199 protein-coding genes, 1 pseudogene and 2 riboswitches (2 of these 202 only partly in view) are annotated in these 230,686 nt (G+C 60.7%); of the genes and pseudogenes, 99 read left to right on the top strand and 101 right to left on the bottom strand.

Translation table 11 applies throughout. From position 1 onward, the window contains the following. Both EXW71_RS22060 and EXW71_RS22055 read right to left on the bottom strand, forming a co-directional pair. On the bottom strand, nt 1-1,099 hold the 5' portion of the coding sequence (locus EXW71_RS22060) for a HAMP domain-containing sensor histidine kinase (RefSeq protein ID WP_123718122.1). It extends 293 nt beyond the left edge of the window; only the first 1,099 of its 1,392 coding nucleotides appear in the window; the start codon lies at nt 1,097-1,099; the stop codon falls past the left edge of the window. Then, the gene (locus tag EXW71_RS22055; RefSeq protein WP_060757182.1) at nt 1,077-1,760 is read right to left on the bottom strand and encodes a response regulator transcription factor; all 684 of its coding nucleotides are present in this window, start codon (nt 1,758-1,760) and stop codon (nt 1,077-1,079) included. Before EXW71_RS22055 ends, EXW71_RS22060 begins: the two co-directional genes overlap by 23 nt. Nucleotides 1,761-2,049: 289 nt before the next feature. On the opposite strand from EXW71_RS22055, the gene EXW71_RS22050 reads away from it, so the two are divergent. Beyond that, nucleotides 2,050-2,955 carry a hypothetical protein gene (locus EXW71_RS22050; RefSeq protein WP_123718123.1) on the top strand — a complete coding sequence of 302 codons (906 nt, stop codon included), beginning with the start codon at nt 2,050-2,052 and terminating at the stop codon, nt 2,953-2,955. Nucleotides 2,956-3,439: 484 nt separating this feature from the next. Here EXW71_RS22050 and EXW71_RS22045 read toward each other — a convergent pair whose 3' ends face one another. Then, complete coding sequence (locus EXW71_RS22045; protein ID WP_134660882.1) at nt 3,440-4,615, bottom strand: multidrug effflux MFS transporter; 1,176 nt, start codon at nt 4,613-4,615, stop codon at nt 3,440-3,442. A gap of 94 nt (nt 4,616-4,709) precedes the next feature. On the opposite strand from EXW71_RS22045, the gene EXW71_RS22040 reads away from it, so the two are divergent. After that, complete coding sequence (locus EXW71_RS22040) at nt 4,710-6,131, top strand: PLP-dependent aminotransferase family protein (RefSeq protein WP_134660881.1); 1,422 nt, start codon at nt 4,710-4,712, stop codon at nt 6,129-6,131. Nucleotides 6,132-6,146: 15 nt separating this feature from the next. Here the strand turns inward: EXW71_RS22040 and EXW71_RS22035 are convergent, their stop codons facing one another. Further along, on the bottom strand, nt 6,147-7,055 hold the full coding sequence (locus tag EXW71_RS22035) for a MurR/RpiR family transcriptional regulator (RefSeq protein ID WP_123718127.1): 909 nt from the start codon (nt 7,053-7,055) through the stop codon (nt 6,147-6,149). Nucleotides 7,056-7,337: 282 nt separating this feature from the next. Here EXW71_RS22035 and iolC point away from each other — a divergent pair, with 282 nt between their 5' ends. From iolC to EXW71_RS21990, 9 genes are all read left to right on the top strand, one after another. Next, nucleotides 7,338-9,275 carry a 5-dehydro-2-deoxygluconokinase gene (gene iolC, locus EXW71_RS22030; RefSeq protein ID WP_134660880.1) on the top strand — a complete coding sequence of 646 codons (1,938 nt, stop codon included), beginning with the start codon at nt 7,338-7,340 and terminating at the stop codon, nt 9,273-9,275. Nucleotides 9,276-9,378: 103 nt separating this feature from the next. Then, nucleotides 9,379-10,266: a myo-inosose-2 dehydratase gene (gene iolE / locus EXW71_RS22025; RefSeq protein ID WP_134660879.1), complete on the top strand. Its 888-nt coding sequence runs from the start codon at nt 9,379-9,381 to the stop codon at nt 10,264-10,266. Between the two features lie 3 nt (nt 10,267-10,269). Then, entirely contained in the window at nt 10,270-11,058 is a 789-nt protein-coding gene (gene iolB, locus EXW71_RS22020; protein WP_123718130.1) for a 5-deoxy-glucuronate isomerase, read from the top strand. 10 nt (nt 11,059-11,068) lie between these two features. Continuing rightward, nucleotides 11,069-13,000 (top strand): 3D-(3,5/4)-trihydroxycyclohexane-1,2-dione acylhydrolase (decyclizing), encoded by a 1,932-nt coding sequence (gene iolD, locus EXW71_RS22015; protein ID WP_134660878.1) that lies wholly within the window; start codon nt 11,069-11,071, stop codon nt 12,998-13,000. A gap of 20 nt (nt 13,001-13,020) precedes the next feature. Then, nucleotides 13,021-14,031 (top strand): Gfo/Idh/MocA family protein, encoded by a 1,011-nt coding sequence (locus tag EXW71_RS22010; RefSeq protein ID WP_134660877.1) that lies wholly within the window; start codon nt 13,021-13,023, stop codon nt 14,029-14,031. 91 nt (nt 14,032-14,122) lie between these two features. Continuing rightward, a complete protein-coding gene (locus EXW71_RS22005; protein ID WP_134660876.1) occupies nt 14,123-15,151 on the top strand; it encodes a Gfo/Idh/MocA family oxidoreductase in 1,029 nt (342 codons plus the stop codon). Nucleotides 15,152-15,503: 352 nt separating this feature from the next. Then, entirely contained in the window at nt 15,504-16,439 is a 936-nt protein-coding gene (locus EXW71_RS22000; protein WP_134660875.1) for a sugar ABC transporter substrate-binding protein, read from the top strand. Nucleotides 16,440-16,504: 65 nt separating this feature from the next. Continuing rightward, complete coding sequence (locus EXW71_RS21995; RefSeq protein ID WP_134660874.1) at nt 16,505-18,058, top strand: sugar ABC transporter ATP-binding protein; 1,554 nt, start codon at nt 16,505-16,507, stop codon at nt 18,056-18,058. A gap of 26 nt (nt 18,059-18,084) precedes the next feature. Next, nucleotides 18,085-19,107, top strand: coding sequence for an ABC transporter permease (locus EXW71_RS21990; protein WP_123718136.1), 1,023 nt, complete (start codon nt 18,085-18,087; stop codon nt 19,105-19,107). Nucleotides 19,108-19,377: 270 nt separating this feature from the next. Here the strand turns inward: EXW71_RS21990 and EXW71_RS21985 are convergent, their stop codons facing one another. Then, entirely contained in the window at nt 19,378-24,123 is a 4,746-nt protein-coding gene (locus tag EXW71_RS21985; RefSeq protein ID WP_134660873.1) for a dermonecrotic toxin domain-containing protein, read from the bottom strand. A gap of 373 nt (nt 24,124-24,496) precedes the next feature. Here EXW71_RS21985 and EXW71_RS21980 point away from each other — a divergent pair, with 373 nt between their 5' ends. From EXW71_RS21980 to EXW71_RS21970, 3 genes are all read left to right on the top strand, one after another. Then, complete coding sequence (locus EXW71_RS21980) at nt 24,497-24,901, top strand: TraR/DksA C4-type zinc finger protein (protein ID WP_003191666.1); 405 nt, start codon at nt 24,497-24,499, stop codon at nt 24,899-24,901. A 94-nt stretch (nt 24,902-24,995) separates the two neighbouring features. Further along, a complete protein-coding gene (locus EXW71_RS21975; protein WP_372241341.1) occupies nt 24,996-26,681 on the top strand; it encodes a methyl-accepting chemotaxis protein in 1,686 nt (561 codons plus the stop codon). Nucleotides 26,682-26,793: 112 nt separating this feature from the next. Then, nucleotides 26,794-26,997 (top strand): hypothetical protein, encoded by a 204-nt coding sequence (locus EXW71_RS21970; RefSeq protein WP_123718139.1) that lies wholly within the window; start codon nt 26,794-26,796, stop codon nt 26,995-26,997. An 8-nt stretch (nt 26,998-27,005) separates the two neighbouring features. Here the strand turns inward: EXW71_RS21970 and EXW71_RS21965 are convergent, their stop codons facing one another. The 3 genes from EXW71_RS21965 to EXW71_RS21955 all read right to left on the bottom strand — a co-directional run bounded on the left by EXW71_RS21965 (nt 27,006) and on the right by EXW71_RS21955 (nt 27,956). Further along, nucleotides 27,006-27,242, bottom strand: coding sequence for a DUF2789 domain-containing protein (locus tag EXW71_RS21965; protein WP_123718140.1), 237 nt, complete (start codon nt 27,240-27,242; stop codon nt 27,006-27,008). A 72-nt stretch (nt 27,243-27,314) separates the two neighbouring features. Beyond that, on the bottom strand, nt 27,315-27,545 hold the full coding sequence (locus EXW71_RS21960) for a hypothetical protein (protein WP_123718141.1): 231 nt from the start codon (nt 27,543-27,545) through the stop codon (nt 27,315-27,317). A gap of 135 nt (nt 27,546-27,680) precedes the next feature. Beyond that, nucleotides 27,681-27,956 carry a hypothetical protein gene (locus EXW71_RS21955; RefSeq protein WP_123718742.1) on the bottom strand — a complete coding sequence of 92 codons (276 nt, stop codon included), beginning with the start codon at nt 27,954-27,956 and terminating at the stop codon, nt 27,681-27,683. Nucleotides 27,957-28,364: 408 nt separating this feature from the next. On the opposite strand from EXW71_RS21955, the gene EXW71_RS21950 reads away from it, so the two are divergent. Together EXW71_RS21950 and EXW71_RS21945 are read left to right on the top strand one after the other, a co-directional pair. Further along, nucleotides 28,365-28,814, top strand: coding sequence for a hypothetical protein (locus EXW71_RS21950; protein ID WP_177421583.1), 450 nt, complete (start codon nt 28,365-28,367; stop codon nt 28,812-28,814). 120 nt (nt 28,815-28,934) lie between these two features. Further along, complete coding sequence (locus EXW71_RS21945) at nt 28,935-29,951, top strand: ABC transporter substrate-binding protein (RefSeq protein WP_134660870.1); 1,017 nt, start codon at nt 28,935-28,937, stop codon at nt 29,949-29,951. Between the two features lie 112 nt (nt 29,952-30,063). Here the strand turns inward: EXW71_RS21945 and EXW71_RS21940 are convergent, their stop codons facing one another. After that, on the bottom strand, nt 30,064-32,190 hold the full coding sequence (locus tag EXW71_RS21940; protein ID WP_134660869.1) for a TonB-dependent siderophore receptor: 2,127 nt from the start codon (nt 32,188-32,190) through the stop codon (nt 30,064-30,066). A 94-nt stretch (nt 32,191-32,284) separates the two neighbouring features. Then, a complete protein-coding gene (locus EXW71_RS21935; protein WP_134660868.1) occupies nt 32,285-32,674 on the bottom strand; it encodes a DUF2946 domain-containing protein in 390 nt (129 codons plus the stop codon). Between the two features lie 92 nt (nt 32,675-32,766). Here EXW71_RS21935 and EXW71_RS21930 point away from each other — a divergent pair, with 92 nt between their 5' ends. Continuing rightward, nucleotides 32,767-33,204 carry a DUF3995 domain-containing protein gene (locus tag EXW71_RS21930; protein WP_123718146.1) on the top strand — a complete coding sequence of 146 codons (438 nt, stop codon included), beginning with the start codon at nt 32,767-32,769 and terminating at the stop codon, nt 33,202-33,204. 1,073 nt (nt 33,205-34,277) lie between these two features. Here the strand turns inward: EXW71_RS21930 and EXW71_RS21925 are convergent. Beyond that, nucleotides 34,278-34,952 (bottom strand): hypothetical protein, encoded by a 675-nt coding sequence (locus EXW71_RS21925; protein ID WP_256657120.1) that lies wholly within the window; start codon nt 34,950-34,952, stop codon nt 34,278-34,280. Nucleotides 34,953-35,273: 321 nt separating this feature from the next. Here EXW71_RS21925 and EXW71_RS21920 point away from each other — a divergent pair, with 321 nt between their 5' ends. The 4 genes from EXW71_RS21920 (at nt 35,274) to EXW71_RS21905 (ending at nt 37,705) form a co-directional block, all read left to right on the top strand. Beyond that, the gene (locus EXW71_RS21920) at nt 35,274-35,603 is read left to right on the top strand and encodes a hypothetical protein (RefSeq protein WP_123718147.1); all 330 of its coding nucleotides are present in this window, start codon (nt 35,274-35,276) and stop codon (nt 35,601-35,603) included. Nucleotides 35,604-35,710: 107 nt separating this feature from the next. Beyond that, nucleotides 35,711-36,406 (top strand): fumarylacetoacetate hydrolase family protein, encoded by a 696-nt coding sequence (locus tag EXW71_RS21915; protein WP_134660867.1) that lies wholly within the window; start codon nt 35,711-35,713, stop codon nt 36,404-36,406. A 36-nt stretch (nt 36,407-36,442) separates the two neighbouring features. Further along, on the top strand, nt 36,443-37,351 hold the full coding sequence (locus tag EXW71_RS21910; protein WP_134660866.1) for an AraC family transcriptional regulator: 909 nt from the start codon (nt 36,443-36,445) through the stop codon (nt 37,349-37,351). A 93-nt stretch (nt 37,352-37,444) separates the two neighbouring features. Next, nucleotides 37,445-37,705: a hypothetical protein gene (locus tag EXW71_RS21905; protein WP_123718150.1), complete on the top strand. Its 261-nt coding sequence runs from the start codon at nt 37,445-37,447 to the stop codon at nt 37,703-37,705. Nucleotides 37,706-37,993: 288 nt separating this feature from the next. Here the strand turns inward: EXW71_RS21905 and EXW71_RS21900 are convergent, their stop codons facing one another. Beyond that, a complete protein-coding gene (locus EXW71_RS21900; protein WP_134660865.1) occupies nt 37,994-38,938 on the bottom strand; it encodes a sensor domain-containing diguanylate cyclase in 945 nt (314 codons plus the stop codon). A 244-nt stretch (nt 38,939-39,182) separates the two neighbouring features. Between EXW71_RS21900 and EXW71_RS21895 the strand changes: the two genes are divergently transcribed. Continuing rightward, complete coding sequence (locus EXW71_RS21895; RefSeq protein ID WP_123718152.1) at nt 39,183-39,431, top strand: DUF1652 domain-containing protein; 249 nt, start codon at nt 39,183-39,185, stop codon at nt 39,429-39,431. Here EXW71_RS21895 and EXW71_RS28840 read toward each other — a convergent pair. After that, on the bottom strand, nt 39,428-39,568 hold the full coding sequence (locus EXW71_RS28840; protein WP_167659678.1) for a hypothetical protein: 141 nt from the start codon (nt 39,566-39,568) through the stop codon (nt 39,428-39,430). The two genes, EXW71_RS21895 and EXW71_RS28840, sit on opposite strands and share 4 nt — an antisense overlap. Before the next feature lie 225 nt (nt 39,569-39,793). On the opposite strand from EXW71_RS28840, the gene EXW71_RS21890 reads away from it, so the two are divergent. Genes EXW71_RS21890 through EXW71_RS21875 form a run of 4 tightly spaced genes read left to right on the top strand, consistent with a single transcriptional unit; the run spans nt 39,794 to nt 41,632 of the window. Then, entirely contained in the window at nt 39,794-40,105 is a 312-nt protein-coding gene (locus tag EXW71_RS21890) for a YXWGXW repeat-containing protein (RefSeq protein WP_134660864.1), read from the top strand. A 29-nt stretch (nt 40,106-40,134) separates the two neighbouring features. Continuing rightward, the gene (locus tag EXW71_RS21885; protein ID WP_123718154.1) at nt 40,135-40,713 is read left to right on the top strand and encodes an RNA polymerase sigma factor; all 579 of its coding nucleotides are present in this window, start codon (nt 40,135-40,137) and stop codon (nt 40,711-40,713) included. Then, nucleotides 40,710-41,141 carry a hypothetical protein gene (locus EXW71_RS21880; RefSeq protein ID WP_134660863.1) on the top strand — a complete coding sequence of 144 codons (432 nt, stop codon included), beginning with the start codon at nt 40,710-40,712 and terminating at the stop codon, nt 41,139-41,141. The genes EXW71_RS21885 and EXW71_RS21880 overlap by 4 nt, the downstream gene beginning before the upstream one ends. Then, nucleotides 41,138-41,632 carry a periplasmic heavy metal sensor gene (locus EXW71_RS21875; protein ID WP_134660862.1) on the top strand — a complete coding sequence of 165 codons (495 nt, stop codon included), beginning with the start codon at nt 41,138-41,140 and terminating at the stop codon, nt 41,630-41,632. The genes EXW71_RS21880 and EXW71_RS21875 overlap by 4 nt, the downstream gene beginning before the upstream one ends. 70 nt (nt 41,633-41,702) lie before the next feature. Here the strand turns inward: EXW71_RS21875 and EXW71_RS21870 are convergent, their stop codons facing one another. Beyond that, nucleotides 41,703-42,065 carry an NUDIX hydrolase gene (locus tag EXW71_RS21870; protein WP_134660861.1) on the bottom strand — a complete coding sequence of 121 codons (363 nt, stop codon included), beginning with the start codon at nt 42,063-42,065 and terminating at the stop codon, nt 41,703-41,705. A 126-nt stretch (nt 42,066-42,191) separates the two neighbouring features. Here EXW71_RS21870 and EXW71_RS21865 point away from each other — a divergent pair, with 126 nt between their 5' ends. The 3 genes from EXW71_RS21865 (at nt 42,192) to EXW71_RS21855 (ending at nt 44,593) form a co-directional block, all read left to right on the top strand. Next, a complete protein-coding gene (locus EXW71_RS21865; protein WP_134660860.1) occupies nt 42,192-43,181 on the top strand; it encodes a Gfo/Idh/MocA family protein in 990 nt (329 codons plus the stop codon). Between the two features lie 27 nt (nt 43,182-43,208). Further along, nucleotides 43,209-43,838, top strand: a complete 630-nt coding sequence (locus EXW71_RS21860) for a ribonuclease T2 (RefSeq protein ID WP_134660859.1) — start codon at nt 43,209-43,211, stop codon at nt 43,836-43,838. Between the two features lie 167 nt (nt 43,839-44,005). After that, a complete protein-coding gene (locus EXW71_RS21855) occupies nt 44,006-44,593 on the top strand; it encodes a LysE family translocator (protein WP_134660858.1) in 588 nt (195 codons plus the stop codon). Here the strand turns inward: EXW71_RS21855 and EXW71_RS21850 are convergent. The 8 genes from EXW71_RS21850 to gloB all read right to left on the bottom strand — a co-directional run bounded on the left by EXW71_RS21850 (nt 44,535) and on the right by gloB (nt 55,321). Continuing rightward, the gene (locus tag EXW71_RS21850; protein WP_123718161.1) at nt 44,535-45,410 is read right to left on the bottom strand and encodes an AraC family transcriptional regulator; all 876 of its coding nucleotides are present in this window, start codon (nt 45,408-45,410) and stop codon (nt 44,535-44,537) included. The genes EXW71_RS21855 and EXW71_RS21850 overlap by 59 nt on opposite strands. A 112-nt stretch (nt 45,411-45,522) precedes the next feature. Next, nucleotides 45,523-47,142 (bottom strand): ABC transporter ATP-binding protein, encoded by a 1,620-nt coding sequence (locus EXW71_RS21845; RefSeq protein WP_134660857.1) that lies wholly within the window; start codon nt 47,140-47,142, stop codon nt 45,523-45,525. 1 nt (nt 47,143) lies between these two features. Continuing rightward, nucleotides 47,144-48,163 carry an ABC transporter permease gene (locus tag EXW71_RS21840; RefSeq protein WP_012723835.1) on the bottom strand — a complete coding sequence of 340 codons (1,020 nt, stop codon included), beginning with the start codon at nt 48,161-48,163 and terminating at the stop codon, nt 47,144-47,146. 1 nt (nt 48,164) lies between these two features. Then, the gene (locus tag EXW71_RS21835) at nt 48,165-49,238 is read right to left on the bottom strand and encodes a microcin C ABC transporter permease YejB (RefSeq protein ID WP_134660856.1); all 1,074 of its coding nucleotides are present in this window, start codon (nt 49,236-49,238) and stop codon (nt 48,165-48,167) included. Further along, nucleotides 49,239-51,077: an extracellular solute-binding protein gene (locus tag EXW71_RS21830; RefSeq protein ID WP_134660855.1), complete on the bottom strand. Its 1,839-nt coding sequence runs from the start codon at nt 51,075-51,077 to the stop codon at nt 49,239-49,241. Continuing rightward, nucleotides 51,074-52,903 (bottom strand): extracellular solute-binding protein, encoded by a 1,830-nt coding sequence (locus EXW71_RS21825; RefSeq protein WP_134660854.1) that lies wholly within the window; start codon nt 52,901-52,903, stop codon nt 51,074-51,076. The genes EXW71_RS21830 and EXW71_RS21825 overlap by 4 nt, the downstream gene beginning before the upstream one ends. 145 nt (nt 52,904-53,048) lie before the next feature. Further along, a complete protein-coding gene (locus EXW71_RS21820) occupies nt 53,049-54,455 on the bottom strand; it encodes a transglycosylase SLT domain-containing protein (protein WP_134660853.1) in 1,407 nt (468 codons plus the stop codon). A 98-nt stretch (nt 54,456-54,553) separates the two neighbouring features. Next, entirely contained in the window at nt 54,554-55,321 is a 768-nt protein-coding gene (gloB, locus tag EXW71_RS21815) for a hydroxyacylglutathione hydrolase (protein ID WP_134660852.1), read from the bottom strand. Nucleotides 55,322-55,386: 65 nt separating this feature from the next. Between gloB and EXW71_RS21810 the strand changes: the two genes are divergently transcribed. Both EXW71_RS21810 and rnhA read left to right on the top strand, forming a co-directional pair. Further along, nucleotides 55,387-56,145, top strand: a complete 759-nt coding sequence (locus EXW71_RS21810; RefSeq protein ID WP_134660851.1) for a class I SAM-dependent methyltransferase — start codon at nt 55,387-55,389, stop codon at nt 56,143-56,145. 31 nt (nt 56,146-56,176) lie between these two features. Continuing rightward, a complete protein-coding gene (gene rnhA, locus EXW71_RS21805) occupies nt 56,177-56,629 on the top strand; it encodes a ribonuclease HI (RefSeq protein ID WP_134660850.1) in 453 nt (150 codons plus the stop codon). On the opposite strand, the gene EXW71_RS29240 is transcribed toward rnhA, so the two are convergent. Further along, complete coding sequence (locus EXW71_RS29240; RefSeq protein ID WP_134660849.1) at nt 56,614-56,895, bottom strand: DUF2388 domain-containing protein; 282 nt, start codon at nt 56,893-56,895, stop codon at nt 56,614-56,616. The two genes, rnhA and EXW71_RS29240, sit on opposite strands and share 16 nt — an antisense overlap. On the opposite strand from EXW71_RS29240, the gene dnaQ reads away from it, so the two are divergent. The 3 genes from dnaQ (at nt 56,894) to EXW71_RS21785 (ending at nt 60,547) form a co-directional block, all read left to right on the top strand. Next, nucleotides 56,894-57,634, top strand: coding sequence for a DNA polymerase III subunit epsilon (dnaQ, locus tag EXW71_RS21795; protein ID WP_167659683.1), 741 nt, complete (start codon nt 56,894-56,896; stop codon nt 57,632-57,634). The two genes, EXW71_RS29240 and dnaQ, sit on opposite strands and share 2 nt — an antisense overlap. Nucleotides 57,635-57,701: 67 nt before the next feature. Then, entirely contained in the window at nt 57,702-59,957 is a 2,256-nt protein-coding gene (locus EXW71_RS21790; protein WP_134660847.1) for an Orn/Lys/Arg decarboxylase N-terminal domain-containing protein, read from the top strand. A gap of 8 nt (nt 59,958-59,965) precedes the next feature. After that, complete coding sequence (locus EXW71_RS21785; RefSeq protein ID WP_123718170.1) at nt 59,966-60,547, top strand: GNAT family N-acetyltransferase; 582 nt, start codon at nt 59,966-59,968, stop codon at nt 60,545-60,547. Here EXW71_RS21785 and EXW71_RS21780 read toward each other — a convergent pair. Then, nucleotides 60,544-61,437, bottom strand: a complete 894-nt coding sequence (locus EXW71_RS21780) for a LysR substrate-binding domain-containing protein (protein ID WP_134660846.1) — start codon at nt 61,435-61,437, stop codon at nt 60,544-60,546. The genes EXW71_RS21785 and EXW71_RS21780 overlap by 4 nt on opposite strands. A gap of 149 nt (nt 61,438-61,586) precedes the next feature. On the opposite strand from EXW71_RS21780, the gene gspG reads away from it, so the two are divergent. Further along, nucleotides 61,587-62,036, top strand: coding sequence for a type II secretion system major pseudopilin GspG (gene gspG, locus EXW71_RS21775; RefSeq protein WP_123718171.1), 450 nt, complete (start codon nt 61,587-61,589; stop codon nt 62,034-62,036). Between the two features lie 102 nt (nt 62,037-62,138). Continuing rightward, nucleotides 62,139-62,483: a hypothetical protein gene (locus EXW71_RS21770; RefSeq protein ID WP_134660845.1), complete on the top strand. Its 345-nt coding sequence runs from the start codon at nt 62,139-62,141 to the stop codon at nt 62,481-62,483. 58 nt (nt 62,484-62,541) lie between these two features. Here the strand turns inward: EXW71_RS21770 and EXW71_RS21765 are convergent, their stop codons facing one another. Continuing rightward, nucleotides 62,542-62,778 (bottom strand): hypothetical protein, encoded by a 237-nt coding sequence (locus tag EXW71_RS21765; protein ID WP_123718173.1) that lies wholly within the window; start codon nt 62,776-62,778, stop codon nt 62,542-62,544. 227 nt (nt 62,779-63,005) lie between these two features. Between EXW71_RS21765 and EXW71_RS21760 the strand changes: the two genes are divergently transcribed. Continuing rightward, nucleotides 63,006-63,563, top strand: a complete 558-nt coding sequence (locus EXW71_RS21760) for an NADPH-dependent FMN reductase (RefSeq protein WP_134660844.1) — start codon at nt 63,006-63,008, stop codon at nt 63,561-63,563. Between the two features lie 115 nt (nt 63,564-63,678). Here EXW71_RS21760 and poxB read toward each other — a convergent pair whose 3' ends face one another. Beyond that, nucleotides 63,679-65,403, bottom strand: a complete 1,725-nt coding sequence (poxB, locus tag EXW71_RS21755; protein WP_134660843.1) for a ubiquinone-dependent pyruvate dehydrogenase — start codon at nt 65,401-65,403, stop codon at nt 63,679-63,681. Between the two features lie 224 nt (nt 65,404-65,627). Between poxB and EXW71_RS29110 the strand changes: the two genes are divergently transcribed. Further along, nucleotides 65,628-66,614 (top strand): hypothetical protein, encoded by a 987-nt coding sequence (locus tag EXW71_RS29110; protein WP_256657119.1) that lies wholly within the window; start codon nt 65,628-65,630, stop codon nt 66,612-66,614. A 79-nt stretch (nt 66,615-66,693) separates the two neighbouring features. Here EXW71_RS29110 and EXW71_RS21745 read toward each other — a convergent pair whose 3' ends face one another. Together EXW71_RS21745 and EXW71_RS21740 are read right to left on the bottom strand one after the other, a co-directional pair. Next, nucleotides 66,694-67,188, bottom strand: coding sequence for a DUF934 domain-containing protein (locus EXW71_RS21745; RefSeq protein WP_123718175.1), 495 nt, complete (start codon nt 67,186-67,188; stop codon nt 66,694-66,696). Next, nucleotides 67,172-68,830 (bottom strand): nitrite/sulfite reductase, encoded by a 1,659-nt coding sequence (locus tag EXW71_RS21740; RefSeq protein WP_123718176.1) that lies wholly within the window; start codon nt 68,828-68,830, stop codon nt 67,172-67,174. Before EXW71_RS21740 ends, EXW71_RS21745 begins: the two co-directional genes overlap by 17 nt. A 423-nt stretch (nt 68,831-69,253) precedes the next feature. On the opposite strand from EXW71_RS21740, the gene EXW71_RS21735 reads away from it, so the two are divergent. Then, nucleotides 69,254-70,315, top strand: coding sequence for an ABC transporter substrate-binding protein (locus tag EXW71_RS21735; RefSeq protein ID WP_134660842.1), 1,062 nt, complete (start codon nt 69,254-69,256; stop codon nt 70,313-70,315). Here the strand turns inward: EXW71_RS21735 and EXW71_RS21730 are convergent. Together EXW71_RS21730 and metH are read right to left on the bottom strand one after the other, a co-directional pair. Beyond that, complete coding sequence (locus EXW71_RS21730; RefSeq protein WP_134660841.1) at nt 70,312-70,530, bottom strand: DUF2970 domain-containing protein; 219 nt, start codon at nt 70,528-70,530, stop codon at nt 70,312-70,314. The two genes, EXW71_RS21735 and EXW71_RS21730, sit on opposite strands and share 4 nt — an antisense overlap. A 93-nt stretch (nt 70,531-70,623) precedes the next feature. Next, nucleotides 70,624-74,334 carry a methionine synthase gene (metH, locus tag EXW71_RS21725; protein ID WP_134660840.1) on the bottom strand — a complete coding sequence of 1,237 codons (3,711 nt, stop codon included), beginning with the start codon at nt 74,332-74,334 and terminating at the stop codon, nt 70,624-70,626. Between the two features lie 167 nt (nt 74,335-74,501). On the opposite strand from metH, the gene EXW71_RS21720 reads away from it, so the two are divergent. Further along, entirely contained in the window at nt 74,502-76,793 is a 2,292-nt protein-coding gene (locus EXW71_RS21720) for a fatty acid cis/trans isomerase (RefSeq protein ID WP_134660839.1), read from the top strand. A 34-nt stretch (nt 76,794-76,827) separates the two neighbouring features. Here EXW71_RS21720 and EXW71_RS21715 read toward each other — a convergent pair whose 3' ends face one another. Next, a complete protein-coding gene (locus EXW71_RS21715) occupies nt 76,828-81,213 on the bottom strand; it encodes an SET domain-containing protein (protein WP_134660838.1) in 4,386 nt (1,461 codons plus the stop codon). A gap of 168 nt (nt 81,214-81,381) precedes the next feature. Here EXW71_RS21715 and nfuA point away from each other — a divergent pair, with 168 nt between their 5' ends. Next, the gene (gene nfuA / locus EXW71_RS21710; RefSeq protein ID WP_003190728.1) at nt 81,382-81,966 is read left to right on the top strand and encodes a Fe-S biogenesis protein NfuA; all 585 of its coding nucleotides are present in this window, start codon (nt 81,382-81,384) and stop codon (nt 81,964-81,966) included. Between the two features lie 142 nt (nt 81,967-82,108). Here the strand turns inward: nfuA and cobM are convergent, their stop codons facing one another. The 4 genes from cobM to EXW71_RS21690 form a co-directional block, all read right to left on the bottom strand. Continuing rightward, complete coding sequence (gene cobM / locus EXW71_RS21705; protein ID WP_123718183.1) at nt 82,109-82,855, bottom strand: precorrin-4 C(11)-methyltransferase; 747 nt, start codon at nt 82,853-82,855, stop codon at nt 82,109-82,111. Between the two features lie 70 nt (nt 82,856-82,925). Then, the gene (locus EXW71_RS21700; RefSeq protein WP_134660837.1) at nt 82,926-83,318 is read right to left on the bottom strand and encodes a cobalamin biosynthesis protein; all 393 of its coding nucleotides are present in this window, start codon (nt 83,316-83,318) and stop codon (nt 82,926-82,928) included. Then, entirely contained in the window at nt 83,315-84,019 is a 705-nt protein-coding gene (locus EXW71_RS21695) for a CbtA family protein (RefSeq protein ID WP_134660836.1), read from the bottom strand. Before EXW71_RS21695 ends, EXW71_RS21700 begins: the two co-directional genes overlap by 4 nt. A gap of 11 nt (nt 84,020-84,030) precedes the next feature. Beyond that, on the bottom strand, nt 84,031-84,219 hold the full coding sequence (locus tag EXW71_RS21690) for a CbtB-domain containing protein (protein WP_123718186.1): 189 nt from the start codon (nt 84,217-84,219) through the stop codon (nt 84,031-84,033). A gap of 96 nt (nt 84,220-84,315) precedes the next feature. Further along, nucleotides 84,316-84,525: riboswitch (cobalamin riboswitch) on the bottom strand. 822 nt (nt 84,526-85,347) lie between these two features. Next, nucleotides 85,348-85,549: riboswitch (cobalamin riboswitch) on the top strand. 92 nt (nt 85,550-85,641) lie between these two features. Between EXW71_RS21690 and cobW the strand changes: the two genes are divergently transcribed. Genes cobW through EXW71_RS21665 form a run of 4 tightly spaced genes read left to right on the top strand, consistent with a single transcriptional unit; the run spans nt 85,642 to nt 92,122 of the window. After that, nucleotides 85,642-86,703: a cobalamin biosynthesis protein CobW gene (gene cobW, locus EXW71_RS21680; protein WP_134660834.1), complete on the top strand. Its 1,062-nt coding sequence runs from the start codon at nt 85,642-85,644 to the stop codon at nt 86,701-86,703. A gap of 3 nt (nt 86,704-86,706) precedes the next feature. Continuing rightward, on the top strand, nt 86,707-90,468 hold the full coding sequence (gene cobN, locus EXW71_RS21675) for a cobaltochelatase subunit CobN (protein ID WP_134660833.1): 3,762 nt from the start codon (nt 86,707-86,709) through the stop codon (nt 90,466-90,468). Next, entirely contained in the window at nt 90,468-91,466 is a 999-nt protein-coding gene (locus tag EXW71_RS21670) for an ATP-binding protein (protein ID WP_134660832.1), read from the top strand. Before cobN ends, EXW71_RS21670 begins: the two co-directional genes overlap by 1 nt. A gap of 53 nt (nt 91,467-91,519) precedes the next feature. Then, nucleotides 91,520-92,122: a VWA domain-containing protein gene (locus EXW71_RS21665; protein WP_134660915.1), complete on the top strand. Its 603-nt coding sequence runs from the start codon at nt 91,520-91,522 to the stop codon at nt 92,120-92,122. Nucleotides 92,123-92,310: 188 nt separating this feature from the next. On the opposite strand, the gene EXW71_RS21660 is transcribed toward EXW71_RS21665, so the two are convergent. Together EXW71_RS21660 and EXW71_RS21655 are read right to left on the bottom strand one after the other, a co-directional pair. After that, entirely contained in the window at nt 92,311-95,256 is a 2,946-nt protein-coding gene (locus EXW71_RS21660; protein WP_256657118.1) for a membrane-targeted effector domain-containing toxin, read from the bottom strand. Nucleotides 95,257-95,374: 118 nt separating this feature from the next. Next, a complete protein-coding gene (locus EXW71_RS21655) occupies nt 95,375-96,322 on the bottom strand; it encodes a DUF1853 family protein (RefSeq protein WP_134660831.1) in 948 nt (315 codons plus the stop codon). 145 nt (nt 96,323-96,467) lie between these two features. On the opposite strand from EXW71_RS21655, the gene EXW71_RS21650 reads away from it, so the two are divergent. The 10 genes from EXW71_RS21650 (at nt 96,468) to EXW71_RS21605 (ending at nt 106,209) form a co-directional block, all read left to right on the top strand. Next, nucleotides 96,468-97,358 carry an NAD(+) kinase gene (locus tag EXW71_RS21650; RefSeq protein ID WP_003217892.1) on the top strand — a complete coding sequence of 297 codons (891 nt, stop codon included), beginning with the start codon at nt 96,468-96,470 and terminating at the stop codon, nt 97,356-97,358. Continuing rightward, a complete protein-coding gene (locus EXW71_RS21645; RefSeq protein ID WP_372241343.1) occupies nt 97,355-98,329 on the top strand; it encodes a metallophosphoesterase in 975 nt (324 codons plus the stop codon). The genes EXW71_RS21650 and EXW71_RS21645 overlap by 4 nt, the downstream gene beginning before the upstream one ends. Beyond that, on the top strand, nt 98,326-99,195 hold the full coding sequence (locus EXW71_RS21640) for a rhomboid family intramembrane serine protease (RefSeq protein ID WP_134660829.1): 870 nt from the start codon (nt 98,326-98,328) through the stop codon (nt 99,193-99,195). Before EXW71_RS21645 ends, EXW71_RS21640 begins: the two co-directional genes overlap by 4 nt. Nucleotides 99,196-99,209: 14 nt before the next feature. Then, a complete protein-coding gene (locus EXW71_RS21635) occupies nt 99,210-99,470 on the top strand; it encodes a YeaC family protein (RefSeq protein WP_016972751.1) in 261 nt (86 codons plus the stop codon). Further along, nucleotides 99,467-100,297 carry a DUF2797 domain-containing protein gene (locus tag EXW71_RS21630; protein WP_134660828.1) on the top strand — a complete coding sequence of 277 codons (831 nt, stop codon included), beginning with the start codon at nt 99,467-99,469 and terminating at the stop codon, nt 100,295-100,297. Before EXW71_RS21635 ends, EXW71_RS21630 begins: the two co-directional genes overlap by 4 nt. Before the next feature lie 13 nt (nt 100,298-100,310). Further along, nucleotides 100,311-102,968, top strand: coding sequence for an aminopeptidase N (gene pepN, locus EXW71_RS21625; RefSeq protein ID WP_134660827.1), 2,658 nt, complete (start codon nt 100,311-100,313; stop codon nt 102,966-102,968). Nucleotides 102,969-103,326: 358 nt separating this feature from the next. Next, a complete protein-coding gene (locus EXW71_RS21620) occupies nt 103,327-104,043 on the top strand; it encodes a YafY family protein (protein ID WP_123718782.1) in 717 nt (238 codons plus the stop codon). Nucleotides 104,044-104,095: 52 nt separating this feature from the next. Beyond that, nucleotides 104,096-104,431 carry a nuclear transport factor 2 family protein gene (locus EXW71_RS21615; protein WP_123718783.1) on the top strand — a complete coding sequence of 112 codons (336 nt, stop codon included), beginning with the start codon at nt 104,096-104,098 and terminating at the stop codon, nt 104,429-104,431. A 15-nt stretch (nt 104,432-104,446) separates the two neighbouring features. Continuing rightward, on the top strand, nt 104,447-105,553 hold the full coding sequence (gene zapE, locus EXW71_RS21610) for a cell division protein ZapE (RefSeq protein ID WP_134660826.1): 1,107 nt from the start codon (nt 104,447-104,449) through the stop codon (nt 105,551-105,553). A gap of 164 nt (nt 105,554-105,717) precedes the next feature. Beyond that, complete coding sequence (locus tag EXW71_RS21605; RefSeq protein ID WP_134660825.1) at nt 105,718-106,209, top strand: GNAT family N-acetyltransferase; 492 nt, start codon at nt 105,718-105,720, stop codon at nt 106,207-106,209. 101 nt (nt 106,210-106,310) lie between these two features. On the opposite strand, the gene EXW71_RS21600 is transcribed toward EXW71_RS21605, so the two are convergent. The 3 genes from EXW71_RS21600 to EXW71_RS28835 form a co-directional block, all read right to left on the bottom strand. Next, nucleotides 106,311-106,532 (bottom strand): hypothetical protein, encoded by a 222-nt coding sequence (locus EXW71_RS21600; protein ID WP_134660824.1) that lies wholly within the window; start codon nt 106,530-106,532, stop codon nt 106,311-106,313. A gap of 160 nt (nt 106,533-106,692) precedes the next feature. Beyond that, nucleotides 106,693-108,435: a phosphoethanolamine transferase CptA gene (locus EXW71_RS21595; RefSeq protein WP_134660823.1), complete on the bottom strand. Its 1,743-nt coding sequence runs from the start codon at nt 108,433-108,435 to the stop codon at nt 106,693-106,695. A 160-nt stretch (nt 108,436-108,595) separates the two neighbouring features. After that, the gene (locus EXW71_RS28835) at nt 108,596-108,772 is read right to left on the bottom strand and encodes a DUF6026 family protein (protein WP_167659677.1); all 177 of its coding nucleotides are present in this window, start codon (nt 108,770-108,772) and stop codon (nt 108,596-108,598) included. A gap of 269 nt (nt 108,773-109,041) precedes the next feature. On the opposite strand from EXW71_RS28835, the gene gnd reads away from it, so the two are divergent. The 3 genes from gnd to EXW71_RS21580 are packed head-to-tail and all read left to right on the top strand — an operon-like array spanning nt 109,042 to nt 112,366. After that, the gene (gene gnd, locus EXW71_RS21590) at nt 109,042-110,025 is read left to right on the top strand and encodes a phosphogluconate dehydrogenase (NAD(+)-dependent, decarboxylating) (RefSeq protein WP_134660822.1); all 984 of its coding nucleotides are present in this window, start codon (nt 109,042-109,044) and stop codon (nt 110,023-110,025) included. Further along, nucleotides 110,022-111,545, top strand: a complete 1,524-nt coding sequence (zwf, locus tag EXW71_RS21585; protein WP_134660821.1) for a glucose-6-phosphate dehydrogenase — start codon at nt 110,022-110,024, stop codon at nt 111,543-111,545. Before gnd ends, zwf begins: the two co-directional genes overlap by 4 nt. Continuing rightward, nucleotides 111,542-112,366 carry an HAD family hydrolase gene (locus tag EXW71_RS21580; protein WP_134660820.1) on the top strand — a complete coding sequence of 275 codons (825 nt, stop codon included), beginning with the start codon at nt 111,542-111,544 and terminating at the stop codon, nt 112,364-112,366. The genes zwf and EXW71_RS21580 overlap by 4 nt, the downstream gene beginning before the upstream one ends. Before the next feature lie 66 nt (nt 112,367-112,432). Here EXW71_RS21580 and EXW71_RS21575 read toward each other — a convergent pair whose 3' ends face one another. Further along, nucleotides 112,433-112,693: a hypothetical protein gene (locus EXW71_RS21575; protein WP_088423840.1), complete on the bottom strand. Its 261-nt coding sequence runs from the start codon at nt 112,691-112,693 to the stop codon at nt 112,433-112,435. Nucleotides 112,694-113,037: 344 nt separating this feature from the next. Between EXW71_RS21575 and EXW71_RS21570 the strand changes: the two genes are divergently transcribed. Then, the gene (locus EXW71_RS21570) at nt 113,038-114,363 is read left to right on the top strand and encodes a sigma-54 dependent transcriptional regulator (protein WP_123718791.1); all 1,326 of its coding nucleotides are present in this window, start codon (nt 113,038-113,040) and stop codon (nt 114,361-114,363) included. Nucleotides 114,364-114,483: 120 nt separating this feature from the next. On the opposite strand, the gene EXW71_RS21565 is transcribed toward EXW71_RS21570, so the two are convergent. From EXW71_RS21565 to EXW71_RS21535, 7 genes are all read right to left on the bottom strand, one after another. Beyond that, a complete protein-coding gene (locus tag EXW71_RS21565) occupies nt 114,484-115,785 on the bottom strand; it encodes an autotransporter outer membrane beta-barrel domain-containing protein (protein ID WP_134660819.1) in 1,302 nt (433 codons plus the stop codon). 49 nt (nt 115,786-115,834) lie between these two features. Continuing rightward, a complete protein-coding gene (locus EXW71_RS21560) occupies nt 115,835-116,578 on the bottom strand; it encodes a hypothetical protein (RefSeq protein WP_134660818.1) in 744 nt (247 codons plus the stop codon). 37 nt (nt 116,579-116,615) lie between these two features. After that, nucleotides 116,616-117,296: a C39 family peptidase gene (locus EXW71_RS21555; protein ID WP_134660817.1), complete on the bottom strand. Its 681-nt coding sequence runs from the start codon at nt 117,294-117,296 to the stop codon at nt 116,616-116,618. Between the two features lie 61 nt (nt 117,297-117,357). Beyond that, nucleotides 117,358-118,104, bottom strand: a complete 747-nt coding sequence (locus EXW71_RS21550) for a hypothetical protein (RefSeq protein ID WP_134660816.1) — start codon at nt 118,102-118,104, stop codon at nt 117,358-117,360. 67 nt (nt 118,105-118,171) lie between these two features. Next, nucleotides 118,172-118,723: an adhesin gene (locus EXW71_RS21545; RefSeq protein WP_134660815.1), complete on the bottom strand. Its 552-nt coding sequence runs from the start codon at nt 118,721-118,723 to the stop codon at nt 118,172-118,174. Then, a complete protein-coding gene (locus EXW71_RS21540) occupies nt 118,723-119,148 on the bottom strand; it encodes a hypothetical protein (RefSeq protein ID WP_134660913.1) in 426 nt (141 codons plus the stop codon). The genes EXW71_RS21545 and EXW71_RS21540 overlap by 1 nt, the downstream gene beginning before the upstream one ends. Nucleotides 119,149-119,490: 342 nt before the next feature. Beyond that, nucleotides 119,491-120,492, bottom strand: coding sequence for a FecR family protein (locus EXW71_RS21535; protein WP_134660814.1), 1,002 nt, complete (start codon nt 120,490-120,492; stop codon nt 119,491-119,493). A gap of 403 nt (nt 120,493-120,895) precedes the next feature. On the opposite strand from EXW71_RS21535, the gene EXW71_RS21530 reads away from it, so the two are divergent. After that, the gene (locus EXW71_RS21530) at nt 120,896-121,924 is read left to right on the top strand and encodes an Ldh family oxidoreductase (protein WP_134660813.1); all 1,029 of its coding nucleotides are present in this window, start codon (nt 120,896-120,898) and stop codon (nt 121,922-121,924) included. A gap of 35 nt (nt 121,925-121,959) precedes the next feature. Here EXW71_RS21530 and EXW71_RS21525 read toward each other — a convergent pair whose 3' ends face one another. Beyond that, a complete protein-coding gene (locus tag EXW71_RS21525; RefSeq protein ID WP_123718799.1) occupies nt 121,960-122,280 on the bottom strand; it encodes a YqjD family protein in 321 nt (106 codons plus the stop codon). A 174-nt stretch (nt 122,281-122,454) separates the two neighbouring features. On the opposite strand from EXW71_RS21525, the gene EXW71_RS21520 reads away from it, so the two are divergent. Further along, nucleotides 122,455-122,709, top strand: a complete 255-nt coding sequence (locus EXW71_RS21520; RefSeq protein ID WP_123718800.1) for a hypothetical protein — start codon at nt 122,455-122,457, stop codon at nt 122,707-122,709. Here EXW71_RS21520 and EXW71_RS21515 read toward each other — a convergent pair. Further along, nucleotides 122,702-123,586 carry a LysR family transcriptional regulator gene (locus EXW71_RS21515; RefSeq protein WP_134660812.1) on the bottom strand — a complete coding sequence of 295 codons (885 nt, stop codon included), beginning with the start codon at nt 123,584-123,586 and terminating at the stop codon, nt 122,702-122,704. The two genes, EXW71_RS21520 and EXW71_RS21515, sit on opposite strands and share 8 nt — an antisense overlap. A gap of 184 nt (nt 123,587-123,770) precedes the next feature. On the opposite strand from EXW71_RS21515, the gene EXW71_RS21510 reads away from it, so the two are divergent. After that, nucleotides 123,771-124,697, top strand: coding sequence for a carbon-nitrogen hydrolase family protein (locus EXW71_RS21510; protein WP_134660811.1), 927 nt, complete (start codon nt 123,771-123,773; stop codon nt 124,695-124,697). Between the two features lie 30 nt (nt 124,698-124,727). Here EXW71_RS21510 and EXW71_RS21505 read toward each other — a convergent pair whose 3' ends face one another. Genes EXW71_RS21505 through EXW71_RS21495 form a run of 3 tightly spaced genes read right to left on the bottom strand, consistent with a single transcriptional unit; the run spans nt 124,728 to nt 127,187 of the window. Next, the gene (locus EXW71_RS21505) at nt 124,728-125,279 is read right to left on the bottom strand and encodes a GNAT family N-acetyltransferase (RefSeq protein ID WP_134660810.1); all 552 of its coding nucleotides are present in this window, start codon (nt 125,277-125,279) and stop codon (nt 124,728-124,730) included. A 5-nt stretch (nt 125,280-125,284) separates the two neighbouring features. Beyond that, a complete protein-coding gene (locus EXW71_RS21500) occupies nt 125,285-125,746 on the bottom strand; it encodes an LEA type 2 family protein (RefSeq protein WP_134660809.1) in 462 nt (153 codons plus the stop codon). Between the two features lie 13 nt (nt 125,747-125,759). Then, the gene (locus EXW71_RS21495) at nt 125,760-127,187 is read right to left on the bottom strand and encodes a nucleobase:cation symporter-2 family protein (RefSeq protein WP_134660808.1); all 1,428 of its coding nucleotides are present in this window, start codon (nt 127,185-127,187) and stop codon (nt 125,760-125,762) included. Nucleotides 127,188-127,422: 235 nt separating this feature from the next. Here EXW71_RS21495 and EXW71_RS21490 point away from each other — a divergent pair, with 235 nt between their 5' ends. Next, nucleotides 127,423-129,048 carry a methyl-accepting chemotaxis protein gene (locus EXW71_RS21490; RefSeq protein ID WP_134660807.1) on the top strand — a complete coding sequence of 542 codons (1,626 nt, stop codon included), beginning with the start codon at nt 127,423-127,425 and terminating at the stop codon, nt 129,046-129,048. Nucleotides 129,049-129,164: 116 nt separating this feature from the next. On the opposite strand, the gene EXW71_RS21485 is transcribed toward EXW71_RS21490, so the two are convergent. The 5 genes from EXW71_RS21485 to EXW71_RS21465 all read right to left on the bottom strand — a co-directional run bounded on the left by EXW71_RS21485 (nt 129,165) and on the right by EXW71_RS21465 (nt 134,296). Next, on the bottom strand, nt 129,165-130,142 hold the full coding sequence (locus EXW71_RS21485) for an NAD(P)-dependent oxidoreductase (protein WP_134660806.1): 978 nt from the start codon (nt 130,140-130,142) through the stop codon (nt 129,165-129,167). Next, on the bottom strand, nt 130,139-131,431 hold the full coding sequence (locus EXW71_RS21480) for an MFS transporter (protein ID WP_134660805.1): 1,293 nt from the start codon (nt 131,429-131,431) through the stop codon (nt 130,139-130,141). The genes EXW71_RS21485 and EXW71_RS21480 overlap by 4 nt, the downstream gene beginning before the upstream one ends. 87 nt (nt 131,432-131,518) lie before the next feature. Continuing rightward, a complete protein-coding gene (locus EXW71_RS21475; protein WP_134660804.1) occupies nt 131,519-132,463 on the bottom strand; it encodes a sugar kinase in 945 nt (314 codons plus the stop codon). After that, complete coding sequence (locus tag EXW71_RS21470; RefSeq protein ID WP_134660803.1) at nt 132,456-133,238, bottom strand: sugar phosphate isomerase/epimerase; 783 nt, start codon at nt 133,236-133,238, stop codon at nt 132,456-132,458. The genes EXW71_RS21475 and EXW71_RS21470 overlap by 8 nt, the downstream gene beginning before the upstream one ends. 44 nt (nt 133,239-133,282) lie before the next feature. Beyond that, entirely contained in the window at nt 133,283-134,296 is a 1,014-nt protein-coding gene (locus EXW71_RS21465) for a LacI family DNA-binding transcriptional regulator (RefSeq protein WP_134660802.1), read from the bottom strand. Nucleotides 134,297-134,557: 261 nt separating this feature from the next. Here EXW71_RS21465 and EXW71_RS21460 point away from each other — a divergent pair, with 261 nt between their 5' ends. The 3 genes from EXW71_RS21460 to EXW71_RS21450 all read left to right on the top strand — a co-directional run bounded on the left by EXW71_RS21460 (nt 134,558) and on the right by EXW71_RS21450 (nt 140,484). Continuing rightward, the gene (locus tag EXW71_RS21460; RefSeq protein ID WP_134660801.1) at nt 134,558-135,805 is read left to right on the top strand and encodes a hypothetical protein; all 1,248 of its coding nucleotides are present in this window, start codon (nt 134,558-134,560) and stop codon (nt 135,803-135,805) included. A 130-nt stretch (nt 135,806-135,935) separates the two neighbouring features. Further along, nucleotides 135,936-137,939, top strand: coding sequence for a hypothetical protein (locus tag EXW71_RS21455; protein WP_134660800.1), 2,004 nt, complete (start codon nt 135,936-135,938; stop codon nt 137,937-137,939). Nucleotides 137,940-138,219: 280 nt separating this feature from the next. After that, a complete protein-coding gene (locus EXW71_RS21450) occupies nt 138,220-140,484 on the top strand; it encodes an autotransporter outer membrane beta-barrel domain-containing protein (protein WP_134660799.1) in 2,265 nt (754 codons plus the stop codon). A gap of 64 nt (nt 140,485-140,548) precedes the next feature. Here EXW71_RS21450 and EXW71_RS21445 read toward each other — a convergent pair whose 3' ends face one another. From EXW71_RS21445 to EXW71_RS21430, 4 genes are all read right to left on the bottom strand, one after another. Next, nucleotides 140,549-141,010 carry a hypothetical protein gene (locus tag EXW71_RS21445; RefSeq protein WP_134660798.1) on the bottom strand — a complete coding sequence of 154 codons (462 nt, stop codon included), beginning with the start codon at nt 141,008-141,010 and terminating at the stop codon, nt 140,549-140,551. Nucleotides 141,011-141,275: 265 nt separating this feature from the next. After that, the gene (locus tag EXW71_RS21440; RefSeq protein WP_134660797.1) at nt 141,276-141,917 is read right to left on the bottom strand and encodes a DUF1345 domain-containing protein; all 642 of its coding nucleotides are present in this window, start codon (nt 141,915-141,917) and stop codon (nt 141,276-141,278) included. A 138-nt stretch (nt 141,918-142,055) separates the two neighbouring features. After that, complete coding sequence (locus EXW71_RS21435; RefSeq protein WP_134660796.1) at nt 142,056-145,154, bottom strand: efflux RND transporter permease subunit; 3,099 nt, start codon at nt 145,152-145,154, stop codon at nt 142,056-142,058. Between the two features lie 6 nt (nt 145,155-145,160). Continuing rightward, nucleotides 145,161-146,315 carry an efflux RND transporter periplasmic adaptor subunit gene (locus tag EXW71_RS21430; protein ID WP_134660795.1) on the bottom strand — a complete coding sequence of 385 codons (1,155 nt, stop codon included), beginning with the start codon at nt 146,313-146,315 and terminating at the stop codon, nt 145,161-145,163. 289 nt (nt 146,316-146,604) lie between these two features. Here EXW71_RS21430 and EXW71_RS21425 point away from each other — a divergent pair, with 289 nt between their 5' ends. The 4 genes from EXW71_RS21425 to EXW71_RS21410 all read left to right on the top strand — a co-directional run bounded on the left by EXW71_RS21425 (nt 146,605) and on the right by EXW71_RS21410 (nt 150,297). Next, nucleotides 146,605-147,306, top strand: a complete 702-nt coding sequence (locus EXW71_RS21425) for a response regulator transcription factor (protein WP_123718817.1) — start codon at nt 146,605-146,607, stop codon at nt 147,304-147,306. 3 nt (nt 147,307-147,309) lie between these two features. Further along, a complete protein-coding gene (locus EXW71_RS21420; RefSeq protein ID WP_134660794.1) occupies nt 147,310-148,614 on the top strand; it encodes an ATP-binding protein in 1,305 nt (434 codons plus the stop codon). 35 nt (nt 148,615-148,649) lie between these two features. After that, nucleotides 148,650-149,420: a class I SAM-dependent methyltransferase gene (locus EXW71_RS21415; protein WP_134660793.1), complete on the top strand. Its 771-nt coding sequence runs from the start codon at nt 148,650-148,652 to the stop codon at nt 149,418-149,420. A 91-nt stretch (nt 149,421-149,511) separates the two neighbouring features. After that, nucleotides 149,512-150,297 (top strand): sulfite exporter TauE/SafE family protein, encoded by a 786-nt coding sequence (locus EXW71_RS21410; protein ID WP_134660792.1) that lies wholly within the window; start codon nt 149,512-149,514, stop codon nt 150,295-150,297. A gap of 77 nt (nt 150,298-150,374) precedes the next feature. Here the strand turns inward: EXW71_RS21410 and EXW71_RS21405 are convergent, their stop codons facing one another. Further along, nucleotides 150,375-151,619: an acyl-CoA dehydrogenase family protein gene (locus EXW71_RS21405; protein ID WP_134660791.1), complete on the bottom strand. Its 1,245-nt coding sequence runs from the start codon at nt 151,617-151,619 to the stop codon at nt 150,375-150,377. A 267-nt stretch (nt 151,620-151,886) separates the two neighbouring features. On the opposite strand from EXW71_RS21405, the gene sfnG reads away from it, so the two are divergent. Further along, nucleotides 151,887-152,972, top strand: a complete 1,086-nt coding sequence (gene sfnG, locus EXW71_RS21400) for a dimethylsulfone monooxygenase SfnG (protein ID WP_123718822.1) — start codon at nt 151,887-151,889, stop codon at nt 152,970-152,972. On the opposite strand, the pseudogene EXW71_RS21395 reads toward sfnG, so the two are convergent. Then, nucleotides 152,968-153,417: pseudogene (locus EXW71_RS21395) on the bottom strand (GNAT family N-acetyltransferase); the annotation flags it as partial. The gene sfnG and the pseudogene EXW71_RS21395 sit on opposite strands and share 5 nt — an antisense overlap. A 94-nt stretch (nt 153,418-153,511) precedes the next feature. Here EXW71_RS21395 and EXW71_RS21390 point away from each other — a divergent pair. After that, nucleotides 153,512-155,098 (top strand): RimK family protein, encoded by a 1,587-nt coding sequence (locus tag EXW71_RS21390; protein WP_123718824.1) that lies wholly within the window; start codon nt 153,512-153,514, stop codon nt 155,096-155,098. A gap of 66 nt (nt 155,099-155,164) precedes the next feature. On the opposite strand, the gene map is transcribed toward EXW71_RS21390, so the two are convergent. Together map and EXW71_RS21380 are read right to left on the bottom strand one after the other, a co-directional pair. Further along, entirely contained in the window at nt 155,165-155,920 is a 756-nt protein-coding gene (gene map, locus EXW71_RS21385) for a type I methionyl aminopeptidase (protein ID WP_134660789.1), read from the bottom strand. Next, nucleotides 155,920-156,120 carry a ParD-like family protein gene (locus EXW71_RS21380; protein ID WP_123718826.1) on the bottom strand — a complete coding sequence of 67 codons (201 nt, stop codon included), beginning with the start codon at nt 156,118-156,120 and terminating at the stop codon, nt 155,920-155,922. The genes map and EXW71_RS21380 overlap by 1 nt, the downstream gene beginning before the upstream one ends. 273 nt (nt 156,121-156,393) lie before the next feature. Here EXW71_RS21380 and ilvA point away from each other — a divergent pair, with 273 nt between their 5' ends. Next, a complete protein-coding gene (gene ilvA, locus EXW71_RS21375) occupies nt 156,394-157,434 on the top strand; it encodes a threonine ammonia-lyase, biosynthetic (protein ID WP_134660788.1) in 1,041 nt (346 codons plus the stop codon). A gap of 231 nt (nt 157,435-157,665) precedes the next feature. Then, nucleotides 157,666-157,935 carry a DUF1652 domain-containing protein gene (locus EXW71_RS21370; protein ID WP_123718828.1) on the top strand — a complete coding sequence of 90 codons (270 nt, stop codon included), beginning with the start codon at nt 157,666-157,668 and terminating at the stop codon, nt 157,933-157,935. On the opposite strand, the gene EXW71_RS21365 is transcribed toward EXW71_RS21370, so the two are convergent. From EXW71_RS21365 to EXW71_RS21310, 12 genes are all read right to left on the bottom strand, one after another. After that, nucleotides 157,932-158,330, bottom strand: a complete 399-nt coding sequence (locus tag EXW71_RS21365; RefSeq protein WP_123718829.1) for a hypothetical protein — start codon at nt 158,328-158,330, stop codon at nt 157,932-157,934. The genes EXW71_RS21370 and EXW71_RS21365 overlap by 4 nt on opposite strands. Before the next feature lie 78 nt (nt 158,331-158,408). Continuing rightward, entirely contained in the window at nt 158,409-158,678 is a 270-nt protein-coding gene (locus EXW71_RS21360; protein ID WP_123718830.1) for a DUF2790 domain-containing protein, read from the bottom strand. 87 nt (nt 158,679-158,765) lie between these two features. Further along, on the bottom strand, nt 158,766-159,704 hold the full coding sequence (locus EXW71_RS21355; RefSeq protein ID WP_123718831.1) for a carbohydrate kinase: 939 nt from the start codon (nt 159,702-159,704) through the stop codon (nt 158,766-158,768). Nucleotides 159,705-159,716: 12 nt separating this feature from the next. Then, on the bottom strand, nt 159,717-161,198 hold the full coding sequence (xylB, locus tag EXW71_RS21350) for a xylulokinase (protein ID WP_134660787.1): 1,482 nt from the start codon (nt 161,196-161,198) through the stop codon (nt 159,717-159,719). A 119-nt stretch (nt 161,199-161,317) separates the two neighbouring features. Continuing rightward, nucleotides 161,318-162,799 (bottom strand): mannitol dehydrogenase family protein, encoded by a 1,482-nt coding sequence (locus tag EXW71_RS21345; protein ID WP_134660786.1) that lies wholly within the window; start codon nt 162,797-162,799, stop codon nt 161,318-161,320. Between the two features lie 16 nt (nt 162,800-162,815). Next, nucleotides 162,816-163,919, bottom strand: coding sequence for an ABC transporter ATP-binding protein (locus EXW71_RS21340; RefSeq protein ID WP_134660785.1), 1,104 nt, complete (start codon nt 163,917-163,919; stop codon nt 162,816-162,818). 37 nt (nt 163,920-163,956) lie between these two features. Further along, nucleotides 163,957-164,787, bottom strand: coding sequence for a carbohydrate ABC transporter permease (locus tag EXW71_RS21335; RefSeq protein WP_123718833.1), 831 nt, complete (start codon nt 164,785-164,787; stop codon nt 163,957-163,959). 10 nt (nt 164,788-164,797) lie between these two features. Beyond that, nucleotides 164,798-165,724 carry a carbohydrate ABC transporter permease gene (locus EXW71_RS21330; RefSeq protein WP_123718834.1) on the bottom strand — a complete coding sequence of 309 codons (927 nt, stop codon included), beginning with the start codon at nt 165,722-165,724 and terminating at the stop codon, nt 164,798-164,800. Nucleotides 165,725-165,859: 135 nt separating this feature from the next. Next, nucleotides 165,860-167,143, bottom strand: a complete 1,284-nt coding sequence (locus tag EXW71_RS21325; RefSeq protein ID WP_372241342.1) for a sugar ABC transporter substrate-binding protein — start codon at nt 167,141-167,143, stop codon at nt 165,860-165,862. Between the two features lie 238 nt (nt 167,144-167,381). Continuing rightward, the gene (locus EXW71_RS21320; RefSeq protein WP_134660783.1) at nt 167,382-167,630 is read right to left on the bottom strand and encodes a DUF6124 family protein; all 249 of its coding nucleotides are present in this window, start codon (nt 167,628-167,630) and stop codon (nt 167,382-167,384) included. 184 nt (nt 167,631-167,814) lie between these two features. Next, the gene (locus EXW71_RS21315; RefSeq protein WP_123718837.1) at nt 167,815-168,720 is read right to left on the bottom strand and encodes an AraC family transcriptional regulator; all 906 of its coding nucleotides are present in this window, start codon (nt 168,718-168,720) and stop codon (nt 167,815-167,817) included. A gap of 72 nt (nt 168,721-168,792) precedes the next feature. Then, entirely contained in the window at nt 168,793-170,082 is a 1,290-nt protein-coding gene (locus tag EXW71_RS21310; protein ID WP_134660782.1) for a glycosyltransferase, read from the bottom strand. 157 nt (nt 170,083-170,239) lie between these two features. Here EXW71_RS21310 and tpx point away from each other — a divergent pair, with 157 nt between their 5' ends. The 7 genes from tpx to EXW71_RS21270 all read left to right on the top strand — a co-directional run bounded on the left by tpx (nt 170,240) and on the right by EXW71_RS21270 (nt 183,307). Further along, nucleotides 170,240-170,740 carry a thiol peroxidase gene (tpx, locus tag EXW71_RS21305; protein ID WP_123718839.1) on the top strand — a complete coding sequence of 167 codons (501 nt, stop codon included), beginning with the start codon at nt 170,240-170,242 and terminating at the stop codon, nt 170,738-170,740. A 231-nt stretch (nt 170,741-170,971) separates the two neighbouring features. Next, nucleotides 170,972-172,276, top strand: coding sequence for an MdtA/MuxA family multidrug efflux RND transporter periplasmic adaptor subunit (locus EXW71_RS21300; protein ID WP_134660781.1), 1,305 nt, complete (start codon nt 170,972-170,974; stop codon nt 172,274-172,276). After that, on the top strand, nt 172,273-175,374 hold the full coding sequence (locus EXW71_RS21295; protein WP_134660780.1) for an MdtB/MuxB family multidrug efflux RND transporter permease subunit: 3,102 nt from the start codon (nt 172,273-172,275) through the stop codon (nt 175,372-175,374). Before EXW71_RS21300 ends, EXW71_RS21295 begins: the two co-directional genes overlap by 4 nt. Then, the gene (locus EXW71_RS21290; RefSeq protein WP_134660779.1) at nt 175,371-178,478 is read left to right on the top strand and encodes an efflux RND transporter permease subunit; all 3,108 of its coding nucleotides are present in this window, start codon (nt 175,371-175,373) and stop codon (nt 178,476-178,478) included. Before EXW71_RS21295 ends, EXW71_RS21290 begins: the two co-directional genes overlap by 4 nt. After that, on the top strand, nt 178,475-179,968 hold the full coding sequence (locus tag EXW71_RS21285; RefSeq protein WP_123718841.1) for an efflux transporter outer membrane subunit: 1,494 nt from the start codon (nt 178,475-178,477) through the stop codon (nt 179,966-179,968). The genes EXW71_RS21290 and EXW71_RS21285 overlap by 4 nt, the downstream gene beginning before the upstream one ends. A gap of 442 nt (nt 179,969-180,410) precedes the next feature. After that, a complete protein-coding gene (locus EXW71_RS21275) occupies nt 180,411-182,507 on the top strand; it encodes a bifunctional diguanylate cyclase/phosphodiesterase (RefSeq protein ID WP_134660777.1) in 2,097 nt (698 codons plus the stop codon). Nucleotides 182,508-182,560: 53 nt separating this feature from the next. Beyond that, a complete protein-coding gene (locus tag EXW71_RS21270) occupies nt 182,561-183,307 on the top strand; it encodes an SDR family oxidoreductase (RefSeq protein WP_134660776.1) in 747 nt (248 codons plus the stop codon). Between the two features lie 12 nt (nt 183,308-183,319). On the opposite strand, the gene EXW71_RS21265 is transcribed toward EXW71_RS21270, so the two are convergent. The 4 genes from EXW71_RS21265 to EXW71_RS21240 all read right to left on the bottom strand — a co-directional run bounded on the left by EXW71_RS21265 (nt 183,320) and on the right by EXW71_RS21240 (nt 187,641). Further along, entirely contained in the window at nt 183,320-183,781 is a 462-nt protein-coding gene (locus tag EXW71_RS21265) for a hypothetical protein (RefSeq protein ID WP_256657131.1), read from the bottom strand. Between the two features lie 92 nt (nt 183,782-183,873). Then, nucleotides 183,874-185,283, bottom strand: coding sequence for a GntR family transcriptional regulator MpaR (mapR, locus tag EXW71_RS21260; RefSeq protein WP_123718845.1), 1,410 nt, complete (start codon nt 185,281-185,283; stop codon nt 183,874-183,876). Between the two features lie 522 nt (nt 185,284-185,805). Then, a complete protein-coding gene (gene ccoG, locus EXW71_RS21245; RefSeq protein ID WP_134660775.1) occupies nt 185,806-187,215 on the bottom strand; it encodes a cytochrome c oxidase accessory protein CcoG in 1,410 nt (469 codons plus the stop codon). A 186-nt stretch (nt 187,216-187,401) separates the two neighbouring features. Then, nucleotides 187,402-187,641: a DUF3203 family protein gene (locus EXW71_RS21240; protein WP_134660774.1), complete on the bottom strand. Its 240-nt coding sequence runs from the start codon at nt 187,639-187,641 to the stop codon at nt 187,402-187,404. 123 nt (nt 187,642-187,764) lie between these two features. On the opposite strand from EXW71_RS21240, the gene EXW71_RS21235 reads away from it, so the two are divergent. Beyond that, entirely contained in the window at nt 187,765-188,259 is a 495-nt protein-coding gene (locus EXW71_RS21235) for an MgtC/SapB family protein (RefSeq protein ID WP_134660773.1), read from the top strand. Here the strand turns inward: EXW71_RS21235 and EXW71_RS28830 are convergent. Next, nucleotides 188,237-188,413, bottom strand: a complete 177-nt coding sequence (locus EXW71_RS28830) for a hypothetical protein (protein WP_167659691.1) — start codon at nt 188,411-188,413, stop codon at nt 188,237-188,239. The genes EXW71_RS21235 and EXW71_RS28830 overlap by 23 nt on opposite strands. Nucleotides 188,414-188,619: 206 nt before the next feature. Between EXW71_RS28830 and EXW71_RS21230 the strand changes: the two genes are divergently transcribed. The 4 genes from EXW71_RS21230 (at nt 188,620) to EXW71_RS21215 (ending at nt 197,567) form a co-directional block, all read left to right on the top strand. Continuing rightward, nucleotides 188,620-190,608 (top strand): alpha-1,4-glucan--maltose-1-phosphate maltosyltransferase, encoded by a 1,989-nt coding sequence (locus tag EXW71_RS21230; protein WP_134660772.1) that lies wholly within the window; start codon nt 188,620-188,622, stop codon nt 190,606-190,608. A 153-nt stretch (nt 190,609-190,761) separates the two neighbouring features. After that, complete coding sequence (gene treS / locus EXW71_RS21225) at nt 190,762-194,115, top strand: maltose alpha-D-glucosyltransferase (protein ID WP_134660771.1); 3,354 nt, start codon at nt 190,762-190,764, stop codon at nt 194,113-194,115. Further along, nucleotides 194,112-196,349: a 1,4-alpha-glucan branching protein GlgB gene (gene glgB, locus EXW71_RS21220; protein WP_134660770.1), complete on the top strand. Its 2,238-nt coding sequence runs from the start codon at nt 194,112-194,114 to the stop codon at nt 196,347-196,349. The genes treS and glgB overlap by 4 nt, the downstream gene beginning before the upstream one ends. A 51-nt stretch (nt 196,350-196,400) precedes the next feature. Then, the gene (locus EXW71_RS21215) at nt 196,401-197,567 is read left to right on the top strand and encodes a diguanylate cyclase (protein ID WP_134660769.1); all 1,167 of its coding nucleotides are present in this window, start codon (nt 196,401-196,403) and stop codon (nt 197,565-197,567) included. A gap of 3 nt (nt 197,568-197,570) precedes the next feature. Here the strand turns inward: EXW71_RS21215 and EXW71_RS21210 are convergent, their stop codons facing one another. Together EXW71_RS21210 and EXW71_RS21205 are read right to left on the bottom strand one after the other, a co-directional pair. Continuing rightward, entirely contained in the window at nt 197,571-199,757 is a 2,187-nt protein-coding gene (locus EXW71_RS21210; RefSeq protein WP_134660768.1) for an ATP-binding protein, read from the bottom strand. Between the two features lie 172 nt (nt 199,758-199,929). Next, complete coding sequence (locus EXW71_RS21205; RefSeq protein WP_123718854.1) at nt 199,930-200,781, bottom strand: CAP domain-containing protein; 852 nt, start codon at nt 200,779-200,781, stop codon at nt 199,930-199,932. Between the two features lie 347 nt (nt 200,782-201,128). Here EXW71_RS21205 and EXW71_RS21195 point away from each other — a divergent pair, with 347 nt between their 5' ends. The 3 genes from EXW71_RS21195 (at nt 201,129) to EXW71_RS21185 (ending at nt 203,104) form a co-directional block, all read left to right on the top strand. Next, nucleotides 201,129-201,338 carry a co-regulatory protein PtrA N-terminal domain-containing protein gene (locus tag EXW71_RS21195; RefSeq protein ID WP_134660766.1) on the top strand — a complete coding sequence of 70 codons (210 nt, stop codon included), beginning with the start codon at nt 201,129-201,131 and terminating at the stop codon, nt 201,336-201,338. Between the two features lie 72 nt (nt 201,339-201,410). Beyond that, on the top strand, nt 201,411-202,205 hold the full coding sequence (locus EXW71_RS21190; protein WP_134660765.1) for a glycosyltransferase: 795 nt from the start codon (nt 201,411-201,413) through the stop codon (nt 202,203-202,205). Nucleotides 202,206-202,435: 230 nt separating this feature from the next. After that, nucleotides 202,436-203,104, top strand: a complete 669-nt coding sequence (locus EXW71_RS21185) for a GNAT family N-acetyltransferase (protein WP_134660764.1) — start codon at nt 202,436-202,438, stop codon at nt 203,102-203,104. Here the strand turns inward: EXW71_RS21185 and EXW71_RS21180 are convergent. Beyond that, nucleotides 203,087-203,719, bottom strand: coding sequence for a TetR/AcrR family transcriptional regulator (locus EXW71_RS21180; protein WP_134660763.1), 633 nt, complete (start codon nt 203,717-203,719; stop codon nt 203,087-203,089). The genes EXW71_RS21185 and EXW71_RS21180 overlap by 18 nt on opposite strands. 83 nt (nt 203,720-203,802) lie before the next feature. On the opposite strand from EXW71_RS21180, the gene EXW71_RS21175 reads away from it, so the two are divergent. Next, entirely contained in the window at nt 203,803-204,402 is a 600-nt protein-coding gene (locus EXW71_RS21175) for an NAD(P)H-dependent oxidoreductase (protein ID WP_134660762.1), read from the top strand. A gap of 1 nt (nt 204,403) precedes the next feature. Here EXW71_RS21175 and EXW71_RS21170 read toward each other — a convergent pair whose 3' ends face one another. Further along, entirely contained in the window at nt 204,404-204,793 is a 390-nt protein-coding gene (locus EXW71_RS21170) for a hypothetical protein (protein ID WP_060757024.1), read from the bottom strand. Between the two features lie 32 nt (nt 204,794-204,825). Further along, nucleotides 204,826-206,082, bottom strand: a complete 1,257-nt coding sequence (locus EXW71_RS21165) for a 3-phosphoshikimate 1-carboxyvinyltransferase (RefSeq protein WP_134660761.1) — start codon at nt 206,080-206,082, stop codon at nt 204,826-204,828. 358 nt (nt 206,083-206,440) lie between these two features. Between EXW71_RS21165 and EXW71_RS21160 the strand changes: the two genes are divergently transcribed. Then, nucleotides 206,441-207,070 (top strand): lytic polysaccharide monooxygenase auxiliary activity family 9 protein, encoded by a 630-nt coding sequence (locus tag EXW71_RS21160; protein ID WP_123718859.1) that lies wholly within the window; start codon nt 206,441-206,443, stop codon nt 207,068-207,070. Nucleotides 207,071-207,076: 6 nt separating this feature from the next. On the opposite strand, the gene EXW71_RS21155 is transcribed toward EXW71_RS21160, so the two are convergent. Both EXW71_RS21155 and EXW71_RS21150 read right to left on the bottom strand, forming a co-directional pair. Continuing rightward, nucleotides 207,077-207,631 (bottom strand): UPF0149 family protein, encoded by a 555-nt coding sequence (locus EXW71_RS21155; RefSeq protein ID WP_134660760.1) that lies wholly within the window; start codon nt 207,629-207,631, stop codon nt 207,077-207,079. Nucleotides 207,632-207,694: 63 nt separating this feature from the next. Continuing rightward, nucleotides 207,695-208,963, bottom strand: coding sequence for a chloride channel protein (locus EXW71_RS21150; RefSeq protein ID WP_134660759.1), 1,269 nt, complete (start codon nt 208,961-208,963; stop codon nt 207,695-207,697). Between the two features lie 192 nt (nt 208,964-209,155). On the opposite strand from EXW71_RS21150, the gene EXW71_RS21145 reads away from it, so the two are divergent. After that, on the top strand, nt 209,156-209,968 hold the full coding sequence (locus EXW71_RS21145) for a crotonase/enoyl-CoA hydratase family protein (RefSeq protein ID WP_123718862.1): 813 nt from the start codon (nt 209,156-209,158) through the stop codon (nt 209,966-209,968). Nucleotides 209,969-209,973: 5 nt separating this feature from the next. Next, entirely contained in the window at nt 209,974-210,807 is an 834-nt protein-coding gene (nudC, locus tag EXW71_RS21140) for an NAD(+) diphosphatase (protein ID WP_123718863.1), read from the top strand. On the opposite strand, the gene EXW71_RS21135 is transcribed toward nudC, so the two are convergent. The 3 genes from EXW71_RS21135 to EXW71_RS21125 all read right to left on the bottom strand — a co-directional run bounded on the left by EXW71_RS21135 (nt 210,775) and on the right by EXW71_RS21125 (nt 213,474). After that, nucleotides 210,775-211,554, bottom strand: a complete 780-nt coding sequence (locus tag EXW71_RS21135) for a TSUP family transporter (RefSeq protein WP_123718864.1) — start codon at nt 211,552-211,554, stop codon at nt 210,775-210,777. The two genes, nudC and EXW71_RS21135, sit on opposite strands and share 33 nt — an antisense overlap. 140 nt (nt 211,555-211,694) lie before the next feature. Continuing rightward, entirely contained in the window at nt 211,695-212,411 is a 717-nt protein-coding gene (pcsA, locus tag EXW71_RS21130; protein WP_123718865.1) for a phosphatidylcholine synthase, read from the bottom strand. A gap of 148 nt (nt 212,412-212,559) precedes the next feature. Then, nucleotides 212,560-213,474: a class I SAM-dependent methyltransferase gene (locus EXW71_RS21125; RefSeq protein ID WP_134660758.1), complete on the bottom strand. Its 915-nt coding sequence runs from the start codon at nt 213,472-213,474 to the stop codon at nt 212,560-212,562. 191 nt (nt 213,475-213,665) lie between these two features. Between EXW71_RS21125 and mdeB the strand changes: the two genes are divergently transcribed. Beyond that, complete coding sequence (gene mdeB / locus EXW71_RS21120; RefSeq protein ID WP_134660757.1) at nt 213,666-216,344, top strand: alpha-ketoglutarate dehydrogenase; 2,679 nt, start codon at nt 213,666-213,668, stop codon at nt 216,342-216,344. Between the two features lie 63 nt (nt 216,345-216,407). Here mdeB and EXW71_RS21115 read toward each other — a convergent pair whose 3' ends face one another. After that, entirely contained in the window at nt 216,408-216,896 is a 489-nt protein-coding gene (locus EXW71_RS21115; protein WP_134660756.1) for a DUF1289 domain-containing protein, read from the bottom strand. 9 nt (nt 216,897-216,905) lie between these two features. Further along, on the bottom strand, nt 216,906-218,156 hold the full coding sequence (locus EXW71_RS21110) for a ribonucleotide-diphosphate reductase subunit beta (protein WP_134695657.1): 1,251 nt from the start codon (nt 218,154-218,156) through the stop codon (nt 216,906-216,908). A 249-nt stretch (nt 218,157-218,405) separates the two neighbouring features. Here EXW71_RS21110 and EXW71_RS21105 point away from each other — a divergent pair, with 249 nt between their 5' ends. The 5 genes from EXW71_RS21105 (at nt 218,406) to EXW71_RS21085 (ending at nt 223,421) form a co-directional block, all read left to right on the top strand. Continuing rightward, the gene (locus EXW71_RS21105) at nt 218,406-218,873 is read left to right on the top strand and encodes a GNAT family N-acetyltransferase (RefSeq protein ID WP_134661309.1); all 468 of its coding nucleotides are present in this window, start codon (nt 218,406-218,408) and stop codon (nt 218,871-218,873) included. A gap of 117 nt (nt 218,874-218,990) precedes the next feature. Then, the gene (gene fae, locus EXW71_RS21100) at nt 218,991-219,503 is read left to right on the top strand and encodes a formaldehyde-activating enzyme (RefSeq protein WP_134661310.1); all 513 of its coding nucleotides are present in this window, start codon (nt 218,991-218,993) and stop codon (nt 219,501-219,503) included. 10 nt (nt 219,504-219,513) lie between these two features. Next, nucleotides 219,514-220,548, top strand: a complete 1,035-nt coding sequence (locus tag EXW71_RS21095; protein ID WP_134661311.1) for an aldo/keto reductase — start codon at nt 219,514-219,516, stop codon at nt 220,546-220,548. After that, nucleotides 220,545-221,978: an NAD-dependent succinate-semialdehyde dehydrogenase gene (locus EXW71_RS21090; RefSeq protein WP_134661312.1), complete on the top strand. Its 1,434-nt coding sequence runs from the start codon at nt 220,545-220,547 to the stop codon at nt 221,976-221,978. Before EXW71_RS21095 ends, EXW71_RS21090 begins: the two co-directional genes overlap by 4 nt. A 72-nt stretch (nt 221,979-222,050) precedes the next feature. Further along, nucleotides 222,051-223,421 (top strand): MFS transporter, encoded by a 1,371-nt coding sequence (locus EXW71_RS21085; RefSeq protein WP_134661313.1) that lies wholly within the window; start codon nt 222,051-222,053, stop codon nt 223,419-223,421. A gap of 105 nt (nt 223,422-223,526) precedes the next feature. Here the strand turns inward: EXW71_RS21085 and EXW71_RS21080 are convergent, their stop codons facing one another. From EXW71_RS21080 to EXW71_RS21055, 6 genes are all read right to left on the bottom strand, one after another. Next, nucleotides 223,527-224,402, bottom strand: coding sequence for a LysR substrate-binding domain-containing protein (locus tag EXW71_RS21080; protein ID WP_134661314.1), 876 nt, complete (start codon nt 224,400-224,402; stop codon nt 223,527-223,529). Nucleotides 224,403-224,542: 140 nt separating this feature from the next. Further along, nucleotides 224,543-225,712: a hypothetical protein gene (locus EXW71_RS21075; RefSeq protein WP_134661315.1), complete on the bottom strand. Its 1,170-nt coding sequence runs from the start codon at nt 225,710-225,712 to the stop codon at nt 224,543-224,545. Nucleotides 225,713-225,795: 83 nt separating this feature from the next. Continuing rightward, the gene (locus EXW71_RS21070; protein ID WP_134661316.1) at nt 225,796-227,433 is read right to left on the bottom strand and encodes an ABC transporter ATP-binding protein; all 1,638 of its coding nucleotides are present in this window, start codon (nt 227,431-227,433) and stop codon (nt 225,796-225,798) included. Between the two features lies 1 nt (nt 227,434). Then, on the bottom strand, nt 227,435-228,271 hold the full coding sequence (locus EXW71_RS21065; protein WP_134661317.1) for an ABC transporter permease: 837 nt from the start codon (nt 228,269-228,271) through the stop codon (nt 227,435-227,437). Next, nucleotides 228,268-229,221, bottom strand: coding sequence for an ABC transporter permease (locus tag EXW71_RS21060; protein ID WP_134661318.1), 954 nt, complete (start codon nt 229,219-229,221; stop codon nt 228,268-228,270). Before EXW71_RS21060 ends, EXW71_RS21065 begins: the two co-directional genes overlap by 4 nt. 57 nt (nt 229,222-229,278) lie before the next feature. Then, nucleotides 229,279-230,686 carry the 3' portion of an ABC transporter substrate-binding protein gene (locus EXW71_RS21055; RefSeq protein ID WP_134661319.1) on the bottom strand. The gene runs 227 nt beyond the window's last position, so only the last 1,408 of its 1,635 coding nucleotides appear in the window; the start codon falls outside the window, past its right edge; its stop codon occupies nt 229,279-229,281.

Raw genomic sequence — 230,686 nt, 5'->3', positions numbered from 1 at the left:
TCGAGTTGCTCAACAGGTTGCTCAAGGCTTCGAACAGCAGTGCGCGGTCGCCGGTGATCCACGGCAGGGACTCGGGGGCCTGGAGCACCAACTCCATTTCGCCTTCTTCCGCCAGGGGCAGGTAGAAGTCATGCAGTTCGCGCAGCAGCGGCAATGGGTCCAGCACCAGAAAGCCTGAGCGCCGTTGGTGGTCTTCCAGCTCGGAGATCCGCAGCAGCCCGCGAAAACGCGCCATCAGTGTGTCGGTTTCGGCAATGGCGTCATCCAGCTTGACCGCATGCGCCGAGTCTTCTTCAGCTTGTTGCTTGATGCGGTAGAGCTGCGCGCGCAGGCGTGTCAGCGGGGTGCGCAGGTCATGGGCGATGTTGTCGCACACGCCCTTGACCTCGTTCATCAGTTTTTCGATGCGGTCGAGCATGGCGTTGACGATCGCCGCAAGCATATCCAGCTCGTCACGGCGGTTGGACAGCGGCAAGCGGTGCGTCAGGTCGCCGGCGACGATGGCCTCTGCGCTGGCCTGGATGCCACGGATGCGCCGTAGCGGCTGGCGACGCAATAAGTGCCAACCGGCAGCGCCCGGGATGATGGTCAGGGACAGTGCCCACAGAAGGGCGTGCCAGATGATCCGGGTGACGCCGAACAACGAACCGTTGGCGCGCACCAGCACCAGCCAGCGGCCGTCTTCGGTGTGGGTGGCGACGGCGTCGCAGCTGTCCTTGGGCAGTTTGGGGTCGTCGGAGTCGACGCAATTGGCAAGGGCGTGGATCTTGCCGTCCAGGGGCAGGTCAGGCGGTACCGCACGGATCGGCCCGCTCAAGGGGCGGAACTGCTCATCGAACAAACCGTAGGCGTCCACGCCCTTCATGTCGAAGGTCATGCTGGTGGTGAGTGCTTCTACCAGTTCCTCGCCGTCGAAACGCTGGAACAGGTGCTGGCGCTGCATCAGGGAGTGACGCGACAAGTCGCCCAGGTAACCCGAGACCTCGTAATAAAGCACCCCCATGAGGATGCAGCTCCACGCCACGAACAACGAACTGTACAGCGCGAGCAAGCGGCTGCTGGAAGAGCGCCAGCCCTTAGAGGGGTTCAGCAATGACATACCCGGAACCTCGTACCGTGCGGATCAACGGCGTGAGGCCCGGTGGATCGATTTTTTTGCGCAGGCGACCGATGTGCACGTCGATCAAGTTGGTGCCTGGGTCGAAGTGGTAGCCCCAGACTTCCTCGAAAATCATCATCCGCGACAGGATCTGCCCGGTGTTGCGCATCAGGAATTCCAGCAGTTTGTATTCGGTGGGCAACAGGCTCAGCGGCTGTTCGGCGCGGCTGGCTTCACGGGTGATCAGGTTCAGTTCGAGGTCGGCCACGCGCAGGGCGGTTTCGAGTTCCTTGACCGTGCTTTTGCGCCGCAACAGCACTTCGACCCGGGCGGCCATCTCGTCGGAGGCGAACGGCTTGGTCAGGTAGTCATCACCGCCGGCGCGCAGACCGCGTACACGCTCGTCGACGTCGGAGAGGGCGCTGATCATCAGGATCGGCGTGGACACCCCAATCGTGCGCAGTGTGGTGACGATGGCCAGGCCATCGAGTTCCGGCAGCATGCGATCGAGGGTGATCAGATCGTAATCACCACTTACGGCACGGACCAGGCCTTCGCGGCCGTTGTCCACCCAATCTACGTCCAGTCCATGGCTACTCAGCTCGGCGACGATCTCGCGGGCCGTTACGGCGTCATCCTCGATGGTCAAAATGCGTGTCATAGGATTACCTGGTGAGCGTTCACACTAGAAGTGGGGGCATTTTGCCAAGAAATGATAACGGGCTTACTAAAAAAATATTCATGTTGGTCAAACCGGCCATTCGGCGGCTGAAAGTGCATAACGCCCACTCGTCACGGGCCATTCTTGCAAGTTGCACGGTTTTGAGAAGTTCAACTTATTTAACTTGTTGAAATATATAAGGTTTATTTTTATCGACGACTGGCATGGTGCCTGCACTGTCCCTTTTGGGACTTGTAACACTATTTTTCATGCCTGGAGCGAAACAACAATGATCACATCCTCATCCACGCTGCAAGAGTCGAGCACGCACTCTGGGGTTTCCTGGGGGGCTATCTTCGCCGGAGCCGCAGCGGCGGCCGCGCTTTCCCTGATACTGGTGTTGCTGGGCTTTGGCCTGGGTTTCTCGGCGGTGTCGCCGTGGGCCGACAGCGGCATCAGCGCCAAGGGGCTTGGCATTTCTACCATTGTCTGGTTGGCCTTCACCCAGATCGTCGCGTCCGGCCTGGGCGGTTACATCGCCGGTCGGTTGCGTGTGAAGTGGGCCAATATGCATGGCGATGAAGTGTACTTCCGCGACACCGCCCATGGTTTCCTCGCGTGGGCCGTCGCCACGCTGGTCACCGCGATGCTGGTGGTCGGTTCGGTCAGCAGTGTGGTCAGCGGTGGCGTGAAAGCCGGTGCGTCCGTTGCCTCGGGTGCCGCCAGCGGCCTGACGCAAGCAGCCGGTGGTGCCGCCAAAGGTGCCAACAGCGGTGACTTCGATTATTACGTCGACAGCCTGTTCCGCGATGACCGCCCAGCCGCGGTCAGCGATGACGCTGCCCATGGTGTGGTTGCACGCATCTTCACCCGCACCCTGAGCAACGACGGTCAGCTTGCACCTGAGGACCGTACCTACCTGGCCCAGTTGATCAGCCAGCGCACCAATCTCAGCCAGGCCGATGCCGAAGCGCGTATCGACAAGGTCTACGGCGATGCCCGCAAAGCCATCGAAGACGCCAAACTCAAAGCCAAGCAGGCTGCCGACACCGCTGCGAAAGTCGCCGCCTACACCTCGCTGTGGACCTTCATCACGCTGTTGATCGGTGCGTTCTTCGCCAGCTTCGCCGCCACCTTCGGCGGTCGTCGTCGGGATGCCGTGGTGTATGTCGAAACCGAAACCTACGTTCGTTAATTCAAGGAGAACAGTCTCATGCGCTCATTACTGCTGTGGTTCCTCGGTGTGCCTATCCCGGTCATCATCTTGATCGCGATCTTCATGCACTGATCGCCGAAATAAAAAAACGCGCCGGGACATCCCGGCGCGTTTTTTTTTGCTATCAGAAACGGGTTTTTATACCGGTCAGAGCAGCACCCCCGTACGTCAGCCCTGAACATCAAACCCATCTACCCATGAGTCTTGCCCACCGTTGATTGTTGCTTCACTCAAGCCGCACCTGGCCGACAGGCGTAATGCCAGTCAGTTAAGAAAGAGAAAGGCTAAAAAGTACCTGTGGCGAGGGAGCTTGCTCCCGTTGGACTGCGTAGCAGGCCCAGTCTTTTCAAGCCCAAAGCTGGGGCCGCTTCGCGACCCAACGGGAGCAAGCTCCCTCGCCACAGGTTACTCGTTGTCCGCTCTATCGCTTAACTGACTGGCAGTAGCCGACAGGCGCGGCTTTTTACTGCAAGGCGAGCCAACTGCTGGCCAGCAACACACTGGCGGCTGACGTCATGATCACCAAGGCGGTTGACGTGCCATCCGACAGCAACCCCGTGAGCCAACTGCCCACGGCGGTGATGAACATCTGGATAAAGAAGAACAGCCCGGAGGCCGTCCCGGCTACCGCGCCATAGGGTTGCAACACCGACAGCTGGCAGGCGGGAATCGCCATGCCCACCGACACCATGATCACCACCATGGGCAGCACAATTGCCAGCCATTCCCCCGGCAACAGGGTGGTTGCCGTGGCCAGCGTCACGCTGCCCACGATGTTCAAGCCGATGGCGGCGCTGATCAAACGGTCGGGTTCGAAGCGTTGCACCAGCCGCCGAAACAGGTTCGCGCCCAGCATGTAGCCGCTGATCGTGGCGGCAAACACCAGCGCGTAAGCCGTGGCGGACAAGTGAAAACCGCGCTGCAGCAGGGCCGACGACTCACTGATGAACGGAAAGTACGTGCTGTAGACGCAGCCGATGGCGAGCGAATAGCGCAGGAAATAGCGGTCACGCAGCAGTTGGCGGTAGAGCTGCAACAGATTGCTCGGCGGCGCAGCAGCAACCTGTGCCGGACGGGTTTCCGGCAGGCGGTGATACACCACCAGGTACAGCACGGCTCCGATCAGCCCCAGCAGCACGAACAGCCCGCGCCAGTCGATCAAGGGCAGCATCAGGCTACCCAGCACGGGCGCGGCCATCGGCGACACGGCCATGGCCATGGAGATCAAGCCCAGCAGGCGCGCCTGCTCCTCGCGGTCGAAGTAGTCGCGCACGATCACCCGACCGATCACGGTGGTGCAGCATCCGCCCAGGGCCTGGAACAGGCGGGCGATAATCAGCACGCCGAGGTTGTCGGACAAGGCACAGGCGGCCGTGGCCGCTACATACAGGAACAGGCCGCTCAGCAGTACCGGTCGACGGCCGAAGCGGTCGGTCAACGGGCCGCTGACCAGCAGCGAAATCGCCGAGCCCAAGGCGTACAGCGTGAGGGTCAATTGCAGTTGGGCGTCGCGGGCGTGGAAATAGTCAGCCATGGCGGGGAGGGCCGGCAGGTGCATGTCCAGGGTGATACGCGGCAAGGCGATCAGTGCGGTCAGCAGCACCAGCCAGAAACCGGTGGAGAGGGCGCGTTGTGTCATGGAAAGCCTCGATGCAGTTCGTTGAGTCCTGAACTCTACTGGCTTTGTGGTTTAATCCTTTGAGCCACTTATACCTGGAGCGATTGGACCACTTATGAGTCGAGGAAAAGCCGCATCCGCCTTGGACCTGCCGCGTCCCGCGGCCTTGGATGCCGGCAAGCAGCAGGGCGCTTACGATGCGTTGCGTACAGCCATCCTGAACCGGCAACTGCCGGCGGGCAGTCGCTTGCCCTCCACCCGCAACCTGGCCGAACGTTGGTTGGTGTCGCGGGGCACCCTTGAGGCCGCTTACGAACGCTTGCAGGGCGAGGGCTACGTGCAGCGGGTAGCCGGTTCAGGCACTCGCGTGTGTGCGGTGATCCCCGAGCAATTCATTGCAGCCGCGGCGCCCGGCACAAGCTCGCGCCGTGTGGCACTGCCTGATCAGCCTGACGCGGCGGTGCAAAGTCATGTGCCCTTCGTGGCACGGCGTCCGGATGCCGGGCTGTTCGACTTGAAGACCTGGGCCCGCTGCATTTCCCGTGGTCTGCTCACCGTCGGCCCCGGCGTGCTGGAAGCCAGCCACCTGGCCGGGTTGCCGGCCCTGCGTGAACAGATCGCCGATTACCTGCGCAGCTATCGTGGCCTGCAATGCGAGGCGGATGAAGTGATCGTCACCACCGGCATTCGCCACGCCCTTGACTTGATCGCCCGCACGCTGCTCAAGCCCGGCGACACGGCCTGCGTTGAAGACCCCGGCTATAAGCCGGCGCGTCGCCTGTTCAGCCTGGCGCGGGCGCACGTTCAGGCCATCCCGGTAACGGCTGAGGGCCTTGATTGCGACCAGTTGCCGGACACCGCACGTCTGGCCTACGTGACCCCGGCGCACCAGGCACCGCTGGGCATGACCCTCTCGGTCTCGCGGCGCCTGGCGCTGTTGGATTGGGCCGCCCGCGCCGACGCCTGGGTGATCGAAGATGACTACGACAGCGAGTACAACTACAACAGCGCGCCCCTGGCGGCGCTCAAATCCCTGGATTGCGGCGACCGGGTGCTCTACTGCGGCAGTTTCAACAAGAACCTGTTTCCCGGTCTGCGCGTAGGTTTCATGGTGGTGCCCAAGGTGGTGCGCCCCGCGTTGTTGCGGACCCTGCAACTCACCGGGCATTCGGTGGGCGCCACGGATCAACTGGGGCTGGTGGAGTTCCTCGGCAGCGGTGCCTTTGTGCGTCACCTGCGCGCTTCCCGCCAGGCTTATCAGGCGCGGCGCGATGCATTGCTCGCGTGCCTGCCCGATGGCTGCTCAGTGACTGGCCAGCAGGCTGGGCTGCACTTTGTACTGTGGTTGCCGCCGGGCGTGGAAGAACAGGATTTTTGCGAGCGCGCCGCTGCCGTCGGGTTGGCGTTGCAGCCGCTGGGCAAGTTCTGCGTGGAGGCACGCCTGGCGCCGGCGGTGATCATCGGCTATACCGCGCTGACCCTGGCGCAGATCCGTTTCCACGGCCGAGTGCTGGCGAAATTGCTGATGGCGAGGTGACTCGGTGTCTGCCGCTCAGTCTTCGAACCCGACCTGCTCATGAATCTCGTCCACTTTCAATTCCAGGCGATACGCCACCGCAATGAACAGCGCCTGGCACAGGCACAGGGTGGCGCTCAACGAGCGGAAGGCGAACGAGGAACCTTCATTCACCAACAACACCGTATTGGCCCGCTTGGCCAGGGGCGACAGGTTGCTGTCGGTGATGATCAGGGTCTTGGCCTGTTGGTGCTGGGCGATGCGCAGGCAGTGCTGGGTCTCTTTGCCGTAGGGCGTAAAACTGATGGCGATCACCAGGTCATTGGCGCGCACGCTGCGCATCTGTTCGCGGTAGCTGCCGCCCAGACCCGAAATCAGATGAATGCGCTTGTTGGTGTGTTGCAGGTTGTAGACCAGGTAATCGGCCACGGCGAAGGAGCGGCGTACGCCGACCACATAGATATTGTCGGCATTGACCACCAGGTCGACGGCTTTGTCGAACGCCGCGTCGTCGAGTTCCAGCCCCAGGCGCTCGATGCCGGACAGTGTCGCGTTGACGCATTCACGTGCCAGGTCGCCGCCGCTGGCTTTCTGCGACTTGTTGGCGATCATGCTGCGGATGCGCTGCTGATAGTTCTGCACCGGCGTGGTCTTGTGGGTATACGCCTCGCGAAACAGCGCCTGCATCTCGCTGAACCCGCTGAAGCCGAACCGTTGGGAAAAGCGCACGATGGCCGAGGGGTGCACTTCGCATTCGCGGGCGATGTCGCTGATGCGGTCGACCATGATTCGGTCGCTCTGCTGGCTCATGTAGCTGGCGATGCGTTTGAGCTGGCGTGGCAGGCTTTCGTATTCGTCGGTGATCAGTTGCAACAGGCGTTCGGCATTGATCGGAGGGCTGGCTATGTTTCCTTCCAGGGTGGTCTCGGGATCGGTGCGGGACATGGGCAATCCTTCTGGCGTTTTCATCTGTTGCGCTGATGGTGGCGCAAGTCTACAGGGTAGGCGCAAAAAAATACCCCGGCATCACGGTCCGCGCGGCTTGCTGAAACGATGCACGGCGGCTGGCGGGCCATTATGTCAGCTTATTGGAAAAAATATTCCACAGAAAATAATTATGGAATAAATATTGATTGAGGCCGCCGGACGTTCTAGTCTGCTTGCACCAAGAGCGTTTGCCGCCGTCACGGAGCACAACGCAGGCTGATAAAAATAACAGGAGCCAGCATGGGCCAGACTCGTTTTGCCAGTGGGCGTCAATTGGATCTGATTTGCCTCGGGCGCTTGGGCGTCGACCTCTACGCACAGCAAGTGGGTGCGCGGCTTGAGGACGTGTCCAGTTTTGCCAAGTACCTCGGCGGGTCTTCCGCCAATATCGCTTTCGGCACGGCGCGGCTGGGGCTCAGGTCGGCGATGCTGAGTCGGGTAGGGGATGACCATATGGGCCGTTTCCTGGTGGAATCCCTGGCCCGTGAAGGCTGCGATGTCAGCGGCATCAAAGTCGATCCTGAACGCCTCACCGCCCTAGTGCTGCTCGGCCTCAAGGACCGAGAAACCTTCCCCCTGGTGTTCTACCGCGAAAACTGCGCGGACATGGCGCTGCGTGCCGAAGACATCAGCGAAGCCTTCATTGCGTCCAGCAAAGCGCTGCTGATCACCGGTACGCATTTCTCCACCGATGGCGTGTACAAGGCCAGTCTCCAGGCCCTGGACTATGCCGCCCGGCACGACGTCAAGCGTGTGCTGGACATCGACTACCGCCCGGTACTCTGGGGCCTGGCAGGCAAGGCGGACGGTGAAACCCGGTTTGTCGCCGACCAGAATGTCAGCCAGCACGTGCAGAAAATCCTGCCGCTTTTCGACCTTATCGTTGGCACTGAAGAAGAGTTCCTGATCGCCGGCGGCAGTGAAGACCTGTTGACCGCCCTGCGTACCGTGCGTGAACTGACCCCGGCCACCTTGGTGGTCAAGCTCGGCCCGCAGGGCTGCACGGTGATCCACGGCGCAATCCCGCCGCGCCTGGAAGACGGCGCGATCTATCCCGGCGTGCGGGTTGAAGTGCTCAATGTATTGGGCGCCGGCGATGCGTTTATGTCGGGCTTCCTCAGCGGTTGGCTGAACGATGCCAGCGATGAGCGTTGCAGCCAGTTGGCCAATGCCTGTGGCGGCCTGGTGGTGTCGCGCCATGCCTGCGCCCCGGCGATGCCGACGCCCGCCGAACTGGATTACCTGTTCAACAGCCCGGTGCCCATTACCCGGCCGGATCAGGATGTCACCCTGCAACGCCTGCATCGCGTCACAGTGCCGCGCAAGGCCTGGAAGCAGTTGTTCGTGTTTGCCTTCGATCACCGGTGGCAATTGGTGGACCTGGCGCAAAAGGGCGGGCAGGGCCCGGAGCGCATCAGCGCGATCAAGCAACTGTTCATCCAGGCCATCGAACGGGTAGAGAAAAAACTCAGTGAGCAGGGTATCGAAGCCGATGTGGGCCTGCTGGCCGACCAACGTTTTGGCCAGGATGCGCTCAACTCCGCCAGCGGTCGCGGCTGGTGGATTGCGCGTCCGGTGGAGGTGCAGAACTCGCGGCCCCTGGCGTTCGAGCACGGCCGTTCGGTCGGCAGTAACTTGATCGCCTGGCCCCAGGAGCAAATCATCAAGTGCCTGGTGCAATTCCACCCGGACGACGAGCCGCTGCTGCGCCTGGAACAGGAAGCGCAACTCAAGGCGGTGTATGAGGCTTCCCTGGTCAGCGGCCATGAACTGCTGCTGGAGGTCATCCCGCCCAAGGATCATCCATCCACTTACCCGGATGTGCTGTATCGCAGCCTCAAGCGCCTGTACAACCTGGGCATCTACCCGGCGTGGTGGAAGATCGAGGCGCAGTCGGCCGAGGACTGGAAAAAGCTCGACGAACTGATCCAGGAGCGCGACCCGTACTGCCGTGGCGTGGTGCTGCTGGGCCTGAATGCATCGGCTGAAAGTCTCGCCAATGGCTTCCTGCAAGCCAGCCACAGTACCACCTGCCGGGGGTTCGCCGTGGGCCGTACGATCTTCCAGGCGCCGAGCCGGGCGTGGATGGCGGGGGAGATTGATGATCAGACCCTGATTGAGCACGTGCAGGCAACGTTTGAACAACTGATCAACGCCTGGTGCAGTGCACGATCCTGAACACCGTTTTCAACTTGAAATGCAATCAAATGTGGGAGGGGGCAAGCCCCTTCTACATCAAGCAGATCCGAGCGATCTCTGGATAAAAACAAAAGGTGCAGCCATGCCCGCAATCCGAATTGGCATCAACCCGATCTCCTGGAGCAACGACGACCTGCCGGCCCTGGGCGGTGAAACGCCCTTGAGCACGGCCCTCAGCGAAGGCAAGGACATCGGCTACGAAGGTTTTGAACTCAACGGCAAATTCCCCAAGGACGCCAAGGGCGTCGCCGACGTGTTGCGCCCCTACGACCTGGCGCTGGTCTCCGGCTGGTACTCCAGCCGCCTGGCGCGGCGTTCGGTGGCCGAAGAAATCGAAGCCATCGCCGGCCACGTCGAACTGCTCAAACAGAATGGCGCCACGGTGCTGGTGTATGGCGAAGTCGCCGACTCCATCCAGGGCTCGCGTATCCGCCTGATCGAACGTCCGCGCCTGCACAGCGAGCAAGCCTGGCAGGCATACGCCGACAAACTCACCGAATTGGCGCGTTTCACCCTGTCTCAAGGTGTGCGCCTGGCCTACCACCACCATATGGGCGCCTACGTCGAGTCGCCTGAAGACATCGACCAGCTTATGCGCCGGACAGGCCCTGAAGTCGGCCTGTTGTTCGATTCCGGCCACTGCTACATGGGCGGCGGCGAACCTGTCGAGGTGCTGCGCAAACACATCGACCGCGTCTGCCACGTGCATTTCAAGGACGTGCGCAAACCCGTGGTGCAACTGGCGCGCAACCAGATGTGGAGCTTCCCCGATTGCATCGTCAACGGCACCTTCACCGTGCCGGGTGACGGCGATATCGATTTTGCCGAACTGCTTGATGTGCTGCAGGCCGCGAAGTACGAAGGCTGGCTGGTGGTGGAAGCCGAGCAGGACCCGGCTGTGGCACCCAGCTACATCTACGCAAAAAAGGGTTACGACACCTTGCGCGCGCTTCTCAACGAGAGGGTTTGAGTGATGAGCTTGCTGGTCAAAAGCAGTAAACGCGGACAAACCATGGTCGCCTTGGAAGCCGGGCGCCTGGAGTATGTGGGTTTTTCCGCTTACCGCCTGAGCCTGGGCGAAACCCTGCCGGTCAGCGCCGGGGACAAAGAGTTGTGCCTGGTGCTGCTCAGTGGTCGGGTCAATATCCAGGGCGAGGGCTTCAACTGGCAGAACCTCGGCGATCGCCAGTCGGTGTTCGAGGATAAATCCCCGTTCGCCGCCTACCTGCCGCCCGGCACCGATGCCCAAGTGACGGCGTTGAGCGATGTGCAAATCGCCGTCTGCGCCGCGCCCGGCGCAGTGGGTTTCGAACCCCGCCTGATCCGCCCCGAACAGTGCAAGCGCAGCGTGCGTGGCAAGGGCGCGAACACCCGCTATGTCTGCGACATCCTGCCCGACAGCGAGCCGGCTCATTCACTGCTGGTGGTGGAAGTGCGCACGCCGTCCGGGCATTCGTCGAGCTACCCGCCGCACAAGCACGATACCGACGACCTGCCGCGCCAGAGTTTTCTCGAAGAAACCTACTACCACCAGATCAACCCGCCGCAGGGCTTCGTGTTCCAGCGCGTCTACACCGATGACCGCAGCATCGACCAGGCCATGGCCGTGGAAAACAGCGACTTGGTGGTGGTGCCCAAGGGCTATCACCCGGTCAGCGTGCCGTATGGCTATGAGTCCTATTACTTGAACGTGATGGCCGGCCCCAAGCGTGCCTGGCATTTCCATAACGACCCGCAGCACAGCTGGCTGCTGGACCTTTAAGGGGCGCTTCATGACCACAACTCGACTGACCATGGCCCAGGCCCTGGTGAAATTCCTGGATAACCAATACATCGAAGTCGATGGCGTGCAGAGCAAGTTTGTCGCCGGGGTGTTCACGATTTTCGGCCACGGCAATGTGCTGGGCCTGGGCCAGGCCCTGGAGCAGGACAGCGGTGACCTGGTGGTGCATCAGGGCCGCAACGAGCAAGGCATGGCGCATGCGGCCATCGGTTTTGCCAAGCAGCACCTGCGTCGCAAGATCTACGCGTGCACCGCGTCCGTGGGGCCGGGTGCGGCCAATATGCTGACCGCCGCCGCGACGGCTACCGCTAACCGCATCCCGTTGTTGCTGTTGCCCGGCGACGTCTACGCCAGCCGCCAGCCCGACCCTGTATTGCAACAGATCGAGCAGTTCCATGATTTGAGTATCAGCACCAACGACGCCTTTCGTTCCGTGAGCAAGTACTGGGACCGGATCAACCGTCCCGAGCAGTTGATGACGGCGGCGATTCACGCCATGCGCGTGCTCACCGATCCGGCCGAAACCGGCGCGGTCACCCTGGCATTGCCCCAGGACGTGCAGGCCGAAGCCTGGGACTATCCGGATTATTTCCTGCAAAAGCGCGTGCACCGCATCGAGCGTCGTCCGCCCAGCGCGGCAATGATCGCTGATGCCTTGGCGGCGTTCGCGGGCAAGCGCAAACCGTTGATCATCTGCGGAGGCGGGGTACGCTACTCCGGCGCGAATGCCGCACTGCAAGCGTTTGCCGAACGCTTTGATATTCCGTTCGCCGAAACCCAGGCGGGCAAGAGCGCCGTGGTCTCCAGCCATCCGCTGAATGTCGGAGGGCTGGGGGAGACCGGTTGCCTGGCGGCCAACCTGCTGGCGCCGGACGCGGACCTGATCATCGGCATCGGCACCCGGTACACCGACTTCACCACGTCGTCGAAATCGCTGTTCAAGCATGCCGAGGTGACGTTCCTCAATCTCAATATCAGCCCCTGCGACGCCTTGAAGCTGGATGGCGTGCAAGTGCTGGCGGATGCGCAAGTCGCCCTAGAAGCGCTGGCCGACGCGCTGGGTGATTATCGCGCCGGTTGGGGCGGGCAGATCCACGCGGCCAAGGCTCGGCTCGACGCCGAAATCGCGCGCGTGCACCAAGTGGAATATCAGGGCGACGACTTCGTGCCTGAGGTCGACGACCGTCTGGACCGCGCGGTGCTGCGCGAGTTTATCGAGTTGACCGGCTCCTGCCTGACTCAAAGCCGCGTACTCGGCGTGCTGAACCAGGCCCTGGCCGACGACGCGATCATCGTTGCCGCCGCCGGCAGCCTGCCCGGTGACCTGCAGCGCGCCTGGCGCAGCAAGGGCGTCAACACTTACCACGTCGAGTACGGCTATTCGTGCATGGGCTACGAGATCAACGCCGCCCTGGGCGCCAAGCTGGCCGAGCCAACCCGCGAGGTCTATGCACTGGTTGGCGATGGCTCCTACATGATGCTGCATTCGGAGCTCGCCACCTCGATTCAGGAGCGGCGCAAAATCAACGTGGTGCTGTTCGACAACATGGCCTTCGGCTGCATCAATAACCTGCAGATCGGCAATGGCATGGACAGCTTCGGCACTGAATTCCGTTTTCGCAACCCCGAGAGCGGCAAGCTCGATGGTGGGTTGGTGCCGGTGGACTTCGCCATGAGTGCGGCCGCTTACGGCTGCAAGACCTACCGGGTCAGCACGGTGGAGCAACTGGAAGCGGCCTTGGCCGATGCACGCACGCAGACCGTCTCGACGCTGATTGACATCAAGGTGCTGCCCAAGACCATGGTCCATGGCTACCTGTCGTGGTGGCGGGTGGGCGTGGCGCAGGTCTCCACCAGCGAGCGCACGAATGCGGCGGCGAAAAAACTCAATGAGCAGTTGGCCAAGGCTCGGCAGTACTAATTAACAAGAGGAGTGAATATATGTCGTTGAAGCTTGGAGTGATCGGTACGGGCGCCATCGGCCGGGACCATATCCGTCGTTGCAGCCAGACCCTGCTCAACAGCCAGGTGGTGGCAGTGACCGATATCAACCTTGCGCAAGCGGCCCAGGTGGTGGCGGATTTGAAACTGGACGCCGAGGTGTACCCGGACGGCCATGCGCTGATCGCTTCGCCGCAGGTTGAGGCGGTGCTGGTGACGTCCTGGGGGCCGAGCCACGAGGAGTTCGTGCTGGCGGCCATCGCCGCCGGCAAGCCGGTGTTCTGCGAGAAACCCCTGGCAGTGACGGCTGCAGGCTGCCGCAGGATCGTCGACGCCGAAGTGGCTTATGGCAAGCGCCTGGTGCAAGTCGGTTTTATGCGCCCGTATGACGAAGGCTATCGCGCCCTCAAGGCGGTGATCGACAGCGGCCGGATCGGCGAGCCATTGATGCTGCACTGCGCCCACCGCAACCCGACGGTGGGGGAGAACTACACGACCGATATGGCGATCACCGACACCCTGATCCACGAGCTGGACGTGTTGCGCTGGTTGCTCGACGACGATTACGTCTCGGTGCAAGTGGTGTTCCCGCGCAAGTCGAGCAAGGCGTTGGCGCACCTGCGCGATCCGCAGATCGTGCTGCTGGAAACCGCCAGGGGCACGCGCATTGATGTGGAAGTGTTTGTGAACTGCCAATACGGCTATGACATCCAGTGCGAAGTGGTAGGGGAGACCGGCATCGCCAAACTGCCGGAGCCGTCGCAGGTGCAACTGCGCAGCGACGCGAAACTGTCGAATGCGATTTTGATGGATTGGAAAGATCGGTTTATCGGGGCCTACGACGTGGAGTTGCAAGCCTTCATTGATAGCGTGCGCGCAGGCCAGGTGGGTGGGCCTTCCGCGTGGGACGGGTTTGCGGCGGCGGTGGCGGCGGATGCCTGTATCGAGGCGCAGAGCAGTGAGCAGATCGTGAAGGTGAGCTTGCCCGAGCGCCCGCGCTTCTACGGCTGATCGCCAACGTATCGTTGCGCTGCAGTCGGTGTGGGAGCGAGCAAGCCCCACACATTTGCATTGGGTGTGCAGTTCAAGAAGGAGTTCAAGCATGCGAATTGGACTGGTCGGCTACGGCCACGGCGGACGCTTCTTTCATGCGCCGCTGATTGCCACACTGCCGGGCGCCACGTTTGTTGGGGTGGTGACACGCTCGCCGGAGCGCCGGCAACAATTGAACAGCGACCACCCCGGTGTGAAAGCTTTCGACAGCATTGGCCAGATCGTCGAGGCCGGTGTCGACGCGCTGGTCATTTCTACGACGCTCAAAGGCCGCCCGGCGCTGGTATTGGAGGCCATCGAACATGGCGTGGCCGTGGTCAGCGACAAACCCTTTGCCGCCAATGCTGAACAGGCCCAAGCCCTGATTACCGCCGCCGAACGCCAGGGCGTACTGTTGAGCGTCTATCAGAACCGGCGTTGGGATTCGGACTACCTGACCTTGCGCAAGCTCATCGACGCGGGTGTCCTGGGCGAAATCACCCGGTTTGAATCCCGGGTCGAACGCTACAGCCCGCAAGCAGTGGGCAACGCCAGTGGCGGTGGTTGGCTGCGCGACCTGGGCAGCCATCTGGTGGACCAGGCGCTGCAACTGTTCGGCCCCGTGGACCGGGTGTTTGCGCAACTGCAGTACAGCCGCGAGCACCCCAACCTCGACCACGGTTTTTTTGTCTGCCTGACGCACGCTAATGGCGTGATTTCGCATTTATGGGGCAGTGCGTTGCAAAACAGCCAGGCGCCGCGCTTTCGGGTGAGCGGCACCCTGGGGTGTTACACGGTGGACGGACTGGACGGCCAGGAAGCAGCCTTGATGGCCGGCAAGTCACCGAAAACTGAAGGTGAACATTGGGGCGCTGAAGAACATCGGCGCTGGGGTTGGTTCGAGCAGGGGCCGGAACGCGAGCGTGTGCCGTCGGAAAAAGGCTGCTGGACCCAGTTCTACCGTCAGTTGCTGTGCGCAGTGCAGGGCCACGGCCCACTGCCGGTGGATGCCTATGAGGCATTGGAAACCACCCGTATATTGGACGCCGCACGCCTGAGCGCCGAGCGCCAGCAAGTGGTTTCAACGAAAATGGAATAAAATTCTAAAATGTGTTGATGTAGAAATTATTTTCCAATAAAGTCTTTTCCAGGTTGCAAAAAGTACGTTCGAACCCGATTCGCACGACTCAACAAAAACAAGATCAAAAACAACCAGGTACCGTCAGATGAAAATCTTCAACGCTGTACTGCGAGTTTTACGCCCCCTTTTCGCGCCACGCGGTCTGCCCCGCCCCCGTCCGTTTTATTTTTCCTTCCTTAATGTGCTGTGTGTCGAAACCCAAGGCGCTCTGGTGTGCTGCATTCCAGGCGCACCGGTGGTTCGACTGCCCGCCGAGCTCTGATAAACGCAACGTCCAGAAAACCAACAAAAATGTGGAGACAGACCGTTCATGAAGACCCCGATCCGATTTACCGCGCTGGCGTTGTCCATCCTGCTGACCAGCGGCTTTGCTTCGGCCGCCGATCTCAAGATCGGCGTGAGCATGTCGCAATTCGATGACACCTACCTGACCAACGTGCGTGAGTTCATGGTTGAGCAAGCCAAGTCCTATCCCAAGGGCGACGGCGTACAGCTGCAATTCGAAGACGCCCGGGCTGATGTGGTCAAGCAACTGAGCCAGGTCGAGAATTTCATCAGTCAGAAAGTCGACGCGATCATCGTCAACCCGGTGGACACCGCCTCCACGGCAAGAATCAGCAAGGAGGCGACCGCGGCCGGCATCCCGTTGGTCTACGTCAACCGTCGACCCGACCAGAAGGACCTACCCAAAGGTGTCGCCGCCGTGACCTCCAATGATGAAGAGGCCGGCCGCCTGCAAATGCAGTACATCGCCGACAAATTGGGCGGCAAGGGCAAGATCGTGATCCTGCTCGGTGACCTGGCGAACAACTCCACCACCAACCGCACCAAGGGCATCAAGGAAGTCCTGGCCAAGTACCCGGATATCAAGACCGACCAGGAACAGACCGGCATCTGGCTGCGTGACAAGGGCATGACCCTGGTCAACGACTGGTTGACCCAGGGCCGCGAGTTCAATGCCGTGCTCGCCAACAACGATGAAATGGCCATTGGTGCCGCCATGGCCTTGAAGTCGGCCGGTACCAAGCCGGGCAGCGTGTTGATTGCCGGTGTGGATGGTACGCCGGATGGCTTGAACGCGATTTCCAAGGGTGAGATGACGGTGTCGGTGTTTCAGGACGCAAAAGGCCAGGCGGGCGGTTCGGTAGAGGCGGCACGCAAGATGGCCAAAGGTGAAACGGTCGAGCAGAACATTGTCATCCCGTTCAAGCTGATCACGCCGGACAACCTCAAAGACTTCAAGTAGCCCTGGCATAACAACAATAAGCCGGCAGGGCGGTCACGGCCGCCCTGCAGATGGAGTACTTTTCTATGTTCGCTCAAGCGACTGCTTCGCAGCCTCCCGGTACCCGGTCTGTCGAACCGCAAGAACCCTACCTGTTGGAAATCGTCAACGTCAGCAAGGCCTTTCCCGGTGTCGTGGCCCTGGCCGATGTGCAACTGCGGGTGCGCCCAGGTACGGTGCTGGCGCTGATGGGTGAAAACGGCGCAGGCAAGTCGACGCTGATGAAGATCATTGCCGGTATCTATCAACCGGACGCCGGCCAGATTCGCCTGCGGGGCCGGCCGATCAAGTTCGAAACACCCTTGGCGGCGCAGAAGGCCGGGATCGCGATGATCCATCAGGAACTCAACCTGATGCCCCACATGAGCATTGCCGAGAATATCTGGATCGGCCGTGAGCAGCTCAACAGCCTGCACATGGTCAACCACCGCGAAATGCACCGCTGCACCGCCGAGTTGCTGGCGCGCTTGCGGATCAACCTGGACCCCGAAGAGCAGGTGGGGAACCTGAGCATTGCCGAACGGCAGATGGTCGAGATCGCCAAGGCGGTGTCCTACGACTCCGATATCCTGATCATGGACGAACCGACCTCGGCGATTACCGAAAAGGAAGTCACCCACCTGTTTTCGATCATTGCCGACCTCAAGTCCCAGGGCAAAGGCATTGTCTACATCACGCACAAAATGAACGAAGTGTTCGCCATCGCCGATGAAGTGGCGGTGTTCCGTGACGGCCAGTACATCGGCTTGCAACGTGCCGACAGCATGGACAGCGACAGCCTGATCTCGATGATGGTCGGCCGCGAACTGAGCCAGTTGTTCCCGGTGCGCGAGACACCGGTCGGCGAGTTGCTGCTGTCGGTACGCGATCTGAGGCTGGACGGGGTGTTCAAGGGTGTCTCGTTCGACCTGCACGCCGGTGAAATTCTCGGTATTGCCGGGTTGATGGGCTCGGGCCGCACCAACGTCGCAGAAACCCTGTTCGGTATCACCCCGAGCGATGGCGGGCAAATGACCCTCGACGGCAAGGCGATACGCATCACTGATCCGCACATGGCGATTGAAAAAGGCTTCGCGCTGCTGACCGAAGATCGCAAGCTCAGCGGCCTGTTTCCGTGCCTTTCGGTGCTGGAAAACATGGAAATGGCGGTGCTGCCGCATTATTCGGGTAACGGGTTTATCCAGCAGAAGGCCCTGCGGGCGCTGTGCGAAGACATGTGCAAGAAGCTGCGTGTGAAAACCCCATCCCTCGAACAATGCATCGACACCTTGTCCGGCGGCAACCAGCAGAAGGCGCTGTTGGCGCGCTGGCTGATGACCCAGCCACGGCTGCTGATTCTCGATGAGCCCACTCGCGGCATCGACGTGGGCGCCAAGGCGGAGATCTATCGCTTGATTGCCTTCCTCGCCAGCGAAGGCATGGCGGTGATCATGATTTCCTCGGAACTGCCCGAAGTGCTGGGCATGAGCGACCGGGTGATGGTGATGCACGAAGGCGAACTGATGGGCACCCTGGACCGTGCGGATGCGACCCAGGAAAAAGTCATGCAGCTGGCTTCCGGTATGACGGCAGTCCACTGACGTACAGAGTGAGAAGGTGATTGGCTATGAACGCGATAACAGAAAACAAGCCTGCTGCGGCGCCGGTCAAGAACCGTCGACGCATGCCCACCGAGTTGAGCATTTTCCTGGTGCTGATCGGCATCGGGCTGGTGTTTGAACTGTTTGGCTGGATTGTGCGGGACCAGAGTTTTTTGATGAACTCCCAGCGGCTGGTGCTGATGATCCTGCAGGTGTCGATCATCGGACTGCTGGCGATTGGCGTGACCCAGGTGATCATCACCACGGGTATCGATCTGTCCTCGGGCTCCGTGTTGGCGCTGTCGGCGATGATTGCCGCCAGCCTGGCGCAGACGTCCGACTTTTCCCGGGCTGTGTTCCCAAGCCTGACTGATTTGCCGGTATGGATCCCGGTGGTGATGGGGCTGGGCGTGGGGCTGCTGGCGGGGGCGATCAACGGCAGTATCATTGCCGTCACCGGTATTCCGCCGTTCATTGCCACCCTGGGCATGATGGTCTCGGCCCGTGGCCTGGCGCGTTACTACACGGAAGGCCAGCCGGTGAGCATGCTTTCGGACGCATACACCGCGATTGGCCGTGGCGCCATGCCGGTGATCATTTTCCTGGTGGTCGCGGTGATCTTCCATATCGCCCTGCGCTACACCAAATACGGCAAGTACACCTACGCCATCGGCGGCAACATGCAGGCGGCGCGTACCTCGGGGATCAACGTCAAGCGCCATCTGATCATTGTCTACAGCATCGCCGGCTTGCTCGCCGGGCTGGCCGGCGTGGTGGCTTCGGCGCGTGCCGCCACCGGCCAGGCCGGCATGGGCATGTCCTATGAGCTGGATGCGATTGCCGCCGCGGTGATCGGCGGCACCAGCCTGGCGGGCGGGGTAGGGCGTATCACCGGCACCGTGATCGGCGCGCTGATCCTCGGCGTGATGGCCAGCGGGTTCACTTTCGTCGGGGTGGATGCGTATATCCAGGACATCATCAAGGGGCTGATCATCGTGGTGGCGGTGGTGATCGACCAATACCGCAACAAGCGCAAGCTCAAACGCTGACAGGGTACCGGCCAATCCGGTCAAAAAACAGGGGCGCGGCGCCTAATGCCAGTCAGTTAAGGGTGAACGCTGTATGTGTGGCGAGGGAGCTTGCTCCCGTCGGGCCGCGAAGCGGCCCCGCTCTTTGTTTACAAAGATGGGACTGCTGCGCAGTCAAACGGGAGCAAGCTCCCTCGCCACGGGTTACTTTTTAGCCTTTCTCCTTCTTGAGTGACTGGCATTTGGCGCAGCGCCCGCCAGCTCCCCTGTCCGGTTGCACTGAAAGCCGGCTCACAGCGCCAGGGGCAAGAACCAGCGTTCGGCCAGTGCGTGGCTGATCGCCCCCCGGTGTACATCCACCACGCTCTGCGGGCTTTGCGCCTTGGCCAGCAGCGAGTAGTAACTCTCCTTGCGTTGTTCCCTGGTTTTCAAATGCGCCACGGTGTACGCCTGCTTCGGCGTGCTGGCCTCGGGGTAATGAAAATGCGCAAACCAGAGCGGATAGCCGCGATTGTCGTTGACCACGAACTCCTGAATGAAGTCCTGACGCTCGCCCTTCATGGGCTGGCGCGGCCCCAGGCCACCGATCTGCACCTGATCCTGTTCGATGAGGTAGGCCAGGTGGCTGTCGGTCGGTGGCAGTGCCAGAGTGCGTTGCGTACGCAGCGCCTTGCCCTTGTCGACGAGCATCCGGGCCGCTGCGCGCAGTTCATCCACCAGCAGGTGGTCGGTGGCCACGCGTTCGGCGGTGGATTGGGCTTCAACCGCGCGGTCCAGTTCACCGGCCAGATCGTCGAAACGTGCGGCCTCAGCCTCCAGGCTTTCCTGAATCTCGATAGGAAACCGTGACACCTGCGCATACCCTTCCTCGCGCTTGATGATCGACGCCAGTGTCTGCAAACGCTTGCGTGCGGCGCCCTTGACGATGTTCAGTGCACGCGTGCCGGGTGGCAGGACCGGCGCAGATGTCCTGCGCTCGAAACGCACTTCATCCCAGTTGTCTTCATGCTGCGAATAGGTCGCCAGCAGCTTATTGTCCTGTTCGGAGCGCATTTCGACGACCTCGATGTCCAGGCGCGAGCCGGCGGGTTGCAGTTCACCGATCAAATAGCCCTGCTTGCGCGTGCGGATCAGTTTTTTCGCTGACCCGCCCGTGCCGGTCAGCGGGCGTTTCGAGGGGCGTTTTATTACGTCGACCTGGGGTTTTACTTCGCCGGCCAGTTGCTGCACCACGTCCTGATACAACGAATCGACCAAGGCCTTGGTGCGCTGGAAGTAGTCGGCGTCCAACTCTTCGGCCTGCACCATTTCCATGCCTTGCAAAGCGTCCAGGGCCTGGCCGTAATGCTGGAACAGGCTATCCAGCACTTCCAGGCGCTCTGCGGCGGACAGGTTCAGCACGTTCAGTTCGCTGTGGGTGCGAATATGCGGCCCTAAAGGGTCGAGGGCGGTGTCCAGTGAGTTCTTGAACAACCCCGTTTGCCAGTGCTTCTTGCTCAAGTATTTGTAGTTCTGCAATTGCAGATGTTTGAGCGCCAGCGCACTGAGCTCCTCGGTGCGCCCCACGGTCAGGCGGTTGTAACTGTCCAGGCCGGGCCGGCCGAGATTGAACAGCTCCAGCAAGTAACGATCCTTGAGGGTCAGGGCATTGATCTGGCGCTCATTGATCAGGCTCATGTCCTTGAGGAACTGAGCATAACGCGGCGTATCGGCCAGAATCGCCGGTACCGCCTGGGCATAGGGCACGGTCAGATCCTGGTGTTCGTTATAGAGCGCCTGGCGGTCCATATCGGCGACGACCACTGATTTGCGCAGATTATTCACCGCGTTTTCCAGGAAGATTGCGGCCACCGCGTCCGGGATCGGGATCCCCAGTTCATTGCGTTCCTGACGGCTGTCGAGCAGGCCTTGATACGCTGCGGTCTGCTCGTTCAAGGCGGTGTCGAAATTCTTGCGCGTGTTGGCCCGGGCCGCGTCCGAGTACTTGGCGTCGGTCGCCGCCAGCTTCATCAACGCTTCGGCTGTGTCGACTTTGATCTGCAACGCTTGCTGCACACTGGGGATGGGCACCAGCCTGCCGTCGCGCAGTTCCTGTCCTGCGTTGAGAAAACGGTCGCGCTCGGCGACCAGTTGCACTTTGCGTTGCCGTTTGCGTTCGCGCTCGGCAGCAATGCGCTTGAGCGGCATGCCGCCGCGCAGACGCAGGCGCAGGTCCAATGACCAATTGCCCTGACCATCGGTACGCAGGTACGGGCCCAACCGGGTGGTGTCGAAGGGGTCGACAATTACCACGTCGCCCTCGGGCGCCAGGCGTACCTGATACCAGCGTCCGTCCACCTGCGCATACCAGTCGCGCAGGAAGTAATACAGCCCTTTGCGTGGGCCGTTCAGCACCGGTTCCGGCACCGTCTCGGGTACGGGGGCCTGAAGGCGCGACAGCAATGCCCGCTGTGTCGGCGAAAGGCGATGGCGGGCGCTGGAAAAACTGAAATCCACCACCGTGTGCGAAAGTGCCGGCGCCTGGCTGTCGAGCAGTACCGGTCCCGGGTCCATCAGCGGCTCGGGCGGTCGTGGCCATTGTTCCGGCAGCCGCTGGGCGAAGGGCTGGCGCAGCGCCTGGCGCGTGCTGTCTGCCGCCAACTGCAGCGCGGGCCGGGGTGGGGGAGCCCACTGGAAGATCAATAGGCCGATATTGAGCAGCAAGTCGACCACCGCCAGCTCTCGTGCGACCGGGTCCTGGCTGTTGAGTGCCGGTATGTCGCGCGTGGCGGCCGCCATCAGGCTCAGCAGCCAGCCGGTAAGCATCAGCGGCCCGCGCGCCAGCGGCAGCAGCAGTGTTCCGAAGAGCAGCCCGGCACCCTCCATCAAGACCTTCCAGCGGCTTTCGGTGTTGGACACCGACGTGCGGTCGGCCTGGTCCACCAAGGCTCGTGCGTTGCTGCCATAGAGGTATTCCATCAAGTGGCCGTTGCCGAGAAATTGCAACAGCTCGTCACTGACCCCTTCGATCGCCAGGGTCGCCGGTTTGGGCACTTCAGGCAGTTCAAACTCATCGCCGCTGCCGAAACGCACGTAATGCGGCTGCCGGAAGCCACCATCGGCATAGATCGGCCGCGCGCCGTCGGACAGCCAGGTCAATACGCTGTCTTGCAATTGACCGGGTTCGGCAATGGCCTGCAGCAGCTGTTCACGGCTGGCAAATTGCAGCAGTGCGTCCGGATACAACGGCCGATACAGAATGTGCGGGCCGGCCTGGCGGCCTTCGGATTCGATGATGTACATGTTGGACACCTCATCCGGCGTTGCCTGCGGCTTGCGTACCAGAGCCAGATGGCGGATGACCACCGCCTGGCCGTCGACCTGGCGCTGTTCGGCACTCGGCGCCATCAGCGCTGCCACGTAGGCGGCGCCCTCGGCGGTGAAGCCGTGCGCCTGCGTAAGGCTCAGTTCCAAGGCCAGCAGCGGTAAATGGGCCATCGTTTGTTCGGCAAAAGACTGCTGGCGTTGTTGTGTGTCTTCGCTGTCACCCATCAGATGGGTCTTGAGCAACTCGGGATAGACCCGGCCGATGTCCAACTGCTGGATCAGCCCGTCACTGCCATTGATATAGTCGGCGGTCAGCCAGGCGGGCAGTGGCAGCCCTTGCCGGTGGGCAATCGTCAGCCGCCCTCGGGGTTGAGCCTGGAGGTTGTTGATCGCCAGGTCGGTCAGGCTCATGTGCACGGTTTCGACAAACCCGGCGCCCCCGGGGTAGCCGACGGCCACGCTGAAGGTCAGTTGCAGGTCATCGGGTTGCACGTGCGCGGCATCGCCCTGTTCGGGGCCAGGCGTGCCGAAGCGCTTTTCATCGCGCTTGAGCTGATCCAGCAGGGCTGTGCGGGTGAAGCTGCGAATGTCAGGCAGGTCACTGAGGAAGGTGCGGCCGCCGCTGCGTTTTTTTGCGCTGGCCAGTTTCAGGCTGTAGTGCCGGTAGCGGGCGCGGTCGGCACTGGAGGCGTTTTTCAGCCAGGGCGCCGCGCTGTCGCGCAGGGTCTCCAGCAGTGACGAGCCGGCTGCCGGGGCTTCGGCGAAGGTGCTGGCCGGGTCCGTCAGGTGATGGTAGACCACTTGGAGGGTGCCCAGGCCCTGGCGCGCCGGCAGGTCCAGGGCCTGAAGTTGTTGTAACTGCTGGTTGAGGAGGATGGCGGCCTGGATATCGAACAGGTTGCCGTCGGGTTCGAAGCGTTGCAGCGTGATGTGTTCAACCACGACGTCGCGGGTCATGCTCCCGGCCCATGCCTGCAACGCCGCATCGATTGCAGCGAAGCGCTCACAGGGGCCGGCGAGCGGGCATAGAAGTACATGGGGCTTGCCCTGGTCCTGGCCCAGCAAAAGCAGGTCGGGGCTCAGCAGGCGCTGGGTCTGTCGCGACGCCTTGAGGGTGGCGTGGGGGAAATAGGCATGCACCGCGCGCGCGCCGAAACGCTCGATACGCAGATCACGGTCGGGGTAATCAACCAGTTGGCCGAGCAGGCTGCGTTCGTGCGAGGTCAGGTCCGCCTGGTTGAGCGTGCTGAGGCTCAGGCCGTCCATCAATGTATCGCTCAGCCAGCGCCATCGGCTCACGCCGCCTTCACCTTCGGTACGCCAGTACTCGCTCAGGGTATTTTGCAGGGCGATGGGCAAGAGCCAGGGCAGCGCGTTGACCAGGCTGGAAATCTCGCCCATGTCTAACCCGGCCTTGCCTGCCGGCTTCAACGGAGTGGGGGGATGGTCGGTGAGGAAGCACCGGCGGCCTTCGCGCTCACTGACGTCCAGCGGGATGCCGTCGGCAATGGAGTCGAGCACCAGAGACATGAACGGTCGCAATGTCCAGCCGCCCCCCATTGCCGGCATCGCCAGTTGGGTGCGGCTCAGGTCGATGGATAAATCTGGAAACGCCTGGGCGATCAAGGTGGCCAGCAACTGCCGGGCGATGCTGGCCAGGGCGGGGCGGTTGGCGAAATGGCTTGAGACAGCCGATGAAACCGGGCTGGCAGCGTACGTGGTAACGCTCATGAACATTCCTTTTTCGGTGCAAAAGTGCAGGAGTCAACAGCTAAATCCCTTTCGGACCGTGCCAGGCGTTATGTATTGCTGGCGGACTTCTCAACCGTTTGTCTTCTATATGGCTCCACGAGACTGAATTTCTTGCTATAAACGCACTCCGATGACCATTCGCCGAGCCCGTCCTGGTGCCTTTGGGGGTTATCCGGGAAAAATTGCCTGTCTTTTCAGTTGCTGCGCCCTCAACTCGGCCTTAGACTGCCGCCCCTCGTAAATTGAGTGCCGGGTGGCGCTTGGAATGGATGGCGCCCTTCCGAGACCTGCAGAGGTCGACCGGAACGCTCCCTTATTCGCCTTAATGCACGTATTTTTTATAGAGAAATCAATGACAAAGGAAAAGTTGCTGGCCATGCCGGCGGATGACTACATGAATGCCGAACAGCACGCTTTTTTCGAGAAGTTGCTGCAAGACATGAAAGTGGAACACCACGAGCGCATTGAACAGAACCGCATCGCCATTGAAAGCCTGGACACTCCGGCCGACCCGGCTGACGCCGCTTCCGTTGAAGAAGAGCGCACCTGGCTGGTAAACGCTATCGACCGCGACCAGCGTATGCTGCCGCAACTTGAGCGCGCCCTGGAGCGCATCAAGGAAGATTCCTTCGGCTGGTGTGATGACAGCGGCGAGCCTATCGGCCTCAAGCGCCTGCTGATCAGCCCGACCACCAAGTACTGCATCGAAGCGCAAGAGCGCCACGAGCAGATCGACAAGCACCAGCGTCAAGCCTGATGCGGTGAGCGGAGGGCCGTGTTGTCGGCTCTCCGGAGAAACATCTGTTACGCCCGGCTTATTGATCTGCTGCAGGTTCTCCCACTAAAGGCCCATGGATAATGGCTCGATAGTGGCGTTTAATGCAGAGACAATAACGACAAGCAGCGGGGTAACGACGATGGCTGGAGACGGATCTCTGATGGGCGCCTCAGTGCCGCCGCACACGGTGACACGGGCGCTGCCCGGCTGGCTGACGCCGCTTTTGCAGAGCGCCGCCCTGGTGCTGGTACTGCTGGGCCTGGCGTTCGCCGGCTTGCCGATTTATCTGTGCCTGCCATTGGCCTTGCTGGTGATTTGGTTGCCTTCCCTCAAAGCTCGAACACCGCGAGCGGCACCGACCCAGGCCGTCGATGCGATAGGCGAACTGACCCGCGATCTTTCCCACACCACCAGTCATAACGCGCTTTCCGCTGCGGGCGTGGCCTATTCGGTCAAGCAACTGGCGGCGCGGCTGCAGTCGCAGTTGGGCGCCGCCAAGCAGATCGTCAGCAGTGCCGAAGTGATGATCGGCACCGAGCAGGTCACCGCGCAGCTCAGCCGTCAGGCCCTGGACGCTGCCAGCCAGGCCCACCACCGTAGCACCGAAGGCCGCGAAGTGTTGGCCGAGTCGATCACCCGCATGCACCAACTCAGCCAGCGCGCCAATGCCAGCCGCGAGCTGATTGAAGCATTGAGCCAGCGCAGTGAAGAGATCCAGCGTGTGACCCTGGTGATCCAATCCATCGCCAGCCAGACCAACCTGTTAGCGCTCAATGCCGCCATTGAAGCCGCGCGTGCCGGTGAACACGGGCGTGGATTTGCCGTGGTGGCCGATGAGGTGCGCGGCCTGGCCGGGCGCACAGCCACGGCCACCGATGAAGTCGGGGTGATGGTCGCCGATATCCAGCAGCGCACTGCCCAGGTGGTGGAGCAGATTCGCCAGTTGTCGGCGGACCTGCACATCGGCGTCGAGCGGGTGGAGCAGGCCGGTGAACAATTGGAAAGCATCGCCAACCTGGCTGCGGGCGTGGAAGGGCAGGTCAATGAAATCGCCCAGGGCACCGACACCAACCGTACCCAGCTCGACAGTCTGTTCCATGCCGTGGAACAGATGCGCAGCGATTTGTCGGTCAGCGATCAGCAAACCCGCCGACTGGCCGAGATGGCCGTGCAAATGGAAGGGCAGGCTGAAACGATCAGCGAGCGCCTGGCGCAAGTCGGTCTGGATGACTATCACCAACGTATCTACGACCTGGCCCGCGAAGGCGCCGGGCGCATTGCCGAGCAGTTCGAGGCCGATATCCAGCAAAACCGCATCAGCCTGGAGGACTTGTTCGACCGCAGCTATACCCCGATCCCGAATACCAGCCCGAGCAAGTACCACACGCGTTTTGACGGTTACACCGATCAGGTGTTGCCGGCGATCCAGGAGGCGCTGCTGCCGCGCCATGAAGGGCTGGTATTCGCTATTGCCTGCACCCCTCAAGGTTATGTGCCGACCCACAACAAGGCATTTTCCCAGCCCCTGACCGGCGATGCCCAGGTCGACGCGGTGCAGAACCGCACCAAGCGCAAGTTTGATGACCGCACGGGTATTCGTTGTGGCAGCCATCAACAAGCGGTGTTGTTGCAAACCTACACGCGCGACACCGGTGAACTGATGCACGACTTGTCGGTGCCGATCATGGTCAAGGGCCGGCATTGGGGCGGCTTGCGCCTGGGCTACAAACCAGAAGGTGCGAAGACCGCTCGCGCGTAATTGTTGCGGTTTATGCAACGCAGCTATTCCGGGGATAGCTTTTTCCTACTGGAAGAAAACCGTAGCATGCTCAACATTGTTAGCCAGCTAACTAATGCGGCGGAGAAGCTCCATGCAAAACAAAGTCGATGTGGCCGTGATGATCGGCAGCGGTGTGCCTCAAACCCTGCGTGCGCTGGGCCAGAAGGCGTGCTGGGTGGTGTTGCTCAATGGCGAACAACGCGGCACGGCGTTCGCCAGCCGCGATGAGGCGGAGGAGTGCAGGGCTGCCTGGCAAGCGTTGATGAGCCTGGAGCAGTCAGACAGCCTGCATTGAGGTGTGCGCTATTGCGATTGATGCAGGCGCTGGTTCAGCTCATCCACCGGTATTGCCCATTCGGCGTCTTCACGTAATTCTTCCTTGAGAAATTGCGCTTGTTGAGGCGTCCAGAAAGGAGCGTCGATCAACTTCACTTCTTCAGGGAGCGGATGGGCGACGATGAATGCGTCGATGGCTTCTGGCGTTGAGTCCAGGCCCAGTTGTTCGAACAGGGTTTCAAGGGAGGGGATTGGCGCGTCCATAGTACGTTCTCCATGCAGGCTGATGGTCGTTGTGCATGTGAGGCTTTGGCCTCGGCAGAGTTCTATCGGATTTCAGGAATTGAGTGCGCCTGCATCCACGGCCGTCTTGAGGGCCTTGGCGGCCTCTTTTGCGGCAATGGCGGCGGCGTCGGCGGTCTTGAACCAGCAGTCTTTTTCGACCTGATGGTGGGTGACAGTGTTCAGCGGTGGTTTGGCCCGCATGATGATGACCGCTTGAAATTCACCGTTTACTTCGCGGGCGTCGCCATGGATAAAAAACTCGCCAATATCAAATTCCGTCACGTATCGCCTTCCCTTCAAGGTAGCTGCGCAAGATAGCTGTGCAGATCACTGCACTGATGAAACCTGATCCGCGAGGGGCAGGCTTCAATGGACGCGGCAGTATGGCAGTTGTTGGGCTACGGCGGGGCGGTAAAGTCATCCGGGTGACGAAACGATGCCACCGTGAACGGCATGCAGCCTGGCTTCCAACTGCCTGGCCAATTCACAGGCCTGGATGTGGTCGCTGCGAAAGCCTTTGACTCTGCCGCTGGTCACTTCAAGAATATGGAAAAAGTTCTTTCCAGCCGGAACCACCTGATAAAGGACCGAATTCAAGTACCCATCGGGGTCAGTCAGGCAGTAGTATTGGCGCCCATCATGACCTGTTGAACGAATGCGCGAAGACGTAGCGTCGTGTTGAGGTCGTTTCATCGTCAGCTCCTGTCGCTCGATCATGTTGACCCATCAGCAGCGTTTCGGGTGGTTTTGTTCCGTGTTGCTGTTTTAGTATTGTCGTCAGCAGTTCGCGCCTGGTTCCATGCTCAAGCCTGTTCTTTTGTGTCAGGTGTCAGAAACTGCGTTTTTAATAAGGTTATTGTCTGAAGTGGCTCGACCCGTATTCTCGGGTTGTTGAACCTGTGATCTGCTGTGGCACCGGATGACCTTGCACAAGGTCTTTCGCGCCTGTCTGTATGAGTCTTGTGGCGCGCCAGCGGGGCCTCTTCAGTTTTTTGACGAACGTGTGATCGTGCCGTAACGGCCGTTTTTTTGTGCTGCCCGCTTCAGCGGACAGCATCTTCTTGATGTGGGGGCGTTTCCTTGGCAGTCAGTAATCTGGATATGCACGCTTTATTCGTGCTGGGTGATTTACGCGCAAAGTTGGTCAAGCAGTTTCAAACGCGTTTTGTTTATGTCACTGAACAGACGCCGGAAGGCATTTATATCGCCGAGATCGATACCGAAACGGCAATGGTCGTGGACGACAAGCAACACCTGGAACTCAAGGTCGGCGACCATTTTCGTGCAGCCGTGTTGCCCAGCCGTGAAGGCGGTAAGTTCGAACTCAAGTTTCGCGACATCAAGTTAACGGTATATGGCCTGGGCGATTATGCGTTTGTTTCCTCGGCCGAAGGCCAGGGCATTCTGTTCAAGGAAGGCCACAGTGTGATGCTGGTATTTGCCGCCAACGAACAACTGCAGGAAGGCTTGACCAAAACCCTCAAGGCCGTGACCGGCAAGGCGGCCAAGTGGCGCAAGGGTGAGTTGGTGACCTTCAAGGCCAGCGAGTAACCGTAAACACGCTTGCTCTTTCGGAACCTCTACTACAGTTGAGTTGACTTAACTATTCAGAGGCTTCGCGCATTGGCGGCAAAGCCGTTCGCTATGGCTGCGAAAATGCGAGGTGAAGGCATGAAAGGATTGAAATTGCTGTTGGCTGCGTCCCTGACGACCTTGAGTCTGTCACTGGCTTCATTGCCGGTATCCGCCGCCCAGGCGCCGGTGCATTTTGCCGATCTGAATTGGGAAAGTGGCAGCCTGATCACCGAGGTGCTGCGGTTTATCGTCGAGAAGGGCTACGACCTGCCCACCGACACCTTGCCTGGTACCACCATCACCCTGGAAACCGCCCTGGCGAAAAACGATATCCAGGTGATCGGCGAAGAGTGGGCCGGCCGCAGCCCGGTGTGGATCAAGGCCGAGGCTGAAGGCAAGGTGCTGGGCCTGGGCGATACGGTCAAGGGCGCGACGGAAGGTTGGTGGGTTCCGGAATACGTGGTCAAGGGCGATCCCGCCAAAGGTCTCAAGCCCCTGGCGCCGGATCTCAAGACCGTGCAGGACCTGGCGCGTTACAAAGATGTGTTCAAGGACCCTGAGTCGCCTGGCAAGGGGCGCTTTCTCAACAGCCCGATCGGCTGGACCTCCGAAGTGGTCAACGCACAAAAACTCAAGGCGTATGGCCTCAACGACAGCTATGTGAATTTCCGCAGCGGTTCGGGTGCGGCACTGGATGCCGAGATCGCTTCGTCGATCCGTCGGGGCAAGCCGGTGTTGTTCTACTACTGGTCGCCGACGCCCTTGATGGGGCGTTACAAGCTGATCCAGCTTGAGGAGCCGGCATTTGATGCCGATGCCTGGAAAACGCTGACCGACGCCGACAATCCCAACCCCCGCCCGACTCGCTCGTTGGCATCCAAGTTGAGCATTGGCGTGTCGACGCCGTTCCAGAAAGAACATCCGCAGATCGCCGAGTTCTTTACCAAGGTGCAGTTTCCCATCGCCCCGCTGAACAAAGCCTTGGCGAGCATGAGCGAGAACCACACGCCACCACGGGAAGTGGCCCAGGCGTTTCTCAAGGAGCATCCCGAGGTGTGGAAGGCGTGGTTGACGGATGATGTGGCGCAGAAGGTCGAGGCAAGCCTGAAGTAACGACAAGCGGGGGCGAGGGAGCGCTCCCGTTGCCTGATCAGCCCGCACTCCGGCGCAGGAAGGTTGCTCGCCACAACCCGCCTGCTCCGACCTCTTTGATTACATTCCAGACTCAGAACCGGGTTTGCACTGCCAGCTCGAACGTGCGCGGCGACCCCAGGTAATACGCCGGCGACACATGGGCAAACTCGGCATACACCTGATTGGTCAGGTTGCGTACCCTGCCGGTCACCGAGGTATGGGCGTCCACCTTGTAGCGCAGGAATGTCCCGAACAACGTGTAGGCCGGCACCGTGAGGGTATTGGCGTTGTCCGCATACACCTCAGCGACGTAGCGGGCGTCCACGCCGCCTTGCCAGGCCTCGGCAAAATCGTAGGTCAACCACAGGTTACCGACGCGCTTGGGCACGTTGGTCGGCGTGTTGCCCTTGCGCGATACCACGGCGCCGCTGGCGAGTTTCTCATTGAAGTCATCGTACTCGGCGTCCACCCAGGCAAAGTTGCCTTCCGCCAGCAGTCGCGGCGTGATACGCAACGAGCTGGCGAGTTCGATGCCTTTGGACGACTGCGCGCCCACCGCAATGCTGCTGTTCGGGTTCAGTGGGTCGGTGACGGCAAAGTCCTTGCGCTCGATCTTGTACGCGGCAACGGTGGCCGAGCCGCGACCGTCCAGGTAGTCGAACTTGCTGCCCACTTCCCACTGCCTGCCGGTGGACACATCGAATACTTGGGTAGTGGTCGATGGCTGCTCGGCCGCCGTGCTGTATTGCACATAGACATTGGCCGACGGCATGAACTGGTAAGTCAGGCCCACGCGACCGGTCAGCGGTTCCCAGCGGCGTTTGAAGTGCCGTGGGTTGGTGGCCGTGATCGCTCGGTGGTTGGTCACGTCGAGGTCGATGGCGTCGTAGCGCAGGCCCGTCAGCAACGAGAGTTTATCGGTAAGGCCCAGGCGGTTTTCCACGAACAGTGCCTGGGTCGTCACCGCATTGGTCTTGTCCGGGACGAACCCCGGCAGGGTGCCGGGGATGTCGTAAAAGTGTCCCGGGTCGTAGTGGTTCGGGTCTACCGTGCTTTTGCCCGGTACGTTCAGCGGATGGTTGGTGGTGCTGTTGACCTTGTATTCGAAGCCGCCTGACCAGATGGTGGCAAGGCCGAGGAGGGTGGCGTCGTGACGCAGTTCGAACTGGTTGCCGTTCTGCTCACCCTGGTGGCGCACCTGGTAGGCGGTTGAGCGATTCACGGCGCTGTTGTCGGCGTTGTATTGGTAGGTCTCCAGGTTGCGATAGTCGCGCTGGCTGTCCAGATGATAGAGGGTGTTTTTCAGTGTGGTGTTGTCGTTGATCCGGTAGTCGATGATCGAGCGTGCCCAGATTGTGCGCTGTTCGTATCGGCCATCGGCGACGTTGTAATTGTTGAAGCGGTTGTGTCGATCGATCTTCAATTCGCCGGCCTTGGGGTTGAGCACCGGCGTGCCCCAGTAGGGACTGTCTTCATGTTCATCCTGGTATTCCAGCGCCAGAGTGTGCGACAGGTTGGGCGTCAAGTCGCTGAGCAAGGAAAACGCCAGGCTCCAGGCATCGCGCTGGTCGCGGTCGATGTAGCTGTGGTTGGTATTACGGCTCACATCCAGGCGCGCGTAATGTTGCACCTCGGCGCCGGGTTCGGTCAGGGCGTGGTTGAGGCCCAGGGCCATTCCGGCGGTGTCGTAGCTGCCGTAGGTGAGTTGGCCTTCGGCTGCCTGTTCCTCGCGAGTCGCCAGTTTGGTCACGTAGTTCAACGATCCGCCCACGGACCCCGCACCGTTGATCAAGGAGGAGGGACCACCGACGAGTTCGACCCGGTCGTAGATCCATGCATCCACTGGCCGTGCCAGGCCGGTGGCGACGTTGATGCCGTTGAACATCTGGGTGATCTGGCTGCTGGTAAAGCCTCGATAGGACACAAACCCGCCGAACCCCGGCGGTGCACTGGCATTGACGCCGGGCAGGGTGTTGGCCGCATCGCGGAAGGTCTTGGCGCCATGGCGCTCGATATCATTGCGATTGGCGATGGCCACCGACGCCGGGGTTTCCCGCACGCTGAGGCCCAGGCGCGACGCCATGCCGCTGGACTGATCCAGGGCCAGGCCGGGTTCGGCGCTTTGTTCGCCATCAATGGTGGTCGGGGCCAGTTCAAGTGCCCAGCCACAGACAGGCAGGCAGCCGAACAGGCCCGCCAACAGGGGTAAATGTTTCATGGTTGAATCCTGAAAAACTCAGCTTGAACACAACGCACAGCCGCCGTAGTCCCCAATGGGTACGGTGAGCGGTGCGGATCGGAAAGCGAAGGGATCAGGCGGCGGCGGGAGGTGCACGCGGGTGGGCCGTAGGCCAGTTGAAACGGGCAGGGATGTCAGCAGCAAGGACGATGGCCGGAGGCGGCGCGTGGGGTTGTGGCAATACGGCCACATTCAAACTGGTATTGAACGCAGGGCCCATGCCACCGGTAGAGCACAGCGGGCAACCGAACGCCTTGGACAGCGTCGGCAGGTTCTCATCAGGGGACTGGGTTTGCGCGGGGGCTTGAGTGCGCGGGTCCACCGTACAGAACTGACCGCCGATGCCGTTGAGCTGCATCCCCATCATCTGCCCATGGCCAATACTGCAGGCGAACACATTGAACAGGACGCAGCAGTAGAGCATCCAGGCAATGAGCGAGCGGTCGGCACGGGCGAGTTTCATGGGGCGCAACTTTACCACCAGCCGCCGACGAAATGCCTACAAAAAATCCCGGGGCGACTATCCTCAATCGCACATTTTCGGGGAGAGCGACCATGAGCTTTGTCATCGCGCGATGGATCGTCGGTGTTTTTACCTGTATCAGCATGGTGCATCTGTACTGGGCTGCAGGTGGAAAACTCGGCAGTCTCGCCGCCATACCCCAATTGCCGGGCGAATTCGCCGGCGGGCCAAAGCCGGCATTCAAGCCTTCGGCACTGGTCACTTTCCTGGTCGCGATGGGGCTGGTAGCCATAGCGCTGCTCGTTTGCTTGCGGGTCGGATTGTACTTTTCGCCGGTATCCCATGGGGCGCTGCAGTGGGTGATCAGCGCGATCGCCGTGATCATGTTTGCCAGGGCGATCGGGGATTCTGAGCTGGTGGGTTTTTTCAAGAAGGTAGGCGGGTCGAGGTTTGCGCGGTTGGATACGTATGTTTATTCGCCGTTGTGTCTGGTGTTGGGGGTGGGGTTGTTGGTGGTGGCGTGGGGGTGAGGTTGGGCTTGAATGTTTGTTGGATATGGGTGGGTTTTGGTTGCTTTGACTTCTACAAACCCTGACTTCTGAGTGGATGATTCATCAAGCTCAATAAGGATTATCGAGCCTCCGAGCTTTAGTGTCGCTCATTCCTGATCTGCGTTTTGAGCGATTTGAGCTGTTATTTGGGTAATGCCGTTTTATAACGTTGATTTGTGGAGCTTTACGCGAGGAAGGAGTGAGGTTCTTCCCCCAGGAGAAAATCTCATCCAAATCGAGCTCAACATCCTGCTCCTCGCCGATAGTTGGTGAGATGCCCATCCATAAGGTGATGCCACTTCCCGCAGGCGAATGGAAGCGCACGCGTATCGTGCCCGCATCAAAAATGACTTCACTAACTCGTATCTTTATTTCACTTCTTCGCTAGCGAAATTCTTACAAGATTGTTACCCACATTCATAGTGTTGGACTTAAGTGTCCATTTCTCACATGCGGTTGTGGTGTGGAGAGAAGGTTTTGCTTCTCACGAAGCTTACTCAGTAGGAAGAGTTGCGAAGTCCAAGTGACCCTCGAAGGATATGCACGCAATCCAGTTAATTGCCTGCGACACAATATAGGTGTGTTGAGGTAGTTCGGAAAAAATTCTGAGTGTTTGGGTTAGGTGCTCATGGCCTATTGAATAGGCGCCATCACAGGCTGAGTCACCGATAAAAATCAGGTCGGCGCTGGTTACTTTGCTGATTTCTTCAGCGAGAAGAAAAATCGAGGACTCCGAGGGTTCGGAGCCGAGATTAATACTGCTCTTTAATCTTTCCCATGCAATTTTGCTTCCGCTAAAGGGGACATGCTTATGGATTTTATTGATCACCGAGTCTTGCTCTATTGGAGATAGGGTGTTGAAACTAATATTGTTTTTTTTTCAGGTCTTTGATCAGTACTTCATCTAGATAGCTCATTTTTTAAATCTCTTGGTTAGCTGCAGTACGATTTTTTGATTGCCGTCGAAAAGGTAATGCGGTCCTTTTTTCTTCCCCGACCAAACATTTATGTGGGCGCCGCTTCTTTCGTCATGTTCAATGCGATAGCCAGTTTTACGCCGCCTCGGCCCCCAGCTGTTCGGCAAATTTCAACGGGTCTTCAAGAATCGCCTGCACCAGCTTGATGCTGTCCCACACATCCCTGATCGCCGCCCAACTGCCTGCCAGCACACCGCTGCCAACCGCACTGGCTGTCGCCACCTCCCAATGCGGCCGGAAACCCTTCCATTGTGAGCGCAGCCATTGCTCCAGATCCGCCGTCAGCCCGGTGTAGGAGGCGAACAAAGCGTCTACCTGCTCTGCTGAAACGCCGCCTTGTACCCGTACCTCGTATCGCCCGCCTGCTGCACAAACGTGCGAGCCTTTGCCATGCTCGTCCAGCACGACCACGGCAGAGCTGTCGTCATCCGGCCCGATGACTTCAACGGGGATATTGCCGATCGGTACGTCGTACACCGACTCGAACTGGCTCTCGATCTGCAGCACACCGCCCGCCGGGCAACGGGCTACGGTAGAAAAGTCCGCATCGGAAAGGCTCACCGAGCGCTGTGAGTCTCCCACCCGTAACACCCGATCCATTCCCAACAGCGATGGCATATCCGCGACATGGCTGAGTGAGTCCAGTGCCTGCGCGTACCAGGCGCTCATCTGTCGGCGGTAGTGCGCCAGGCTCTGATGAAAGCCATCCAGCGCGTGTTCGATATGGGGGATGTGGGAGGCGTGGGTCATCCGTGACGTCTCGGCAGAAGGGCAAGGCGCCGGAGTCTGCCGTAACAAAAAGCGGTGAGATGAACGGTTTGCAAAAACAGAATGGGATGACTTGATGCGTGGAAGTCTCGTAGAAAACCAGTCGAGAGGACTACACAGAAAAGCGATAAAGCTCATTGCGTGAGGTTAGGCGCGGTCCAGCGCGAGCAAGCTCACTTGCCGCAGAGTTGGCGCCTACTGCGTACGTAAAATGTTTACGCAGTAAGGCAATTTAATGGCCCCTTTGTAACAAAATTCTCGCCAGAATCACTTTTATTTTCAGGTGGTTAGGTGGGGAAGCAAATGCGCACTGTTGGAATCATGCTGATTGCCTGCTCCCTGGCGGGCGGTGCGGCTGCCGTGCAGGCGAGGGAGCTGCGCGAGGGTGACAAGTACATGTGCAGTTGGGGCGCCGGCACGGCTGCCAGGGCCCAGGAACTCAAGTTGTCGGGGGTGTCGCTGTATGCGGCGCGCCAGAAGATCCAGACCATCAAGTTCAGCAAATCGTGGATGCGCATGATGGCCATGGGCATCACCGAGCAGACCTATGACAGCCGTTCGCGGCTCAAGCCCGAGTCGATACGCCAGAGCTTCTATCAGGACTGCCTGCGCTACAAGGTAGCGCGCAAATAGTCACTGGGTGCTTTGCACCGGCCAGTGCAAAATCTGCGTAAGCCTGTCCAACTTTGCCCTCCTGTCGCTTGCCATACTGGTGCCAGGTAAACCAGGAGGCACAGGCCATGACCGATTTCGTATTCCCCCCCGCGCAAACCCCGTCCCTGGCCATCCAGGGCAGCGATGCGCGTTTCCCCCTGCGTCGCGTGTTCTGCGTCGGCCGCAACTACAGCGAGCACGCCCGCGAAATGGGGCATGACCCGGATCGCGAGCCGCCGTTCTTCTTCATGAAACCTGCGGATGCGGTGGTGCCGGCCGAAGGTGTGATCGCCTACCCGCCGCTGACTGCCGACCTGCACCATGAAGTGGAACTGGTGGTGGCCATCGGCAAGGGCGGGGTGGACATCAGCCCTGAGGATGCCTTTTCTCTCATCTGGGGTTATGGCGTGGGGATCGACCTGACACGCCGCGACTTGCAAGCCCAGGCGAAAAAGCTCTCACGCCCGTGGGAATGGGCCAAAGCCTTTGATGAGTCGGCGCCCAGTACCGCGTTGCAGCCGGTGAGTGCGGCAGGGCACCCGTCCACCGGCAAAATCTGGCTGAAGGTCAATGGCGAACAACGTCAGGTCGGCGACTTGGCCGACCAGATCTGGTCGGTCAGCGAAGTGATCAGCCACGCTTCCCGGTCCGTGGCGCTCAAGGCCGGTGACCTGATCTTCACCGGCACCCCCGCCGGGGTCGGCGCGTTGCAACCGGGAGATACTGTGACTGCCGGTATCGACGGTGTCGGCGAGTTGAGTTTCACCTTGGGCCACGGTTGAGGCTAAAGTGGTGCCCTGGCTACCCGAGAGAGCGCTATGCCCGGCACCCGCGTCACCACTTATGGCATGGAGCAACGCAGCGACCGCCCCGACTTCTATATCCGCGACAAACGCGGGCGGGCGGCGCTGACCACGCCTCATCGGCATGAGTACTTCCAGATCCAGATCAACCTCGGCGGCGACACCGTGCAGCATATCGGCGGGGCGGTGCGACCGTTTCCGCGTAAAGCCCTGGCGTTCATCCTGCCCCATCGCCTGCATGTGATCCCCCATCCCGAAGACGGCGAGTTCATGCTGATCAACTTCAGCCAGGCGTTTTTCCTGCCGCAGCTGACCTGTGACCCGCTGGACCTGGAGGATATCCCCTTCGGACAGGCGCCGGAGCTGTCGCCGTTTCGCTTTCAGGAACAACTGGACTTTATCCTCGATGATGCGGCGTTCGAAGAAGTCAAAACCTGGCTGGCCCATATGCGAGCCCTCGACACCCATCGCGCTTTTGGTGCCCGCGAGAGGCTCAAGGGCTACCTGTTTCAACTGATAGGACTGGTCTGCGAGCAGTACGCCGGGCCGCTGCAAGCCTTTGCCGCCAACAACGCCATCCGGCGCGGGCGCAAGGACGCCTTGGCGCGGGTGCAGGGCTATATCCGCGAGCATGTGCACGAGCCCAGCCTGAACCTGATCGACACGGCCGCCGCCGCATTCCTGTCACCCAACTACCTGACGCATCTGCTGCGCAAGGAAACCGGTAAACCCTTCTCCCAGCTGGTGCTTGATCGCCGGATGCAATTGGCACGCACCCTGTTGCTCAACAGCACACAGATGATCGGCGTCATTGCGCAACGTTGTGGCTTTACCGATGAAGCCTACTTCTCCCGTTGTTTCCGCAAGGCCCATGGTGTGGCGCCGGGGCAGTTTCGGCGTCGGCAGCAGGCGGAAACGTTGTAGTTACACGGTTTTTACAAAACCACGACAATGAATAGGTTTCTATTTGCATACAATTGAGTACTTCTAGTCACTCCAGCAGGACGCTTGCGAGACATGAATCAGCCAGAACCGCCATCCTCGAGCAGCTTTCGCTTTTTTGCGATCGGGGTTTTGTGCGTGGCGGTGCTGCTGGGCGCTTATTTCATGCGGCTGAACGCTGAGGTCGACCGAGAGCGGGAGCAGGCCGCCGAACGCCTGGCATTCTGCCAACATCTTGAAAGTGTCGCCCGTGCGGCTGCCCCCACCAGCCTGGTCCCTCCTGAAGCCTGCAAGCAACTCAAGAAACAGTATGCCGAAACAATTGGCCCGCTCTAATCAATAACCTTATTTAAATAGCGGGAATAGGCCGACAAAGTGTGGGTGCTTATAAACGCTTATTGCACCAAAAAGTGGCACTATTGTTATTGGCTACCTTAAAAAATGTGTGGATATTGAATGACTTACGACGCTTTTAATCCGACGAAAGGATTAAAATAATCTTGTTGCGGGTTTGCTCAACCGTTACTATAGCCGGGCGTTCACCTCCCACGGTTTATGCATTTTTAAATCCCAAGTTTCCATCAGCTACTTGGGATTTTTTTTGCCCGGAATTTGATCCCGGCGTCAAACTTCACTATCGGAAAACTCCGCGCGCATCCTGCCATTGTGTTTGGCTTGGTAGAGCAACTTGTCGACGGATTCGACAAACCGCAACACGACGCTGTCGGGCGTAACGATGTGAGTGCCCACGCCCAGGCTCAACGTCAGCAGGTTCGATACGGGCGAGGAAGCGTGCTCGATCTGTTGTTGGCAAATCAGATGCAGGCACCGTCGGGCCACCTGCCGCGCCGACGCGGCATCGGTTTCCGGCAGCAGCCACACAAACTCTTCGCCGCCGATGCGTGCAATGAAGTCCCGTGGCCGGTTGGCGGCCTGGGACAGGGTGCGTGCCACCTGGCGCAGGCATTCATCGCCCTTGATATGGCCGTAGTGGTCGTTGTACTGCTTGAAGAAATCAATATCGAGGATGATCAACGACAGCGGTAACCGGCTGCGCAGCGCGCTGGCCCATTCGCGTTCCAGCACGGTGTCGAACATGCGGCGGTTGGCGATGCCTGTGAGGCCGTCCTGGAAGGAATACTCCTCCAGTTGTTTTTGCAGGCGGATCAGGTGTTCTTCAGTCTTTTTGCGTTCGCTGATATCGAACATGAAGCCGATCAGTGCCTCCACTTCGCCGTCTTTGCGCACCACATGCACCACATCGCGAATCCACACATAGTCGCCATTGACCGTCAGTGCGCGATAGTCAGCCTCGTGATCGACGCCGGCGCGTGATTGCGATACGCAGAAATTCACCACGTATTCGCGGTCGTCCGGGTGCATGCGTTCGACCCAGTCATCCACGCTGACCCAGCTTTGCGGGGTCCAGCCCAGCAATGTTTCGATCTGCGGGCCGATATAGCTGAAGGTCATGGTCTGCCAGTCAATACGCCAGGGGATGGCCTTGGTCGATTCCAGCAGGGTTTTGTAGACGTCGCTGTCGGGCAGGCGTGGGGGATCGATGTTCATGGGGGACGGCTCGGATGATGGCCAAAAGCCAAGAGCGTCTTGTGATCGACGCTTTGAGTCAAGCCTTCGCGCAAGCCGCAGACGAGAGGTCGCGTGCTGGGTTTCTGGCGCCAGCACACCAGCGTTTTCACAGCATAGTGAGGCACAGCTAACACTTTTGAGTTAATTGTTCAGTAGCAGGCAAATGCTTATCTATGCTGGCTGTATAGCACTTACCGGGTGAATCCACGGACGGGGCCTCATCATGATTTCAATCGTCGAACTCAACCGCATCATGGCCGCGGGGTTCCTGCCGCTGGCATGTGATTGCAGCCTCAACAGCGACGGTTCGCTGCGCATTTGCGTGTTCGAACCGGCGTCCGGCCGTGTCGACCTGCTGCTGACTCGGGTCTCGCCCCAAGGTCTGGACAGCATCCGTTCCATCTCAAACCTGATTGGCGAGTTGCGCACCGAGATCAAGGCTGGGCGCCGTGGTTTTGCGGCGATGGCTTAGCTGTTGACGGTGCTGGTTGCGGGGGTGGCGGCGCCGTAGTAGCGCCAGCAGCAATGCCGGTGTTCCGGCAGGATCACGCAGCCGCTGAGGCTGACGATCAGCAGGGCGGCTACCAGCATATATAGGCGACGGGACATGATATTTCCTCTTGGTGTGTGCTGCGTTACTCCTTGAACGCAACCACCGGCGCAAATCCGTCGCGATGCTTTCAGACATTTCATCAAGCGCTGTCATTCCCTGGGCAATACTTCCTCTTGGTTAACGTCTGGAAAAAATCTGTTTTTTCCGCGACGGGTTTTTCCGCATTCGCCGTTCAACCCATCAGCAGCGTGCACTTTCGCTCGCCGTATGAAGGAGTTGCCATGAAATCACTGGCCAAGTTGCGTTGTGCCTTGCTGGCCCCGCTGGCTTTCGCCGCGTTTGTCAGCACCCCTGTTTTCGCCCAGACCGAAGTGATTATCCGCGAGGCGCCACCGGCGGAACGCGTTGAAGTGATCCCCGCCGAACGCCCGGGTTACGCCTGGGATCGCGGTCACTGGCGTTGGGAGCACGGTGCCTACGCCTGGGTGCCCGGCCACTGGCAACTGGTGATGCGCAACGCCCGGTGGGAGCCTGGGCATTGGGAGTCCCGTGGCCCGAACTGGTACTGGCGCGAAGGGCACTGGATTCGCTGAAAACTGACCCCGGACCGAGTATTACCCGATTGAAAGACACTGATCCGGACGTTGAGCTACTGGCGCGTATCGGCAACAACGAGGCCGCAGCCGTCAATGAAATGGTGACGCGCAAGCTGCCGCGGTTGCTGGCACTCGCCGGTCGGCTGTTGGGGGATGCCGACGAGGCCAGGGACGTGGCCCAGGAAAGTTTCTTGCGGATCTGGCGGCAGGCGGCCAATTGGCGTGCAGGTGAGGCGCGTTTCGACACCTGGCTGCACCGGGTGGCGCTCAACCTGTGCCATGACCGCTTGCGTCGGCGCAGAGAACGCCCGTTGAATGAGGACGAGGCGCTGGAGCTGGCGGACAGCGCACCGTCCCCGGATGAGCAGTTGGAAACCAGCGAGCGCAGCGCCCGCATGGCCGCCGCATTAGCGGCGTTGCCCGAGCGTCAGCGCGAAGCCATCGTGTTGCAGTATTACCAGGAGCTGTCGAACATCGACGCCGCGGCCCTGATGAATATCAGCGTCGAGGCACTGGAGAGCCTGCTGTCGCGGGCCCGCCGCCAGTTGCGCCGTCAACTTGCCGACACACCCGGGCTCGCCCGCCCAGGAAGGGGAACACCATGACACCTGAACGATTTGCTTACCTGGCCGATGCCTATGGCGCCAGCCTGCACCGCTGGCCCGTCGCCGATCAAGCGGCGGCCCGCGCCTTGCTCGACAGCGGCGACCCTGGCGCCCGCGAAGCATTGAGCGCGGCGAGTTGGCTTGATCAGCAGATGGACAGTCATCAACTGGCGCTCCCCGACCCTGCGTTGGTGCGGCAAATTCGTCAATCGGCCGCGCAACGCAGATCGTTCTGGTCGCGCTACGCCAATTGGTTGTCGCCGGCCGGGCTGGTCGGCGTGGGCATTGCCGGCATCGCGGCGGGGGTTCTGGTGGCGTCGATGAGCATACCGCGGCCCATGTTGTCAGCCGAAGTGCTGCCCAGCGTCTTCGATCAGGGCGATGCTGAAGTCGTCTTCACCGTCAACGCCGAGGAAACCGAGCAATGACACCCAAAGCTCTTAAACCCTGGTTGGTCGTTTCGGTGTTGCTTAACGTATTTTTGATCGGTGGGGTGGCGGGCGGCCTCTATCACTGGATGGCCGCTGCCACGCCTGTCGAGGCGGTGGTCAATCAGCATGGCCTGCGCCAGGCGATGTTCAAGCTGCCTGTGGAACGGCGCAAGGAGTTGCGCCAGTTGCTGCGCCACAATCGTGCCGACAGCCAGCCGTTGATCATGGCGGGGCGTGAGGCTCGGCTGGGGGTGATCAAGCAATTGGAGGCGCCGACCCTGGATCGCGATGCGCTGGTGTCTGAACTGGCCAAGGCACGCGAAGCGGATGCTGCGCTTCGGGCGTTGGTGGACGATACCTTGGCACAGTTCGCAAGCAACTTGCCGCAGGATGAACGGCAGAAATTGGTCGAGGCGCTTTATCAGCGAGGGCAGGCAAAGGCCAGGGAGAAGATGACTCAAGGGGTAGGGGGCAAGCCGCGTTCCTGAGTGGGTAGGCGCTGCCGCGTTCGTCAATTCCTTTGTCGAACGGCAGAGCGTAGAGGGCAGGGCAGGGAGATCAGAGGCGACGCAGGAAGGTTTTGACGATATGCCGGGTGGCGTCGGTGGTATCCAGATCGTCCACGGCGGTATAAGCGTGCCACTGGCACTCGATGATTTCGTTGCAGGGCCGGGCGTCCGCGATATTGATCACAGAGGCTTCAAACACATGGTGTTCGGTGTCGCGAGCCTTGAGTTCCTGCAGGTACAGCAGGCCATCCACTTTCAACCCGGTTTCTTCATGCAGCTCCCGTTCGGCCGCGCCGACGGGGCGCTCTCCGGGTTCGACCTTGCCGCCCGGCAGTGCCCATTTTGATCGGGATTTGCGCACAAAAAGGATATGCCCCTCATGGGCGCAAATAACGGTTGCGCGTGTTTTCAATGTTAAGAGCTCCGTAGCGAGGTGGCTGTCATCAAAGTGTAATGCAATTGTCATGCTGGGCGGCGGTGGCACTTGCATCAGGGGATGTGGATACTGCTCGCTGGACAACACGGACGAGGAAGGCAGATGAGTACCGTACGCTGGGGCATGATCGGCTGTGGCAGTGTCACTGAGTTGAAGAGTGGACCCGCTTTCTATAAAGCGCCAGGTTCGGCGCTGGTCGCAGTGATGGGGCGGCGTGCCGAGGCGGTGCGCGATTATGCGGCACGCCATGGCATTGCACGCTATTACACCGACGCCCAGGCCTTGATCAACGACCCTGAGGTGGATGCGGTGTACATCGCCACACCGCCCGACAGTCACCTTGAATACAGCCTGATGGTGGCGGCGGCCGGCAAGCATTGCTGCGTCGAGAAACCCATGTCGTTGAATGCCGGGCAGAGCGCGTTGATGCAGCATGCTTTCGAGCGTGCCGGGCTGCATTTGTTCGTGTCCTACTATCGCCGCTCGTTGCCGCGCTTCCAGCAGGTACGAGACTGGCTGCAGGCCGGGTGCATCGGGGAATTGCGTCATCTGACCTGGACCTTGTGCAAGCCGGCCGCCGCAACGGACACCCACCCCGCAAACTGGCGCACCGACCCGGCGATTGCCGGGGGTGGCTACTTTGCCGACCTGGCCAGCCATGGTTTCGACCTGTTTCAGTACCTGGCCGGGGATATCGTCGATGTGGCCGGGTTCACCGCGCGCCAGGCAGGCCGTTATGCCGCGGAGGATGCCGTGACGGCCAGCTGGCGCTTCGCGTCGGGCGCGCTGGGCATGGGCGTCTGGAACTTTGTGGCAGACCGGCGCGAAGACCGGGTCGAGTTGATCGGTAGCCGCGGGCGTATCTGTTTTTCAGTGTTCGAAGACCAGCCGATACACCTTGAAGGCGAAGTGAGCGAAGTCCTCACCATCCCGTGCCACACGCATATCCAATGGCACCACGTGTTGGGCATGAATGCGCATATTCGTGGGGAGGCGCAGCATCCTTCGCTCGCCATCGAAGCGTTGAAGACCGATCGGATTCTCGACCGGGTGCTACAACGTAACCCCCATCATTGCGAGTCGCCGTACTAAGGTCAGCTTTTTTCAAGGAACAAACAGATGAAATACTGGATGGTATGTTGGCTGGTGCTGGCCACGGGGGCTGTGGCGGCGCCGCGCAGCCAAGGGCAAGCGGGGGAGTTTGATTTTTATCTGTTGTCATTGTCGTGGTCGCCGACCTTTTGCCTGACGCACCCGGACAACGAGCAGTGTTCGGGCAAGGGTTATGGCTTTGTGCTGCACGGCTTGTGGCCGCAATACGCGCGGGGCGGGTGGCCGGCATCATGTGAGCCGCAGTCGTCGTTGAGCCGCGACGCCATGGACAAGGGCGCCACACTGTTCCCCAGCCGTTCGCTGCTCAAGCATGAATGGGCCAAGCACGGCACGTGCTCCGGGCTTGAGCCATTGGCCTACCTGGAAAAAGCCGATACCGCGCTGGGTGTGGTGAACATTCCGCAACAGTTGCAACCGCTCAATTCGCCGCCGTCATTACCGGCCCAGCAGATCGAGGCGTTGTTTCGTGAAAGCAACCCTCGCATGGGCAGCCATGGGCTGGCGGTGATCTGCAAGGGCAAGGTGCTCTCGGAAGTGCGGGTGTGCCTGACCAAAGATCTGGCGTTCGCCGGCTGCCCACGCAGTGTCAAGACCCAGTGCCGCGACGGTGATATCCGCATTCCTTCACAGCGCTGAGGCAGCATCGCCACGCGTTGAAGCCTTCCACAGCCGCGCCTGGGTGGTATCGTCCCGGCGCACACTTTTCGCTGTTCAGCGGCCGAGGGGCATTTTCTTCAATACCGCGCGCGCCGCGCCCTTTACCGTGGGGTCATCTTGATCGTCACCACTTAAAGGGAATTGCAATGAGCTTGATCATTTCCATGGCCGCCTTCGCCCTGGCGACCTCCATTACACCGGGCCCGGTCAATGTGGTCGCCTTGAGTTCCGGTGCGCGCTTCGGTTTTGCCGCCAGTCAGAAACATGTGGTTGGCGCTGCCGTGGGCTTCACCTTGTTGCTGGTGTTGATCGGCCTCGGGCTGCATGAAGTGCTGCTGCGCTGGCCCATCCTCACCCAATTGATTCAATGGGGAGGAGTGGCCTTCCTGCTGTACATGGCCTGGAAACTGGCCGTGGACGATGGCCGGTTGGACGCCGAGGGTACGGCTACCGCGCCGTCGATGCTGTACGGGGCGATCATGCAGTGGCTCAACCCGAAAGCCTGGTTGGCCTGTGTCGCGGGCATGGGCTTGTTTGTGGCGGATGGCGAGGCTGCGCAGGTCTGGTTGTTCGCGGCGCTCTACCTGGTGATCTGCTACCTGTCGGTAGCGTGCTGGGCCTATGCCGGAACGTTTTTGCGGCGTTACCTCGGCAACCCCCAGGGCGTACGACTGTTCAACCGTTCAATGGCCGCGTTGCTGGTGGCCAGTGTGGGTTATTTGCTGATGGCTTGAGCAGGTCGCGGTATTGGCCCGGCGTCGCCGCAAAGTGCTGTTTGAAGGCGCGCTGGAAATGTGCCTGGTCAGCAAAGCCCGCCGCCAGGGCCACGTCGGCAATCAGCTCGCCCTGGCGCAGTTGGGCACGGGCAAACTGGATACGTTGGTTGATCAGGAACGCATGGGGCGTCAGCCCGTAATACTGCTTGAAGGCGCGGATCAAGTACGAGGGCGACAGCTCGGCGGCCAGGCAGATATCTTCCAGCTTCAACGCTTGTGTGCATTGCGCGCGAATGTATTCGGCGGCCCGTTCCAGTTTGTGGTTGACCTCGCGTACCGGGGTATCTGCAGGGTTCAGACGCTGCTGTACTTCGGTGAAATAACTGACCAGCGCGCTTTGTTTTTGCAGGTGTTCGGCCTGGGTATCCACCAGGACCCGGTACAACTCCAGCAAGCCGCGATACAGCACCGGATCGCGGACGTAGGGCGTGTTGAACGGCCGGTAACCCTGGTCAGTGCTGAAGCCCAGTTGGTGCTGCAGGTCCGTCAGCCAAGGCGTGTCGATGTACAGCATCTGATAGGACCACGGCTCATTGTCGATGGGGTTGCATGCATGCACATCGCCGGGGTTCATGAGGACCACCGTGCCCGCGTCGATCTCGAACGTTTGCGTACCGTAGTGGTAATAGCTGCGTCCGGTGGTGATCGCACCGATGGAAAAGTGCTCGTGCGCATGCCGGCTGTAGGTCACCTTGCGTCCGTCGGCAATGGTGCGCGCCTCGATGAACGCCAACGCCGGGTCACGCCAGAAAAACGGTGCTGTTGCGGCGGTCATGGCAGGCGCTCCTTGAGAGGGTTTGAATGAGCAGGCAACAGCCTCGTACATCAAGTCTCAAGCTTCAAGCTTCAAGCTTCAAGCTTCACGCAAAAGGCTGCCAGGCGCGGCTTTATTGAGTGGGTTGATCGGCGGGCGGTACGAGAAACGCAGCCTCCAGCAATTGCCGGGTATACGCATGCTGCGGATCGGCAAAAATCGTCTGGGCATCGCCTTGTTCCACCACCTGCCCATGCTTGACCACCATTAGTTGGTGACTCAACGCCTTCACCACCGCCAGGTCATGGCTGATAAACAGGTAAGTGAGGTTGTACTTGGCCTGAAGGCTGCGTAACAACTCGACCACTTGCCGCTGCACCGTGCGGTCCAGCGCCGAGGTGGGTTCGTCCAGCAGGATCAGGCGCGGCTTGAGCACCAGCGCACGAGCAATAGCGATGCGTTGGCGCTGGCCGCCGGAGAACTCGTGGGGGTAACGATGGCGTGATGCCGGGTCCAGGCCGACTTCCTTGAGCGCCGCGATAATCGCCGCTTCCTGCTCGGCCGGAGTGCCCATCTTGTGAATGCGCAAACCTTCGCCGACGATTTCGCTGACACACATGCGCGGGCTCAGGCTGCCGAACGGGTCCTGGAACACCACCTGCATTTCCCGCCGCAGCGGGCGCACCTGCTGCTGGCTGAGTTTATCCAGTTGCTGGCCTTCAAAACGAATGCCGCCCTTGCTGCCGATCAGCCGCAGAATCGCCAGGCCCAGGGTCGATTTGCCCGAGCCGCTTTCGCCGACAATCCCCAGGGTCTGCCCCTGGGGCAGGCTGAAATGGATACCGTCCACCGCCTTGACGTAATCGACGGTGCTGCGCAAAAAGCCTTTCTTGATCGGGAACCAGACCTTGAGGTCATCGACTTCCAGCAACGGCGGCCCGACTTCGTTGGCAACAGGTCCGCCGCTGGGCTCAGCGGCCAGCAGTTCCTGGGTGTAGGGGTGCCGAGGCGATTGGAACAGCGTCTCGCAGTCGGCCTGTTCAACGATGCAACCTTGCTGCATCACGCACACCCGGTGGGCAATGCGCCGTACCAGGTTCAAGTCATGGCTGATCAGCAGCAGCGCCATGCCCAGGCGGGCCTGCAAAGACTTGAGCAATTCGAGGATTTTCAATTGCACCGTGACGTCGAGGGCCGTGGTCGGTTCGTCGGCGATCAACAGTTCCGGCTCGTTGGCCAGCGCCATCGCGATCATCACCCGTTGGCGCTGGCCGCCGGACAATTCGTGGGGCAGGGCCTTGAGGCGCTTGTGCGGCTCGGGGATACCCACCAGTTCAAGCAGTTCCAGGGTACGCCGGGTGGCGACTTTGCCGGTGAGCCCCTTATGCAGGCCGAGCACTTCGTTGATCTGTTTCTCGATGGAGTGCAGCGGGTTCAACGAGGTCATCGGTTCCTGGAAAATCATCGCAATACGGTTGCCGCGAATGTGCCGGATGGTCTTTTCCTTGAGGGTCAGCAAGTCCTGCCCGGAATAAGCGATGGTGCCTGACGGATGCCGCGCCAGCGGGTAGGGCAGCAGGCGCAGGATCGAGTGGGCGGTCACTGACTTGCCCGAGCCGCTTTCGCCGACCAGGGCCAGGGTTTCGCCACGCTTGATATCGAAACTGATGTTGTTCACCACGCGCTGGTGGTGATTGCCGGTGACGAACTCGACACTGAGGTCGCGGACTTCGATCAGATTGTCCTGATTCATCTCATTTCCTCGGGTCGAAAGCATCGCGAGCGGACTCGCCGATAAACACCAGCAAACTCAACATGATCGCCAGCACGGCAAAGGCACTCATACCCAGCCAGGGCGCTTGCAGGTTGGATTTGCCCTGGGCCACCAGCTCGCCCAGGGACGGTGAACCGGCCGGCAGCCCGAAGCCCAGGAAGTCGAGGGCCGTGAGGGTGCCGATGGCTCCGGTGAGGATGAATGGCATGAAGGTCATGGTCGAGACCATGGCGTTGGGCAGGATATGGCGGAACATGATCGCGCCATTCTGCATGCCCAGCGCCCGGGCTGCGCGTACGTATTCCAGGTTGCGCCCGCGCAGGAACTCGGCGCGCACCACGTCCACCAGGCTCATCCACGAGAACAACAGCATGATCCCCAGCAACCACCAGAAGTTGGGCTGCACGAAGCTGGCGAGGATGATCAGCAGGTACAACACTGGCAGGCCCGACCAGATTTCCAGGAATCGCTGTCCGGCCAGATCGACCCAGCCACCGTAGAAACCCTGCAAGGCCCCGGCGATAACGCCGATGATCGAGCTGAGGACGGTCAGGGTCAGGGCAAACAGCACCGAAACCCGGAACCCGTAGATGACCCGGGCCAGCACATCGCGGCCTTGGTCATCGGTGCCCAGCAGGTTGACGCTCGAAGGCGGAGCCGGCGCGGGGACTTTCAGGTCGTAATTGATGCTCTGGTAGCTGAATGGGATCGGTGCCCACAAGGTCCACGCATCCTTGGCCTTGAGCAGCTCCTGGATGTACGGGCTCTTGTAGTTGGCCTCCAGCGGGAACTCACCGCCGAAGGTCGTCTCGGGGTAGCGCTTGAGCGCCGGAAAATACCAGCCGCCGTCGTAATGCACGGCCAGCGGCTTGTCGTTGGCGATCAGTTCCGCACCCAGGCTCAGCACGAACAGGATCAGGAACAGCCACAGCGACCACCAGCCACGTTTGTTCGCCTTGAACCGCTCGAATCGGCGGCGATTGAGGGGGGATAGATTCATCTCAATGCTCCCGGCTGGCGAAGTCGATGCGCGGATCGACCAGCGTGTAGGTGAGGTCGCCGATCAGCTTCACAATCAGCCCCAGCAGGGTGAAGATAAACAGCGTACCGAACACCACCGGGTAGTCGCGGTTGATCGCCGCTTCAAAGCTCATCAGGCCCAGGCCGTCGAGGGAGAAAATCACTTCCACCAGCAATGAGCCGGTGAAGAAGATCCCGATGAAGGCTGACGGGAATCCGGCGATGACCAGCAGCATCGCGTTGCGGAATACATGACCGTAGAGCACGCGGTGGTTGGTCAGGCCTTTGGCTTTGGCCGTGATCACGTACTGCTTGTTGATCTCGTCGAGAAAGCTGTTTTTGGTCAGCAGCGTCATCGTCGCGAAGTTGCCGATCACCAGCGCGGTGATCGGCAGCGCCAGGTGCCAGAAGTAATCGAGGATCTTGCCGCCCCAACTCAACTCGTCGAAATTGTTGGAGGTGAGGCCGCGCAATGGGAACCAGTCGAAATAACTGCCGCCGGCAAACACCACGATCAGCAGGATGGCGAACAGGAACGCCGGGATCGCGTAGCCGACGATGATCGCCGAGCTGGTCCACACATCGAAGTGGCTGCCATGGCGCGTGGCTTTGGCGATGCCCAGCGGGATCGACACCAGGTACATGATCAGCGTGCTCCACAACCCGAGGGAGATGGACACCGGCATCTTTTCCTTGATCAGGTCGATGACCTTGGCATCGCGGAAGAAGCTGTCGCCGAAGTCCAGCCGGGCGTAGTTCTTGACCATGATCCACAAACGTTCCGGTGCCGACTTGTCGAAGCCGTACATCTTCTCAATTTCCTTGATCAGCGCCGGGTCCAGCCCCTGGGCGCCCCGATAACTGGAGCCGGCCACCGAGACTTCGGCGCCGCCGCCCGCAATGCGACTGGTGGCGCCGTCAAAGCCTTCGAGCTTGGCGATCATCTGTTCCACCGGGCCGCCGGGGGCGGCCTGGATGATGATGAAGTTGATCAGCAGTATCCCGAACAGCGTGGGGATGATCAGCAACAGGCGGCGAAGAATATAGGCCAGCATTCAATTGCCTCCGCTCGCCGGGTCGGCGCTTTGAGTCGTGTCCAGGGAAACCGCCGGTTTGACGTTGGGTTTGGCCCACCAGGTGACCGTGCCGACGTCATAGCGCGGCGGGACCTTGGGGTGGCCCAGATGGTCCCAGTAGGCGACGCGGAATGTCTTGATGTGCCAATTGGGGATGACGTAGTAACCGAACTGCAGCACGCGGTCCAGGGCCTTGGCATGGGCCACTAGGCTTTTGCGCGAGTCGGCGTCGATCAACTCTTCCACCAATTGGTCGACCGCCGGGTCCTTGAGCCCCATGTAGTTGCGGCTGCCGGGTTTGTCGGCGCTGGAGGATTTCCAGAATTCACGCTGCTCGTTACCTGGCGACGTGGATTGGGGGAAACTGCCCACCAGCATGTCGAAGTCCCGCGAGCGCAGGCGGTTGATGTATTGCGACACGTCGACCCGGCGAATCACCAGGTCGATACCCAGGTCGGCGAGGTTGCGCTTGAACGGCAGCAGGATGCGTTCGAATTCGGTCTGGGCCAGCAGGAACTCGATGGTTACCGGTTTGCCGGTGGTGTCGACCATTTTGTCGTTGACGATCTTCCAGCCGGCCTCCTGCAGCAACTGGTAAGCCTCACGCTGCTGGGCGCGGATCATGCCGCTGCCGTCGGTTTTGGCAGGCTCGAAGGCTTGGGTGAACACCTCGGCCGGGATCTTGTCGCGCAGCGGCTCAAGAATCGCCAACTCGTCCGGGCCGGGTAAGCCGGTGGCGGCCATTTCCGAGTTTTCAAAGTAACTGCGGCTGCGGGTATAGGCGCCGTTGAACAGTTGCTTGTTGCTCCATTCAAAGTCCAGCAACAGGCTGATCGCCTTGCGCACGCGAACATCCTGGAACATCGGCTTGCGCGTATTGAACACAAAGCCCTGCATGCCGGTGGGGTTGCCGTTGGGGATTTCTTCCTTGATCAATCGACCTTGAGCGACAGCTGGAATGTTGTACGCGTTGGCCCAGTTCTTGGCGCTGATTTCCAGCCAATAGTCGAACTGCCCAGCTTTCAACGCTTCCAGGGCGACGGTGTTGTCGCGGTAATAGTCGGTGACGCGGTTGTCGAAGTTGTAGAAACCCTGGGTGATAGGCAGGTCCTTGGCCCAGTAGTCCTTGACCCGTTCATAGCGAATCATGCGTCCGGCCTTGACCTCGGCGACTTTGTACGGCCCGCTGCCCAGCGGGATTTCCAGGTTGCCTTTGGAAAAGTCCCGGGTTGCCCACCAATGCTTGGGCAGCACCGGCAACTGACCGAGGATCAACGGTAATTCGCGGTTGTTGGTGCGCTTGAACTTGAACAGCACGCGCAACGGATCTTCAGCCACCACTTCATCGACGTCGGCGTAGTAAGTGCGGTAGATCGGCGAGCCGTCCTTGAGCAGGGTCTGGAAGGTGAACACCACATCGTCGGCGCGGATCGGCTGCCCATCATGAAAGCGCGCTTCGGGGCGCAGGTAAAAGCGTACCCAACTGTTGTCCGGGGCTTTTTCGATCTTGCCGGCGACCAGCCCGTATTCGGTGATGGGTTCGTCCAGGCTTTGCATGGCGAGGGTGTCGTAGATCAGGCCGATGTTATCGGCGGGAACGCCTTTACTGATGTAGGGGTTGAGGCTGTCGAAGCCGCCCATGGCCGATTCGCGGAAGGTACCGCCCTTGGGGGCATTGGGGTTGACGTAGTCGAAGTGCTTGAAGTCGGCCGGGTATTTCGGCGGCTCGTTGTAGAGCGTCAACGCATGCTGCGGAGCGGCCTGGGCCGCGGTACACAGCAAGAGGCTGCCAAGCAGTGCCGTACGCAAAGACATCATTGGGCTTTCTCCGAAGCTTTGAGCCACCACGCGCTCAGGCCCAGGCTGTAGGGCGGCGTGGTGACAAAGGCGAACCGGTTGCGGTACGCCAGTCGATGATAGTTGAGGTACCAGTTGGGAATGCTGTAGTGCTGCCACAGCAGCACGCGGTCCAGCGCCCGGCCGGCGGCCAGTTGCTCGTCGCGGGTCTGCGCGGCCAGCAGTTGTTCCAGCAGGTGATCGACCACGGGGTTGGCGATGCCTGCATAGTTCTTGCTGCCCTTGATCGCCGCCTGGCTCGAGTGGAAGTACTGCCACTGCTCAAGGCCCGGGCTCAAGGTCTGGTTCAGGGTCATCAGGATCATGTCGAAGTCGAACTGATCCAGGCGTTGCTTGTATTGCGCCCGGTCAACGGTGCGCAGGCGTGCGTCGACGCCGATACTGAGCAGGTTCTCGACATAGGGCTGCAGGATGCGCTCCAGGTTCGGGTTGACCAGCAGGATCTCCAGGCGCAGAGGTTGCCCCTTGCTGTCGAGCAAACGTTGCCCCGTCAGTTTCCATCCCGCCTCACCGAGCAACGCCAAGGCCCGACGCATGGTCTCGCGGGGAATGCCGCGGCCGTCGGTCTGCGGCAGGCTGAACGGCTGGGTAAACAGGGGCGCCGGTAACTGGTCGCGGTAGGGCGAGAGCATCAGCCATTCATGGCCCACCGGCACACCGGTCGCCGAAAACTCGCTGTTGGGGTAATAACTGACGCTGCGTTTATAGGCGCTGCTGAACAGGGAGCGGTTGGTCCATTCAAAGTCGAACATCAGCCCCAGGGCTTCGCGCACTTTGGCTTGGCTGAAGGCCGGCCGCCGAGTGTTCATGAACAGACCCTGGCTTTGGGTCGGGATCTGGTGGGCGATCTGCGCCTTGATCACGTCGCCTCGGTTGACCGCCGGAAAGTTGTAGCCGGTGGCCCAGTTCTTGGCCTGGTGCTCGATATAGATGTCGAACTCGCCGGCCTTGAAGGCTTCGAACGCTACATCACTGTCGCGGTAGAACTCCACTTCGACCTTGTCGTAGTTGTAGAACCCCTGATTGACCGGCAGGTCCTTGCCCCAGTAATCCTTGACCCGCTCGAATACCAGCTGACGCCCTGGCGTGACCTTGGTGATGCGGTACGGTCCGCTGCCCAACGGGGGCTCGAAGGTGGTGGCCTTGAAGTCGCGGTTTTTCCAGTAGTGCTGGGGCAGCACGGGCAACTCGCCCAGGCGCAGGATCAGCAGCGGGTTGCCGGCGCGCTTGAATACAAAGCGGATACGGTGACGATTGAGAATGTCGACCCGCGCCACTTCCTGCAGGTTGGTGCGGTACTGCGGGTGGCCTTCGGTCAGCAGCGTACGGTAGGAAAACGCTACGTCATACGCCGTAATCGGCTTGCCATCGTGAAAGCGTGCTTCGGGGCGCAGATTGAACACCACCCAACTGCGGTCCTCGCTATATTCCACCGACTGAGCGATCAGCCCGTAGCTGGAGGTGGGCTCATCACCGGACGGGGCGTACTGGCCGGTGCCGACCATCAGCGGCTCGTTCAACTCATTGACGCTGTATTGCAGGAAGTTGGGCGTGGAAACCGGGCTGGAGCCCTTGAAGGTGTAGGGGTTGAGAGTGTCGAACGTGCCAAATGCCATGACCCGCAATGTTCCGCCTTTGGGCGCTGCAGGGTTTACCCAATCGAAGTGGGTGAATTTGGTCGGGTACTTGAGCGTGCCGAACTGCGTGTAACCGTGGCTCTCGGTAATCGTCGCGTTCGCAGTGAAGCTCAAGGCCAGACTTATTAGTAGAAGGAGGGGACGCTTCAAGTCAGAGATCCGATCCAGGCGGCTTGGGCTTTATGATCGGTACAGTAACAGCTTGTTCCGGTTGGAAAAAGCCAGTTGGAATGATGGAGATGCAATGTGGGAGGGGAGCCCCGCCCACATTCGCTTTCAGGTGTTCCCGAGAGCCTCAGCGCGGGCCGGAAACCACGAGCATCTGCCCTGGCTTCAATGCCTGGCCTGTGCGCGGGTTCCAACGCTTGAGGTGTTGCATCTCGACGTTGAAGCGCTTGGCGACGATGTACAACGAGTCGCCTTTCTTGACCTTGTACTGCACAGGCTTCTTGCTGCTGGCCACGACCTTGCGCGTGTCCTGCATCACCAGGGTCTGGCCGACCTTGAGCGCCTGCCCGTTGAGCTTGTTCCAACGCTGCAGGTCATGTACATCGACCTTGTTGGCTTTGGCGATCAGGGTCAGGTTGTCGCCGGTTCGCACCTTGTAGCTGCGGGTGCGTCCGGCAACGGCTTTTGTCTCGACTTCGTCGAACACGGCCTTTTTCGGGCGCATAGCCAGCAATTCTTCCGGCCTCATCGTCGAAAGGGTGCTGGTCAGCAGTTGAGCTTTGGAGCTGGGCACCAGCAAATGCTGGGGGCCGTCCAGGGTGGTGCGTTGCTTCAGGGCCGGGTTGAGCTGGAACAGTTCGTCTTCGTCGATTTCAGCAAGCGCGGCAACCCGTGACAGGTCCATGCTCTGCTTGACTTCAACCACTTCGAAGTACGGCTGGTTGGCAATCGGGTTCAGGTTGACACCGTACGCCTCCGGCGCCAGTACCACCTGGGACAGCGCCAGGAACTTGGGCACGTAGTCCTTGGTTTCCTGAGGCAGGGGCAGGTTCCAGTAGTCGGTGGGCAGGCCGAGCTTTTCGTTACGCTCGATGGCCCGGCTGACCGTACCTTCGCCGGCGTTATACGCCGCCAGGGCCAGCAACCAGTCGCCGTTGAACATGTCATGCAGGCGCGTCAGGTAGTCCAGCGCGGCCGTAGTGGACGCGGTGATGTCGCGGCGGCCGTCGTAGGCACGGGTCTGGCGCAGGTTGAAGTAGCGCCCGGTGGAGGGGATGAACTGCCACAAACCGACCGCATCGCTACGCGAATAGGCCATTGGGTTGTAGGCACTCTCAATCACCGGCAGCAGCGCCAGCTCCAAGGGCATGTTACGTTCTTCGAGACGTTCGACGATGTAGTGAATGTAGAGGCTGCCGCGTTCTCCGGCGTTCTCCAGAAAGGACGGGTTGCTGGCGAACCACAGGCGCTGTTGCTCGATGCGCGGGTTGACGCCCAGGCCGTCCTGCAATTGAAAGCCCCGTCGCATGCGTTCCCAGACATCCTGGGGCACTTCGGGGCTGGGCTTCTCTGAGAGCCAGATAGGTTTCTGCTTGATCTTGGCGGCAAGATTGGGTTTGGGTTGCACGGTGGATTGTGCAGCGAAATTCGTCGATTGGCAGCCCGCCAGAGTCGCGGACACAGCCACCGCCACGGCTTGAGCCAGGCGGGTCAATGCGTCTGAAGAAATGGATTTACGAATAGATGACGACATTGGCTGGAAGTAAGTTCCGGGCAAAAATGTCGGGCGATTCTAGAAAGCGCTTCGGTTCCGGTCAACCATTCAGAAATTGCGTATCAGATTGCTTCCCGTTAGAACTTATCTTTCCATGCCCTCAAGCTAGCAAACACCTCGGCCCCAGAGCGGTTGTCGCGACCGTTCCGTTCGTCCGCTTTTTGTTTAACGGATGTTTCAGCAGTGCGTAGAAAGGGGTTGGTGCGTTTCTCCAGGGCCAGGTCGGACGGCAGCGTCATCTCGCCACGGGCTCGCAGTTGGTTGACGTTCTCTACCCGTTCGGCAATATCCGCGTTATCCGGCTCCACGGCCTGCGCAAATCTGAGGTTGCTTTGCGTGTACTCGTGGGTGCAGTACACCAACGTGTCGACGGGCAGGGCGGCGAGGCGTTGCAACGAGGTGTGCATTTGCTCCGGAGTGCCTTCGAACAGGCGCCCGCAGCCGGCGGCAAACAGGGTGTCGCCGCAGAACAGCACGCCCTGGTGGTAATAGGCAATATGGCCGAGGGTGTGGCCGGGCACGGTATAAACGTCGAAGTCCCAGCCCAGCACCGTGACTCGGTCATTATCCTGCAGGGCAATGTCCCGTGCCGGGATCTTCTCGTTGGCCGGGCCGTAGACCTTGGCGCCTGTAACACTTTTCAGTTGCTCGACACCGCCGACATGATCATGGTGGTGGTGGGTGATCAGGATATCGCTGAGCACCCAGCCGGGGTGGGCCTTGAGCCAGGCGAGTACCGGTCCGGCATCGCCAGGGTCGACGACGGCGCAGTGTTGGGTAAGCGGGTCTTGTAACAACCAGATGTAGTTGTCGGTGAAGGCGGGTAGCGCACTGATCTGTATCATTCTTCGATTCGCCAAGCTGAACACATTGGTGCATCTTAGAACGTCTAGGCGAGTTGGAGAATGCAATGACTGATAAAGCGTTCGCCCAGGCCGATCCTGAGTGGCTGGCCCTGATCAGCGCGGCCCGCGAGTGGCTGTCCGGGCCGATTGGGCAATTTCTGCTGGAGGAAGAACGACGCATGCTCGAAGACGAGCTGGGTCGCTTCTTCGGTGGCTACCTGGTGCATTACGGCCCCTCGGCGCAAACGCCGCCGTCGGCGCCGCAGGTGCAGCGCAATGTGCGCCTGGGGGCACCGTTGCCCGGTGTGGAAATCGTCTGCGAGGAACAAGCCTGGCCACTGAGCGAGCACGCCGCCGATGTGGTGGTGCTGCAACATGGCCTGGATTTCTGCCTGTCTCCCCACGGCCTGCTCCGTGAAGCCGCCAGCAGCGTACGCCCGGGTGGCCATCTGCTAATTATCGGCATCAACCCCTGGAGCAGTTGGGGCCTGCGCCATATGTTCGCCCACGACGGCCTGCGCCAGGCGCGCTGCATCGCGCCGTCGCGGGTGGGGGACTGGCTGAACCTGCTGGGCTTCGCGCTGGAGAAACGTCGTTTCGGGTGCTATCGTCCGCCGCTTGCTTCGACCAAGTGGCAGTCACGCCTGGCCGGCTGGGAACGCCGGGCCGGGGCCTGGCAAGTGTCGGGTGGTGGCTTCTATTTATTGGTGGCGCGCAAGATTGTGGTCGGGCTTCGGCCCGTGCGTCAGGTGTTGCGCCAGCCTGTAGGCAAACTGGTGCCGATGCCGCTGGCCAAGGTCAACCGCAAGCAAAGCGAACAGTAAAACCTCTTTTTGATTTCAGGCCGAGTAACCGATGACCGATAGCGTAGAACTCTTCACCGATGGCGCCTGCAAGGGCAACCCTGGCCCGGGTGGCTGGGGGGCCCTGCTGGTGTGCAAGGGCGTGGAGAAGGAACTGTGGGGCGGCGAAGCCAATACCACCAACAACCGCATGGAGCTGATGGGCGCCATTCGTGGCCTGGAAGAGCTCAAGCGCCGCTGTAACGTGCTGCTGGTGACTGACTCGCAGTACGTGATGAAGGGCATCAATGAGTGGATGGTCAATTGGAAGAAGCGTGGCTGGAAGACGGCGGCCAAGGAGCCGGTCAAGAATGCCGACCTGTGGCAATTGCTCGATGAGCAATGCAATCGCCACGACATTACCTGGAAATGGGTGCGCGGGCACATTGGCCATCCTGGTAACGAACGGGCCGACCAGTTGGCTAACCGTGGCGTAAACGAAGTGCGGGGCTACAAGCAGGGCTGATGCTCATCGTACGTGTCGGTAAAGGTCTGTCCTGGCAGGCGTTCGTGAATATGTACCAACCCCGCCTCCAGGCGCACACCCCGGATCTGGCCATCGGTGGCGACAAAGGATTCAGCGTCTTCCCGTGCAGCTTTGCCAGGAATTGTTAAAAGACTGTCGGGGATTGAGCGCCTTGGGTCAGCCCTTGGGCTGCTTGAGGCATGACGTGCTAATATCGCGCCCCTTGAAATACACCACACCGTTGAGAGCTGAACCCTGATGGCCATCCGATCCGTAGTACTCGATACCGAAACCACCGGCATGCCGGTGACCGATGGTCACCGAATCATCGAGATCGGCTGCGTCGAGTTGATGGGCCGCCGCCTCACCGGCCGTCATTTCCATGTCTATCTGCAACCGGATCGGGACAGCGACGAAGGCGCTATCGCCGTTCACGGCATCACCGATGAATTCCTCAAAGGCAAGCCGCGCTTTGCCGAAGTGGCAGATGAGTTCTTCGAGTTCATCAACGGCGCCCAGTTGATCATCCACAACGCGGCGTTTGACGTTGGCTTCATCAACAACGAATTCGCCCTGATGGGGCAGATGGATCGAGCGGATATTTCCCAGCACTGCTCGATTCTCGACACCCTGATGATGGCTCGTGAACGTCACCCGGGCCAGCGCAACAGCCTCGACGCCTTGTGCAAACGCTACGGCGTCGACAACTCCGGCCGTGAATTGCACGGCGCCTTGCTCGACTCCGAGATTCTCGCCGACGTCTACCTGACCATGACCGGTGGGCAGACCAGCCTGTCCCTGGCCGGTAATGCGTCCGACGGCACCGGTTCGGCGGAAGGCTCGGGTAATCGTCCTTCGGAAATCCGTCGTCTGCCGGCCGACCGTAAAGCGACCACGATTATCCGTGCCAGCGAGCAGGACCTGGCCGAGCATGCGGCGCGATTGGAAGCGATTGCCAAGGCGGCCGGTGCGCCCGCGTTATGGTCGCAACTGGCGGAACAATAATCTTCATTCGCCACATCCTCTTCCAGCTTCTACCCTGAGTGCATAGCCCTCAGGACTACAAGCCGTCATGTACAAAGACTTGAAGTTTCCCGTTCTGATCGTGCACCGCGACATCAAGGCCGACACCGTTGCCGGTGATCGGGTTCGAGGCATCGCCAGGGAGTTGGAACAAGAGGGCTTCAGTATTTTCTCCGCCGTGGACTATGCCGAAGGGCGGCTGGTGGCATCGACCCACCACGGCCTGGCTTGCATGCTGATTGCAGCCGAAGGCGCCGGGGAAAATACCCATTTGCTGCAAAACATGGTCGAACTGATCCGCCTGGCGCGGGTGAGGGCGCCCAACCTGCCGATCTTCGCTCTGGGCGAGCAGGTCACGCTGGAAAACGCTCCGGCTGACGCGATGAGTGAACTCAATCAACTGCGCGGCATTCTTTATCTATTCGAAGACACCGTGCCGTTTCTCGCCCGTCAAGTGGCACGTGCTGCGCGCACTTACCTTGATGGCTTGCTGCCGCCTTTCTTCAAGGCATTGGTCCAGCACACCGCCGATTCCAATTACTCCTGGCACACCCCTGGCCATGGAGGCGGCGTGGCCTATCGCAAAAGCCCGGTGGGGCAGGCGTTCCACCAGTTTTTCGGGGAGAACACACTGCGTTCGGATTTGTCCGTTTCCGTGCCGGAACTCGGTTCGCTGCTGGACCACACCGGGCCGTTGGCGGAAGCCGAAGCCCGCGCCGCGCGCAACTTTGGCGCGGATCACACCTTCTTCGTAATCAATGGCACCTCCACTGCCAACAAAATCGTCTGGCACTCCATGGTGGGTCGCAATGACCTGGTGCTGGTGGATCGCAACTGCCACAAATCGGTACTTCATTCGATCATCATGACCGGCGCGATCCCACTGTACCTGTGCCCGGAGCGCAACGAGCTGGGCATCATCGGGCCGATCCCCCTGAGCGAGTTCAGCCCCGAGTCCATCCGCGCCAAGATCGACGCCAGCCCCCTGACCCGTGGCCGACCGCCGAAGGTGAAGATGGCGGTGGTGACCAATTCGACTTACGACGGCCTGTGTTACAACGCCGAGCTGATCAAGCAGCAACTGGGCAGTAGTGTCGAGGTGCTGCACTTTGATGAGGCCTGGTACGCTTACGCGGCCTTTCACGAGTTTTTTGCCGGGCGTTACGGCATGGGCACTTCGCGCACGCCGGACAGCCCCCTGGTGTTCACCACCCACTCGACGCACAAGTTGCTGGCCGCGTTCAGCCAGGCGTCGATGATCCATGTACAGGACGGTGGCGCCCGCCAACTGGACCGTGATCGCTTCAATGAAGCCTTCATGATGCATATCTCGACATCACCGCAATACAGCATCATCGCCTCGCTGGACGTCGCCTCGGCGATGATGGAGGGGCCTGCCGGGCGTTCGCTGTTGCAGGAAATGTTCGACGAAGCCCTGAGCTTTCGCCGTGCATTGGCCAATCTGCGCCAGCATCTCGCCGCTGAAGATTGGTGGTTCTCGATCTGGCAGCCGCCGTCGGTGGCGGGTATCGACCGGGTTGCCACGACGGATTGGCTGTTGCATCCCGGAGATGACTGGCATGGTTTCGGCGACGTGGCCGAGGATTATGTGTTGCTGGACCCGATTAAAGTGACGCTGGTGATGCCGGGTCTCAACGCCGGAGGAGCCTTGAGCGATCGCGGTATCCCGGCGGCGGTGGTCAGCAAATTCCTCTGGGAGCGCGGGCTGGTGGTGGAGAAGACCGGCCTGTATTCATTTCTGGTGTTGTTTTCCATGGGCATTACCAAGGGTAAATGGAGTACCTTGCTCACCGAGTTGTTGGAATTCAAGCGTAACTACGACGCCAATGTCAGCCTGGCCAGCTGTTTGCCATCGGTGTATGCGCAGGGGCCATCGCGCTATCAGGGCCTGGGGCTGCGTGACCTGTGCGACCAATTGCACAGCTGTTACCGCAGCAATGCCACCGCCAAACACCTCAAGCGTATGTACACGGTGTTGCCCGAGATTGCGATGAAACCGGCCGATGCCTACGACCAGTTGGTGAGAGGCGAGGTGGAGGCCGTGTCCATAGATGCCTTGCCTGGGCGCATCGCAGCCGTGATGCTGGTGCCTTATCCGCCGGGTATTCCGTTGATCATGCCCGGCGAGCGCTTTACCGAGGCCACGCGGTCGATCATTGATTACCTGGCGTTCGCCCGCACGTTCGATAGCGGCTTCCCAGGGTTTGTGGCCGATGTTCATGGCTTGCAACACGAAGATGACGGTAACGGTCGTTGTTACACCGTCGATTGCATCAAAGGTTAAGGATGGTTATGCACGCAGTGATGAACTTGAAGTATCCAGGGCTCAGCGTCCGGGTGGCCGACGAGGGTTTCGATGCCTACGTGTGGGGCAATGACTTCAGCTTTGAGGTCAGCGGCTACGGCCTGCCGCAGATGGGCAAGCGGGTCGATGAATGGCCCGTGGAGCGCATCCTGCCGTACCGCAAGTGCTATGGCATAGACCCGGAAGAGTTCGCCAGTTTCCGTGATGCCGCCGACAGCGCAATCTTCATGGCTTACCTCGATGACCAGGCGGTGGGGCACATTGTGGTGAGCACCAATTGGAACGGTTTTGCGCACGTTGATGAATTGGCGGTGATCCTGACTGCGCGGCGCCATGGGGTGGCCAAGGCGTTGCTGGACGTGGCGCAGTTCTGGAGCCGCAAGAAAAACCTGCCGGGCATGATGCTGGAAACCCAGAACAACAACCTCGGTGCCTGCCGTTTGTATGAACGCTGTGGCTATGTGATGGGGGGTGTCGACCACCTGCGCTATCGCGGCATTGATCCGCACACCCGTGAAGTGGCGATCTTCTGGTACCGCTTGTTCAAGACCGAAACTGAAGCGCCTTAACCCGCCAACAGGCTTTGCGCCTTCTGCGTGACAATCTCCAGCAACGCATTCAGCGCAGGAGGCGTCACGCTGTCCTTCAGGGTCATCGCATACAGGCTGACCAGGATCGGCGGTGACACCGGGCACGCATCCATCCCGGCTTCCCGTGCCCCGAACGCAGTAAACGGGTCGACAATCGCCAGCCCCTCGCCGGCTTCCACCATGCTGCGCATCATCTGGTAGGTTTGCACCCGCGTCTGTACCACCGGCAGCGGGCGCAGGGCCTGCAACTTGGCGTCCAGCAGGCGGCTCAGCGGGTCCTGGCCTTCGAGGCCGATCATCGACTGCCCGGCCAGGTCCTGCAGCGCAATATACTTCTGCTTGGGTTTGAGCCAGCCATGGGGGGCAAGCAACTGCAATTTGCCCTGGGCCAATACGGTGCTTTGAATTTGCGGGTGTTCCGGGTCATGCAGGCTCAGGCCTACATCGGCCTCGTGCAGCAACAGGCTCCTGACAATTTCCCGGGTCGGCTGGTTCGACAGGTTGCACGGCGTGTCTTGAAAGCGTCGGCGCAGCATGGCGATGCTTTGCGGCAGCAACTGGTTGGCCAGGGGCGGTGTGCACAGGACGCGCAGGGTCGGGGCGTGATGGTGTTTCAAACGGCTGGCCAGACGTTGCACCGGCTCCAGGCTCTCATAGAGCTGGGCGATTCCGGCCTGCAGCTCCAGGGTCTCCCGGGTGGCTTGCAAGCGCCCGCGCACACTGGCGAACAGCATGAAGCCCAATTGCTGCTCGGCGTCTTTGAGCACAGCGTCTACATCGCCCACGGGGAGTTGCAACCATTCGGCGGCGGTGCCGAGGTGTCCGGTTTGCAAGATGGCCTGAATCACTTCGATATGACGTAAACGCATCGCCGGAGTCTAGGGCGCGCGAGGCGGGGTTTCAACGGCTCGGGGAAAAGAGCACCCCTGTCGATGCAGGCGTCCTGCGTTAATCGCGCGTGCAACTGCAACGAGCAGGCCCTATAAAGAACGTATGAATTTACCAGGGAGCCGTACTCATGGCCGGATCAACCGCAGTGGCTGGAACGTTGCACACCCAACGCGGTTATACGCGCTGGGCGGTATTAGGGGTGTTAGTCGTGATGGGTCTATTGGCCCTGGCTTTAGGGCCGCGGTTGTTTGGTGATGTGACCTTGGTCGAAATAGCCCGCGCCAAAGCCCAGGTCAGTCAGCTGGGGGAGGCCGTCGAGCGCTTTCATCAAGACACCGGCCGTTACCTCAGCGATGACGAAGGGCTTGAAGCGCTGATACGGCAACCTGCCGGTGAGGCCAAATGGAAGGGGCCTTATATCAACGAGGACTTGCTGACGGACCCTTGGGGCATTGCCTACCAATATCATTATCCGTCGAGCCAACCCAATGTTCCCTTCGATCTGTTCTCCTTCGGCAAGGACCGCACGCTGGGCGGGGTTGGGGAAAACAAGGATATTACCTACGGCGACCACTGATAGATCTGGCATTACCCCGCGACCTGATTAGAATGATGCGTCTGATCATCAACGACCAAAGCCGATTAATCGGCACTAAAACAACAACAGGTCTGGTCTCGAATGCCTCTACCCACGAACTTTTTCGGGGTGACGGCCAAGCAACTCCTGGTGCTGGTAAGCCTGGGGTGTGCGGCTGCTTATCTCTTGAACGATCACGAAGAACACTCACCTGAAACCCTCGCGCTCGAAGCGTTTATCCGTTCCCAGGAACAGGTGAGCGCGCGCGTGGGCGCCGTGCTGGAAATGGCATTGGTCAGGCAGGTGGTCGCTTACCCCACCAACACTGCAGAGGGATACAAGCGTTCGATGTTTGTCGTCGAGGGCGAGAAAGGGCAGTTGATGGTGACACTCAAGCAAATCGACGGCGAGCGGGGTATCGAGGTGACGGAGATACGTGACCGCTGATCCCAGCCCAGTCGATGGCATCGAGGGCCAGGACTGAGCAGGTCGACCAGGCGAGATCTTATGAGGCGAGGGTGGTTTGCGATTCGCGCACGATGATCGTGCCCGACTGAATCAGTTTGAATTCATCACCTTCCAATTTTTCTACACGGTCGCCAATGGCCAACTTGTAGGTAGTGGTAGGCATCGAGCCAGCCTGGCTGTCCTGCGCCGGGTTGGATTCCTGGAACTCATGCACCGAATACACGCGTCCTTCCGCGTCTCTGGCATGGAACTGTCCGACAAGTACTGCAGCCATCTGTTTAGAACCTCTGGAGATAAACACTCATTTTGCGGTTCTGTAGACCGTCATGTAGCGGGGTAGTTTACCTATAAGAAAAAAATACTATTCGTTGAAATTATCAGACGTTTCCTACGCATGGCGCGGAGCGGAGAACCTCTTGATGATTATCAAAACCTGCTGGTGCACACGCGGCGAAAACTCTATAACTAATCACTCCTTAGTCAGACGTCGGGAAAACCTCCATGAGCAAGGTCTACACGATTGCCGTCCTGGTTGGCAGCTTGAGAAAAGAGTCGATCAACCGCAAGGTCGCCCTGGCATTAGCCGAACTGGCCCCTGCCAACCTCAAATTGAACATTGTCGAAATTGGCGATTTGCCCCTCTACAACGAGGACATCGACGGTGCAGCACCGCCGGCAGCCTACAGTACTTTCCGTAAACAGGTGAGCTCATCCGACGCAGTGTTGTTCGTGACCCCGGAATACAACCGTTCCGTGCCGGCGCCGTTGAAGAATGCCATCGACGTCGGTTCCCGTCCTTATGGGCAAAGCGCCTGGAGCGGCAAGCCGGGGGCGATCATCAGCGTCTCGCCGGGGGCCATCGGTGGTTTTGGCGCCAACCACCATCTGCGCCAATCCCTGGTGTTCCTGGACGTGCCCTGCATGCAGCAGCCCGAGGCTTACCTGGGTGGCGCGGGCAGCGTGTTTGACGAGGCGGGCAAGCTCTCGGATAAGACCAGGCCCTTCCTGCAGGCGTTTATTGACGCCTTCGGCAAGTGGGTTGCCAAGCAGAACGGCTGATGCCCCGAACCCGGCCGACTAGGCCGGGTTTTCTGCAAAGGGTTCAGGCCAGTTGAAGGGGGGAGGGATCACTTGGGCGGTGATTCGCTACGACGCCGGTCATCGTTATTGATACTCAGCGCAACCAGTTGGTCCGTGCCAGTTCAATCACTTCATCGCCACGCCCGCTCATGACCGCCTTGAGCATATACAGGCTGAAGCCCTTGGCCTGTTCCAGCTTGATGCTCGGAGGCATCACCAGCTCCTGGGTGGCGGTGACCACGTCTACCAGCACAGGGCCGTCATGGGCCAGGGCGCGGCGTAGCGCCGGTTCCAGGTCTTCGGATTGTTCCACGCGGATTCCCAGGACGCCCATGGCGTTGGACATGGCCGCGAAGTCCGGGTTTTTCAGTTCTGTGCCGGTATCGAGGTAGCCTGCCGCTTTCATTTCCATGGCGACAAAACCCAGGGACGAGTTGTTGAACACAATGACTTTTACCGGCAGTTGCAGTTGGGCCAATGAGATGAAATCCCCCATCAACATGGTGAACCCGCCGTCGCCGGACATCGAAATCACTTGGCGCCCGGCAAACGCCGCCTGGGCACCGATGGCCTGGGGCATGGCGTTGGCCATGGAACCGTGATTGAACGAGCCGATCAGCCGGCGCTTGCCATTCATCTTCAGGTAACGAGCGGCCCAGACCGTCGGTGAGCCGACATCGGCGGTGAAGATGGCATCGTCGTCCGCCAGTTCACTCAGCAGACGTGCGACGTATTGCGGGTGAATCGGGCGGTTGGCTTTCGACGGTTGAGCCAGGTCATCCAGCCCCTGGCGGGCTTTCTCGTAGTGCTTCAACGAGGTGTCGAGGAAGCTGCGGTCGGTTTTGCGGGTCAGGCGGGGCAGTAGTGCATCGATGGTTTCGCGGACGTCGGCGGCGATGCCCAAATCCAGAGGCACGCGACGGCCCAAGGCCTGGGCATTGCGGTCGACCTGGATGATTTTCGCGTCCGTTGGGTAGAACTGACGGTACGGAAAGTCGGTGCCGAGCATGACCAGCGTGTCGCAGTTGAGCATGGCGTGGTAGCCCGAGCTGAAGCCGATCAGGCCGGTCATGCCGACGTCGAACGGGTTATCCCACTCCACATGCTCTTTGCCACGCAGTGCGTGCACCACCGGCGCGCCGAGGGCATCGGCCAGGGCCACCACTTGGGCGTGGGCGCCGGCACAGCCGCTGCCGCACAGCAGGGTGACTTTCTGGCTGCTCTGGAGCAGCTCGGTGAGGCGCAGCAGATCCTCTTCAGCGGGTAGCGTGCGCGGCGCGTGCAGAGCCGGCCAGGGCTTGAGCCGGTCTTCCACTTCCAGCAGCGACACGTCTCCCGGAATCACCACCACCGCCACGCCACGATTCAGAATCGCCGAACGCATGGCGCGGTGCAGCACCTCGGGCATCTGCGCGGGGTTACTCACCAGTTCGATGAAATGGCTGCACTCCTTGAACAGTTCCTGGGGATGGGTTTCCTGAAAGTAATTGAGGCCGATCTCCGAGGACGGGATCTGCGCGGCGATGGCCAGTACCGGCACGTGGTTGCGATGGCAGTCAAACAGGCCATTGATCAAGTGCAGGTTGCCCGGCCCGCAACTGCCGGCGCACACCGTCAACTCTCCGGTGACGGCGGCTTCGGCGCCGGCGGCGAACGCAGCAACCTCTTCGTGGCGCACGTGCATCCACTCGATGCTGTCCATGGTGCGCAGGGCGTCGGTCAGGCCGTTGAGGCTGTCGCCGGTCAGGCCCCAGATGCGCTTGATACCCGCTTGTTCAAGCGTGGTTGCCAATTGCTGGGCCAGGTTGATTTTCGCCATGAAGAACTCCAATCGTCAGTGAGATTAAAAGCGTCTGATCAGAAGAGGACAGTTCAATCAAGGCGTATGTTCACCACGTTATATGAAGTTTGTGTCATCGCCCTGCACACACTAAGGAACTCGCTGACATAAAACGCGTGGCCATGGAACTGCAGTTTTGTCAGTAGCCACTGAGAGGATGAAGTGGCAGGGAGCCCTCTCTTAAACATCCCAGAGGTCCATCCATGCAGTTATCCAATCAACCGGCTATTTCACCACGCGTTCCAATGGCTCATCCGCACACCTCAGGCGCCGCGGCGCCGTTGTTGCCTGAAGTGCCAGGTACTTTGAATGCTACGCGCCGTTCAACTCACAATCAGGGGCACGCCAACCGATACCCTGTGGCGAGCGACGCAGAGATCCGTGCCCACAACACGCGTGGTCTGAAGGGGGGCGGTTTGAGCCGGACCAGGCCGCCTGTGGCGACTCCACCTGCCAAACCACCGGTAGCATCCAAACCATCGGCAGTGAAACAACCTGTCAAGACGTCGGTAGCACACAAGCCGCCGGTGTTGAACAAACCTGTCAGGCCTAAAGGTACGAAGGGGGCTCTGAGTGACTCGAATAAACTTGCAGGGCTGCACAAAAACAATGCATTCCCGCCGCTCTCCACACAACTTGCCGCCAGCGCACGTAGCGCCTTCGTGAACTCGGCAGTGGGGAGCCTGATCAATATTCCCTTCACTGTCGCACAGCATTTGGCCTCTCAAGGCATTCTCAATCGGATCGAGGCGCAAGCCAGGATGCCAGGTGCCGAACAGGTCAATTCAAGCGGCGTCAAAACGACGGTGGACCCAGGCGCTACGGAGCAGCAGAAAACCGAGGCGCGCCTGGAAAACAATGAAATAAAACTGGAGTTGATGGTCAACTCAATCCTGTCCATCAACGAAGGCCCGGACGCCGCGGCAGTGAGCAAAGGTCCTGGCTCGCCGACTGACACGAACGGACGTTTGGCCAGTCTTGAAAAAACCATGGATGTGGTTGAAGCGCAGATGAAAGACATCGCGAAAAGATACGGGCTTGTGTATGACCCGTATGTCGCCCCTGATTCATCCGAAGCACCGACTGAGAAGTCCCGCCTGGATGTCATCGAGCAGCGCCTGATTCATATGAACAGAATGCTCAAGAGGCTGATCAGGAATGCGGAGGCGGATGCGGAAGACGCTGAATAGCGCTTCAGCTTCGGCACAAAAGGCCAGATAAAAAAATGGGCACGCCGACCGGGTCGGGTGCCCATTTTTTCATCCAGGTTTAACGTCGACGAAACAGCGGCAGCGGCTCATCCGTTGCCGCCTGGTACGTCACCGAGAAGTCATTGAGGCTTTCCAGTGCTTCGTACGGGTCTTTGTCGGCGCGCAAGGCGAAGGCATCGAACCCGCAGCGGTGCAGGTAGAACAGTTGGTCGCGCAGTACATCGCCAATCGCGCGCAGTTCGCCTTTGTAGCCGTAACGGTCACGCAGCAGACGGGCATTGGAGTAGTTGCGCCCGTCAGTGAAGGCCGGGAAGTTCAGGGCGATGACCTGGAAGTGCTGCACGTCTTCGCCGATCTCTTCGGCTTCCTCGTCCGCGTCCAGCCACACGCCCAGGCCACCGTCGCGCGCCTTGAGGGCGTGGCCGTGCTCGCGCCACAGGGCCAGCGGCACGATCAGGTCGTCGCAGTTGGAGATGCCGTCGAAGCTCGCATCCTTGGGCAGCAGGTGCCAGGTTTCGTCGACGACTTCGTTGTTCTTAATGATTCGCTGCATAGACGCGCTCCTTGAACAGGTCGATGCCGATGCGCTGGTAGGTGTCGATGAAACGCTCATCTTCGGTACGCTGTTCGATGTACACGTCGATCAGCTTGCCGATCACCTCGGGCATGGCTTCCTGGGCGAAGGATGGGCCGAGGATCTTGCCCAGGCTCGCATCACGGCTGGCGCTGCCACCCAGGGACACTTGGTAGAATTCTTCGCCTTTCTTGTCCACGCCCAGGATGCCGATGTGACCGACGTGGTGGTGACCACAGGCGTTCATGCAACCGGAGATGTTCAGGTCCAGCTCGCCGATGTCGAACAGGTAGTCTAGGTCGTCGAAACGGCGTTGGATCGATTCGGCGATCGGGATCGACTTGGCGTTGGCCAGGGAGCAGAAATCGCCACCCGGGCAGCAGATGATATCGGTCAGCAGGCCGATATTCGGTGTGGCGAAACCGCCTTCGCGCAGCTCGCCCCAGAGCGTGAACAATTGGCTCTGCTCAACGTCGGCGAGGATGATGTTCTGTTCGTGGGAGGTGCGCAGTTGGCCGAAGCTGTAGCGGTCGGCCAGGTCGGCGACGGCGTCCAGTTGCTTGTCGGTGATATCGCCCGGCGCGACGCCGGTCGGTTTCAGCGACAGGGTCACCGCCACATAGCCCGGCTTCTTGTGCGCCAGGGTGTTGCGGGTACGCCAGCGGGCGAAGCCGGGGTGCTGCTGGTCGAGGGCGGCGAGCTCGGCGTCCTGGTTGGCCAGGGCCTTGTATTCAGGGTCGATGAAGTGCTTGGCCACGCGGTGCACTTCGGCGTCGGTCAGGGTGGTCTGGCCGCCGCGCAGGTGTTCCATTTCAGCGTCGACTTTCTGGGCAAAGACCTCAGGGGTCAGCGCCTTGACCAGGATCTTGATCCGGGCCTTGTATTTGTTGTCACGACGGCCATAGCGGTTGTAGACCCGCAGGATGGCGTCGAGGTAGCTCAGCAGGTCCTGCCACGGCAGGAACTCGTTGATGAACGCCCCCACCACTGGCGTGCGGCCCAGGCCGCCACCCACCAGCACACGGAAACCCAGCTCGCCGGCCGCGTTGTGCACCGGCTCCAGGCCGATGTCGTGCACTTCGATCGCTGCGCGGTCCGAGGTCGAGCCGTTGATGGCGATCTTGAATTTGCGCGGCAGGTAGGCGAATTCGGGGTGGAAGGTGGTCCATTGGCGGACGATTTCACACCATGGGCGTGGGTCGATCAGTTCGTCGGCAGCCACACCGGCAAATTGGTCGGTGGTGACGTTGCGCAGGCAGTTACCGCTGGTCTGAATGGCGTGCATCTGCACGGTGGCCAGTTCAGCCAGGATGTCCGGCACATCTTCCAGCGCCGGCCAGTTGAATTGTACGTTCTGGCGCGTACTGATGTGGGCATAGCCTTTGTCGTAGTCGCGGGCAATCTTGGCCATCATGCGTGCCTGGCGCGAAGTCAGCTGGCCATAGGGCACGGCCACCCGCAGCATCGGCGCAAAGCGCTGAACATAAAGGCCATTTTGCAGGCGCAGAGGGCGGAACTCTTCTTCGCTCAGTTCACCTGCCAGATAGCGTCGGGTCTGATCACGGAACTGCTTGACGCGGTCCTCGATGATGCGCTGATCGTATTCGTCGTATACGTACATATAGGTCCTGTTCTCGGCAAATCTGCGCGCACGGCCGCGCACTCCCAACGGAGCCGGCGCACGATACCAGTTTGCGTTTATGCGCAAAAGTGATGTTTGAGTATATGTAAATAACCAAATTGACTAATGAGAACGGTTATCGCGATAACCACATTTGTCATGCGGGCAATCATGAACTTTACTGTGGTCGAGTCTTAGTGCAGTCACCTATAAAACCGACAAGAGGCGATGCGATGAGCAATTCTACAAAGGCCCGTAAACCCGACAGTACCGTTGATGCCTGGGCGATTCTGTTTTTGATTGTTCTGGTGGTGGGCACAGCGGTGTTCTGGGTGAGCCATCAGTAAGAAGATGTAGATTGAGCCTCGATTGACTGTCGTAATGCCACTATCATGGCGGTCAATGCTCTAGGCTCGGACAACCATGTTGAAGGTTCTGATTACGTGTGCGTGGTTGCTGGGATCGACGTACGGGGCGCTGGCCCATGCCACGTCGGTGGTATTTCTTAACCCTGGCATGTCGACGGAAACCTTCTGGGTCAGTTATACGCAATTCATGCAGGCTGCGGCCAAGGACCTCGGCCTGGACCTGCGTGTGCGTTATTCCGAGCGCGACATTCGCAACACCCTGGCCCAGGCCCGGGAAACGCTGCACGGCCATGAGCGGCCCGACTACCTGGTGCTGGTCAACGAACAGTACGTCGCCCCGCAGATTCTGCGCATGGCGCAGGGAACCGGGGTCAAGCTGCTGCTGGTGAACAACACGCTGACGGCGGATCAGGCGCAATTGCTTGGCAGTGACATCGATTGGCTCGGCAGTATGGTGTCCAACGACGAGCAGGCCGGTTACCTGATGCTTGGCGACCTGCTGCGCGAGCACGGCCCGGTGGCGCCAGGCGAGACCATTGACCTGTTGGCATTCTCCGGCGTCAAGACCACCCCGGCTGCGCTGCTGCGGGAGCAGGGCCTGCGCCGTGCTCTGGCCGAACACCCGGAGGTGCGCCTGCGCCAACTGGTCTACGGCGAATGGAGCCGCCACCGCGCCTATGAGCAGGCCACGCAGTTACTCAAGCGCTACCCACAGACGACACTGGTGTGGTCGGCCAATGATGAGATGGCGCTGGGTGCGATACAGGCCTTGCAAGACAGCGGTCGGGTACCCGGCAAGGACGTGCTGTTCAGTGCTCTCAACAGTTCGCCGGAGATATTGAAAGCGCGCCTGGACGGGAGACTGACAACCTTGGTCGCCGGGCATTTCACCTTGGGCGGCTGGGCGATGGTGTTGATCAATGATGATGCCAAGGGCGTCGACATCAAAGCCCTTGGCGGGCGTGACCGGCAGGAAGCGTTATTCCAGTTGATCGATGCCGCCCAGGCTCAGCGGTTGCTGGAGCCGATGGCGCCGGTTGATTTCCGTGCACTGTCTGCCGTCGGCAAGCCGGCGTCCTACCGGTACCCCTTCAGCCTGCAACTGCTGTTGCGCTAGACGCCGGCCAGGTGCAGCACGAGCTTGACGATACCGAACAAGGTCAGGGCAAAAAACGCGGTAAACAGGATGCCCAGGAGTACAAAGTGGCTGGGCTTGCCGTGGGTGAAATCCCGGGCGCGGTTCTTGCCGCTCTGTACGCCGAAGGCGGCCGCCATGACGCTGTGGAGCATCTGCCAGAAGGTCGGTGGCTTGTTGTCGACTGGATCGTCCATACATCCCTCTACACAAGGTGTGTGAGAGATAGCATAGCCGCTGGTTGACAGGCAGTGAGCGGAGCAAGCCCGCTCACTGCACAAGCCCGACAATCAGTTGTCGTAACCCAGGTTCGGCGCCAGCCAGCGTTCCGTCACGCTCAGGTCCTGGCCTTTGCGCGCGGTGTAGCTCGCCACTTGGTCTTTATCGACCTTGCCCACGGCAAAGTACTGCGCTTGCGGGTGAGCGAAGTACCAGCCACTGACTGCCGCCGCGGGGAACATCGCGTAGTGTTCGGTGAGGAACACACCGCTGCGGCCGGCGTGCAGTTCATGGGCCTCGGGGTCGAGCAACTGGAACAGGGTGCCTTTCTCGGTGTGATCCGGGCACGCCGGGTAGCCGGGGGCAGGGCGGATACCGCTGTACTGCTCCTTGATCAGCGCCTCGTTGTCGAGTTCCTCATCCTTGGCATAACCCCAGTAGTCTTTACGCACCTGCTGGTGCAGCCATTCGGCGCAGGCTTCGGCCAGGCGGTCGGCCAGGGCCTTGACCATGATCGAGTTGTAGTCGTCGCCCGCATCCTGGTAGGCCTTGGCCACTTCTTCGGCGCCGATGCCGGCGGTGGTGATGAACCCGCCCACATAGTCGGTCACGCCGCTGTCCTTGGGCGCGACGAAGTCGGCCAGGGAGAAGTTCGGCTTGCCGTCGGTCTTGATGATCTGTTGGCGCAGGTGGTGCAGGGTGGCCAGGGGCTTGCCGTCTTCGCCGTAGACTTCCAGGTCATCGTCCTGCACCTGGTTCGCCGGCCAGAAGCCGAACACCGCGCGGGCGCTGATGAGTTTGCCGTCGATCAGCTTCTTGAGCATTTCCTGGGCGTCGGCGTACAGCGCGGTGGCGGCTTCGCCAACGACCTCGTCGGTGAGGATGCGTGGAAACTTGCCGGCCAGGTCCCAGGAAATGAAGAACGGCGTCCAGTCGATGTACTCGGCCAGGACATTAAGGTCGATATTGTCCAGCACCTTGGCACCGGTAAACGTCGGTTTGACCGGGGTGTAGCCGGCCCAGTCGAACTGCGGCTTCTTGGCGATGGCGGCCGCATAGCTCAGGCGCTCGGTGCGGGCGCTGCGGTTGGAGGTGCGCTCGCGGACTTCCACGTACTCTTCGCGGGTACGCTCGACAAACCCGGCCTTGAGTTCCTTGGACAGCAATTGCGTGGCCACACCCACCGCACGCGAGGCGTCAGTGACATACACCACCGCATCGTTGCTGTACTTGGGTTCGATCTTTACCGCCGTGTGCGCCTTGGAAGTGGTGGCGCCACCGATCATCAGCGGCAGGTGGAAATCCTGGCGCTGCATCTCACGGGCCACGTGCACCATCTCATCGAGCGATGGGGTGATCAGGCCGGACAGCCCGATAATGTCGCACTTCTGCTCCCTGGCTACCTGCAGGATCTTCTCGGCCGGTACCATCACACCCAGGTCGACGATGTCATAGCCATTGCAGCCCAGGACCACGCCGACAATGTTCTTGCCGATGTCGTGCACATCACCTTTGACCGTGGCCATCAGGATCTTGCCCTTGGCTTGCGGCTTGTCACCTTTTTCCAGCTCGATGAACGGGATCAGGTGGGCTACGGCCTGCTTCATCACCCGGGCGGATTTCACCACCTGGGGCAGGAACATTTTGCCGGCGCCGAACAGGTCGCCGACGATGTTCATGCCGGACATCAACGGGCCTTCGATCACCTCGATCGGGCGCGCGAACGACAGCCGGGATTCCTCGGTGTCTTCGACGATATGCGTGGTGATGCCTTTGACCAGCGCGTGTTCCAGGCGCTTGTTGACCTCCCAGCCACGCCATTCTTCGGTCTCCGCTTCCTTGACGCTGCCGTCGCCCTTGTACTTGTCGGCAATGGCGAGCAGGGCATCGGTGCCGTCCGGAGTGCGGTTGAGCACCACGTCTTCCACGGCATCACGCAGCTCGGCCGGGATCTGGTCGTAGATTTCCAACTGGCCGGCGTTGACGATACCCATGGTCAGGCCATTGCGGATCGCATACAGCAGGAACACCGAGTGGATCGCCTCGCGCACCGGGTTGTTGCCACGGAACGAGAACGACACGTTGGACACGCCACCGGAACTCAGTGCATACGGCAGCTCGTCGCGGATGTAGGCGCAGGCGTTGATGAAGTCGACGGCGTAGTTGTTGTGCTCTTCGATACCGGTGGCGACCGCGAAGATGTTCGGGTCGAAGATGATGTCTTCCGGTGGGAAGCCGACCTCATTGACCAGGATGTCGTAGGAGCGTTTGCAGATCTCTTTCTTGCGCGCTTCGGTGTCGGCCTGGCCGGCTTCGTCGAACGCCATCACCACCACGGCGGCGCCATAGCGCTTGCACAGCTTGGCGTGATGGATGAACTGTTCGACGCCTTCCTTCATGCTGATGGAGTTGACGATGCCCTTGCCCTGGATGCACTTGAGGCCGGCTTCGATCACTTCCCATTTGGAGGAGTCGATCATGATCGGCACGCGGGAGATGTCCGGTTCACCGGCAATCAGGTTGAGGAAGGTCACCATGGCCTTCTTCGAATCGAGCATCCCTTCGTCCATGTTGATGTCGATCACCTGGGCGCCGGCTTCAACCTGCTGCAGGGCGACTTCGAGGGCTTCGGTGTAGTTGTCTTCGCGGATCAGCCGGGCGAAACGTGCGGAGCCGGTAATGTTGGTGCGTTCGCCGACGTTGACGAACAACGACTGACGATCAATGGTGAACGGCTCCAGGCCGGACAGGCGGCAAGCCTTGGGAATGTCCGGGATCTGACGTGGTGCATAGCCGGCCACGGCCCTGGCAATGGCCTCGATGTGGCCTGGGGTGGTGCCGCAGCAACCGCCGACAATGTTGAGGAAGCCGCTCTGGGCGAACTCTTCGATGACCTTGGCGGTTTCCGATGGCAGCTCGTCATACTCGCCGAATTCGTTGGGCAGGCCAGCGTTGGGGTGCGCGGATACGTGGGTGCCGGCCTTGTTCGACAGCTCTTCCAGGTACGGGCGCAACTCGCTGGCGCCGAGGGCGCAGTTCAAACCCACCGAAATCGGTTTGGCGTGGGCCACGGAGTTCCAGAACGCTTCGGTGGTCTGGCCCGACAGGGTGCGGCCGGAGGCGTCGGTGATGGTGCCGGAAATCATGATCGGCAGTTCCAGGCCCAGCTCCTCGAATACGCCTTGCACGGCGAAGATCGCGGCCTTGGCGTTGAGGGTATCGAAGATGGTTTCAATCAGGATCAGGTCGGCACCGCCTTCGATCAGCCCTTTGGTGGCTTCGGTGTAGTTTTCCACCAACTCATCAAAGGTGACGTTGCGGTAGCCGGGGTTGTTCACGTCGGGTGACAGCGAGCAGGTGCGGCTGGTCGGGCCGAGCACGCCGGCGACAAAACGCGGCTTGGCCGGGTTTTCCAGGGTCTTGGCGTCGGCCACCTTGCGCGCCAGGCGCGCACCTTCTACGTTTAACTCGTAGGCCAGCTCTTCCATGCCGTAATCGGCCATGGAAATGCGTGTGGCGTTGAATGTGTTGGTTTCGAGGATGTCGGCACCGGCATCCAGGTAAGCCTTCTCGATCCCGCCGATCACGTCGGGGCGGGTAATGACCAGCAGATCGTTGTTGCCTTTGACGTCGCTTGGCCAGTCGGCGAAGCGTTTGCCACGGTAGTCATGTTCCTCAAGCTTGTAGCTCTGGATCATCGTGCCCATGCCACCGTCGAGGATCAGGATGCGCTCCTTGAGGGCTTGGTGAAGGGTTTGCAGACGAGCGCTACGATCGGACATGGGACTACTCTGGTCAGGCATTACGGAGGGCATGGATCATAGCAAACCTGTGCAGATTTGGAGCATGTGCGGGCTTTGCATGAATATCGTTCATGTTGGCAGGGTTAATGGCCCGGTAGAATCACCGGCAATTTTTCCAGCGTACGCTTCGAACCGGGACCCGATACATGTCATTTCATCTTATCTCCAGTGCCGTCCTGGCACTGGTAGCCGGCTTTGCCCAGGCACAGGGTCCCGCCTCGGCGATCTCCTATACCCGCGATATCCAGCCGATCTTTACCGAAAAGTGCGTGGCCTGCCACGCATGCTATGACTCCGCCTGCCAGCTCAACTTGGGCAGTGCCGAAGGCGTGGCCCGAGGGGCGAGCAAAATGCCGGTCTACGATGGCGAACGCAGCCAGGCCGCGCCGACCACCCGTTTGTTCTATGACGCGTTCGGCAAGCAAGCGTGGCAGCAAAAGGGGTTTTATTCGGTGCTGGACGCCCAGGGCAGCCAGGCCGAGCTGATGGCGCGCATGTTGGAACTGGGCCACAACGCGCCCTTGAAACCCAATGCGAAACTGCCTGAAGACATTGTGCTGGGCCTGAACCGCGAAAACATGTGCGCGATGCCCGGCGAGTTCAACGCCTATGCCGGCGCCCATCCCAGGGAAGGCATGCCGTTGGCGGTGACCGGCCTGACCGATCAGCAATACCAGACCCTGCAACGCTGGCTCGCCGCCGGCGCGCCGATCGATGAGCAGGGCCTCGCGCCCAGTGCGAAGGAAGCCTTGCAGGTGCAGCAATGGGAAAACCTGTTCAACCAGCCCGGCGCCCGGGAAAGCCTGGTGGCACGTTGGTTGTTCGAGCATTTGTTCCTGGCGCATATCTATTTCGAGAACGGCGAGCCCGGGCACTACTTTCAGTGGGTCCGTTCGCGCACGCCGAGCGGCAAACCCATCGACCTGATCGCGACGCGCCGCCCCAACGACGACCCCGGCACCCAGGTGTACTACCGTCTGTGGCCGGTGCAGGGGGTGATCGTACATAAAACCCACATCACTTACCCCTTCAGCGCCGCCAAGATGGCTCGCATCAAAGACCTGTTTTATGCCGGCAACTGGCAGGTTGACGCCTTGCCGGGTTATGGGCCGGGCCGTCGCGCCAATCCGTTCGAGACCTTCGAGGCGATCCCGGCCAAGGCGCGCTACCAGTTCATGCTGGATAACGCCGAATATTTCGTGCGTACCTTCATTCGTGGGCCGGTGTGCCGTGGGCAGATCGCCACGGACGTGATCCGCGATAACTTCTGGACCTTGTTCCAGGACCCGGACCACGACCTGTACATCACCGATGCGCGTTATCGCGGCCAGGCCACGCCGTTGCTGGCGATGCCGGGGCAGAACGATGACGTAGGCAGCGTGCTCAGCCTGTGGCTGGCCTATCGCGACAAGCGCAACCAATACGAAGCCTTGCGCCGTGACAGCTATGCAGACGTGGCGCCGCCCAGTTGGTCAACCCTGTGGGCCGGCAATGACAATGCCTTGCTGAGTGTTTTCCGTCATTTCGACAGCGCCTCGGTCACCAAAGGCCTGATCGGCGAAGTCCCGCAAACGATGTGGTTATTCGACTATCCGTTGCTGGAGCGCACTTATTACCAATTGGCGGTGAACTTCGATGTGTTCGGCAACGTGTCGCATCAGGCCCAGACGCGCCTGTATTTCGACTTGATCCGCAACGGCGCCGAGCAGAACTTCCTGCGCCTGATGCCGGCCGACAGCCGCGATGCCTTTCTTGATGACTGGTACCAGAACAGCGGAAAACTCAAGCTGTGGATGGACTACGAAGCGATTGATGACGACAAGCCGAGCGGTTTGCACCTTAATGAAAAAGACCCGAAACGCGACTTCGCCAACCAGCTGCTGACCCGTTACGACCACCTTAACGCCAGCCCGGACCCGATCAACCGTTGCACCGGTGCCTTTTGCTCCCGTGACGGGATCGACCCGGCATTGCAGGACGCCGAACAGGCGCTCAGCCGCTTGACGTCACGCCCGGCCGCCGGGCTCAAGGTCATCGACCAATTGCCCGAAGCGAGCATGCTGCGCATTGAAACCCCGAGCGGCAAACGGGTGGTCTACAGCATGCTGCGCAACCGCGCCCACAGTAACGTGGCGTTCCTGCTGGGCGAAGCCTATCGCTACCAGCCCGGGCTGGATACGGTGACTATCTACCCAGGGGTACTGAGCAGCTATCCGAACTTCATCTTCAACATCCCGGCGCGGCAGGTGCCTGAGTTTGTTGCAGCGATGGAGGGCGTCAAGGATGCCAAGGGGTTTGAGCAGATCGTCGAGCGGTGGGGTATTCGCCGCAGTCACCCGCTGTTTTGGCAGTATTTCCATGATCTGTCGCAGTACATTCACGAAACCACGCCGGTGGAAGAGGGTGTACTGGACATGAATCGCTATGAAAACCTCTGAGCCCTAAACCCCTTTAGCGAGTCTGCTCGCCTGGTCAGGGGGATGGGCGTTGCCAATAGGCGGGGCCATAGTCCATCAAGAGCTCACTGCCGGCGCGAATGTCCTCCTTGGCGATCAGGAAAACCATGTATTTTCCGGCGTAGACGGCCGCCACATTGTCGTTGCCCACACGTGGCGCGCCAGGCTTCTGGCCTGTATTGATCAGACTGAGCATGTTGCTGTTGCCATGCCCACTGATCGTCGCGCCCTCGGTGGCGGTCTGGAACAAATAGTCGGACACCCGCTGCATGCCATGCTCAAGAATATCGGCACTGAGCGACGCATCATTCAAATGCAAGCGCCCGGTGTATGGCCCCAACACATCAAAATGCTGGATATCGCGCCGCGCCACCAGCGAGTAGCCGCGCTCCGGGCCTTCGTTGAGTTTTTTGACCTCGAACAGTTCGTTCAGCAGGTCATGGTGACGGCCTTCCTTGGTGATCCAATCCTGGATGTCTTCCGTCACGGCCTCGATCACCCGCTGGCGTTTGGGCCCGCTGAGTCCGTCGAACAGGCCGCAGTCGTTGGTGATCCTGATCTGCTCCACCTTGCCCTCCAGCTCTGCTGTCAGGCTGCGGTTGACGTTGTAGGGATCTTGCAGGATCGGCGCGGCGTTGTTGATCTGGTGCCCATCGGCGCGGTCGACGTCGTAGTGCGTACGGCTGCGCTTGGCGGCGAGGGTGGGCTGTTCAGTACCGGGTTCACGCAGCGACGTTTGGGTGGTGGAGTCCTTGGAGGGACTGGCAGTCTGCACCGGCACCATGCGCTTACGCGCCAGCGGCGTGTTGGGCAGTGGCTGGTCGAAAAACACCGCCAAGCGACCGGCCTGGGTCAACTGGCCATTGTCTTCGACATATTGCCTCCATTTCACCGGGTTCAGATTGCGCTGGTCGAGGAAGTGCTCCATGGAGCGATGCGGCTGGGCCTGGGTGTGTACGCTGTGCCAATCCTCCAGGTCTTGTCGGGTCAGCGGGCTGAATGACTGCTGCCGGCTGTGTTTTTCCAGGACTTTGCCAAGTGCCGTGAATGAACCGTCCATATTGACGTGGTCGATAAAGGCCTGCGGGTCCAGGTTGTGATCGTGGGCATAGCCTTCGCGGGTGCGCTTGACCCGCATCGCCTGGGGCATGCGCCGCCAGCGTTGCAGGTTTTTCAAGGCGACGGGTACCCGTGCGTGGGTAGCTTGATCGAGCATTTCCTGGCCGCGACGGCTCAGTTCGCTGCGGGTATGCACAAATTGGTGAAACGCCGCCGGGTCGAGCTTGTGCTTTTTGATGAAGGCCTCCGCCGCCAGCTTCAATGACATCTCGGAGAAGGCCGACCACTTCTGCAAGGTCGGCGGCGTAATCACATTCAGGCCGTCCGGCGCACCGCCCGCGAGTCTTGCCTGGCTTGAAAACCAATGGCCGGGCTGCACCGAAGACAGCCTGATGCCCAGATCCTGATTGGTTTTCGGGTTGATTAGTGCGACGGTAAAACTGTTTTCGGTGCCTTCGGCAATTTCCTTGAGGTAGCCGTAGGAATGCTCGCGGATCTGATAAACGGCGATCTCGCCACGCTGATCCAGGTTACAGACAAACGCTTGGCCATACTCCCGTCTATGGAAAATCCCCCGGGAATCCGGTTTGAGTCCGCTGATCCAGTGGGCTGATACCGCATAGCGGCTGATGTGCGGGTCGCTGTTGCTCATGACCGTGAGCGGTTCGCGAAAGCGTGGGCCGAAAACGCTGTCCGAGGCAGCATCAATCAAGCGCCAATCCGGTTGCGCGGTGTTGCCGACATTGCGCAGCGGCACATTGGGCGTGCCTGCCACCACAAACAGCCGGTCGCCGGCTTTTCGTGGCACCCAGCCTACGGGGTTTACCGGGATCAGGCGGCTGGCCGGAATCATCTCGTCCGCCCATTCGCCCAGCGTGTTCAGGGTCTTGTAAAACCAATTGAGCGAATAGTAACGGCCCATGCGCAACAAGTCCGGCAGGGCGCTAAGCGGGTTCAGCTCCTGCAACACCTGGATGATCAACTGCCGCGTCAGGGTCTTGAGCGCGGGCAGCGCCAGGCGAATCCCGGCCCGGCCGGATTGCACGATCACCCTTGCACTGCCGGCCACGTATTTGCCCAGGGGCAGGGCAAACCCAACGATATCCGCAAAAAAACTCAAGCCGCCGAGGGCAACGCGTTCCGGGTCGCCGGAGTTGAGGTCCTCGATGGGCCCCCAGAACGGCACCAGGACTTTGCCCCAGAACGCCATGCGTTCGCCGAGGTATTCGCCGAGGTCCAGCACCTTGGTGGCTTCGCGGGTGGTTTCCAGCAACGTCACTTCGTCGCAGTAAAAGTGTTGCTCGGCAATCATGTGCGCCAATGCTTCAGCGCGTGCGCCATAGAGGTGGTTGGTGGCGCGGGACACCTGACTGACGGGTAGATCGAGCGGTGCCAGCACCTCGCCAATGGGGTCGGCGATCAGCGTACTCTGCTGGCCGGGCCTGGGCGTCGCACCGCTGCGGTAGGCCGGCCAGTCGAAAGGCAGCAAGGTGCCGCAGCGAAAACGGCCCTTGCCGGGGCGGGTGGCGCCGCCAACGGATTGGGTCTTGACCACGCCACCGATCAGCAGGCTGCGGATGTCGTCGCGCACACGAATCACGCCAAGGGCGGGAAACACTTCGATGTAGCACGCAGCGTCCGCAAGACGCGGGTTGCCCAGGCGCAGGATGAAACCCGTGCGACCACGTACGGCGGCGGTCCGGCGCGGGGTCTCGAAGTTGGCTTCGATGTTGTGCAGCGGCTCCCGCAATGCATACAGGCTGACTTCATCGCGCTCGATATCGCCGACAGCCGGCGGGATTTGCGCGAGCAACGTCTTGATCAGTTTTTTATAGGCGGCTTTCGGGGTTTGCAGATAGGCATAGAACGCCGTGTCATGGGCTTGGTCGCTGCTGAACTGCGCGCGTCCCGGCGGCCTGAGCACAAGCTGCTTGATAGCCTCGATGACCTCGCGCTCGTGCCGCTCCAGTGCCGCAATGGCCTGGGTCACTTGCTCCGGGGTGTAGCGCTGCTTTTGCACGGGCAGCAAACCGTTGGTCTGCGCCCAGCACAGGGTCGGCGGCAATCTGGCCAGGCTCACCAGCGCCTGTCGCTCGGTATCGCCCTCGCACGCCCGGAAGTACTCGGCTGAGAGGTTGTGCAATTCATCGAAGGTGAAGCTACGTGCCGCGCCGGGTGCCAGGCATTCGGCGAGGAGAAAGCCGCTTTTGAAGTGCACCCAGGCACTGGTGATGCCGTAGGGCAGGTCATCGGGAATGTTGTCGACCCATAGTTCGCTGGCGATGTGCGCCTTGGCGACGCACAGCACCAGCGCAGCGCCATGGGCGTCGACACCCAGCGCGCGCTGATAGTCGCGCAGCAGGGACTCACGGATTTGCGCGTAGCGGGCACACGGCTCGATCAGCCGGTTGAGTTCGTTGTCGTACTGGGCGGCGTCCTGGGGCTTGATGCTCAGCCATAGGGCGCGCCAGACGAGTTTGACCAGCACTGCCCGAGGGCAGTCCTGAGTGGGGTCTGCGCCGAACCAGTCGAGTGCGCTGACGATCCGCCGGCCGACCTCGAGGCTGTGGGGCTGATGCAAGTATTCGCTCAGCAGTGCTGTCGGCTGGCTGCGGGCCAGCTTTTGCTGGGTGGCAAAAAAGGTCTCGGGCAGGATATGGCTGAACAGTGATTTGCCGTGCTCCTCTTCCAGCGAGCGCGTCACACCAACGATGATTGCATCGCCGGCGTCGCCCAACAGCGGCTCCAGGTCGTTGCTGTGATCGGTGTGGCCCAGCGTGAGTAGCGCACAATATTCGCGCAGCGTTTCAAGCAGCGTGGTCCATTGCGCGTGAGTGGCCGGGCTATGGGGGATCAGGCCGTAGTATTTGAGCGCAAGATCGAAGCGTACCGAGCCGTCACTCTTGAGCCCGTCGCCGACGCGATGGTGGATGGCCAGTAGCACCTCGACATCCATCGTCCAGTAGGTAGGGATATCGCGCAGCACCACGGGTTGATTGCACAGCGTGAAAATCTCCAGGATGGCGGGTTTTGGCTGCCTGGGCGTGTTGACGAGGGCGGCAAGGGCGTCCAGCAGCGTGTCGGTGTAGGGCGTCTGGGAGGGTTGTCTGTTGTGCAGGTACTCGACAAAATCCTCGTCGGCCTCCAGCTTTTGCAGCGTGGTAAACGCAGCCTGGCACTCTCGGCCGAGTTCGGAGTCGGGGAGCGGGCGATAATAGAGGCTGGAAGCTGCCGCGCTGGAGGCGGAGCTGGCCAGCGGGGTGACTGCGTCGATCAAGTGGTACAGGGTGTCGAGTCGTGTAGGGCGCTTTCTGCAAAAAGTCGAGGATGATAGTGGGTCCATGGCGGATCTCGGCCGAGTCGGTAAAACCCGATGGTAGGCAGGCGCTGCCGGGCCGGGACGTATATAGATACCTGGTGGTATGTCGGTGACTTTTCCGACAAAAATACTAGGACTTTGTACCGCCTCGATGATTGGCGTAAACTGGCGGCAAGCCTGTGAGGAGTTTCCATGACTGCCATAACCATTACCGACGCCGCCCACGATTACCTGGCTGACCTGCTGTCCAAGCAGAACACCCCAGGTATTGGCATCCGCGTCTTTATCACCCAACCTGGCACCCAATACGCCGAGACTTGCATCGCCTACTGCAAGCCGGGCGAAGAGAAGCCGGAAGACACTGCCCTGGGGCTGAAAAGCTTCACTGCGTACATTGACGCTTTCAGCGAAGCCTTCCTGGACGACGCCGTGGTTGACTACGCCACCGACCGCATGGGCGGCCAGTTGACCATCAAGGCGCCTAACGCCAAGGTGCCGAACGTCAACGCCGACAGCCCGGTCAACGAACGCATCAACTACTACCTTCAAACCGAGATCAACCCGGGGCTGGCCAGCCACGGCGGTCAGGTCAGCCTGATCGACGTAGTCGACGACGGTATCGCCGTGCTCAAGTTCGGCGGCGGCTGCCAGGGCTGCGGCCAGGCGGACGTGACTCTGCGTGAAGGTATCGAGCGCACGCTGCTCGAACGTATTCCCGAGCTCAAGGGCGTGCGCGATGTGACCGACCACACGCAGAAAGAAAACGCCTACTACTGAGTAAGGTGTTCACTGCGAACAAAAAAACGGCGCCCCGTGAGCGCCGTTTTTTATTGTTAAAATTCAATGGGTTGCGACTTATATCTGACAATTAAGATTAAAGTTGGAAGAGCGCTTGCTCCCACCGTTTGTCGGTATGTGTTCAGGGGCGATAGAGGTGGGCATGACCTGCGCGGTACAGCGATGACTCGCTGAAACTGTCGTTGGCCAAGACACGGCCTACCACGATCAGTGCCGTGCGTCGGAAGCCCTTGATTGCGACCTTTTCGGCAATGTCCGCCAAAGTCCCCACCGCCCAATCCTGATCCGGCCACGTGGCCCGGTGCACCACGGCAATCGGGCAATCGGCGCCATAGTGCGGCAGCAATTGAGCGACGATCTTCTCCAGATGATTGACCCCCAGGTGAATCGCCATGGTCGTGCCGTGACGGGCCAGGCTGTCGAAGTCTTCACCGGCCGGCATGCTGGTTTTATCGGCGTAGCGGGTCAGGATCACACTCTGGGCGATATCCGGCAGGGTCAGTTCGGTTTCCAGCAACGCGGCACAAGCTGCTACGGCAGTCACCCCGGGAATGATCTGGAAGGGAATGCCCAACTCCCGCAAGTGCCGGATCTGCTCGCCAATCGCCCCATACAGGCTCGGATCCCCCGAGTGTACCCGCGCCACATCCTGGCCCTTGGCGTGCGCGGTCTTGATCAGGTCAATGATCTGTTCCAGGTGCAACTCGGCACTGTTGACCAGCGTCTGCGCCTGATGACCTTCCAGCACCGCCGCTGGCACCAGCGAGCCCGCGTAGATAATCACCGGGCAACTGCGGATCAGCCGTTGGCCTTTGACGGTTATCAATTCCGGGTCGCCGGGGCCTGCGCCGATGAAGTAGACGGTCATGGGGAGTTCCTGTTGAAAAACGGGCGAGCATGAAAGTTGCTCATTATCAAAGACGGCAATTATCGGGATTTCAGCCGGCGCACGCCAATGCGAAGGTGGCCTGGGGGGATTTTCTGCGGCTGATCAACAGTCGGGAAGGGGCCTTGGCAAGGTCTTCGGCCAGGGCCAGGGCGGCGCTTTCGGCGATGCCGTAACAGCCGGTATGGGCAAAGGCCAGCTCGGATTTGTGGCTCAGGCGGTCTTCAAACATCGCCAGATGCTGTGCACTGAAGCACCGTAAGGGCAGGCCGAGCCGCTCGGCCAGCGCCAGTAAGCCCGGCTCATGCTGTTTGTGATCGATACTGGCCAGCGCCGTGACCTGTTGGCGCTCGATACCGCCCTCGGCGAGGGCGGCGTCAAACAGCGCCAGCAGGGCATCTACCTCACAGCCCCGCCGGCAGCCCAGGCCGACCACCAAGGTCATGCCGAATATTGACCGTCGCGATGACGCCGGAACAACCAGGCGCTGATCAGGCCCAGGGCCAGCCAGAACAGCACGTTAGTCAGTTGCGACGCGATTTTGAACTGCGCTTCCAGGGCCTCCGGGGCCAGCATCGAATGCACTTCGGGTTGCGGCGCGCCGATCACATGAGGCACGGCCAGGATCGCCACGCCCAGCACTTTGAGCAGCCAATTGCGCCCAAACACCAACAGCGCAATACCGGCTGCCGTGGAGGCGGCGGTGCCGATCCACCAGATCTGGCGCTGGGCCAAATCCGCCGCGGCAGTGCCCGGCAACTCCGGTGGCAAGCCCAGTGTCGGGGCCAATACGAACGTCGCGTAACCGGCCAGGCCCCACAGCAGGCCCTGCGCCGTGCGGGTGGGCGCCCGCAGGGTGTAGAGACCGGCCAGCATCAGCGCGAAACCAACGGCGACCACCAGGTTGCCACCGGTGGTAGACAGCACGCGCTGCCAACCGTCTTCAGGCTCCCAGGCCTCGGCATCGTGAGTGTGGGCGGCGGTGCCGTCGGCATGTGCATGGGTGACTTCGGCAGTCGCTGGGGCCTTTTCAAAAGTCTCCGCCTGCAAAATCAGCGGGGCGACCCAGAAGCTTTGCAGCAAGGTCAGCAGCAAGGCGGCCAGCAACCCGGTGAAACCTGCGGTTTGCGCAATACGCTTGATCATGTCGGCAGGTCTCAGTGGCACGGGAACGCGGCGCTGTGGCGGGTATCGTGCGCAGCGTTATGCACCGCTTCGATATGCGAGAAACCGGCGAAATAAACCAGGCACGCGCCAAGAATAGACGCACCGATGGCGGCGGTCAGGCGTTGGCTCAAGGTAGAAGTGCCGCTGGCGGCGGACGAAGTGCTGCTGATGATCGACATGGCGCGTCCCTTTGGGGTGTCAGGGTGAAACGAGCGCATGCAAACCCCGCGAGCCAGGCACGCAGGGTTCCGAACAGCGCCCGCCCACCGCGGGTTTGTTATCTGATTTTTTCGGGCCGGTCTCCGGGCTTGCGAGGGGCGCTCTCGAGAGAGTCCTGAAAGCGTCGCCTTCCCATGCATTCGCACAGTGGCTGTGACACTTCGCTCGCTTACCGTTGCGGGGGCAGCACCGGACTGGTCATATCGCTATGACGCACCGGTTTCCCGTTTCACCCTTTGCAGGGCACCCGAAACAAGGTGTGTAGGAGAGCATGAGGGGTTATGTGAGTCAATTAGGATGTGGGCATATCCATTGTTTGGGTGATGGCGGGTATTGGTTCCGCCCTTACGGCGGCTCACTTTTGAAAAGCGCAAAAGTAAGCAAAACGCTCTTGCCCCAACGCTCGGCACCTCGCTCACGCTCGGTGTGCCCGTAATCCGACATTGATTTGGGGGGCCGCCGCCACGCGCCATCCATGGCGCGGGGCGGCTAAACCGGCATCCCTGCCGGTTTACCCCCCAAATCAATATCGAATTCCGGCCAGCGTGTTTAACGGGGCGCCTAGATCAAACACCAAAGCACGGCGGCCTGACAGCCGGCCTGAGTGGTTGGATCAAAAGCAGATACGCGTAAAAGCTGGCTTGCTGGCGATGCAGAAGCCTCGGTACATCAGGCACACCCAGCCGATGTCATCGCAGGCAAGCCAGCTCCCACAGGCTGATCAAGGTCGACATAAAAACTCGGTCGGCTTTCAGGCCGCCGCGTTTGCGTTTGATCTTAGGCGCCCCGTTAAACACGCTGGCCGAACGCAGGCTTGAATCCGTGGGTAACCCGGCAGGACGCCGGGTTAGCCGCCTCGCGCCATGGATGGCGCGTGGCGGCGGCCCACGGATTCAAGCCGGAGTGAGGGCATGCCGAGCCTAGGCGAGGCACCGAGTGTTGGGGCAAGAGCGTTTTGCTTACTTTTGCGCTTTTCAAAAGTGAGCCGCTGTAAAAGCGGAACCAATAGCAGCCGTTACCAAAGAAACGGATATGTACACAAAACCAACCCCAACCCAACCCATCATTGACCATCCCCCAAGCACTGCGTAGCCTTGCACCCTCGAGGTTCTTCGGCCCAGGCCGAAGCTAAGAAGGGAACGCGGTTCAAGCCGCGGCTGCCCCCGCAACTGTAAAGGGTTCGACTGACTGCCACGCCACTGCCGAAAAACGCGGGAAGGCGCAGCCAGCGCCGGTCGCAAGACCAGCAAGCCCCAAGCCAGGAGACCTGCCTCGTAACCGATTTTCCAATTCAACCGGGCGGGGTGATCCGGTGACGAAATCCGCTGCTGCGCACCGCCGCAGGGCCTGTCGTCCCGTCTGCCCGCCCCAAAGGGCATCCGATGAAAACACTGGCCAAACTCCCCGTCACCATCGTTACCGGCTTTCTCGGCTCGGGCAAAACCACCTTGCTGCGCCACATGCTCGATAACGCCCAGGGCCGCCGTATCGCCGTGATCGTCAACGAGTTCGGTGAACTGGGTATCGACGGCGAAATCCTCAAGCAGTGTTCCATCGGTTGCACCGAGGAAGAAGCCAGCGGCCGCGTGTACGAACTGGCCAACGGCTGTCTGTGCTGCACCGTGCAGGAAGAGTTCTTTCCGGTGATGCGCGAGTTGGTGGCCCGTCGCGGCGACCTTGACCATATCCTGATCGAAACCTCCGGCCTGGCCCTGCCAAAACCTTTGGTGCAAGCCTTCCAGTGGCCGGAAATCCGCAGCGCCTGCACCGTTGACGCCGTGATCACCGTGGTCGACAGCCCAGCCGTGGCCGCAGGCACCTTCGCCGCCTTCCCGGACCAAGTGGACGCGCAGCGCAAACTCGACCCGAACCTGGACCACGAATCGCCGCTGCACGAGCTGTTCGCCGATCAACTGGCCAGCGCGGACCTGGTGATCCTCAACAAGACCGACCTGATCAACCCTGAAGACCTGGCCCGTGTGCGCCTGGAAGTGGCGGAGGAACTGCCGCCGGCGGTGAAAATCATCGAAGCCAGCAGCGGTCGTCTGCCCCTGGACGTGCTGATTGGCCTGGGCGCCGGCTCCGAAGAGCATATCGACGCTCGCCACAGCCATCACGATCACCACCATGACGGCGAAGATGATCACGATCACGATGCCTTTGACTCCATCTCCATCGACCTGCCGCAAACCGACGAAGCCCTGCTGCTTGATGCCCTGACGCAGTTGGTGGTGCAACACGGCATCCTGCGCGTCAAGGGTTTCGCCGCGATTGCGAACAAACCGATGCGCCTGCTGATCCAGGGCGTGGGCACGCGCTTTGACAAACACTTCGACCGTGCCTGGGGCTTGGATGAGGCACGCACCACGCGTCTGGTGCTGATCGGTCAGGAACTGGATGCGGCGGGCCTTGAAGCGCAACTGCGCGCCGCGCTCAGCGTCTGACCCATGCACCTGCTCAGGACCCAGCCCGGTGGTTTCGTCTCGGACGACAATATCGCCGACCTTGGGCAAACCCCCGCTGAACTGGTGATCCTCTGCAGCGGCGACTCCAGCCTGGCGCTGCTGGCCGAAGCGGCGCAGCAGTTGCCCGAGGATTACCCCAGCCTGCGCCTGGCCAACCCGATGCAGGTGCAGAATCACGCTTCGGTCGACCTCTACGTCGATGAGGTGCTGCGCCACGCCAAGGTCATCCTGATTTCGTTGCACGGTGGCATCGCTTATTGGCGCTATGGCATCGAGCGGCTGGTGGAGTTGGCAGAGCGCGGCGTGCAGTTGATCCTGGTGCCGGGGGATGATCGCCCCGACCCGGAGCTCAGTAGCCTGAGCACCGTCGACGCGGGCGACCGCGACCGCCTTTGGCACTTCCTGCGCCAGGGCGGATTGGGCAATGCCCTGGATTTCTATCGCTGTCTGGCCAGTGCTTACCTGGGCCGCGATTACGCCTGGGCCGAACCGCAAACCCTGCCACGCACGGCGATTTATCATCCCCATAAAGCCAATGCCCGTCTCAATGACTGGCAGCGCGAGTGGAACCCTGAGTTCCCGGTGGCGGCGGTGCTGTTCTACCGTTCCCATCTGCAAGCGGCCAATACCGGGTTTATCGACGTGTTCTGCCAGCGCTTGCAGGCGGCGGGGCTTAATCCGTTGCCGATGGCGGTGGCCAGCCTGAAAGAGCCCGGCTGCCTGGCGGTGGTCGAGGACTGGCTGGATGAGGTGAATGCCGCGGTCATCCTGAACACCACCGGCTTTGCCCAGTCCAGCCCCGAAGCGCCGCACCTGCGCCCGTTTCGTCGCAATATCCCGGTGATCCAGGCGATCTGCGCCCAGGACAACCAACCCGGCTGGGAGGCCAGCGAGCAGGGGCTCGGCCCACGTGACCTGGCGATGCACATTGCCTTGCCGGAGCTGGACGGGCGCATCATCAGCCGGCCTGTCAGCTTCAAGGATTTGGCGTGGCGCAGCGAGCGCAGCCAGTCGGACGTGGTGTGCTATCGCGCAGCCCCGGAGCGCATGGACTTTGTCGCCGAACTGGCACGGCGCTGGGTTGAACTGGCGCGGGTGCCGAATGCGCAGAAACGGATTGCGCTGGTGCTCGCCAACTACCCGACCCGCGACGGGCGTATCGGCAACGGCGTGGGCCTGGACACGCCGGCGGCGGCGCTGAATATCCTGCGTGCGCTGCAAGCGCAAGGCTACCCACTGCCGCAGGCCTTGCCGGACAGCGGCACCGCGCTGATCCACGAACTGCTGGGCGGCGTCACGAATGACCTGGACAGCCTCGACCTGCGCCCTTGCCACCAAAGCCTGGGCCTGGATGAGTACGAGGCGATGTTCAACCGCTTGCCCGAAGCCAACCGCCAGGCCGTGCTGGAACGTTGGGGGGCGCCCACTAACGACCCGATGTGCCGCGACGGCCGCATGATGATCGCCGGCCTGCGCCTGGGCCTGACCTTCGTCGGTATCCAGCCGGCGCGGGGTTACCAGGTAGACCCCAGCGCGGTGTATCACGACCCCGACCTGGTGCCGCCCCACGGCTATCTCGCGTTTTACTTCTGGCTGCGCCACACCTATGGCGCCCACGGCGTGATCCATGTGGGCAAGCATGGCAACCTCGAATGGCTGCCGGGCAAGGGCGTGGGCCTGTCGGAAAACTGCTGGCCCGATGCATTGCTGGGGCCGCTGCCGAATATCTACCCGTTTATCGTCAATGACCCGGGCGAAGGCGCCCAAGCCAAGCGGCGCACCCAGGCGGTGATCATCGATCACTTGATGCCGCCGCTGACCCGCGCCGAAACCTATGGCCCGTTGCGTGACCTTGAATTGTTGGCGGATGAGTACTACGAGGCGCAGTTGCTTGACCCGCGCCGCGCACTTGAACTGCAGAAAGACATTCTCAAGTTGGTGCGCGAAACCCGTATCGACCAGGAACTGGAGTTGGGCAGCGATGTGGATGCGGCGGTCTGGCTGCCGCGGCTGGACACTTATCTGTGCGACTTGAAGGAGTCGCAGATCCGTGACGGCCTGCATATCTTTGGCGAGTCTCCCGAAGGCCGCTTGCGCATCGATACCTTGCTGGCGTTGTTGCGCATCCCACGCGGCGACGGCCGTGGCCCGCAATCGAGCCTGCTACGGGTACTGGCCAAGGCTTTCGAGTTGGGCTTTGACCCCCTTGATTGCGCCTTGGCCGAACCCTGGACCGGGCGCCGGCCCGAGGTGTTGCAGAAGATCGACGCACAGCTATGGCGTACCGCCGGCGATACGCGCGAACGTCTGGAAGTGTATGCGGCGCGGTTGATCGAGCAGGCGCTGGAAGGTCCGCTGGAGCAGTTGGAAGAGCCCGGCTGGGAAGCCGTGAAGTCCGTTATCGAGAGCCTGCGCATAGTCGTGGCGCCGCGCCTGGATAGCTGCGGCCCGGCCGAGATGCGTGGCTTGCTGGATGCCTTGAGCGGTCGCTTCGTACCGGCCGGTCCCAGCGGCGCGCCGAGTCGTGGACGCCTGGATGTGCTGCCCACCGGGCGCAATTTCTTCGCGGTGGATGTGCGCAACTTGCCGACAACCACAGCCTGGCGCATTGGCTTCCAGTCGGCCAACTTGATTCTGGAGCGACACCTGCAGGACCACGGCGACCATCTGCGTCAGCTCGGCCTGTCGGTATGGGGTACGGCGACCATGCGCACCGGCGGCGACGATATCGCCCAGGCCATGGCACTGATGGGCGTACGCCCGGTGTGGGCCACCGGCAGTCAACGGGTGGATGACTTTGAGATCCTGCCGATCAGCCTGTTGGATCGCCCACGGGTAGACGTGACGTTGCGGGTGTCCGGGTTCTTCCGTGACGCCTTCGCCAACCTGATCCGCCTGTTCGACGCGGCGGTGCAGGCGGTGGCCGCCTTGGATGAACCGGATGATATGAACCCGCTGGCGGCCAAGGTGCGCAGCGAGCGGGAGGCGTTGCTCCGGTCGGGGCTGGACGCAGAGTCGGCCGCCAGGCAGGCCGGTTGGCGCATTTTCGGCGCCAAGCCCGGGGCTTATGGTGCCGGTGTGCAGGGCGCCATTGATGGTCGCCTATGGCAAAGCCGGGAGGATCTGGCCGAGGTCTACCTTAACTGGGGGGCTTACGCCTATGGCGGCTCGGATGAAGGCAGCGCGGCCCGCGAGCAGTTCGCTCGACGCCTGAGCCAGGTGCAGGCGGTGTTGCAGAACCAGGACAATCGCGAGCATGACTTGCTCGATTCCAACGACTACTACCAATTCCAGGGCGGTATGCTCGCCGCCGTGGAAACCCTGAGTGGCGACAAGGCCGCCAGCTACCATGGCGACCACAGCCAGCCGGACCTGCCGAAGATCCGTACCTTGAAGGAAGAGTTGAACCGGGTGATCCGCTCCCGCGCCGCCAACCCGAAGTGGATCGACGGGGTGAAGCGCCACGGTTATAAAGGTGCCTTCGAAATGGCTGCGACGGTGGACAATCTGTTCGCCTTCGACGCCACGACGGCGCTGATCGACGACCATCAATATGCCTTGCTCGCCGACGCCTATTTGCTTGACCCCGATACTCGCGCCTTTGTGCAAGAGCACAACCCGGCGGCGCTGCGCGACATGACCGAGCGCATGCTTGAAGCCCAGCAGCGCGGCATGTGGCAGGCACCGGGCGCGTATCGCGAGGCGTTGCAAAACCTGTTGCTGGATATAGAAGAAGACAGCTGATGACTGATACGCCGCATTTCCCACTGGCCGCCGTGGTCGGCGCCGATGACTTGAAACTGGCCCTGTGCCTGGCCGCCATCGACCCGAAGATCGGCGGCGTGCTGATCGAAGGCCCCCGGGGCATGGCCAAGTCCACCCTGGCCCGCGGCTTGGCGGACCTGCTGGCCAGCGGTCAGTTCGTCACCTTGCCGCTGGGCGCCACCGAAGAGCGGTTGGTCGGCACCCTGGATTTGGACGCCGCGCTGGGCGAGGGCCGTGCGCAGTTCTCCCCGGGCGTGCTGGCCAAGGCCGATGGCGGGGTGTTGTACGTCGATGAAGTCAACTTGCTGCCGGATCACCTGGTGGACGTGCTGCTGGATGTGGCAGCCAGCGGTACCAACTTGATCGAGCGCGACGGCATTTCCCATCGGCACTCGGCGCGCTTTGTGCTCATCGGCACCATGAACCCGGAGGAGGGCGAGTTGCGTCCGCAACTGCTCGACCGATTTGGCTTCAACGTGGCGTTGAGCGGGCAGACCGTGCCCGCCGAACGTGGGCAGATCATCCGCCGTCGCCTGGATTTCGACACCGACCCGGCAGCGTTTTGTGCGCAGTGGGCAGACCAGCAGGCCGCTTTGCGTGAACGTTGCACCCAGGCGCGCGCACGGCTGGGCGGTATCGAGCTGGATGATCAGGCGCTGGCCCGGATCACCGAGCGCTGCTTTGCCGCCGGTGTCGATGGCCTGCGTGCGGATCTGGTCTGGCTGCGCGGTGCCCGGGCGCATGCGGCGTGGCGTGGCGCGGCGGCGATTGCCGAGCAAGACATCGACGCCGTCGCGGAGTTTGCCTTGCGTCATCGCCGTCAGGCGCCATCCCCACCGGCCAGCCCGCCGAGTGAAGGGCAGTCACCCGCATCCGCAGACACTTCACCGGGCCAGGGTCAGTGGGGCGATATGCCTGCGCCGGCCTTGCCGACGGGCGCGCGGCGGGATGTGCCGACCTGGCCAAAAAAGCCCTAGGCATTCGCCCCCGACCTGACACGGCGGCGGATGCCCGGCCCAAGGCGGGGCGACTGGACAGGGGCAGGCAAGGCAAGGCAAGGCGTGCGCAGCAGGGCACGATCAATTGGCCGGGCACCTTGCTGGGTGGCCGGCCGCACACCCGCGAAGACTTGTTGTTTCATCTTCGCAGTCGCGCGGCCCATGAATTGTGGCTGGTGATCGTCGATGCCTCGGCCTCTACGCGGCGCCATCACGCCTTGAGCGACGCCAAGGGCTTGTTGGCTCAGGTGTTTGATGACGCTTACCGCCAGCGCGCGCGCCTGGCGTTGCTGACGGCCAGCGGGCAGTCGCCCACATGGCAGGTGCAGGGCTTGAAAGCGGCGAAGGGCTTGGCCGACTGGTTGCGTCCGTTGGGGGCCGGGGGCGGCACGCCGTTGCTGGCCGCGCTGACCGAAGCCGGGCACTGGCTGGCGCTGCGACGCAAGCGTTACCCCGCCGAGCAGCAGCGGTTGCTGGTCATCACCGATGGTCGCCTGAAGGATATGGCCGGTTTACCCTGGCTGGAATGCCCAGGGTTACTGGTGGATATCGAGCGTGGACCGATCCGGCTGGGGCGGGCGCAGGCCTTGGCGGCCGGGTTGGGGATCGCCTATCGGCATATCGATGAGCTGTAGAGGCGCGGCACCGGCTTCTTGCAAGGCAAAAAAGCCGGGGGCCTGGCGTTAATCCACTCAGTCCAGGCTTTTCGTAGGAGCGAGCTTGCTCGCGAAAAACTCACAGGCGCCGCGTTGATTCAGACAACACGCGTCATCGTTGAGATGTTTCGCGAGCAAGCTCGCTCCTACAGACGGTACTTACGCTTTTACATGTCTATATAGACTTCTGTCTTATCGCGAGACTGGATGATCGAAGTGCCTTTATTGGCCACCGCTTCATCGACGGTTATCCCCGTTGAGCCCGTCAGTTCCGGGACGCCTCGAATGGGCGGGTGGCTGTCATACGTGACGACGTGGTCGCTGCCGACCCGGGCAATCCATTTCTCCCCGGGGTGGGCAGCCTGGTCGCGCTCGATGACGTTGGCCGCGTAGTAATTCATGTTTTTGATCCGCGTCGTTTTGGACTCGCTGGAGGGCACGTCAATCGCTTTGACTCGAATGCCATTCGAGCGCATGGTCACCAGCAGTTGTTCGTTGGTGTAGGGTTTATGCGCGGCATGGGCACGGTCGATTATTTTCAGGTTTTCCCGCAACTTGGGTGAGATCTCGCCGGTTTCATAGAACCTGTCCAAGTCAGGCTGCAACGAGTGGTCGAACCCTTCCGAATACAAGACGCGGACATTGTTGCGCTTGAACTCGCCGGCATTATCAATCAGCAGCCGCAGCGTGGCCGATTGTGAGTGATCTTCGCCAAACACCAGGCCGGTGGTTTTTTTGAACAGGCTATTGATGGTCTCCGCCAAAGATGCTTTTTTGGGGATCGGCGAATGGACCGGCCGCGCCTTGCTCTTGGCATTTTTATGGAAGTCGTCCGCGTCTTTTTTCAACTGTTTATCTATTTTCTTGCTGGCGCTCGATGATGACGGCTCGCCCGTCGCCGGGTAGTCGTAAGCGGCGGGATCGAACGGCTTTTCGGCTTGCCACGGCCACTTTATGCCGCCCGGGCCGTTGAGTGGCGTCCAGGTACCGTCGGCGGTGGCGTGGACGGTCATCACCGGTCTTCTGGTATGCGGGTCGATCACTTGGGCGTAACCGTTGCTGAATTTGCCTTTGATTTCAAACACGTGCTCGGCATTCTTATCATCGGCAAGCTTGATCAACCAGCGGTCTTCGCCCTGGCCGCCCTTGACCTGATAAATGCCCTTGGCGTCAGGTGTGCTGTTGGTTAGCAGCTTTTCGCCATCGGGGACGACGTAGGCGCTGATATCGCTCCATTGTGATGGGCGCAGGCGATTGGCGGTGGCGGCGGGCGCTTCATTCTTCAAGGGCAGGTTCGCGTCGTCCGTCTCGACGTGTACCCGGGGTTTTTCAGTGGGGTTGATCACCTTGGGTTCGCCACGTCCGGCACGTCCGATATGGGGGGCCACGGTGACGACGGCGTTGAAGACGCCAAATACCACGCGGTCGGTGCCTTTGGGTTTGCCCTGTACCTGGTCATCCACTCCGATGCCTGCCGTGGTGATACCGCTGACCACGTAAAACGCGTCCAACCCCAAGGCCACTTCAGGTACGACCATCGCCAGAGGCGTCATGAACAAGGCCATCTTGCCGATCTGCTCCAACGTGTCGAGCACGCCTTGTTTAGTCACGTCGGCGTCACTGGTGATCTTGACGGCCGCGTCGGCGTAGGAGCGCTCCTTTTGCCTGCGGGTCACTTCGGCAAATGGCAACGTGCTGGGTTCGGTCTTGATGTAGGTCTGCGGGTCCCATTTACCACTGAATGCCCGATGGTTGTATGAAAGCAGCCCGCCTGGTGTTTCACGTGCCTTCGGCCAGGCGCCGAGCCCGGCCAATGTTTCATCTACCCCAGCTCTGGCCCAGCCCATGGGTTTGTCTTTAAGTGCAAAGTGTGACGACAGGGCCGCGCGCTTGGCCGGGTCGGCCATTTGCGCCGCCAGCCAGGTTTTCATCTCGGCCGGGCTGTTGAATGTGTGCAGTGGCGAGGAGTTGCCCGGTATATAGAGAAGTGTCATCGGTGGCAGCTTTTTGCCATCGGCGTCGAATCGAACCTTGTTGTCCGTGATGTACATAAGGTCGGTGGATTGATACTCGCCGATTTTCAACAAGCCGACTTCAATGTCCGGGTCCTTGGGCGGGTTCTTCTGCAAGTCTTCATAGTTGATGTCGGGCCAGGATTGCTGATTACCGGATAACCCGGCGGCGCGCATGATCACCTCGCGGCCTCGCGCGCTGAGGCTGCCTTCCTGATGCTGAGCCATGGCCGCCTTGACCAGGGAAGCCTTGGCCAGCACTGGGTATTTCTCCTGGTGGGTGCTCCAGAACTCGTCCAGAAACTGCGTGTAGGGTTTTTGGAAGTCGGCCTTCCAGATCAGGCTTTTGAATTGTGCCGGGGTGACAGCGCTCTGGTTCGAGGCGTTGTAATGCTGGGTGGGCGAGTTGGCGGGCTCTCTATAAATGCCTTGGTAGCTATGGGTGACGCCCGCAGTTTTGCTGTTGGGGTTCAGGCGACTGGGAAAATCAAATACCCCCGGTTTGTGCGTCGGCAGATGGTTTTGAACATGCACGTCCGGGCCGCCGGTAAAGAACGGCACTTCATAACCTTTGCCCGTGGGCGTTTTTTGCGCATTTTGAATCATCGCCTGGGTCAGCGAGATGCGCTGGACGATCTTCGCCGGGTGAGGGGGTGAACCCTTGCTGTTGTAGTCGTAAGTGACCAGGTAGGTCGTGTCTGGGTCGATGTCCCACTTCGCCTTGTCGCCAGTCTCCTTGGCCTTCATTTCGGCAAATTTCTTTTTTAGAAAATCCGAGGCTTGCTGCTCGACAGTTTTGAAGGCGCCCGAGATGGCTTCCGCGTTCGGATCAATATTGATATTCGGCCCCAGGTTGATTGGCGCTGGGGCCTTGTCGGTGTTCGCGACGTTTTTACCCGGCGCGAGGTCGACATTGACTTCGACGTAGCCGTCGGAAGTGGGGTCAGGCTTCACCTCAACGCCCAACAGTTGTTGCTTGGGTGGGGCGCTGTCGATATGGCGCTTGATGCGTATACCGTGATTGGCAGGTTGGGCTTCTGGACCGGCTTCCGGGGTTGGGAATGTGGGCGGCAGGTAGGGTGGCTTGGCGACAATAGTCACAATAGAACTCTCGTTATGCAGTCACAGGAGGATGTCGTCCTTGCGTGGCCGCATGGATCGGAAGAGTTCCAGTTTTTCTGTAGGAAGGATGGCTGGTTGCAGGGGGACGCTGCGTTCGTCAGGCATTGCCTGGAACGTTGGGCCAAAGGTCCGCCACCAGGAACAATCGCTCGGCTTCCTCCCAGGCTTCACCGGCCTGCACCAGCCGCACCAACAGCTGTGCCGGCGCCATCGGGTCCAGGTCGGCCAGCCAGCGGTGCATCTGTTCCTCGCTCCACACCTCGCTCGCAGGGTAATGCGCCGGCGCCAGCCATGCGTGGCGTGGCAGGGGTTGCCAGCGCCCGGGCGGGCGTGCGCTGGAAAAGTCGTACCAGTCGCGCTGATGCAACCAGTGCCCGCGCAGATGTTGCGGATGGGCGCCGCGGGGAGGTTCGGCCTGGCCGGGCCACGGGTACAACAGATAACCGCCCAGCCACAAATGCGCATCCAAGGATTGGATATCCAGCGCCGCCAGGGCTTCACGGCTTTCGGGTTTGGCCGATATCGGCAACTGATGTTGAGCCAGGTGCGCCAGTTTGCGATCCAGCCGGTCGTGGCATCCAGGGCCCAACCATTGCGCGGCGTCCTGGCCATCGCCGTGCTGGGGGCCAAGGTAAAGTTTGATCGCCAGCTCCAGGTGGTGCACGCCGTCGCGGTCGCGCACCAGCATATCCAGCTCGCCCAGGGTGTGCCCGGCGCGGCGGATCGGCAGGTTGGCCGCCACCAGCTCCACGCCCGGCGCATGCTGCACGGCAAATTGCCACAGGCGTTCGTAGTAGAGGCCCAGACGTCGGGTGCGTGACAGGCTCAGCCAGTGCTGCAGGGCGCTGCTGTCCTGATCGAGGGCGCGCAACCAGTGTTCAAGCCGCTCGGGCGCCTGCACCCAGGCGCTGCCGGCCAGCGGATGGCGCTGCGGCCAGGGCGTTTGCGCAAGCATCGGCGGGGCAAGTATCACCCACGCCAGGTCGCGCACCTCGGGGTGGCGCAATTGGCGGGGTAAATGCTGCAAGTCAGGGAAGACGGTCATGGTCCGAGCATAGCCTTTTACGCACCGGGCAGGTGGCTGAGAACCGTTGTCATCATGGTCCGGCAGCGACAAAGGGTTTTGCCTGACGCGGCCTTTCGCCCATAATCGTTCTTTTTGGCCACACCCCACATCCCGCAGGAGCCCCATGGAGCAATTTCGCAATATCGGCATTATCGGTCGTCTGGGCAGCACCCAGGTACTGGACACCGTCCGCCGGCTGAAAAAATTCCTGCTGGAACGCCACCTGCATGTGATCCTCGAAGACACCATCGCCGAAATCCTGCCGGGCCACGGCCTGCAGACTTCGTCGCGCAAGATGCTTGGCGAAGTGTGCGACATGGTGATCGTGGTCGGCGGCGACGGCAGCCTGCTTGGCGCGGCCCGGGCCTTGGCACGGCATAACGTGCCGGTGCTGGGGATCAACCGAGGCAGCCTGGGGTTTCTCACCGACATTCGCCCGGATGAGCTGGAAGTCGAAGTGGCCAAGGTGCTCGATGGCCATTATCTGGTGGAAAACCGCTTCCTGCTGCAAGCCGAAGTGCGCCGCCACGGTGAAGCCATCGGCCAGGGCGATGCGCTGAATGACGTGGTGCTGCATCCCGGCAAATCCACGCGCATGATCGAGTTCGAGCTGTATATCGATGGCCAGTTCGTGTGCAGCCAGAAGGCCGACGGTCTGATCGTCGCCACGCCCACCGGTTCTACGGCGTATGCGCTGTCGGCCGGTGGCCCGATCATGCACCCCAAGCTCGATGCCATTGTGATCGTGCCGATGTACCCCCATATGTTGTCCAGCCGACCGATTGTGGTCGATGGCAACAGTGAGCTGAAAATCGTGGTATCCAAAGACATGCAGATCTACCCGCAAGTCTCCTGCGACGGGCAGAACCATTTCACCTGCGCGCCCGGTGACACCATCACGGTGAGCAAGAAGGCACAGAAGTTGCGCTTGATCCACCCGCTGGATCACAACTACTACGAAGTGTGCCGCACCAAGCTGGGCTGGGGCAGCCGCTTGGGGGGTGGAGGCGACTGATGCTCGATCCCGCGCGTAGCTACGACCTGATTGGTGACGTGCACGGTTGCGCCCATACCCTTGAGCACCTGCTCGACCGGCTGGGTTACCACAAGCAGGGCGGCACCTGGCGCCATCCAACCCGCATGGCGGTGTTCCTCGGCGATATCATCGACCGCGGCCCGCGCATCCGCGAGGCGTTGCATATCGTCCACGACATGGCCGAGGCCGGCCAGGCGCTGTGCGTCATGGGCAACCACGAGTTCAACGCACTGGGTTGGACCACACCGGCGCCGCCGGGCAGTGGCAAGCAGTTCGTGCGCGAGCACAACCCGCGTCATGCGCGCTTGATCCATGAGACCCTGACCCAGTTCGAGCACCACCCGGCCGACTGGCACGATTTCCTCGGCTGGTTCTATGACATGCCGCTGTTTGTCGATGCCGGGCGCTTCCGTGTGGTGCATGCGTGCTGGGATGACGGTTTCATCCAGCCGCTGCGTGCGACCTTCCCGGATGGCTGTATCGACCAGCACTTCCTGCAGGCCGCCGCCGTGCCCGGCAGTTTTGCCTGCAATGCGTTCGACCGCCTGCTGCGTGGCACCGATATGCGCCTGCCGGATGGGCTTACGCTCACCGGTGGCGATGGCCTGACACGCTCGTTCTTCCGCACAAAATTCTGGGAAGACGATCCGAAAACCTACGGCGACATCGTGTTTCAGCCCGACGCATTGCCGGAACCGGTAGCGCGCACGCCCTTGTCGTCCACTGAAAAAAACTCCCTGCTGCGCTATGGCGTCGACGAGCCGTTGTTGTTCGTCGGCCATTACTGGCGCAGCGGCAAACCGGCACCTATCCGCGACAACCTGGCCTGCCTGGACTACAGCGCGGTGCTGTACGGCAAGCTGGTGGCGTATCGACTGGATCAGGAAACCCGACTGGACCCGCGTAAATTCGTATGGGTCGACGTTGAGCGGCCTGAGGTTATTGCATGAGTACCGTAGCTGTATTGCGCTTGCCCTTGAGCGTCGACCTGGGCGGTTTCGTCAAGCTGCTGCAACGCATGCAGGTGCCCCATCGCGTCAGCGAGGAGGGCGGTGAGCAGGTGTTGTGGGTGCCCGAGAGCATCAGCGACGACGTGCGCGTGCTGTATCAGCGCTTTCCCGCCGGTGACCCGGACCAGCAACTGGACATTCCCGAACAGGCGCCTCTCAGGCGTCCCGGCTTTGTCCAACAACTGCGCATGAGCCCGGTGACCGCACTGGTGCTGCTGGCGAGCATGATTGTGGGCGCGGTGACCCTGCTCGGTGAAAACCTGCAAGCCGTGGCCTGGCTGACCTTCCTGCCGTTCCGCGTCCTGGGTGAGTACATCCAGTTCACTCCGCTGGCCGACAGCCTGGCCTCGGGGCAGTGGTGGCGGCTGGTCACGCCGATGCTGATCCACTTCGGCATCCTGCACCTGGCCATGAATGGCATGTGGTACTGGGAGCTGGGGCGCCGTATTGAAGTACGCCAGGGCAGCATCAACCTGCTGGGCCTGACCCTGTTGTTCAGCCTGGTCTCCAATTACGCGCAATATGCCTATGGTGGCCCAGGCTTGTTTGGCGGGCTGTCCGGTGTGTTGTATGGCTTGCTCGGGCACTGCTGGATTTTTCAATTGTTGTCGCCCAACCCGGCCTATCGTTTGCCCCGTGGGGTGCTGGCAATGATGCTGATATGGCTGGTGCTCTGCATGTCGGGGCTGGTCTCGATGATCGGCTTCGGCGAAATCGCCAACGCGGCCCACGTGGGCGGCTTGGCCATCGGTTGCCTGACGGGTTTGCTGGGCGGGCTGTACAGCCGCCGCAAAGCGTCTATTTGATAAGGAAGAGCCTTATGTCCTCTTTTGCTGAAATGATCGAAAACATCACCCCGGATATCTACGAGAGCCTCAAGCTCGCCGTGGAAATCGGCAAATGGTCCGATGGCCGCAAGCTCACCGCCGAACAGCGTGAGCTGTCCCTGCAAGCGGTGATCGCCTGGGAAATCCAGAACCTGCCGGAAGACCAGCGCACCGGCTACATGGGGCCGCAGGAATGCGCGTCCAAGTCGGCACCGGTGCCGAACATCCTGTTCAAGTCGGATGCGATCCATTGATTGAAATTGGTCGCGGTGCAGTCAGCAAAATGTCGGCGCAACTCGGTGAGCCGACCGTTCAGTATGCGTTTCGCCTGGGTGACACCGAGGTGCCGGTCAATCCGTTGATCGGTACTCGCGTGCGCCTGGAGTACCTGGGCGCCATCCATTGCAGCCATTGCGGCCGCAAGACCAAAACCAGTTTCAGCCAGGGTTACTGCTACCCGTGCATGACCAAACTGGCCCAGTGCGACCTGTGCATCATGAGCCCCGAGCGTTGTCATTACGACGCCGGCACCTGCCGTGATCCGGGCTGGGGCGAAAAATTCTGCATGACCGACCACGTGGTCTACCTGGCCAACTCGTCGGGAATCAAGGTCGGTATCACCCGCGCCACTCAACTGCCAACCCGTTGGCTGGACCAGGGCGCCAGCCAGGCATTGCCGATCATGCGCGTTGCCACCCGCCAGCAATCGGGTTTCGTCGAAGACCTGTTCCGCAGTCAGGTGGCCGACAAGACCAACTGGCGTGCGCTGCTCAAGGGCGACGCCCAGTCGGTGGACCTCAAGCAGGTACGCGATGAACTGTTCGCCTCCTGCGCCGAAGGCTTGCTGGGGTTGCAGGAACGCTTTGGCCTGCAGGCCATCCAAACCATTGCCGACGTCGAGCCGATCGAGATCCGCTATCCGGTGGAGCAGTATCCCGCCAAGATCGTCAGTTTCAACCTGGACAAGAACCCGATTGCCGAAGGCACGCTGCTGGGGATCAAGGGCCAATACCTGATCTTCGATACCGGCGTTATCAATATTCGCAAATACACGGCCTACCAGCTCGCCGTGCATCAGTAGAAGGATGCCACCCATGCGCACCGAACAACCGAAGATGATTTACCTGAAGGACTATCAGGCGCCGGACTACCTGATCGACGAGACGCACCTGACCTTCGAGTTGTTCGAGGACCACAGCCTGGTCCACGCGCAACTGATGATGCGCCGCAACCCTGAGCGCGGCGCCGGCTTGCCGCCATTGGTGCTGGATGGCCAGCAACTTGAGCTGTTGAGTGTGAGCCTGGCCGACCAGGCGTTGACGGACGCTGACTACCAGTTGACCGACAGCCACCTGACCGTGCACCCGAAGAGCGCTACCTTCACGCTGGATACCACGGTCAGGATCCACCCGGAAAGCAACACCGCCCTGGAAGGCTTGTACAAATCCGGCGGCATGTTCTGCACCCAGTGCGAGGCCGAGGGTTTTCGCAAGATCACCTATTACCTCGACCGCCCGGATGTGATGAGTACCTTCACCACTACGGTGATCGCCGAGCAGCACAGCTACCCGGTGCTGTTGAGCAACGGCAACCCGATTGCCAGCGGCCCCGGTGAAGACGGCCGCCACTGGGCGACCTGGGAAGACCCGTTCAAGAAACCGGCCTATCTGTTTGCCCTGGTCGCCGGTGATTTGTGGTGCGTTGAGGACAGTTTCACCACCATGACCCAGCGTGAAGTGGCGCTGCGCATCTACGTCGAACCGGAAAACATCGACAAGTGCCAGCACGCCATGACCAGCCTGAAAAAATCCATGCGCTGGGATGAAGAAACCTATGGCCGCGAGTACGACCTCGACATCTTCATGATCGTGGCCGTGAACGACTTCAACATGGGCGCCATGGAAAACAAGGGACTGAACATTTTCAACTCCAGCGCCGTGCTGGCCCGCGCCGAAACCGCCACCGACGCCGCGCACCAGCGGGTGGAGGCCATCGTCGCCCACGAGTACTTCCACAACTGGTCGGGCAACCGCGTGACCTGCCGCGACTGGTTCCAGCTGTCGCTCAAGGAAGGCTTCACGGTGTTCCGCGATTCCGGGTTCTCCGCCGACATGAACTCGGCCACGGTCAAGCGCATCCAGGATGTGGCGTACCTGCGTACTCACCAGTTCGCCGAAGACGCAGGCCCCATGGCTCACGCCGTGCGCCCGGAAAGCTTTATCGAAATCTCCAACTTCTACACCCTGACCGTGTATGAAAAGGGTTCGGAAGTGGTCGGCATGATCCACACCTTGCTCGGTGCTGAAGGCTTCCGCAAAGGCAGTGACCTGTATTTCGAACGTCACGACGGCCAGGCGGTGACTTGCGATGACTTCGTCAAGGCCATGGAGGACGCCAATGGCGCCGACCTGAGCCAGTTCAAACGCTGGTACAGCCAGGCCGGTACGCCGCGCCTCGCCGTCAGCGAGTCCTACGACGCCGTTGCCAAGACCTACAGCCTGACGTTCCGCCAAAGCTGCCCGGAGACGCCGGACAAGGTGCAGAAACTGCCGTTTGTGATTCCCGTGGAATTGGGGCTGTTGGACGGGCAGGGTGCGGGTATTGCCTTGCGCCTGGCTGGTGAGGCGACTGCCGCGGGTACCTCCCGCGTCATTTCAGTGACTGAAGCCGAGCAGACCTTTACCTTCGTCGATATCGCCGAACAGCCTTTGCCTTCGCTGCTGCGCGGGTTCTCGGCGCCGGTGAAGCTGAGCTTCCCGTATAACCGCGATCAACTGATGTTCCTGATGCAGCACGACAGCGACGGCTTCAACCGTTGGGACGCCGGCCAGCAACTGGCGGTGCAGGTCTTGCAGGAACTCATCGGCCAGCATCAGGCAGGTCAGCCGCTGAAACTCGATCAACGCCTGATCGACGCGTTGCGCACCGTGCTGAGTGACGAGGGCCTGGATCAGGCGATGGTCGCCGAGATGCTCTCGCTGCCGAGTGAAGCCTACCTGACGGAGATCAGCGAAGTGGCGGATGTCGATGCCATCCACGCTGCCCGTGAGTTTGCCCGCAAGCAGCTCGCCGAGAACCTGTTCGAAGCGCTCTGGCTGCGCTATCAGGCCAACCGTGCACTGTCCCGGCAGACACCGTATGTGGCGGCCGCCGAGCACTTTGCCCGTCGCGCCTTGCAGAACATCGCGCTGTCGTACCTGATGCTCAGCGGCAAGCCCGAAGTGCTGGCGGCCACCCTGGAACAGTTCGACGCCTGCGACAACATGACCGAACGCCTGACCGCGCTGGCGGTGTTGGTGAATTCACCGTTCGAAGCGGAGAAGACCCAGGCATTGGCGGTTTTCGCGGAAAACTTCAAAGACAACCCGCTGGTCATGGACCAATGGTTCAGCGTACAGGCCGGCAGCACCCTGCCGGGCGGTCTGGCACGGGTCAAGGCGTTGATGGAGCACCCTGCGTTCAATATCAAGAACCCGAATAAGGTGCGGGCGCTGGTTGGCGCGTTTGCCGGGCAGAACCTGGTCAACTTCCACGCCGCCGACGGTTCGGGTTATCAATTCCTGGCGGACTTGGTGATCCAGCTGAACAGTCTCAACCCGCAGATCGCTTCGCGCCAACTGGCGCCACTGACACGCTGGCGCAAATATGACGACGCCCGCCAGGCGCTGATGAAGGCGCAGCTGGAGCGCATTCGCGGGTCCGGTGAGTTGTCCAGTGATGTGTTTGAGGTCGTCAGCAAAAGCCTCGCGTAAATCAGCGGAAAAAACGGCCTGCACAGGCTAATGCCAGTCGGTTAAGGGTGAACGCTGTATGTGTGGCGAGGGAGCTTGCTCCCGCTGGGTCGCGAAGCGGCCCCGTTCTTTGTTTACAGAGCATGGGACTGCTGCGCAGTCCAGCGGGAGCAAGCTCCCTCGCCACAGGTACTTTTTAGCCTTTCTCCTTCTTAATTGACTGGCATTAGCTTGGACAGGCCGTTTTTTTTCGCCTCGGATAACGGGTGGGTGAGGGCGCGAACAGAGGTCGATGGAAAAGAAGGGCCCTCGACTGCTGACATTTTCTGACAGGGTTCCCTGCTAAGCTGCTTCACTTTTTCGTTTTTCAGGGGCCGCTATGTCGCGTACCACTCGTCTACTGACTTTGCTCCAGGCCCTGCGGGGCAGGAAACGCCCGGTGACCGCCGCGGTGCTGGCAGCGCAATTGGAGGTTTCGGAGCGCACGCTGTACCGCGATATCGCCGAATTGACGGCTTTGGGTGCGCCGATTTTTGGCGAGGCCGGGGTAGGGTATGTACTGCGCGCCGGGCTGTTTCTGCCGCCATTGATGCTCAATGCCGAAGAAACCGAAGCCATTGTGCTGGGCCTGCGTTATGTGGATCAACGCGGCGATGAGGTACTGAGCCGCGCCGCCGCCAACGCGCTGGCGAAAATCGCTGATGTACTCGACCCCGCCGCCCAGGAAGCGCTGCGCAACCCGACGCTGTTACCTGGCCCGCCTGGCTTCGGCTATCCGGAAAACCGCGTCCCGCTCAATGTGTTTCGCGAAGCCATTCGCAACCAGGCCAAGTTGCATATCGACTACGCCGATGCCAGCCAGGCCCGGAGCCAGCGTCTGATCTGGCCGTTGGCGCTGGGTTTTCTCAATGAGGTGCGGGTCATTGTGGCGTGGTGTGAGTTGCGCGAGGCCTATCGTACCTTTCGTACCGACCGTGTGGCTGCCGCGGCGAGCCAGGGCGAGCGCTATCCGGGGCGGCGCAGTGACCTGCTGCGTGGCTGGCGCAGGCTGATGGAACAGCAGGAATCCGCTCCCTTTACTCCTGACAAAAGTTGACACAAACCTGGCTTAGCATGGCGCCATAAATCACCAAAAAAGGAGCTGCGCCATGTCCCTTCCTGAGTTGGCCCCGGCCATCGCGGCCTATATCGAGGCGGCCAATACTTACGATGCTTCGGTTGTTGCCCAGTGCTTTGCCGAGGATGCCAACGTATTCGATGAGGGCGAGCATCAGGTCGGCACTGCCGCCATTGCACGATGGATGGAGGACACCGGACGGCGTTACCAGCCCCGGGTCGAGGTGCTGAACGTGCAACACCGCACCGGCAAGGTGCTGGTCAGCAATGTGGTCCACGGCAATTTTCCCGGCAGCCCGCTGGAACTGCGCTACACCTTTCGCCTGAACGAGCAGGGCAAGATTTCACGGTTGGACATCTCGCTGTAAGTCATACTGGAGCCCATGACTTTCGACTCGCCGCTCGCCGCTTACCAACACGCCATCAACCAGCAAGGCTTCGTACCCGACGACGCCCAGCGTCAGGCGGTGGACGCCTTGCAGGCCTGCCATGAAGCCTTGCACCACGGCCGCTTGCCGACCACCGGGGTTTACCTGTGGGGGCCGGTGGGCCGTGGCAAGACCTGGTTGATGGACCAGTTCTACCAAAGCTTGCAAGTGCCCGCACGGCGCCAGCATTTTCATCACTTCATGGGGTGGGTGCATCAACGCCTGTTCCAGCTCACCGGCATTCAAGATCCGCTGCAGGCATTGGCCCGCGAGTTAAGCCGTGAAGTGCGTGTGCTGTGTTTTGATGAGCTGTTCGTCAATGATATTGGCGATGCGATCATCCTCGGCCGCCTGTTCCAGGTGATGTTCGAGGAGGGTGTGGTGATGGTCTGCACGTCCAATCAGCCGCCTGACCAACTGTACGCCGATGGCTTCAATCGCGAGCGCTTCCTGCCGGGCATCGAGGCGATCAAGCGGCATATGCGGGTAGTGGCGGTGGACGGCGTTGAAGACCACCGTTTGCATCCAGGGGTTGGCCTGCAGCGTTATTGGGTCAATCAGCCGGAGGCGCTCGCCGCGCTGTTCAAGCAACTGAGCGAAGGGCAGGGCGTATCCGACGGGCCGATCAGCGTGGGTCACCGAACGCTCGCGGCGGTGCAGGTCAGTGACACCGTGTTGTGGTGCCGTTATGCCGATTTGTGCGAGCAACCGCTGTCGGCGATGGACTTCATGCTGCTGTGCGATCGCTTCAAAGCCATTCTGCTGGGTGAAGTTCCCAGCCTGAGTGCGCAGACACGTCCAGGCCGGATAGCCCGCGGCACTGAGGACGGGGTGCAGCGTGTCGAAGCCGGTGATCGCGAATTGCCGGCACTGTCGGTTCACGATGACAGCGTGCGGCGCTTCATTGCGTTGGTGGATGAATGCTACGACCGCAAGGTACCGCTGTTTATCGAGGCGCAGGTGCCGCTGGACCACCTTTACACCGAAGGCTACCTGGCGTTCGCGTTCCGGCGCACCTTGAGCCGCTTGCAGGAAATGCAGTTGCAGCGTTTTGGCGCCTGAGAAAAATCCCCGTAAAGGGCGAATGGCACGTTTTTGATGCGCTCAACCTTCGTGCTTTCTGCCGTGCATTTGTAGTTAATCTCCTTCATCTACGTCCGCCCCACGCTTACAATCTTCCCCCTCAAAGGGAATCGGTTCCCTTGTTGTCGTGATCGAGGAAGGAAATGGACACCCCAGACATCCTGGTGCTGCAAGCAAGCTACACGAACCCCGTGCATGCTGAAGCCATTGGCCGAGTGCTTAATCATTACGCGCAGGACCCGATGGGCGGAGGCCAGGCATTGCCGGCCGACCTGTTGGAACAACTGCCTGCCGAATTGGCCAAGCGTGCCCATGCGTTCAGTGTGCTGGCGTTTGTCGGAGGTGAGCCGGCGGGGTTGGTCAATTGCTTTGAAGGGTTCTCGACCTTCGCCTGCCGCCCGCTGGTCAACGTCCACGACGTTGTGGTGATGGGCCCGTTCCGTGGCTTGGGGTTGAGTCAGAAAATGCTGCAGAAGGTTGAGGAGATCGCGCGTCAGCGGGGTTGCTGCAAGATCACCCTTGAAGTGCTGGAGGGTAACGCCGTGGCGCAATCGGCGTACCGCAAGTTTGGTTTCGAGGATTCGATCTTTGATCCGGCCCATGGCCGCATGTTGTTCTGGAAGAAGTCGCTTTAATAAAAAACGCCTATAAAAAAGGCGCCATTGAATGGCGCCAAGTTAACCTTTGCCAAAGGAGCGAAATGGCACAGGGTCATGCGGATTAAGTCAGTGTTAAGTTAACCCTTCGGAAGTTGTTCCGAACTTTTCTGTTCGACGGTAGAACTTTTTTCAGTCTTGCCGTCGGCCAAGGCAGTCTGTTCGCTCGTGCCATGGATTTGTTGCTGGGTGAAGCTGAAGTCGTTGTAGAACGCTTTCGAGCGCTCTGCACCGCCTTCTGCAAAGGCGGCGGCAGAGGTCAGGGTCATCAGGCCGGCAAGCATCAAAGTCGAAAGTTTCATGGCGGTATTCCCATTAAGAGTGATAGGTGTCCAGTCGTTCCGTGATCAGATTCATGGCGCGACTATAGGGCTATCTTATTAAGTGGGAATTAACGCGTGGGTACCCCGAAGTTAACGTTTTTGTTAACTTCGGGAGGACTGAGAATAATCAGGTCAATGATTATTTAGTTGCTACGCCGGCAGCATCCGGGTTCTTTGGCTTGAGCAGGCTGAAATCAATCAGGCTCTTTTGCTGACGTGCATAAGGGTCGCCAATCAAGCGTGGTCGCGGCTTGAAGCTGTCGTTGACCAGGCTTTTGCTGCGGTCCCACTCATCGAAACTCAGCCCGGCCAGGTCGGCCCAGGTGTGAATCAACTGCGAGCTGCTGTACGGGCGCTGCAGGTCTGCGGCGAAACTCCAGTCGTGGGTTTCACGCCATTTGGGCGAGGCGTACGCCATGAACGGAATGGTGTACATCGGCGCTGTCGGCTTGCCTTCGTTGCGCCCCAACGTGCTGTGGCCGGCCGAGTCGTAGACGTCTTCGCCGTGGTCCGAGAGGTACAGCAGGAAGCCGTTGGGATCGGTCTTGGCGTAGTCCTTGATCAGGCTGGATACCACGAAGTCGTTGTACAGCACAGCGTTGTCGTAGCTGTTGTAGATCGGCAGTTGTTCGTCGCTGATGCCGTCGGGTACGCCCTGGCGATCGGTGAATTTCTCGAAGGTCTGCGGGTAGCGGTACTGGTAGCTCATGTGGGTACCCAACAGATGCACCACGATGAACTTGCGCTCGGCGGTATCCGCCAGGGCCTTGGAGAACGGTTCCAGCACGTCGCCGTCGTACTGCCGGGCGTTCTGGTTACGGTTGTTGTTCAGGTATACCTGTTCATCGGCCTGTTCGGAAAAGGTCGTGAGCATGGTGTTGCGCTTGGTCATGGTCTGCTGGTTGGTGATCCAGAAGGTCTTGTAGCCGGCCTGTTTCATCACGCTGACGATTGACGGCGTCTTGAGGTAAAGGTCCGGGTTTTCTTCGTCGGCGAAGGTCAGCACCTGTTGCAGCGCTTCGATGGTGTAGGGGCGCGGGGTGATGACGTTATCGAACACGGCCAGTTGATCACGCAGCTTGTCCAGCTCCGGCGTGGTGTTACGCGGGTAACCGTAGAGGCTCATGCGCTGGCGGTTGGTGGACTCGCCGATGACCAGTACCAACGTAGACGGCTGGCCGGCCATGGTGTCCTTGAGGTTTTTCAACGGCGGGATCTGGCTGGCACTGGTCAGCATGCCTTGCATGTTGTTCAGTTGCTCGGTGTAGCGGCGATAGGCAACGATCATCTGCCATGGCACGGCCGGCTCGATGCGGGTCTCGAAGCGCTCGATGGCTTGTTCCCGGGTGTCGCTGGTGGCGAACTGCTTGACCAGTGGGTAACCGACAACGGCTACGACGATGGCGACGGCCGCCAGTATCGACTGGCCACGAGGCAGGTAGACCGGACGCAGGCGCGTCCACAGGAACACCGCCATGGCGGTATGGGCGATGAACGCCAATATGATCCACCAGGCAAAGTACTGGGTGGCATATTCGCCGGCTTCAGAAATGTTCGACTCGAACATGATGAAGATGACGCTCTGGGAGAATTCCTGCTGGTAGATGAAGAAATAACCCAGGCTGGCCATGGAGCACGCCCACAGCACCACACCGATCAAGGCGGCGAGCAGACGCGTGCGGCGCGGGAACAGCAGCATGGGCGCCAACCACAGCGCGCTCATGAAGAACGCTTGCCGGAAACCACTGAAGCCGGAAGTGCCGGTCAGTTGGATCAGTAGTTGGGTGATACCCGAGAAATACCAGAAAAACAGAAACAGCCAACCAAGGCCGGCCCAATCAAAGCCTTTCGCAGTCGTCGTGCTGCGTTTGAACATCGCCATCCAGCGCCCCATCAGTCATCAATGATTGCCGCACATAGGCGCACGGCATCAGGCCGCTCGGTAAGTGAGCGGCATCACGGATCGGAAGTATCGGGACAGGTATGTGAAAACTTCGTGAGTTTTCCGTAAGGATTGCCTTACGACGCTTTGCGTACAGGGCTCAGCATATCGCCGGCTTGGTGGCCGATGGCTGATCCAGTTGGGCTTGCAGGTGCGAGCGCAGGCGCAGGACCTCTTGCTGCAACTGATCACGTTCGTCTTTGAGCTGGCGCAGTTCATCACGACGAATGGTGACGTAGAGGGTTTGCGGCGGTCTGGTCATCTGTACTGTGCTCATTGCTTACCTCGCAAATAGCCGGTAGATCGCGGTGCCGGAGTGCTCGGGTAGAGGTTCTCGGCAACAGTCGGTAGCAAGTTTGAATTCTTTTTTGGATCAAGGGAACTTTTTTATTTTTGACGGTCGTGTGACTTTTGGCGGGGTGATGTTGAAACGATGGCAACTTTTTTGTCATGAAACTACACGGATCTGCTCAGGACTAATCCTCATTAGCCTCATTGCGCTATAAACTATGTCACACATTTTTTAGTAGTTAGGAGCATCAGCACATGCAACTGGGGATTATCGGACTAGGCCGCATGGGCGGTAACATTGCGCGGCGCCTGATGCTCAATGGGCATACCACCGTTGTATACGACCGTAACGAAGCATTCGTCAAAGGCTTGAGCGAGGAGGGCGCCACCGGCGTTGCCGACCTCAAGGCCCTGGTTGCCGGGCTGCAGAAGCCGCGCACCGTCTGGGTCATGCTGCCGGCAGGCGCACCTACCGAAGACACCATCACCGAGTTGAGCACGCTGTTGGAAGACGGTGATGCAATCATCGACGGCGGCAACACCAACTATAAGGACGATGTGCGTCGCGCCAAGGCCTTGGCCGAAAAAGGCCTGCATTACGTCGACGTCGGCACTTCCGGCGGTGTCTGGGGCCTGGAGCGCGGTTATTGCATGATGATCGGTGGCGACGCCGAGACCGTGCAGCGCCTTGACCCTATCTTCAAGAGCCTGGCCCCGGGGCTGGGCAGCATCCCGCGCACAAAGGACCGCGCTGCCGGTGCCGATCCGCGCGCCGAACAGGGCTACATCCACGCCGGCCCTGCGGGCTCCGGCCACTTCGTCAAGATGATTCATAACGGCATCGAGTACGGCATGATGCAGGCGTTCGCCGAAGGTTTTGACATCCTCAAGACCAAGAATTCGGAGAATCTGCCGGAAGACCAGCGTTTCGACCTCAACGTCGCCGACATCGCCGAAGTGTGGCGCCGTGGCAGCGTGGTGTCGTCGTGGTTGCTGGACCTGACCGCCGACGCGCTGGCCACCGACCCGAAACTCGACGGTTACTCCGGCTCCGTAGCCGACAGTGGCGAAGGTCGCTGGACCATCGAAGCCGCCATGGAACAGGCGGTACCGGTGCCGGTGCTGTCCACTTCGTTGTTCGCACGGTTCCGTTCGCGCCAGCAGAGCACTTACGGTGACAAAATGCTGTCTGCCATGCGCTTCGGCTTTGGCGGTCACGTGGAGACTTCCAAAAAATGACCGCCAACGGCAAGAAACCCAAGGCCGAACCCGCTCCGCCCACCACGCTGTTTCTGTTTGGTGCCCATGGTGATCTTGTAAAGCGCCTGCTGATGCCGGCGCTGTACAACCTCAGGCGCGACGGGCTGCTGGGTGATGGCCTGCGTATTGTCGGCGTTGATCACAACGCCATCAGTGACGTGGACTTCGCCAAGAAGCTTGAGGATTTTATTCGTACCGAGGCGTCTAGCAAGGTCCGGGGCAATGCTGGAAACGCATTGGACCCTGAGCTGTGGGCGCAGTTGGCCAAAGGTATCAGCTACGTCGAGGGCGACTTCCTCGACGACGCTACCTACGCCGATATCGGCAAGAAGATCGCCGACAGTGGCACCGGTAATGCGGTGTTTTACCTGGCCACCGCACCGCGTTTTTTCAGTGAGGTGGTGGAGCGCCTTGGCAACGCCGGGCTGCTCAACGAAACGGATGACGCCTTCCGGCGTGTGGTCATCGAAAAACCATTCGGCTCCGACCTGGCCACTGCCGAAGCGCTCAATGCGTGCCTGCTCAAGGTGATGAGCGAGAAGCAGATTTATCGCATCGACCATTACCTGGGCAAGGAAACGGTGCAGAACATCCTGATCAGCCGTTTCTCCAACGTGCTGTTCGAGGCTTTCTGGAACAACCACTACATCGACCACGTGCAAATCACTGCGGCCGAAACGGTCGGCGTGGAGACCCGGGGTAATTTCTTCGAGAAAACCGGCACCCTGCGCGACATGGTGCCCAACCACCTGTTCCAGTTGCTGGCAATGGTGGCCATGGAGCCGCCGGCGGCGTTTGGCGCCGACGCGGTACGCGGAGAGAAGGCCAAGGTAGTCGGTGCCATTCGGCCCTGGTCCCTGGAAGAGGCCCGGGCCAACTCCGTGCGCGGCCAGTACACCGCCGGAGAGATCGGCGGCAAGTCGTTGCCCGGCTACCGCGAAGAAGCCAATGTCGCACCCGACAGCAGCACCGAGACGTTCGTCGCCCTCAAGGTGATGATCGACAACTGGCGTTGGGTTGGCGTGCCGTTTTACCTGCGTACCGGCAAGCGCATGAGCATCCGCGACACCGAGATCGTGATCTGCTTCAAACACGCGCCCTATGCGCAGTTTCGCGACACGGAGGTGGACGAACTCAAGCCCACTTACCTGAAAATCCAGATCCAGCCCAACGAAGGCATGTGGTTCGACCTGTTGGCCAAAAAGCCTGGGCCGACTCTGGAAATGGCCAATATCGAACTGGGCTTCGACTACAAGGACTTCTTCGAAATGCAGCCGTCGACGGGTTATGAAACCCTGATCTACGACTGCATGACCGGCGACCAGACCCTGTTCCAGCGTGCCGATAACATCGAGAATGGCTGGCGCGCCGTGCAGCCGTTCCTGGATGCCTGGAAGGAGGATGACGGCATCCAGGCCTACAAGGCCGGTGAAGATGGTCCGGCAGCCGCCGATGCCTTGCTGGCCCGCGATGGCCGTACCTGGCACTTTCTCGGATGAGTGGGGCAGCGATTCACCCCATCCGATTCGTCTTGAGTGATATGGACGGGACGCTCTTGCACCCCGATCATCGGCCCAGCCAACGCACGCTTGATTCGGTACGCGCCCTGCGCGACGCCGGCGTGCTCTTCAGCCTGGCCAGCGGGCGGCCGCCCAAGGCCATGTTGCACATGATCGAAGCCTTCGGGATCGATGTGCCGGTAGCCGGCTTCAATGGCGGCACACTGATCAACCCGGACGGTAGCATCCTGGTTGCCCACCACCTGCCGGCCGAGGCGGCGTTGGTGGCGTTGGCGCTGTTTTCCGGCGAGCCGGACGTCGAGGTCTGGGTGTTTGCCGACGGTGACTGGCTGCGTCGCGACGCACCGGGGCCGATGGAACAGCGTGAGGCCGATGGTCTTGGCTATGGCCCGAAAGTGGTGGAGAGCTTCGAGCCGTATCTCGATCGGGTCGACAAGATTGTCGCTGCCAGCCAGAACACGCAGTTGCTGGTGGAACTGGAAGCGCGGTTGCAACCCAAAGTGCAGGGTCTGGCCCAGGTCTCGCGTTCGCAACCGGTCTATCTGGATGTGACGGCCATGTTGGCCAATAAAGGCGAAGCCTTGAAGACGCTGGCGGCGCACCTTGGGGTACCGCTGGAGCAGACAGCCGCCATCGGCGATGGCGGCAATGACCCGGCGATGTTTCATGTGGCGGGTTTTTCGATTGCCATGGGCCAGGCGGAAGAAACCGTCAAGCGCCAGGCCGATGTCGTCACCGGCAGCAATGTCGAGGATGGCGCGGCGCAAGCGTTTGAGCGCTTTATTCTAGCGCCGCGATAAACTCTCTAAGTTCCAATGCGCAACTTGCGGTCACTGCTTACAGTGACCGCAAGTTAGTGCATCGACTTACTTCGGCATTGCCCAGGACTGCAACTGATAGCCATCTTTGTCGAGTTCGGCGCGGGCCTGCAACAACAAGTCTTCCAATTGTGCCGGGTCGGTATAGGTGCTCGACGACAGCTGTTTGCTGCCGATACGGGTATTGGTGCGGTCAATGACGCTCAGGCTGAGGGCACCATTGCCATCATGCCAGGCTACGCACTGGAAGGGCTGGAAGGCACGGTCTGCGATCAAAAGAGCTTCGTTGATGCGGAGCGGGGCGTTCATGGGGATCTTCTCTCTAAATGCCCATTCAAGTGAAATGCCGTCGGTTGGGCTGACCGTGCGGCGGGTTACTTGTACTGATGCACGATGGCTGGGGATGGGTCACATCTTAAGACAAGAAATTTCAACTTTTCGTGATTGGCGTCATGTAAGCGGCTGTTTTGAAAGCTGAATGAAAGTGTGCAAGCGCCAGACTTTTTCCGCATGCGGTGAGGAAGTGGCTTTTTGCCGCCTACTTATAGCGAAACGGTACAAAGCAAGCGTCAAAATCTTGCTAGGGTTATCAGCAGCCAACACAAACTGTTGTTTCTGAATAACTTTAATAATTTTGGCGTCAGGGGATAGTCATGGTTGTTACACCTGTCCAGCGCCGCTTGCTCGTGGTTGACCCCTGTGACGATTGCCACGGGCTATTGCCCGGTTTGCGTAGCGCCGGGTGGGAGGTAGACAGTTGCGGCCTGGAAGCCGTAGGCGAGCGATCCTGCGATGTCGGCCTGTTGCGTTTGCAGCCCTGCCACCTGGAGCGTCCGGAGTCGGTCAAGGAGTTGATCAGTCGCAGCGGCACCGAATGGATCGCCGTGCTCAGCCAGGATGTGCTGCGCCTGCAAAACGTCGGTGACTTTGTGTGTGAATGGTTTTTCGACTTTCATACCTTGCCGTTCGATGTTTCCCGTGTGCAAGTGACCCTGGGCCGTGCCTTTGGTATGGCGCGCCTGCGCGGCAAATGCCATGCGCGGGTCGACGAGCCCGAGCATGAACTGCTGGGCGACAGCCGGCCGATCCGGGAACTGCGCAAGCTGCTGGCCAAACTGGCGCCCACCGAGTCACCGGTATTGATTCGCGGTGAAAGTGGCACGGGTAAAGAGTTGGTGGCCAAGACCCTGCATCGTCAGTCCCAGCGCCATGCCAAACCCTTTGTCGCGATCAATTGCGGTGCCATTCCCGAACACTTGATCCAGTCCGAGCTGTTTGGTCACGAAAAAGGCGCGTTTACCGGTGCCCATCAACGTAAGGTCGGGCGGATCGAAGCAGCCCACGGCGGTACGCTGTTCCTCGATGAGATCGGTGACCTGCCCATGGAGTTGCAGGCCAACCTGTTGCGTTTCCTGCAGGAGAAGCAGATCGAGCGTGTCGGCGGCAGCCAGCCCATCCCGGTGGATGTGCGGGTACTGGCGGCGACGCATGTCGACCTGGAAGCCGCCGTCGCAAAGGGTACGTTTCGTGAAGACTTGTATTACCGGCTCAATGTCCTGCAGGTGGTGACCGCGCCTTTGCGTGAGCGCCATGGCGATGTAGGGAAGCTGGCCAACCATTTCTCGCATTTCTACAGCCAGGAGACCGGGCGTCGTCCGCGCAGTTTCAGTGAGGATGCGTTGGTCGCCATGGGTGAACACCTGTGGCCGGGCAACGTGCGGGAGCTGGCCAACCGCGTACGACGCGGCCTGGTGCTGGCCGAGGGGCGACAGATCGAAGCTGTCGATCTGGGCTTGCAGAGCCGGCAGGCAATCGAGCCGGTGATGGCTACACTGGAAGATTATAAGCACCGTGCCGAACGCCAGGCTCTGTGCGATGTGCTCAACCGGCACAGCGACAACCTGAGTGTCGCAGCCCGCGTGCTGGGCGTGTCCAGGCCGACGTTCTACCGGTTGCTGCACAAACACCAGATCCGCTAGGGCGGGTAAACCGAAAAGCCCCGCAACGACCCTTATCGTTGCGGGGCTTTTCCTTGTGGGGCGAGCGGGCTTGTCACACCGTCGCGCCGCCTGCGCCGGGCTGCAAGGCAGCCCGTTGGGTCAGAAGTAATACGGGAACTTCAGACTGAAGCTGAACGACGGCGCATCCGGGGTGATCCCGATGGCCAGGTTCGGCACGATGGTCAGGTTGTCGGAGGCCGCGATGGTCATGCCCACGTTGAAGTAACCGGCGTTGGCATCACTGGAGACCACCGATTGCCAGTCGCCGCCATCCGGCTTGAGTTTGCTCTTGCGCTGCACCAGGTCGGAGACCGAGAACGACATACTCATCTTCTCGTTGAGCGCGAAGGCTACGCCGGCGCCGAGCTGGAAGCTGTCGCCCAGACGCACCTTGCCGCCCACCTTCTGGTTGATGTCACTGCTGATATCGTCAAACGAGTCTTCGAAGTTGTGGGTGTAGGACAGCGAGCCAAACAACACTGCCGGGTCGAAGGTCTTGACCAGGGAAATACCGGGGGTGATCGACCACACACCGTTACCCGTTGGCAGGCTTTCAGGCAGGTAGAGGTTGTCGTTGTTGGGTTGCTTGACCAGCTTGATGCCAAACGGATCTTTACCCGTAGGTGCCTTGACCCGCAAAGAAACCACCGCGTCCGGCAGGGAAGGGGTTTCGTCGAGGAATTTGTACGCCACACCGAAATTCACGTCGCCAAGCGTTGGATTACGGGTGACTGAAGCTTCCGATGTTGCGGTGGCATCGTTGCCGGCACCGCTCGACTGGTAGGTCGAGTCGCGGTACACCACCGGCGCGTTGACGTCGAACTGCCAGCGGTTATCCAGGTTGTAGCGCCCGGTCAGGTCAAGGGTCCAGCTATCGGACTTGATCCGGTCCAGGTTGATATTGCCAAGGAAGATCGAATCCAGCGCCAGGAAGCCGTTAAGGGTCAACTGACGCGCGTCGTAACGGGCATAGGTGATGCCGGTTTCAACGCTGAACTTGCCGTTGCCGAAAAAGCCGCTGGCTTCGTTATACAGGTTGCTCACACTTTGCGCGGGGGCAGAGTCGTCCTTGAGGGACTGCCCGTAGGAACTGCCGCCGCCTCCCGCACCGCCCGACGCCGCTGCAGCGCCTGTTCCCGCGATAGCCGTGCCGCCTTTCTTGAAGTCGGCGGGCGATTTGGCCAGGCGTCGAGGCGCGGGTGTGGCCGGCTGGTCTTCGACCTGGCGCACACGCTGCTCCAGCACCGCGAGGGCTTTTTGCTGCACGTCGTAGCGCTGCTTGAGCTCGAGGAGTTCCTGTTTGAGTGTTTCGATATCGGTATCTGGCGCAGCGTACAACATGGATGCGGGCAGTAATGTACTCAAACAGACCACCGCGCGTAGCGATAACGATCGTTGCATGAAATCAGCCGTCCTTTTCTAATGCGAAAGTGCCGAGGGTCAGCGTAGTTCAATAACCGAGATTGCGTAGGCCTTTGAGTTGATCCAGGTTGCAGTTCAACGCGCGGTTGTTCAATCCGTTGTTCATCACGACATTGAGCTGGGTCATGTTGTTGACGAAGTTGGTATTGCCGGTCAATACCGTACCTTGCAACACATTCCCGCCGCCGATCTGCTGCAGGCTGTTGCCCTGGTTATGATTGGCCTGGATCGCCATCTGCAATCCGCCGTTGTTGGCTGACACACTCACGCGGCCTGCCGCGCTGTCGCCGGTGACCGTACCGCCGGCGACCAGTACTTGCCCTGATTGCACCACATTGGAAGGGGCGAAACCGCTCTGGCTGATGTTGATGCCTACATCGTTGTAGGCGGTGTTGCCATCCCCGGCCGTGCGCACGCTCTGGGTCACGCCCTGGCCGCTGCCGAGTCCGGAGCCGCCCACCACATTACCGTTGCCGGTGTTCTGGTTGGTTCCGGTACCCGTGGAGCCGGTCGTCTGCACATAGAACTGCGGGGTGATGGTGGTTTTGTCGATCTGCATGCTGGCCTTGCCGGTAATGCTGTCGCCCACAGCGTTGGTCCAGGTGCTGCTCATGACAATGCCGAAGCTGATGATTCGCCCCGGCATCACGTAACGGCCGCGCAGGTCGGCCATTTCCGAGTCCTTGAGTTCGATCGGTTTGAACCCCGACGACGCATAAGCAGGCATTGAGGCTGCCAGACACAAAACGGTCAGCCAGCGGGAAGTGTTCATCTTCTGCTCCTGGAGCGTCCTGCTCCTTATTGCGCTTCTAGAAGAAGTCGCTCTGGATAAAACCGAAGTCCATCAGCTCGGCATCGCCCACAGGCTTGAACTCATTCATCAGGTTCTTGGCGGTCAGTGGTGCGGGTGGGCTGAGCAAGACATTGGTCTTGTCGTAACCCTCGCCCAGCACGGCGAATACGATGCCATTCCAGCCCTTGACGAAGTCGTCTTTCGAATAGCGCTTATGGCCCAGCACCGGGTCGCCGACATACACCCAGTCCTTGTCGGCGCGCTGCATCACCACAAAGTGCTTGTAGCCTCGGATTTCCAACAACACCACCACGGGGATTTTTACGGTCACCAGCGTCTCTGGCGCAATTTTGTAGCCTCGGGCACGCATGCCGATGCTTTCGAGATAGCGCTTCATGTCCAGCATGGAGAAGCCCTGGGTACGTACCAGTTCCTGGTCGGCGGTCACCAGCATGCCTTTGATGATGTGTTCTTCATCGACGTCCAGCCAATAGGCCTGGCGCAGGATGGTGGCGAGTGCCGCGGCACCGCAGCTGAAATCGGTTTTCTGTTCCACCAGGTTGGCGAAGCGCCGCTCACGGATACTCTCGACCTTCTTGAAGATGACTGTACCGCCAGGCATGGCGGAGATCGCCATGGTGCCTGCCCATGTGGGGCCGGCCAGCAGCATCAGGAGGGTGAGGGTCGCGAGGCGCATGATCGTATGACCTGTCGGACACTGGAATAAAAAAGGGCCTTGTTGCCAAGGCCCCGTTGGATCAGAAGCGCACGCCGCTGGCGCAGACGCTGCAACCCTGGCCGATCGACAGGCTGTTGCTGCCTTGGTTGCCGGCGCCGGATTGCAGGTTCACACCTACGTTACCGGAGTTGTGGTTAACCGAGTTGTCGAGGCTGGAGTTGTTGGACACGTATTGAGCCTTGCTGCCCCAGCCATAGCCGTGGCTGGTAGCGGCGGTGTTGAGGAAGGTGTTGTTGAGCGAGTTTTGCTCGGTGTTGGAAGCTGCCGCGATGTTTTTGCCATCGGAGGTGGTGATAGCCAGGTTGTTTTTACCCTGGTTGCCTTGACCGGCCTGACCGTTGTAACCCACGTTGCCGGAGTTATTGTTCACCGAGTTATCCAGCGACGCATTGTTTTGCGTGCCTTTGTTGGTGAAGGTGTTGTGCTGGCTGCCTTGGTCCACGTCGATCACTGCAAACACAGTTGCGAAGTCGCCTTTGGCACTGGAGATAGCACCGGCGTTGTCCGCCTGGTTGCCCGAGCCAGCCTGCGCGTTTACCCCAACGTTACCGCTGTTGTTAGTGACCGAGCCATCGGCAGAAGCATTGTTCTCGGTTTTGGTATCGTTGAATTTGTTGTGGTCACTTTTTTGTACATCTGTCACGACGGAGGCAACAGTACCGGTTGGTTGAGGCGCTGGATGCCAGCCACCCCCTGCTTGAGCTGCGGCAGCCATGAGTGCGGCGAGAGCGAAAACCATTGGTTTCAGAGCCATTTGAGGTTTCATGGTGTTTCTCCTTGCTTCTAATTAGTTGGTTAAGTGTTGGTACGGTCTGACGTGTGCTACCAAGCGTTTACTTGATAGTGATGCCCAGGGTGTTAGCCACTCGGTTCCCCACCCCGGCACTCTGGTTCACCTGAATCACTCCTCGGCTGCCGGTGAAGGCCTGGTCGCTTGTCACGACCTGGCGGCTGCCGGTGGTGGGGGTGAGCCCTGAGTCGGTTGCCAGCGTCGTTGTGTTCTGCTGCAACAAGACGCTGTCGTCGATGCTGAGCGGGCCAGGGTTTAGGCTGATCCGCACGGCATTGACTGATTGATTATTGGCCCCGGCCGACTGGTTGATGCCCAGTACACCGTTGCCGTTGCTGAAAGAGGTACCCTGGATCGCCGCCTTGGCGTTCAGGGAAGGGTCGACGCTGCCATCCATTCGCTGGATGTTGAGGGTGGTGGCCTGACCGCCCAGGGTAACGGCGCGGTTGTTGGCCATCTGTTGCTGGTTGCCTGCGGCCTGGTTGATCGACAGATTGCCGCCGTATGCCTGCCCGCTGTCGTTGACCACCGCGGTGTTGTCGGCCATGGCCGAAGCGCTGCCCAATAGGGCCAGGATCACCAGGGAACGGTTCATCATTTGCCCCCCATCATGCTGCCGATGTTGTTCAGGGGCGCCATGCCGCGTTGGATCGAGTCACTGATCTGCCCACCCATGCTGCTGCCTGCACCATGGCCGGCGGCTGAGCCGGCACTCAAGGTCGACATGCCGTTCTGGGTGGCCTGCAGGTGGTTCAAATTGCTGCTGGATTGAACGGCTTGCACGATGCTCGAGCCGCTGCTGATACCGCCAATCGCCGCATCACTGAGTTCGCCGGTGGCGCCTATGACGTCACGGCTTGGATTGGCGTTGGCAGTGGTGGGGTAGGGGTCGGGACCGAAGGAGGGGCGCCCGTACATATGACCCTGTACGTCACGGCCTGTCACGATAACGCCGTCGCCTGCATAGCTCGGAACGCTGAGGCCGACACTGAGTGCACAGCTGATCAGCAGCATGTTCATCGAAACTTGAGTGCGAGTAGCCACGGCGGCATTCCTTATTCTTGGCGCTGACCCTAAACAGCGCTGCAAGAGGTAGAGCAGAAGGTGTGCCGCTTTTTATTTATTGTTTTTATTCAATGAGATAGGTTTTTTTCAGGGCGAAGTGATGGCCAAGGTGTTTCATCGCTGAGACAGTTGCCATTCCATGGGATATGCCGGGCCCCAAAGTAAGGTTGTCTCAGCGATGAAACACTGCGCATGACAAAACGATGAATCCACCAGGGGCGGGCCATCCAGCGCAGGTGGGTGTTTCAAAAATGGACACTGCAGGCGCGAACAAGGCTGCTTCGGCAGCTGGAAGGCTCAGCCCTTGGGCGTTTTACGCGGGATGGAGTTGAGTACGGGATTGCCATCCAGGTTCTGGGTCAGGTAGACCGGCAGTACTTTCGGCAGGGAGGGGATGAGGTTGCTGACTTCATTGATGTTGTAGATGCCGCCGATACGAATGGTCCCGGTACTGGCGTCTGCCAGCATCACCGGTTTTTCCAGGTAACGGTTGATCAAGGGCAACGCATCGACGAGGGCCAGGTTGTCGAGGATCAGCTTGCCCTGGCGCCAGGCCAAGGCGTTATCGTCGGGGGCGATCGCCTTCACGCGCGGCGTCGCGTCGCCGGGTTGGTAGCTGGCCTGCATGCCGGGCGTCAGTGGCACGCTGCCGTGCACCTTGTCGCTGGAAATCTGTACCGAGCCTTCAAGCAGCATCACCCGCACCTGGTCTTCATATTTCCAGACGTTGAATTGAGTGCCGGTGACCCGCACCTGGCCTTCGCCGGCGCGCACGATAAACGGATGTTCGCGGTCATGGCTGACGTTGAAGAAGGCCTCGCCTTTTTTCAGCATGACCCGACGCTGGTCCTTATAGTTGCTGTAGGTCAACTCTGTTCCCAGGTTGAGTTCCACCTGGCTGCCATCGCCCAGCGTGACCTGCCGCAACCCGCGGGTGGCGTCATAGCGTTCATAAGCGTTCGGCAACCAGCCCGCTTCCCAGCCGGTAAAGGCGACCAGGGGCAACGCAAGCAGGCTGATGGCTGCCGCGACCGCGTAAGTGCGCAAACGGCTGCGAGACTTGGACGCCACCGGCACTACGACGGCGGTGGGTTCATTGCGCGGCAGGTGATCGGCAACGTCCCAGATCTCCAGCATCGCCGCGTATTCAAAAGCGTGCAGAGGATGGGCGTCGTGCCATTGGGCAAAAGCCTCACGTTCAGCCTTCGTGCAATCGCTGGCGTGCAAACGCATGCACCACTGCGCAGCCGCATCGGTTATGGCGTCATATTCGGCTTCTGAGAGGGACTTTTCGGTCATTAACTCATCCTGATTTCGTACATTCTAACCTCCGTAACAGGGCAACGAGAACTGCCATCATGGCGATTGCATGTCAACTGCGACTGGTTCTCGTTTGATACACAACTGCTGTGTCAGGTTGAAGCCCTGTGGCGAGGGAGCTTGCTCCCGTGGCGGCCTATGGGCCGACCAGTATGTTGGAATGGACTGTGTACACATCCATTGCTGAGGCAACGGCGGCTAAGATCAAAAGCAAGATCAAAAACACAGCAAACACGCATCAGGGCCGTCATTTGTGTAGACACCTATGCTTCTGAAGGTACCGAAAAACGCAGGTTGACAGTGGGCTTGCCCCGCGGTGTTTAATCGTCGGCCTGGATACCCAGTCTTGTCGCCCCTTCCAATCATAAAATCGGAGCTTCAGATGTCTCAGGTCCATGAGCGGGCGTTGGCCCGCATCGGTTTTGCCGAGCTGGTGGCGTTGCTGCATCGGGTTTTCGTACTGCACGGTACATCACCGCAGGTCGCGGCGACCCTGGCACGCAACTGCGCGAGCGCCGAGCGCGATGGTGCCCACAGTCACGGCATTTTCCGTATACCCGGCTATGTCAGTACCCTGGCCAGCGGCTGGGTGAATGGCAAGGCCGAACCGGTCGTCACGGACGTCGCCTCGGGCTTTGTGCGCGTGGACGCCGGCAATGGTTTTGCCCAGCCGGCCCTGGAGGCCGCCCGCCCGTTGCTGGTGGAAAAAGCCCGTAGCGCCGGGATTGCACTGTTGGCCATTCATAACTCCCATCACTTTGCCGCCTTGTGGCCGGACGTCGAACCGTTCGCCGAAGAGGGCCTGGTGGCGTTGAGCGTGGTCAACAGCATGACCTGCGTGGTGCCCCATGGTGCCGACCGTCCATTGTTCGGCACCAACCCCATCGCCTTCGCTGCGCCGCGTGCCGATGGCTTGCCTATTGTGTTTGACCTGGCGACCAGTGCCATCGCCCACGGCGACGTACAGATCGCCGCACGCAAGGGGGAGCGCCTGCCACCGGGGATGGGCGTCGACAGCCTGGGGCAGCCGACCCAAGACCCGAAGGCGGTGTTGGAGGGTGGCGCGTTGCTGCCCTTTGGCGGGCACAAGGGCTCGGCGTTGTCGATGATGGTGGAGTTGCTGGCGGCGGCCTTGACCGGTGGCAATTTTTCTTTCGAATTCAATTGGGCCGACCATCCAGGGGCACGTACGCCTTGGACTGGGCAGTTGCTGATAGTGATCGACCCGAGCAAGACCGCGGGCCAGAGCTTCGCCGAGCGCAGCCAGGAGTTGGTGCGACAGATGCATGCGGTAGGGCTGCGGCGGTTGCCTGGGGATCGACGTCATCGCACACGGCAGCGGTCAGACGAGCAGGGCATCGAGGTGGACGCTGAAGAGTTGGCACGCCTGCGAGAGCTGGTCGGCCAATAAACAGGCTGCGCCATGTCTGGCGCAGCCTGTTTCGATCAGTTGCGGCGACCCAGCAACAGGCCGACCACCAGGCCGAAGCCTGCGGAAATCGCTACGGTCTGCCATGGGTGGCCACCGATGTAGGTTTCGGTGGCATCGACCACTGGCTTGCTGCGTTCGCGCACGTTGGACACCGAGTCCAGGGCTTGTTTGAGCTTGATGGCAACCTGCTCACGCAGGGTTTCACCTTCTTCACCAACGAGGGATGCGCTGCTTTTGAGCAGCTTGTCCGACTCCTCGATCAGCGCGGTCAATTCGCTGAAGGCTTGATCCTTGATTTGGTCTTCGACGGCTTGGGCAGTGGTTTTGCGGGCCATTGGGTGACTCCTTGCAAGTGAATGTGACAGAAAACAGGCAGTGAACAATGGAGTATCGGGCCGTGGCAAAAGTTGCAGTTTTTTTGCGCCTGGGCCGTTAAGGGGCAAATCCGGATCGGGAAGTTTCGACCTACAGTGTAAGATGTCGTCTATTTGTGCAGCAGGTAATTCAACATGAGCTTCAATCTCGCCAACAAGACCCTCGCCGAACGCGCCGAGCTGGAAGATGAAAAGTCCCGACTTTACGAGCTGTGGCAAACCAACCTCGGCAAAGCCAAAGGTGAAGCCGCGCGGCTGTTCGGCGAGCGTGCCAAGCGCAAGGGCAAGTGGGCCGAATGGGTCCGGGCCGAACTCGACGGTATGTCGCCGCCGGAGTTTTCCAACATGGTGCGCAGTGAAGTCAACAAGCTGATGGCGGCGCCTAAATAAAACACGCCACAATCGCTTCACGCACCTTCAGCAACATCGGATCGAGTTGGGCCTGGGTGCGCCAGCCCAACTCCACCGGATAGCGCGGCAGCGCCAGCGGGCAAGGCAGTACGCGCAAGCCTGTCATGCGGGCGATGGCCTCGGCGGCATGACCGGGAATGGTTGCCACAGCCTGGCTGCCCTTGAGCAAGTAGGGCAGCGCGGCAAAGTGGCTGGTGGATGCGCACACCTGGCGGCTCAACCCCTGTGCCGCCAACCCTTCATCGGTAATCCCGATAAACCCGCCCGACGACACCAGCACATGCTCGCGTGTGACGAAATCATCCAGGCCGATGCTGGTCTGGTCCGAGTCCACCAGGCAGCGGTAATCGCCTTCTCCCACGACTTGACGGCTTAGCCTCCCTTGAGCAAAGCCACCGGCGGTGATCGCCAGGTCCAGGGTGCGATCGAGCAGGGCGGCAGCAACAATCTGGCTATGGGTCTGACGGAAAATCACCCGCAGTTTCGGTGCACGCTGTGCGATTGCCTCCATGAACTGGCGGCCATAGGCAATCTCGAAATCATCGGACAAGCCCACCACCACCGAGCGTCCCTGATACTGCTGGATATCCGGGTCGACCATTGCCAGGCTCTGGCGACAACGGTCCAGCGCTTCACTGATCACCGGTTTCAATTGATTGGCCCGTAGCGTCGGCGCCAGGCCACGCCCGGTGCGCACGAACAATGGGTCGTCATATACCTCGCGCAGACGTCGCAGACCCGCGCTGATGGCCGATTGCGTGACACCCAGGCGCAAGGCCGCGCGGCTGGCGCTGGACTCGTCATGCAGGGCTTCGAAGGTTTTCAGCAGGTTGAGGTCGACCTGGGTGATATTCATATGGCTCATATCATTTAGTGCTGGAGTGGGCTTTATTCATGATCGAGGCTGACGCGAGAATGGGCAACCGCTAATGCCAGTCAGTTAAGCGTCAGTGCCGTCTGTAGGAGCGAGCAAGCTCGCGCCTACAAAAAACTTTAACTGACCGGCATTAGGGCAACCCCTCTCATTCGGAGTAAACGGAATGCCTGTTTCTATCGTCGCAGCTTTGCAAATTGGCTCCTTGCCGGGCGGCAAGGCCGACACCCTGGCGCACATCCTCGGCTATGAGGACGATATCAAACGCAGTGGCGCGCAATTGGTGGTCATGCCTGAAGCGTTGCTCGGCGGCTACCCCAAAGGTGAAGGTTTCGGCACGCAACTGGGTTATCGCCTGCCGGAAGGGCGAGAAGCCTTTGCCCGTTACTTCGCCAACGCCATCGATGTGCCAGGCACCGAGACCGAGGCGTTGGCCGGGCTGTCGACGCGCACCGGGGCCAGCCTGGTGCTCGGCGTGATCGAGCGCAGTGGCAGCACGTTGTATTGCACCGTGCTGTATTTCGAACCGACGGGCGGCCTGGTCGCCAAGCACCGCAAACTGATGCCTACCGGCACCGAGCGGCTGATCTGGGGCAAGGGCGACGGTTCCACCTTGCCGGTGATCGACACGGCCGTCGGGCGCATCGGCGGCGCCGTGTGCTGGGAAAACATGATGCCGCTGCTGCGCACGGCGATGTACGCCAAGGGCGTCGAAGTGTGGTGTGCGCCGACCGTGGATGAGCGCGAGATGTGGCAAGTGAGCATGCGCCATGTGGCCCACGAGGGGCGCTGTTTCGTGGTGAGTGCCTGCCAGGTGCAGGCATCGCCCGAGGCGTTGGGGTTGGAGATTGCCAACTGGCCTTCAGACCGTCCGTTGATCGCGGGAGGCAGTGTGATCGTCGGGCCAATGGGCGACATCCTCGCCGGGCCGCTGCTGGGGGAAGCGGGGCTGTTGACGGCGCAGATCGATACTGATGATTTGGTCCGCGCCAGGTATGACTATGACGTGGTTGGGCATTACGCCAGGCCTGATGTGTTTGAGTTGCGTGTGGATGAGCGTGAAAAGCCTGGTGTGCGTTTCATTACAGATTGAAACGCAATGGGAAAAGTAGGTGCGGAGTCTTCAGCGTTGGGTCGATTGGGATTTCAGCCATTCTTCACGGGTCATCTCCCAGATGTCCCGTGGGAAAATGCCTTCGACAAACCGCCCTTCATCCGTGCGGATCAAGCGCATGCCCGTGCGTTCGGAAATCCGTCGTGACCCCAGATTGGACGAGGCCTTGGGCACCCGTATCACCGGGCGCTGGAGTACGCCGAACCAATAATCGGTGACCGCCGCACTGGCTTCGGTCATCAAGCCCCGGCCTTGCCAAGAAGGCCCCAGCCAAAATCCACGGTTGTTATCGTCTTCGTCCATCAAGCTGACATTACCAATCAGCTGGTCGGGCGCGGTTTTCAGACGAATCGACCAATGCCATTCCTCGCCACGCGCCATGGCGGGCAGGGCGATTTGTTCCAGATAAGTTCGGGCGCCGTCTGCCGGGTAGGGCCATGGCACCAGCGCGTTGAGGTAACGCACCACTTCCCAATGGGGAAATTGCTGCTGGATGGCGTCGGCATCGTCCAGGGTCAGCGGGAGAAGGATCAGGCGGTCGGTGAGCAGGATCGGCTGCATAACATTTACCAGGTCGCCGTATTCGGCAAATCCAACGTGCCGCGTTCCACAAACCGCATGGTGCCGAACACTCCACCCGCCAGCTTGCCGCGCAGCACGTAGGGCAGGTTGTTCAAGCTTTGGGTCTGGCTCAGGCCCAGGGTCTGGCGCAACACGGAAAATGCCGAAACACTCACCGGCACCATCAGTACGGTCTCGGAAAAGCGTGGGACGGAGCCCGCCTGGTCGCTCACGCCCGACGCCAGCGGCCGGCCATTGACGTCCAGGTCCAGGGCGATGCCGCTGTAGTCGATTGCCGTTTCATTCGGGTTCTGCACCCGCAGCTTTACGGCGAAACGCACTTCCAGGTCCTGGCTTTGCAGGGGCTCGATGCCCACCACTGTGATGTTGACCGGGTCACGGTTGGGGAACAGCGCGCAGGCGCTCAAGGTCAGCAGCAGTAACGATAGAACCATGAGCTTGCGCATCTGAAAGTTGCTCCTATTGCGTAACGTCCGGATCTTGCATGACTTTGAGGGTAGAAGACTCCGGATCGAATTCGTCTTCTTCCAGCTCTATGAACTCTTCGGGCAGGAAAATGTTCAGCACAATCGCACAAAATGCCCCCACGGTGATCGGCGATTCAAAGATGTTGTGCAGCGCCTTGGGCAGGTCGCGCAACACTTCCGGCACCGCCGCGACGCCCAGGCCCATGCCCAGGGAGATTGCCACGATCAGCACATTGCGTCGGTGCAGCCCGGCTTCGGCGAGGATCTTGATCCCGGCCACGGCCACGGTGCCGAACATGATCAGGGTCGCGCCGCCGAGGACCGGCTTGGGCATCAGTTGCAATACCGCTCCGATCACTGGGAACAGCCCCAGCAACACCAACAGGCCGGCGATAAAGTACGCCACGTAGCGGCTGGCCACGCCGGTGAGTTGGATCACGCCGTTGTTCTGGGCGAAGGTCACCATCGGCAGGCTGTTGAAGGTGGCGGCCATGGCTGAGTTGAGGCCATCGGCCAGCAGGCCGGACTTGATGCGCTTGATGTACAGCGGGCCCTTGACCGGCTGTTGGGATATCATCGAGTTGGCCGTCAGGTCACCGGCGGCTTCAAGCGGCGAAATAAGGAAGATCACGGCCACTGGGATAAACGCCACCCAGTCGAACGAAAAACCGTATTTGAACGGCACCGGTACGCTGATCATCGGCACCTGGGGCAGGGCGGCCATGTCCACGCGGCCCATCCACCACGCCACGGCAAAGCCCAGGGTCAGGCCGATCACAATCGAACCCAGGCGCAGGAATGGGTTGCTGAAGCGGTTGAGTATCACGATGGTCAGCAGCACCAGCGCCGCCAGCCCCATGTTGCCTGCCGCGCCCAGGTCGCTGGAACCAAAGCCGCCGGCCATGTCGGTGACTGCCACCTTGATCAGTGACAACCCCATCAGGGTAATGATGGTACCGGTGACCACCGGGGTGATCAGTTTGCGCAGTTTGCCGATGAACTGGCTGAGTACCACTTCGATAAAAGCCGCAAAAAAACAGATGCCGAAGATTGTCGAGAGAATTTCATCGGTGCCGCCGCCACGCGCCTTGACCATGAAGCCGGCGCTGAGAATCACGCTGATAAACGAAAAGCTGGTGCCCTGCAGGCACAACAGGCCTGAGCCCACCGGGCCGAACTTGCGCGCCTGCACAAAGGTGCCCAGCCCCGATACGAACAGCGCCATGCTCACCAGGTAGGGCACTTCGCTTTCCAGGCCCAGCACGCCGCCGACAATCAGGGTAGGGGTGATGATGCCGACGAAACTGGCGAGCACGTGCTGCAACGCTGCAAACATCGCCGCAGTGAAGTGCGGGCGGTCTTCCAGGCCGTAGATCAGGTCGGATTTATAGCGAGGGCGAGGGGTTTTAGTGTCAGACAAAATTCGAGCCCGTCGGGGAAAAGGGGCGCGCAGGATGCCAGAAAGTACCGGCTGTCAAAAGTGTGTAAAAAATTTTCGAAACATCCTGCATTAAATCATCAAGCCTGCCGATAGCCTGAGAAGGCCCACCTTCCAATAACAACCGTGGTGCCCAAAGCTCGGTTGGCGCGTTGACGCCGACTGATCGTGTCGCGGCATGGATGCGCGCTAACACTAATTCTCGAGAGTTCCCCCTATGTCCCTTCGTAATCTGAATATTGCCCCCCGTGCTTTTCTCGGTTTTGCGTTTATTGCGTTGCTGGTCGTGATTCTTGGCGTGTTTGCGGTCAACCGCATGACCCAGATCCGTCAGGCCTCGCTGGACATGGGGACCAACCAACTGCCCAGTGTCAGGTATCTCGGCAACGTGACCGAGAACGTCCTGCGCTTGCGCATTCTCTCGTTCCGTATCCTGGTCAACCGTGAGCCGGCGGCTCTGGAAGAAGCCAAGACCCGCGTGGCCGCGTTGGTCGACAAGGCCAAGCAGGCCCAGACAGCCTACGCGGCCATGCCGGCCGGTCCGGAAGAGGCGGCCTTGTATAAGACCTTCGCCGCCACCTTCGACACGTATCTCGCCGCCCAGGCCGAGATGATGTCGCTGTCCCAGCAGAATAAAGTCGATGAGATGCGCACGTTGATCAATACGCGTATCAAGGACGGCACCGACCTGATGGGCGAGCAGTTGAACAAGCTGATCGCGATCAACAGCGCTGACGCGGAGCGCGCTGGGCGCGATGCCGAGAGCAGCTATCAGATGGCTGTGACCGGGATCATCATTGTCGCCGTGGTGGCGGCGCTGATGACGGTATTGCTGGCTTGGCTGCTGACCCGCAGCATCGTTGCGCCATTGCGCAAAGCCGTAGACATGGCTGAAACCATCGCCGGTGGCAATCTTACCAAGACCGTTTCCGATGACGGCACCGATGAGCCGGCGCGCTTGCTCGGTGCGTTATCGACCATGCAAGCCAACCTGCGCCAGACGATTCAACATATCGCCGGCTCCGCCACGCAGTTGGCGTCCGCTGCCGAAGAGCTGAGTGCGGTCACCGAGGAAGCGTCACGGGGTGTGCAACAACAGAACAATGAAATCGATCAGGCCGCCACGGCCGTCAACGAAATGACCGCCGCCGTGGAAGAGGTGGCGCGTAACGCCGTGTCGACTTCCGAAGCGTCCGGCCAGTCCAACCAGGCTGCCCGTGAAGGCCGCGACCGTGTGGTAGAAACGGTCGGCGCCATCCAGACCATGACCCAGGACGTACAAAACACCGCTGTGCTGATCGAGGGCCTGGCTTCCCAGGGCCGTGATATCGGCAAAGTACTCGACGTGATCCGCGCGATTGCCGAGCAGACCAACCTGCTGGCCCTCAACGCCGCCATTGAAGCCGCCCGCGCCGGTGAAGCCGGACGCGGTTTTGCGGTGGTGGCCGATGAAGTGCGGGCACTGGCCCATCGCACCGCGCAGTCGACTCAAGAAATCGAAAAAATGGTCGCCGGCATCCAGAGCGGCACCGGTGAAGCCGTGCAATCGATGCAACAAAGCAACCAGCGTACCCAGGCCACCCTGGAAATGGCCCGCGCCGCGGGTGTGGCGCTGGAGCAGATCACCCAATCCATCAGCCTGATCAACGAGCGCAACCTGGTGATTGCCAGTGCCTCGGAAGAGCAAGCCCAGGTGTCCCGCGAGGTGGACCGCAACCTGGTCAACATTCGCGACCTGGCGACCCGGTCGGCGGCGGGGGCCGACCAGACCAGTTCGGCCAGCCATGAGCTGTCGCGCCTGGCGGTGGATTTGAACGCGATGGTGGGCAGGTTCGTTATCTGACCATTGGCAACGCAGTCAACCCAGGGGGCTCCCGATAGTCTTGTGTCAGCCATGGATGAGCTGGCCCGCTATCGGGAGCAGGCCCCCTCCCACATTTATCGGTGCGACGTGAGGGGCTACGGTTTCCAGGCAGCTGGATTTACCAGGTTTTTTGGCTTTTGCCCGGCCAAAGCCTGCAACAGATTATCCACCGCACACTGGGCCATGGCTTCCCGCGTCTCGTGGGTAGCCGAGCCGATATGCGGCGTGGCGACCACGTTGTTCAAACGCAACAACGGCGATTCGTGACTGAGCGGCTCACGCTCGAACACATCCAGGCCCGCAGCTCGGATGGTGCGCTGTTGTAACGCTTCGACCAACGCAGCTTCGTCCACCACCTTGCCCCGCGAGATGTTGATGAAGATCGTCTCCGGCCCCATCCGCGCAAACGCTTCGGCGCCGATCAGCTTCTCGGTTTCGGCCGTCAGCGGTAATGTCAGGCAGACAAAATCAGCCTCTTGCAGCAAGTCGTTCAAGGGGCGGTATTGCGCACCAAAGCGCTGCTCCACCTGCGGCTTGGGCGAGTGACTGTGGTAGATCACCGGCATGCCGAAACCGAAGTGCCCACGCTGGGCCAGGGCTTCACCGATACGCCCCATGCCGATGATGCCGAGGGTTTTGCCATGCACGTCAGTACCGAAGTGTGCCGGGCCGATGTTCTTGTTCCACTGGCCGGCGCGCACCATGTCCGCCAGTTCGACCACTCGGCGGGCGGTGGCCAGGATCAGCGCAAAACCAGTATCGGCGGTGGTTTCGGTGAGCACGTCCGGGGTATTGCTGAGCAGGATGCCGCGTTGGGTCAGGTAGTCGATGTCGTAGTTGTCGACACCCACCGAGACGCTGGCCACCGCTTCCAGGTTGGGCGCCAGATCCAGCAGCGTGGCGTCCAGGCGCAGGCTGGCGCCCAGCAGGCCATGGGCGGCAGGCAGCGCGTCGCGCAGTTTGGCCAGGCCGATAGCGTCCAGCGCGTCGATCAGCGTGACGTCGGCCTGTTCATGCAGGCGCGCCATCAGCGGTGCGGAGAGCTTTTTGTACAACACGACAGACTTTTTCATAAGGTTTTTACCTTCAACTCCAGGGTTGGCGCCCGTGCGCGATCACTGGCGCCGGGCTTGAGGAAAATGGTCAGCACCACCGACAGCAGCAAGGCGCCGCTCATCAGCAGGTACGAGGCGCCGGGCGAGCCGGTGCTGCTGTTGAGGTAGCCCACTAGGTACGAGCCACCGAACGAACCGAGGGCACCCATGCTGTTGATCAGCGCCATAGCGCCGCCGGCGACGTTGGCCGGCAGGATCTCCGGGACGATGGCGAAGAACGGACCGTACGGCGCGTACATGCAGGCCCCGGCGATCACCAGCAAGGTGTAGGACCACCAGAAATGTTCGGCGCCGAGCGCGTAGGAACCGTAGAACGCGATGGAAGCAATCAGCAGGGGCGGCCACACAAAGCGCTTACGCTTTTGCAATTTGTCCGACCCCCAGGACACCACCAGCATGCCGATTACCGCCGCCAGATAGGGCAGGGCGGACAACCAGCCAGCCTCGACCATGTCCATCTTCAATCCCGCCTTGAGGATCGACGGCAGCCACAACACAAAGCCGTACACGCCGATGCTCCAACAGAAAAATTGCAGGGCCAGTACGATCACTTTGGGCGAACGGAAAGCCTCGCCGTAGTTCTTCACCGCCTTGATACCCACCTGTTCGGCGGCCAGGGCGGTTTCCAGGCTCTGTTTCTCGCTGCCGCTGAGCCATTTGGCATCCTTGGGACGCTCATCGGCCAGGCGCCACCAGATAAACGCCCAGACCACCGCCGGCAAGCCTTCGACGATGAACATCCAGCGCCAGCTGAAGTGTTGCACCAGATAGCCTGAGACCACCGACATCCACAGCATGGTCACCGGGTTGCCGAGGATCAGGAAGGTATTGGCGCGGGAGCGTTCGGCACGGGTGAACCAGTGGCACAGGTACACCAGCATGGCCGGCATTACGGCCGCTTCAACCACACCGAGCATGAAGCGAATGGCGATCAGCATATAGGCGTTGGACACCACGCCCGTCAGGGTCGCCAGGCCACCCCAGAAGATCAGGCTGACAAAGATCAGCTTTTTGACGCTGCGCTTCTGGGCATAGATCGCGCCCGGCACCTGGAAGAAAAAGTAGCCCAGGAAGAACAGCGCACCCAGCAGCGAGGACATGCCCGGGGTGATCATCAGGTCTTCGGCCATCCCGGAGGCGGCGGCGAAGCCATAGTTGGCGCGGTCCAGGTAGGCCAGGCTGTAGGTGATAAAAACGATGGGCATGATGTACCACCAGCGGCGGGTGGCGAGTTTCACGGTATCCATGGTGTTGCTCCTGAGCTTGTTGTAGTTGTGGCAACAGGTTGTAGTAAGCGGGTTTGTCCCGCGCCGGGCTGCGCAGCAGCCGTTTGGTCAACTCGCTTTCTGTACCGGGGGCAGGTCTGCCCTGAGCGGCAAGCCTTCCATATCGCCACGGCTCTGCACGGCACGGCTGCCGATCCAGTTACCGCGCCGCACGGCCTCGGGGAAGCTGAGGTTTTCCAGCAGGGCACTGACCATGCCGACGGCGAAGCCATCGCCGGCACCGACGGTATCCACCACTTTTTCCACTGGAACGGCGGCGACGAAACCTTCGTCCAGCCGGGTCCGATAGTAAGCACCGTCAGGCCCCAGCTTGATGGCCACGGCCTCGGCGCCCTGGTCGAGGTAGAACGCGGCAATATCGGCCGGGTCGTCGAAGCCGGTGAGCAACCGGCCTTCGCTCAGGCCCGGCAATACCCAGTCGGCCAAGGCGGCGAGGGCGTTGATCTCGCGGATCATCTGCTGCTGGCTGGGCCATAGCGATGGGCGCAGGTTGGGGTCGAACGACACGCTGCGCCCGGCCTTGCGCATTTGCGTCATCAACTCGCGGGACAGCTCCCGGGTGGCGTCGGACAAGGCCGCGGGAATGCCGGTGGCATGCAGGTGACGGGCTTGAAGCAGCGCGGGGCTGAGGGCCGCGATGGATAAATGGCTGGCCGCCGAGCCTTTGCGAAAGTACTCGACCTGAGGATCGGCGCCGTTTTCTTCACGGGACTTGAGCTGAAAACCGGTCGGATGCAGCGGGTCGACCGCTACATGGCGGCAGTCCAGACCTTCATTTTTCAGGGCGTCGAGCACAAAGCGGCCCAGGGAATCATTGCCCACCCGGCTCAGCCAGGCCACGTTGAACCCCAGGCGCGACAGGCCGATGGCGACATTACTGTCGGCCCCGGCAATACGCTTGTGAAACTGCGCCACCTGCGCCAGGTCGCCAGTCTGTTCGGCGACGAACATCGCCATGGTTTCACCAAACGAGAGGATATCGATCTCAGACATGAGCATTCTCCAGGCGGGGCTGGCCAAGGGTGGCGAGGGCGGCGACCTGCCCGGCGGTGACTTGGATCAGGTCATCGCCTTGCAGCGGGAATTCCACGGCCCGGGTAATACCTTGGGTCATGTGCTTGAGCAGTTGTTCCCACAAATGCAGATCGGTGGCGCTGGGCGGCAGTGCGACGAGCTTGCCATCCTGGCGGCGGGCCACGGCTTTGCAGTGCAGGTAGTCCACGTGCCGGCCGAGCAGGCGTGCGGCGGTCAGGGCGGATTGGTCCTGCCACTGCCAGTTGCCGATATCGAAGGTCATCTTGACCGGCAGGCCCAGGCGTTCCACTTCGCTGAAGAAGCGTTGCATCGGTTCGATACGCCCACCGTGCAAGGTCTGGTCGTTTTCCACCAACAGCTTGACCGGGTGACGGCTGAGCAGCGCATGCAGGCTCTGCAGGTCGTTGGTGTCGGTGAAGTAACCCAGGGAAACCTTCAACCAACCCGAACCAAAGGCTTGGGCACGGTCCAGGGTCGCCGCCAGTTCGGCGTTGGGTTGGGCGCGCCCGGCAACCCACAATTCCATGGGCGATGAAAACACCGATTCCAGATGATGTTGCGCCGCCGCTTGGGCCAGTTCGCCCGGTTGCTCGTGGGTCAAAAGCTCCTCACGCCATTCGATGCGCTGGGCACCCGCGGCGGCGAGCAACTCGACAAAACTCAATTGGCCGTTTTTGCGCACCAGGTCGGCGCCGTAGCTGGAGAGGCTGATGGATACGGGGTATTTATGCATTGTTGTGTACCTCTGAAACCGGTTTCATTTTTGTGCAAAAAATTTTAGGTCCGCTGCGTGGAACCACGCACGATCAGTTCAGGCAGGAAGTCGAGCGTGCGTGTCGGCTGCGTATCGCCACGTAATCGTTTGAGCAAACAGTCAAACGCACTGGCGCCGATCGCCTCGGTCGGTTGCGCCAGCGCGGTGATGCCGCTACCCACCAGCGGATACCAGTCCAGGTCATCCAGGGCGATCAGGCCGACGTCGTCGAACAGGTTGCAACCCAGTGTCTTGAGCGCGCGGGTGCAGGCCAACGCAGCGACGCCGTTGGCGCAGAACAGCGCCTTGGGGCCAGGTTTGGCAAGGAAGGCCTGGAGGGTTTTTTCCAGCGCGTCATCGAGTTCCAGCACCTTGCCGGTCAACCCCGGACGGCGGTCGATCTCGGCGTTGAAACTGGCCTGGCGTTCCAGGCGCGAGCTGGTGCCGTCGGCGGCTTCACTCACCAGCAACACATCGCGGTAGCCCTGCTGTTGCAGGTGCTCCAGTGCCATGTGCACTGCCGCCGGGTTGTCCAACCCCACCAGGTCGCTGTGCAGCGGCTCGACCTTGCGGTCCACCAGCACCAGGGGCATCTCCCGTTGCAGCTCCAGCAATTGGTCGAGGTGATGGCCGAGGGTGTTCACGATCAGCCCTTCGATGTTGTACGAACGCAGCGCCGCCAGGTGCTGGCGCTCCTGCTCGTCATCGCGGTCGGTGTTGCACACCACCAGGCTGTAACCATGCTGGCGGCAGGCGGTTTCGACGCCATGCATCACGGCAATCGAATAGGGGTTGCGAATATCCGCCACCAACATGCCGATCAGGCGTGTACGGCCACGTTTCAGGCCACGGGCCATCTGGTTGGGACGATAGCCGAGTGCTTCGATGGCTTGTTCGATGCGCAAGGCTATGGCGTCGGAGAGCAGGGCACGGTCATCGCCGATAAAGCGCGACACGCTGGCCTTGGACACACCGGCACGCTCGGCGACGTCGAGCATGGTCACGCGGCTGCGCTGGGCGGCAGAAAATGAAGTCACGGTAGAACCTTTCTTATTGGATTTGGTGTTTCACTGAAACCGGTTTCAGAAAACACGAGTCAACCGGCCTCGTCAAGAATTTCTTGGTGAAAGCATCCTGTCGTTAGACGCTGAAAAGCGGACGAATGGCGCCGCTACCTGTGAAATCTGACAGTATCCGCCGGCGTAAAGGAGGTGTTCAATTGCACCAACAGCGCCTGGGCAGTCTGATTTTTTAGAGAAAAAGGCGCGTCGAGAGTGATTGAGCTGCGGGAGGTTTCGATGACCAATTCCAATACAACCCAGCCGAATGCGAATGGTCCTTCGGGCCCTGGCGGTATCCTCGTGCTGGATGAGCCAAAAGTCGTCGACGCACTACCGGATGGGTTGATCCCCGCTAGATTTTATTTCGACGATTTGAAGGTTTCGCTTGAGATCCCTTGGGCGGTTTTACCCGGTACGGGAAGGTTCCAATATGTGATTTTTGAGTGGGCTGTCCAAGGGGCCAGACCCGTCGATACCCCCCCCTTCGAACTGCGTGGCCCACTGACGGATGCCGATTTTCCTATATCGCTGACGATTCCTCAGGCCTTTCTACTGAGCAGCGCCGTCGTTGACCTCAGGTATCGGATCCATAACACCCGGCCAGATAGTCCCAGCGTCGATACCTCTGAAACGGTGACTATCAGAATCGACCGCGATGCCCCTGGTGCTGGCGCGTTTCTTCCTCCTGCGATTTTCCCGATCGACCCGGTGACTCAAACCTACCTGGACAACAATCCCCTGGTGCCCATGGAAATCCCTCCTGGCTATCGAGGGCGTGAGGCCGGTGACAGAGTGCATATGTATTTTTCTGACCTGAATATGCTGCCAACGGGCTTGCCGACACTGACCTCGCCACCGCTGACCAGTGCCAATGGCCGCATTTTTGTAGAGGTGCCCAATGACGTGTTCCGCAGGTTCCCGGGTGCTCTCTTTCTGTTCTGTTTTTATCGCCTGGAGGATCGTGCCGGAAATGTGAACCCGGAATTTTCACAGGTGGCGCGGGTTGGGCTGCAAGTCGACCTGCCTCCCATCATGTACACACGCCCCCGTTTTCCCCAGTCCGAGTCTCACCCTAACCGGTATTTGACCTGCAGCACTCAACCGCCGATTTGGTTCGGGGTCGAGGTGCACATCCCCCCTGATTCGAACATCCGTGATGGGGATTTGATCACGCTGCGGTTTCAAGGGTACGGCCGATACCCTGATGTCAATCCAGACCCCAACATTGTGGAAACCCTTGAGCATTATTGGGACGCGACAGGGGATGCAGCCGGCTTCAACTTCTGGATCCGTGATGTGGAGCGTCTGATCCGCCCATTGAAAGAGAACGCAGGTGGAGAGGCCAGCTATTTAGTGTCCAGAGCGGGGGCCATCATTGGCCGCTCCGCCTCCAGGTTCGTGCAGTTCGACCGTGTGGTGCTGACGTCGCCACCGCCGCCCGACCCCATCTACTGCTGGATTAACGGTAATGGCCCCGAGCCTTGAGCCGAGTCATCCCACCGCATGAATGTTGGGCTACATCGCTCTGATGAATGTTTTTTCGAGTTAGCGTGGTTGGCTGAATGCCATCGACGGGAGCGAGTGTGTCTGTTTAAAACACCAAGGAGAGACTGAAATGAGTAGAAAACGTGGTTCGACTACTGCACCTGCGCCTTTGGTTCTCGCTGCGCCTACGATCGTCGAAGCGTTGGATGATGCAACCGGCCTTATTCCAGCACCGGTTGCACCGGTTGGCATTAACGTGCAATTAACGACGGGGCAGGCGACAAGGAACACCGATTGGATGAGCATCGAGATTCGCGATCTTAGTGCGCTTCCGCCCACGTGGGTCACCTTTGTAGCGCCCTATCAACTAACCGCCATTACCCCACCGGTTCCGTCCATTATCAACAGGTTCGTTCCCGCTCCGCTGCCCCAATTCAAACATGGTTTTTTCGAGCTCAGAAATACCCAGTACCGTAATCAAGCGGGTATACCGGGAGCCCCCTTCGACAGCTCCAACCCGGGTGCATTTCGGGTCGATACTATTGCGCCTTATGCCGTCGAGTCATCCCGTGAGCAACCGACTGTTCCGGTCTTTGTCAACGCGCCGCCGGGCACCGTGATCAACAATGCGTTCCTCATAAGCGAAGGTGGCCTGGAGATCGGCATTCCACCGAACACTTATCCCTCTCAGCCGGGGCAATTCGAAGCAGGGGACAGGTTTTTTGTCTACTTCAGCCCGGTAATGGACCCGCGTCCCGAGCATTTGGTCAGCGATCCGCTAGGGATACCGATGCTGCCTACGGGGGGCACTTTCTTCCTGCCGGCCGCCCAGATACTTGTGGGTGGTTTTTTCTATCTTTTCTACACCATCCGTGATCGGGCCGGTAACGTCAGCCGCCCTTCGTTCAATGATTCTCGCACCGTTGCATTGCTTGACGATCCCAAGCCATTGGCAGTCTTCATTCCATTGGCGCCCGCCCCGCGCGACGGCAGTACCGATGACCTGCTCGATATTGCGGATTATAAGCAAGGTATTGACGTTCATATTGAAGAGTACCTTGATCATGCAATAGGGCTGGACAAGTTCGAATTGCAATGGGGTACGGAGCCATATGGCCCGCAAACGCCTGAGCTTAGTGCTTTTGACGTTATCTTCAGTAGTATGAATAACGCGATCAAGGCCGCCTATACAGCAACACTGGGGCCGCAGACTGTGATCGTGCGCTATCGTATTGACCGAAATGGTATTTTCTTTAACTCTCCCGACAAAACCGTGCGACTTGACTTGTCGGTGGAAGGCCCGGTTCTTCCTGGCACCCTTGAGCCGGGGGATGTGAACCCTGAACTGCAACTGGCGCAGGTATATGGCGCTATTTCGAATCCCGAGTTGAACACCCTGCGCATCGTCGACGCGGATAAACCTGTCACGATTGTGATTCCGCTCTGGACCGTTGCAGCGGCGCCCCATGCGGGCAACAGATTTTTCCTGTTCTGGGGCGTCGCGAAAGAACGAGTCGGGCCTTTTAACCTCAGTACCTTGACACCCGGAGCGGATGCGACGTTCGACATCCCGTGGGACGTAGTGGCTAGACATGGTAATGGCACGCAGCCGGTCAGCTACGTTGTCACCGGGCCCGGCACCACTAATGAAAACCCGTCGGGTGTTACCGACGTCGACGTGATCGATGCAGTGACCGTGATATTGCAAGCTGCTCAATTCCGGCACCTTGATGTCAATGGTGAATGGAGCTGCGTGTCCTTGCAAAGTCGTGGCCCTGGGGCCCCGCCGCCGCTTTTTGCCGAACTTTTCATTCCTGCAGACCCACGGCTGGTGCTCAATAACGATGTGACGATAACCGTGACTATTTCGAGCGAGGCCTTTGGCTTTCCACCGGGTCCATTCACGCAAGACTTTACCCATCCATCGTTGAGCCAGTCTGATGTGGATAATGGTTTTATCTTTGAAATTCCTTACGGTGCATTCCTTAAGCAGTCTCCGTTTGGGCCTTGCGAAGTGACCTACAGCACAGTGGTGAGCAGCGGAGCGACCGGTAACAGTGAACTGGCTGGGGTTTTCTCGGTATTTTCCAATCCGGAGACCTTCTGCGATGGTACGACTATCGTGAGACCTTAAGCGGGCTGTTCGTTGGAACCGTCAAAGGGAAGCGTCGCTTCCCTTTGGCGTATCCGGTAGTTGGCAATTGAAAATATGCTTTCTATAAGCCTGGTTCGCAGGTACACCTTGATCGTCATATATTCGGAGCGATGTATTGCCTATCGCTACATCCTGTTCAGATTAATCCTACATCCTTGGGTAAGTTCACTCAGTAATCTCTGCACCGCACAGGTAAGGCTCCATTCCGAGGGAACGAGCCAAACCGTTTCAAAGGCTCCAGCCCAGAGAGTGAAAACCTATGTCCGTGTTAACCAACTTCGAGCTCAAGCCCTTGAGCAAGATGATGAAAGTTCCAACTATTACTTTTCTTGTGTTTGCCGCTTTTCAATCGAGCGCACACGCTGTTCAACTGATTGGTGAGTCAAAAACCATTGAGGTCGGTGAACTACCCAATGACTGGCAACTGGATATGAAGTCCGAGCTGACCGTTAATGGTGCCCGGGCACAGCATATCCTGGTCAACGATTCGGCGTTGATTGTCAATGCTGGCAGCCTTATTGACGACATCCGTGCCACCCAGGGATCGTCCGTCAGCCTGAACGGCGCTACCGTCGATTCGTCTCATGCCGTGTTCGGCGCAGTGCGCCTGGATGACAGCAATGCTCTCATTCAGGACAGCAACATCACTAGCCATACCACAGTAGGCTTGCAAGCGTTCCAGAGTTTCGACTCCGAAAAAGGGGGCATTGCCGAGGTATTCAACAGCACCATTCGTGGTCATATCGGCGGGGCGATGGCGGCGGGCAATAGTGAACTGCATTTCAGTCAAAATACATTGGTTGAAGGTACCGGCGCCGACAGTTTTGGTGTGTTTGTCGACGGGGCAACGGTCACTGCCAGCCAAAGCCGAATCATCGGCGGCAAGAACGGTGTGTTGTTCACCGATGACTATGACGAAGGCGGCGTGGGTAAACTGGTGCTGGATAATTCCAGCGTCGAGGGCCGCAGCGGTTCCGCCATCGTGGTTAATGGTGAGCATGGTTCGACCCCGCGAGCGGAAATTGATGTGCGTAATGGCTCTACTTTGATCGGTGGTAACGGCACGTTGCTGGAAGTTAACGGCGGCGCCACGGCGAGCATGAATGTCGACAACAGTCGATTGAACGGTAACGTCATTGTCGAGGACGGCAGCAGCGCAAATTTGAAGCTGCAGAACCACGCCAGCCTGACCGGGCTGTTGCAGAATGTCACCCGCCTGGATATCGGCGACCAGTCTTTTTGGGAACTCACGGGCGACAGTCAGGTAGGCGCATTGAGCCTGGCGGGCGGTACGGTGAAGTTTGGTGACACCGACGCGTTCTATCAGCTGGATCTGGACAGCCTCGACGGCAACGGCACCTTCGTCATGGGCACCGATTTCGCGCGTGGCGTCACGGACTTCCTGAACATCGAAGGTGAGGCCAAAGGCAATCACCACCTGTTGCTCGCGGCAAGTGGTGCGGAGCCGGTCAATCCGGAGGATATTCGCATTGTGCATACCGGCGGGGGCGATGCGCAGTTTTCCCTGGTCGGTGATGTGGTCGACGTAGGTGCTTACTCCTACGGCCTGAAAAAGGAAGGCACTGACTGGTTCCTTGACCCGAACAACCGCGTGATAAGCCCAGGTACTCGCTCGGTACTGGCTCTGTTCAATACCGCACCGACCGTATGGTACGGTGAGGCGACTTCACTGCGTACACGTATGGGTGAGTTGCGTTTCGAGCCGGGTCAAGCGGGGGTGTGGATCCGGGGTTATGGCAATAAGTACAAAGTGGCCGACAGCACGGGTGTCGGTTATAGCCAGAACCAACAGGGCTTTACCTTGGGGGCCGATACGCCGTTGGCCGACAGCCAGTGGCTGGTAGGGGTAATGGCGGGTCACAGCACCTCGGACCTGGACCTCAAGCGCGGCACCTCCGGTAACGTGAAGAGCTACTACCTGGGTGCCTACGCGACGTGGTTGGACGAGGAGAGCGGCCTGTATTTCGATGCGGTCGCCAAGGTCAACCGGTTCCATAACGAGTCCAAGGTTGGTCTCAGTGACGGTACTTCGTCCAAAGGCAAGTACAACAACACCGGTGGCGGTTTGTCGGCGGAGGTCGGTCGCAACATCAAGTTGGACGATGGATTCTTCGTCGAGCCGTATGCGCAGATGTCCACCGTGGTCATCCAGGGCGGCAGTTACAGCCTGGATAACGGTCTGCAAGCCAAGGGCGAGCGTACCCGCTCGATCCTGGCCAAGGCCGGTGCGACCGTGGGGCGTGACATCCAGCTCGACAGCGGCAGTGTGCTACAGCCTTATTTGCGGGCAGCGATGGTGCATGAGTTTGCCAATAACAATAAGGTTTCGGTCAATAACAATGTGTTCAACAATGATCTGTCCGGTTCCCGAGCAGAATTCGGTGCGGGTGTGGCGGTGAAGCTGTCGCAGAACCTTCAATTGCATGCCGATCTTGAGCACAGCAGCGGCGGTAAGGTTGAGCAGCCTTGGGGCGCCAATGTGGGTGTTCGTTACACCTGGTAATTGCGCGCTATGCAAAAACGCCCGTATCGAGAGATACGGGCGTTTTTGCATGTGGCATAACCCATCAACTGGTCAGGTCGAAATCGACTTCGACCCAATGTGAATTCCCGTTGGCATCGTCATCGGTAGTTGCATGCAATGTACCTCTGATTTTAATTTCACCTGGGGCCAGCCCCATGATGATCAAATCGCCTTTAATGCCACTGACCGTATAGTGCGCCGTGGGAGATTTTACCGAGTACCAGACTTCAAAGTCTGTAAATTCCTGTTCCTCCAATTTGATGACCTTGCCCACTTCAACGCTTTCGGGCACCTGGATAAATAGTTCTTTGATGGTGACCGAGTTATCGGCGTGCCGGGCATTGACTCTGAAGACAGCCTGTTCGTGATTGCGAGATAGGGTGGTGGTCTGAAAATTAACGGGAACGGAATCGATACGTGCATTGAAGGTACCTGACGCATTGATTCGTTTGGGGCCCAATGCCTTCTGCTGCTCGGGAGTTAAAATTTGCGCTTGTACGGTCATGATCGCTTCTCCATCGCGGGTGGTTGTGCGAGTCACAGAGGCATCAGCGGCTCTGTCTGAAGCATGTAATAGCAGAGCGTCCAACCTGTAAACTGTCAGAAATAACAGTATACGTAGACCGTAATGTATGAGCGTTCCTCGACAGTTCAAACAGTCTAAGTACACATTTTTAATTCGTTTAAGTACTAACTCACACAACTTCCGGCAAGTTCAGGTGGTGATACTCGGCCCAGTCCAGCTCAGCGTCTAAAAGGCGGGTGCGGTGTCAGCCGAACAGCCCGGCCGCGATATTGATCGAGAACCCCAGAATTGCCGTATTGAACAGAAACCCGATCAACGACTGCCCCAGTACCACTTTGCGCAGGCTGCGCGTGGCCACGCCCACATCGGACGTCTGCACCGCCACGCCGATGGTGAACGAGAAATACAGGAAGTCCCAATAGTTCGGCGTAAGCAGCCCTTCGGCAAAGCGCAGCGCCGGCTCCTTACCGTTCCAGGTGTAGTAGAGGCGGGCATAGTGCACGCTGAAAATCACGCCGATCAACAGCCACGAACCAACGACCGTCAATCCGGTGAAGCCGTAATGCAACAGACGTTCGGTGGGGGCCAGGCCTTTACTGCCGATCAGCTCGAAGGTAATGGCGGCGAGGCTGGCAATGGCCGCAATGCACACCATGAACAGCACCAGGCCGGCGTTTTCATCCTCAATCTCGGCAATGCGTTGGACATCCGGGGCCTTCGCGCGGATGGTCAGCCACAGCATCAGTACCAGATAGGCCCAAACGCCGGCGTTCCAGCCGATGAGGATTTTGCCCAGAAGGGTGTTGGACGGTGCCAGGACGCCTACGACAATGCCCAGCACAGCGGCGGCGGAGAGGCGAGGATGGGTGCGGGCGAGGAAGGGCATGGCGCTCACGAATGGGGGGAGAGGGGAGCACGATAGGTTGTAGGGCTGTAAGCTTCAAGCTTCAAAGCTTCAAGCTGCAAGCGACAAGTTAGAAACAAGTCTGTTTTTGCGTGCCGCTCGAAGCTTGAAGCTTGCCGCTTATAGCTTGCCGCTGCTCTTTCCCACCCCCTTCATGACCACCACAAAGAACACCGGCACAAACACCACCGCCAGTGTCGCCGTGATCATCCCGCCGATCACTCCGGTACCGATCGCCTGCTGGCTGGCCGAACTTGCCCCCGTGGCAATCGCCAACGGCACCACGCCGAGGATGAACGCCAGCGACGTCATGATGATCGGCCGCAAGCGCAATCGCGCTGCCTTCAAGGTTGCGTCGATCAGATCTTCGCCTTGCTCGTACAGCTCTTTGGCGAACTCGATGATCAGGATCGCGTTCTTCGCCGACAAGCCGATGATGGTGATCAGGCCCACTTTGAAGAACACATCGTTGGGCATGCCACGCAAGGACACGGCCAGTACCGCGCCGAGCACACCCAGCGGCACCACCAGCAACACCGAGGCCGGGATCGACCAGCTTTCATACAACGCCGCCAGGCATAGGAACACGATCAGCAACGACAGGCCGAGCAGCAGCGGTGCCTGGGAGCCGGACAGGCGCTCCTGTAACGACAGGCCTGTCCATTCCTGGCCCAGGCCCGCCGGCAATTGACTGACCAGGCGCTGGATCTCCTCCATGGCTTCGCCGGTACTGTGACCGGGCGCCGCCTCACCGCTGATGGCGATGGCCGGGTAGCCGTTGTAACGCGTCAACTGCGCCGGGCCCTGGGTCCACTTGGCTTCGACGAAGGCCGACAATGGCACCATCTTCCCGGCGTTGTTGCGTACGTTGATCTTCATCAAGTCCGCCACCTGGCTGCGTTGGTCGCCTTCGGCCTGCACCACCACCCGCTGCATGCGGCCTTGGTTGGGGAAGTCGTTGATGTAAGCCGAGCCGATGGCCGAGGACAGTACGTTGCCGATGTCGGCAAACGAAACGCCCAGGGCGTTGGCCTGCTTGCGGTCCACTTGAAGCTGCACCTGGGGCGCCTCGGCCAGGGCGCTTTCGCGCACGTTGGCCAGGATCGGGCTTTTTTCGGCCGCCGCCAGCAGTTCGGTGCGTGCCGCCATCAACCCGGCATGGCCGACGCCACCACGGTCCTGCAGGCGGAATTCGAAACCGCTGGAGGTGCCCAGGCCGTCTACCGGTGGCGGCAGGATCGCGTAGGCGATGGCGTCCTTGAGCTCGGTGAAGGCCATGTTGGCGCGCTCGGCAATCGATGCGGCAGAGTCATCGCTGCCACGTTCCGACCAGTCCTTGAGCGTCGTAAACGCCAGCGCAGCGTTTTGCCCGGAACCGGAGAAACTGAAGCCCATGATCATGGTGGTATCACCCACCCCCGGCTCCTCGGCGTTGTGTGCTTCGATCTGCTCGGCCACCTGCACCGTGCGGTTCTTGCTCGCACCCGGTGGCAACTGGATATCGGTGATGGTGTAGCCTTGGTCTTCCACCGGCAGGAACGAGGAGGGCAGGCGGCTGAACATCCACCCCAGGCCCACCAGCAACACCAGGTAGATCAGCATATAGCGGCCGCTGCGTTTGAGTGCGTAGGCCACCCAGCCTTCGTAGCGGTCCGTGAGGCGCTCGAAACGCGTGTTGAACCAGCCGAAGAAACCGCCCTTGGCATGGTGTTCGCCCTTGGCGACTGGCTTGAGCAGGGTCGCGCACAAGGCGGGCGTCAAGGTCAGGGCAAGAAACGCCGAGAACAGGATCGAGGTGGCCATCGACAGCGAGAACTGCTGATAGATCACCCCCACCGAACCCGGCATGAACGCCATCGGCAGGAACACCGCCACCAGCACCAGGGTGATACCGACAATGGCGCCCGTGATCTGGCCCATCGCCTTGCGCGTCGCCTCCTTGGGTGACAGGCCTTCGGTGGCCATGATGCGCTCGACGTTCTCCACCACCACAATCGCATCGTCCACCAGGATGCCGATCGCCAGCACCATGCCGAACATGGTCAGCACGTTGATCGAGAACCCCAGCAACAGCATCGTCGCGAAGGTGCCCATCAAGGCGACCGGCACCACCAGTGTCGGGATCAAGGTGTAGCGCACGTTCTGCAGGAACAGGAACATCACCGCAAACACCAGCGCCATGGCTTCGAGCAAGGTGTAGACCACTTTAGTGATCGAGACCTTGACGAACGGCGAGGTGTCGTACGGGATCTTGTATTCCACATTGGCCGGGAAGTAACGCGACAGTTCGTCCATCTTCGCCCGCACCAGGGTCGCGGTGTTCAGCGCGTTGGCCCCCGGCGACAACTGCACACTGACGGCCGTGGACGGCTTGCCGTTCAGGCGGGTGGAAAACTGGTATTCCTGGCTGCCGATTTCCACCCGCGCCACGTCACCGATGCGCACGGTGGAGCCGTCCGGGTTGGCTTTAAGCACGATGTCGGCAAACTCGGCCGGCGTCGACAGTTGGCCCTTGACCAGAATCGCCGCGGTGATTTCCTGGGTGTTGGTTCCCGGCAAGTCACCAATGCTGCCCGCCGAGACCTGGGCGTTCTGCGCGCTGATCGCGGCGTTGACGTCGGCCGGCGTGAGGTTGAAGCCGATCAGCTTCTGCGGGTCGATCCAGATTCGCATGGCACGTTCGGCACCGTACAGCTGGGCCTTGCCCACACCGTCCAGGCGCTTGAGTTCGTTCATCACGTTGCGCGCCAGGTAATCGCTGAGCGCCACGTCGTCGAGCTTGCCGTCGTTGGACGTCAGTGTCACCAGCAGCAGGAAGCCGGCGGAGACTTTCTCCACCTGCAAGCCTTGCTGAGTGACCGCCTGCGGCAGGCGCGGCTCCACCGCCTTGAGACGGTTCTGCACGTCCACCTGGGCCATTTCCGGGTTGGTGCCCGGCTGGAACGTCGCGGTGATGGTGGCCGAGCCCAGGCTGCTCTGGGATTCGAAGTACAACAAGTGATCGGCGCCGTTGAGCTCTTGCTCGATCAGGCTGACCACACTCTGATCCAGGGTCTGGGCCGAGGCGCCCGGGTACACCGCGTAGATTTCCACCTTCGGCGGTGCGACGTTCGGGTACTGCGCCACCGGCAACTGCGGAATGGCGAGTGCGCCGGCCAGCAGGATAAACAGGGCGACCACCCAGGCGAAGATCGGGCGGTCAATAAAGAACTGCGGCATGGCGGGTTATTCCTTTACGAGATGGCCCGAGGCAGGGCTGTCATCCACTTCGACTTTTTCACCGGGGCGCGCGTGTTGCAGCCCTTCGACGATGATGCGGTCGCCGGGCTTGAGGCCGCTGCTGACGATCCAGCGGTCCTCGATCACGGCACCCAACTCCACCGGTTGCTGGCTGACTTTCTGCTCGGCATCCAACAGCAGCACCATCGGTACGCCGGCACTGTCACGGGTAATGGCGCGTTGCGGCACGCTGATGCCTTGCTTGTCGACGGCCTGCTCCAGGCGCACCCGCACAAAGCTGCCCGGCAGCAGGTCGAGGTCCGGGTTGGGGAACTCACTGCGCAGGATGATCTGCCCGGTGCCCGGGTCGACGCTGATTTCGGCAAACAGTAATTTGCCCGGCAGCGGGTACAGGCTGCCGTCATCCTGGATCAGCGTGGCCTTGGCCTGGTCCTGGCCGACCTGCTTCAAACTGCCGGCACGGAAGGCGCGACGCAGGTCGTTCAGCTCACGGGTGGACTGGGTGAGGTCTGCGTGGATCGGGTCCAGTTGCTGGATGACTGCCAGCGGCGTGGCTTCGTTCTGGCCGACCAGCGCGCCTTCGGTCACCAGGGCGCGGCCAATGCGCCCGGAAATCGGCGCAGTCACGGTGGCGTAGCCCAGGTTCAGCTTGGCGCGCTCCACGGCCGCCTTGTTGGCGGCGACTTCGGCATTGGTCTGGCGCAAGTTGGCGCGGGCGTTGTCGTAGTCCTGGGCGCTGATGGCGTTGCTGTCGACCAACTGGCTATAGCGCTGTTCCTGCAAACGGGCCTGGAACGCATTGGCCTCGGCTTTGCCCAGGTTGGCCTGGGCACTGTCCAGGTCGGCCTTGAACGGCGCCGGGTCAATGCGAAACAGCACGTCACCTTGCTTGACGTCGTGACCTTCCTTGAACACCCGTTGCATCACCACGCCGGCCACACGCGCGCGCACCTCGGCAATCCGCGGCGCGGCGATGCGCCCGCTCAACTCGCTGGTAATGGAGAGGGGCTTGGCCTGCAGGGTTTCGGTGCGGACTTTGGCCAATGGCATTTCCGGCGCTTCGTCGGCCGACTTGCCGCAAGCGCCAAGGGCCAGCGTCAAGGCCAGCAGGCAAAACGGCGCAAACAGATTCTTCGACATGCTCATATCCCAATAATGACGGCTGCATCCTAAAGTCACCTGCGCCGGGGTGCTGTGAAGCTGTGTAGCGTGTGTGTGAATAAATGTAAGGTGCGGCGCGCTGGGCGCCGAGGGCGTATATCCTTGCACAACCTTGCCGACACTGGAGATCCAATGTGGGAGGGCGCTTGCCGCCGATAGCGGTGTATCGGTTGAAATGCTCTTCACTGACCCACCGCTATCGGCGGCAAGCCCCTTCCCACATTGGATTTGTGTACGACCCATCACTGTATTTTCTGGAAACACCTTTATGCCCAACATCCTCCTGGTGGAAGACGACGCCGCACTCTCGGAGCTGATTGCCAGCTATCTGGAACGCAATGGCTACCACGTCAGTGTGCTCAGTCGTGGCGACCACGTGCGCGAACGTGCGCGCCTCAACCCGCCGGACCTGGTGATCCTCGACCTGATGCTGCCCGGCCTCGACGGTCTGCAAGTGTGCCGTCTGCTGCGGGCCGACTCGGCGGGCCTGCCGATCCTGATGCTGACCGCCCGCGATGACAGCCACGATCAGGTGCTGGGCCTGGAAATGGGCGCCGACGATTACGTCACCAAACCCTGCGAGCCGCGTGTGCTGCTTGCCCGTGTCCGCACCTTGTTGCGCCGCAGCAGCCTGTCCGAACCTCAGATGGCCAACGACCAGATCGTCATGGGCAACCTGTGCATCGACCTGTCCGAACGCACGGTGACCTGGCGTGAGCAACCCGTGGAACTGTCCAGCGGTGAATACAACCTGCTGGTGGTGCTGGCCCGGCATGCTGGCGAAGTGCTAAGCCGCGACCAGATCCTGCAACGCCTGCGCGGTATCGAATTCAACGGCACCGACCGCTCGGTGGATGTGGCCATCTCCAAGCTGCGGCGCAAGTTCGACGACCATGCCGGCGAGGCGCGCAAGATCAAGACGGTGTGGGGCAAGGGTTATCTGTTCAGCCGTTCCGAGTGGGAATGCTGATTCATGTTCCGTGTGCTGATTCGCCTCTACCTGATCACCATCATTACTTACAGCGCGGCGATCTTCCTGATTCCCAAGCTGGTCATCCAGCTGTTCGAACATCGTTACATGGACTACAACGTCGAACAGACCCGTGGTCAGCAAACACTCATCGTCAAGCAATACCTGCGGACGCCGGTGGAGCGCTGGTCGCAGGTCACCGAGCAGCTTGGCCGAGACTTTGCCCCGCTCAAGGTGCAATTGCTGCTGCGCCAGGACGCCAGCTATACGCCCGAAGAAGAAAAGCTGCTCGAGCAGGGCAAGCCGGTGATCCGCCTGGGGGAGTGGGGGTGGGTAGCGGACGTCAGTTCACCGATCAACCAGCAATTCGTGGTCAAGCTGATCGTTCCGCCCGACCCGCTGGACATGAACCTGTTGTACTGGTCGATGAATGTGTTGATCGGCGCCGCGCTGCTGGCCTGCCTGCTGGTATGGTTGCGCCCGCACTGGCGTGACCTGGAGCGCCTGAAAACCACGGCTGCGCACTTGGGCCAGGGCAACCTCAGCGAGCGTACGCGCATTCCGCCCAGTTCCAACATCGGCAGCCTGGCGTCGGTGTTCGATACCATGGCCGATGACATCGAACACCTGCTTAACCAGCAGCGCGACCTGCTCAATGCGGTCTCCCACGAACTGCGCACGCCGCTTACGCGCCTGGATTTCGGCCTGGCGCTGGCGTTGTCCGAAGACTTGCCCCAGGCCAGCCGCGAGCGCTTGCAAAGCCTGGTGGCGCACATACGCGAGCTGGATGACCTGGTGCTGGAGTTGCTTTCCTACAGTCGCCTGCAAAACCCGGCACAACTGCCCGAACGGGTGGACGTGGTGCTCGACGAGTTCATCGACAGCGTATTGGGCAGTGTCGACGACGAAATGGAAAACCCCGAGATTGTCATCGACGTGGCGCTGGACTGCGCTGTCGAGCGTTTCGTCCTCGACCCGCGCCTGACCGCCCGGGCTTTGCAGAACCTGTTGCGCAACGCCACGCGTTACTGCGACAAGCGCATCCAGGTCGGCGTCAAGGTGTGCCCCAAGGGCTGTGAAATCTGTGTGGATGACGACGGTATCGGCATCCCGCTGGACCAGCGCGAGCGCATTTTCGAGCCGTTCTACCGCCTGGACCGCAGCCGCGATCGTGCTACCGGCGGCTTCGGTCTGGGGTTGGCCATCAGTCGGCGCGCGGCCGAGGCCCAGGGCGGTACGTTGACTGCGTTGGCGTCACCGTTGGGCGGTGCACGGTTCCGGTTGTGGTTGCCGGCGGCAGGCGCATAATCAGGCTCCCCGATCCGACTGAGGAGCGCTGGATAATGACCGATGTTCACGCGTCTGCCCTGCAGGGCTTTTCTACCCAGGCTGTCACTTACGCCCAGGGTCGCCCCGACTACCCGCCGCAACTCCTCGGCTGGCTCGCCGAGGCGTTAGGTGTTGAGGCACAGTCGACGGTGATCGACCTGGGCGCCGGCACTGGCAAGTTCACACGCTTGCTCAGCACCCTGACGCCGGCGCTGATCGCCGTCGAGCCGGTCCAGGCCATGGCGGCGCAGCTGGCCAAGGTGTTGCCCGATGTGCGCCTGCTGGAAGGCACCGCCGAATCCATCCCGCTGGGGGCCGCCACTGCCGACGTCGTGGTTTGTGCCCAGGCGTTTCATTGGTTCTCGACGCAAGTGGCGCTGGCGCAGATCCACCGTGTGCTCAAGCCCGGAGGGCGCCTGGGGCTGGTGTGGAATGTGCGCGATGAGTCGGTGGACTGGGTCGCCGCGATTACCGCAATCATCACGCCCTACGAGGGTGACACACCGCGCTTTCATACCGGGCGTTGGCGCGAAGCGTTCACCGGCGAGTATTTTTCCGCACCCGAAGTCACCTGTTTTCCCTATCAGCATGTGGGCAGCCCGCAGGAAGTGATCATGGACCGCTTTCTGTCGGTGAGCTTCATCGCTGCGCTGCCCGATGCAGAAAAGGCCAAGGTCACCGCCCAGTTGCAGGCGCTGATCGATACGCACCCGGCCTTGCAAGGGCGCGATACCGTCGCTTTCCCGTACCAGACCCAAGCCTATCGATGCCTCCGGCTAAGCTAAAAGGCATAAAGTCAGATCATATTGGTATAAGTCGTTATAAGAAAAATCGCTATCCTGCCGCCAGAAATTTATAAGGTCACAGGTAGCTGTAATGGATGTGGGTAATGTGGGGTTTGTCGTTGCTGGCCTGATTGTAGGTTTTATCGTTGGCATGACCGGTGTGGGCGGTGGTTCGCTGATGACGCCGATCCTGCTGTGGTTCGGCATCAACCCGGCGACGGCCGTGGGTACCGACCTGTTGTACGCCGCCATTACCAAATCCGGTGGTGTGCTGGTACACAGCAAGAACAGGAATATCGACTGGACCATCACCGGCTGGCTGACCCTGGGCAGCGTGCCGGCCGTGCTGCTGACCCTGTGGTTTCTCGCCAGCCTGCACACCGACCCCAGTGGGATGAACGCGGTGATCAAACAGGCCCTCGGCGTGGTGCTGTTGCTGACCGCCCTGGCGATTCTGTTCAAGAAAAGCCTGTTGGCCTTCGCCCAGCGCCATGCGGGCGACGACTACCACATGAGCCCGCGCAACCTGAACGTGCTGACGGTGGTGACCGGCGCCATCCTCGGCACCATGGTTGCCCTGACCTCCATCGGCGCCGGCGCCCTCGGCACCGTTGCGCTGTTCATCCTCTACCCATTCCTGGCCACGCGGCGTCTGGTCGGCACCGAGATCGCCCACGCCGTGCCGCTGACCCTGGTGGCGGGCCTGGGCCACGCCAGCATGGGCAACATGGACTGGCACCTGCTGGGCTTCCTGCTGATGGGCTCGCTGCCGGGCATTTACCTGGGCAGCCACATGACCGGCAAAGTCCCCGACGGCGTGCTGCGCCCCTGCCTGGCGATCATGTTGATGAGCATCGGCTACAAGCTGGCCTTTTAAAAAAACAGCCCACACCCATGTGGGAGGGAGCCCGTCGAATCGTCGCACGCTTCCCCCACAGTGTGTTTTGACTGCACTCAGCCGTTAGCCTTGGCCGGGCCATTGCCGATTTGCCACACGAACGGCGGCTCCGTGCCATTGATCACCCAATCGCCGACGATGCGCGCCTTGTAGATCACCGGGTTGTGGGACGACACGGTGCGCGCATTGCGCCAATGCCGGTCGAGGGCCTTGCCCTGGCGTACGTCCGACGCGCCCAGCGCGTTGAACAGCTCGGTGGTGGCACGCTGGATCAATGTCGACACCACCACCTGTGCCGTCGCCGATTCAATCTCCGCCGCCACGTTGGCTTCACGCTCGGCCACTTCGTCTCCCGCAAATCGCGCCAGGTACGCCCGTTGGGCCGGTACCGCGGCTTTCAAGGCGCTGGCCCTGGCGGCGTATACCAGCGCCGCGACTTCACCCACCACTTGCTGAACCTGCGCATCCTGGCTGACATGATCCGCATTGCCGTGGCTGTAGATTCGCTTGCGGCTGCGCACCTGATGGGCCACGTCATCCAGCGCCGCTTGGCCGATCCCGGCCAGGCTGGCTAACAGGACAAGCTGATAGAACGCCGTCTGGTATTTGAAGCGGGTGGAAAAGTCGATGACATTGTCGGCTTCCACCACCGCATCGCTGAACCGCGTGGTGCCGCTGCCGGTGGTGCGCTGGCCGAAGCCGTCCCAGTCATCGCTTTGCACCACGCCCGGCTGCTGCGTGCGGGTGGCGGCGATCACATCGGCGCCGGTGTCGCTGCGTTGGGCGTACACGTCGATCCAGTCCGAGAAAATGCTGCCGGTGCTGTAGAACTTTTCACCGTTGAGCCTCCACTTGTCACCGTCGGGGCTGACCTGAGTGACCACATCACCGATCGCCACATTGCCGATTTCCGTCCAGGCGCAACCGACGATGTCACCGTCGACAAAACGCTTGAACCACAGGTCGCGACCGGCACTCGGTGTGGCGTTCAAGCGATCTTCCGCAAAGGCAAAATGCCCGCGCAGGGCCTGGGGCACATTCGAATCGGCGGCGGCCAGTTCGATCAGCAACTCAAACAACTGCGGCAAGGAGGCGCCGCCACCGCCGTATTCCACCGGTACGCGCACGGCGCCGAAGCCAGCTTGCTTGAGCCAGCGGATCGGCTCATAGGGCAGGGTGCGAGTGTGTTCGCGCTCAACCGCGCCTTCGGCGATACGCTGGAAAATCGGCCGGAAACGCGCGGCCAAGGTGGGGTAGTCGACGCCGACGGACAGCGGGTTGATGATGTGTTGCTCAGTCATGGGGACAGCTCCTTGGCAGTGATCAGGTGCCAGGGGGATTGCACAGTCCGTGCCGGGCCTCCGGGCCAGTGTTTGCGGGGTAATGGCTGCGGTTCACTGTTGCTCCAGCAACAGCGGATCGACAAAACGACGGGTTCCATCCCATCCGCAACCTGGCGCTCCGTCCGCGGATTATGCGTCGCAACGCTTGTAGCACGGGCCTTTGCCTCGGCCTGGCATGTTTGCTGCTCAAGCACTCCTACATCCCCTTGTGTGAGGTACAGCCAGATGAGTCAGCAAGCCGTGAAATTTGCCTATTGGGTGCCCAACGTCAGCGGTGGGCTGGTGGTCAGCAAGATCGAACAACGCACCCACTGGGGAATCGACTACAACCGCAAACTGGCGCAGTTGGCGGAGGCGGCCGGCTTTGAGTACGGCCTTACGCAAATTCGTTTTACGGCCGGGTATGGTGCGGAAAACCAGCACGAATCCGTGGCGTTCAGCCATGCCCTGTTGGCGGCCACTACCCGGCTCAAGGTGATCGCCGCGATCCTGCCCGGTCCTTGGCAACCGGCGTTGGCGGCCAAGCAATTGGCGACCATCGATCAGCTCACCAACGGCCGTATTGCGGTGAATATCGTCAGCGGTTGGTTCAAGGGAGAGTTCCAGGCCATTGGCGAGCACTGGCTGGAGCACGATGAGCGCTACCGCCGTTCCGAGGAGTTTATCCGCGCCCTCAAAGGCATCTGGAGCCAGGACGACTTCACCTTCAAGGGCGACTTCTACCGTTTCAACAACTACACCCTCAAACCCAAGCCCCTCGGCCAGCCGGAAGTGTTTCAGGGTGGCAGTTCGCGCGCCGCTCGGGACATGGCGGCGCGAGTGTCGGACTGGTACTTCACCAACGGCAATACCCCGGAAGGCATCAAGGCCCAGGTCGATGACATTCGCGCCAAGGCCGCCGCGAATAATCATTCGGTGAAAATCGGCGTGAATGCTTTTGTGATCGCCCGCGATACCGAAGAAGAAGCCCACGCCGTGCTGGCGGAGATTATCGACAAAGCCGATTCGCAAGCGGTGCATGCTTTTGGCGACGCCGCCAGACAGGCAGGCAAAGCGTCACCGGAGGGCGAGGGCAACTGGGCCAAGTCCAGCTTTGAAGACCTGGTGCAGTACAACGACGGCTTCAAGACCAACCTGATCGGCACGCCACAGCAAATCGCCGAGCGCATTGTTGCGCTCAAGGCCGTGGGCGTGGACCTGGTGCTGGCCGGTTTCCTGCACTTCCAGGAGGAGGTCGAGTACTTCGGCAAGCGCGTCTTACCGCTGGTACGCGAGCTGGAGGCCAAGGCTGGCGTCAAACAGGTGGCCTGAGCAATGGCTTTTCCAGGCGCAGGGCGGCGGTGTGGTCCGCGTAGTAGTCATCAATGAGGGCGAAGCGCCGATAACCATTGCGCTCATACAAGGTGAGGGCAACGGGGTTGTCGGTGCGTACTTCCAGGCGAAGGGCGGTGCAGCCATGCTCCAGCGCGCAGTCCTCCATGCGTGCCAGCAATTGCAAGCCCAGGCCGCCGCCGCGCGCAGCCTGGGCGACGGCGATGGAATACAGGCGCGCCAGGGCGCTGCCATGCCGGAACAACAGCAGCGCATAACCGAGCAATTGCCCGTCACGTTCCGCAACCCACAACCGCCCATGCGCGCGGTTGATCATCCATTGGAAACTGCGTGACGAAAGCCGGTCGGTGGTGAAGCAGTGTTGTTCCAGTGCCATCAATCCGGGTACGTCAGCAGGGGTTGCAACGCGAAAAGAAAGAGTCATATGACCGCCGTAAAAGTTGCGTAACGAAACGGGACTTCTCTAAAAGATCATGCTTAATAGAAAAGGTCGAGTTCTCTAAAGCGGATCAATTATTATGTCGGCGGTACAAAGTCATTGGCGTGAAGTATCCGAGCAAAGCGTCGCGGCGACAATAACTTCCAACGGTTATTTTTCGACCTCGCCCAGACGCCCAAGCCAAGTTGTAATCATTGTCGAGCGCAAGGAAGATTGGGCCTCCTACTTTCCCAGCGAAGATATCGTCACCGCTCAGGAATACCTGGAGCAAACCCGCGAAAGCGAGACGGGCAAGCGCGTGCAGGTCATCAATCTGTGCCGCGGCTACAAGTACCTGGGGCACGGTTACTACTGCTCGCTGCTGGCGGAGGCGCGTGGGCACAAGGTGATTCCATCGGTGCGCACCATCAGTGAACTGACCAGGAAGTCGTTGTATGGCTTGTCCCTGGACAACTTGGATAAAACCCTCGATAAAGCCTTGAGTCATCATCTTTACAGCAGTACCGAAGGCTTTACCCTGACGCTTTACTTTGGCCGAACCCATATAGAAGCCTTGCAGGAATTGGCCCGGCAGTTGTTTGAAGCGTTTCCCTGTCCGATCCTGTTAGTTGAATTTCGCAAGAATAACGGTTGGCATATCGAAGGGGTCAAGTCCGGCGTATTGCATAAATTGCGCGATGACCAGGAAGACCAGTTCGCCCACGCCCTCGACAACTACAGCCGCAAGATCTGGCGCCAACCGCGCTCACGTCGCGTTGCGCGCTATGACTTGGCCATCCTCCACGATCCCCAGGAGCAACTGCCACCGTCCAACGCCCGCGCTTTGGATAATTTCGTGCGGGTCGGCAAGGGCCTGGGGATTGATGTGGAACTCATCGAGCGTAAAGACTATTCGCGCCTGGCCGAATACGACGCCCTGTTGATTCGCGAGACCACCAGTGTCGACAACCACACTTATCGCTTCGCCAAAAAGGCCGAGAGCGAGGGGCTTGTGGTAATGGACGACCCGGCATCGATCCTGCGCTGCACCAATAAGGTCTACCTTACCGACCTGCTCAAGAGTCATCAATTGGGCATGCCCGCCACCGAAATTCTCTACAAGGAACGACCGCAGGATTTCGAGCGGGTCGGCGAACGCCTGGGCTTCCCGCTGGTGCTGAAAATTCCCGACGGCTGCTTCTCACGGGGCGTGATCAAGGTGGAAAGCCAGGAGGCATTGCTCAAGGCCACCGCCCAGTTATTCGAGCATTCGGTGCTATTACTGGCCCAGGAGTTCTTCTACACCGAGTACGACTGGCGCATCGGCGTACTCAACCGCAAGCCGATCTTTGCCTGCCAATACTTCATGTCCAAGGGCCATTGGCAGATCTACAACCACAAGGCCATCGGCCAGGACATCAACGGCGAGTGTCGCACCCTGGCGGTTCACGAAGCGCCCAAGGCGGTGGTGGACCTGGCTGTGAAAACCGCCAACCTGATCGGTGATGGCCTCTATGGCGTCGACCTCAAACAGTCCGGCGACAAGGTGGTGGTGATCGAGGTCAACGACAACCCCAATCTGGATGCAGGCATCGAGGATGCCTATTTGCAGGACGACCTCTATGGCCTGGTGCTGGAGGAATTCGTGCGGCGCCTGGAGTTGAAGCGTCAGGGGCAGGTCTGGTAACGGCAGTGTTTAGTATCGATCCCCCGTCAAACAGGTGGAAGGGGCGCAATCGAAGCGCCCAGCCCCTCAACCGTCAGGCTGCAACGTCAATACCTCAAACCCATCCGCCGTTACCGCCACGGTATGTTCCCACTGCGCCGACAGGCTGTTGTCCTTGGTCACCACCGTCCAGCCGTCTTTCAGGTTGCGCACCTTCGCGCTGCCCTGGTTGAGCATCGGTTCGATGGTAAACACCATGCCTTCACGCAGTTCCAGTCCGGTGCCGGGGCGGCCGAAGTGCAGGATCTGCGGTTCTTCATGCATCTGCCGGCCGATACCGTGGCCGCAATACTCGCGCACCACGCTGTAGCCGTTGGCTTGCGCGTGGCTCTGGATGGCATGGCCGATGTCGCCCAGGCGAGCGCCGGGCTTGACCTGACGGATGCCGGCCCACATGGCTTCGAATGTCATCTCGACCAGGCGTCGGGCTTTGGGGGCGACGGTGCCGATCATGTACATCTTGCTGGAGTCGGCGATGAAGCCGCCTTTTTCCAGGGTGATGTCGATGTTGATGATGTCACCGTCCTTGAGGATCTCCTTGGCGCTGGGCATGCCATGGCACACCACCTCATTGAGTGAGGTGTTGATGGAAAAGGGATAGTCGTATTGGCCCAGGCTGGCGGGACGGGCGTTGAGGTCGTTGCGAATGAAGGCTTCAACGGCAGCGTCCAGCTCCAGGGTAGAGCGGCCGGCGGCGACGAATCCATCGAGCATGGTGAAGACCTGGGCCAGCAGGCGCCCGGATTCACGCATGACGGCCAGTTGTGCGGGAGTCTTGATCATCAAGCGCGCCCTCGGACCAGATCGGGCTTGTCCAGCAGCAGTTTGTTGATCAGCTCGTTGTAAGGCAGGTTGGGATTGAGCTCGGCGAGCAGGCCGATCTTGATCCAGAATTCGGCCTGGGCGTTGATGGACCGATCCATCGCGGCGCTGGCCAGGCGCAGTTGTTCGTGCAGTTGGTCGGTGATCTTGACGATGCCCATGGTGTTCACTGTGCGGTAGGAATATACAAAGCGTATACGTTTCGTATATCCATCGTAAACCCCCGGGCACCAAATGGCGCTTGGCCATTGACTTGGTCGCGGGCTGGCGGTTAGTTTCGTCACATGACATTTCAAGCCTTTCGCAGCCAGCCAAGCATTATTACCGCCATTCCTCATTTGGCGGGATAGCGCACGGCTGTACCCAAACCCGCCCTGGAGGCGGGTTTTGTTTTTCCGACTCCTGGGCTCCGCACCCCCCACCAGGAGACACCCATGAGTACCCACCGCGCCGCCCGATCCGCCGACACGGGACTGCTTGAGCACTACGTGAAAAAGATCCTCGCCGCGCCGGTCTATGACCTGGCGGTGTGCACGCCGTTGCAACCGGCGCCAGCGCTGTCGGCGTTGCTGGGCAACCAGGTGCTGCTCAAGCGGGAAGACTTGCAACCGACGTTTTCCTTCAAGATCCGGGGTGCCTACAACAAGCTGGTGCAACTGACGGCCGAACAGAAAGCACGCGGGGTGGTGACGGCGTCGGCGGGGAACCATGCGCAGGGTGTGGCGCTGGCGGCGCGAGAGCTGGGGCTCCAGGCGCGCATTGTCATGCCGTGCACTACGCCGCAGTTGAAGGTGCTGGGGGTACGCTCCCGCGGCGCCGAGGCGGTGCTGCATGGGGAGAGTTTCCCGTTTGCCCTGGCCCACGCGCTGCAACTGGCCGAGGCATCGGGCTGCACATTCGTGTCGCCCTTTGATGACCCGGATGTGATTGCGGGCCAAGGCACGGTCGCCATGGAAATCTTGCGTCAGCAACAGGGGCCGTTGGACGCGATCTTCGTGCCGGTGGGCGGCGGTGGTTTGATCGCCGGCATCGCGGCGTACGTGAAATACCTGCGGCCCGACGTACGTATCATCGGCGTCGAGCCCGAAGGCTCCAGTTGCCTGTTGGCCGCACTGCGCGCGGGCGAGCGGGTGGTGCTGCCCACGGTCGATGGGTTTGCCGATGGCACGGCCGTGGCGCAGATCGGCGCGTATGGGTTTGAGATCTGCCGCCATTGGGTGGATGAAGTCATCACGGTGAGCAACGATGAACTGTGCAGCGCCATCAAGCTGATCTACGACGATACCCGCTCCATCACCGAACCTTCCGGCGCGTTGGCAGTGGCAGGCCTGCGGCGTTATGTCGAGCAACGTTCTGTGCGCGGTCAAAGCCTGGTGGCGGTTAATTCCGGGGCTAACATCAACTTTGATAGTTTGCGACATGTTGCTGAAAGAGTCGCGGCGCAAGACGTCGTTTTACACAAAGGCCTGAGTTAAACGTTTAATCACAGCATTTCGAAGACGATTAGCCCGACGCTCAGAACCGATACTTCAAGTTATATAAATCCGTAGCGCGCTTATGAGGAATGGTTACAACGCATGTTGAGTTTGCCGCGTAGGCTGGTACAGGTAAGCGTCTTCCAGGGTCGGCAAGACGTGGCAGGAGATACGCCTGCCAGACACACCACCAGCAGTTGGCAGTCTCATAAATAAAAGGAGAGGTTGGTCATGCTTTCGGAATTAGAACTTCGCAGCATTATTGAAGGAAGTTTCCTGCCTAAACGGTGCGAGTGCACCAAAGCCGAAGATGCTTCGTTGACGATCAGGGTCTTTGACGACCGTGATCGCGACCGGGTGGATTTGGAAGTCAAAGGTATCAACGCGGACAAACTCGACAGCAGTCGAGCCATTTGCAACCTGATCACCGGGTTGCGCGAAGACCTCAAGCACACCCATGCACCCGTCCTGCAACGAGCGGGAGGGCGCGGCTTCTACTAGTTGGACGCTTGAGAGTAAGGCACCGAAGACCTGTGGGCCTGGATGAACGCCAGGCCCAATACGGTTTCTGTTGCCACCGCCAGCAGGATGCCTGGCCCCGCATTGCCATTGATCCACTCACTGAACCCCAATACCGCCAGCACAAAGCACCCGGTGATGAACCCGGTGATCAGGGCGCTACGCGTGTCAGAAGGGGGCGCACGGCGGGCCCGGTAGAACATCACGCCGATGCCCAGAAACAGCGCGGCATTGCGGCGCGACACCAGCCCGGTGGCACTGGAGTATTCGACGCTCCATAACCCCAGCAGCAGGTCGGGGCGCAGGCCCCAGACGAGCGCCAGGGCAAAGCAGAGCAGGGCGGTGAAGGTGGCGAGGGTGCGGAAATTCAACAGCATGGCGAATCCTTTCGGCCTTATGACAAGCCCGCAAGATTACTCCTATTTGTGCGGGCCTGGCCTCGTAGTTTCAACGCCTCAGTTCTGGAAGTCGCAGGCTTCGGACATTTTGCGATAGCTCACGTCTTCGACCTTGCCCGCCTTGTCCAGAAACTTGATATCCGCCTTGATAACTTTGCATTCGTCGGTCCGTGGTTCATTCATGGCCAGGACCTTGTCGATGTTCATCGGCAGGCCGTAGTGGTAAGGCACGGGTTTGACGGCGGCGGCTTGATCATCGGCCTGAGCCAGGCCTGACACAGCCGCCAGCGCAAGGGTGGCGCCGAGCATCAAAGTGCGCAGTTTCATGGTGGTTCTCCGCAAAGAGTGGGTACAACTTCACTCTCGACCTGCGGGATTAACCATCGATTAATTTTTGCCAGGCTGACAAAACCTTCATCCAAGCTGGTGGCGGTACGGCAGGTCAGGCCCGGTCTTGCCGCAGGTCAGCGCGGCGGCGCGAATGGCAAAGCCGAGCATGGCATCGATCTGTGCACGCGTGAGCTGTTGCAGGCCCTCGACTGAATCCAGTTGCTGCTCGGTCAGCCAGGCAATCAGCGCGGCCTGGAAGGTATCGCCGGCACCCACCGTATCGGCCATTACCACCTTGACCGCCGGTTGCGACCAGTTGCCATGCCGGCGGCTGAAGACGCTGGCGCCATCGCCGCCACGGGTGAGGAACACCAACTGGCAACGGTGTTGCAGCCAGCCTTGCAGCACGCTTTCCGGCGACTGGTCGGGGTAGAGCAGATGCAGGTCCTCGTCGCTGACTTTGATCAGGTCGGCATGCTTGACCAGTTCCGCCACGCGGTCGCGCCACAGTTGGATATCCGGCTGCGGGTTGAGTCGCACGTTGGGGTCGAGGCTGATCAGGCGCTTGCCGCTTTCACGCTTGACCAGGTTCAGCAGGGTGTCGCCAATCGGCTGCACCACCAGGGAGAACGAGCCGATATGCAGGCCGCGAATGTCAGCGCCCAGCTCGGGGAGGTGGGCGATTTCCAGCAGGCGGTCGGCGCAGCCTTCACCGCGGAAGTTGTACTGGGGCGAACCATTGGCGCCCACGGCGACCATCGACAAGGTGGTCGGCGCGGCGAACTCCACCAGGAACTGCTCGCTGACCCCTTCATCCTTGAGCACCTGCAACAAACGGCGGCCGAGGAAATCGCTGGACAAACCACCGAACAAGCCGGCCTCGATGCCCAGGCGGCGCAACCCCACCGCGACGTTGAACGGCGAACCGCCGGCAATCGCCTTGTAGTTGACCTTGGAAGCCTGCCCGCCGGCATCTTCCTCGCTGAAAAAGTCGAACAGCGCTTCACCACACACCAGATACATAGTCGTTCGCTCTTAAAGGGTTGCCACGAGCTGCTGATAGCGCTCGTAAGCCTGTTGATAGGCGCTGACGCTCGCCGCCACCGGCAGGGTACGGCTGGCCGGGTCGACGCTCACGCATTTGTCGCACAGGCTGGCCAGGGATTCGCCGGACTGGCTCCACGCCGCCTGGATCGCCGCGCCCAGGGCCGCGGCTTCGCTTTGTTCGGTGCAGATCACTTCGGTGTTCATGATATCGGCGACCATCTGCCGCCACACCGGGCTTTTCGAGCCGCCGCCGATCAAACGGATACTTTGGCTTTGCAGGCCGGTCTGGCGCAGCAGGTCCAGCCCGTAGCGCAGGCCGAAGGTGGTGCCTTCGACCACGGCGCGGCACAGGTTGGCGCGGGTCAGGTTGGTCATGGTCAAGCCATGCAGGCTGCCGGTGGCGTGGGGTAGGGCGGGCACGCGTTCGCCGTTGAGGAACGGCAGCATGCTGATGCCGTCGGCGCCTATCGGCGCTTGCGCTACCAGGCTGTTGAACGCCGCCAGATCGAGGTCGAACAACTCGCGAACCACACCGGTGGCGTTGGTCAGGTTCATGGTGCAGATCAACGGCAGCCAGCCACCGCTGGATGAGCAGAACGTGGCGACAGCGGCCTGGGGGCTGACGTTGGGCTGATCGGCATACGCATAAATGGTGCCCGATGAACCCAGGCTCATGGTGATCACCCCGGCGGCGATATTGCCGGTGCCGATGGCGCCCATCATGTTGTCGCCGCCACCGCTGGAGACGATGGCATTGGGGTTGATGCCCAGGCGTTCGGCGATGGCGGGCAGGATGGTGCCGACGTTTTGATCGGCCTCGATCAGTTGCGGCAGGGCGTGTTCCAGGCGACCGCTCGGGTCGATGTGCTTGAGCAGTGCCACATCCCACTCGCGGCTGCGCACGTTGAAGTAGCCGGTGCCCGACGCATCGCCATACTCGGCGACGGCCCGCCCGGTGAGCCAGTAGTTGAGGTAGTCGTGGGGCAGCAGGATATGCGCGATGCGCGCGAAGACGTCCGGGTGCTGCTCGCGGGTCCAGAGCAGTTTTGACACGGTGTAGCCCGGTGCGATGGCGACGCCCAGGCGCTCCAGCGAACCGCTTTCACCGCCCAGGTGGTGCAGCAGACGGTCGTTCTCCGGCGCGGTTTCAGTGTCGCACCACAGCTTGGCGGGGCGCAGCACCTGGCCCTGGTCATCGAGCAATACCAGGCCGTGTTGTTGGCCGGACACACCGATGCCAAGGATGTCCTGACCATCCACACCGGCTTGTTGCAGGGCGCGGTGGGTCGCTTCGGTAAAGGCGTCCAGCCATTCCTGGGTGTGCTGTTCGCGGCGGCCATTGGCGCCGCTGATCAAAGTGTGCGCGGCGGCGCCCAGGCCCAGTACCTGGCCGCTGGACGCGTCAAGGACGATGGCCTTGGTACCCTGGGTGCCGCAGTCGATGCCGAGAAACAGGTGTTGCTGGGTCATGAGGATTTGCTCCTGTAGGCGCGAGCTTGCCCGCGAAAAACCAACCGGCGATGCGAGTCGCGCTGATAGCGCTGCATGACCGTCGGCGATTTTCGCGGGCAAGCTCCGCGCCTACCTGTTTAATCGGGTTTCTTCAAAAGTTGCTTCAGGGTCTCTGTGACGCCCTTGTCGCGCAAGCTCACAAAACACCGCTCGAACGCTGCCACAAACTCAGGCGAGTTGGGAATAGCCGTGCCGAAAATCTCCTCTACCGCCAACAGGCGCTTGCTGATCAGCCCGTCATCACTCACCAGGCCCTGGCAAAACGCTGCACGCGGGTCGGGGATCGTGTAGCTCACGCCATTCTCGTCCACGCCCTTGAGGTAAAGCGCCCAGGCCGCCACCACCAGCGCCGCGCGTTCAGTCTCGCGGCCATCGGCAATCAGGCGGTTGATGGTCGGCACGGTGAACTTGGGAAACTTCGACGAGCCGTCGGAACACACTCTCTCCAACTGGTCGGCAATCGCCTGGTTGGAAAAGCGGTCCACCAGGGTCTGCTTGTAGTCGGTCAGGTTGATGCCCGGCACCGGCGCCAGGTTCGGCGTGACGTCCAGGTCCATGTAGGCGCGCATATAGGCCACAAATACCGGGTCGTTCATGGTTTCGTGCACAAACCGGTAGCCCTTGAGAAAACCCAGGTAGGTCAGCGCCAGGTGGCTGCCGTTGAGCAGGCCGATCTTCATTTCTTCATAGGGCGTCACGTCGTCGGTGAACTGCACGCCGACCTTCTCCCACGCCGGGCGACCGTTGACGAATTTGTCTTCCAATACCCACTGCACAAAGGGTTCGCACACCACCGGCCAGGCATCGTCGATACCGTGCTCGTCATGCAGTTGCAGGCGGTGCGCGGTGCTGGTCATCGGCGTGATGCGGTCGACCATGGCGTTGGGAAAGCTTACGTGGGCCTTGATCCAGTCGTGCAACTCGGCGTTGTGCAGGGCGGCAAATGCCAGCAGCGCCTTGCGGGTGACCGCGCCGTTGTGCGGCAGGTTATCGCAGGACATTACAGTAAAAGCAGGAATGCCCGCCGCGCGGCGTTGGGTCAATGCCGCGCAGATGAAACCGAACACGGTTTTCGGTGCGCCAGGGTGCGCCAGGTCATGCTGGATCTGCGGCAGATGGGCCATGAACTCGCCGTTGCTGTCGTCAATGCAGTAGCCGCCCTCGGTGATGGTCAGCGAGACGATGCGAATCTCGGGGCTGGCCAGTTTGTCGATCAGCGCCTGGGCGCCATCTTCGGCCAGCAGCATGTCGCTGATCGAACCGATCACGCGCACTTCGGTGTCGTCGGTGTCGCCCAGTTCATACAGGGTGAACAGGTAGTCCTGGCCGGCCAGGTCGTCGCGGGCCCTGCGGTCCTCGCTGCGCAGGCCGACACCGCAGATGCTCCAATCCAGGCCTTCGCCGGTATTCATCAGTGCATCGGTGTAATACGCCTGATGCGCGCGATGGAAACCGCCGACGCCGATATGGGCGATGCCTTGGGTCGTGCTGGCAATGGCATAGGCCGGCAGTTTCACCTGCGGCGGCAGTTGAGTGAGGTTCTGTTTATTCAGTTTCATCACAAGTCTCGCGAAATCAGGCGGCAGCGCGCAGTGGGCGGGCCACGGCTACACCGTCGGTGTCGAACAGATGGCAGTGCGCCGGGTCCAGGTGCAGGTGCAGCGTTTCGCCGTACTGGCTGGCCATGTCGCCGCGAATCCGCAGGGTCAAGGGCTCGCCGCTGGCGGTCACGACATGGCAGAAGGTGTCGCTGCCCAGGCGTTCGCCGACGTCGGCCGTGACGGTCAACGTGGTTTGGCCGGGTGAGGCTATTTCCAGGTGCTCCGGGCGAATGCCCAGGGTCACGACACTGCCCACGCTCAAGCTGGCGCCGCTCTGTGGCAGATTGATCAAGGTGCCTGCGTCCAGTTGCACATCGCAGCCTTGGCTGTCGATGCGCGTGACCTGGCCCTTGAGGAAGCCCATTTTCGGTGTGCCGAGGAAGCCCGCCACAAACAGATTGGCCGGATAGTGATACAGCTCCAGGGGCGAACCCACCTGCTCGATGCGGCCACTGTTGAGCACCACCACCTTGTCGGCCAGGGTCATGGCTTCCACCTGGTCGTGGGTCACGTAGATCATGGTCGCTTGCAGTTCCTTGTGCAGGCGTGCCAGCTCCAGGCGCATCTGCACGCGCAGGGCGGCGTCAAGGTTGGACAGTGGCTCGTCGAACAGGAAGATCTTCGGGTTGCGCACGATCGCCCGGCCAATCGCCACGCGCTGGCGCTGGCCGCCGGACAGCTGCTTGGGCTTGCGCTCCAGCAGCGGCCCCAGTTCGAGGATACGTGCCGCCTCGCTGACCTTGCTTTCCACCAGCTTCTTGTCGACACCGGCCAAGTCCAGGGCAAACGACATGTTCTTGCGCACGCTCATGTGCGGGTACAGCGCATAGGTCTGGAACACCATCGCCAGGTCACGCTTGGCTGGGGTCACTTCGGTGATGTCGCGGCCGTCCAGTTCGATGGTGCCTTCGCTCACTTCTTCCAGGCCGGCGATCAGGCGCAGCAGGGTCGATTTACCGCAGCCCGATGGGCCGACGAACACCACGAATTCCTTGTCGTTCACCTCAAGGTCGACGCCCTTGATGATGGAGAAGCCTTCGAAGCCTTTTTGCAGGTTTTTGATTTTCAGGTTGGCCATGATGGGCCTCCGTATGCAAATTTTTATCAGGAAGCCGTTATTTCACGGCGCCGAAGGACAAACCGCGCACCAGCTGTTTCTGGCTGATCCAGCCAAAGATCAGGATCGGCGCACAGGCCAGTGTCGACACGGCCGACAACTTGGCCCAGAACAAACCTTCGGGGCTGGAGTAAGAGGCGATCAGTGCGGTCAGCGGTGCGGCGTTGGACGAGGTCAGGTTCAGCGACCAGAACGCCTCGTTCCAGCACAGGATCAGCGACAGCAACACGGTAGAGGCCAGGCCGCCCTTGGCGATCGGCAGCAGCACCCGGACCATTTCCTGCCACAGGGTGGCGCCATCCAGGCGGGCGGCTTCGAGGATGTCCCTGGGGATGTCCTTGAAGTAGGTGTAAACCATCCAGACCACGATCGGCAGGTTGATCAGGGTGTAGATGATGATCAGCGCAATGCGCGTATCCAACAGGCCAAAGCTCTTGGCCAACAGGTAGATCGGCATCAATACGCCCACGGGCGGCAGCATCTTGGTGGACAGCATCCACAGCAGCGTACCTTTGGTGCGCTGGGTTTCGTAGAACGCCATGGAGTAGGCGGCCGGCACCGAGATCAGCAGGCACAGGGCGGTGGCGCTGAATGAAATCACCACGGAGTTCCAGGCGTACGCAAAGTAATTGCTGCGCTCGTTGATGTGCAGGTAGTTCTCCAGCGTCGGCGTGAAAATGAACTGCGGCGGCGTGGCGAATGCATCGATTTCAGTCTTGAAGCTGGTCAGCACCATCCAGAAGATCGGGAAGAAAATCAGGATCGCGATGGCCCAGGCCAGCGTGCCGAGCAACAGACTTTGCAGGCGGCGGGATTGTTGAAGCGTCATGGCGCGGCCCTCAAGGCTTGTCAGTCAGGTTTTTGCCGATCATCCGCACCAGGATGATCGCCGCGATATTGGCGATGACCACGGCAATCAAGCCGCCGGCCGAGGCCATGCCCACGTCGAACTGCACCAGCGCCTGGTTGTAGATCAGGTAGGCGAGGTTGGTGGACGCATAGCCCGGGCCACCGTTGGTGGTGGTGAAGATTTCGGCGAACACCGAGAGCAGGAAGATGGTTTCGATCATCACCACCACGGCAATCGGGCGCGCCAGGTGGGGCAGGGTCAGGTGCCAGAAAATCGCAATGGCGCCGGCGCCGTCCAGGCGTGCCGCTTCCTTTTGTTCCTGGTCGAGGGACTGCATGGCGGTCATCAACAGCAAAATGGCGAAGGGCAGCCATTGCCACGACACGATGATGATGATCGACAGCAACGGGTAGTGCGCCAGCCAGTCCACCGGCTCGGCACCGAACAGTTTCCACACGGCCGCGAGAATCCCCGACACCGGGTGGAAAATCAGGTTCTTCCAGATCAGCGCGCCGACGGTGGGCATGATGAAGAAGGGCGAGATCAACATCACTCGCACGATGCCGCGACCGAAGAACTCACTGGCTTCCAGCAGGGCACTGATCAGCACGCCGAACACCACGCTGATCAGCAGCACGCTGCCCACCAGCAGCAGGGTATTGGTGGCGCCGGGCAGGAAGCCCGAGTCGGTGATGAAGTAGGTGAAGTTCTCCAGCCCCACGAACTGGTTTTCGCCGGGGTAGAGCAGGTTGTAGCGGATCAGCGAAAAGTACAGGGTCATGCCCAGCGGCACGATCATCCATACCAGCAGCATGGCGACCGAGGGCGTGACGAGGAACCAGCCGGGGTTGGCCAGGCGGTTTTTGCGCGGCGTGGCCGGGGCAGTTGTTTGCACTTGGGCGGGGGACGTATTCATGGTGATCAAGACCGATTAGAGGCAGGTGCGCAAACCCCTGTAGGAGCGAGCGTGCTCGCGAAGACATTCCAGGCGCATTACTGCGTCGGATGTACCTTTTTCGCGAGCAAGCTCGCTCCTACAGGCATTGGGGGGTTACTTGGGGTAACCCGCCCGCTTCATTTCACGCTCGGTGGTGGTCTGTGCGGCGGTCAATGCAGCATCCACCGTCTGTTGACCGGTCAGCGCGCCCGAGAAGAACTTGCCGACCTGGGTGCCAATCGCCTGGAACTCAGGAATGGTCACCAACTGGATCCCGATATAGGGCACCGGCTTGAGCGTCGGTTTGGTCGGGTCGGCGACTTTCAGCGATTCCAACGTCACCTTGGCGAACGGCGCGGCCTTCATGTACTCGTCGCTGTAGGTGGACTTGCGGGTGCCTGGCGGCACGTTGGCGATACCGTCGGTCTTGGCCACCAGTTGGCTGTATTCCTTGGAGGTTGCCCAACTGGTGAACACTTTGGCGGCGTCCTTGGCTTTGGAACTGGTCGGAATCGCCAGGCTCCACGAGTACAGCCACGAAGTGCCCTTGTCGGTCTTCTCGTGGGGGGCGAAGGTGAAGCCGACGTGGTCAGCCACCTTGCTCTGGGTTTTGTCGGTGACAAACGAGCCGGCCACGCTGGCATCGACCCAGATCGCACACTTGCCGCTGTTGAACAGCGCCAGGTTTTCGTTGAAGCCGTTGCTGGATGCGCCGGGCGGGCCGGATTTCTTCATGTTGTCGACGTAGAAGTTCAGTGCGTCCTTCCACTCAGGCCCGTTGAATTCCGGCTGCCACTTCTCATCGAACCAGCGTGCGCCATAGCCGTTGGCCAGGGTGGTGATCAGCGCCATGTTCTCGCCCCAGCCGGCTTTGCCGCGCAGGCACAGGCCGTATTGCTCTTTGGTCTTGTCGGTGAGTTTGGCGGCGTATTCGCCGATCTGGGTCCAGGTCGGATGCTCGGGCATGGTCAGCCCGGCGTCCTTGAACAGGTCGGTGCGGTAATAGGTGATCGAGCTTTCGGCATAGAAGGGCAGTGCGTACAGCGAACCCTTGACCGACAGGCCGTCGCGTACCGAAGGGAATACGTCGTCGAGGTCGTAGGACGCCGGCAGGTCCTTCATCGGTTCCAACCAACCTTTGGCACCCCACAGTGCGGCTTCGTACATGCCTATGGTCAGCACATCGAACTGCCCGCCCTGGGTGGCGATGTCGGTGGTCAGGCGTTGGCGCAACACATTTTCTTCGAGCACCACCCAGTTCAGCTTGATCTCCGGATGCTCGGTCTCGAAGGTTTTCGAGAGCTTTTGCATGCGGATCATGTCGCTGTTGTTGACGGTGGCGATGGTCAGGGTTTGCGCGCCAAGGCTGACGGCGCTGAGGGTCATGCATGTAGTCATGCAAGTAAAGGCAAGCAGGGATTTTGCTGTGAACTTCATCGCGCACTCCATTTCCGCGCCCAGAGGGCTGCAGAAGGACAGTTATTGTTGTTGTGTCTTCCCACGGGGAGTCAGGAAGAGTGTGCGTTGATTACAGCCTTGAAATGGGGAGGTGACAAATCCTTGGGAGCACGCTCACTGATACTTTTTTGCACTCGATGATCGTCCCCGCACAGTGGGGGACGATCAGCGGCGTGTTTTAACGCTCAATATCAGCCTGTATCCGTTCAGCCAACAACCGAGACACCTCGATCAACTGTGCAATACCCAGTGCGCCTTCTCGCCGCGAGCTATCGAGCTCAAAAGCGAAGTCGCAGGTGAGGGCGTGGGCGCAGGCCAGCGATTCGCTGAGGTTGACCAGCAAGTCTTGGGTGCTGATGCCGTCTTTCACGGCGAACAGCACGTTGGATACTGAGTCGAGCGGGGGATTTGGGGTAATGCCAGTCAGTTAAGAAGCAGAAAGGCTAAAAAGTAACCTGTGGCGAGGGAGCTTGCTCCCGTTGGACTGCGCAGCAGTCCCATGCTTTGTAAACAAAGAGCGGGGCCGCTTCGCGGCCCAACGGGAGCAAGCTCCCTCGCCACACATACAGCGACCGCAGAAAAGAGCTGGTTCGACGCTGCCTGACCTCAATTCAGCCGATATTTTGCTCAGTCAACCGCTGCACCGCCAAGCGCCGATAGTGGGACGGGGTCATGCCCTTGAGCTGCTGAAAGCGTCGGTTGAAGTTGGAGATGTTGTTGAAGCCGGATTCAAAACACACATCCGTCACCGCTTTATCACCGTCGGCCAGCAGTTCGCAGGATTTGCTGATGCGCAGCCGGTTGACGAACTCGATAAAGGTGCGCCCGGTGGCTTGCTTGAACACCCGCGAGAAGTAGGTGGGCTTCATGCCGAGGTATTCGGCGACTTCCTCCAGGGGCAACTCCCGCGCGTAATGCGCAAAAATATAGTCCACCGCGCGGTTGGTGCGGTCGATGCTGTGTTCATCCGCCAGTTGCGGGGTGGTGACGCCCGAGAGCAACTGGTAGTCCTCGCAGGCACTGAGCGCCTCCAGCAGGATAAAGAAGTGCCCCAGGCGCGCCATGCCCTGGGCGTCTTCGATGCGTTGCATCAAGGTCATGGCTTGGGCGATGGTCTTCTTGCAGCGGAATTCGATGCCGTACTGCGCCCGCTCCAACAGCGGCGCCAAGGTCTTGAGTTCAGTAAAAATCTGGCTGCCGTTCTCCAGCAACTCATCGGTGAAATTCACCAGCATGTCGCGCTTGGGCACCACTTCGTCTTCCTCCACCTGGCTGATCCAGTTGTGGGGCAGGTTAGGACCGGTGAGGAACAGGCTTTCCGGGTAGAAATTGCCGATGTAGTCGCCGATAAACACCTTGCCGGAGCTGGCGACGATCAGGTGCAGCTCGTATTCCTTGTGGAAATGCCAGCGTACCAGGGGGCAGGGGAAACCGTGCTGGCGATAGATGATGGACAGACCGTTGTGGTCGTCCATCAGCTCGTAGGAGGGGTCGGTGATTCGCGTTGCTCGGGTCATGCTGCCGTCGCTTTATTGTGGTTGCTGCGTAGGATAATGCCCCCTTGCGTGCAACCTCGCCAGCGCCGGCCTTCAAAGCACGCGGTTTTTTGCCTCGATCCACTGGGACATGTACTGGGTGCTTTTATGGGCATGGTGACGCAGCATGCCGCCGGTGAAGTTATCCCGGCGATGGGCCGAAAGCCGGCTACGGCACTGCTCCAGGCACGCCACCAGCGCCGGGCCGTGGACATTCTGGTCGTAACGCCGGGCCAGCAGCTGCCGGCCGTTTTCCTGGGCCAGGGTCCAGCGCGCGCGGTCCTGATACAGCGCCACCGCCGCGGCGGCCAGGGCGGGGGCGCTGTGCTCGATCATGCCGGGCCACGGGTACTCGTCGCCCATGGCTTCGGCACCGATGGGCGTGGTGATATTCGGCGTGCCGCAGAGCATGGCATCGGCCAACTTGCCCTTGATCCCCGCGCCGAACCGCAATGGCGCCAGGCAGATGCGCGCGGCGGTCATCACTTGCAGGGCATCTTCGGCCCAGTTCATCACATGGAACCCCTGGGGCGGGTTATGCAGGGCCGTGGCCTTGGGCGGGGTGTAAGCGCCGTAGATATGCAGTTGGGCGCCCGGCAATTGCTGGCGGATCAATGGCCAGAGGCTGTTTTTCATCCAGAGCACCGCATCCCAGTTCGGCGCATGGCGGAAGTTACCGATGCTGAGGAAGTGCGCACGGTCCTCAAAGGGCGCAAACGCTGTGGTTGGCGGAGCCATCATCAACGGGCACCAGTGGAGCAGGGCAGGCGGCACCTTGAAGTGTTCGGTGAGCAGGCGGATTTCCACATCGGAAATCATCAGGCTGATGTCGCACCGGTAAATCGCGGCGATTTCACGCTTGGCCAGGTCAGTCTCTGCCATCAGCTCGAACGCTTGCTTGAGGTCAGCGGTAAAGAGCGCGCTGAAGTCATCCCTGTCGGGAGCGGCCTTGAGGCAATCCTTGAGACGCTGCTGCCGTGCGTCGCGCAGGCTTTGCAGGTCGGAGGTTTCCAGGACGCGCAGCGCATTCGGGCAGCATTTTTCCACGCGCCAGCCGAACTGTTCTTCCATCATGAAACGGTCGAACAGGACGATATCCGGAGCCAGCTCGCGGATAAACTCATCGAAGCTGCTGTTGTTCAGCTCGATGGCGCATTCGGTGATGCCCAGGGCGGGCAGGTCCGCCTTGTGCTCGCCGATGGCCGCGGGGCTGCTGAAGGTAATGTCCCAACCTTGAGTAAGAAAGCTCTCAAGAATTTGCATCATATGCCCGCCAGCGGCCGAGGAACGGGGTTCCGGCCAGACGTAACCAATGACCAGGACTTTGGTGGCGGGCTGATTCATCAACGACGGCTTCCTTGAGGGACGGGCGAAAAGCGCGCAATTAAACCACAACGGCATGGCATGACAATTTATGCTCGGCGGTAGGTGACGACGGCACTTTGTGGTTAACTTCCGCCTCTCGAATTCGTTTCATCAAACCCAGCATAAGGATTCTGTCATGGCTCAAGTCACCCTTCGCGGTAACCCTGTCCAAGTTGAAGGCGAATTGCCACAAGTCGGCTCCCAGGCGCCGGATTTCACCCTGACTGCCGCTGATCTGTCGGACGCCACCCTGGCTACCTTCGCCGGCAAGCGCAAAGTGCTGAATATCTTCCCAAGCGTCGACACTCCGACCTGCGCAACTTCAGTACGTAAGTTCAATGCCCAGGCCAATGATGTGGCCAACACCGTGGTGCTGTGCATCTCTTCGGACCTGCCGTTTGCCCAGGCGCGTTTTTGCGGTTCGGAAGGCCTGGAAAACGTGAAAAACCTGTCGGACTTCCGCAGCGCGGCGTTCTCCGAAGATTACGGCGTGAACATCGTTGACGGCCCATTGCGCAGCCTGACCGCTCGCGCCGTGGTGGTGCTGGATGAAAACAACAACGTGCTGCACAGCGAACTGGTTTCCGAAATCGGCCACGAGCCGAACTACGAAGCCGCTCTGGCTGTTTTGAAATAACTGTTTCTGCGCATGACTGTCGTTTTGCAGTAACACGCGTGCTGCATGCTTGCGGCCTGGCCTAGTCCAGGCCGTTTTTATTTGCGTCTCAGGTGCTTAGCGAAATAGCGGACAGACTAAGGCCAGCAGTTAAAAGTTGTAAGCCCAAGGTAAATAGCCGGTAAAGGCGCTTTTCTAAATGCGCCCCAGTGCTTATCTTTCAGCCTCCCAAAGAAGAAGCTCTCGCGCCCAATGGTTGATCAATCCATGCAATCCTCCCCCCGTAAGTCCCGCCGCTGGCTGTTCGGCCTGCTTGTGCTGCTGGTCATTGCCGGCCTGTGCTGGAAATTCTGGCCTGGCAGCCACAAGGACGCCACGGCAAACAAGGCGGAAGGCCGTGCCGGCAAGTCGGGGATGATGCGCCCGGGCTTCGGAGGCTCAACCGGCCCGATTCCGGTGCGCGTGGCGCCGGCAGTACAGGGAGAGTTCCCGGTGTACTACAAGGCATTGGGCACGGTGACTGCGCTCAATACCATTAATGTACGTAGCCGGGTGGGCGGTGAGCTGGTGAAGATCGCCTTTGAAGAAGGGCAAATGGTCAAGGCCGGTGACCTGCTGGCGGAAATCGACCCGCGCAGTTACCAGAACGCCTTGCTCCAGGCCCAGGGCACGCTGTTGCAGAACCAGGCCCAGCTGAAAAATGCCCAGGTCGATGTGCAGCGTTATCGTGATTTGTATGCCCAGGACAGTATCGCCAAGCAGACCCTGGACACCGCCGAAGCGCTGGTCCTGCAATACCAGGGCACGGTCAAGACCAATCAGGGCGCGGTGGATGACGCCAGGCTCAACCTCGAATTCACCAAGATCCGCGCACCGATCAGTGGGCGAGTGGGCTTGCGTCAGGTCGACGTGGGCAACCTGGTCGCAGCCAATGACACCACGTCCCTTGCGGTGATCACCCAGACCCAGCCGATCAGCGTGGTCTTCACCCTGCCGGAAAACACCCTGGACACCGTCCTCAGCCGCTACCACGCCGGCAACAAACTGCCCGTGGAAGCCTGGGACCGTGGCGACGTGAAAAAACAGGCCGTCGGCGTATTGCAGAGCCTGGACAACCAGATCGACGTCACCACCGGCACCCTGAAATTCAAAGGGCGCTTCGATAACAAGGACCAGGCGCTGTTCCCCAACCAGTTCGTCAATGTGCACCTGCTGGCCGACACCTTGCACAACGTGGTGCTGGCACCGTCCGCAGCCATCCAGTTCGGCAACAACGGCACGTTTGTCTACAAGCTCGACGGCGACAAGAAGGTCAAGATGCAGCCCTTGGTGGTCGGCGATTCCGATGGCGACAACACGGTGATCAAGGAGGGCCTGGTGGCGGGTGACCGCGTCGTGCTGGAAGGTACCGACCGCTTGAAGGACGGCAGCGAAATCGAAGTGGTCAACGACAGCAGCGAAGTCCTGACCACACCGACCGAGCACCTGCAAGGCAAGCCCGCGGCAAAAGAGAAGACCGGCGCTGACGCCGGCAAGGCGCAAAAGGTCGGTTCATGAACCTGTCGCGGCTGTTTATTCTTCGCCCGGTCGCCACCACCCTGAGCATGCTGGCCATCGTTCTGGCCGGCATCATCGCTTATCGCTTGCTGCCGGTGTCGGCGTTGCCCCAGGTGGACTACCCGACCATCCGGGTGATGACCCTGTACCCGGGCGCCAGCCCGGACGTGATGACCAGCGCAGTCACCGCGCCTCTTGAGCGCCAGTTCGGCCAGATGCCCGGCCTGACCCAGATGGCGTCCACCAGCTCCGGCGGCGCGTCGGTGCTGACCCTGCGTTTCAACCTCGACATCAATATGGATGTCGCCGAGCAACAAGTGCAGGCTGCGATCAACGCCGCCACCAACCTGCTGCCCAAGGATTTACCGGCGCCGCCGGTCTACAACAAGGTCAACCCGGCTGACACCCCGGTGCTGACCCTCGCCATCACTTCCAAAACCATGCTGCTGCCCAAGCTCAACGACCTGGTCGACACGCGCATGGCGCAGAAAATCGCGCAGATCAGCGGCGTCGGCATGGTCAGCATTGCCGGTGGCCAGCGTCAGGCAGTGCGCATCAAGGTCAACCCGGAAGCGCTGGCGGCCAACGGTTTGAACCTGTCGGACGTACGCACTCTGATTGCCGCGTCCAACGTCAACCAGCCCAAGGGTAACTTCGACGGGCCTACCCGGGTGTCGATGCTCGACGCCAACGACCAGTTGGTCTCGCCCCAGCAATATGCCGAACTGATCCTGGCCTACAACAATGGCGCGCCGCTGCGCCTGAAAGATGTGGCGCAGATCGTCGATGGCGCCGAAAACGAGCGTCTTGCCGCCTGGGCCAACGAAAACCAGGCCGTGCTGTTGAATATCCAGCGCCAGCCGGGCGCCAACGTGATCGAAGTGGTGGACCGCATCAAGGCGTTGTTACCGAGCATCACCGACAACCTGCCTGCCGGCCTCGATGTGACGGTGCTTACCGACCGCACCCAGACCATCCGTGCATCCGTCACCGATGTGCAACATGAACTGCTCATCGCCATTGCCCTGGTCGTGATGGTGACTTTCCTGTTCCTGCGCCGCTTCAGCGCCACGATCATTCCGTCCATCGCCGTGCCGCTGTCGCTGATCGGCACCTTTGGCGTGATGTACCTGGCAGGCTTCTCCATCAACAACCTGACGCTGATGGCCCTGACCATCGCCACCGGGTTTGTGGTGGATGACGCCATCGTGATGCTGGAGAACATTTCGCGTTATATCGAGGAAGGCGAGACGCCACTGGCGGCGGCGCTCAAGGGCGCCAAGCAGATCGGCTTCACCCTGGTGTCCCTGACCCTGTCGTTGATCGCGGTACTGATTCCGCTGCTGTTCATGGCCGATGTGGTCGGGCGGCTGTTCCGTGAGTTCGCCATCACCCTGGCGGTGGCGATCCTGATTTCCCTGGTGGTGTCCCTGACCCTCACCCCGATGATGTGCGCGCGTTTGCTCAAGCGCGAACCCAAGGAAGAAGAACAGGGCCGTTTCTACAAGGCCAGCGGCGCGTGGATCGACTGGTTGATCGAAGCCTACGGGCGCAAGTTGCAGTGGGTGCTCAAGCACCAACCGCTGACCTTGCTCGTGGCCGTCGCCACACTGGGTTTGACGGTGTTTCTGTACCTCGTGGTCCCCAAAGGCTTCTTCCCGGTGCAGGACACCGGGGTGATCCAGGGGATTTCCGAGGCACCGCAGTCAATTTCCTTTGCGGCCATGAGCCAGCGCCAGCAAGAATTGGCCAAGGTCATCCTGGCTGACCCAGCGGTGCAGAGCCTGTCGTCCTACATCGGGGTGGATGGCGATAACGCCACCCTCAACAGCGGCCGCTTGCTGATCAACCTCAAGCCCCATGGGCAGCGCGACTTGAGTGCGGCCCAGGTGATTACCCGCCTGCAGCCGGAAATCGACAAACTGGTGGGGATCCGCCTGTTCATGCAGCCGGTACAGGATCTGACTATCGAAGACCGTGTCAGCCGCACGCAATACCAGTTCAGCATGTCTTCACCGGATGCTGACCTGCTGGCGCTGTGGAGTGACAAACTGGTGCACGCCCTCAGCCGGTTGCCGGAGCTTACCGACGTCGCCAGCGACCTGCAGGACAAGGGTTTGCAGGTGTTCCTGGTGATCGATCGCGACGCGGCCTCGCGCCTGGGCGTCAGTGTGTCGACCATCACCGATGCGCTGTACGATGCGTTCGGCCAGCGGCAGATTTCCACCATCTACACCCAGGCCAGCCAATACCGCGTGGTGTTGCAGGCGCAATCCGGTGAAACCCTGGGCCCTGCGGCGCTTGACCAGATCCACGTGAAAACCACTGGCGGCGGCCAGGTACGGCTGTCGAGCCTGGCCCATGTGGAGCAGCGCCAGGCCCAACTGGCGATTGCCCACATCGGCCAGTTCCCGGCGGTGATGATGTCGTTCAACCTGGCCCCCGGCGTCGCGTTGGGCAAGGGCGTGGAACTGATCAACCAGACCCAGAAGGACATCGGCATGCCGATAGGCGTGCAGACCCAGTTCCAGGGCGCGGCCCAAGCCTTCGAAGCGTCGCTGTCGAGCACTTTGCTGCTGATCCTGGCGGCGGTGGTCACCATGTACATCGTGCTGGGCGTGTTGTACGAGAGCTACATCCACCCGATCACCATCCTGTCGACCTTGCCGTCGGCTGCGGTGGGGGCCTTGCTGGCGTTACTGCTCAGCGGCAATGACCTGGGCATGATCGCGATCATCGGTATCATTCTGCTGATCGGCATCGTGAAAAAGAACGCGATCATGATGATCGACTTCGCCCTCGACGCCGAGCGCAACCAGGGCCTGGACCCGCAGACGGCGATCTATCAGGCGGCACTCTTGCGCTTCCGGCCGATCCTGATGACCACCCTGGCCGCGCTGTTCGGTGCGGTGCCGCTGATGCTGGCCACCGGCTCCGGTGCGGAGCTGCGCCAACCGCTCGGGCTGGTGATGGTCGGCGGTTTGCTGGTCAGCCAGGTATTGACCTTGTTCACCACACCGGTGATCTACCTGTACTTCGACCGCCTTGGCCGTCGCTGGCGCAAAGAGCCGCAAAGCCTGGAGCCGGTTGAGTCATGAACCTGTCCGGACCTTTCATTCGCCGGCCGGTAGCCACCATGCTGCTGAGCCTGGCGATCATGTTGCTTGGGGGCGTGAGCTTCAACCTGTTGCCGGTGTCGCCGCTGCCGCAGATCGACTTCCCGGTGATCGTGGTGTCGGCCAGCTTGCCGGGTGCCAGTCCGGAGGTGATGGCTTCGACCGTCGCGACGCCGCTGGAGCGTTCGTTCGGCGCGATTGCCGGTATCACCACCATGAGCAGTTCGTCGAGCCAGGGCTCTACCCGGGTGATCCTGGCGTTCGACTCCGGGCGTGATATCAACGGCGCAGCGCGGGAAGTGCAGGCGGCGATCAACGCCTCGCGCAACCTGTTGCCCAGCGGCATGCGCAGCATGCCTACCTATAAGAAGATCAACCCGTCCCAGGCACCGATCATGGTGCTGTCGCTGACCTCCGACGTGCTGCAAAAGGGCGAGCTGTACGACCTGGCCTCGACCATCCTGTCGCAAAGCCTGTCCCAGGTGCCGGGTGTGGGCGAGGTACAGATCGGTGGCAGCTCCCTGCCGGCGGTGCGCATCGAGCTGGAGCCCAAGGCCCTCGACCAGTACGGCGTGGCCCTGGATGACGTACGCAACACCATCGCCATTGCCAATCAGCGCCGGCCCAAGGGCTCCCTGGAAGACAGCGAGCGCAATTGGCAGATCCAGGCCAACGACCAGTTGGAAAAGGCCAAGGACTACGAGCCGTTGCTGATTCGCTACCAGAACGGCGCGGCCCTGCGCCTGGGCGATGTAGCCAAGATCAGCGATGGCGTGGAGGACCGCTACAACAGTGGCTTCTTCAACAATGATGCAGCGGTGCTGCTGGTGATCAACCGCCAGTCCGGCGCGAATATCATCGAGACGGTGCGGCAGATCAAGGCCCAGTTGCCGGCGTTGCAGGCGGTGCTGCCGTCCAGCGTCAAGCTCAACCTGGCGATGGACCGTTCACCGGTGATCACCGCCACGTTGCATGAAGCCGAAATGACCTTGCTGATCGCCGTGGCCCTGGTCGTGCTGGTGGTGTACCTGTTCCTCGGTAACTTCCGCGCCTCGCTGATCCCGACCCTGGCGGTGCCGGTGTCGTTGGTGGGCACCTTCGCGGTCATGTACCTGTTCGGTTTCTCATTGAACAACTTCTCGTTGATGGCATTGATCCTGGCCACCGGGCTGGTGGTGGACGATGCCATTGTGGTGCTGGAGAACATTTCCCGGCATATCGACGACGGCGTGCCGCCGATGAAAGCGGCTTACCTGGGCGCCCAGGAAGTCGGTTTTACGCTGTTGTCGATGAACGTGTCGCTGGTGGTGGTGTTCCTGTCCATTTTGTTTATGGGCGGTATTGTCGCCAACCTGTTCCGTGAGTTTTCCGTCACCTTGTCCTCGGCGATCATCGTCTCGCTGGTCGTGTCGCTGACCTTGACTCCGATGCTGTGCGCCCGGTGGCTCAAGCCCCATGTCAAAGGGCACATGAGCGCTTTGCAGCGCTGGAGCCAGAGCGTCAACGACCGCATGGTAGCGGCCTATGCCTCCAGCCTGGACTGGGTGTTGCGCCACCGCCGCCTGACGCTGCTCAGCCTGTTTATCACCGTCGCGGTGAACATCGCGTTGTACGTGGTAGTGCCCAAAACCTTCATGCCCCAGCAGGACACCGGCCAGTTGATTGGTTTTGTGCGCGGCGACGATGGGCTGTCGTTCGGCGTGATGCAGCCGAAGATGGAAACCTTCCGCAAGGCCATCCTCAAGGACCCGGCCGTGCTCAGCGTGGCCGGCTTTATCGGCGGCAACAACGGCACCAATAACGCGGTGATGCTGGTGCGCCTCAAGCCCATCGCCGAGCGCAAGGTCTCGGCGCAGGCGGTGATCGAGCGTTTGCGCAAGGACGTGCCGTTGGTGCCGGGCGGGCGCCTGTTCCTGATGGCTGACCAGGACCTGCAATTTGGTGGCAGTCGTGACCAGAGCAGTGCGCAGTATTCCTACATCCTGCAAAGTGGGGATCTGGCCGCGTTGCGCGAATGGTTTCCGAAAGTGGTGGCCGCGTTCCACTCACTGCCGGAACTGACGGCCATCGACGCCCGCGAAGGTCGTGGCGCCGCACAGGTGACGTTGATCGTCGACCGCGACCAGGCCAAGCGCCTGGGCATCGATATGAGCATGGTCACGGCGGTGCTGAACAACGCTTACAGCCAGCGGCAGATTTCCACCATCTACGACAGCCTCAACCAGTACCAGGTGGTGATGGAGGTTAATCCGAAATACGCCCAGGACCCGATTACCCTCAATCAAATGCAGGTGATCACCTCCACCGGCGCGCGAGTGCCGTTGTCCACCATCGCCCATTACGAAAACAGCCTGGCCGCCGATACCGTGCGGCACGAGGGCCAGTTCGCGTCGGAAAACATCGCCTTCGACATGGCGCCCGGCGTGACGGTGGAGCAGGGCACTGCCGCCATCGAACGAGCGATGGCCAAGGTCGGTTTACCGGAAGATGTGATCGCCAAGATGGCCGGCACGGCCGATGCCTTTGCGGCAACCCAGAAAGGCCAGCCGTTCATGATCCTCGGCGCGCTGGTGGCGGTGTATCTGGTGTTGGGCGTTCTGTATGAAAGCTACATCCACCCCTTGACCATCTTGTCGACCCTGCCGTCGGCGGGCGTCGGCGCACTGCTGTCCATCTACCTGCTGGGCGGCGAGTTCAGCCTGATCTCGTTGCTGGGGCTGTTCCTGCTGATCGGGGTGGTGAAGAAAAACGCGATCCTGATGATCGACCTGGCCCTGCAACTGGAACGCCATGAAGGCATGAGCCCGCTGGAATCGATTCGCAGCGCCTGCTTGTTGCGCCTGCGGCCGATCCTGATGACCACGCTTGCCGCCATCCTGGGTGCCTTGCCGTTGCTGCTTGGCGCCGGCGATGGCGCGGAAATGCGCCAGCCGCTGGGCCTGACCATTATCGGCGGCCTGGTGTTCAGCCAAATCCTGACCCTTTACACCACCCCGGTGGTCTACCTCTATCTCGACCGCGCGCGCCACCGTTTCAACGCCTGGCGCGGCGTGCGTACCGATGCTGCCTTGGACACTGTGCTATGACCGATTCAACGAACGCCCATGCAAGCGTGCTGTGGCGAGGGCGCTTGCTCCCTCGTTTCGGTATGAAGTTACTGGCCGTGATGATTGGCGGCGCCTTGCTCAGCGCCTGCGCGATCGGCCCCGACTACAAGCGCCCGGAAGTGGTCGAACCTGCGCAATTCAAGCAAGCCCAAGGCTGGCGCCAGGCGACCCCCAGCGACTCCCTGGCCCGTGGCGCCTGGTGGGAGTTGTACGGTGATCGCCAACTGAATGAACTGGTGGAACGCCTGAATAATTCCAACCAGACCGTGGCCCAGGCTGAAGCGCGCTTTCGCCAGGCCCAGGCCCAGGTACGCAGCGCCCGGGGTGCGTTTTTCCCCTCGGTGGACCTGAGCGTAGGGAAGACCCGCGCGAGCCAGGGCACCGGCAGCAGCAGTGCCAGTCTCAGCAGTTCCAGCAGTGGTATCCGCGACACGCTCAACGCCCAGTTGGGGGTGAGCTGGGAGGCGGATGTCTGGGGCAAGCTGCGCCGTGGCCTGGAAGCCAACGAAGCCACCGCCGAGGCCAGCTCGGCTGACCTGGCGGCGATGCGTTTGAGCCAGCAATCGGAACTGGTGCAGGACTACCTGCAACTGCGCGTCATGGACGAACAGACCCGCCTGTTGCAAGCCACGCTGGACACTTACCAGCGCTCGCTGAAAATGACCGAAAACCAATACCGCGCGGGTGTGTCGGACAAGGCGGCAATCGCCCAGGCGCAAACCCAGCTCAAGTCTACCCAGGCCAGCCTGATCGATCTGATCTGGCAGCGCGCGCAACTGGAAAATGCCATCGCGGTATTGATCGGCGAGGCACCGGCCAACTTCAGCCTGGCGGTGAGCAAGAGTATTCCGACCCTGCCGCAGGTTCCGGTCAGCGTGCCGTCGCAGTTGCTTGAACGTCGCCCGGATATTGCGTCCGCCGAACGTTCGGTGATTGCCGCCAACGCCAATATCGGCGTGGCCAAAGCCGCGTACTACCCGGATTTGACCTTGAGCCTGGCGGGCGGTTATTCCAGCAGTACCTATGCCGACTGGATCAGCCTGCCGAACCGCTTCTGGTCGGTGGGGCCGAAACTGGCCATGACCTTGTTCGACGGCGGCCAGCGCTCGGCGGAAGTCGACCGTACCGTGGCCGCTTATGATGAAACCGTGGCCAAGTACCGCCAGACCGTGCTCGATGGTTTCCGTGAAGTGGAAAACTACATGGTGCAACTGAAGGTGCTGGAAGACGAAGCGGTGGTCAGCAACGAAGCGCTGGAATCGGCCCGCGAATCCCTGCGCCTGACCGAGAACCAGTACAAGGCCGGGTTGATTGCTTATCTGGATGTCGTCACGGTGCAGGCTACAGCCTTGAGTAATGAGCGCACTGTGCTGACCCTGCTGCAGACTCGCCTGGTGGCGAGTGTGCAGTTGATTGCGGCGTTGGGCGGGGGATGGGACGGGCATACGTCGGCGGAAGGCAAGGACTGATGGTGGCCCGGTAATACCAGTCAGTTAAAGCGTGTTGCAGGAGCGCGCTTGCTCGCGAAAAACTCACAGGCGCCGCGTTCATTCAGGCAACACGCGTTACCGTTGAGGCTTTTCGCGGGCAAGCCAGCTCCTACAAATGGCGACTTATGCTTAACTGAATGGCATTACCCGTGGCGCTTGCTTTTTTGGAAACGCTGGAACGCCGATCCAGGCCGAGTGTAGGAGCGAGCTTGCTCGCGAAGAACTCACAGGCGCCGTGTGCATTCAGGCAGCACGTGTAATCATTGAGGCTTTTCGCGAGCAAGATGGCTCCTGCTGGGGAAGAAATGCCACTAGTGGCATTTTGACGATTAAGCGAGCCTCCGATAATTTTTCTCGCTACAATCGCCGCCTTTTCCATCTGGTACGGGTTTTTTTCAGCCCCGTAGGTTCTGAGAAATCCATGCTAATCGGTAGCTATTCTCCCTCTTTGGTCGTGATCTCCCTGTTTGTGGCGATACTGGCCTCCTATACCGCGCTGGACATGGCAGGCCGCATCGCAACGACCAAGGGCCGCGCGATTTATTTATGGATGACCGGCGGTGCATTGGCGATGGGCGTGGGCGTGTGGTCCATGCACTTTATCGGCATGCTGGCCCTGCGCTTGCCGTTCGCGTTGGGGTTCGATATGGGCATCACCGCGCTGTCGTTGCTGATCGCGGTGTTGTCCAGCGGCTTTGCCCTATGGCTGGTCAGCCAGCAACGACTGCCGCTTTGGCAATTGCTGTTCGGCGCCTTGGTGATGGGCGCGGGCATCAGCTGCATGCACTACACCGGCATGGCAGCCATGCGCATGACGCCGGGTATCGACTACGACCCCACCTTGTTTGGCGCATCCTTGCTGATCGCAGTGATAGCTTCGGGCGCTGCGTTGTGGATCGCTTTCAACTTGCGGCGCAATACGCCCTATGTACGCTTGGCGCGCGCAGGTGCGGCGGTGGTCATGGGGGTGGCCATCGTCGGCATGCACTACACCGGGATGGCGGCCGCTCAGTTTGCCGACGACAGTTTTTGCGGCGCGGCATTGTCGGGCTTGAGTGGCAAAGGCCTGGATAATCTGGTGCTGGTGACCAGCCTCTCGGTACTGATCATTGCCCTGTTGACCTCCTTGCTCGACGCTCGCCTGGAGGCGCGTACCGCCGTGCTTGCCGACTCCCTGACGCTGGCCAACCAGGAACTCACCCACCTGGCCTTGCACGACATGCTCACCGGTTTGCCCAATCGCCTGTTGCTTTCCGACCGCATCCAGCAAGCGATGCAGACAGTGCACGAGCAGAGTGGCTGCTTCGCTTTGATGTTTATTGACCTGGACGGCTTCAAACCGATCAACGATGCCTTCGGTCACCATATGGGTGACCAGTTGTTGCGCGAAGTGGGTTTACGCTTGCGCGAGGACTTGCGCAGCCAGGACACCCTGGCGCGGATTGGTGGCGATGAGTTCGTGCTCCTGGTGCAACTGATGCAGCCGGAAGACGCGATGGCTCTGGCCGCGCGCCAGGTCGAACTGATAAACCGGGTATTCACGGTGGCCGAACACGATCTGAAGATATCCGCCAGCATCGGCATTGCCCTGTTTCCGGGGAATGGCAGTAAGCCCGAAGAGCTGTTGATGAATGCCGACGCTGCCATGTATCACGCCAAGGGCATGGGCAAGAATGGCTACAGCTTCTTCGATGTGTCGATGAACACCAACGCGCGCAAACAGCTGCAGTTGTTGCAGGACTTGCGCAATGCCCTGGAGCATCGGCAGTTCCGTCTGCATTACCAGCCCAAATTCGATGCAGTCAGTGGTCGGGCGGTCGGCGCTGAAGCGTTGCTGCGTTGGGAGCACCCGCAACAGGGCCTGTTGCTGCCCGCCACCTTTATCGAATTGGCGGAAAAGAGCGGTCTGATCATCCCCATCGGTGAGTGGGTGCTTAATGAGGCCTGCCGTCAGATGGCTCTGTGGCGCCTCAAGGGCTATCACGACTGGCGAATCGCGGTGAATTTGTCGGCGTTGCAGTTCTGTCATTCCGGTCTGGTAAAGAGCGTCGCCGTTGCCCTGGACCGTCATCAATTGCCGGCCAACAGCCTGACCCTGGAAATCACCGAGACCACCGCCATGAGCGACGCCGATGCCAGTATGACGGTACTGCAGCAGCTCTCGGACATGGGCGTCGACCTGTCCATCGACGACTTCGGCACCGGCTATTCCAGCCTGATGTACCTCAAGCGCCTGCCGGCCAACGAGTTGAAGATCGACCGCGGGTTCGTGCGCGACCTGGAGCATGACAGCGACGATGCGGCTATCGTTTCGGCCATCGTCGCGCTAGGCCAGGCCCTCGGGTTGCGAATCGTTGCTGAAGGCGTGGAAACGGATGTCCAGCAAACTTTCCTGACACGCCTGGGGTGCGACGCTCTGCAAGGCTACTTTTTGGGCCACCCGTTACCGGCTGACAGTTTCATGGCCAATATTCAGCGTGCCGAAGGCGCGGCAGTGCCTGACAAAAACGGCGTGTGACGGGTATTCTGAATTCAACCCTAAACGCTTGGTTGAATCAGGAGGCAGCACCCATGGATAAAGTCCTCGTTATCACCGGAGGTAGCCGAGGGATCGGCGCCGAGACGGCCCTGCTGGCTGCTCGGCAGGGCTATCGCATCTGCATCAACTATCAGTCGGATGAAGAGGCTGCCCAGCGCGTGCTGGACCAGGTTCGCGCGTCAGGGGCGCAGGCCATCGCCGTACGGGCGGATGTCAGCATTGAAGACGAGGTGATCGCGCTGTTTCATCGGGTGGATGCCGAGCTGGGCCGTGTCACTGCGCTGGTCAACAACGCCGGCACGGTAGGGCACAAGTCGCGCGTCGATGAGATGTCCGAATTCCGTATCCTGAAAACCATGAAAACCAACGTGTTGGGCCCCATCCTGTGCGCCAAGCATGCGCTGTTGCGCATGTCGCCAAGGCACGGCGGGCAGGGCGGCAGCATTGTCAACGTGTCGTCGGTGGCGGCGCGGCTGGGGGCGCCGGGTGAATATGTCGACTATGCGGCATCCAAGGGCGCTCTGGATACCTTCACCCTTGGCCTGTCAAAAGAGGTGGCGGGCGAGGGCATCCGCGTCAACGCGGTGCGCCCCGGTTATATTTTCACGGACTTCCATGCCCTCAGCGGCGATCCGGACCGCGTCAGCAAGCTGGAGTCCGGTATCCCGATGGCCCGTGGCGGGCGCCCGGATGAAGTGGCGGAAGCGATTATCTGGCTGCTGTCGGACAAGGCTTCCTATACCACCGGCACGTTTCTCGATTTGGGCGGCGGCCGGTAACGCCGCCTGTTGTCAGGTGCGATAGCGCAGCGCCGGGTAACCCTTGCGGGCAAAATCTTCAAGCACACTGGCTTCGGAGTTGGGTGCGATGCGGTAGCCAGTGCCGGATAGGCCGTCGATTTTCCCGTTGCGGCTATGACTGTCGTTCAGGCAGCGGTCATCGAGGTTGTCAATGAACCGCAGCACCTGTTCCAGATTGTAGGCTGCATTGGCCCTGGCGTCGGGGTCCTTGTTGGCGGGAGTCCAGTCACCGACCTGCGCCATGAGCTCATCGAGCAGGTGGTAGTTGTCGCGGTTGCCCAGAAACTCATTGAGTATCGGGCTCTGTTCAATGATCACGTCCGCCGAACGATGGTCACCGTCGGGCCGCCCCATGGGGGCGGTCATCTCGCGGAGTTTTTTCTGTTCCTCTGCGCGCATGTAATTGGGCGGCGTAGGAAGTGGGCCAGGGTGGGCGGGTGAATAAATGGTCATGGGAAGTCTCAACATTCGATGTGCAAATAAGCACCGCTTGATGTGGGAGGAGGTGCTTCCCTTTGTGGTTTATTGTGCAATGTGGTTCCAGCTCAAAACGACCGCACAATCTTCCCCAGTGTCTCCATCGCTTTCTCCGACGCCTCGGTCCAGGGGCTGCCGTAATTCAGCCGGATACAATTCCTGAAGCGCCGGGTTGCCGAAAAAATCGGCCCCGGCGCGATGCTGATGCCTTGGGCCAAGGCCATCTGGAACAGCTTGAGCGAATCGGTCGGCTCCGGCAGTTCCAGCCACAGGAAGTAGCCGCCGGCCGGTTGGCTGACCCGCGTCTGCGCCGGGAAGTAACGGGCAATGGCGGCGAGCATGGCGCTCTGTTGTTCCTCCAGCGCATAGCGCAGTTTGCGCAGGTGCCGGTCATAGCCGCCGTGTTGCAGGTAGTCGGCAATGGCCGCCTGCGCCGGCATGGAAGGGCACAACGAGGTCATCAGCTTCAGGCGCTCGACCTTCTGCGCAAAGCGCCCGGCCGCCACCCAACCGACGCGGTAGCCCGGTGCCAGGCTCTTGGCAAACGAACCGCAATGCATCACCAGCCCCTCTGTGTCGAAGGCTTTCGCCGGTTTGGGTGCTTGTTGCCCGTAATACAGCTCGGCGTACACATCGTCTTCAATCAACGGCACCTGGTGGCTGCGCAGCAGTTCCACCAACGCCTGTTTCCTGGCTTCCGGCAGCGTGGCACCCATCGGGTTCTGGAAGCTGGTCATGGTCCAGCAGGCTTTGATCGGATAGCGCTCCAGGCTTTGCGACAAGGCATTGAGGTCGATGCCATCACGCGGATGCACGGGGATTTCCACGGCCTTGAGTTTCAAGCGTTCCAGCACTTGCAGGCAGGCATAGAACGCCGGCGCTTCGATGGCCACCAAGTCGCCGGGTTCAGTCACGGCTTGCAGGCAGAGGTTGAGGGCTTCGAGGGCACCGTTGGTGATCAGCAGTTCCTCCATGGGCAGCATCAGCCCGCCCACCATGTAGCGCAGGGCAATCTGTCGGCGCAGTTGCGGGTTGCCGGGCGACATGTCGGTGACCACCAGGCGTGGGTCCATCTCGCGACCGGCACGGGTCAGGGAGCGGGCCAGGCGTTGCAGCGGGAACAGCAGGGGGCTGGGGAACGCCGAGCCGAAGGGCACGGTATTCGGGTCCTTGATGGAGTCGAGCACCGAAAACACCAGTTCGCTCACATCCACTTCCGTGGACTCGTGCACCTGTTCGCTCACCACCGGCTCGGAAAACGGGCTGGGTGCATGGGTGTTGACGAAGTAGCCCGAACGCGGTCGTGCGCGGATCAGTCCACGCCGTTCCAACAGGTAGTAGGCCTGGAATACCGTGGAGGGGCTGACGCCGTAGGTCTGGCTGGCATAGCGCACTGACGGTACCCGCTGGCCGGGGCCGAGGACGCCGGAGCGGATCAGTTCTGCGATGTCGTCGGCGAATTTTTCGTAGCGTTTCATGGGGGCCTTAGGCAGTTCTTCAGGTTGAGCACGGCAAGAAAGTGGGAGGGGGTTGCTTCCGGTAGTCAGTGGTACCTATACACCTGGGGTCCCAAGTGGGGCCTGTGGTGAGGGAGCTTGCTCCCGTGGCGGCCTGTCAGTCTGCCGGGATGTTGGAACAGATTGCGTACATATCCATTGCTGCGGTAACGGCGACTTAGGGTTCCGCCCTTACGGCGGGTCACTTTTGGAAAAGAGCCCCAAAAGTAACCAAAAAGGCTCTTGCCCCACCACTCGGCACCTCGCTCAGGCTCGGTGTGCCCGAACGCAGGCTTGAATCCGTGGGCCGCCGTCATGGGCCATCCCTGGCCCAGGACGGCTAACCCGGCGTCCTGCCGGGTTACCCACGGATTCAAGCCTGAGTTCGGCCAGCGTGGTTTAACGGGGCGCCTAGGATCAAGATCAAGATCAAAAGCAAAGCAAAGCAAGTAGCCAGGTAGCGCCATCGTTTGTTAAGTGCTCTTTTGTTTCAACATCGGGTTGTCAGCGGTTCAGCGGTGCCACAAAGCGGCTGTCGGCAGCGCTATGGATCCAAGGCTCATCCACATCCGTTACCTTGAAGCGCAGGGGTTGTGAACTGCTTGCCGGCTTGTCCGCCAGCAGTACCACTGACACTGGTATATCGCTGATTTCCCCCGGTGCCAGGCTGATCTCGGTCTTGCCTTGCAGCTGGTAACCCTCGGCGTTTTCCAGTTCGAGGCGGTAGTCCTGGCGTTGCTGGGTCTTGTTGATGACCTTGAGGCTGTAGATATTCTCGATCATGCCCTGGCTGTTCTCGCGGAACATGCCACGGTCTTTGGTCACGTCCAGCGATACCATCGGCCGCTGCACCAGCGCCACCACCAACGCGGCGATCATTACCAGCAACACCGCACTGTAGCCGATCAGGCGCGGCCTGAGCAGGTGGGTTTTGCCGCCTTGCAGTTGGTGTTCCGAGGTGTAGCTGACGAGGCCGCGGGCATACCCCATTTTGTCCATGATCGAGTCGCAGGCGTCGATGCACGCCGCGCAGCCGATGCACTCCATTTGCAAGCCGTCGCGGATGTCGATGCCGGTAGGGCAGACCTGTACGCACAGTTGGCAGTCGATGCAGTCACCCAGGCCGACGTCGGCGGGTTTCACCTCGCGTTTGCGTGGGCCACGCTGTTCGCCACGGGCCACATCGTAGGAAATGGTCAGGGTGTCCTTATCGAACATTACACTCTGGAATCGCGCATAGGGGCACATGTGCATGCACACCGCTTCGCGCAGCCAGCCTGCATTGATGTAGGTCGCGCCGGTGAAGAACAACACCCAGAACAGACTGACGCCGCCTATCTGCCAGGTCAGCAGGTCGGCAGCCAGAGGGCGGATCGGTGTGAAATAGCCGACAAAGGTCAAGCCGGTCAGCACGCTGATGGCCAGCCACAAGGTGTGCTTGGCCGAGCGCCGTGCCAGTTTGCCGAGGCTCCAGGGGGCCGCCTGCAGCTTGATGCGCTGGTTGCGTTCGCCTTCGGTGACTTTCTCGCACCACATGAACAGCCAGGTAAACGAACTTTGCGGGCAGGTATAACCGCACCACACACGTCCGGCGAAAACGGTGATGGCAAACAGGCCAAAGGCGCAGATGATCAGCAGCGCCGAGAGGAGGATGAAGTCCTGGGGCCAGAAGGTCGCCCCGAAAATATGGAATTTACTTTCGGCCAGGTCCCACAGTACCGCCTGGCGTCCGCCCCAGTTCAGCCACACGGTGCCGAAAAATGCCAGGAACAGGAAGCCGGCGCCGGTCACGCGCAGAGTGCGGAACAGGCCGGTAAAGCTGCGGGTATGGATCAGGTTGTCGCTGGATTTGGCCTTTACCTTCTTTGGGTACAGGGGCTCAAAGGTTTCCACGGTTGGGATTCGTTCGCTCATGGTCGTTCGCTCATCAGCCTCCATCAGGCCAATGAACTATGCGCGTGGCTCTGTTTGCATAACAGACTCAGCTATGGTGATAAAAAGCGGATCAGATGGGCTGTGATGCGGTCACTGCGACAATGTGCTGCACCCCATTTCGTGTGGGGTGCAGGGCAGGTTTGAGGTGCAGCTGATACAGGTCGGTCAAATCACCGAACCATCGTCGGTCGCCTTCACATGCTCGCGCCCATCCGTGGCCCCTGCCACGGTCAATGCATCCGCCTGCGCTTCAGTGATGTAGATGCGCTGACCCTCGAGGGCCACAAACGACATGGACTTGGCGCTGTCTGTGCGCACCGTTACCTCGGCGGCATTCACGCGTTGCTCCTGACCATTTTCATCGACCTTGAAGTAACACGTCTGGTGCTCGATACGGACGGGCATGGTGATTTCCTCTCTTATGACAGTTGATGCAATTTAGGGCGTGTGGTTTGCCGGGTGTTCCAGGCAACTGACTGACGGTCGCCGCTGTCCATGCAGTAATGATCATAAAAAAGGATAGGTTCCATGGACGCGTGGTGGCATGAAGTGTGGCGGACCCTTGTGGCCGAGTTTGCCGATATCGGCGATGCCAGGCAGCTCACCCAAGTCACTGTGCGGCTGGTGATCGCCGCGATCCTGGGGGGCATTCTCGGGTTTGAACGTGAACAAAAAGGCAAGGCGGCCGGGGTGCGTACCCACATGTTGGTGGCAATGGGAGCCGCCTTGTTCGTGATGGTGCCCCAGATGTCTGGCAGCCAGGCGGACGCCATGAGCCGTGTATTGCAGGGCGTCATTGCGGGCATTGGTTTCCTGGGGGCCGGCACGATTCTCAAGGGCAAGGAAGATGAGGAAGGTCAGCACGTCAAAGGGCTGACCACTGCCGCAGGCCTGTGGATGACCGCCGCCATTGGCGTGGCGGCGGGGATGGGGCGTGAATCCACGGCGGTGCTCAGCACCTTGTTGGCCTTGGCGGTGTTCAGCATCATGCCGCGGATCGTCAAGCGGCTGGAAAAGGACTGACGATCACCGGTGGCATGGTTGTCGGCGGTTCTTGCACCGGTGGGGGCTGGTCTTCCGGTGGTTCCTTCTCCGGAATCGGCTCCGGCTCGGTCGGCGGCAGCGTGGGTTTGTCGATATTCGGGTCCGGGGTTTCAGCCGGGATCGGGATAGTCATCGGTGTGGCCTCCTTTGTGCTTTGCTCTATCGGTGGACAGCCACCTGAGCGAATTGATTCCCGCCCGATGGCGGCATATCCACCTGAACTTTTAACCCAGGCCCAGGCTCGGACCTATGACGGCCCTGCTCAGGAAGAGCACTGGCGTATCGGAATTCGGATCAAGCACACAAGCGCGTCCGCAAGGCGTTAGGGGGATAGGCTCGATGACAGCTGAAACACAGGCTCCAGAAGATTCCCGATTGCCGCTGTCCCAGGCGTTGTTATTGCCCAGGATCGCGATTGAAAGCACCACCCCTGTGATCGACGGCGGCGAGTTCGCCGTGAAAGCTGTGGTAGGGCAGCGCATCAACGTCACCAGTAAGGTATTTGCCGACGGCCATGACCAGCTTGCGGTGCTGATCCGCTGGCGGGCCTTGCATGAGCAAAGCTGGCACAGCGTGGTGATGACGGATGTCGGCAACAACGGCTGGGAAGGCGGGTTTAACGTCACGACCCAAGGCCCCCACGAATTTTGCATCGAAGCCTGGATCGATACCTTCGCCAGCTTCTGCTACGAGTTGCGCAAGAAACACGAGGCCGGAGTGCCGGTCAGCCTGGAGTTGCAGGAAGGTCGCAGCCTGGTGTTGCAGGCCGCCGAACGCAGTGACAATGAGCTGCGCGACCGCCTGATGCTGCTGCATCACGAACTCTCCGGCTTGCTGGAAACCGAGCAGGTCGCCCAGTTTCTGCACGAAGACAGTGCACACCTGATGACCCAGGCCGACCATCGTGCCTATCTGAGCATCAGTACGATCTACCCGGTCGACGTGGAGCGCGAGCGCGCGCAATTCGCCAGTTGGTACGAGCTGTTTCCCCGCTCGATCACCGACGATCCGGCGCGCCACGGCACATTCAACGATGTGCATTCACGCCTGGCGATGATCCAGGACATGGGGTTTGACGTGCTGTATTTCCCGCCGATCCACCCGATTGGCCGCAGCCACCGCAAGGGCAAGAACAATGCGTTGATGGCGGGGCCCGAGGATCCAGGCAGCCCCTACGCGATCGGCAGCGAGGAAGGTGGCCACGAAGCCATTCACCCGCAACTGGGCAGCCGCGACGACTTCCGCCGTCTGGTCCGGGCCGCGGCCGACCATGGCTTGGAGATCGCGCTGGACTTCGCCATCCAGTGCTCCCAGGACCATCCGTGGCTCAAGCAGCACCCGGGCTGGTTCAACTGGCGCCCGGACGGCACGATCAAATACGCTGAGAACCCACCGAAAAAATACCAGGACATCGTCAACGTCGACTTTTATGCGGCCGATGCGATTCCGAGCTTGTGGACCGAGTTGCGCGACATCGTGGTGGGCTGGGTGGAAGAGGGCGTGAAGACCTTTCGTGTCGATAACCCCCACACCAAACCGCTGCCGTTCTGGCAATGGCTGATCAGCGATGTGCGTGCCAAGTATCCCGAGGTGATTTTCCTCGCTGAAGCCTTTACCACGCCGGCAATGATGGCGCGCCTGGGCAAGGTCGGTTATTCCCAGAGCTACACCTACTTCACATGGCGTAATACCAAGGCCGAGTTGAGCGAATACTTGACGCAACTGGGTCAGTCGCCATGGCGTGAGTGCTACCGGCCGAACTTCTTCGTCAATACGCCGGACATCAACCCTGGCTTCCTGCATGAGTCCGGTCGCCCGGGCTTCTTGATCCGCGCCGCGCTGGCCACCATGGGTTCGGGGTTGTGGGGCATGTATTCGGGCTTCGAACTATGCGAATCCGCGCCCGTGCCGGGCAAGGAAGAGTACCTGGACTCCGAGAAGTATGAGATCCGCCCACGGGACTTTACCGCGCCCGGCAACATCATCGCCGAGATCGCCCAGCTCAACCGTATCCGTCGACAAAACCCGGCGTTGCACACGCACTTGGGGCTGAAGCTGTACAACGCCTGGAACGACAACATCCTGTATTTCGGCAAGCGCAGCGAGGAGGGCGACAACTTCATCCTGGTGGCGATCAACCTCGATCCCTATAACGCCCAGGAAGCTCACTTCGAACTGCCGTTGTGGGAACTGGGGCTGCCGGACGACGCCCAGACCCAGGGCGAAGACCTGATGAGCGGCCATCGCTGGACCTGGTATGGCAAGACCCAGTGGACACGGCTTGAACCGCAGATGCCGTTTGGGATCTGGCGCATCACCACTTCTTGAGTCTGTTGGAAATAAACGTGTGGGAGGGGGCTCGCCCCCGATAGCGACGTGTCGGCCAGTTCGCGTATGGCTGACTCAGCGTAACCGGGTGTGAGCCCCTTCCCACGTCAATGAGTCCTTCAGGCCGATGATCAAGTATTCCAGGAGTTTCCAATGGCGAAGAACCCCAAGCCTGCCACGTTCATAAAAGACCCGCTCTGGTACAAGGATGCGGTGATCTATCAGGTTCACGTCAAATCCTTTTTCGACGCCAATAACGACGGCATCGGCGACTTTCCCGGCCTGATCGCCAAGCTCGACTACATCGCCGATCTGGGCGTCAACACGATCTGGCTGTTGCCGTTCTACCCCTCGCCACGCCGCGATGATGGCTACGATATCGCCGAGTACCAGGGGGTGCACAGCGACTACGGCACCATGGCCGACGCCAAGCGCTTTATCGCCCAGGCGCATAAGCGCGGGCTGCGGGTCATCACCGAACTGGTGATCAACCACACTTCCGACCAGCATCCCTGGTTCCAGCGCGCACGCAAGGCCAAGCCGGGTTCGGCGGCGCGGGATTTCTACGTGTGGTCCGATGACGACCAGAAATACGACGGCACCCGCATCATCTTCCTCGACACCGAAAAGTCCAACTGGACCTGGGACCCGGTCGCCGGCCAGTACTTCTGGCACCGCTTTTATTCGCACCAGCCGGACCTGAACTTCGATAACCCGCAGGTCATGGAGGCGGTGTTGTCGGTGATGCGTTATTGGCTCGACATGGGCATCGATGGCTTGCGGTTGGATGCCATTCCCTACCTGATCGAGCGCGATGGCACCAACAACGAGAACCTTCCTGAAACCCACGACGTGCTCAAGCGGATCCGCGCCGAAATCGACGCCCATTACCCCGACCGCATGCTGCTGGCCGAGGCCAACCAATGGCCGGAAGATACGCAGCTCTACTTCGGCGAGCAAAACGGCGATGACGGCGATGAATGCCATATGGCTTTTCACTTCCCGCTGATGCCGCGCATGTATATGGCGCTGGCCCAGGAAGACCGTTTTCCCATCACCGATATTCTGCGCCAGACGCCGGAGATCCCCGCCAATTGCCAGTGGGCGATTTTCCTGCGCAACCATGATGAGCTGACCCTGGAGATGGTCACCGACAAGGAACGTGACTACCTGTGGAACTATTACGCCGCCGACCGTCGTGCGCGGATCAACCTGGGCATTCGTCGGCGCCTGGCGCCGCTGATGGAGCGAGACCGCCGCCGTATTGAGTTGCTCAACAGCCTCTTGCTGTCGATGCCCGGCACGCCGACGCTGTATTACGGCGATGAAATCGGCATGGGCGACAATATCTACCTGGGCGACCGCGACGGCGTACGCACACCCATGCAGTGGTCCATCGACCGCAACGGCGGGTTCTCTCGCGCCGACCCGGCCAGCCTGGTGCTGCCGCCGATCATGGACCCGCAATATGGCTACCTGTCGGTGAACGTCGAAACCCAGACCCAGGATCCGCATTCTTTGCTGAACTGGACCCGGCGCATGTTGGCGGTGCGCAAACAGTCCAAAGCGTTCGGGCGGGGCAGCCTGAAGATGCTCTCGCCGAGCAACCGCCGCATTCTTGCGTATACCCGTGAGTACACCGGGGAAGACGGGCGTACCGAAATCATCCTGTGCGTGGCCAACGTGTCACGCAGCGCCCAGGCCGCCGAGCTGGACCTGTCGGCGTTCGCCGGCATGGTGCCGGTGGAGATGCTCGGTGGTAACGCGTTCCCGCCTATCGGCCAACTGAATTTCCTGCTGACTCTGGCGCCGTATGGCTTCTACTGGTTCGTGCTCGCGGCGCAGAACCAGATGCCCAGTTGGCATGTGGAACCGGCGCAAAGCATGCCTGACTTCACCACCTTGGTCCTGAAAAAACGCATGGAAGAATTACTCGAAGAACCGTGTCGCACCACCCTGGAACAAACCTCGCTGCCGAGCTGGTTGCCCAAGCGCCGTTGGTTTGCCGGCAAGGACGCCACCATCGACCGTGTGCATATCGCCTATGGTGTGCGGTTCGGCGACGCCGGGCAGCCGGTACTGCTCAGCGAAATCGATGTGACCAGCGGCGGCCAGGTCAACCGTTACCAGTTGCCGTTCGGCTTTCTTGCCGAAGACCAGTTCACCAGCGCCTTGCCCCAGCAACTGGCCATGGCCCGGGTGCGCCGGGCACGTCAGGTCGGGTTGGTAACCGATGCGTTCAGCCTCGAGCACTTCGTCCGCGCCGTTATCCAGGGCCTGCAAGCCGGTTCGGTGCTGAACACCGTTGAAGGCGATCTGCATTTCGAAGCCACGTCCCATCTGGGCGGCCTGGCGCTGACGGACACCACGCAGGTGCGCTACCTCTCGGCCGAGCAGTCCAACAGCTCGGTGGTGGTGGGTGAGAGCCTGGTGCTCAAGCTCATCCGCAAGGTCAGCAGCGGCGTCCACCCGGAACTGGAAATGAGCGCTTACCTGACCGCCGCCGGCTATCCCAATATCTCGCCGCTGATGGGGTCGGTGATTCGTCGCGACACCCAGGGCCAGGACAACCTGTTGATGATTGCCCAGGGCTACTTGAGCAATCAGGGCGATGCCTGGGCCTGGACGCAAAACAACCTGGAGCGGGCGATTCGCGACGAGCTTGAGGAGGCTGTGTCCGAACAGGAGCAGCATTACAACGCCCTCGGCGAACTCAAGGATTTCGCCGGGTTGCTGGGGCAGCGGCTGGGTGAGATGCACCAGGCATTGGCTGCGCCGACCACCAACCCGGACTTCAAGCCCGAAGCCACCACGGTCAAGCACACCCAGGCCTGGGCCAAGGATGTCGGCGCGCAGATCGAGCGCGCCCTGCAATTGCTTAAAGTTCACCAAACCCAGTTGAACCCCGCCGATCAGGCGTTGGTCAGTGAATTGCTGGGCCAGAAAAAGGCCATCGGCGGTCATGTCCAGGCGCTGGCGAAAGCCTCGGCGGGCGGGCTGCGGATTCGGGTGCACGGTGACTTGCACCTGGGGCAGGTGCTGGTGGTCAAGGGGGATGCGTTCCTGATCGATTTTGAAGGGGAGCCGGCGCGGCCGCTGCATGAGCGGCGTGGCAAGCACAGCCCCTACAAAGATGTGAGCGGCGTGTTGCGCTCCTTTGACTACGCGGCGGCAATGGCCCTTAGCGCGCAAGGACAAGGCGTGGATCACTCGCCTGAGGCCGAGCGTGCGCGCAAACGCGTGACGGATCGCTACCTCACAGAGGCAAGGCACGCGTTCACCCAGGCTTATCAGGAGGCGACGTCTACACTGGCGCATGACTGGCAGGATGCCGGTGGCCAGGATGCGGCGCTGACGTTGTTCAGCCTGGAGAAGGCCGCGTACGAAGTGGCCTATGAAGCGGAAAACCGCCCGAGCTGGTTGCCGGTGCCCTTGCAGGGTCTGCACAGCTTGCTCAGTGGGCTTGAATCTATATCGAAAAATGCACGCGGTGGGGAAACGTCATGAGTTATACGCATAAAGAACCGCTGCAGCCCAAGTTGACTGCAATACCGGCGTCCAAGGACGTCGAAGCGTTGGTACGCGCCGAGCACCCGGACCCGTTCTCGATACTGGGGCCGCACGATGACGAGCAGGGCGGCCAATTTATCCGCGCCTTTTTGCCGCAGGCCCTGAGTGTCCAGGTCTTGAGCCGTGACAGCGGTGAGGTGATCGGCAGCCTGGAGTCGACCCAGGTGCCAGGCTTGTTTGTCGGGCAGTTCGGCACGCGCCAGGCGTACCTGCTGAAAATCCAGTGGGCCGGTGGTGAGCAAATCACCGAGGACCCCTACAGTTTCGGCCAACTGCTGCTCGGCGAAATGGACCTGTACCTGTTTGCCGAAGGCAATCATCGCGACCTGAGCAGCTGCCTGGGGGCCCAGGTCACCACGGTGGATGGCGTACAGGGCGTGCGTTTTGCCGTGTGGGCACCGAATGCCCGGCGCGTATCGGTGGTGGGCGACTTCAACATCTGGGACGGGCGCCGCCATCCGATGCGCCTGCGCCATCCTTCCGGGGTGTGGGAGATCTTCATTCCACGCCTGCAACCGGGTGCGGCGTACAAGTATGAAATACTCGGTGCCCACGGAATTCTGCCACTCAAGGCCGACCCCATGGCCCTGGCCACCCAGCTGCCGCCGGACACCGCGTCCAAAGTCGCCGCGCCGTTGCAGGTGGACTGGCAGGACCACGCGTGGATGCAGTCACGCAGCGAACGACAGAAGACCACGGCACCGTTGTCGATCTACGAGCTGCATGTGGGTTCCTGGCAATGCGAACTGGACGAGGCGGGCGAAGTGGCCCGCCAATATGGATGGCGTGAACTGGCCGAGCGCCTGATCCCCTATGTGCAGTCATTGGGCTTCACCCATGTCGAATTGATGCCGATCATGGAGCATCCGTTCGGTGGCTCGTGGGGTTATCAGGCGTTGTCACAATTCGCGCCAAGCGCCCGATTCGGTTCGCCGGAGGATTTCGGCTATTTCGTCAACGCGCTGCACCAGGCCGATATCGGGATAATTCTTGATTGGGTGCCGGCGCATTTTCCTACCGATACCCACGGTTTGGCGCAGTTCGATGGTACTGCGCTGTACGAATACGCCAACCCGCTGGAAGGCTTTCATCAGGATTGGGACACCCTGATCTACAACCTGGGGCGCACCGAAGTACATGGCTTCATGCTGGCTTCGGCGTTGCACTGGCTCAAGCATTTTCATGTCGATGGCCTGCGGGTGGATGCGGTGGCATCGATGCTGTACCGCGACTATTCACGCAAAGCCGGCGAGTGGGTGCCTAACCGCCATGGCGGCCGGGAGAACCTGGAAGCCATCGACTTCCTGCGCCACTTGAACGATGTGGTCGCACTGGAAGCGCCAGGTGCGCTGGTGATCGCCGAGGAATCCACCGCCTGGCCTGGCGTCAGCCAACCTACCCAACAAGGTGGCCTGGGTTTCAACTACAAATGGAACATGGGCTGGATGCACGACTCGTTGCATTACATCCAGCAAGACCCGGTGTACCGCGCCCACCATCACAATGAGCTGAGTTTCGGCCTAGTGTACGCCTGGTCCGAGCGCTTTATCCTGCCGATCTCCCACGATGAAGTGGTGCACGGCAAACACTCGCTGATTGACAAGATGCCTGGCGATCGCTGGCAGAAGTTCGCCAACCTGCGCGCCTACCTGAGCTTCATGTGGATGCATCCAGGCAAGAAGCTGCTGTTCATGGGGTGTGAGTTCGGCCAGTGGCGCGAGTGGAACCACGACCAGCAATTGGACTGGTACCTGTTGCAATACGCAGAACACAAGGGTGTGCAAAAGCTGGTAGGTGACCTCAACCGCCTGTACCGCGAAGAGCCTGCGCTGCACGATCAGGACGATTCGCCCCAGGGCTTCCAGTGGCTGATCGGCGACGACGCAATCAACAGCGTCTATGCCTGGCTGCGCTGGAGCAAGGAGGGCAGGCCTGTGTTGGTGGTGGCTAACTTCACCCCGGTGCCGCGCGAAGCCTACAGCGTCGGTGTACCGTTTGCCGGACGTTGGAGCGAGGTCATCAACAGCGATGCCGACACCTACGCCGGCTCCAATTACGGCAATGGAGGCGCCGTGTTCACCCAGGAAGAACCCCGCCACGGGCAACCGGTGTCGCTGTCGTTGAATCTGCCGCCATTGGGGGTGCTGATTCTGCGGCCGGAAGGGCTTTAAGGGCTCTGGGACCGGCGAGACGGTTGTCCCGGCTGCTGGCTGAGTGCCACAATGCTGGCTTTGTCATGGCAATCGAAGCAGGCGGATTTCATGAGCAACCTTGGGCATGGGCTGGACCCGGATTGCGTGATCGAAGAGCAGGTGCGAACCGACCGTTTGCACCAGCTGTTTCGCCAATCGTTCGCCGCGATCTTTGGCAGTTACCTGGGCGCCACAATGTTGTGCTGGCTGTGCTGGGACCGTTTCGACCACCAGGTCATGCTCGTTTGGCTGGTGGCGCTCGCGGTGTCTTCGTCGCTGCGCCTGAAGATGTTCATGGAGTGGTTTCGCTGCCCCGAGGTCGAGCGCACGCCCGCGCGCTGGGAACGGCGTTATTGGATGACGCTGATGTTGTCGGCCGGTATCTGGGGCATCGGCGCATTGGCGGTGATGCCTCAAGATGACCGCGTGTCCCAGTTGCTGGTGATGTTGTTTGTCGTGGGCATGTCTGTCAGTGCCGTGTCGAGTTATTCGGCCTACCGCTACATGACGCTGGGCTCCATGGCCCTGGTGCTGCTGCCGTGCACGCTGTGGTTGCTGTTTCAGCCGACACTGATGCAAGTGGGGGTGGGGATTGCAGTGCTGGTGTTTTCGACCTTCGTGATCAGCGCCACGCGTAAATTTTCCGACGCTCTGGAAAAAGCCTTCCGCCTGACCCGGCAAATGGAACGTGCCCATAACATCTCCACGCGCGCCGCCCAGACTGACGAGCTGACCGGGCTGATGAATCGTCGTGCGTTCTTCGAACACGCCCAGCGGCTGTATGCGCAATGTCGTCATAACCAGCAGCCGGTGTGCGCCTTGATGATGGACATGGACCACTTCAAGAGCGTCAACGACACCTATGGTCACCAGGCCGGCGATCAGGTGTTGCGGCAGATTGGTGGGGTGATCAGTGCATCGTTTCGCCAGACGGATGTGTATGGTCGCCTCGGCGGCGAAGAGTTTGCGGTGTTGCTGCCCAATACCTCGCTGGAAACCGCGCGCGATATCGCCGAGCAATTGGTCAACACCATTTCCAATCTGACTGTCGAACCGGTACAGGGCTTGACGGCCAGTCTTGGAGTGGCCGTCGTACGCAGCCTCGATCAGGACCTGCACAGCCTGATGAACACCGCCGATAAGGCGCTGTACCACGCCAAGGCCATGGGGCGTAACCAGGTGGCCGTGGCGAAGTAGGGCTCAGTCCCTGTGCATCGATCTGGCCAGCGCCCGTGCTACCTGGTCGGCGGAATAGGGTTTGGCGAGAAACTCGAAGCCTTCATAGCCGCTGTCGGCCAGCTCTTCGCTGTAGCCTGAAGTGAGTACCACAGGCAGAGCCGGGCGCCGCTCGCGCAACAACCTGACCATGGTCACGCCGGTCATGCCCGGCATCACCACGTCCGAGAAAATCCCGTCGAACACCATGGCGTCCTCGCCGGCCAGCATCAGTGCCTGTCTGGCATCGGTGGCCCAAGTGGTCTGGTAGCCCAGGTCCTGGAGGATCTGGTTGGCGAAACGGCCGACTTCGAGATTGTCTTCGACGATCAGGATATGACCCACGGCCTTGTCCCGCACCGGGTTGCAGTCCAGGGTCGACGGCGCGCTCAGTGCCACCGGGGCTTCCACTTCGGGCAGGTACAGGGTAAACACCGTGCCCTGGCCCGGGGTGCTGGCCACATCGACGTTACCGCCGGACTGCTTGGCAAACCCGAACACCTGGGACAAGCCCAGGCCGGTGCCTTTGCCCACCGGCTTGGTGGTAAAGAACGGCTCGAAAATACGCTCGAACGTCTCGAACGGGATACCCGTGCCCGTGTCGGCCAGAGATACGGTCACGAACGGCTGCTGGGCCGCGGCATCGCCACGGATGCGTGGCAGCGCCGAGACGTGGGCCACGCGCAGGGTCAGGGTGCCCTGGCCGTCCATGGCATCGCGTGCATTGAGGGCAATGTTGATCAGCGCAGTTTCAAACTGGCTGGCGTCGACACGTACATGGCAGGGGTGTCCGGGTAGTTCGACCTTTACATGAATGCGCGCGCCGGTGACGCTTTCGAGCATCTCGCCGATGTTTTGCACGCGCAGGCCCGCGTCGAAGACTTCCGGGTTCAGCGGTTGGCGGCGGGCGAACGCGAGCAACTGGCTGGTGAGCTTGCTGGCCCGCTCGACAGTGTCGGAGACGGCGCCTAGGTAGCGCTGGCGACGGTCTTCGGACAGCCCCGGCTGGCGCAGAAAATCCACGGAGGAGCGAATGATCGTCAGCAAGTTGTTGAAGTCATGGGCTACGCCGCCGGTCAATTGGCCGATCGCTTCCAGCTTTTGCGACTGGTGCAGTGCGGCTTCGGCCTGGGTCAGTGCGGTGGTGCGCTCTTCTACCCGTTGCTCCAGGGTGGCGTTCAGTTCGGTGATGGCCGCCAGGCCCTCGCGCACGGCGGCGTCGGCGCGCACCCGCTCGATGTGCGCCCAGGAGCGTTCGGTGACTTCACCGAGGAGCGCCAGTTCATAGGGCGACCAGGCGCGCGCCGCTTTGTCGTGCACGGCCATCAGTGCAGTCAGGCGACCGTCCTTGATCAGCGGGAAGCACACTGTCGCCGTGGCGCCCAGGGCCAGGTAGCGGGCGGACTCCTCGGGTGTGAACTCCACACGGTTGTCGCGAATCACCAGGGGCTCGCCCGCGCGCAGTTTTCGCACGGCCTGTTCGCCAAACGACGCCAGGCGGTAGCGTCCGACAATACTCGGCGAACCAGGCGCGGCCCAATTGCCGCGAATGGTGAAACCGTCTTCATCGGCATCCATATCGGCGTAGGCGCAATTGGACACCTGCAGGTGCTCGGCCAGCAGGCGCGTGGTGATGCTCATGATGGCTTGTGCGTCGGTGGCGCCGGCCACGGCACTGCCGATGGCATCCAGCGCGGCAAGACGGCGGGCGAGGAATACGGTGGTCGTGGTTTCGGTGACCGTGTCGAGCATGCCCACGACCACGCCTTGAGGGTCACGGATCGGGCTGTAGCAAAAGGTGAAGTACGCCTGCTCTGCGCCTGCGCCACGCTCGATCACCAAGGGGTAGTTTTCGATATAGGTGGCATGGCCTTGATAGGCTGCATTGGCGATCGGCCCGATGTCGTCCCAGGCCTCGTGCCACACCTCACTGAACGGGCGTCCCAATGCGGCCGGCTTGTCGCCCAGAATCGACACGAATGCGTCATTGTAGAGGGTGATCAGCGACGGTCCCCAGGCGATGGATTGGGGGAAGCTTGAAGCAAAGCACAATGCGACGGTGGTCTTGAGCACGTCGGGCCATTGGTCCAGTGGCCCCAATGGGGTGGCGGACCAATCATGCCGTCGTACCTGCTCGGCCATGTCGCTGCTGCTTTGCAGCCAATTCATCATTGTGGGTGCACCTTGTCTGCCGCGGGCTGTCGATGCCTGAAAAGTCAGGCCAACAGGCAGAAGACCGAAATCAACGTTGCCAGTTCAGCGCGATTATCCAGGGGATGGCTATTTGATGCTATCTCCATCTGAATAGGCACACGCTTGGCAGTCAGGGGTCGTTGCACATCGACTACTGCGCGCCGAAATCCGACGTCCAGTAGATCCCCGCATCACTCTTCGGGTCCATCGCGTAAGACGCGCCCAATTCACGAAATTGCGGGTTCATCAGGTTGGCGCAATGCCCTGGGCTGGCGAGCCAGCCGTCCACCACCTTACGTGGAGTATCGAGGCCGGCGGCGATGTTTTCGCCGATGTTCTTCGCAATGTACCCAGCCAACTCGGCCCGGTCGCCCGGGGTGCGGCCGTCGTGATCCAGATGGTCGAAGAAGTTGCCGTTGGCCATGTTGCGTGTGTGATTGTTGGCAGCGCCGGCCAGGTCGTCGTTCCACGACAATGGCGTGGTGGCGCTGAAGGCCTGGGTGCCGCATTGGCGCGCCTGGGCACGGGCGGCGTTGATCAGGTTCAGCAGTTGCTTGCCTTCGGTCTGCCAGTCGCCCAGGCCGCTGGTCAGCAGCGGGCGCGCCAGCACGATGCGCCAGTCCTGGCCGCTATTGCTCACGCCGATGTCGACGAATTGCGGGTCCAGGACCACCCGGCAAAAGCTTTCGCGTACGGCTTTCATCGCCGCCTGTGCATCCTTGGGCCCGGACAGGCTGATGGCCTGTACGTTGACCATCGGGTACGCAGCCCGCGCCAACGCTTGCTGCAAATCGCCGACATTGGTGGCCGGCAGCACCAGCCGTGTGTCGCTGGTCAGCGGCGGCAGTTCCTGGGAACCCTGGTCACCGCAGCGCTGCACCTGGCTGCGGTACTGGTTGATCTGTTGTACCAACTGACTTTCTTCATTCGCCATCGCGCTGGCGCAGAACACCGTAGTGGCGGCCAGCGTCGTAAGACCCATCATCAATGACAGAACGCGCATGGACGTTACCCTTGAGCTTGAAAGTGCCCATGATGCGCGATCCGAGTGCATCCATGCACCCATTGATCCGAACTTTTTGCCTCAGCGCCGGCGCCGAGGGCCGAAGTGCCGACAATCAACCCCGGATTTCGCGACAGGTTCAGCAGGCCCGAGCCAGTGCCTCGGCGTGCCGCCTCCGCGTTCTGGATGAAGCGCCGCCGGCATTGATGCCGCACTGAACGAAGCCAAAGCGCTGCCAACCTGTCAAAAAATTTATTCAGCGGAGAACAGGGCGAAAGGCGGTGAGCCCCAGGATGAGTCCAAGCCAACACACCTGTGTTGGCTCAACTCACTCCTGGAGAACACTCATGAAAAGCCTTAAAGCCCTTGTGATCGTGACCTTGATGACTGCCTCCGTCGCCGCAATGGCGGAAGGCGGTGGCGACACCGTGACAGCCAAGATGGAAGCGGCAAGGGTAACCGCCATGACCACGCTCAAAGAGTCAGGGTCTACCACGGCTACAGCCACTGCCAGCAATCAGAACACTTCCAGCAATGATGTCTCGCGTTCGAATTGACCGTGAGAACGTCTCTACAACGTTAAGAACGTCTTGCGCGATTTCGGTTAAATCATCGAGGTTCCATAGATTATGTCCGGTCCACTTACAACGACAGCCAACTACAGCATTGCGTTGGTTAACTACAAAACACTTGATCTGACCAAAACCTGTCTCACGCTTCTGCAGGAGGCTCTGCGCGGGGCAAGTGTTCCGGTGATTGTGGTGGATAACCAATCCGACGATGCAAGCAGTGAGTACTTGCGCACGCTCGACTGGATTCAATTAGTCGAACGCAAGCACAGCGACCCCGAGGCGGGAAACATTGCCCATGGCCGGGCTCTGGATCTTGCTCTGGCGCGGGTTGAAACCGACTATTTGTTTCTGTTGCACACCGACACCTTCATCTATGACCCGGCAGTCTTTGCCATGATGATCGAGCAATGCAAGGGGCCGCGAGAAGTGGCCGCCGTCGGGTGCCTGGAGCAACTGGATCGAGGTGTGGTTCGCTCGGCCTGGCGCCTGGCCTCACGTTTTTGCAAACACTACGCCCGACGGAGTCTATTGGCGCTCGGTGTGCAGGCGAGGGCGCCCAAGCCGTATCGAGAGGTTCACCTGAAGAGCTTTTGCACGCTTTGGAATGCGAGACTCATCAAACAACACGGGTTTCACTTTCAAATGGACAAGCGCAATCCGGGGTATGAACTGCAGGATCGAATGACTGCCCAGGGCTACCAGGTGCGTTTTATTTCACCGCGAACGATGTTCCGTTACCTCGATCACATCCAAAGCGGCACTGTATCTGCAATGGGCGGTTATGCGCGCAATCACCGTAGGGTTCGGATGTACGAGCACATTACCAAAGGCAACCCCCTGAGAGCCTGGTGAGTTTTGCCGTAGAGGTGGCGTATTACGTTGCTTTGAATGCAACTGGAAAACCCTGTTCTTACAGGGTTCCCCAGTCTTTTCAGTGCATCCGAGAGATTACGTTGAGGGCGGCGCCGGCGTCTGCCCCCCAAGCGCTGACCCAGGCGCTGTTCCGCGACCGGCTGTTTGCTTGAGGTGTGCCTGCAACAGGTACAATCGCCGCTGCCTTGACGCGAAACCCAGGAATTTGCATGTTCAGCCTTACCCGCTACACCACGCCGTGCCCCGAGCCTATCAATGGCCAGATCCTGCAGATGGTGGTGGACAACCTCACCGACATCAGCAGTGTCGCGCTGCCGCCGAGCAATTTGCTCTACAACATCTACCAGTACGCTATCGGTTTTGAGGTGCACCTGTACCTGGAAGCCCTGGACGGGTCGAAGGGCATTGCAGTCGAATTGGTGGTGGCGATGGAGGCGGAACAGGTGATCGGTTTTTGCCTGTACCTGCCCGTGAAGGATGACCCGCAAGCCTGCGGTATTGCCTTCATGGCGGTGCAGGCAAGCTTTCGCCGCCAGGGCGTGGCGCGGGCGATGCTGCAGGAGGTACTGGCACGTTATCCCCACGCCGAACTGGCGTGCGCGGTCGAAAAGGTCTCGGCCTTCGAAGCCATGGGCTTTCAAGTGCGCGGCGCACGCGGTACGCAGGTGCTGATGAACACCCGCGACTATGGCACCGATGGCCTGATGGGCGTGCTGGACGTGGCGTCCATCTACCGCTCGTTGGAGGTGCGGCAGATTCACACGTACCTGCTGCAAAAACATGGCAAGCGCGCCATGGTGGACGCCGAGAAACAGCGTGACCGTCATCTCGACCAACTGACACGCAAGGTGCAGTTGTTTCTACAGAACCGTGGTTGAACGCACGGCGCGCCCATTTGAACCGCGATTGACCATCGCCAGGATGGTCGCCAGCAGTTCCTGTTGCGCTTCTTCGCGGCTGATCTCGCCGCTGGCGGCCGCATGGGATAACGCTTCAGCGGCACCGAGCATGGCGCGCAAGCCGGCCTGGGTAACCTGGGCCCCCGGCGCATAGGGCGACAGCGCATCGCGGCATTTATCGAGGAAGATCGCCTCGTAGCGGCGTTTGAGGGTTTCCAGCTCTGGCGAACTGCTCAGCGCTGCGATCACGCCCGGGATTTCCCGGCCTTGCAGCAGGACACAATCGACATAACACGCGGCGATCACCCAGGCCCGATCTTCCAGGGTCGCCGCGCTGGCTTCGATGGCCTCGGCAAATTGCTGATTCTGCCGCCGGTCAAAATCTTCATACAGTGCAGCCAACAACCCCGCACGCGTGACGAAATGGTCATACACCACCGGCTTGGTGACGCCCGCCAGTTCCGCCAGGCGGCCCAGGGTCAGGGCGTCGGTGCCTTCCTCGCGCACCAGTTGCCAGGCCACATCGAGCAATTGGCGAAAGCGATCTTCGCGGGATAAACGCCGACGTGGCGCAGGTGATTCATGGCTTGACATGCTTATATACCAAACGTAACTTACTGGGAGTAACTTACTAAAAGTAGTTTAGGTTCAGCCTAAACTGAAAGGGAGATAATGTCATGCACGCTTTGATCGTTGTTGCTCATCACGACCCCAAATCCCTCACCCATAGCCTGGCTGCGCAGGTCGCCGCGGGGCTCACCGCGTCGGGCCACAGCCATGAGTTCGCCGACCTCGCCGGCGAAGGCTTCGATCCGCGCTACACCGCCGCTGACCACCTTGTGCATCGCACCCGTGCCACCCCACCGGCCGATGTGTTCGCCGAGCAAGCGCGCATTGATCGCGCCGATGCGCTGGTGCTGGTGTTTCCGATTTATTGGTGGTCGTTGCCGGGCTTGCTCAAAGGCTGGGTGGACCGCGTGTTCGTCAACGGTTGGGCGATCGATTACGGCCCGGACCTGCCGGTGGTGAAAAAACTGCGCCATTTGCAGGTGCACCTGCTGGCGGTCGGCGCGGCGGATGAAAGCGCGTTTGAGCGGCACGGCTATGCCCAGGCCATGCGCACGCAAATCGACTACGGAATCTTTGATTACTGCGGGGCGCAGGTGGTGACGTCCGAGTTGTTGCTGGAATCGGAAAGCGGCACGGCCCAAACGCATTTGCAGACCGCGAAGGCGATCGGGCAGCGGGTGTTCCAGCACGAGCCGGTCGCCAGCTGATTCAGCCTTCGCGAAACAGGTCGTGGGCGTCCAGCAAGCGGTAGGCGATTTCCGGGCGTTTCTCCATACCGCGACGAATCGCCGCCGGGATGGCCTGCCGGGTCTTGCGACACATGCCGGGCAGCTCATCGATGACGATCTGAATCCCACGCATGCTCTTGACCTCCGTATGCCCCGGTGCGATGTGCAGGCGGATACCCAATAGCTCATACATCCGCTGTTGCATGTGTTCCAGGTCTTGCAGGCTTTTGAGGTCTTCGAGGCGTTCGATCAGGCGTTTTTCTTCCTGGCGCGTCAAGTGCAGGATGCGCAAGTCGGCACCGGGCACGTCCAGCAATTGTTCGCGATCGCAGACGCAAGCGCCGGGTGGGCAGGGTTGGCGAATTGTCATGTGCATGGCCTCCCCATTCCGACGCTGCCGGCTTAGTAGCTCAGCGCCACCCCGAGGCTACCCAGGGCGTTCCAGTATTCAGGATAGGTCTTGGCCACGCAGTCCGGGTCTTGGATGCGAATCCCCGAGACTTTCAGCCCGGCCAGGGCAAAGCACATGGCGATGCGGTGGTCGGCATGGGTGTCGATCAATGCGGTGCAGGCTGTGCCGGCCAGTGCGGGGTCGCTCGCCACCAACAGATCGTCGCCTTCGATGGTCGCAAGGCCCGGGCGGATTTCGTTGAGACCGTCGTGCAGGGCCTGCACGCGGTCGCATTCCTTCACGCGCAGGTTGGCCAGTTCCGTGAAGCGCACCGGCGTGTTGTTGAACGCGGCGAGCACCGCCAGGGTGGGGATCGCGTCCTGCATCTGCGAACCGATCACCTCGGCCTGCATGTTGGGGAACTGCGCGATCACGGCCTGGGCCTTGGCGTCCGGCTGGGTGAAGTCCTGCGCCGCCACGCCGATGTCTATGCGGCCACCGGTCAACACTTCAGCGGCCCATAAGTAGGTGGCGGCAGAGGCGTCGGGTTCGATCAGGTAATCATGGGCGGTATAGCCGGTCGGGGCCACTCGCCAGGTGGTGTCGTCGACCACATCGACCTTCGCGCCGAAGGCCCGCATGCAGTCCAGGGTCAGGTCCACGTAGCCACGGGCGCCGATGTCCTTGCCGGTCAACGCCACTTCAATCGGCGCTTCGCCGCAGGCCGCGAGCATCAACAGGGCCGACACGTACTGGCTGGACAAACCGCCGTCGATTTCAAACCGCTGGGCTTGCACCTTGCCCACCCCGTGCACGGTCACCGGCGGGCAGCCGGTGGGGCTGTCGACGCGGATACCGTTCTGGCCAAGGGTGTCCAGCAGCGGTCCGATCGGGCGTTTTTGCATATAGTCGTCGCCGGTCAGCACGACGGTGCCTTGCACGGTGGCCACGGCGGCGGTGAGAAAGCGCATGGCGGTGCCGGCATTGCCGAGGAACAGCGGTTGGGCAGGCAGTTGCAGTTTGCCCGCACTGGTGACGACGAACGTGGTGTCGTCCGGCTCATCGATGGTCACGCCCATCTGGCGCAGCGCCACCGACATGTGGCGGGTGTCATCGCTTTTCAGGGCACCGCTCAAACGGCTGGTGCCCTTGGCCAGGGCCGCCAGCAGCAGGGCGCGGTTGGTAATGGACTTGGAGCCGGGGGGCGCGACCTTGCCGTTCAGGGGGAAGTTGGGCGGTGTCACGGTCACGGTTTTCTGCGAACTCAAGGTACAAGGCTCCTGGTCAAGGCAAGGTGGCTGGCGCGGCCAACGGGCGGACCCGAATAATCGGGTATAGGCGCAGTGCTTGTCGAGCGGGGATCGCCGCCGACCGGCATTTTCCGCAGCGCGGGCGGCTCTTGGGTTGCTCTGACAACTACCGGCTCCAGGACAAGGCCTGTAGGTGGATGACTCCTGGCAGGGTAGGCGTGCACCCAAATCCGGCGCAAGACAAACGCGTCTGCTCAATGGGACATGCATGACATGTAACTTTTCCTACGCTGCGGCTCGCTGGACAAGCGCGGGTGATGGGGTAAGTTCAGGTCACTCCCCATCCCGGGGAGTTTTCAATCAAGGAGTGACTGAAATGAACAAACCCCAGACTCAACTCAGGCATGGTCGCGTCGTGACCCCGACCAGCCGTGGCGCGGTCGCCGTGGAACGTGGGCTGCTGGGCAACTGGCAAGTCAACGAGATGGAAGGCGGCAAAAACTTTCCCGCACTCAACGCGGGGCCATTCCCAGCGCCTTATCAAACCGATGACCAGAGCGTCACGCCGCCTGCCGATGGGCATATCCTGAGCGGCGGCAAAACCGACGATCGCGACTGCGTCAACTTTACCGACGATGAGATGAGCAAGAAGCTCAATACGCCGTTCACCTGGCCGCTGTTGAATGTCGAGGCCGGCCAGGACTTCAAGGTGCAGTGGGAATACACCGCCCCCCACGTCACCCGCGGTTATCGCTGGCTCATCACTAAGGATGGCTGGGACCCGAAACTGCGCATCAGCCGCGCTCAGTTGGAACCCACGCCATTCTTCGAGGATTTCTACACCCAGGTGCCGTACTACCAGCACGCCGCCGAACTCAAAGCCAAGGTCGAGCACCAGGTGAAGCTGCCCAAGGGCAAGAAGGGCAGGCACGTGGTGGTGCTGATGTGGATCGTGGCCAACACCGGCAATGCGTTCTACCAGGCGTTTGACCTGGACTTTAAATAAGCCTGCTTAACGCTTGGCCAACCAGTAATCATGTAGCGCCCGCGCAGCCGGTTCGATTTCGCTGACCCGCTGTTGATGGGCGCCTACATCCAGGTCTGCCGGCAATTCGAAGTTGTCCTGTTCAGCGCACCAGGAGATCTTTTCCAGCTCCGCGGCCTGGGCGGCCGGCAACTCCGGCCAGTTGCCGATGGCTGCACCACGGATATAGCCAAAGCACCATTCTTCAGCGAGCGTGACGACTTGGCCCTGATGTTCGGTGTCATCGAAACGCGCCTTGAACGCTTGTGTATCGGTTACCAGTTGCGCCGCCAAGGTATTCATATGGCGTACGCACAGTTCCAGGAAGCGCTGGGCCTCATCCACGCTTTCCCAATCCGGGTTTTGCCCGCCCCAGATCGCCGGAAACCATTCGCCGACTTCCACCTGAGCGGGGCTGGAGACCAAGGCGGTGAAATAACCGTCGAGTTCGGCCAGGTTCAGCACCGAATGATCGTCACCGTACTTGAGCAGGATGTCTTCGATGAATTCGAAATCGGCAGGGGCGAGGGGTTGGGCGTGCATGGGGGCATATCCTTTATACGTCGAGCGCCGCTGAGGGGCGGCTTAAAGCGCGAAGGATGGCGCTTAGGCCGGCTTTTTTCCAGTGTTTTCCCAACGTTGGCACAGCTTGCTCACGCACACCGAGCCCACTACCGCCAGGATGATCGGCACCAGAAAGTCATGGTCGATACGGGTGAACTCCGCCACCAATACAATCGCGGTTATCGGCATGCTCATGCTGGCTGCCAGGAACGCCGCCGCACCGATGATCGCAAAGGCACCCAGAGGTGCGCCGGGGAACACCAGGCCCCAGGCACCACCGAGGATGATCGCCAGCAGTGCGCCATTGGCGAGGCCGGGCGTCAGCAGGCCACCCTCGGCACCGGCACGCAGGGTGGCGACGGTGACCAGTATCTTGGCCGCCAGCAGCACGGCGGCAAGGCCGATGCTCAGCTCATTGTCGAAGCCTAATTGCGCCGGGCCTTTGCCATTGCCGAGGATCTGCGGCAGCAGCATGGCCAACCCGCCAATCAGCGTAAAGTTGATCAACGCCAGTACCGGCAGGCGCCACCCTCGTGCTGCGTTGGCCCTCGCGGCTCCGGTCAGGCGGGTGAATCCGTAGGCGGCCACGCCGAACACCGGCCCGCATACCACGGCCCAGGCGATCAGTGCCGGGCTCAGCACGAAATGCGGTACCACGTACTGCGATTCCGCGCCCAGCCCGATCCACGCCACCGCTGCGCCAATCGCCGAAGTGGCCAACGCAATCAGTGCCGCCGGCCAACTGAATGCACCCACCAGCACTTCCAGTACAAACACCGCGCCGCCCAATGGCACGTTGTACACCGCCGCCAGCCCGGCGCCCGCACCGCAAGCGACGAGCAGCCGGTGCATGTGCGGCTCAAGTCGTGCGCGCCGGGACAGCCATGTGGCCACCAGTGCGCCCACCTCACGGGGCGCCACCTCACGACCCAGGGGCGAGCCGAGGGCCACGGTGATGATCTGCAAGAGGGCGTGGGCGAGGGTGGTCTTGGGCGGCATGGCCGGCATGCTTGCAGACACGGCCTGCTTGATGCTCACCAGCGGGCGGCCATAGCGATAGATCGTCCACCAGCCCAGCCCGGCGACCACACCGCACAGCATCAGCACCTGCAAACGGCGCTGGGGGGCGGCAGCGGTTACGCCCCACAAAAAGGTTTCATGGCTGGCCAGGCTGTCGAGGCTATAGCCGTACGCCAGGTGTTGAATGCCGTGCAGCAGCAGCGCCAGGAGCATTCCGCCCAGGCCCGCGCCGATACCGGTCAGCACGACCACCAGGGTCAAAATCAGCGACGAGCGAAACGTGATCGGCATAGGTGGCTCCAGGCAAAGGCCCTGATGGTATAGCCGATAAGTCGGGCCTGCTGGATGAAATGTATCGGCGCTGCATGCACGGCGCGCCAGCCACATTCCATCACGCTTGCCCGTCCCGTTTTTGGCCGATGCGCCGTTGCACACCCTTGTTATAGTGCGAGCCTTACCACTCGCCAGTCAGGGATCACTGCCATGTCCGAATACCAAGCTTTCGTCGTCGAACTCACCGGCAACGTTGCCCATGTGCAGATCAATCGCCCGGAAAAGATCAACGCGATGAACGCGGCGTTCTGGACCGAAATCATCGACATCTTCCAATGGGTCGACGACACCGACGCCGTACGCGCGGTGGTACTCAGCGGTGCCGGCAAGCATTTCTCGTCCGGCATCGATTTGATGATGCTCGCGTCGGTGGCCAACGAGTTCGGCAAGGATGTCGGCCGCAACGCACGCCTGCTGCGGCGCAAGATCCTCGAACTGCAAGCCTCGTTCAATGCCGTCGACAACTGCCGTAAACCGGTGCTGGCGGCGATCCAGGGTTACTGTATCGGCGGTGCCATCGACCTGATCAGCGCCTGCGACATGCGCTATGCCGCCGAAGGGGCGCAGTTCTCCATCAAGGAAATCGATATCGGCATGGCCGCCGACGTCGGCACCCTGCAGCGCCTGCCGCGCATTATCGGCGACGGCATGCTGCGCGAGCTGGCCTATACCGGACGCCAGTTCGGTGCCGAGGAAGCGCGCAGCATTGGCCTGGTCAATCGCGTGTATGCCGATCAGGAAAGCCTGCTGGCCGGGGTGATGGAAATCGCCCATGAAATCGCCGCCAAGTCGCCGATTGCCGTGACCGGCACCAAGGCCATGATCAGCTACATGCGTGACCACACGGTCAATGATGGTCTGGAATACGTTGCCACCTGGAACTCCGCTATGTTGCAATCCAACGACCTGCGCGTGGCCATCGCGGCCCACATGAGTAAGCAGAAACCCGAATTCGTGGATTGACTGACATGACCCCAGGCTGGATTACCACAACCCTGCTCGACAACGACACTCCCGGCGGATGGGCCGTCGCCCGCAGCCGCGACGGTTTTCTGCATGACAGCAACGGCCCGCTGTTTCCCAGGGAGTGGCTCAAGCGCCAGGACCTGCCGGTGTTCGCCGAGCATGGCATCGGCCACCTCGATGGTGAGCCGGTGTACTTGCTGGAGCTCAATTCGCCCGCCCAAGTGCCCGGTTGCAGCTGGCAGGGACTGCGCGGCTTCATGCTGCAAGGCGATCACACCCTGTACAAAGTGCTGGGCTACGCCGCGCAGATCGGTACCTGGGCGCGGGAGCATCGGTTTTGCGGCAGTTGCGGCCAGGCCATGGTCCAGGTGCCACGGGAACGCGCGATGTATTGCCAGGCCTGCGACCTGCGCAGCTACCCACGGATATCCCCGAGCATGATCGTGCTGGTGACACGCGGCGATGAGATCCTGCTGGCGCGTTCGCCACGCTTCGTCACGGGCGTCTACAGCACCCTGGCCGGGTTTGCCGAGCCGGGCGAGTCGGCCGAGGACTGCCTGATCCGCGAAGTGCGCGAGGAGGTGCAGGTGGAGGTCAAGAACATCCAGTACATGGGCAGCCAATGCTGGCCGTTCCCTCACTCGATGATGCTGGGTTTCCATGCCGAATACGCCGGGGGCGATATCGTCCCCCAGGCCGACGAAATCGAAGACGCGCAGTGGTTCAACATCCATGAGCTGCCGCCGTTGCCGGCATCACGCTCGATTGCGCGTTACCTGATCGACCTCTACCTGGCGCGGCGTCTAGGCCACGCTGAACCAGTGCTGCCAGGCTAGGCGTACCGTCAGGCCGAGCACCACGGTGATAAACACCGGCCGAATGAATTTGGCGCCGCCGCTGATCGCGCTGCGCGCGCCAAAGAACGCGCCGCACATCACCGAAAGGCCCATGGCCAGGCCGACGATCCAGTCCACCGAACCATTGATGATGAACACCGTCAGCGCCGCCGCGTTGCTGACGAAGTTCATGCTGCGCGCCACGCCGCTGGCCTTCACCAGGTCGATCGGGTGCAGCAGCATGGTGCTCACGGTCCAGAACGCGCCGGTGCCGGGGCCGGCCACGCCGTCGTAGAAGCCCAGGCCGAAGCCCTGGGTGGCTTGCCATTTCTTCTTGATCGGCGCATCGGCATCCAGTGGTGCCTTGGGCGTGCCGCCGAACAGCAGGTACACGCCACAGGCGAACACGATCACCGGGAGCATTTTGTTCAGGGTTTCGGCGGGCAGGTAGTGCGCGACTACCGCACCGGTCAACGCGCCGACCAGCGTACCGACGATGGCGTGCACCCACTGGCGCGGGTTAAACAGCTTGCGTCGGTAGAACGTAAAGCTCGCGGTGGCGGAGCCAAAGGTAGAACTGAGTTTGTTGGTGCCCAGCACCAGATGCGGCGGCATCCCGGCGGTGAGCAGGGCCGGCGTGGTGAGCAGCCCGCCGCCGCCGGCGATGGCGTCGATGAAACCGGCGATAAAGGCCACAACGGCGAGAATGGCGAGGGTAGTGAGGTCAACGCTGAGTTCGAAGGGCATGGGCAGGGCTTATTATTGGCAGGGCGCTAAGCGAGAGGCGCCATCTTACCCGGCTGATGCACGCATATCCAAATGCAGGAGGGGCAGTGCACGTCGAATCGTCGCACCGCCCCTCACGTACTTCCAACCGCGCCCGCTGTTTACCGGCGGGTTTCGATCCATTCCAGCGCTGTGCGCCACACGCATATGCCCAGGAAATAAGCCGACATCAGTGACCACAACCCAAACGTCCACGGGTTGGTGTTCGGATAGTCCACCACCATTAGGAAACTGCACAGCAACCAGATCGTGGTCACGGCGATGTTGATCGGCATGAACCGCTTGACCCGGAACGGATGCAAGAACTTCATCGGCGTCACGGTCAGCAGCGCCAGGCCGATCACCGTCAACAAGGTGACCCAGGCGTCGGGCTGGATGATATACACGCACAACGCCACCACGTTCCACGCCGCGGGGAAGCCGACGAAGTAGTTGTCCTTGCTCTTCATGTTCACGTTGCAGAAGCAGAACAACGATGACACCAGGATGACCGACACCGTAAACAGATGGGTAAAGTCCGGCAGGTCGATATAGCGGTAGATAAACAGTGCCGGAATAAACACGTACGTCAGGTAATCGATCACCAGGTCCAGCACCGAGCCGTCAAAGCTGGGCAAGACCGTGCTCACATTGACCCGTCGCGCGAGCGAACCATCGAGGCCATCGACCACCAGCGCCAGGCCCAGCCACAGCAGGCACGCTTTGGGGGAGTTTTCCAGCAATGCCAGGGTGGCCAGGAAGGCCAGTACCACACCGGTGGCGGTAAAGCCGTGGGCGCCCCAGGCTTTGAGTCTGGCTACATGCAGGGTCGATATCACGGGCGGTTCTCCAAAAGGTCAAACGGGGCAGCCGACAACATGGCGTCGTCGAATCTGGCCAGGAATGCAGGTATCGACCGGGAAGGGGGGGATAAGGTTCACCACCCCGGTATATCCCTTAGCGTAGCAAGCGTAGGACGTTTCGGCATCAGCCCTGACGGAACACCAGCGTCTTCAAACCGCTTTGCGGGTCGATATCCGGGAATTCCGGTGGGTTTTCCAGCCGTTCCACAAAGCGCAGGCCCGGCGCTTCGCGGGTCACGCCATCAATCAGGAAGTCTTCCCCGAACGCCGGGTCGTTCATGCACGCCAGCACCGTGCCTTGGGGCGTGAGCAAATCCGGCAGGCGGCGCAACACGCGCTGGTAGTCCTTGGTCAACAAAAAGCTGCCTTTCTGGAAGGACGGTGGGTCGATGATCACCAGGTCGTAGGGACCGCCGTGGATGACCTTGGCCCAGGATTTGAACAGGTCGTGGCCCAGAAACGTGACCTTGCTCAGGTCATGCCCATTCAGGCGATGGTTATCGCGGCCACGGCTCAGGGCGCCACGGGCCATGTCCAGGTTCACCACGTGATCGGCGCCGCCTTCGATAGCGGCCACGGAAAACCCGCAGGTATAGGCAAACAGGTTGAGCACTCGCTGGCCCTTGGCCTGTTCGCGTACCCAGTTGCGACCGTAACGCATGTCGAGGAACAGCCCGCTGTTCTGTTTCTTACCCAGGTCGATCAGGTAGCGCAGGCCGCCTTCGGTAATCGTCAGTTCATCCACCGCGTCGCCCACCAGCCATTCGGTAGTGCTTTGCGGCAGATAACGGTGTTGCAGGGCCACGGTGTAAGCACTCAGGTGCGTCTGCAGCCACTGTTTCAAGGCTTCCAACGGGGCAGGCTCAGGCTCCTTGAACAGCGCCACCAGCACCACGCCTTGCAACCAGTCCACGGTCAATTGCTCCAGGCCCGGCCAGCAGCGGCCACGGCCGTGGAACAGGCGGCGGGTTTCAGCCGGCGGGTTGGCCAGGGCGGTGAGCAGGTGAGCGGACAGGGTGGCGAGTGCGTCAGGGGTCATCGTCGAGCGTCAGTCATTGAGCGGGCGGCATTTTAAACACAGTTGGGTGGTTTCGGGGGGCTGGAGCACAATGTGCTGGTAAAAAGCCGATTGGCAGTGATTCATGCTCAAACTGCTGCAGACAGCGCCTGATAACAGGCAAAAAATCCTCAGGCACCGACATAAACTGGAAAAAAAGCCCGGAGGTGCCCATGAACGGTTTCGTAAGTGCAGTCAATCACACGGCATTGGATCAGCAAGAGCTGGACGAATGGCGTGACGCCCTGGCTTCACTGGCGGCCCACGCCGGGCCAGCGAGGGCACGGCAGATCCTCGACCTGCTGGCCCGGGAGGGCAGTGCACCGCCTATCGACTGGAAGCCGCGCCACGGTACGCCGTATATCAACAGCATCAGCGTCGAGCAGCAGCCGGCCTTCCCCGGCGACCTGGCCACCGAAGAGCGTCTTGCTTCGTGGGTGCGCTGGAATGCCCTGGCCATGGTGGTGCGCGCCAACCAGGCCTACGGTGAACTGGGTGGGCACATCGCCAGTTACGCCAGCGCCGCGGACTTGTTCGAAGTGGGCTTCAACCACTTTTTCCGTGCCCGCAACGACCATTTTGGCGGTGATCTGGTGTTCTACCAGCCGCATTCCGCGCCAGGCATCTATGCCCGGGCCTTCCTTGAAGGGCGCTTGAGCGAAAACGACCTGGCTCACTATCGCCAGGAAATCAGCGGCCCGCAATCCGGCGCCCGTGGGCTTTCCAGCTATCCACACCCTTGGCTGATGCCCGACTTCTGGCAGTTCCCCACCGGCTCCATGGGCATTGGCCCCATCAGCTCGATTTTCCAGGCGCGCTTCATGCGCTACCTGCAACACCGCGGCCTGCAGGACACTACCGACCGCCACGTGTGGGGCGTGTTCGGTGACGGTGAAATGGACGAGCCGGAAAGCATGTCGGCCCTGACGTTGGCCGCTCGCGAGGGCCTCGACAACCTGACCTGGGTGGTCAACTGCAACCTGCAACGCCTGGACGGCCCGGTGCGCGGCAATGGGCGGATCATCGATGAGTTGGAGGCGTTGTTTGCCGGTGCCGGTTGGAACGTGATCAAGCTGGTATGGGGCTCGGACTGGGACGCCTTGTTCGCCAAAGACACCGACGGTTCGCTGGTCGACACCTTGTCGAACACTGTCGACGGCCAATTCCAGACCTTCGCCGCCAAAGATGGCGCCTACAACCGCGAACACTTTTTCGGCCAAAGCGCGGTCATGGCCAAACTGGTCGAAGGCATGAGCGATGAGCAGATCGACCGGCTCAAGCGCGGTGGCCACGACATGGTCAAGATCCACGCGGCCTACCACGCCGCGCGCCGGGTCAAAGGCAAGCCGACGGTGATCCTGGCCCAGACCAAAAAGGGCTTCGGCATGGGCGAGGCCGGGCAAGGCAAGATGACCACTCACCAACAGAAAAAGCTCGACCGAGAGGCGTTGATCGCCTTCCGTGACCGCTTTCGCCTGCCGTTGTCGGATGCGCAGACCGAGTCCTTGAGTTTCTACAAACCGGGCGATGACAGCCTGGAAATGCGCTACCTGCACCAGCGCCGCACGGCCCTGGGCGGTTATGTGCCAAGCCGCACGCAACAGGCTGCGCCGGTCAGCGTGCCGCCCGTCGTCGATTATGCCGGTTTCGCCACAGGCGCCGATGGCAAGGAAATGTCCACGACCATGGCCTTTGTGCGCATGCTCAGCAACCTGCTCAAGGATAAGACGCTCGGCCCGCGCATCGTGCCCATCGTGGCGGATGAGGCGCGTACTTTCGGCATGGCCAATCTGTTCAAGCAAATCGGTATTTATTCCAGCGTTGGCCAGCGCTATGAGCCGGAAGACATCGGTTCGATCCTCAGCTACCGCGAAGCCACCGACGGGCAGATACTCGAAGAAGGCATCAGCGAAGCCAGTGCCATCAGTTCCTGGGTCGCGGCGGCTACCAGCTATTCGGTGCATGGCCTGCGCATGCTGCCGTTCTACATTTATTACTCAATGTTCGGCTTCCAGCGGGTCGGCGACCTGATCTGGGCCGCTGCCGACCAGCGCGCACGTGGTTTCCTGCTGGGGGCCACCGCCGGGCGCACCACCCTGGGGGGCGAGGGCTTGCAGCATCAGGACGGCAGCAGTCACCTCACGGCCGCCACGGTGCCCAATTGTCGCGCCTATGATCCGGCATTTGCCGGCGAGTTTGCGGTGATCCTCGATCACGGCATGCGCCAGATGCTTGAGCACGATGTGGACGAGTTCTACTACGTGACCCTGATGAACGAAAGCTACCCCCAGCCAAGCCTGCCGGTTGGCGTGGAAGCAGCGATTATCAAAGGCATGTATCGCCTGGAAGGCGCCGCCGACGCCCAGGTGCGCCTGCTCGGTTCCGGCGCGCTGCTGCGCGAGGTCCAGGCTGCAGCGCACTTGTTGGCGAACGATTGGCAGGTGGCCAGCGAGGTATTCAGCGTGACCAGTTTCAGCGAGCTGGCACGGGACGCGCGGGAGGTGGAGCGCTGGAACCGCCTGCATCCGCAGGGCATCAAGCGGGTCAGCCACCTGGCTGAATGCTTGCCCAAGGGCGCGCCGGTGATCGCCGTGTCCGACTATGTGCGGGCGGTACCGCAGATGGTCGGGTCGTATCTGGATTGCAGCTACACCGTGCTCGGCACCGACGGTTTCGGGCGCAGTGATACGCGGGCGGCGTTGCGCGACTTCTTTGAGGTGGACCGCCATCACCTGGTGTTGGCGGCGCTGACGGCCTTGGTGGAGCAGGGGACTCTGGACGCGCAGGTGTGCCGGCAGGCTATCGAGCGGTACGGCTTGCAGGCGGAGCGGCATCCGTCCTGGACCGCCTGAACAACGGAGATCAAATGTGGGAAGGGAGCCAGTCTCCTCCCACATGTGGCTTTGTAAGGTTCGCTAGACAGTGGCGATCAGGGCCGGCCCAAAAGCTTCTTTCAGAAACCCCGGTGCGATGTAGCGCTCGTAATGCGCCTCGGAAAGCAGGAAAAACTCCCGGTCAATCGCATCCCGCAGGTCTGTGAGATTGCGCTCGCGAAACTCCGGCAACAACGCCAGGCCATACGCCTCCAACTTCGAAATCACCCGTGCGCCCCGGGCGATCAGCTGGTAGGCCCAGCAATACGGCGACTGGTTCGGTACGAAGCGGATCTTGCGGGTTTCCAGTTGCTGGCGCAGCAGGTGCGGGTCGAACACCTCAAGTTTGCTGGCCATCACCTGCACCAGCAATTGCTCCAGGCGCAGCCAGACGGCCTGCTTTTCGTCGGCGTTGTAGCCATTCCACTGGATCACTTCATGGTGATAACGCTTGCAGCCCCGGCAGACCAGATCCCCATAAACGGTGGAGCACAGGCCTACACAGGGTGTCTTGATGGTTTGATTGGGCATCCGTCTTGATCAATCCCAGCTCAACGCGCCGCCGGTCTGGTACTCGATCACACGGGTTTCGAAGAAATTCTTCTCTTTCTTCAAGTCCATGATCTCACTCATCCATGGGAACGGGTTGGTGGTGCCTGGGTACTCTTCCTTCAAGCCAATCTGCGACAGACGACGGTTGGCGATGAACTTGAGGTAATCCTCCATCATCGCCGCATTCATGCCCAACACGCCGCGCGGCATGGTGTCGCGGGCGTATTCGATCTCCAGCTGCGTGCCTTGCAGGATCATCTGGGTCGCTTCTTCCTTCATCTCGGCATCCCACAGGTGTGGGTTTTCGATCTTGATCTGGTTGATCACGTCGATACCGAAGTTCAGGTGCATCGACTCATCGCGCAGGATGTACTGGAACTGTTCGGCCACGCCGGTCATTTTGTTGCGGCGGCCCATGGACAGGATCTGGGTGAAGCCGCAGTAGAAGAAGATGCCTTCCAGCACGCAGTAGTACGCGACCAGGTTGCGCAGCAGTTCTTTGTCGGTGTCGACGGTGCCGGTTTCGAATTTCGGATCGGAGATCGAACGGGTGTACTTCAGGCCCCAGGCGGCTTTTTTAGCGACCGATGGGATCTCGTGGTACATGTTGAAGATCTCGCCTTCATCCATGGCCAGCGATTCGATGCAGTACTGGTAGGCGTGGGTGTGGATCGCTTCTTCGAAGGCCTGGCGCAGGATGTACTGGCGGCACTCCGGGTTGGTGATCAGGCGGTACACGGCCAGGACCAGGTTGTTGGCAACCAGGGAGTCGGCGGTGGAGAAGAAGCCCAGGTTACGCATGACGATACGGCGTTCGTCGTCGGTCAGGCCCTCGGGGTTTTTCCACAGGGCGATGTCGGCGGTCATGTTGACCTCTTGCGGCATCCAGTGGTTGGCGCAGCCGTCGAGGTACTTCTGCCAGGCCCAGTCGTACTTGAACGGCACGAGTTGGTTGAGGTCGGCGCGGCAGTTGATCATGCGCTTTTCATCCACGGCGACGCGGGCGGAGGCGCCTTCGAGCTCGGCGAGGCCTTCGGCGATGTCGAGTTTGTCCAGGGCGGCCTTGGCGCGAACGATGGCGGCGGAGTCGCTGGCGGTGACGGCGCGAGCTTCAACCGCGGCAGCAGCGCCGGCACCGTCGAGGCGGTCCATGTTGGCTTCGGTGGCGTGGCCGGCGTTGGCGCCCTTGATCACCGCTGCACCGGTGTCTTCGTTGTCGACTTCATCCCAACTCAGCATTGAAATTCTCCTTTCCTGGTACTCGAAAAATAGGGGGCTGCAGGCTTCAGGGCATTGAAATACTGCGCAGAGTGTGGTCGGAAAATACCGAAACTGCACACTATGTAGTGGTCTGTTCTGTTTGTGGGCACACTATATGGTGTGTGGTGAAACAGGTCAACGCACAACCTCTGCGGTCTGAGGTCGCTGCCGAAGGGCTATTGGGCTATAAAGCGTGGGTTCATTGAGCAGCGTTGGAATTTCAAGGGAATGAAAAAAATACTGATCCGAACCGCCATGCTCGAAGACGCCGAAAGTATCTTCGAGGTGCATAAAAACTCCGTCGAAAACCTTTGCCATGGCGACTACAGTCCCGAGCAGATTGCCATGTGGCTCGACGGTCGCTCGCCCGAGAGCTACCGCGAGTCCATTGCCGCCGGCAATCTGTGGCTGGCGTACGCCGATACCCTGTTGGGTTTCGTCGAGATCGACGGCCATGAAGTCAGCAAGCTGTTTGTGCGCGGTGACGCAGCCGGGCAGGGCGTTGGTGCACGCTTGTTGAATGACGCCTTGCAGCGCATTAAAACCGCAGGCCATCCCAACGCGTACCTCGAAGCCACCCTCACGGCTGAAAAGTTCTATGCCGCGTTCGGTTTTCGCAAGGTCGGCGAGGGTACGTTCAGCCATGGCAACAGCCCGGTTTCCATCGAGATCATCAAGATGGAACTGGAGCTGTAACGGGGGCCATGAGAAAAACTCACACCCCCATGACTTTTAATGGTTACGACTGCTTCGAAGCCCAGTGCTAAAAATTCGCCAACAAGCTCCCCATAACAACAACGAGCGTTTGCGAAAATGAAAGCACTTGATCTGTACATCGGCGAAGGCTTCGAAGGCCCAGGCGTCAATGCTGCCCATATCAACATTCTCATCGGCCCCCGCAATGGCCCGGCGGGCCAAGCGTTCGCCACCAGCCTGGCCTCCCCCAGCCAGGGTCATTGCCCGTTCATGGTGATCGCCCAGCCGAATATCCCGGTCAAACCCATGACCCTCTATGTCAACAAAGCGGCCATCGGCAGCGACCTGCACGGCAACGCGACCTGGGGCGCCTCACAGGCCGGGATCGCCAAGGCGGTGCTCGAAGCCTTGCTCGACGGCACGCTGCCGGCCGAGGCCGAAGACGAGTGGGCCATTGTCACCGCCAACTGGGTCAACCCGGCCTGCGATGACCTCGATGCCGTCTACTTGAACAACTACAACGCCTGCCGCACCGCGATCCGCGCCGCCCTGAACGGCACGCCCTACACCGCGCAACTGGCTGACGTGGTCAACCACATCAGCAACCCTTTCTACACGCCGAAAGCCTGAGGAGACTGCCATGCAATATATCCGTTTGGGCAACTCCGGCCTGCAAGTCTCGCGTCTGTGCCTGGGCACCATGAACATGGGTACTCCGGACTGGAAACCGTGGATTTTCGACGAAAAGCAAAGCGAGCCGATCGTCGCCCATGCCCTGGCCAATGGGGTCAACTTCATCGACCTGGCCGACTTCTACTCTGCCGGTGTCGGCGAAGAAGTGGTGGGGCGTATCCTCAAGCGCGTGGCGCGACGTGACGAAATCGTGGTCACCACCAAGGTCGGCTATGGCACCCGCAGCGGCATCAACGCCAGTGGCCACTCGCGCAAACACATCATGGACAGCATCGACGCATCCCTGAGCCGCCTGGGTATGGATTACGTCGACGTGTTCATGCTGCATTACTTCGACGTGAACACGCCGGTGGAAGAAACCCTGTGCGCGCTCAACGACATCGTGCGCTCCGGCAAGGCCCGCTACATCGGCGTGTCGACCATGCTCACGGGGCAGCTTGCAAAGATCTTGATGGCCTGCGAGCGCAACGGCTGGGTCAAGCCGATCAACATGCAACTGCAACTGAACTGCGCCTATCGCGAAGAAGAACGCGAAATGATCCCGTTCTGCCGCGACCAGGGCCTGGGTGTCTCGGTGTTCAGCCCTCTGGCCCGTGGTTTGCTCACGGGCGAAGTGCAGTCGACGCGCAACCAGACCGACTTCTTCACCCAACAGATGTACAGCGACCAGGCGTCGTTCGACATTGCCCACTCGGTACAGCGTGTGGCCCGTGCCCGTGGTGTGTCCAACGCACAGATCGCCCAGGCCTGGGTCGCCAACCACCCTGGAGTCGATGTAATGCTGGTGGGCGCCGATACCACCGCGCAATTCGACAGTGCATTGGCAGCCCTCACCACCGAGTTGGACGCCGAAGAACTGCATGAACTGGAACGCAACTACACCCCATGCGATGTGATCAACGACTACACCGCCGGCAAGCGCATCCTGCGTGAGGCCCGCCCGGGCCTGGACCGTTTCAACCTGACCGAGGCCGTGGCATGAACCCTTTGATCCGTACTGGCAACTACATCGGCGGCCAATGGTCCAGCGGTGGCCCGACCTACCCGGTGCTCAACCCGGCCACCGGCGCGCTGATCGCCGATGTGCAGCGTGCCGCCGCCGAAGAAACCCAACTGGCCATCGACGCCGCCAACCGGGCTTTGCCGGCCTGGCGCAAGCTCACCGCCAAGGAGCGCAGTCAGCGCCTCAAGCGCTGGAGCGAGCTGATGCTCGGCAACCAGAAAGACCTGGCCCACCTGCTCAGCCTGGAGCAGGGCAAACCCCTGGCCGAAGCCATGGGCGAAGTGGTCTACGCGGCGAGTTTCCTGGAATGGTTCGCGGAAGAAGCCAAGCGCGCCTATGGCGACGTGATCCCGACCCACAAGGCCGATGCACGTATTCTTGTGACTAAGGAAGCGATTGGTGTAGTGGCGGCGATCACGCCGTGGAACTTCCCCCTGGCCATGGTCACCCGTAAGGCCGGGCCGGCATTGGCTGCCGGTTGCACCTTGATCCTCAAACCGTCGGAAGAGACGCCGCTGTCGGCGTTCGCCCTGGCGGTACTGGCTGAGCAGGCAGGCATTCCGGCCGGTGTCTTCAATATTGTCTCCGGCGATGCCGTGGCCATCGGTGGCGCGCTGCAGGCTTCCAGCGTGGTGCGCAAGCTGTCGTTCACCGGTTCCACCCGTACCGGCAAACTGTTGATGCGCCAGGCCGCCGACACCCTGAAAAAAGTCTCGTTGGAGCTGGGTGGCAATGCGCCGTTTATTGTCTTCGACGATGCTGACCTGGACGCCGCCGTCAAAGGTGCCATGGCCTCCAAGTTCCGCAACACCGGGCAGACCTGCGTGTGCGTCAACCGCTTCTATATCCAGGACGGCGTGTACGAGGCGTTCACTCGCAAGCTGGCCGTCGCGGTCAGTGCGATGCGTGTGGGCAGTGCGCTGGACGGCGACACTGAACAAGGGCCGCTTATCAATGCCGCCGCCCTGGCCAAAGTCGAAGCCCATGTGGGGGATGCCTTGGAGAAGGGCGCCAAGCTGCTCTGCGGCGGCCGTCGCCATGCGCTGGGCGGCACGTTTTTTGAGCCGACCATCCTCACCGAAGCCCATGGCGACATGTTGATCGCCCAGGAAGAAACCTTCGGCCCGGTGGCCGCGTGCTTCCGTTTCACGGATGAGGCCGAAGTGCTGCAACGGGCCAATGACACGCCGTTTGGCTTGTCCGCCTACTTCTACAGCCGCGATATCGGCCGCGTTTGGCGCATGGCCGAGGGACTGGAAGCGGGCATGGTCGGTATCAACGAAGGGATCATCTCCACCGAAGTCGCGCCGTTTGGCGGCATCAAGGAATCGGGCCTGGGCCGTGAGGGTTCCAAGTACGGCCTGGAGGATTATCTGGAGATCAAATACCTGCTGATGGGAGGCCTGTAGCCTCTGATTTGAACCGGTGCCTGCATGGGCACCGGCTGTTACTCCGTCAAAAACAACAATATGGAGAACACCATGAGCGTACAAACCGTCAAAATCGACGACCTGCCGATCGGCCGTTTTCACCTTAAAATCGCCGGCCTGACCTTCGGCGCGCATTTCACCGACGGCTATATTCTCGGCCTGATCGGTATCGCTTTCACCCTGCTCAGTCCACAGATGCAACTCGACGCCTTCTGGCAAGGCTTGATCGGTGCGTCGGCGCTGATCGGTCTGTTCCTGGGCAGCCTGTTTTTCGGCTGGATCTCCGACACCCTCGGCCGGCAGAAAATCTTTCTGGTCAGCTTCGTCCTGATCACTGTAGCGTCGGTTATGCAGTTCTATGCCGAAACGGCCATGGGCCTGTTGCTGTGTCGCATCTTGATCGGCATCGGCCTGGGCGGCGATTTCAGTGTCGGCCACGCCATGCTTGCCGAGTTCTCACCGAAGAAACATCGCGGTGTGCTGCTCGGCTCGTTCAGTGTGATCTGGACGTTCGGTTATGTCGCCGCCACCTTTGTCGGCACGGCCATGCTCAGCCTGGGCGACGACGCCTGGCGTTGGATGCTGGCATCTTCGGCGATCCCAGCCGGGTTGATCCTGATCGCCCGTATCGGCACCCCGGAATCGCCGCGTTGGCTGGTCAACCGTGGGCGCATTGCCGAAGCCCGTGCGATTGTCAAAAAACACCTGGGCGAGCACGTGCTGCTGGACGAAGAGCCGTCGGCACAGACCCGTTCCGGTTATGGCGTGTTGTTCAGCCGTGAATACCGCAAGCGCACTGCGTTCAACTGCCTGTTCTTCGTGTGCATCGTGATGCCGTATTTTGCGATTTATACGTTTTTGCCGTCGATCCTGCAGAAGATGGGGCTGTCCCAAGGGTTCGGCACCGAGTTGCTGCTCAACCTGTTGCTGATTGTCGGCGCGCTGCTGGGTATCTGGTGCACGGTGAAGTTCTCGCGCCGTGGCTTCCTGATCAACTCGTTCATCATCCTCGCGGCGGCCTTGTTCCTGCTGGCGGTATTACCGGGCAGCCTGGCGTGGCTGATGGTGCTGACGTTTGGTGTGTTCACACTGGTGTTGTCGGCGGTGAGCAGTCTGGTGGGTGTGTTCCCGGCGGAAAGTTTCCCCACTGAAGTACGCGCCAGCGGCATTGGCCTGGCGACCGCGGTCAGTCGTTTGGGCTCGGCGATCAGTACGTTCCTGTTGCCGGTCAGCGTGGCCGGGATCGGCTTGAGCCCCACCATGGGCATTCTGGCGGCGATTCTGGTGTTCGGAGCAATTATCTCCTGGGCCTGGGCGCCGGAAACCAAGGCGCTGACCTTGAGCCAGGCATGCAAGGCGCAGAGTCCGGTCGATCAGCACGCAGTGCCGGGTGTGAAGAGGGCGGCGGTGGTCAGGGTGTAGGTGCAAGCCTGTTCCCACCTGCTTGCCGTGATCGGCTTGCTTTGCCGCTGCCGTCAGGGAGCAACGACCAGTAGCCGTTACCCGCATAACGGCTATGACTCAACATCAAGGATTGCTCACACCCTTCAACCACTGGGTAAACAACCGAACCTTGGATAACCCCTGCCTGTCCGCCGCCACATCCAGCCAATAGCCGTAAGGGCCGATCACTTCTACCGGGGTGATTGGCAGCAGGCTGCTGTTGGCCAGTTCGCGTTCGATCATCTGCCGGTCAATTACCGCCAGCCCTCCGCCCGCCAGGGCGGTGTGGATCACTTGGTCCAGGGTGCTGAATTCCAGGCCCTGGCCAGCATCGATATCGTCTCGGCCCATGGCCGCCAACCAGTTTTCCCAGACCGCCAGGCGCTTGCCGTCGTGCAGGATATGCAGCAGCGGGAAACGCCGCAGGTCGGGCGGTTGGCCGTTGGCAAACAGCTCCGGGCTGGCCACGGCGATATGGCGTTCCATGACTAATAACTCACTGCTGCAATGCGTGTCCGCTTCGAGTCCGAAGCGAATCCTGCAGTCGATTTCGGCGAGGTTATCGTGGTGGCTCTGGTGAGTGACGCTGAGGTTGATATCCGGGTAGCGCTCACAAAACCGCCGCAAATGCGCCGACAGCCAGCGTGTGGCCCAGGTCGGTGGCGCAACGATGCGTAGCCGCTGGCGCAGGTTGGGTACGCGCACGGCTTGCAGGGCGCGTTCGATATGGTCAAAGGCGTCGCTTAGGTGCGGCGACAGGGCGAAGCCGGCTTCAGTCAGGGACAGGCCCTGGGGCGTTCGGACGAACAGGGCGACACCGAGGTAGTCTTCCAGTTGTTTGATCTGGCGGCTGACCGCGCCCTGAGTGACATTGAGGCCCACGGCGGCCTGGCTGAAACTGCGGTGGCGGGCGACTTCTTCGAAGACGCGCAGCATAGTGAGCGCAGGGAGGTGGCGCATGAAAAGAATTCCACACTTGTTGTTTTTATAGTGTTTTTTGCCGGCCTCATCGGCAACAGGCCACCACCCGCATTGATCGGCTGTGCGATCAAAATATGGGCGGTGGCTTGCCCCGATGGCGTCATCGGCAACGCCGCCTATTAGAAGTAATAACCGATGTTCATGTACAGCTGATTCTCCCACTGGTTACTGCCCCCGGCGGCCAAACTCTGGGTATAGCTGCTGCCGCCGATGTACGGGTCGTTCTTGCCGATCAGCCATTCCGTGGCAATCCACAATTTACTGAACGAGAACGACGTACCGAGGATCACCCGTTGCGAGGTCTTGAAGTCATTGTCGGACTTGTCGAAGGCACTGTAGTTGGCATACAGCTTCACGCCGCTGATCTGATCGAACAGGTATTTGCCGCCCACGTCATAACTCAGGTCCGCCACATACAGGTTGCCGCGGCTGGCCACGTTGAAGGTGCCGTCGTAGCCGCCCAGTGTAACCACGCCATTGGTGCCTTCGTTGCGCGGTGACATTTGTTGGCGCGCCGCCTGCAACTGCAGGCCCCACGGACCGTGCTTGCCCAGGTAGTGGATGGCCACGGCGTTGCGTCGACCGTCATTGCCGGTGTTTTTGTTCTCCAGGGTCGAGGTCAGGCCGGACAGGCCGACTTCGGATTTCCAGCCGCCCAGGTCCATGGCTTTGGCGACTCGTACCACGACGGTGTTGCGTTCCTGGTTATTGCTGCCATCGGCCACGTAGCTGTCGGCTTCGGAGATCACGCTGGAATAGGTCACCCCCTTGCTGGTGCCCTTGCCTTGCCAGGCGGGGCGCAGGTAGTAACCGGCCTGGATATTCCAGTCACCGCTTTGCTGGATGTACTTGGTACCCACCTGTTGCACATCTTCCAGGCCCACCACGTTGCCCAGGGTTTCATAGAAGGTGCTGCCGAAATACGGCTGCAAGCCGAACGGCACGGTGTTCAGGCCCACTTGAACTTGCTGGTCCGGGTTGAACTTGTAGCCCACCCAGGCGAACTTGGCGAACTGGATGTCGCCGTAGTTCTTGGTGTACTGGTAAGGGTAGGAACGCCCGTAGAAGCGGTACTGGGCCTCACCGATCCACGTGGCGGAGTTGTATTTGGCGCTGAGGAAGACGGTGTCAAGGCCGAACTTCTGAATGTCGCGGTCCGGATCATAGTCCCAGCGCGCCCGCACGGCGCCGCCAAGGTCGAGGTTGTCGGTGACCTGATAGGCCATGGCCGGTGCAGCGAGGGCACCGAGCACGGGGATGAGGGTGAAGTAGCGCATTGTTGGTCGCATGGTTTTACTCTCTTTTTTAGTTTTTTTGGGCAACAGCAGCCCATTGCCGCAGCGAACGCTGCGACGCAGGGAAAGGCTTGGATTCAGCGCGCGGCGGGGTGGATCAGCCTCAATGGCGGCCCGCACGCAGGTAACTCAGAGGCCCCGGGTGCAGCAGCGAGAAGGGCCTGGGTGTAGCTGTTCTGTGGGCGCAGCAACACCTGTTCGGCGCTGCCGTACTCCACCACTTCGCCTTGGCGCATCACCGCAATGTGGTCGCTGATCTGCGCCGCCACGCGCAGGTCGTGGGTGATAAACAGGATGCTCAGGTTCAACTGCTGCTGCAGGTCGGCCAATAATTCCAGCACTTGCTTTTGCACCGACACATCCAGCGCCGATACGCTTTCATCGGCGATCAACACCTCCGGGCGCATCGCCAGGGCGCGGGCGATACCGATGCGTTGGCGTTGGCCGCCGGAAAACTGCCGGGGCTTGCGCTGCAAGGCGTCGCGCTTGAGGCCGACGCGCACCAGCAGATCACCGGCCTCGACCCAGGCGTCTTTGGCCGACAACCCGCGTAACTGCGCGGCGCGGGCGATGATGTCGCCGACGCGGTGCCGCGGGTTCAAAGAGCCATACGGGTCCTGAAAAATCATCTGGATACGCCGCCGATTGGCTGCCAATGCGGCACCGCCCAAGGCGAGGAAGTCGGTATCACCGACCCACACATGCCCACTGTCACTGTCCACCAGGCGGATGGCGGCCTTGACCAAGGTGCTTTTGCCTGAGCCGGACTCACCGACAATCGCCAGGGTCTTGCCCCGTGGCAGGTTCAGCGACACATTGCGCAGTGCCGCCACTGCGCGCCCGCCAACGTCGTAGGTTTTGGTCAGGTGCTCGATACGCAGCGCCATTTCGCCATCGGCGCACGGCGCACGCAGTTCGGGATGCAACGCCGGCACTGCGGCAATCAGCTTGCGCGTGTAGGCATGGGCCGGTGCATTCAGCACCTGGTCACGCTCGCCGATTTCTACCAGGCGGCCGCCTTCCATCACGCCAATGCGGTCGGCAATCTGCGCCACTACACCGAAATCGTGGGTAATAAACAGAATGCCGTGCTGGCCACGCCCACGCAGGTCGTGCACCAGCTTCAACACCTGGGCCTGGGTGGTGACGTCGAGGGCTGTGGTCGGCTCGTCAGCGATCAACAAGTCAGGGGTCATCGCCAAGGCCATGGCGATCACCACGCGCTGGCACTGACCGCCGGACAACTGGTGGGGGAAACTGTTGGCGATGCGCGGCGGATCCGGCAGTTGGGTGGACTCCAACAGCGCGAGCATGCGTTCGCGCCGCTCGGCGGCGGGCATCTGCGCGGCGTGAATCTCGAAGATTTCCTCGACTTGCCTGCCGATGCGAATCGCCGGATTCAACGCGGCCATGGGCTCCTGGAAGATCATCGCGATGCGGTTGCCGCGCAATTGGCGCAGCCGCGCCTCATCCAGGGCGCAGATATCCTCGCCGCAGAACTCGATCGCTCCACCGGCATGGCGCAGGCCCTTGGCGTAATCACCCATGATCGCCGCCGACAATACCGACTTGCCCGAGCCGGATTCACCTATCACGCAGAGGATTTCGCCCTTGCGCACGTCCAGGCTGATGCCATGCACGGCGTGGCTGCGGTCGGCGCCGGCGGGTAGTTCAATCGACAGATTGTGCACTCGTAGTACAGGTTCCGGGTTCATCTCAACTCCTTGCGCCTTGCTGGGCGTTTTCATCCAGGCCATCCGCCAGCAGGCTCAAGCCCAGCATCAGGGTGGATATGGCAATGCACGGGAAGATCACCAGGTGCGGGAAGGCGATGGCCATGGCGCGGCCGTCGTTGATCATGCCGCCCCAGTCGGGGGTCGGCGGCGGCAGGCCGAGGCCAAGGAAACCCAGGGCGCCGATCATGATCGCGGTGTAGCCGATGCGCAGGCAGAAATCCACGATCAACGGCCCTCCGCAGTTGGGCAGGATCTCCACCAGCATGATGCGCAACGCGCCTTCGCCTTGGGTGATGGCGCTGAGTACGTAGTCTCGGGAACGAATGTCGATGGTCAACGCACGCATGATCCGAAAGATCGCCGGCGCACTGGTGAAGGTCACCGCAATCAGGATGTTCAGCGCCGAAGCGCCGAGGGCGATGATGATCACGATGTACAGCACCAGCACTGGGAACGACAGCACGGTGTCAGCCACATACGACAGCACGGCGTCGACCCAACCATTGAAGTAACCGGCGCATAGACCCATGGCAATGCCCACCGCGAACGCGGTGAGGGTGGCCAGGATCGACCAGAGCAACACGGTGCGCGTGCCCCAGATCAGCCGCGAAAGGATGTCACGACCGATCATGTCGGTGCCCAGCAGGAAGCTCTGGTGGTTGTCGCCGACGCTCATCGGCGTCAGCAGTGGTGTGAAGCTTTCCAGCGGATCATGGGGCGCGAGCCACGGCGCCAGCAACGCGGTCACCACCCAAGTGCCTACCAGCAGCAGGCCGAGCAACGCCAAGGGGTGTTTGAAGGCTTGAAGGCGGTTCATTGGGTACCTCCGCCGAAACTGCGCAGGGTGATGCGCGGGTTGAGCCAGGTGTAGGCCAGGTCCGAGAAGATCTTGGTGATGCCCACCACCACCGCGCTGACCATGGCGCAGGCTTCGATCAGGTACACGTCATGGTTCAGCGATGCGGTGTAGAGCAGCGAGCCGAAGCCCTTGTAGGCGAAGAACACCTCGACCACGATGACGTTGGACAGCAGCCAAGGGATGTACAGCATGATGACGGTGATGGGGGCGATCAGCACATTGCGCAGGGCATGACGCACCACGATGCGCGCGGTGGAGGCGCCTTTGAGACGCGCCGTGCGGATGTACGGCGACTGCATCACTTCGACCATCGACGCTCGGGTAATGCGCGCCAGGTAGCCGATGCCGAACAGACTCAGCACCATCAGCGGTAACACCAATTGCATCGCGCTGAAACCGTCGCTCATGCTGCTTACGCCTGGCAGCCAGTTGAGCCAGAACACAAAGAGCGCCGAAACGAACACCGCGCTGGCGAAGTCGGGAATCGACGTGGTGACGATCGCCAGGAACGACACCAATCGGTCGAGCAGTGAGCCTTGTCGAATGCCGGCGAGAACGCCCAGCGTCAACGCCACGGGCACCATCACCAGCAAGGCCAGCCCGGCGAGGGTCAGGGTTTGCGCCAGGTTGGGCAGCAACAGCTTGATCACCGATTCGCGGAAGTACACCGAGGTGCCCCAATCGCCGCTGACAAAGTCCTTGAGCCAAGACAGGTAGCGCCACACAAAGGGTTGGTTGTAGCCGTGCTCCACCAGCCACGCCGCGCGCTGGTCGGCGGCGGAGTAGGGGCCGAGGACATTGATGGCGACGTCTTCGATGTTGAGTTCCAGGGCCAGGAACACAATCAGTGACACCGACAGCAGGGTCGCCAGCAATGCCAATAATTTACGCAATAGAAAATGAGCCATGGGTGCATGCTCCGACGGATGATGGGAGACCTGCCCGCACAGGCGGGCAGCGTTGACTCAAACGCTCAGCCAGACATTGCCCATGGGGTAGAAGTCAGAGGGGTGTACCTGGAAGCCCTGGACCTTTTTGCTCGCGGCCGTGAACTTGTCGCCCCAGAACGGCTGCACGATCACGCAGGCGTCTTGCAGGATCTGCTCGACGCTTTGCATGGCCGCTGCCCGTGCTTTGGGGTCGATGATGCCCATGGCCTTGTCCAGCGCGGCATCGAAGGCGGGGTCGCTGTAATGGCTTTCGTTCCAGGCACCACCGCCGCGATAAGCCAGCTCCAGGGACATCACCCCCAGCGGGCGATGGGCCCAGTAGGTGAGGCTGAATGCAGCCTTGTCCCAGATCGGCCAGTACTGTGCGGCAGGCACCACCTTGAGGTTGATGCGAATCCCGGCCTCCAGGCAGTTCTGTTGCAGGATCTGCGCGCAGTCCTGCTCATAGCGGCCCTGGGTGTTGCCGACGATCAGGTCGATATCCAGGCCGTTGGCAAAGCCGGCCTCGGCCAGTAACTGCTTGGCGGCTGCCACGTCGCGGTTGCGCTTGGGCAGTGGGAAATACTCGGGATGGGAGGGCGCCACATGGTGGTCTTCGCCCAAGGTGCCCATGCCGCGATAGGCGATCTTCAACATCTGTGCATTGTCGGCGCACAGCACCACGGCTTTGCGCACGCGCAGGTCGGTGAACGGCTTCTGGTCGCAGGCCATGCGCATCACCACGGTTTGCGCGGACTTGCAACTGAGCAACTGCGCGCCCGGCAAGCGCTTGGCCAGGTCCAGCTCTGCCACGGTCACCCGGTACAGCACGTCGACTTGGCCGGCCTGCAGGGCGGCGAGGTGAGTGGACACGTCGGTGCCCATGTCGATGTAGCGCACCTCGTCGAGGTTGGCGGGCTTGCCCCAGTAGTCGGCACGCTTGGCAAAGGTGGCTTGCTTGTTCACCGCGAATGACACCAGCGTGAAGGGCCCGGTGGCCAGCGGATTTTTCGACCAGTCGTCACCCGCCTTGAAGCTGCGGTGCACGATGGCGCAGGTGAAGGCGTTGAGCATCTCCGGGATCGCTAGCATCGGCCGCTTGAGTTGCAGGCGGAACTGGTAGTCGCTGACTTTTTCGAAGGCTTTGATGTCCTGGAACGCGGTGCGGTTGACCGACTTGGAGTCGGCGGCAATCCAGCGTTCGATGTTGTGTTGCACATCGTCGACGTTGAAGCGGTCGCCGTTGCTCCACTTTACGTCCTGGCGCAGGTTGAAGGTCCAGGTGGTGAGGTCCTCGGACGGGCTCCAGCTTTCGGCGAGGTAAGGGTGGGTGATGTTGTCGGCGTCGACCCAGGTCAGGTATTCCAGCGAGTTACGCAACAGGTTCGAGGCTTCGATCCAGGTGATCAGCATCGGGTCCTGGATTTCCTGGATCGCACAGGCA

It is taken from the genome of Pseudomonas sp. BCA17 (assembly GCF_004519405.1).
Taxonomy (GTDB): domain Bacteria; phylum Pseudomonadota; class Gammaproteobacteria; order Pseudomonadales; family Pseudomonadaceae; genus Aquipseudomonas.
This window is presented reverse-complemented; position numbering and strand designations above follow the sequence as displayed.

Bases quoted from the DNA above. Each gene is read 5' to 3' on its own strand.
- EXW71_RS22055 (WP_060757182.1), bottom strand. From the start codon at position 1,760: ATGACACGCATTTTGACCATCGAGGATGACGCCGTAACGGCCCGCGAG.
- EXW71_RS22050 (WP_123718123.1), top strand. From the start codon at position 2,050: ATGATCACATCCTCATCCACGCTGCAAGAGTCGAGCACGCACTCTGGG.
- EXW71_RS22045 (WP_134660882.1), bottom strand. From the start codon at position 4,615: ATGACACAACGCGCCCTCTCCACCGGTTTCTGGCTGGTGCTGCTGACC.
- EXW71_RS22040 (WP_134660881.1), top strand. From the start codon at position 4,710: ATGAGTCGAGGAAAAGCCGCATCCGCCTTGGACCTGCCGCGTCCCGCG.
- EXW71_RS22035 (WP_123718127.1), bottom strand. From the start codon at position 7,055: ATGTCCCGCACCGATCCCGAGACCACCCTGGAAGGAAACATAGCCAGC.
- iolC (WP_134660880.1), top strand. From the start codon at position 7,338: ATGGGCCAGACTCGTTTTGCCAGTGGGCGTCAATTGGATCTGATTTGC.
- iolE (WP_134660879.1), top strand. From the start codon at position 9,379: ATGCCCGCAATCCGAATTGGCATCAACCCGATCTCCTGGAGCAACGAC.
- iolB (WP_123718130.1), top strand. From the start codon at position 10,270: ATGAGCTTGCTGGTCAAAAGCAGTAAACGCGGACAAACCATGGTCGCC.
- iolD (WP_134660878.1), top strand. From the start codon at position 11,069: ATGACCACAACTCGACTGACCATGGCCCAGGCCCTGGTGAAATTCCTG.
- EXW71_RS22010 (WP_134660877.1), top strand. From the start codon at position 13,021: ATGTCGTTGAAGCTTGGAGTGATCGGTACGGGCGCCATCGGCCGGGAC.
- EXW71_RS22005 (WP_134660876.1), top strand. From the start codon at position 14,123: ATGCGAATTGGACTGGTCGGCTACGGCCACGGCGGACGCTTCTTTCAT.
- EXW71_RS22000 (WP_134660875.1), top strand. From the start codon at position 15,504: ATGAAGACCCCGATCCGATTTACCGCGCTGGCGTTGTCCATCCTGCTG.
- EXW71_RS21995 (WP_134660874.1), top strand. From the start codon at position 16,505: ATGTTCGCTCAAGCGACTGCTTCGCAGCCTCCCGGTACCCGGTCTGTC.
- EXW71_RS21990 (WP_123718136.1), top strand. From the start codon at position 18,085: ATGAACGCGATAACAGAAAACAAGCCTGCTGCGGCGCCGGTCAAGAAC.
- EXW71_RS21985 (WP_134660873.1), bottom strand. From the start codon at position 24,123: ATGAGCGTTACCACGTACGCTGCCAGCCCGGTTTCATCGGCTGTCTCA.
- EXW71_RS21980 (WP_003191666.1), top strand. From the start codon at position 24,497: ATGACAAAGGAAAAGTTGCTGGCCATGCCGGCGGATGACTACATGAAT.
- EXW71_RS21975 (WP_372241341.1), top strand. From the start codon at position 24,996: ATGGATAATGGCTCGATAGTGGCGTTTAATGCAGAGACAATAACGACA.
- EXW71_RS21970 (WP_123718139.1), top strand. From the start codon at position 26,794: ATGCAAAACAAAGTCGATGTGGCCGTGATGATCGGCAGCGGTGTGCCT.
- EXW71_RS21965 (WP_123718140.1), bottom strand. From the start codon at position 27,242: ATGGACGCGCCAATCCCCTCCCTTGAAACCCTGTTCGAACAACTGGGC.
- EXW71_RS21955 (WP_123718742.1), bottom strand. From the start codon at position 27,956: ATGAAACGACCTCAACACGACGCTACGTCTTCGCGCATTCGTTCAACA.
- EXW71_RS21950 (WP_177421583.1), top strand. From the start codon at position 28,365: ATGCACGCTTTATTCGTGCTGGGTGATTTACGCGCAAAGTTGGTCAAG.
- EXW71_RS21945 (WP_134660870.1), top strand. From the start codon at position 28,935: ATGAAAGGATTGAAATTGCTGTTGGCTGCGTCCCTGACGACCTTGAGT.
- EXW71_RS21940 (WP_134660869.1), bottom strand. From the start codon at position 32,190: ATGAAACATTTACCCCTGTTGGCGGGCCTGTTCGGCTGCCTGCCTGTC.
- EXW71_RS21935 (WP_134660868.1), bottom strand. From the start codon at position 32,674: ATGAAACTCGCCCGTGCCGACCGCTCGCTCATTGCCTGGATGCTCTAC.
- EXW71_RS21930 (WP_123718146.1), top strand. From the start codon at position 32,767: ATGAGCTTTGTCATCGCGCGATGGATCGTCGGTGTTTTTACCTGTATC.
- EXW71_RS21925 (WP_256657120.1), bottom strand. From the start codon at position 34,952: ATGACCCACGCCTCCCACATCCCCCATATCGAACACGCGCTGGATGGC.
- EXW71_RS21920 (WP_123718147.1), top strand. From the start codon at position 35,274: ATGCGCACTGTTGGAATCATGCTGATTGCCTGCTCCCTGGCGGGCGGT.
- EXW71_RS21915 (WP_134660867.1), top strand. From the start codon at position 35,711: ATGACCGATTTCGTATTCCCCCCCGCGCAAACCCCGTCCCTGGCCATC.
- EXW71_RS21910 (WP_134660866.1), top strand. From the start codon at position 36,443: ATGCCCGGCACCCGCGTCACCACTTATGGCATGGAGCAACGCAGCGAC.
- EXW71_RS21905 (WP_123718150.1), top strand. From the start codon at position 37,445: ATGAATCAGCCAGAACCGCCATCCTCGAGCAGCTTTCGCTTTTTTGCG.
- EXW71_RS21900 (WP_134660865.1), bottom strand. From the start codon at position 38,938: ATGAACATCGATCCCCCACGCCTGCCCGACAGCGACGTCTACAAAACC.
- EXW71_RS21895 (WP_123718152.1), top strand. From the start codon at position 39,183: ATGATTTCAATCGTCGAACTCAACCGCATCATGGCCGCGGGGTTCCTG.
- EXW71_RS28840 (WP_167659678.1), bottom strand. From the start codon at position 39,568: ATGTCCCGTCGCCTATATATGCTGGTAGCCGCCCTGCTGATCGTCAGC.
- EXW71_RS21890 (WP_134660864.1), top strand. From the start codon at position 39,794: ATGAAATCACTGGCCAAGTTGCGTTGTGCCTTGCTGGCCCCGCTGGCT.
- EXW71_RS21880 (WP_134660863.1), top strand. From the start codon at position 40,710: ATGACACCTGAACGATTTGCTTACCTGGCCGATGCCTATGGCGCCAGC.
- EXW71_RS21875 (WP_134660862.1), top strand. From the start codon at position 41,138: ATGACACCCAAAGCTCTTAAACCCTGGTTGGTCGTTTCGGTGTTGCTT.
- EXW71_RS21865 (WP_134660860.1), top strand. From the start codon at position 42,192: ATGAGTACCGTACGCTGGGGCATGATCGGCTGTGGCAGTGTCACTGAG.
- EXW71_RS21860 (WP_134660859.1), top strand. From the start codon at position 43,209: ATGAAATACTGGATGGTATGTTGGCTGGTGCTGGCCACGGGGGCTGTG.
- EXW71_RS21855 (WP_134660858.1), top strand. From the start codon at position 44,006: ATGAGCTTGATCATTTCCATGGCCGCCTTCGCCCTGGCGACCTCCATT.
- EXW71_RS21850 (WP_123718161.1), bottom strand. From the start codon at position 45,410: ATGACCGCCGCAACAGCACCGTTTTTCTGGCGTGACCCGGCGTTGGCG.
- EXW71_RS21845 (WP_134660857.1), bottom strand. From the start codon at position 47,142: ATGAATCAGGACAATCTGATCGAAGTCCGCGACCTCAGTGTCGAGTTC.
- EXW71_RS21840 (WP_012723835.1), bottom strand. From the start codon at position 48,163: ATGAATCTATCCCCCCTCAATCGCCGCCGATTCGAGCGGTTCAAGGCG.
- EXW71_RS21835 (WP_134660856.1), bottom strand. From the start codon at position 49,238: ATGCTGGCCTATATTCTTCGCCGCCTGTTGCTGATCATCCCCACGCTG.
- EXW71_RS21830 (WP_134660855.1), bottom strand. From the start codon at position 51,077: ATGATGTCTTTGCGTACGGCACTGCTTGGCAGCCTCTTGCTGTGTACC.
- EXW71_RS21820 (WP_134660853.1), bottom strand. From the start codon at position 54,455: ATGTCGTCATCTATTCGTAAATCCATTTCTTCAGACGCATTGACCCGC.
- gloB (WP_134660852.1), bottom strand. From the start codon at position 55,321: ATGATACAGATCAGTGCGCTACCCGCCTTCACCGACAACTACATCTGG.
- EXW71_RS21810 (WP_134660851.1), top strand. From the start codon at position 55,387: ATGACTGATAAAGCGTTCGCCCAGGCCGATCCTGAGTGGCTGGCCCTG.
- rnhA (WP_134660850.1), top strand. From the start codon at position 56,177: ATGACCGATAGCGTAGAACTCTTCACCGATGGCGCCTGCAAGGGCAAC.
- EXW71_RS29240 (WP_134660849.1), bottom strand. From the start codon at position 56,895: ATGGCCATCAGGGTTCAGCTCTCAACGGTGTGGTGTATTTCAAGGGGC.
- EXW71_RS21790 (WP_134660847.1), top strand. From the start codon at position 57,702: ATGTACAAAGACTTGAAGTTTCCCGTTCTGATCGTGCACCGCGACATC.
- EXW71_RS21785 (WP_123718170.1), top strand. From the start codon at position 59,966: ATGCACGCAGTGATGAACTTGAAGTATCCAGGGCTCAGCGTCCGGGTG.
- EXW71_RS21780 (WP_134660846.1), bottom strand. From the start codon at position 61,437: ATGCGTTTACGTCATATCGAAGTGATTCAGGCCATCTTGCAAACCGGA.
- gspG (WP_123718171.1), top strand. From the start codon at position 61,587: ATGGCCGGATCAACCGCAGTGGCTGGAACGTTGCACACCCAACGCGGT.
- EXW71_RS21770 (WP_134660845.1), top strand. From the start codon at position 62,139: ATGCCTCTACCCACGAACTTTTTCGGGGTGACGGCCAAGCAACTCCTG.
- EXW71_RS21765 (WP_123718173.1), bottom strand. From the start codon at position 62,778: ATGGCTGCAGTACTTGTCGGACAGTTCCATGCCAGAGACGCGGAAGGA.
- EXW71_RS21760 (WP_134660844.1), top strand. From the start codon at position 63,006: ATGAGCAAGGTCTACACGATTGCCGTCCTGGTTGGCAGCTTGAGAAAA.
- poxB (WP_134660843.1), bottom strand. From the start codon at position 65,403: ATGGCGAAAATCAACCTGGCCCAGCAATTGGCAACCACGCTTGAACAA.
- EXW71_RS29110 (WP_256657119.1), top strand. From the start codon at position 65,628: ATGCAGTTATCCAATCAACCGGCTATTTCACCACGCGTTCCAATGGCT.
- EXW71_RS21745 (WP_123718175.1), bottom strand. From the start codon at position 67,188: ATGCAGCGAATCATTAAGAACAACGAAGTCGTCGACGAAACCTGGCAC.
- EXW71_RS21740 (WP_123718176.1), bottom strand. From the start codon at position 68,830: ATGTACGTATACGACGAATACGATCAGCGCATCATCGAGGACCGCGTC.
- EXW71_RS21735 (WP_134660842.1), top strand. From the start codon at position 69,254: ATGTTGAAGGTTCTGATTACGTGTGCGTGGTTGCTGGGATCGACGTAC.
- EXW71_RS21730 (WP_134660841.1), bottom strand. From the start codon at position 70,530: ATGGACGATCCAGTCGACAACAAGCCACCGACCTTCTGGCAGATGCTC.
- metH (WP_134660840.1), bottom strand. From the start codon at position 74,334: ATGTCCGATCGTAGCGCTCGTCTGCAAACCCTTCACCAAGCCCTCAAG.
- EXW71_RS21720 (WP_134660839.1), top strand. From the start codon at position 74,502: ATGTCATTTCATCTTATCTCCAGTGCCGTCCTGGCACTGGTAGCCGGC.
- EXW71_RS21715 (WP_134660838.1), bottom strand. From the start codon at position 81,213: ATGGACCCACTATCATCCTCGACTTTTTGCAGAAAGCGCCCTACACGA.
- nfuA (WP_003190728.1), top strand. From the start codon at position 81,382: ATGACTGCCATAACCATTACCGACGCCGCCCACGATTACCTGGCTGAC.
- cobM (WP_123718183.1), bottom strand. From the start codon at position 82,855: ATGACCGTCTACTTCATCGGCGCAGGCCCCGGCGACCCGGAATTGATA.
- EXW71_RS21700 (WP_134660837.1), bottom strand. From the start codon at position 83,318: ATGACCTTGGTGGTCGGCCTGGGCTGCCGGCGGGGCTGTGAGGTAGAT.
- EXW71_RS21695 (WP_134660836.1), bottom strand. From the start codon at position 84,019: ATGATCAAGCGTATTGCGCAAACCGCAGGTTTCACCGGGTTGCTGGCC.
- EXW71_RS21690 (WP_123718186.1), bottom strand. From the start codon at position 84,219: ATGTCGATCATCAGCAGCACTTCGTCCGCCGCCAGCGGCACTTCTACC.
- cobW (WP_134660834.1), top strand. From the start codon at position 85,642: ATGAAAACACTGGCCAAACTCCCCGTCACCATCGTTACCGGCTTTCTC.
- cobN (WP_134660833.1), top strand. From the start codon at position 86,707: ATGCACCTGCTCAGGACCCAGCCCGGTGGTTTCGTCTCGGACGACAAT.
- EXW71_RS21670 (WP_134660832.1), top strand. From the start codon at position 90,468: ATGACTGATACGCCGCATTTCCCACTGGCCGCCGTGGTCGGCGCCGAT.
- EXW71_RS21655 (WP_134660831.1), bottom strand. From the start codon at position 96,322: ATGACCGTCTTCCCTGACTTGCAGCATTTACCCCGCCAATTGCGCCAC.
- EXW71_RS21650 (WP_003217892.1), top strand. From the start codon at position 96,468: ATGGAGCAATTTCGCAATATCGGCATTATCGGTCGTCTGGGCAGCACC.
- EXW71_RS21640 (WP_134660829.1), top strand. From the start codon at position 98,326: ATGAGTACCGTAGCTGTATTGCGCTTGCCCTTGAGCGTCGACCTGGGC.
- EXW71_RS21635 (WP_016972751.1), top strand. From the start codon at position 99,210: ATGTCCTCTTTTGCTGAAATGATCGAAAACATCACCCCGGATATCTAC.
- pepN (WP_134660827.1), top strand. From the start codon at position 100,311: ATGCGCACCGAACAACCGAAGATGATTTACCTGAAGGACTATCAGGCG.
- EXW71_RS21620 (WP_123718782.1), top strand. From the start codon at position 103,327: ATGTCGCGTACCACTCGTCTACTGACTTTGCTCCAGGCCCTGCGGGGC.
- EXW71_RS21615 (WP_123718783.1), top strand. From the start codon at position 104,096: ATGTCCCTTCCTGAGTTGGCCCCGGCCATCGCGGCCTATATCGAGGCG.
- zapE (WP_134660826.1), top strand. From the start codon at position 104,447: ATGACTTTCGACTCGCCGCTCGCCGCTTACCAACACGCCATCAACCAG.
- EXW71_RS21605 (WP_134660825.1), top strand. From the start codon at position 105,718: ATGGACACCCCAGACATCCTGGTGCTGCAAGCAAGCTACACGAACCCC.
- EXW71_RS21600 (WP_134660824.1), bottom strand. From the start codon at position 106,532: ATGAAACTTTCGACTTTGATGCTTGCCGGCCTGATGACCCTGACCTCT.
- EXW71_RS21595 (WP_134660823.1), bottom strand. From the start codon at position 108,435: ATGGCGATGTTCAAACGCAGCACGACGACTGCGAAAGGCTTTGATTGG.
- EXW71_RS28835 (WP_167659677.1), bottom strand. From the start codon at position 108,772: ATGAGCACAGTACAGATGACCAGACCGCCGCAAACCCTCTACGTCACC.
- gnd (WP_134660822.1), top strand. From the start codon at position 109,042: ATGCAACTGGGGATTATCGGACTAGGCCGCATGGGCGGTAACATTGCG.
- zwf (WP_134660821.1), top strand. From the start codon at position 110,022: ATGACCGCCAACGGCAAGAAACCCAAGGCCGAACCCGCTCCGCCCACC.
- EXW71_RS21580 (WP_134660820.1), top strand. From the start codon at position 111,542: ATGAGTGGGGCAGCGATTCACCCCATCCGATTCGTCTTGAGTGATATG.
- EXW71_RS21575 (WP_088423840.1), bottom strand. From the start codon at position 112,693: ATGAACGCCCCGCTCCGCATCAACGAAGCTCTTTTGATCGCAGACCGT.
- EXW71_RS21570 (WP_123718791.1), top strand. From the start codon at position 113,038: ATGGTTGTTACACCTGTCCAGCGCCGCTTGCTCGTGGTTGACCCCTGT.
- EXW71_RS21565 (WP_134660819.1), bottom strand. From the start codon at position 115,785: ATGCAACGATCGTTATCGCTACGCGCGGTGGTCTGTTTGAGTACATTA.
- EXW71_RS21560 (WP_134660818.1), bottom strand. From the start codon at position 116,578: ATGAACACTTCCCGCTGGCTGACCGTTTTGTGTCTGGCAGCCTCAATG.
- EXW71_RS21555 (WP_134660817.1), bottom strand. From the start codon at position 117,296: ATGCGCCTCGCGACCCTCACCCTCCTGATGCTGCTGGCCGGCCCCACA.
- EXW71_RS21550 (WP_134660816.1), bottom strand. From the start codon at position 118,104: ATGAAACCTCAAATGGCTCTGAAACCAATGGTTTTCGCTCTCGCCGCA.
- EXW71_RS21545 (WP_134660815.1), bottom strand. From the start codon at position 118,723: ATGAACCGTTCCCTGGTGATCCTGGCCCTATTGGGCAGCGCTTCGGCC.
- EXW71_RS21540 (WP_134660913.1), bottom strand. From the start codon at position 119,148: ATGAACATGCTGCTGATCAGCTGTGCACTCAGTGTCGGCCTCAGCGTT.
- EXW71_RS21535 (WP_134660814.1), bottom strand. From the start codon at position 120,492: ATGACCGAAAAGTCCCTCTCAGAAGCCGAATATGACGCCATAACCGAT.
- EXW71_RS21530 (WP_134660813.1), top strand. From the start codon at position 120,896: ATGTCTCAGGTCCATGAGCGGGCGTTGGCCCGCATCGGTTTTGCCGAG.
- EXW71_RS21525 (WP_123718799.1), bottom strand. From the start codon at position 122,280: ATGGCCCGCAAAACCACTGCCCAAGCCGTCGAAGACCAAATCAAGGAT.
- EXW71_RS21520 (WP_123718800.1), top strand. From the start codon at position 122,455: ATGAGCTTCAATCTCGCCAACAAGACCCTCGCCGAACGCGCCGAGCTG.
- EXW71_RS21515 (WP_134660812.1), bottom strand. From the start codon at position 123,586: ATGAATATCACCCAGGTCGACCTCAACCTGCTGAAAACCTTCGAAGCC.
- EXW71_RS21510 (WP_134660811.1), top strand. From the start codon at position 123,771: ATGCCTGTTTCTATCGTCGCAGCTTTGCAAATTGGCTCCTTGCCGGGC.
- EXW71_RS21505 (WP_134660810.1), bottom strand. From the start codon at position 125,279: ATGCAGCCGATCCTGCTCACCGACCGCCTGATCCTTCTCCCGCTGACC.
- EXW71_RS21500 (WP_134660809.1), bottom strand. From the start codon at position 125,746: ATGCGCAAGCTCATGGTTCTATCGTTACTGCTGCTGACCTTGAGCGCC.
- EXW71_RS21490 (WP_134660807.1), top strand. From the start codon at position 127,423: ATGTCCCTTCGTAATCTGAATATTGCCCCCCGTGCTTTTCTCGGTTTT.
- EXW71_RS21485 (WP_134660806.1), bottom strand. From the start codon at position 130,142: ATGAAAAAGTCTGTCGTGTTGTACAAAAAGCTCTCCGCACCGCTGATG.
- EXW71_RS21480 (WP_134660805.1), bottom strand. From the start codon at position 131,431: ATGGATACCGTGAAACTCGCCACCCGCCGCTGGTGGTACATCATGCCC.
- EXW71_RS21475 (WP_134660804.1), bottom strand. From the start codon at position 132,463: ATGTCTGAGATCGATATCCTCTCGTTTGGTGAAACCATGGCGATGTTC.
- EXW71_RS21470 (WP_134660803.1), bottom strand. From the start codon at position 133,238: ATGCATAAATACCCCGTATCCATCAGCCTCTCCAGCTACGGCGCCGAC.
- EXW71_RS21460 (WP_134660801.1), top strand. From the start codon at position 134,558: ATGACCAATTCCAATACAACCCAGCCGAATGCGAATGGTCCTTCGGGC.
- EXW71_RS21455 (WP_134660800.1), top strand. From the start codon at position 135,936: ATGAGTAGAAAACGTGGTTCGACTACTGCACCTGCGCCTTTGGTTCTC.
- EXW71_RS21450 (WP_134660799.1), top strand. From the start codon at position 138,220: ATGTCCGTGTTAACCAACTTCGAGCTCAAGCCCTTGAGCAAGATGATG.
- EXW71_RS21445 (WP_134660798.1), bottom strand. From the start codon at position 141,010: ATGACCGTACAAGCGCAAATTTTAACTCCCGAGCAGCAGAAGGCATTG.
- EXW71_RS21440 (WP_134660797.1), bottom strand. From the start codon at position 141,917: ATGCCCTTCCTCGCCCGCACCCATCCTCGCCTCTCCGCCGCCGCTGTG.
- EXW71_RS21435 (WP_134660796.1), bottom strand. From the start codon at position 145,154: ATGCCGCAGTTCTTTATTGACCGCCCGATCTTCGCCTGGGTGGTCGCC.
- EXW71_RS21430 (WP_134660795.1), bottom strand. From the start codon at position 146,315: ATGTCGAAGAATCTGTTTGCGCCGTTTTGCCTGCTGGCCTTGACGCTG.
- EXW71_RS21425 (WP_123718817.1), top strand. From the start codon at position 146,605: ATGCCCAACATCCTCCTGGTGGAAGACGACGCCGCACTCTCGGAGCTG.
- EXW71_RS21420 (WP_134660794.1), top strand. From the start codon at position 147,310: ATGTTCCGTGTGCTGATTCGCCTCTACCTGATCACCATCATTACTTAC.
- EXW71_RS21415 (WP_134660793.1), top strand. From the start codon at position 148,650: ATGACCGATGTTCACGCGTCTGCCCTGCAGGGCTTTTCTACCCAGGCT.
- EXW71_RS21410 (WP_134660792.1), top strand. From the start codon at position 149,512: ATGGATGTGGGTAATGTGGGGTTTGTCGTTGCTGGCCTGATTGTAGGT.
- EXW71_RS21405 (WP_134660791.1), bottom strand. From the start codon at position 151,619: ATGACTGAGCAACACATCATCAACCCGCTGTCCGTCGGCGTCGACTAC.
- sfnG (WP_123718822.1), top strand. From the start codon at position 151,887: ATGAGTCAGCAAGCCGTGAAATTTGCCTATTGGGTGCCCAACGTCAGC.
- EXW71_RS21390 (WP_123718824.1), top strand. From the start codon at position 153,512: ATGTCGGCGGTACAAAGTCATTGGCGTGAAGTATCCGAGCAAAGCGTC.
- map (WP_134660789.1), bottom strand. From the start codon at position 155,920: ATGATCAAGACTCCCGCACAACTGGCCGTCATGCGTGAATCCGGGCGC.
- EXW71_RS21380 (WP_123718826.1), bottom strand. From the start codon at position 156,120: ATGGGCATCGTCAAGATCACCGACCAACTGCACGAACAACTGCGCCTG.
- ilvA (WP_134660788.1), top strand. From the start codon at position 156,394: ATGAGTACCCACCGCGCCGCCCGATCCGCCGACACGGGACTGCTTGAG.
- EXW71_RS21370 (WP_123718828.1), top strand. From the start codon at position 157,666: ATGCTTTCGGAATTAGAACTTCGCAGCATTATTGAAGGAAGTTTCCTG.
- EXW71_RS21365 (WP_123718829.1), bottom strand. From the start codon at position 158,330: ATGCTGTTGAATTTCCGCACCCTCGCCACCTTCACCGCCCTGCTCTGC.
- EXW71_RS21360 (WP_123718830.1), bottom strand. From the start codon at position 158,678: ATGAAACTGCGCACTTTGATGCTCGGCGCCACCCTTGCGCTGGCGGCT.
- EXW71_RS21355 (WP_123718831.1), bottom strand. From the start codon at position 159,704: ATGTATCTGGTGTGTGGTGAAGCGCTGTTCGACTTTTTCAGCGAGGAA.
- xylB (WP_134660787.1), bottom strand. From the start codon at position 161,198: ATGACCCAGCAACACCTGTTTCTCGGCATCGACTGCGGCACCCAGGGT.
- EXW71_RS21345 (WP_134660786.1), bottom strand. From the start codon at position 162,799: ATGAAACTGAATAAACAGAACCTCACTCAACTGCCGCCGCAGGTGAAA.
- EXW71_RS21340 (WP_134660785.1), bottom strand. From the start codon at position 163,919: ATGGCCAACCTGAAAATCAAAAACCTGCAAAAAGGCTTCGAAGGCTTC.
- EXW71_RS21335 (WP_123718833.1), bottom strand. From the start codon at position 164,787: ATGACGCTTCAACAATCCCGCCGCCTGCAAAGTCTGTTGCTCGGCACG.
- EXW71_RS21330 (WP_123718834.1), bottom strand. From the start codon at position 165,724: ATGAATACGTCCCCCGCCCAAGTGCAAACAACTGCCCCGGCCACGCCG.
- EXW71_RS21325 (WP_372241342.1), bottom strand. From the start codon at position 167,143: ATGACTACATGCATGACCCTCAGCGCCGTCAGCCTTGGCGCGCAAACC.
- EXW71_RS21315 (WP_123718837.1), bottom strand. From the start codon at position 168,720: ATGACCCGAGCAACGCGAATCACCGACCCCTCCTACGAGCTGATGGAC.
- EXW71_RS21310 (WP_134660782.1), bottom strand. From the start codon at position 170,082: ATGAATCAGCCCGCCACCAAAGTCCTGGTCATTGGTTACGTCTGGCCG.
- tpx (WP_123718839.1), top strand. From the start codon at position 170,240: ATGGCTCAAGTCACCCTTCGCGGTAACCCTGTCCAAGTTGAAGGCGAA.
- EXW71_RS21300 (WP_134660781.1), top strand. From the start codon at position 170,972: ATGGTTGATCAATCCATGCAATCCTCCCCCCGTAAGTCCCGCCGCTGG.
- EXW71_RS21295 (WP_134660780.1), top strand. From the start codon at position 172,273: ATGAACCTGTCGCGGCTGTTTATTCTTCGCCCGGTCGCCACCACCCTG.
- EXW71_RS21290 (WP_134660779.1), top strand. From the start codon at position 175,371: ATGAACCTGTCCGGACCTTTCATTCGCCGGCCGGTAGCCACCATGCTG.
- EXW71_RS21285 (WP_123718841.1), top strand. From the start codon at position 178,475: ATGACCGATTCAACGAACGCCCATGCAAGCGTGCTGTGGCGAGGGCGC.
- EXW71_RS21275 (WP_134660777.1), top strand. From the start codon at position 180,411: ATGCTAATCGGTAGCTATTCTCCCTCTTTGGTCGTGATCTCCCTGTTT.
- EXW71_RS21270 (WP_134660776.1), top strand. From the start codon at position 182,561: ATGGATAAAGTCCTCGTTATCACCGGAGGTAGCCGAGGGATCGGCGCC.
- EXW71_RS21265 (WP_256657131.1), bottom strand. From the start codon at position 183,781: ATGACCATTTATTCACCCGCCCACCCTGGCCCACTTCCTACGCCGCCC.
- mapR (WP_123718845.1), bottom strand. From the start codon at position 185,283: ATGAAACGCTACGAAAAATTCGCCGACGACATCGCAGAACTGATCCGC.
- ccoG (WP_134660775.1), bottom strand. From the start codon at position 187,215: ATGAGCGAACGAATCCCAACCGTGGAAACCTTTGAGCCCCTGTACCCA.
- EXW71_RS21240 (WP_134660774.1), bottom strand. From the start codon at position 187,641: ATGCCCGTCCGTATCGAGCACCAGACGTGTTACTTCAAGGTCGATGAA.
- EXW71_RS21235 (WP_134660773.1), top strand. From the start codon at position 187,765: ATGGACGCGTGGTGGCATGAAGTGTGGCGGACCCTTGTGGCCGAGTTT.
- EXW71_RS28830 (WP_167659691.1), bottom strand. From the start codon at position 188,413: ATGACTATCCCGATCCCGGCTGAAACCCCGGACCCGAATATCGACAAA.
- EXW71_RS21230 (WP_134660772.1), top strand. From the start codon at position 188,620: ATGACAGCTGAAACACAGGCTCCAGAAGATTCCCGATTGCCGCTGTCC.
- treS (WP_134660771.1), top strand. From the start codon at position 190,762: ATGGCGAAGAACCCCAAGCCTGCCACGTTCATAAAAGACCCGCTCTGG.
- glgB (WP_134660770.1), top strand. From the start codon at position 194,112: ATGAGTTATACGCATAAAGAACCGCTGCAGCCCAAGTTGACTGCAATA.
- EXW71_RS21215 (WP_134660769.1), top strand. From the start codon at position 196,401: ATGCTGGCTTTGTCATGGCAATCGAAGCAGGCGGATTTCATGAGCAAC.
- EXW71_RS21210 (WP_134660768.1), bottom strand. From the start codon at position 199,757: ATGATGAATTGGCTGCAAAGCAGCAGCGACATGGCCGAGCAGGTACGA.
- EXW71_RS21205 (WP_123718854.1), bottom strand. From the start codon at position 200,781: ATGCGCGTTCTGTCATTGATGATGGGTCTTACGACGCTGGCCGCCACT.
- EXW71_RS21195 (WP_134660766.1), top strand. From the start codon at position 201,129: ATGAAAAGCCTTAAAGCCCTTGTGATCGTGACCTTGATGACTGCCTCC.
- EXW71_RS21190 (WP_134660765.1), top strand. From the start codon at position 201,411: ATGTCCGGTCCACTTACAACGACAGCCAACTACAGCATTGCGTTGGTT.
- EXW71_RS21185 (WP_134660764.1), top strand. From the start codon at position 202,436: ATGTTCAGCCTTACCCGCTACACCACGCCGTGCCCCGAGCCTATCAAT.
- EXW71_RS21180 (WP_134660763.1), bottom strand. From the start codon at position 203,719: ATGTCAAGCCATGAATCACCTGCGCCACGTCGGCGTTTATCCCGCGAA.
- EXW71_RS21175 (WP_134660762.1), top strand. From the start codon at position 203,803: ATGCACGCTTTGATCGTTGTTGCTCATCACGACCCCAAATCCCTCACC.
- EXW71_RS21170 (WP_060757024.1), bottom strand. From the start codon at position 204,793: ATGACAATTCGCCAACCCTGCCCACCCGGCGCTTGCGTCTGCGATCGC.
- EXW71_RS21160 (WP_123718859.1), top strand. From the start codon at position 206,441: ATGAACAAACCCCAGACTCAACTCAGGCATGGTCGCGTCGTGACCCCG.
- EXW71_RS21155 (WP_134660760.1), bottom strand. From the start codon at position 207,631: ATGCACGCCCAACCCCTCGCCCCTGCCGATTTCGAATTCATCGAAGAC.
- EXW71_RS21150 (WP_134660759.1), bottom strand. From the start codon at position 208,963: ATGCCGATCACGTTTCGCTCGTCGCTGATTTTGACCCTGGTGGTCGTG.
- EXW71_RS21145 (WP_123718862.1), top strand. From the start codon at position 209,156: ATGTCCGAATACCAAGCTTTCGTCGTCGAACTCACCGGCAACGTTGCC.
- nudC (WP_123718863.1), top strand. From the start codon at position 209,974: ATGACCCCAGGCTGGATTACCACAACCCTGCTCGACAACGACACTCCC.
- EXW71_RS21135 (WP_123718864.1), bottom strand. From the start codon at position 211,554: ATGCCCTTCGAACTCAGCGTTGACCTCACTACCCTCGCCATTCTCGCC.
- EXW71_RS21125 (WP_134660758.1), bottom strand. From the start codon at position 213,474: ATGACCCCTGACGCACTCGCCACCCTGTCCGCTCACCTGCTCACCGCC.
- mdeB (WP_134660757.1), top strand. From the start codon at position 213,666: ATGAACGGTTTCGTAAGTGCAGTCAATCACACGGCATTGGATCAGCAA.
- EXW71_RS21115 (WP_134660756.1), bottom strand. From the start codon at position 216,896: ATGCCCAATCAAACCATCAAGACACCCTGTGTAGGCCTGTGCTCCACC.
- EXW71_RS21110 (WP_134695657.1), bottom strand. From the start codon at position 218,156: ATGCTGAGTTGGGATGAAGTCGACAACGAAGACACCGGTGCAGCGGTG.
- EXW71_RS21105 (WP_134661309.1), top strand. From the start codon at position 218,406: ATGAAAAAAATACTGATCCGAACCGCCATGCTCGAAGACGCCGAAAGT.
- fae (WP_134661310.1), top strand. From the start codon at position 218,991: ATGAAAGCACTTGATCTGTACATCGGCGAAGGCTTCGAAGGCCCAGGC.
- EXW71_RS21095 (WP_134661311.1), top strand. From the start codon at position 219,514: ATGCAATATATCCGTTTGGGCAACTCCGGCCTGCAAGTCTCGCGTCTG.
- EXW71_RS21090 (WP_134661312.1), top strand. From the start codon at position 220,545: ATGAACCCTTTGATCCGTACTGGCAACTACATCGGCGGCCAATGGTCC.
- EXW71_RS21085 (WP_134661313.1), top strand. From the start codon at position 222,051: ATGAGCGTACAAACCGTCAAAATCGACGACCTGCCGATCGGCCGTTTT.
- EXW71_RS21080 (WP_134661314.1), bottom strand. From the start codon at position 224,402: ATGCGCCACCTCCCTGCGCTCACTATGCTGCGCGTCTTCGAAGAAGTC.
- EXW71_RS21075 (WP_134661315.1), bottom strand. From the start codon at position 225,712: ATGCGACCAACAATGCGCTACTTCACCCTCATCCCCGTGCTCGGTGCC.
- EXW71_RS21070 (WP_134661316.1), bottom strand. From the start codon at position 227,433: ATGAACCCGGAACCTGTACTACGAGTGCACAATCTGTCGATTGAACTA.
- EXW71_RS21065 (WP_134661317.1), bottom strand. From the start codon at position 228,271: ATGAACCGCCTTCAAGCCTTCAAACACCCCTTGGCGTTGCTCGGCCTG.
- EXW71_RS21060 (WP_134661318.1), bottom strand. From the start codon at position 229,221: ATGGCTCATTTTCTATTGCGTAAATTATTGGCATTGCTGGCGACCCTG.